Here is a 230,686-nt window from a genome sequence, read left to right on the forward strand (position 1 = left end):
ATGCGGCTATGGCGCGCACAACATCGAGCCACTGGCCGAGCTGAGCCTGGCGCCCAACTACATGGATCACCGCATGAACGTGATGCTGGCGCGCGATCTGTTCGAAAAGCGCCTGCCGGGCGATGAACCGGAACCGCTGGTCGTCGAGCGCCACCGCCTCGACGAACTGCCGGCGCTGCTGGCGCGTGAGGACTTCCACGAGGCGCGCGCGATCGCGGCGCTGTTCATGGCCCGCGAACGCCTGCTGGCCGGGGAAGATACCTACAGCCCTCGCTGGTGGTAGGGGCTTGGTGGCAAGCAACGATGACAAGCACCTGAGGGGCCAGCCACCTCTTCCCTGCCCCTCACCCCCCTGCTTTACGTGCTCCCATACGACGACAAGCCCCCGCCAATGGCGGAGGCTTGTCGTTTCACTCGCGATGCGCTCAAGCGGGTCGTGCTGGCGACTCGTTCAGGCACCGCAAGATCCATTGCGGGTCTGGCCTGAGACCAGACCATCAAGACACGTTTATTCGGTCTTCATGCTGCCATCAGCGGTGTTGGACGAACCGGATTCCGGGCTGACGCCCATATGGTCTTCGCCCTTGTCCATGACCTTGCCGTGCTTGGCGGACTCGGACTGGGCCGTGCCACCTTCCACCATCATGGAATCCTTCTTGGTGTTGGCAGAACCACTCTCGGTGTTGCGTTCGGCGTCGTCATGCACCTTGCCATCTTCATGACCCGCAGCAGTACCGCCCTCTACCTTGGTGGAGTGGGCGCCAGTGTTGGCGGAACCGGTGTTGCTGGATTCGTGGTGCTCGGCAAAGGCAGCAGTGGTCGGCAGTGCCAGGGCAGTCGCGAAAAGTGCAGCAGTCAGCTTCTTCATGATCCATCCTCCAGTAGCGGTCTGTTGCAAGAGACGAGCAGATGATTCGCTCGGCCGTTGCCGGTAAGCCTTCAAGAGCCCCGAGACTGGATGTCTCGAGTTCCAGGCTCCACAAGACGCTCCTAACTATCTCAACGACGTCTTGTGGTACTGCGTCAAATCTTTGCGGCGCATGTCTCAAACACTCTCTAGCGCGTCGGCTGCTTGTCGGAGCATTCTTCAAAAAACGTCACCAGAGTTGTACCCGAACCTGCTGGTGTCATTCTTGACGAAAGCGCCAATCTGCCGAGGCGTGTTGCGTCACATGCGCCCTGATGCCTAAAGATATGGAACTACAGGGCCAGACTTTCAAGCAGAGAAGGGAAAGAAAAATATCTTTCTTCCAGATTTCCTATACAAGAGTGAGATATCGGCTCGCGTTTAATTAGCGCCCATATGGACTGCTGGCCGCTCATCAGGCGGCTTGCCGCGCGTCGGTTGCCTGACGCCATGCGTCAAGTGGCGCAAGATGGCTTGCAGTATTTTACTCAACGAAACATTTTGTAACCCTATGACTCCACGACATCGCCCATCTCTGCGGTCATCGGCAGTGGTCGCCACACCTCCCTCTGCAAGCACCGCCATCACCTGAATGACAGGAGACTCACATGCCAGACGTGCTGATCGGGGGACTCGCAGGACAGGGACCCAAGGGCCACATCACGCTAGCCGGGGCACTGGCCAATCGACACGGCCTGGTCGCCGGTGCGACAGGTACCGGCAAGACCGTCACGTTGCAGGTGCTGGCTGAAGAGTTTTCGCGCATGGGAGTGCCGGTGTTCACCGCCGACGTCAAGGGTGACCTCTCCGGTATCGCCGCGGCGGGTGCCCCGCATCCGCGCGTCGATGAACGTCTCGCCAGCCTCGGCATCAATGACTGGCAGCCTCAGGCCGCGCCCGTCAGGCTGTGGGATCTGTTCGGCAAGAGCGGGCATGCAGTGCGCGCCAGCGTGGCTTCCATGGGGCCTGAGCTGATGTCGACCCTGCTGGAATTGAACGACACCCAGAGTGGCCTGATGCACCTGGCCTTCGATCATGCCGAGCGTGAAGGGCTGGAGCTGATCGACCTCAAGGACCTGATCAGCCTGCTCAAGCATATCGAGCGTGAACGCGAGGGCTTCGAGGAGCGCTATGGCAGTGTCAGCCCCCAGAGCCTCGGCGCCATGCTGCGCCGAGTGCATGTGCTGGCCACCCAGGGCGGCGAGCGCTTCTTCGCCGAACCGGCGCTCGACATCAATGACATGCTGGCGACCACGGGCGAGGGAGACCAGACACGCGGCTTCATCAATCTGCTCGATGGGCGTGAGTTGATGCAGAGTCCACGCCTCTATACCACCTTCCTGCTGTGGTTCCTGTCGACGCTCTTTCGCACCCTCCCCGAACGCGGCGATGCCGATCGCCCGGTGCTGGTGTTCTTCTTCGACGAGGCCCACCTACTGTTCGATGCCGCTCCCAAGGCATTGCTTGAGCGCCTCGAGCAGACGGTGCGCCTGATTCGCTCCAAGGGGGTCGGCGTCTACTTCGTGACCCAATCCCCCGCCGACATCCCCGATGACGTACTCGGCCAGCTGGGCAACCGGATCCAGCATGCCCTGCGCGCCTTCACTCCACGCGACCAGAAGGCCGTCAAGACCGCTGCCGAGACCTTCCGCCCCAATCCGGCCCTCGATACGGCTCAGGTGATCACGGAGCTGGGCGTGGGCGAGGCACTGGTCTCGGTGCTCGACAGCAAGGGCACGCCCACCCAGGTGGAGCGCACCTTGATCGCGCCGCCGCGGGGGCGGATCGGCCCGTTGAGTGACAGCGAGCGCACAGCGCTGCTGGCAAGCTCATCACTGGCCGGTCGCTACGATGAAGTGATAGACCGTGAATCGGCTCACGAGCGTCTCGAGGCGCAACTGACGAGCTCGGCGACGGCCCAGGTTCGGCCGGAGGAGACACCAGCGACAACGCCTGACACCACGCCGTCTACCGCAGAACCTGATGGAAGCGCTCAAGCCGCTGCCAGCGCCGCCCGCCGCGACACCGAGCAAACAAGTCCGGTGGCCGAAAGCGCCCCGCGCACAGGCGGCAGGCAGCGTCAGGGCGTCATGGAGACCCTGCTCAAGTCCGTGATGCGCGCCCTGGGATCGCAACTGGGACGGACGCTGATTCGCAGTCTGCTGCGCTCCTTCACTCGCCGTTGAGGCTCGCACCTTTCAGTCTGATACCACGCCAACAGCCTGAAGCGCTCCTTGGCAAGGAAAGGCTTTTCCCGGCAAGCAAGCTCTCGAGACTGAGAGACTCATCCTTCACGAAAAGCAGGACATCACCCATGGTCATTTGACCATGGGTGATGTCCTGCTTTCGCTATCCGAGGCTGCTGACATCATATCGTCGCGCAAACTTCATTCGCTCTCGGCAAGGAGACGCCATACTGATGTTTGCTGCTTACCGGCAGCACACCATGACACACACGCGCTTGCCACTACTCTCGGGGAGACTTGACGATGTGCATGAGCAATGAAGCATTGGAATTGTGGCTGAACGACAACTGGTTCTCGATCGAACTGGCGTTGGAAGCCATCGATATGGAAGCGACAGCGGAACCTCAGCTGGCAGAAGCCGCCTGAGCCAACAACGTTACGCATGACGACAGCGGGATCCTGCCTGCCCCACCGGTGACACCAGGTGTGAAACGGCACAGGACACGGATGACAGGACGAGCAGCACACAGACTCTGCCACGCATGACGACGCATCATGGTGGGCAGAGAAAGAACTTGTCGGGGAGGCCGTCGATCAGCCATCGACCGGCCTCCCCGTTTCTTTTGTACCACCACCAGAGTCATGGCCTGGCGCGTCTCCAATCCAGTCGCACCTCGAAAGGCCCCGTCAGTCTTACGTGTATGAACAGTTGATTTCCTGCCCCGGCAAAACGCCCGTTCATCGCTCCCAACCGCCATACTCTTTTTTGGTCATTCCCTCTCCCCGCAACATGCAAGATAAGGATGTCACATGCTGCCTACTCCGCCCGCGCGACCACCCTCTTCGGGGCACTCGAGTCCAGTTGATACCTCAGAGCTCTCGCCACAAGCCGCCGCCGCGACTGTCTTCCTCAATGAGAATCTCGGACCCGCCCAGCTGCAAGCGTTGTTTGCCCTGACACTCGCCCCTGCGGGAACCTTCAGCGAACAGCTCAGAGAGTACCTGGTGACCGCTTGCCGCCTGCTGGGGATGACCACCGGCATCCTCGGCCACGCTGAGGCCAATCGCTATGAAATCATGGCGGCAGTCAATCCGCCGCCCGACAAGGTCGAGGGCGCGATCGCACCGTTGAACGAGACCTTCTGCAATGAAGTCGTTGAGCAGGCTGGCTGCATCGCCTACGCCAATATCGCGACCACGCCAGCACTCGAGGCTCATCCGGCCCTCAAGTCGATGCCCTTCCAGAGCTATATCGCCACCCCGGTGTGGACCGAAGGCCGTCTGACCGGCACCGTCTGCTTCGGCGACACCTCACCGCGCGCGGCAGATTTCAGCGCCAGCGATCGTGCACTGGTCGAGACACTGGCCAGCCTGCTGGGAGGCTTGATCGATCGCGAGAATGCGCGCAAGCGGCTGACCAGTGAACTGAGCAACCTGCGCCTCGCCTACCAGGAGATGGAGCTGCTGTTCTCGCGCTGCCAGCTCCCGATGGCGATCATGGACTTCCATGGCCATTGGACACGTCTCAATCCGGCGCTGGCCCAACTGCTGGGGACGGAGAGGGGTGAACTGCAGCGTGGCGCGCTGGAGGATGTCTCCCACCCTGCTGACATGCAGGCCTGTCAGGAGGTGCTTCTGGCCATGCAGGCCGGCGAGATCACCCACTTCGAGCAGCCGCATCGCTATCTGGGCAGACAGGGGCAGATTATCGAAGTCATGCTGCATCTGGATGTGATCGACAGCCACTCCGGCGTCATTCTCAGCCAGCACCAGGACCTCAGCGAGCGACGCTCCCACGAGGAGAGCCTGGCCCGCATGCGGCACAAGCTGGCCAGCATGGCGCCCCCGGGCCCGGCCGTGCCGTCGGTGCTGGACAAGCTGTTGCCCACCGAGATCTTCGAGCAACAGCTGGATGGTGAGATCGCGCGCAGTGCACGCCACGGGCAGCCACTGTCGATCCTGCTGCTCAACGTGGATGCCTTTACCGACTTCAATCGCCAGTACGGCCGCGCCGCAGGAGACCGCGCACTGCAGCAGGTCTCCACCATTCTGCGCAACGCGACACGCAAGAGCGACCTGCTCAGTCAGCGCGACGATGGCTCACTGATCGCGGTACTGGGCCAGACCGATTCCAGCGGCGCCATCATCCTCGCCGAGCGCGTCCGTCATGCCACGGCAGAACTGCATGGTCTCGACGGGCCGGTCACCTGCAGCATAGGGCTGACCTGCTATCACCCGGCGCCGGATACGCTCACGCTGGCCAACCGTCTCGAGCTCTGCGAACGCGCCCAGCACGCACTCAAGAAGGCCAAACGCCAGGGACGCAATCGCGTGCGCTTCCTGGAGCTTGAGCCGGTCATCCCGACCGACACCTTCGCAAGCCCCCAGGCCCCGAGCGGCTTCCCCTCGCCCGATCTGCCCTGAGTGCGGTCTTTCGTGTGTACGACCTGCCGCGGATGCCCTTCAGGCACCTCCCCATCAACGACAACGGCCACCCCGAAGGGTGGCCGTTGTCGTTTGACTCACACAGGCTTGCGCAGTGTCTCAGCGCAGAGGCCTGCTCTGAGACCGGGTCAGATATCTGAAGCCGATTCTCAGTCCAGCTTGCTCAGGTCGCGCACGGCGCCCTTGTCAGCGGAAGTCGCCAACAAGGCATAGGCCTTGAGCGCGGCGGAGACACGACGGTTGCGCTGGATGCTCGGCTTCCAGGCATCCTTGCCACGGGCATCCATCGCTTCACGGCGCTCATGTAGCTCGCTGTCGCTCAGCTTGACGTTGATGGTGCGGTTCGGGATGTCGATCAGGATGGTGTCGCCATGCTCGACCAGACCGATGGCACCGCCCGCCGCCGCTTCCGGAGACGCGTGGCCGATGGACAGGCCCGAGGTACCGCCGGAGAAACGACCGTCGGTGAGCAGCGCACACGCCTTGCCCAGCCCCTTGGACTTGAGATAGGACGTCGGGTAGAGCATTTCCTGCATGCCCGGACCGCCCTTCGGCCCTTCGTAGCGGATGATCACGACGTCGCCTTCCTTGACCTTGTCGGCCAGGATGTCTTCCACCGCCTGATCCTGGGACTCGCAGACGTAGGCACGGCCTTCGAAGACGAGGATGGAGTCATCGACGCCAGCGGTCTTCACCACGCAACCATCCAGTGCGATGTTGCCGTACAGCACGGCCAGGCCGCCCTGGGTGGAGAAGCAATGGTCGTAATCGCGGATACAGCCCTGAGCGCGATCACCATCCAGGCTCGGCCAGCGCGCGCTCTGCGAGAAGGCGGTCTGGGTCGGAATACCACCCGGGCCGGCGCGATAGAACTCGACGACTTCATCAGTGGGCGAACGCATGATGTCCCACTCTTCCAGCGCCGCAGACAGCGAGTCGCCGTAGACGGTCGGCACGGAGGTATCCAGCACACCGGCACGATCCAGCTCGCCCAGGATCCCCATGATGCCGCCGGCACGATGGACATCCTCGATGTGATATTTCTGGGTATTCGGCGCCACCTTGCACATCTGCGGCACGCTGTGGGACAGCTTGTCGATGTCGGACATGGTGAAGTCGACACCGGCTTCCTGAGCGGCAGCCAGCAGGTGCAGGATGGTATTGGTCGAGCCACCCATGGCGATATCCAGCGTCATCGCGTTGGCGAAGGCGGCGCGGGAGCCGATGGCACGCGGCAACAGATGCTCTTCGTTGCCTTCGTAGTAACGGCGCGCCAGCTCGACGATGCGATGCCCGGCGTTCTCGAACAGACGACGACGATCGGAGTGCGTAGCCAGCACGGTGCCGTTGCCCGGCAATGCCAGACCCAGCGCTTCCATCAGGCAGTTCATGGAGTTGGCCGTGAACATGCCCGAGCAGCTGCCACAGGTCGGGCAGGCGCTGCGCTCGATCTCGGCGACCGTCTCGTCGTCGACGCTGTCATCGGCGGCGATGACCATGGCATCGACCAAGTCGAGGCCGTGATCCAGCAGCTTGGTCTTGCCGGCTTCCATCGGGCCGCCGGAGACGAAGATGACCGGGATATTGAGGCGCATGGCGGCCATCAGCATCCCCGGGGTGATCTTGTCACAGTTGGAGATGCACACCAGCGCATCCGCACAGTGGGCATTCACCATGTATTCGACGCTGTCGGCGATCAGGTCACGCGACGGCAGCGAATACAGCATGCCGTCGTGGCCCATGGCGATGCCATCATCGACCGCGATGGTGTTGAATTCCTTGGCGACGCCGCCGGCCTTCTCGATCTCGCGCGCGACCAGCTGACCCATGTCCTTGAGGTGGACGTGGCCCGGCACGAACTGGGTAAAGGAGTTGGCAACGGCGATGATCGGCTTCTGGAAGTCGCCATCTTTCATGCCGGTGGCGCGCCACAGGGCGCGAGCGCCGGCCATGTTACGACCTGCGGTGGTCGTACGGGAGCGATACTCTGGCATGGTAAACCTCATTCAATGCTTGGCCGCTCTCCTGTGCGAAGAGGGACTGATTCATGGAATTGCGCCTGGCAGGGTCAGGAAATTGACGCCGCCCTTCTGCGCAATCCGCTGCAGAATCACTCCGTACGGGAGCGGCTTCTGTTTTGGTCAGGCGGCGCCCCGCTCGGGGTACGCACACCTGGTGTCCAGAGGAGACGCGTGCCTCTTGGGTCAACGCTGTCTGCCTAGGTCAATTCTGTCATGTACCGGCCCCGCTTGCCTACCAGATAGCGCCGCCCACGCCACCAGCAGCCCCGAAAGATGCCGACAAGCGCCGAAAGCGTTGAATGAAGCGGCCTCTAGCGTGGGCCTGCGGCGGGAGGCGCTGATTACACTGAAGGACGACACATCAGGCAATGCCAGACACCCCACAAGGAACAGGAGTCACCCATGGCCGGAAAATTCGTCATCACTCGGGGCAAGGACAGCAAGTTCTACTTTGCGCTGAAGGCAGGCAACGGCGAGAAGATCCTGCAGAGTCAGGGCTATGCCGACAAGCGCGGCTGCCTGAACGGCGTGGAGTCCGTGCGCAAGAATGCCGTCGAGGAAAAACGCTTCACCCGGGAAGTCGCCAAGGACGGACGTTTCTATTTCACCTTGCTGGCCGCCAACAGCCAGCAGATCGGTCGCAGTCAGATGTACAAGTCGGAATCCGGGCGCGACAACGGCATCGCCAGCGTAGGGCGCAATGCCGCCGAGGCGGCCGTCCTCGAGCAACTCGACACCGCCTGAGCACGAACCAGGCTGAATAGCCCCTTTCACGATCACCCTCCCGATCGCTCTTCCAATCGCCCTTCCAATCGCTCTCCCAGGCTCTCCCGGAATCGCCAGACCCAAGCCAAGGAAGAAGAAAGCACAGGCAGCAGAAAGCACAGCAACGACAGAGGCCCCGCCAATTGGCGGGGCCTCTGTCGTCCTGCGGCTGATTTCGGCGCTGGTTGAGCTCAACATCTGGCGCTCAGCATCTGGCGCTCAGGGCCTGGCAATCAGCGCTTGTCACTCACGTCTCGCCGCTGATCACACACCACTCAATGACGCTGGGCGCTGTCACTGTCGAAGACCACACGCGAGACATCCGCGTAGCGCGCCGCGAAGTGCACGATCATGCCTTCCTTCAGGTATTCCGGCAGCTCATCGTAATCGCGCTGGTTGGCCTGCGGCAGAATCAGCTCGTAGATATCACTGCGCCGCGCCGCGATCACCTTCTCGCGGATACCCCCCACCGGCAGCACCTGACCGGTCAAGGTCAGCTCACCGGTCATCGCCAGCCCCTTGCGCGGCGCCTGATGCTTGGCCAACGACATCAGCGCCGTGGTCATGGTCACGCCGGCGCTGGGTCCGTCCTTGGGCGTCGCGCCTTCAGGCACGTGCAGGTGAATGAAGGACTCATTGAAGAAATCCGCCTCGGCATCGTAGGCCTCGAGATTGGCCAGCGTGTAGGAGTAGGCGATGTTGGCCGACTCCTGCATCACGTCGCCCAGCTTGCCGGTCAGCTTCAAGCCACGTGTCAGGCCATGCACCCGGGTGGCTTCGATGGGCAGGGTCGCACCGCCCATGCTGGTCCAGGCAAGCCCGGTCACCACGCCTTCGCCGGCCAGGACCTTCTCGCGACGGAAGATCGGCGCACCGAGGAATTCCTCGAGATTCTTGACCGAGACCTTCACGGTCGGAAGCTCCTCTTCCAGCAACTTCACCGCCGCCTTGCGCACGATACGGTGCAGCTGTTTCTCCAGCTGACGCACGCCGGCCTCACGGGCATAGCCCTCGATGACCTGACGCAGCGCGGCGTCACTCAGATTGATGCGTTTCTTGGGGATGTTGTCGCGGGTCAGCAGCTTCGGCCACAGGTGGTGCTTGGCGATCGCCATCTTCTCCTCGGCGATGTAGCCGGAGAGGCGAATCTGTTCCATGCGGTCCAGCAGCGGGCCGGGGATGCTGTCCAGCGTATTGGCGGTACACACGAACAGCACCTTGGAGAGATCGAGGCGCACATCGAGGTAGTGATCGAGGAAGTCGACGTTCTGCTCCGGGTCGAGCACCTCGAGCAGCGCCGAGGCCGGGTCGCCCTGGAAGGACTGCCCCAGCTTGTCGATCTCATCGAGCATGATCACCGGGTTCTCGACCTTGACCTCCTTGAGCGCCTGCACCAGCTTGCCGGGCATGGCGCCCACGTAGGTGCGGCGATGGCCCTTGATCTCGGACTCATCGCGCATGCCGCCGATCGAGAAGCGATAGAACTCACGACCCAGCGCCTGGGCGATGGAGCGCCCGATGGAGGTCTTGCCCACGCCGGGCGGGCCGACCAGCAGCAGGATCGAGCCGCCGACATCGCCCTTGAAGGTGCCCTCGGCCAGAAACTCGACAATGCGTGACTTCACATCATCCAACCCATCGTGATCGCGATTGAGCACGGTACGCGCATGCGCCAGATTGAGCTGATCGGTGGAGGTGATGCCCCACGGCAGCGAGGTCAGCCAGTCAAGATAGTTGCGTGTGGTGCCGTATTCCGGCGAGCCGGTCTCCAGCACCGACAGCTTGTCGAGCTCATCATCGATGCGCGACTGGACGCGCTCCGGCACCTTGAGCTCGTCGAGACGCGCGCGGAAGGTATCGACGTCGTTCTCGCGATCATCCTTGGAGATGCCCAGTTCACGCTGGATGACCTTGAGCTGCTCGCGCAGGAAGAATTCACGCTGATGCTTCTCCATCTGCGCGTTGACCTGCTGGGAGATCTCGGTCTGCAGCTGTGCGACCTCGATTTCCTTGCGCAGCAGGGGCAGCACCTTCTGCATGCGCTCCATCACCGGCAGAGACTCCAGCACTTCCTGAAGCTCAGCGCCCTTGGCCGAGGTGATGGCGGCGGCGAAATCGGTCAGCGGGCCGGGCTCATGCGGGCTGAAGCGATTGAGGTACTGCTTGAGCTCCTCGCCGTACAGCGGGTTGATCGGCAGCAATTCCTTGATGCCGTTGATCATCGCCATCGCGTAGGCGCGCGCCTCATCGCTCTCGGCATCGACCGGCTCACGCGGATAGATGACCTCGACCAGATAGGGAGGCTTGCGCGACAACCAGCGCGTGATGCGGAAGCGGCGCAGCCCCTGGGCGATGAACTGTACCTGATCATCGCCGTCTTCAGGCTTGTGGACGCGCACGGCGGAGCCGATCTCGGGGAAGTGCTCGACCCCCAACTCATCGACCTCGACATCGCCGACGAAGGCCAGACCGACAGCATGATGCGGCGTATTGCCGACCAACTGCATGGTCTCGGCCCAACGCTGCTTGTTGATCACCAGCGGCTGAACCTGGGCCGGGAAGAACGGGCGATTGTGAATCGGCAGCAGGTAGATGCGCTCCGGCAGCTGGTCACCACTCGGCACCAACCCACCCGAGGCGGAAGAAGAAGGCTCTTGTGACTGGCTGTCATCCTCGAAGCCGGCAAGAATATCGTCGTTATCGGAAATCTCTTCGTGACGTGGCATGCAACCCTCATGAAACCAGGCCTCGATTGAGGCGATCATCTCCACCAATGCGGCCAGTGAGCCACTTTATCAAGGCAGGCTTGCCGCACCGGGGGCGCAACACTGCGTGTTCAGGGTGGCACCTGATGCGCCCCCTGGAAACGACAATGCCCGCCATGAGGCGGGCATTGTCGTTTCCAGCATACTACACGGTGCTGGCGTCACTGAGCTCTCGTGACACCAGCGCCGCGCATCTCCCTCAGTAGATCGGGGTGCCGTTGATCTTCACGCTGTCACCATCGATCTCGACCACGAGGTTGCGGTCAGCGGCCTGCGGAGAGACACCCGCCATCATGGCCATCATCGGCGGCACGTTGCGGAACTCGAAGCGCCCGCTCAGACGATTCAGGAAGGCCTGCTGACCCGGCACGGTCTGTAGTTCCTGAATGGTCAGATCGGTGATATCGGCACCATCGAGAATCATCTGGCCATCACCCTGCATGTCGACACCGAAGGCATCGCTCTTGGCATTCAGCGATTCCAGCGTCATGCGCGGAGAGGTGCTCAGCATGGTGAACAGCGGCGCTTCGACCTTCTCGAGGATGGCGACCTGCTGCTCTTCGCTCAGCTCCTCGAACGGCTTGCCCGCTTCTTCCAGCAAGTCCTGCAGCTGGGTGATGAAGTCATAGACGGCCGCGCCCTGCAGACGATCGATCGAGATGGACACATCGCCGCTGGCCATTTGCTGATCACCCGCGCTGACATCCTGCACCGACAGCTTCATCAGATAGCGCAGCTCGGTCGGGTCCAGACGCGTCTCGCCGCTGTAACGGATATCGCTGGCGACCACTGGCGGCTGACCGGTGCCGTTGTCGATGGTCAGGGTGTCCAGCACGATCTTGTCGTCCTGGCGGAAGTCATTGTCCGCCCCACGATAGATGCCGTTGAGGCTCAGGGTGCCGACGCTGACCTTCTCGGCGCCATTGGTGATATCGAACGGCGTGATCTCGCCATCCACGGTAATTTCCGGCGTGTCACCGCCATTGTGGGAGGCCAGCAGCTCGCCACCCTGGAAGTCGATGCGCGTACCGCTCTCCGGGTCCTGCCAGTCAAAGGCCGGCAAGGTCAGGGTGGTGTCGCTGGCGCCGCTGAAGTTGTCGACGCTGCCATCGAAGGCGATCGCCTTGCCATCGCCGAGCACTTCGGCGAAGACGTCGCGTGACGGCGTACCGTACAGCACCTTGACATTGCCCTGCATGGTGGTCGACAGCAGGCCGTGGCCGGCTTCATAGGGCAATACGATGCGCATGGGACCTTCACCGTCCCCGGTGGCGAGTTCCATCTCCACCCGGCCCGTGGAGCCGAACCAGCCGCTGTCGACATCCTCACGGGTCGCCTTGATGTCGGAGCTCCTGTCGAGCTCTGCCACCATGCGGGCCATCTCATCTTCAAAGCGCTGGCTTGAGTAAGCCACGCCGCCGACATAGCCGGCTGCCCCGATGACGACCACTGCCGTCGCGGTTACCAGTCCCTTGCCCATCGCATTAACCCTTGTCCGTTATTGGAGCATCACACCGTCTGCGCGGTGCCTCTTGTCGCATCTGCTTCCATCAGTGAAACATGTGCGTGAGCCTCGCCGCCAAGGCAGCGAAGCGTCAGTGCAACCACAGCCACAGATGCATCGTCGACCAGGCATAGATACCGGCGAAGACGTCATCCAGCATGATGCCGAAGCCACCGGCAACCCGGCGGTCGGCCCAGCGAATCGGCCATGGCTTGAGAATATCGAAGACCCGGAAGACCACGAAGCCCCATAGCGCTGCCTGCCAAGAGAATGGCACGGCGGCCATCGTGATCCAATAGCCGACGAATTCGTCCCAGACGATCCCGGAGTGATCATGCACACCGAGATCGCGCGAGGTGCGATCACAGATCCAGATCCCGACCAGCGACGCGACCAGCACGATGGCCAGATACGGCCACAGCGTGAGGTTGGTCATCAACCAGTAGAACGGGATTGCCGCGAGAGTACCGAAGGTGCCCGGTGCAAAGGGCGCGGTACCACTGCCCAACCCGAAGGCCAGGAAGTGCACGGGGCGCCGCCAGACACTGGCGGGTGCGCGATTCATGGTGCCACCCCGTTCGCGTTACGTGGCGACGCATCACCGCAGGAGCCGTCTGACCCAGAGGCCTGCGTGGCAGAGCCCTGTGTGTCAGAGCCCTGTGTGACAGAAGCCTGCGAGGCAGAGAAATGCTGCCAGCTCTGGCCCGTCGCTGCCTGTTCAACGCCATTGTCCATCAGCATCACGCGCGGCGCATCGCTGCCCGCCGCCTGCATGCGACCGATGACATTCAAGGACAGATTGAGCGAGCGCAGGGCGAGCCTGGCCGTCTCGAGATTCTCTTGGGGCAGCGTGAGCAACAGCTCGTAATCGTCGCCGCCATTGAGGACTGCCTCGCGGGCGCCCTGCTCGCCAAGCGCCGTGATCAGCTCGGGCGCCAGCGGCAGTTCGCCAAGCTCCAGCGCCGCCGACAGCTGACTGGCACGACAGATGTGTGCCAGATCGCCCATCACGCCATCGGAGACATCCAGGCCCGCACTGGCAAGCTCACGCAGCGCCAGCCCCGCATCGACCCGCGGTTCTGGTCGCAGGTAGGCCGCCAGGCAAGGATTCAGCACGTCGCGTACGCCATCCTGCCAGGCCTTGAGGCCAGCATGCGCCAGCCCCGGCAGGCCAGTGACCGCGATGAGATCCCCCTCGCGGGCACCATCACGCCGCAGAATCGGGCGGGCCACGCTGTCGGCCTGCTGGGCAGGCTCGAGCACGCACGGCAGCTCGCCATGCACAGTGATCGTGATGGCGAGCGGGCCGCGCGTGACGTCGCCGCCTACCAGCGCGATGCCGTAGCGATCCGCCAGCGCATGGAAACCGGCCGCAAAACCATGCAGCCAGTCTTCATCCACGTCCGGCAACGTCAGAGCCAGCAATGCCCAGCGCGGGGTCGCGCCCATCGCCGCCAGATCAGACAGATTGACGGCCAGGGCGCGATGGCCAATGGACGCCGCAGGCGCATCCGGCGGGAAGTGCACCCCCGCCACCGAGGTATCGACACTGACCGCCATCTGCATGCCATCACTGGCGGCAAGAAGTGCACAGTCGTCACCCGGCCCCAGCAACACGCCCGGTGCCCCGGACAGATCGCGCTGGAAGTAGCGGGCAATCAGCTCGAATTCACCTGGCATGTCAGCGCAGGCGGGCCTGGGTCACCTCGGCACTGCGCAGCTTGACTGCCAGCTTGTCGAGGATCCCGTTGACGTACTTGTGCCCGTCGGTGGCACCGAAGGTCTTGGCCAGCTCGACCCCTTCGTTGATCGCCACGCGATACGGCACTTCCATGCGCTTGGACAGCTCATAGGCGCCCAGACGCAGGATGGCCAGCTCGATCTCGTCGAGATCCTGCAGGCGACGGTCGAGCAGCGGGCTGATGCTGGCATCCAGTTCTTTCTGGAAGCGCGGCACGTTGTGCAGCAGTTCGTGGAACAGCGCCTGGTCGGCGATGCGCATCACCTCGACCCAGTTCTCGTGCAGCTCGACGTCATCGTCGACCTTTTGACCACGGAACTCGGCTTCGATGGTGGTCATGTTCTTGCCGGTCATCTGCCACTGGTAGATGCCCTGCACGGCCAGCTCGCGAGCGGCGCGACGCGCCTGCTGCTGCTTGGACGGCTCGCGCTCGGTACGTTCCTTGCGTTCGCTCACGCGTCACCTCCCATGGCCTTGAGCAGGGAGACCATTTCCATCGCCGCCATGGCCGCTTCGGTACCCTTGTTGCCAGCCTTGGTGCCGGCACGCTCGATGGCCTGCTCGATGGAATTCACCGTCAGCACGCCATTGGCGACCGGGGTGTCGAATTCGAGCTGCAGACGCGACAGCGCGGAGTTGCACTCACCGGCGACGTATTCGAAGTGCGGCGTACCACCGCGGATCACTGCACCCAGCGTGATGACGGCGTGCGGCTTGACCTTGGCCAGCACGGCCTTGACGGCCAGCGGAATTTCCCAGGCACCCGGCACGTGGATCAGGTCGATGTTTTCCTCATCGACGCCGTGGCGTACGAGAGAATCGACCGCGCCTTCCACCAGGCTGTCGACGACATGGTGGTTGAAACGCCCGACGACGATGACGTAACGGCCATCGACATTGGTGAAAGTGCCTTCGAGTTGAGCAATCGGTTGCATGGTCAGTCCACAATGCTAGCGCCCCGGAGAACCGGGGCGGGGATATCAATCATACCGGGGAAGGCCGCCAGAATTGCGCGACCTCCCCCGCCATTTGGGGTGCCGAAGCGCTTACGCGCCCGCGGCATCTGCGCCTGTCTCGCCTACCGTGTCATCACTGCCGACCAGTTCGACCACTTCGAGGCCAAACCCGGACAGGGCAGAGAATTTCCACGGCGAGCTGAGCAGACGCATCCGGCCGACACCGAGATCCCGAAGGATCTGGGCACCGGTACCGGTGGTCAGATAATTGCCCGCACCATCGGATTCGTTGGTGCGCGGCGTACGACGTCGTCCGAGGAAGACATCGAGACGATCCTTGTAATCCATCGCGTCGCTGCCGGTGTCCAGCAGTACCAGCACGCCGGCATCGGCGGCGGCGACTTCGGCGAGCGCATCATTGAGCGCCCAGCTGCTGCTACCCGGCTGACGCAGGGTCAGCAGGTCGCGCATCGGGTCCTGCACGTGCACGCGCACGGTGGTCAAAGACTCGGCGTCCGGCGTGCCCTTGACCAGCGCCAGGTGGTGACGGCCCTGGATCCGATCGCTGAAGCAGTGCAGCGTCAGCTCGCCGAAGGCGGTCTCGACCTGCTCGCTGTCCAGCACTTCCACGGTCTGCTCATTGTGGATGCGATATTCGATCAGGTCCGCAATGGTGCCGACCTTGAGGTCGTGCTCGGCGGCGAAGCGCTCGAGCTCTTCACGACGCGCCATGCTGCCGTCGTCGTTCATGACCTCACAGATCACGCCGGTCGCGCCAAAGCCCGCCATGGACGCCAGGTCACAGGCCGCCTCGGTATGGCCGGCACGACGCAGCACGCCACCCGGTTCCGCCATCAGCGGGAAGATGTGCCCCGGCTGGACGATGTCCTGCGGGCGCGCATTGCGCGCGGCGGCAGCCTGCACGGTACGGGCGCGGTCAGCCGCCGAGATACCGGTGGTGACGCCTTCGGTGGCCTCGATGGAGAGCGTGAACTTGGTGCCGAAGCCGGAACCGTTGGCCTGAACCATCAGTGGCAGCTGGAGCTGTTCGCAATGCTCACGCGACATCGGCATGCAGATCAAGCCACGCGCGTGGCGTGCCATGAAGTTGATGTGCTCGGCTGTCACGGCTTCCGCGGCGATGATGATGTCGCCTTCATTCTCACGATCCTCGTCATCCATGAGGATGACCATCTTGCCTTGCCGGATATCCTCGACGAGTGCTGCGATGCCTGATAGCGCCATGCTTGCTCCACTTTACGGGCTGCGCCGGCCCATGCCGGACCCACGCGTATTATCAAAAAGTCGGGCGTCAGGGTACCCCGCCACCCCGTTTTGCGCCAGCACCCAGCGACGCCGCTGTCGCCAGACGGCGGCAAGTGCTTGCGTGACAAGAAGAAATCAGTCGCCGCTCTCCTGCGGGTCTGGCGATGCTACTGGCACTGCGGTGATACGCCAATCACGCCCCACCGCCCGGATATCGCGAATCTCGACCCGGCGCTGCTGCGCCATGTGATCCAGCCCCGGCAGCGCCAGCAGCGGGCGAGCCTCGCCGCCCAGCAGCGTCGGGGCCATGAAGAGTTGCATCTCATCGACCAGCCCCGTATTAATCATGGCCCCGGCCAGTACCGCGCCGGTTTCCAGCAGTACCTCATTGGCCTGCTCGTGCTCGGCCAGATAGTGCAGCAGGGACTCAAGGTCCACGCGGCCATCCGCGCCGGCCGGCAGCGCCAACACTTCGGCACCGGCCGCCTCCAACAAGGTACGTCGCTCAGCCTGCGCCGCTGTCTCATCCGCGACACATACCAGCAGCGTACGACCGGGTTGCGCCAGAATGCGCGCCGCCAGCGGCAGACGCAGGTGGCTGTCCACCACCACGCGCAACGGCTGACGCGCCACCAGCGCCTCGAGCCCCAGCGGATGGTCTTCGAGCCCGAGCTGGTCGGCGCGCACATTGAGACGCGAATCATCGAAGATGACCGACTCGATGCCGCTCATCACCACGCTGGAGCGCGCGCGCAGACGCTGCACGGCGCTGCGCGCTTCGGGGCCGGTGATCCACTGGGATTCGCCGGAGGCCATCGCCGTGCGACCGTCCAGACTCATGGCCTGCTTGAGGCGCACGAAGGGCCGACCGCGCTCCATGCGTGACAGGAAGCCGGGATTGAGCGCTCGCGCCTCCTGCTCCATCACCCCGACCGTCACCGCGATGCCCGCGCCCTGCAGCAGCGCGATGCCGCGCCCGGCAACCTGCGGATTCGGATCACGCATCGCGATCACCACCCGCGAGACGCCCGCCGCGATCAGCGCCAGCGAGCAAGGGCCGGTACGCCCGGTGTGGGAGCAGGGCTCCAACGTCACATAGGCCACGCAGCCCAGCGCGCGCTCGCCTGCCTCTGCCAGCGCATTGACCTCGGCATGCCCTTCCCCGGCACGCACGTGAAAGCCGCTCGCGATCACCTCGTCGGTCTCGGCCTCTACCAGCACACAGCCGACACGCGGATTGGGCTGCGTCGTGTAGCTGCCCAGGCGCGCCAGGCGCAGGGCGTGGGCCATGTGGCGCGCATCACGCGCCGAGGGAGCACTGCGGTCGCGAGAGTGGCTGTCGCGAGAATGGCTGTCACGGGGAGCATGAGAAGCATGAGGAGAAAGAGACATGCGATACCTTGGCGTGAAACGAGAGAAGGTCAGGCGTAGCCCAGGCGGTGGCCAATACTTCGAGGCCTGAGCCACGCAGCGTGACGCGACAGGACCAGCAGGCGCAGGCCTCGAGGGCATCTGCAAGGATGCCTGTGTCGAGATATCAGGGTCGCGCGTCTTCCTCGCCCGGCAGGAAGCTGGGCTCCTGGGCGAGACGGTCGATCTCGGCGCGGAACTCATCAAGATCCTGGAAGCGACGATAGACCGAAGCGAAGCGGATATAGGCGACCTGATCCAGCCGCTTGAGCTGCTGCATGACCTCATCGCCGATGCGCCGCGCCTCGATCTCACGCTCGCCGGTGGCACGCAGACGCTGACGAATGCGCTCCACCGCGGCCTCGATCAGTTCGGAGGATACCGGGCGCTTTTCCAGCGCGCGCAGCATGCCGGCACGCAGCTTGTGCTCATCGAAGCTCTCACGCGAGCCGTCGCCCTTGACCACGCGCGGCATGACCAGCTCCGCCGTTTCGTAAGTCGTGAAACGCTCACCGCAGGCCGCGCACTGGCGACGCCGCCGCACCTGGTCACCCTCGACCACCAGTCGGGAATCCGTGACCTTGGTTTCATGAGTTCCACAGAAGGGACAGTGCATGTTGGAGAGCCTGCTTGGGTGCGAGGTGGCTGCGGCCCCGCGCGAAGCACAGCGAGGAAGTGGCGCAGCGCAGCCGAATGACAGCGAATGGCGGGTATTGTAACCGTTAAGGCCCCGCCACGGGAGCCTATGTCAGCCTCGACATGACTGAACTAGCCTTGGGGAGCGACCAAAGGGAGGCAGGAGTTTCCTGCATTGTCGCCTCGGGTGGCGGGCACCGCGGCGAAAGCGTCAATCAACCTGCCCAGCAGGCTTGAAATCCCCGCCCGATAACCGAAAGATGACATCAGGGTGCAGCGCCTCACAAGGACGCTTGCCCGAGCCGTGAAATCCTTTCACGACTGGCGGCGGATGATCTCTGCCGCGAGATTGATCACGATGACGCAAGGAGCTGCGACATGGGAATCATTGCATGGATCATATTCGGTCTTATTGCCGGCATCATCGCCAAGGTGATCGTGCCCGGCAAGGACCCGGGTGGCATCATCGTCACCAGCATCATCGGCATCCTGGGGGCTGTGGTCGGTGGCTGGGTCGGCACCCTGATGGGCTTCGGTGAAGTGACGGGATTCAATCTGGCCAGCTTTGTCATCGCCGTGCTCGGCGCCGTCATTCTGCTGATTCTGTATCGCGTGCTGCGCAAGTAAAGCGTGTCATGAAGCGCAGTGGCGTCAGCTGGCCGCAGGCCACATGACGCCAGACAGGACGGCCAGCCGGCACATGCAGGCTGGCCGTCCTGCCTTGCAGGCTTGACGAATCTGGCCCAAGGCGTGCATGACTCATGAGTAAAGGCGCCAGGCCGTCACCCACGGGCGCCGCTCAGCGATGCGCTGTTCAGGGATTTCACCAAGCGACGGCCAGCCGACTTCATCTGATAAGTGATTTCCAGTCTTGCCACCGGCCCCGCAGGATTGCGCCGGCGGGCTTCCCGAAGATCACCCGCGACACGCTCTGCCCATTGCACCTCACGAGGCAGAGTCTGACCGCTTTTGCTGCCACGAGGATTGCCCATGTCCGATACGTCATCTCCCGATCACTCGACATCCACTGCCTCCGATCCTGCGCCGAGCGAGGGCAACGCCAGACCACGGGCCAGAGTCTCTCTCGCCAAACGCCTCTCGCAAGCTGATTTCCAGGCGCATGCCACACGCCTGCTCGCCGAGATCTACCCACAGCGTCATGAGGAAGTCCTCAGACGCCTGGAGACGGTGCTGGATTTCCATCGCACGCGCCTCACCCCCCGCGTACCGGAAGGCGAGCCGCTCTGGAGCGAGCGCGACCAGTGGCTGATCACCTACGGCGACAGCCTGCAGCAGGAAGGCGAGGCACCACTGGCGACCCTGCACGACTTCCTCGCCAGCCGACTGGACGACAGCCTGTCCGGTGTCCACGTGCTGCCCTTCTTTCCGTGGAGCAGCGATGACGGCTTCAGCGTCATCCACTATCGCGAGGTCAATCCGGTCCTCGGCGACTGGCAGGACATCCGGCGCCTGAGCGAGCAGCGCGACCTGATGGCAGACCTGGTCATCAATCACTGCTCACGCGAGTCACTGTGGTTCGCCGATTATCTGGCCGGCGTGCAGCCCGGCCGCGACTACTTCATCGAGATGGACCCCGACACCGATGTCTCCGAGGTCGTGCGCCCGCGCCCGTCTGCCCTGCTCACGCCGGTGCATACCCGTCGTGGCCTGCGCCATCTTTGGGCAACCTTCTCGGATGACCAGATCGACCTGAACTTCGCCAATCCCGATGTGCTGCTCGAATTCATCGGCATCCTGCTTTACTACCTCGAGCAGGGCGCGGGCATCATCCGCCTCGATGCAGTGGCCTTCCTGTGGAAACGCCAGGGCACCTCCTGCATCCACCTGCCGGAGACACACGCCGTGGTGCGCCTGCTGCGCGCCATCGTCGACCATCTAGCGCCGGGCAGCCTGTTGATCACCGAGACCAACGTGCCCCACGCCGAGAACATGTCCTACTTCGGGCTCGACCGCCTGTCACAGCACGACCTCACCGCCATCGAGGGCAGCGCCCAGGCCGATGAAGCGCACCTGATCTATCAGTTCACGCTGCCGCCGCTGACGCTGCACACCCTGACCTCCGGCGATGCCAGCGCCCTGACCCAGTGGGCCACCAGCCTGCCGTCCCTGCCTTCCGGCTGCAGCTACTTCAACTTCACCGCCAGTCACGACGGTATCGGCGTTCGCGCCCTTGAGGGCCTGCTGCCCGACCACGAGCGCGACACCCTGGTGCGACTGGTGCATGACTTCGGTGGCTACGTCAGCATGCGCGCCAACCCCGGGCGCGCCGACACCCCCTATGAGCTCAACATCAGCTACTTCGATGCGCTCAAGGGCACGCGGCGCGGCCAGGACCCGTGGCAGATCGAGCGCTTCATCGCCAGTCAGACCCTGATGCTGAGCCTGCAGGGCATCCCGGGGATGTACATCCACTCGCTGACCGCGACCCCCAACCACCAGGAAGGCGTCGAGCGCGATGGTCACCTGCGCGCCATCAACCGCCGCAAATGGCAGCGCGATGAACTGGAAGCACTGCTGGCAAGCCCCAACACCGCGACCCATGAGGTCTTCCACGCCCTCAAGCGCCGCATGGCACTGCGCCGCAACGAACCCTGCTTCCACCCGGATGCCGACCAGAATGTCTTCGATGTCGGCCCGGACTTCTTCGTCTTCGAGCGCGTCACCCATGAAGGGCGTCGCCTGCTGTTCGCCCTCAATGTCACCGATCAGCCGCGCGTGCTGCCGCTGCCGGCAAGCTGGCAAGGCGTCGCGCTGACCGACCACCTGTGCCACGACAAGGCCTACGATCCCACCATGGCCCGCCGCCCCTATCAGGCGGCCTGGCTGATGGAGCAAACCGTGCGCCCGCCCGCCATCGAGGTTGTCTGACGCCCTCTTTTTCTCCTCCTGCCAACGACAACGGGGCTGCCAGTGGCAGCCCCGTTGTCGTTGGTCTTGCTGTTTCCCGCCGCGAGCCTTACTGGTTGTCCAGCTCCACCGCTTCGTGCATGCGCTCGAGCAGGTCCGGCACGGCTGACTGCACCCGGTTCCAGCTCGGAATGAAGGGCTTGTCGCGTGGATTGTCGAGGAAGGCGCTGCCGGCATCCATGATGTTGGCGGCGAACAGCTCCACCGCCGCTTCCTCGCTGTGGCGGTCCACCGTCAGGCCATTCATGACGGCATCGTTGTAGTAGGTCTCGATCAGGTCCAGCGCGATACGGTAATAGGTCGCCTTGATGGTGCGGAAGGTCTCGCCGTGCATCTCGACGCCCAGCGTGGCCAGCTTGCGATACATGGCCTTGGCGATATCCAGACTCATGCGATTCAAGCCGCCCAGCGCATCTTCCTCGGACAGCGGCTGGTGCTTGTGATCGTAGGCATCGGCGATGTCCACCTGACACAGGCGCTTGGTGGAATAGTTGCGATGGACCTCGGACAGTACGCCGATCTCCAGCCCCCAGTCACTGGGAATACGGATGTCCGCCAGCACGTCGGTGCGCATCGAGAATTCGCCGGACAGCGGGTAGCGATAGCTGTCGAGATAATCCAGGTACGGCAGCGGGCCATAGACCTTCTTGAGCGCACGGATCAGCGGCGTGACCATCAGGCGTGCCACGCGGCCGTTCAGCTTGCCCTGGGCGATGCGCGAGTAGTAGCCCTTGCAGAACTCGTAGTTGAACTGCGGATGGGCCACCGGGTAGATCAGGCGCGCCAGCAGGCCGCGATCATAGGTGACGATATCGCAGTCATGCAGCGCCACCGCCTCGGCGATGCCCGAGGCCTGCACGTAGCCTGAGCAGTACCAGACATTGCGCCCCTTGCCGGCCTCCATCGGCGCCAGGCCATGCTCGGTCAGCTCCTCATCCAGCGCCCGCAGGCGCGGGCCGTCGTTCCACAGGATGCGGTGATGCTGCGGCAGATGTGAGAAGAACTCCTTGGCATGCTCGAACTGGTCACGGTCGGCGCGGTCCAGCCCGATCACGATCTCGCTGAGGTAGGGCACCTGGGCCAGCTCCTCGACGATATGCTTGAGCGCCGGGCCTTCCAGCTCGGAATACAGCGACGGCAGAATCAGGCTCATCGGTCGCTTGCGGGAGAAGCGCATCAGGTCCGCTTCGAGATCTTCCACCGGACGATCGGTCAGGTTATGGAAGTTGGTGATGATGCCATTCTGGTAAAAATCGCTCATGTCAGCTCCTTGTCATGCCGAAGACACGCATCAGGCAGGCGTCAGGCGCCCAGACCTCTGGATGTCCATTCTTCCGGCTGGCCATTGGCCAGCCAGTGACGCAATCCCTCGACCCATCCCTGCGGTCCGGGGAGATTGGCGCGAAAACAGCGGCGTTCATCCGCCAGTTGCGGATAATCGGCAAGCTCCCGATCACGCTGAGAGGTATCACCGACGCCGGGGATCAGCACAGCGTTATCGACGGCGGCCAGCAGCGGCAGGTCATTGGCGCCATCGCCGAAGCCCAGCGTCCAGGGGCGCACCCGCTCGCAGAGCCGGTAGCGGGCGATCAGATAACGCGCTGCCGCGCCCTTGTCGCTGTCCCCGGTCACATGGTGAAAGCGCCCACCACGTGTCAGCTTGAGGCCATGACTGGCCAGACGCGCACGAAAGTCCTCGAGACGCTCCGGCGCGTCACGCCATACCAGCGGTTCACTGGCATCACGCTGTCCCGCCAGGGCCGCGTCGCCCTCCCCCAGCCCCGTCAGCTCACTGATTCTCGCCACCGACATCGAGGCGAAGCCCTCGAAGGCGAATTCCCCGCTCAGCTCTTCCAGCACCGCGAGAATCCTGGCGCGGGGCATCGCCACCGCGATACGACACAGGCCGTGTGCGTCCGGGGCGCTGGCCTCTTCCAGCGGGTAGGCGCTCAGCCAATCGGCCGGCAGCGCCACCACGCCGCCGTTCTCGGCGATCCACGGCTGGCCCGCCAAGCCCAGCGAGTCCATCAGCGGTGCCAGTTCGGCCGCCGTCTTGGAGGTGTTGGGGACGACCCAGGCACCGCGCGCGCGCAGGCGGGTCAGCCAGCTGCGCGCCGGGCCCGGCGAGTAATCGTGGTGATCCAGCAGCGAGCCATCCAGATCGGTCAGCAACAACAGCGGTGCTTGAGTCTCTGACATGTGAACTCTCCTCGTGAAGTGCTGCAGCGTGTCGGGGGTCACCTCGACAGGATCTCGTGGCACCGGACAGGCATTGCAAGAGCATTGCAGGGAATGTGCCAAGATGGTGCAGCTGCCATGACCACCTGCCCCTTCTCACCGTGACTGTGTTTGTGCGCCCATTCATTTGCACCATAAAAGAGCACAAAGCCTGCCTTGCATGATGCCTCGCCACACGACGGCGCAAATCTTTCGTCACCAACGACGACGCCCTCGCAGATGCGAGGGCGTCGAGTCTTGGGCAAGCGGGCAACGTCTGTTGAGACTAGACCAGCCACAGCGATAGTTGCGGCCACAGCAGCAACATCGCCAGCACGCACAGCTGGATGGCGATGAACGGCAGCAGCGAGACGAAGATATCCTTGAGGCTGATGCCTTCCGGTGCCACGCCTTTCAGATAGAAGGCGGCAGGCCCGAAGGGTGGCGACAGGAAGGACACCTGCATGTTGACCGCGAACAGCACACCGAACCATACCGGGTCGTAGCCGAGCTGCACGATGATCGGTACGAAGATCGGCAGGGTCAGCATCGCGATGCCGATCCAATCGAGGAACAGCCCCAGCAGCAGCAGGATCGCCATCATCACCATGATGATCGCCAGCGGCGGGATATCCAGGCCGAGAATCATGCTCGACACGAAGCGGTTGCCGCCCATCAGGTTGTAGACCCCGACCAGCGCCGCCGCGCCGATACCGATCCAGATGATCATGCCGCAGGTGTTCATGGTCTGGGACAGCGCACGCTGCATCAGGGTGATGGAGAACTCGCCACGCAGCATCACCGCCACCAGCACGCCGAAGCTGCCCATCGCCGCGGCTTCGGTCACCGAGGCCACGCCACCGTAGATGGAGCCCAGCACCAGCCCCGCGATGACCGCTGGCACGCCGATGGCCTTGAGCAGCTCACGCTTGCTCTGGAAGCTGGCGCGACGCTCCTCCTCGGGCATCACCGGCCCCAGCGAAGGGTTGCGCAGACAGCGGATCAGCACGTAGATGATGTAGCTAGCCATCAGCACGATGGCCGGGGTGATCGCCGCGGTGAACAGGTCCGCGATCGACTGGTTGGCGATCAGGCCATAGATGATCAGCACGATGGAGGGCGGCATCATGGTGCCCAGCGAGCCGCCGGCACACACCACGCCGATGGCGATGTGCTTGTCATAGCCGAGTCGGAGCATCTGCGGCAGCGCCAGAATCCCCAGCAGCACGATCTCGCCGCCGATGATGCCGGACATCGCGGCAAGGAAGAACGCCACCACGATGGTCTGGATCGCCACGCCGCCGGGCAGTCGCCCTGCCATCACGCGCATGGCATTGAACAGGTCCTTGGCGATCCCCGAGCGATCGAGCAGCGAGGCCATCAACACGAACATCGGCACCGCCACCAGCGAATACTCGGTGACGAAGCCATAGACACGACTGGTGACCAGCGGCAGCGCCATCGGGCCGAACCAGCCGAAGGTGTAGGCCAGCGCGACCAGGCCGGTGACGAAGGCCAGCGGCAGGCCGGTGACCAGCAGCGCGAAGATGCCGCCGACCAGCAGCATCGTAGCCGTTGCGATATCCATCAGCGCGGCTCCTTGTGGTCAACTGTGGCGTCGGGAGTGGCGTCGGATGCGCCACTTCCCTCACTGCCGCCCTCGGGCGGGCGGGGCGAGAAGAAGGTCTGGTAGAGATGCCACAGCGCCTGCAGGGTCATCACCGCCAGCGCGAACAGGATCACGCCCTTGGTCAGCGCCGGAAACGGCGGATTCCATGAGGTGCCGGATCGCTCCAGCTGCCACTCGCCCAACGGACTGTGCGAGGCACGCCAGAACATCACCCAGCCCGCATAGCTCATCGCCAGACAGAAGACGAACGTCATCACGTCATTGAAGCAGTCCAGCACGTAGCGAAAGCGCGTGCCGACCAGGTCGTAGAGCACACGCACGCGAATATGGCGATTGTTGGCCAGTGCCGCCGGGCCGCCCAGCGCGAAGCTGGTCGCGACCAGGAAGATCACCGTCTCGTGCACCCAGGAGGTCGGCGAATCGAGGCCGTAGCGCATCACCACCTCGAATACGCTGATCGCCATCGCCAGTAATACCAGCCACGCCGCGGCGCGCGTGCCCTTGCCCACCAGGCGGTCCAGCGGTGTCCGCGTGCCCAGGTTCGGGTCGTGGTCATCCGACGCCTCGGGTAGCCCCGGCGACGCCACATCATGTTCTGCCATATCGAATTCCTTGCTGACTCGCTGCCTCAAGGAGAATCGGCGCGCCCAGTGAGCACGCCGACCTTGATCTCCCGCGTCTTTATCGTTCTGCGATCGTGTGGCCAAAAGCGTGGCTAGCTGCTTCTTGCCACACTGCGGCTGGCGCCCATTCCGCGCGCCAGCGGGCTCACATCAGGTTGCGGTCGGTCAGGAAGCTGACCACGGACTCGTAGACCTTGCCGGTCAGCTCATTCTTCTCGGCCCACACCTTCCACTCCTGCTGCGCGATGCGACGGAACTTGGCGCGCTCCTCCGGCGCCATGTCGATCACCTCGATATCCGGATTGGCACGCGCCGCGCTCACCGCCTTGATGTCACGCGCCTTGAGGGTGAAGACCATGTCGTAGGCCATCGCGTCGGTGGCGGTCTCCATGATCGCCTTGAGATCCGCCGGCAGGCCGTCCCAGATGCCCTTGTTCATCGATACCGCCACCATCGGCAAGGAGTGGAAGCCCGGATAGGACGGGTACTTGGCGAAGCTGTGCAGGCCCTGGTCATCATTGGTGGCGAAGACGGTGTAATCCGCCGCGTCGATCACGCCCTTCTCCAGACCGGTGTAGACCTCGGAACCCGGCAGGTTGACGGGCGCCGCGCCGGCCTTCTGGAAGATGTTGTAGACCATGCCTTCCGGCGCACGCACCTTGAGGCCCTTGAGGTCATCGACGGTGCGTACCGGCTTCTTGGAGACGAAGGATTCAAGCCCGGTGGCACCCGCGCCGATCAGATGCACGCCGTAGGGCTCGACCAGCTCGTTGTAGAGCTCCTCACCGCCGCCGTGCTGCATGTACTCGAGATATTCCAGCGGGTCACCCCAGGCGCCCACCAGATTGCCCAGCATGCCGAAGGCCGGATTCTGGCCCGAGAAGTAGGACGGATCAGTCAGGTGGCCCTGCAGGATGCCGGCGCTGACGGCGTCCAGCGTCTGGTTGGCCTGCACCACGGCATTGACCGGCAGGATCTCGATGGCGATGCGGCCATCCGACATGGTCTTGATGCTGTCGGCCCAGGCCTTCTTGACCTCGAACTGCGGCTCCCCGGCCGTCTCGGAGGTCTGGAAGGTCCATTCGTACTCGGCGGCCCAGCTCGGTGTGGCGATCAGCGTGGCGGCCACGGCGGTGGACAGGGCCAGCGCCTTGAGCGTGACACGGGCGGGAGCGGCAGTGGTGCGCGGCGAGGTAGTGGTGAGCGGCGAGATAGTGGAACGCGGCATGGTGAAACTCCTGGCTTGTTGTTATGACGTTCTAGGGTCAGTGGAAGACGTGCAGGCACTTCCCGGCGTGGCGAAACGCCGCGAGGTGCCGTTCACTCGCTTGATAGCGGTGCAGACAGGCTGGGCAGCTGGCCGAAGCGGCGCAGCAGCTCCAGCGGTTCCTGGGCGCGCCCGGCGGGATGGCTGCCTTCAGAGGCCGCAGGCATGGCAAGCCCGAGGTCCTGGCCGGTGCGGTCCAGCACATGCAGGGTCGCGGCGTGGGCGGCATCGGGCTGGCGCAGACGAATCGCCTCCATCACCGCGCGATGGCGGCCGAGGCTGTCGCCCAGCTCCGAGGCATTGTGATTGGAGGTCGCCACCAGCAGGCTGATCGACGGCTTGAGCACATGGCCAAGCTGCGCCCAGATGACGTTGTGGGTCGCGGCGAAGATGGCGTCGTGGAAGGCGATATCGGCGCGGTCGAACTCCTCCATGGCGCTGCCGCCATGCACCGCTGCGGCCATGCCGTCATAGGCCTGCTCGATGGCGGACAGGTCCTGGGCGGTGGCCTCGGTGGCTGCCAGGGCGGCGACGAAGGGTTCGATGGAGATACGGAAGGCGTAGATGTCCCGTGCCAGCTGCGGATGCGGCATCGCGTAGCGCGTCATCCAGCCGGTCACGCGCGGATCGAGCAGATGCCACTCGCTGAGCGGATTGACGCGGGTGCCCTGGCCGGTGGTGCGGGTGAGAATCCCGGCATTGACCAGGCTCTGGATCGCGGTGCGCACGGTGGCGCGGCTCTGGGCGTGCTGATCGCACAGGTCCAGCTCACGAGGAATCAGGCTGCCCGGCGGGTAGCGATTCTCGAAGATGGCCTGCGCCAGCCATTCGGCGACATCGACACGCGCGGTCGAGGTGTCGCCGGCTGAGGCAGACGTTCCAGAAGAGGCATTGGCGCGCGGGCTGCCGCCAGCGGCACTCGTGGTAGGCGTGGTCATGATCGAACGTTCCTTGATGGCGTGGCGCGTCATTTGTAGCTCGCGCACATCCTTCATGGGATGCATCGCGGCGCGCTCTTGTCCGTCAAGGAATAGACCATGTCAGACATGCCAACAAGACACCCTAGACCAAGGGTGAGACCCGACTTTGGTCACACCTTTACGCAACTCCATGTTGCGAAAGGACTATTCAGGTACTGGCAATCCCCCCGTGTGCTGGCGTCAGGCCGTGAATCGCACGCGGCCGATCGACACCGTACGCTCGGCACCGCTGTCCGCGACCACCGTTCTCAGCGCTTCCTCGCCTGCCGCGCCGAAGCTGGCCGACAGCTCGATCTGGCTGACGCCCTGGGCGACCAGCTCACTGACCAGCCGCTCGGCCGCCCTCAGCGTCCCCAGCGTGGCGACGGAAATGCGGACCTCGCCGCTGCCCTGGCTGCTCAGTGAGGTATTGCCGCTGTTCTCGACCAGGATCAGAAAGGCATGGTGCTGCATGACGGCCATGAGAGCCTCCTTGCACGAAGATGAGCAGAGTGTGTCCGGCATCGAGAATAGCGTAGCGCGTCCGCTCCCAGGCACAGGCTGATCTTTCTGAGCGTTGGTTGACCACTCTCCCACCCCGCTGTGCATCACACCACTCGGCCTCGGCTGGCCGTGGTGCGGGCACAAAAAAACGCCTGCCGCTTGCGCGACAGGCGTTTTTTTGTCTGGTGCATGACAGCGTTACGCCACTGTCAGCACTGCTACGGTGAGGGCCAGCCGGGCTGGCACCTCGTCACGCCTCAGGCGTAGACCGGCAGACGTGCACAGACGGCGGAGACCTTGGCCTGCACCTCGGCTTCGGCAGCGGCGGAATCGCCGGCGACCATCGCATCGAGGATATCGCAGATCCAGCCGGCCAGTTCCAGACACTCCTGCTCCTGGAAGCCACGCGTGGTGACGGCCGGAGTGCCGATACGCAGACCGGAGGTGACGAACGGCGACTGCGGGTCACCCGGTACGGCGTTCTTGTTGACGGTGATGTGGGCACGGCCCAGCGCAGCGTCAGCGTCCTTGCCGGTCAGGCCTTGCTTGACCAGAGACAGCAGGAACAGGTGGTCTTCGGTGCCGCCGGAGACGACTTCGAAGCCGCGCTCCAGGAACACGGACGCCATCGCCTTGGCGTTCTTGACCACTTGCTTCTGGTAAGTGGTGAAGGCCGGGTCCATCGCTTCCTTGAAGCACACTGCCTTGGCCGCGATGACGTGCATCAGCGGGCCACCCTGGCCACCCGGGAAGACAGCGGAGTTCAGCTTCTTCTCGATGTCGGCATCGCCTTCGGCGGACAGGATCAGGCCGCCACGCGGACCGCGCAGGGTCTTGTGCGTGGTGGTGGTGACGACGTGGGCGTGGGGCAGCGGGCTCGGGTAGACGCCAGCGGCGACCAGACCGGCCACGTGGGCCATGTCGACCAGCAGGTAGGCACCCACTTCGTCGGCGATCTTGCGGAACTCGGCCCAGTCGATGATCTGGGAGTAGGCGGAGAAGCCGGCGATGATCATCTTCGGCTTGTGCTCACGCGCCAGACGCGCGACTTCGGCGTAGTCGATCAGGCCGTTCTCGCCCAGACCGTACTGCACGGCGTTGTAGTGCTTGCCGGAGAAGTTCGGACGTGCACCGTGAGTCAGGTGGCCACCCGCGTCCAGGCTCATGCCCAGAATGGTGTCACCCGGCGAGACCAGCGCCTGGAAGACGGCACTGTTGGCCTGTGAACCGGCGTGCGGCTGAACGTTGGCGTAGGTGGCACCGAACAGTTCGCAGGCACGATCGATGGCCAGCTGCTCGACCTTGTCGACGAACTCGCAACCGCCGTAGTAACGCTTGCCCGGGTAGCCTTCCGCGTACTTGTTGGTCAGCTGGGAGCCTTGCGCCTGGATGACGCGGGGGCTGGCGTAGTTCTCGGAGGCGATCAGCTCGATGTGAGCTTCCTGGCGAACGACTTCGTCGTCCATGGCGCTCAGGAGCGCATCATCAAAACCGGCAATCTGCATGTCACGGGTGAACATCGGGTGTCCTCGCCTGAAGGGTGATGACGACAGCGAATTCCGGCGCGGCCGGCTCGCCATCTGGGGGTAAGATCAGGACCAGCATGATACCTCAGCCAGCGGTCCGATTCACATGAATCAGCATCATTGTTAACGCAAGACGGCCCCATGACCGAGACAACGATCATGAGGCCGCAGGTTGAGGTCGTCAGGCGTCATCATCCGGCGCTGCGATGACGAGGCCTGATGGCGCTCACTGCAGGGCGCGCAGCCCCGCCATCGGCGGCTGGCGCCTCACTTCTCTCGACAGCCAGAAGCCCAGCCCGCCGATCAACACGCCGCCCGCCAGCGGCAGCAGCACCCACAGCCACGGATGCAGCACCACCGGCAGCCCCAGCCAGCCGGAATAGAGTCCGACCGCCGCGCCTTCGGCGAGCATCGCCGCCAGCAGCCCACTGAGCAGGCCGAGCAGCACGAACTCAGCGGCCTGCAGGCGTGCCAGCAGCCCCTGACCGGCGCCGAACACCTTGTACAGCGCGCCTTCGTGCTCACGTGCCGGACGACTGGCCACCAGCGCCGCGTAGAGCACGCTGGCCCCCGCCAGCAGCACCAGCCCCAGAATCAGCTCCACCGCGCGCGACACCTGGGCGATCAGCTCCTGCACGCGGGTCAGGATGGCGTCGATATTGATCAACGACACGCTGGGGTAGTCACGCACCAGCGGCGCCAGCTTGCGCTCATCCTCGAGATGAAACGCCGTCATGTAGCTGTGGGCGAAACTCTCGAGCGCACCGGGCGGGAAGATGACGTAGAAGTTGGGCAGGAAGCTGTCCCAGTCGACATGGCGCAGATTGACCACCTGCGCCTTGACGGTCTCGCTGCCGATGGTGAACGACAGGCTGTCACCGATGACCAGCCCCATGCGCTCGGCAAGCTCCTCCTCCATCGACACCGGCACGCCCTGCGTGGCGGCGCGGCGACTGCGCATCTCGCTGTCTGCATCGGCGAAATCACTGATCGGCGCCCACTCGCCCGCCGACAGGCGGTTGTGATCCGGCAGATCACGATGCCAGGTCAGGTTCAGCTCACGCTGCGGGACGCCCTGCTGCTCGCCGTCCCCCTCGTCGCTGCGTCCTTCCTGCATGCCGCCTGCCGCCGGCTGATCCGACTGGGCTGCCTGCAGGCGCTGCTGGGTGCGTCCCAGCAGGGCTTCGCCCTTGAGCGCCGTGATGCGACCACGCACCATCGGGTAGAGCTCGCTCTGGCTGTCACCGGCCTGCTCATCCACCATCGCGGTCAGCTGCTCGCCGAAGGCCTGCTGCTCTCCGGGCTGGATATTGATCGCGAAGTGATTGGGCGCATCGGTCGGAATCTGCGCCTGCCAGCGGGTGATCAGGTCACCGCGTACCAGCGCGATCAACGCCATCGCCGCGAAGGTCACGGCAAAGGCGACCAGCTGGCCGAGGCTGGCACCGCGCCGCCTGGCCAGCATGCCGCCGGCGAGGCGAATCGGCCGGCTCCAGCCGCCCTGACCGCGCATGCGTGCCACCACCTTGAGCATCAGCGACAGCAGCAGCTGCCCCACCACCATCAGCAGACCCAGCGCGATGATGCCACCGACCAGCAGGCCGGCCGCCAGCATGAGGTCACCCGAGTAGAGCCACATCAAGGCGCCGAACACCAGACTGGCGATCGCCACCACCACCCACGCCGAGGCAGGCAGCGGGGCCAGTTCACGCCGCAGTACCTTGAGCGCGCTGACCTGACGCAGACGCAGCAGCATCGGGCCGGCGAAACCGACCAGCACCGCCAGCGCCGTCAGAATTCCCAATGCCAGCGGCAGCGGCCCCGGTGCGGGCAGCTCCAGCGGCAGGAAGCGCTCCAGCAGCGCCACCAATCCCATCTGTCCCAACAGGCCCAACACAGCACCCCCGGTACTCGCCAGCAGGGCCAGCCAGCCAAGCTGGGCCGCGAACAGCCGTGACAGCTGACGCTGAGAGGCACCGAAGCAGCGCCACAGCGCGGCGCTATCCAGGTGGCGCTCCACATAGCGGCGCGTCGACATCGCCACCGCGACCCCGGCCAGCAGCACCGCCACCAGCCCGGCCAGACTCAGGTACTTGTCGGCACGCTCCAGTGAGCGCCCCAGGCGCGGGCGGTCTTCGCGCACGTCCTTGAGCCGCACCTCGGCGTTGTCGGCACTCGCCAGCAGCGGCGCGATGGCGTCACGCGCCTGCTGCACCGCCGCCGGATCGCCCGCCGCCAGCAGGCGATATTCCATCCGCGAGCCGGGCTGGATCAGACCGGTGGCGTCGAGATCTTCCATGTTGAACATCAGGCGCGGACTGAACTCGGAAAAGCCGCCCTGCTGATCAGGCTCACGCGTGATCAGGCCACTGATGGTCAGCTGCTTGCGCCCGACCGTCAGGGTATCGCCAACCTCGGCCGACAGTGCCATGGCGAGGCGCGGCACGATCCACGCCTCGCCCGGCGGCGGAATCTCCGCGCGCGAGCTGGTGCCTGGCGCCTGCGCATCCTCGCCCGAGGCATCCGACTCCAGTTCCACCCGGCCGGCGAGCGGATAGCCCGGCGACACCGCCTTGAGACTCGACAGCACGAAGCTGTCGCCGTGCGAGGCCATCGAGACCATGCCCAGCTGCGGCGACATCTCAAGCCCCGCCGCGCGGAAGGCCTCGGCGAAACGCGGGTCGAGCGGGTTGCTGGACTCCAGTACCAGGTCCCCGCCGAGCAGCTGGCTCGCCTGGCGATTGAGGCCACGGTCGAGACGGTCAAGGAAGAAGCCGATCATGGTGGTCGCGGCGACCGCCAGCATCAGCGCCAGAAAGAGCGCGCGCACATCACTGGCGCGCAGGTCACGCAGCAGGCCACGCAGCGCCAGCGGCAGGCGCGCCCCACGCGGGCGCTGCGCGTTGGCGGAAGATGTCGCCGCGCGGTCAGACACCCGGGACTCAGACATCGTCGCCTCCTTGTGGCGTCGCCACGGCCGGCGCACTCGCCTCATCCTTCCACTCCACCAGCTTGCCGGCCTCGAGATTCAGGCAGCGATCACAGCGCCTGGCCAGCGTCAGATCATGGGTGACCAGAATCAGCGTGGTGCCACGCTCGCGGTTGAGGGTGAACAGCAGCTCCGCGATGCGCTCGCCGGTGGCGGTATCCAGATTGCCGGTCGGCTCATCGGCGAACACCAGCCCCGGCCCCGCGACGAAGGCGCGCGCGATGGCCACGCGCTGCTGCTCGCCGCCGGACAGATGACGCGGCAGGTGATCGAGTCGCTCCGCAAGCCCGACCCGCGTCAGCCAGTCACGCGCCTGCGCCTCGATATCGCCCTGCGGGGCCAGCTCCAGCGGCATCAGCACGTTCTCCAGCGCCGTCAGCGTCGGCAGCAGCTGGAAGTTCTGGAACACGAAGCCGACCTGTCCCGCGCGCAGCGCCGCACGGCCATCCTCATCAAGCCCCGCAAGCGAGCTTCCGAACAGGCGGATATCACCCTCGCTCGGGCTGTCCAGCCCCGCCAGCAGGCCCAGCAGCGTCGACTTGCCGGAACCGCTGGCCCCGATGATGGCGACGCTTTCCCCGGCCTGCACGGCAAGCTCCAGGTCCTCGAGGATGGTCAGGCGCCCTTCGCCACTGGTCACCCGCTGCGCCAGCCCGCTCACTTCCAGCACCGGCGCAGGCGTTGCGCTGGCCTGCGCGTCTGACGAGGTTTGATCCGACGCATGCGTCGCGTCGTTAATGGAGGCGTTATGTGACATCGTGTCTGCTCGCTTATGGTAGAGAACGGGGTGGGCACGAACTCCAGACCCCGAAACGGGTATGAATAGTGTGCAGATGATGGAGATGATGAATGCAGAAATGGCTAGTGAATCGCCGTGGCACCCAGTGCCTGGCGAGCGGCGGCAAAGCCCTCGGCACGCCGGGACTCAAGCGGCTGCGCAATGCCCTCGCCAGTTCGGCACTGGCCCTCGTGGCCGTGCTGACGCCTCAGGTGGCGCTGGCCGATGCGCCGGCCCCGTGGCTGGTGGTCGGTGACTCCATCTCGGCCGGTTACGGCATCGACAGCAGTCAGGGCTGGGTCGCGCTGCTCGACGAGCGCCTCGAGGACAACCTGGGCAGCGATGCGCCAGAGGTCATCAATGCCAGCATCAGCGGCGACACGACCGAAGGCGGCCTCAACCGTCTGCCGGCACTCCTCGAGCGACACGACCCTTCACTGGTGATGATCGAACTGGGCGGCAACGACGGCCTGCGTGGCCTGCCCCCCGCCCGCATGCAGGCCAATCTGGCCAGCATGATCGAGGCCGTGGAGGACGCCGATGCCCAGCCTGTGCTGCTCGGCATCGAGATTCCGCCCAATTACGGCCCGGCCTACACCGATGCCTTCCGTCAGGTCTATCGGGACTTGGCCGACGAATATTCCGTGCCGCTGGTGCCCTTCATCCTCGAGGGCATCGCCACGGCCCCGGCCAGCGAGAAGCTGATGCAGCAGGACCGCATTCATCCCACCGCCAAGGCGCAACCTCAGCTGCTCGACACCATCTGGCCGACACTCGCGCCACTGGCGCAACACACGGCATCAGCAGAGTGATCCATATCAGGCGCGGCTCATGTCACGACAGCTTGCATGCGCCTACCTTGCCGCGAGATGACAATCCGCGCCTGCCTGATCAGTGCCTGTCAGGCAGGCCATCTGGGCCATGAGGCCTTGCAGCGCTGACGTCATCAGCCCGATTCGTCGGTCGTCGGGGCCTGGCCCCATCCTCACAGGGAGTACTGCCATGAGTAAATCCAACAACAGGAAGGCGGATGCCGGCAAGGCGCATTCGAAGGCCAAGGATGCCAAGAGCAAGGATGCCAAGCGCAAGGACGCCAAGGGCAAGGCCAGCAAGAAGCACGCCACTGGCGATGCCCCGCGCATGACGCTAGGGCCGGTCTCCAGTGACGCCTACCCCTACGACGAGCGCCTCAAGCGCAAGGTCTATGAGGCCGAGAAGCGCGCGCTGCAGATCGAGCTGCTCAAGGTGCAGCATTGGCTGCGCGACAGTGGCGGACGCCTGGCCATCGTGTTCGAGGGGCGTGACGCCGCCGGCAAGGGCGGCACCATCAAGCGCTTCATGGAGTATCTCAATCCGCGTTTCGCGCGCATCGTCGCTCTCGACAAGCCCAACGAGACGGAAAAGGGTCAGTGGTATTTCCAGCGCTATGTCTCGCGCTTTCCCACCAGTGGCGAAATCGTGCTGTTCGATCGCAGCTGGTACAACCGCGCGGGGGTCGAGGCGGTGATGGGCTTCGCCACCCCGGAGGAAGTCGAACGCTTTCTGGTGCAGGTGCCCCAGCAGGAGCGCCTGTGGGTCGAGGATGGCCTGCACCTGGTCAAGCTGTACTTCTCGGTGTCCCGCGAGGAGCAATCGATCCGCTTCGCCAAGCGCGCCGCCGACCCGCTGACCCACTGGAAGCTGTCACCGATGGACGCCGTGGCGCAGAAGAAATGGGATGAGTACACCGATGCCGCCGAGGCGATGTTCGCGCGCACGCACAGCGATCATGCGCCCTGGACGCTGATCCGCTCCGACGACAAGCGCCGGGCCCGTATCGGCGCGCTGCGCCATGTGCTCAGTCAGCTCGACTACCCCGGCAAGGACAAGAAGATGATCGGCACCCCGGACCCGCTGATCGTGGTGGATGCCGATCGCCTCATCCTGCCCGACGACTGACGATCGAGTCGCGGGCTGTGCGCCGACGGCGCGGCTCGCTCAGGTCGATTGTGACAGCTCCGCCGGTGCCTTCTGCAGCTGCTGCAGGCCGAGTCCGGCCAGAATCAGTACCAGCCCCGCCAGCGTCGAGGTCAGGATCGGCTCGCCGACGATGAAGTGCAGCAGCGTCAATGAGATGGGCGGCGACAGGAAGATCAGGTTGGAGACCTTGGCGGTGCGCGACACCTTGTGCACCGCCAGCTGCCAGAGCACGAAGGCAATGCCCATCTCGCACAGGCCGACATAGATGCCCGCCGTCAGCGCCTGAGGATTGGCGCTCTCACCGATGAAGTTGCCAAAGCCCGGCCCGAAGGCCACCAGCAGCGTCAGCACCGGCAAGGCGATGCTGAAATTCTGCCACTGGGCGACCAGCGGCGCGCGCGGGTCACGTGCATTCAGCAACCAGTAGAGCGCCCACAGCAGGGTCGAGCCCAGCGCCAGCCCGACGCCCAGCGGGTCGGCGAAGGCGACATCGAATATCTCGCCACGCGTGGCGATGGTCCACACACCGGCGTAGGCGATCAGCCCCGCCGCGACATCGATGCGCGTCAGACGCTGCGCGAGGATCGGTACGGCGAGAAAGGCCATCGCCAGCGCCCAGGTGTAATTGAGCGCCATCGCCTCCTGGCCCGGCAGACGCGCGTAGGCGCCGAACAGCACCAGATAGTAGCCGACCGGATTCATCAGTCCGGCCCAGAGTGCCGTACGCCAGCCGCCCCGCCAGCCAGTGGTGAGCGCTTCGCGCAGCTTGCCCTGACGCCACATCAGCACGCCGATCAACAGCCACGACACCAGTGCCGCCAGCCATACCAGCTCCAGCGGCGACATCTGCTCAAGCGCCAGCTTGAAGGCGGTCGCCACCGTCGACCACAGGGCCACGGCGCCCAGACCGTAGAGCATGGCTTCCCTATCCTGACTCATGGCATCCTTCCTCGCATTTCGGGTATCGCCTTCCTGGCGATGAGTGTCATGGCGATGGCAGCGACAATGCCCACGGCCTGACATTCGAGCATCGCGTGCCCTGCCCGCTGCTGCAAGCCGCGCCACCAAAAAGGAATTTCGTGAATGACTGATGCCACCGATCCGCAAGCCGCGCCGGCACCTGTGCTCCCCGCGGGAGATGCCCCGACCACGGCACTGGTCAGCGCCTATCGCCTGGATGGCAAGGGCGGCGCCAGCCTGCTCGATGATGACAGCCTGCGCGAGCAATGGCAGGACCCCGAAGCGCTGATCTGGATGCACCTCGATTACACCCGCGGCGACGTCAATGACTACCTGGACGACCTTGCCCAGCTGGATGAGCCGAGCATCGAGGCCCTGACCGAGCTGGACACCCGCCCGCGCGTGGCGCGCTTCGGCGGAGGCATGGTCACCACGCTGCGCGGCATCAACCTCAATCCCGGCGCCGCGCCGGAGGACCTGCTGTCACTGCGCCTGTGGATGAGCCCGACCCGCCTGATCACCCTGCGCCGCCGGCCATTCCAGTCGATCACTCAGGTGCGAGAGCAACTGGAAGCCGGCCAGGGCGCGGAAAGCATCTCCTGGCTGCTGGCGATGCTCAGCGATGCGCTGGTCGATCGCGTGGCGGAGCTCAGCCATCGCCTCGATGAGCAGCTCGCCATCATCGAGGAAGACCAGCTCAATGATGTCGAGATCGACCCCGATGACATTACCCGCCTGCGGCGCCCCCTGATCACCCTGCGACGCTTCATGGGGCCGCAGCGCGACTGTCTGGCACAACTCTCCCAGGGGCCGTTGTGGATCGATGAACAGGCGCGTCTGGACCTGCGCGAGATCGCCAACCAGCTGTCGCGCTATGTGGAGGATTTCCAGGCCATGCAGGAGCGCGCGCTGATCATCCATGAACAGCGCATGAGCGAGCACAACGAGCAGCTCAACCAGCGCATGTATCTGCTGTCAGTCATCACCGCCGTCTTCCTGCCGCTGGGCTTTCTCACCGGCCTGCTGGGGGTCAACGTCGGCGGCATACCGGGCAGCGACAGCCAGTGGGGCTTCGCTGCCTTCGTCGGCATCACGCTGGGCGTGGTGGCGATGCAGATGTGGCTGCTCAAGCGCAAGAAGTGGTGGTGAACGAACCCATGGCGTAGCGGAGCTGCTTGCAAGCGCTACTTACAAGCGCTGCTTACGAGCCCTGCTCGCGGCTGGCGCGGTCGATATGGCCCAGATCGCGCTCAGGATCGAGCACATCACGCACGCGCTGCTTGAGGTCACGACTGTAGGGGAAGCCGCCGTCGCGCTTGCGCTCCCACAGTACCAGCCACTCCGAATCAGGAGTGGCCTGGCACAGCACCTCGAAATGGCCGCCGTGACTCGGCGCCAAGGCCACCTCACCGAGGTCTTCTCCGAAGGTGGACAGCAGTTCCTGTGCATACCAGGCCGCTCGCAACAGCCAGTTGCAGCCGGTGCAGTAGTGAATCCGGACTTTCAGCGTGGATGCCTGATCCATGGTGGTGCCTACTCCAATCAATGATGTAATGATCACTTCACTGCACTGTCGCGCAATGGTCAACACCAAAAACCTACACACAAACTATACATAAACTATACTCGGCGCAGTCATTCCTTCAGTTGACGTCGCACTGCGATCGATCCTTCTTCAACCGGCGACACGGGCGTGATCTGCATCACGACTTCCCGTACATGACGCCGATAGCGGAGCCCTGGCCACATGTCACCCCTGTCTTCCTCTACCGAGGCCTCCTCACCGTCAGACGCTCAAGACCGCGAGACTGAGCGGGAGTCTGCAGACAAAGCCCACGAGAGGCCGTCGGGCAGCGGTCAGAGTCGCTTCTTCGAGCGCATGACCGGCGATGAAGATTCGCGCATGTGCAAGGACATCTCCGAGGATGCCTGCCACCAGCAACCCGGCAATTTCTGGCGTCACCTGCTGGCCTCGCTGGGCACCAAGCTGGCCGACGAGATGGCCAGTGCGCGGCTGGTGCTGCCGTGGCTATTGGGGTTGATCGGGGCGCCGGTGTGGATGGTGGGGCTGCTGGTGCCGATTCGCGAGGCGGGCGCCCTGCTGCCTCAGCTGCTGGTGGCAGGCTTCATTCGCCCACTGCCGCAACGCAAGTGGGTGTGGGTCGCCGGGGCCTCCATCCAGGCCTTGATGGCACTGGGGCTGGTGATGATCAGCCTGCTTGCCGAGGGCAACTTCGCCGCGCGTCACGGGCTTGATGGCACCCTCGCGGGCAGCCTGGTTCTGATCCTGTTGATCCTGCTGTCGCTCGGGCGCGGGGTGGCCTCCATCGCCACCAAGGACGTGCTGGGCAAGACCATCGCCAAGAAGCGCCGCGGGCGCCTGATGGGCTGGAGCGGCAGTGTGGCGGGGGCGATGACCCTGCTGGCCGGTGTCGCCTTGATGCTGCTGGGCGAGCAGCCCGGGCAGCAGGTGCTGGCGATACTGATGGCCATCGCGGCGCTGGGCTGGACACTCAATGCCCTGTGCGCCGCCATGATCCGCGAGGACAGCGGTGCCACCAGCGGCGGCGCCAATGCCTGGGAAACAGTGCGCGACGGGGTCATCCAGCTCAAGCATGACGCCGCCTTCCGCAACTTCAATCTGGCACGCGCCCTGCTGCTCTCAAGCGCGCTGGCACTGCCCTATATCGCTTTGCTCGGCCAGCAGCAGAGCGGTGAGAGCCTGGGCGGACTGGGCGTGCTGGTGGTGGTGTCAGGACTGGCCGGCATGCTGGCCAGCCCCATCTGGGGCAGGCTGGCCGACACCTCCAGCCGCCGCGTGATGCGCAACGCAGGGGCCGGCGCTGCCGTCTGCTGCGCCCTGGCCGGCAGCATGGCCTGGTGGCCACAGGCGCTGGCCGACAATATCTGGAGCTACGCGCTGGTCTACGGACTGCTGGTGATCGCCCACGCCGGTATCCGCCTGGGACGCAAGACCTACGTGGTCGATCTCGCCACCTCTGACAATCGCGCCCTCTACGTCGCACTCTCCAACACCCTGACCGGCGTGCTGATGCTGGTACTGGGGCTATTGATCGGCGGGCTCGCCCAGTGGCTGGGCAGTGAATGGTTGCTGATGATTCTGGCGGTCGTCGCGGCCTGTGCCGCGCTCTGCGCACAGCGCCTGCCGGAGGTGGAGGACGACTGAGCATGCCGGGGCAGGCGTGACGGCTCCCCTGTTACCCCTGCACCCCTCTCTCACTCTTATTTATCTGATCGACTCTTACGCTGACAAGACCTGACAACGATGTCGGGCCCTGTCACATTAGCGGCTGCGATTGCATAAGCCGCGTCTCCCCGCCATAGTGAAACCGATCATGGTGCTGGAATGTCCGGGCACACGGACAGGCACCCTATACCCGTACTCTCGGGCTCGGTCTTCATGGCCGGGTTCTTAAGCCGCAAGGATCAGAGTCAGATGAAAAGACCCCACATGATCAGCCCCGAGCTGCTCGAGAGAGTCGTGAATGCCTCGGACGATGGCATCGTGGTGGCGGAACAGGAAGGCGATGAGAACATCCTGATCTACGTGAATCAGGGCTTCGAGCGCCTCACCGGTTACAGCGCCGACGAGATTCTCTACCGCGATTGCCGCTTCCTGCAGAATGATGACCGCGATCAGCCGCAGCTGGACAACATCCGTGCCGCGCTGCGCGACAAGCGCCCGTGCCGCGAGATACTTCGCAACTATCGCAAGGATGGCAGCCTGTTCTGGAATGAACTTTCCATGACACCGGTCTTCGATGAGCATGACAACCTGCAGTATTTCGTTGGTGTCCAGAAGGATGTCACCGGCCTGATGACCGCCAAGGAAGAGCTGGAACGCCTGCGCGCGGAGCACCCCGGCGAGTCCAACTGAGCGCCGGACGCTCAAGGCCGCTGAGTGAAGAACGGTCACTGAAGAGCAGTCACTGAAGATCAGGCACCGCATTGCGCCCACAACGACAACGCCCACCCCACCGGTGGGCGTTGTCGTTGTGGGCCTCTCGCCTTTGGCAGTTGGCGAAAGCCCTGTCGGGCTGAGCGAAAGGCTTGTCATCCTCGTCAACGGGCGGTATATAGCCAGAGAGCCTTCGGCGCATCGCCGCTGGCGGTGCCCGATATCACAGGCCAGTCCAGGCGCTGGATATCGGGTAGGTCGTTCCAAGATCGTGAGGTCCGCCCATGGCCCGTGAACAATTCCTCGATGATATCGATGCCACGGCACTCGCCGAAGACAGCCCCACCGATGTGGACTTCGAGCTGTCGCCTTCCAGCGCACCTGCCAAGCCACAACGCAATGACTCCCGCCAACGCCTTGAAGCCCTGCTCGAGGAGCGCGCCCTGGCTCGCTCCATCCGCGAAGGCTGGGACGATGAAGCCGACGACGATGATCTGATCGACGCCAGTGACTGGGGCGAAGAGGAGTAAGCTCGCCTTCAGCGGCGTGCAGGGGAAGGGATGCCAGGGAGCGGACAGGCCATGGAAGGGGTCGACGTCAGGACAGGGAATGTCATGCAGTGAGTCGCCGCGCTCGCCTGGCACAGGCTGCCCGGCTGGCCAAGCGTGACGCCGGGCACTATCATCTGCGCGTCATTCCATTCTCCAACCAAATTGGGATTCCATGGCGCAATACGTCTATACCATGAACCGGGTGGGCAAGGTCGTTCCCCCGAAGCGCGAGATTCTCAAGGACATCTCGCTGTCCTTCTTCCCGGGTGCCAAGATCGGTGTGCTCGGTCTCAACGGCTCGGGCAAGTCCTCGCTGCTGCGCATCATGGCCGGCGTCGATCAGGACTACAACGGCGAAGCACGTCCCATGCCGGGTCTGAATGTCGGCTACCTTCCCCAGGAGCCGGAACTGGATGATTCCAAGAACGTGCGCGAGTGCGTGGAAGAATCCCTGGCCCACATCAAGAACGCCCAGACCGAACTTGATGAAGTCTATGCCGCCTACGCCGAGCCGGACGCCGATTTCGACGCCCTCGCCGCGCGTCAGGCCAAGCTGGAAGACCTGATCCAGGCCTCTGACGCCCACAACCTCGAGCGCAAGCTGGAAGTGGCCGCCGAAGCACTGCGCCTGCCGCCGTGGGATGCCAATGTCGGCGTGCTGTCCGGTGGTGAGCGCCGCCGTGTCGCACTGTGCCGTCTGCTGCTCTCGAGCCCGGACATGCTGCTGCTCGACGAGCCGACCAACCACCTGGACGCCGAATCCGTCGCCTGGCTGGAACGCTTCCTGCACGACTACGCCGGCACCGTGGTCGCCATCACCCACGACCGCTACTTCCTCGACAACGTCGCTGGCTGGATTCTCGAGCTGGACCGTGGCCAGGGCATCCCCTTCGAAGGCAACTATTCCTCGTGGCTCGAGCAGAAGGACGCTCGCCTGCAGCAGGAAGCCAAGCAGGAAGCCTCGCGCAACAAGGCCATTCAGCAGGAGCTCGAGTGGGTTCGTCAGAATCCCAAGGGCCGTCAGGCCAAGAGCAAGGCGCGTCTCAACCGCTTCGAGGAAATGCAGTCCGGTGATTTCCAGAAGCGCAACGAGACCAACGAGATCTACATTCCGCCGGGACCACGCCTGGGCGACAAGGTCATCGAGCTGCACAACGTCACCAAGCGTTTCGACGACAAGCTGCTGTTCGATGATCTGTCCTTCACCATTCCCCAGGGTGCCATCGTCGGTATCGTCGGCGGCAACGGTGCGGGCAAGTCCACGCTGTTCAAGCTGGTGACCGGCAAGGACACCCCGGACAGCGGCGAAGTCGTGCTGGGCGAGACCGTCAAGGTCGCCTACGTCGAGCAGCTGCGTGATGGTCTGGAAGACAATCAGACCGTCTGGGAAGCTGTCTCCGGCGGTCAGGACATGCTCAACATCAATGGCCATGAAGTCTCGTCGCGCGCCTATGTCGGCCGCTTCAACTTCAAGGGCACTGACCAGCAGAAGCGTCTGTCTGATCTGTCCGGTGGTGAGCGTGGCCGTCTGCAGCTGGCCCAGACCCTGAAGCAGGCTGCCAACGTGCTGCTGCTGGATGAGCCGTCCAACGACCTGGACATCGAGACCCTGCGTGCACTGGAAGAAGCCCTGCTGGCCTTCCCGGGCTGCGCGATGGTCATCTCGCACGACCGCTGGTTCCTGGATCGCATCGCGACCCACATCCTCGCCTACGAGGGTGACTCCAACGTGGTGTTCTTCGAAGGCAGCTATACCGAGTACGAAGCGGACTATCACGCGCGTGTCGGCAACGATGCTCCCAAACGCATGAAGTACAAGCGTATCGACGCCTGATGAGCCGGCGGGGTCAGCCACGCTGATCGACGCAAGCCGCTAGACGCCCTCACCGGTCCCCCGGTGGGGGCGTCTTGCCATCGGGCCCTGCTGTTCGTTCTAGTCTGTCTGTTCCAGTTCGTCCGCTCTGTCTGCCCTGTTCGGTTCTGCCCGCTCTGCCTGCCCTGTTCGGTTCTGCCCGCTCTGTACACCTTGTTCAGCACTACTGTTCTGCTGCTTTCCTCCCCTCCTCACCCCCTGAACCCTCCTGCCAGCACGTCATGCTGACTTGCAGTACTCGGCGCGAGCCGTCATAACAGGAGATTGCCAATCCATCCGTTCGGGAATCGTCTATGAATCGCTGGCTACAGCAACCCCTCATGTGGCTGCGAACCTGGACCACCAGCATCGCCTATCTCCCCAGCATGCTGGCCATGGTCTATACCCTGCTGGGACTGATCTCGGTGATGCCCTCCGGGCTGCCGGACCCTTCCTCGCTGCCGAATAGCGACTTTTTCGAAGCACTGACCTTCAAGCAACATGACACCCCGCGCACTCTGCTGGCGGCGCTAGTCGGCGGCCTGATCTCGCTGATGGTCTTCAGTTTCACCATGGTGATGAGCGTGCTCACCCAGGCCGGCGCGCAGTTCTCCCACAAGCTGCTGCTGGGCCTGGTGACCGAGCGTCATCATCAGCTGGTACTCGGCCACTACCTGGGCAGCCTGCTGTTCCTGCTGGTCAACCTGATGGTGCCCAATACGGGCGACTCCCCAACCCTGTGGCGCTCGCTGGCGGTCTATCTGGGCGTGCTGATGATGGTCAATTGCCTGGGGATGTTCGTCTACTTCATCCATCAGGTATCCCAGTCGGTGCAGATCAATGCCGTCGCGCGGCGCCTGTCCGGACGCACCCGCCTCTCGCTGGAGCGCCTGCGTCAGCGCAATCGTGACGATGGCTTCTGCGAGCGCGAGGTCAGCCGTGACGACGACCAGTGCCAGCTGCTGCGGGCACGACGGCGCGGCTACATCCAGCAGGTCGACTTCTCGGCGCTGCGCCAGCTGGCCATCAAGCATGACATGGTGGTGCATCTGGATTTCGCGCTGGGCGCCTTCATCGTCAGCGGCATGCCCTTGATGCGCATCGAGTGGCCCAACGGCCTGCCAGAGGGCGCGACGGCGGGGGAAGAACTCGATGAAGAGCAGCAGGCCGAGTTGATCAAGAATCTGCGTGCCGCGCTTGGCTATCTGGATGGGGAGTCCGTCGAGGACCTGCACGAGCATGGCCTGACCCAGTTGATGGAAGTTGCCATCAAGGCGCTGTCGCCCGGCATCAATGACCCCGGCACGGCACGGCTGTGCATGCACCAGCTGACGGAGCTGCTCAGCGAGCGCATGTCGGTTCCGCTGTGCAATTGTTGCGTGGATGATCACAAGGCCGTGCGCGTCAGCTGGCAGATGGAGTCCTTCGCAAGCCTCCTCTACCGCTCCATCACGCCGATTCTGCATTATGGCCGTGATGACCTCTCGATCTGTCTGGCCCTGCTGGAGCTGTTGAAGACCCTGTCCCTGATGGGCGCGCAGTACGGCCATCTGGTGCTGCTGCAACAGCATGCCGACAAGGTGGTGGAGGCGATTCTCGCCCAGGCCGAATTCGAGGTGGATCGTCGCTTCATCGAACACGGCCTGCAGGCCGGTCACCATCGTCTGAACCTGCCCAGCCCTCAGTGGTGAAAAGGCCAGCGCCTGAACGAGCAACGCCCGCGACGGTCGATCACCGTCGCGGGCGTTGCTGTCTCTGACTCGTACTATCTCAAAGTCGTGCTATCCGATCACGTGACGGCTTGCGGACTGTTGCCGTCAGTCTGACCCGTGGCAGGGAATCAGAGCCTCACGGCTTGCGGCGGCTCTTGAAGAAGGACACCAGGAACAGCACCAGGAAGATCACGAACAGGACCTTGGCGATGGTCGCTGCGGTGCCGGCGATGCCGCCGAAGCCCAGTACGGCGGCAATGACAGCGACGATCAGAAAGATGATGGCGTAGTTGAGCATGTCAATTCCTTATGCATGTGAGAATTGTCGCAGCGGAGTCAGCCCCTGACGGATGACGCCTCAGGCGCACTCCAGGGTGCTGAAAGCGGCGATCAGGAAGTGTGTCAGCCACCTGACTCGTTATTGCCAAGATGGTAATAAACTAAAGCTTTGTCAACATGATGTCGCACTTGAGTAAAAGAATTTGCCTCAGCCCTTCTGATGGGTTGAAAGCCTGCCCCGTCATCCGCACGTCTTGTCATAGGCACACGATGGGCGGCACTCGGTTGACCGCACGCATGCAGCTCGGGCAGGTGATGTTGCTTGTCGGGTGCCGCTTTACACAGCAAAGACCCCCGTACGGCGAGATGCCGAACGGGGGTCTTTGCTGTGTGCATCACTCGCGTCATCCCCCTGACAGCGGCGGATGATCGATGCCAGGGGTGTCGGTCGCTACAGCGCGGCGATCAAGGCCTCGGCGTAGGCGACGAGATCGGGCTCGCTCATCACCTCGACGCGGTTCAATCCACTATCTAGGCTCGCCGGCTGGCCGTGGCGAACCAGCAAGGTGCGCGGATAGCCCGCACCGCCGATGCGCTCACTCAGCTGTGCATGAGCATCGCTGAGATAGACCCCACGGGTCTGCTGCACGCATAAGGTCACCAGTGGCAGACCGCCACGGGCAAGCGCCGCCTCGAAGGCAGGCAATGCCGGACGCTGACGCTCGGTGCAATCCGGGCACCATTCCGCGACCTGATTGAGCACGAAGGTATCGCCAGCGGCCAGCCGCGCTTCCACCTCGGCCAGGGTGACGTGAGAAGAGATGTCGTTGCTCATGGTTCACCTCAGTACAGGGACGGATCGGTTTTCTCGGGACGTGTCTTGAAGCGACGGTGCAGCCACAGATACTGCTCGGGATGCTTGCGGATCGCCCCTTCGATGAAGGCGTTGATGCGCGTGGCATCGGCGACGTCATCGCCACTCGGGAAGTTGTCCAGCGCCGGCAGATACTCCAGCGTATAGGTACGATTGTCCGGATTGCGGTGGAACATCAAGGGCATCACCGGCGCGCCCGTCATGCGGGCGATCTTGGCCGTCAACTTGATGGAGGCGGCATCGATGCCGAAGAACGGCGCGAACACGCTGACCTCGCGGCCGAAGTCCTGATCCGGTGAATACCACACGCCATGGCCGCTCTTGATGCGACGCACCACGCCCCGCAGGTCGTGACGATCGATGGCGATCCCGAAGATGCGATTGCGCGCACGGGTCATGAAGCGCTCGAACAGCGGGTTGTCGTGGGGGCGATAGACGACATCGGCCGGGAAGAACAGCGAGTGCAGTGCGCCGCCCAGATCCAGGGTCGAGAAGTGGATGCCCACGATGAGCGCCCCCTTGCCCTGGGCCATGGCGCGCTCCATGTGCTCCTGCCCCTTGAAGGTCACGCGATCACGCATGTGCTCAGGATCACGACACCAGCCGGTGGCCGTCTCGAAGATACCGATGCCGTTGGCGTGGAAGGTCTTGCGCACCTGACGCGCGCGCTCCGCCTCGCTCCACTCGGGAAAGCACAGCTTGAGGTTGGTGTCGGTGATATGACGACGACGCTTGCCGAAGCGCCATGCCAGCTCACCAAGGCCACGCCCCAGCCACAACTTGGCGCACCAGGGCAGATAGGCCGAAGCCTTCATGGCACCGATGCCCAGCCAGGTCAGCCAGTAGCGGGGGTGTGCAAAACTCTCGGGATAGCTCTTCTTGGCCATGACTCTCTCGTTCGACGGGCAACGGCGGCCATTGTAGACCGCGCGAGCCTTGCCGTCAGGTCAGGCGTGCGTATCCAGCGGCTGAGCGCTGGCCAACTGCGCGACACCCTTGTCGTCCGCCACACTGCCAACGCCGCCATGATAGTGTCTGGGCACGCGCGGCAGCAGCCCCGTCAGCAGCGTATAGCTGATGGTGTCGCAGCTGGCGGCGACGCGATTGACCTCAAGCCCCTCGCCCCACAGCACCACACGTGAACCGACACCCGCCTCGGGCAGGTCCGTGATATCCACCGTCAGCATGTCCATCGACACCTTGCCGGCCAGCACCGTTTCCTGACCATCCACCAGCACTGGCGTGCCATCCACGGCGTGGCGGTCATAGCCATCACCATAGCCGCAGGCGACGACACCGATACGCGTCGGACGCGTGGCCACGAAGCGCCCCGAGTACCCTACCGGCTCGCCGATGGCGATCTCACGCACGGCGATGATGGCCGAAGACAGCGTCATCACAGGCTTCAGGCGCCGACTGGCATCATTGGCGCCTTCCAGCGGGTCTGCTCCGTAGAGCATGATTCCCGGGCGGTTCCAGGCCGCATGCGTCTCTGGCCAGGCAAGCGTCGCCGGTGAGTTGGCCAGACACAGCGGCAGCTCTGCCTCGGCCGCCAGGGCTGTCACTGCGGCCATCTGCTGCTGGAAGTAGTCCGGTGTCAGGCTGTCGGCGCTGGCGAAGTGCGTCATCAGGTGTAGATCACGCGCCTTGCCACACGCCTCGAGGCGCGCCTTGGCGTCCAGCACCTGCTCGGCCGTGAAGCCGAGACGATGCATCCCTGAGTCGAACTTGATCCAGCAGGACAAGGGCTGCGCAAGCTCACTCTGTTCGAGGGCCGCCAACTGCCATTCACTGTGGATGGCGCACCAGAAGTCATGCTCGGCCGCCAGGGCGTACTCCGCGGCCTCGAACACCCCCTCAAGCAGCACGATCGGATGAGAGATGCCGCCCGCCCGCAGCGCCAGCGCCTCCTCTATCGTGGCCACCGCAAAGGCGGGGGCGAGATCCGCCAGTGCCTGCGCGCACGCCACCGCACCATGCCCGTAGGCGTCCGCCTTGATCACGGCCAGGGCGCGAGAATGCGGCGCCAGCTCGCAGGCCAGCTGATAGTTGTGACGCAGTGCATCGAGATCAATATCAGCGCGCAGTGGGCGGGACATGTGGGGACTCCAGGGTGATAGGTGAAAATGACAGACAGCAGAGCAAGCCCCTCAATTATTTTCCATCATCGCCGTCAGGTCACGCTGAAAACCACCAAACTTTCCCCAAATTACCGATAGAAACCACTGCCTGTTAAAAAACACGCAGGATTTTCGTCCGAAACAACCGCAAAACCGCTTACCTCCAGGCCGCGCTGCCCTTGCGCGCTGCTTTTTCGGCACCTTGGTGTCTGGCCATCACTTGCCTGTTGAACACATGCCTGACGATCAGTGGCCTGACCCACTGATGCCCTCAAACGCATGCCCCAAAACGCATACACCCCCGCAGGCAGGGCCTGCGGGGGTGTATGCAGCACGTGGCGATAGCCAGAGCGGGACGATCAGGGCGTCGCGTTTTCCAGCTCGTCGGAGCTCTCATCATTCAGCACCAGGGACACCTGACGATCTGCCTTGAGGCTCTCGTTGAGGTCACGCACGCTGTTGATATCGATGATACCTGCCGCCTGACGCAGGTTGAGCAGGTCGAGCACATAGGTGTAACGCGAAGAGGCGTAGTCCGCCAGCGCCTGATACAGGGCCTGCTCGGCGTCCAGCACGTCGACGATGTTACGGGTGCCGACTTCATAACCGGAGCGAGTCGCTTCCAGTGCACTGCGGCTGGAGACGATCGCCTGCTTGCGCGCCTTGACGGTCAGGACGTCGCTGCGCACCTGGCTGTAGAGCGAGCGCACGCTTTGGGTAGTGGAGCGCTGCTGATCGAGCAGGTCGTACTGGCTCTGCTCGAGCAGATGGGTGCTCTGACGCACCTGGGCGGAGGTGCGGCCACCGGTATAGATCGGCAGGGAGGCCTGGATACCGATCTGGTTGTATTCCTGATACCCCCCGGCAGTATCGATGTCGGTTTCATCGTAGGAGTAGGTCGCGAAGGCGCCAACTTCCGGCAGGTGGCCTGCGCGGGAGGTCTTCACATCGCCTCTGGCGACGTCGACACCCTTCTGGGCAGCACCGATCAGCGGGTTGTTGGACAATGCCATCTCGACCCACTTGCCGCGGCTGGCCGGCACCGGCGCTTCGATCGCCAGATCTTCTTCCAGACCATCGATGGAATCGTACTGCTGGCCCGTCAGTTGCTGCAGGGCCTCGAAGCTGACCTGAAGATCGGCTTCGGCCGCGATGCGCTGGGCACGCGCGTCATCGAATGATGCCTTGGCTTCCTGCACATCCGTGATCGCGATCAGACCGACCTCGAACTGCTGATTGGCCTGGTCCAGCTGGCGGGAGAAGGCCTTTTCCTGGGCGATACGCGCATCGAGCACATCGCGATTGTTCAGGATGGTGAAATAGGCAGACGCCACATCATAGAGCAGCTGCTGCTGATCGGAATCCAGCAGCAGTTTCTGCTGACGGGTGGTGTCCTTGCTGGTCGCGAGCTCATACCAGTCGGCGGCATCGAACAGCTGCTGGTTCACGTTGACCACGATATTGCTGTCGGTGTAATCGCCTTCGGTGCCGCTCTGGGAATTGCCGGTGACATCGGTACGCGACACGGTTCCCGTGGCAGTGATCTGGGGCAGCAGGTCAGAAAGCTCGATACGCTCATTGTCCTCGACGCTCTGATAGAGCGAGCGAGAGGAGGACAGGCTGGCGTTGTGGGTCAATGCATCACGCGTGATGTCGAGCAGATTGGCAGCCTGAGCCTGGGTCGCAAAACCCATCGCCAGCACCAGTGGCAGTATGCGAATGTTGGCCATGTATGCGTTGTTCCTGATCAGTGACAGTCGTGACCTGCATGGCGCCTCGAAAGCACCAGGACAAGGTAAAAGGTAGCTCACACATCGGCTGGACTACTGCCTCAGCCCTGCTCAAGCGGGTCGTGGAAAAAGTGGCCTTAGTCTAATCGTCGCTCTTTTGGGCGTCCAGTTAGTTGGCTAACTTTGTTGCACGATACAGCGTTTCCAAATTGACAACAGTGTCATGGGACATCCTGTACTCGAGCGCAGTGCGTCAGAATGCCCCCACTCTGCCAGAATAATGATGACACAATATGAAAACGGCCCGCTCGAATCACGAGCGGGCCGTTGTCACTGGCAACCTGCATCAGGGTATCGACAGCCATGACGACTGTGCCCGCGCATCATTCAAAGATGGATTCGAGCGTCAGCCCCTGCTTCTCGAGCATGCGCCGCAGCTTCTTGAGCGCCTCGACCTGGATCTGACGCACCCGCTCACGCGTCAGACCGATCTCCTCGCCCACTTCCTCCAGCGTCGCGGCTTCATGACCGCGCAGCCCGAAGCGGCGCACCACCACTTCCATCTGCTTCTCGGTCAGTTCCGCCAGCCACTCATCGACATGCGCCTTGACGTCGACATCCACCAGGCTGGACTCCGGACTGGTGTCATTCTCGTCGGCGATGGTCTCGATCAGTGGCTTGTCGCTCTCGCCACCCATCGGATAGTCGACGGATGACACGCGCTCATTGAGCCCCAGCATCTTCTTGACGGTATCGACCGGCTTGTCGAGGAAGTCGGCAATCTCCTCCGCGGTGGCCTCGTGATCCAGTTTCTGGGTCAGCTGGCGCGCGGCACGCAGGTAGATGTTGAGTTCCTTGACGACGTGAATCGGCAGACGAATGGTGCGCGTCTGATTCATCAGCGCCCGCTCGATGGTCTGGCGAATCCACCAGGTGGCGTAGGTCGAGAAACGGAAGCCGCGCTCGGGGTCGAACTTCTCCACCGCGCGGATCAGCCCCAGATTGCCCTCCTCGATCAGGTCGAGCAGCGACAGACCACGATTCAGATAGCGCCGCGCGATCTTGACCACCAGACGCAGGTTGGACTCGATCATGCGCTGGCGACCGGCGGGGTCGCCCGCCTGTGCCAGACGCCCGAAGTAGACTTCCTCCTCGGGCTTGAGCAACGGGGAAAAACCAATCTCGTTGAGGTAGATCTGGGTCGCATCCAGGCTTTGGTAGTGCTTGCGCTCTTCACGATTCAAGGCGCGTTCGAATGCCGCCTCTTCCGCTTCTGCCTCAAGCGTATCGTCGTCCTCCTCGACATCCTCAAGGGACAACTCAACCTCAGCCTGATCGATATCCTTTTCCAGCATGCTCATGTCGATACCCCGTTGTCTCTGGTCTGGTGCCAGGAACTTGTTGTTGTGGCAGCGGTGGGAATCAGCGTTTAGGCAGGAATTTCAGTGGGTCCTTGGGCTGCCCATCCTCGCGAATCTCGAAGTGCAGCTGCGCACGTTCAGCGTCAGTGGCTCCCAGAGTGGCGATGACCTGTCCGGCGTCGATCACATCGTTCTCTGATACACGCAGAGTGTCGTTGTGGGCGTAGGCGCTCAGATAGCGGTCGTTGTGCTTGAGAATGATGAGGTTACCGTAACCACGTACTCCGCTTCCGGCGTAGACCACGATTCCCGGCCCTGCTGCCTTGACAGGTTGCCCCTTTTGACCAGCGATATCAATGCCGCCGGTGACACTCTCGGACTCGCCGAACTTGCCGATGATCTCGCCTTGCGTAGGCCACTGCCAGTCAACGTTTTTTACTGGGACATAGGTCTTCTTGGCCGGTGCAGCCTTGGCGGTTTCGCCAGCAACGTTGGTGCCCTTTTCAACCTTGGCAGCCTCATTTTTCACGCTAGCGGCCGCTTTCTCACGCTCTGCTGCGGCGGCAGCGGCGGCTTGCTCGGCCTTTTCCTTGGCAGCCTTGCGCGCTTCGGCCTGGGCGGCGGCCGCACTGGCAGCTGCCTCGCTGGCCGTCTGACTGGCTGTCTGACTGGCCGAGCTACTGGCCTGCTCAGCACTGCTGCTGGCCTGCTCTGCGCTGTCATTGGCTGAGTTGCGCGCCGTCTCGGCGAGTGCCTCTTCACTGCCTTCCTGGTAGACAGGCCCCAGCCCGGCAGCCGCCGCGGCGCCGGTGGCGGCCGATGACACGCCACCCGAGCCGGTCGTCAGCGACTGGGCCTGGCTGGTGCGCTGTTGCTGCTGAGCCATGGCGGATTCATCCGGCGCCAGCCAGTCAGGCAGTTCGCTGCCGCCGGCGATCGAGCTGTCGCTGCCCCCGCCCATCGGCGTGGCAACGACGCCACCGCTCGAGGCGACGCTCGTGCCGGAAGCGCCCGCCGCACTGGCCGGCAGCTGGGTGTTGGGGTCCAGTCGCAGCGTCTGCCCCGGCTGCAGGGTGTAGGGCGGATTCAAGCCGTTCATGCGCGCCACATCCCGGAAATCCTGGCCACTCTGCCAGGAGATGCCATACAGGGTGTCACCGCGCTGAACGGTATAGGTGTCGGAGGTGATACGCGCATTGCCGGCGTTGAGGTCCTGCACCTGCGGGCGAGTGGTCGCCGTGCTGCAGGCTGTCAGCGCACCCAGCGCCAGACCTGCCAACGTCAGTTTGATTCCCTTGTCCATCCTGTCACGCATGTTCCTGCTCCTTGCGGGAATTGCTGGAGTCGTCATCCGGGCCGGAGCGCTCTCCGGCAAACCAGACAAGCAATACGCCGGCCAGCATCAGGGCGAGTGCCGCCCACAGCTGGGCAGGCTCACCGGTCACACTGGTATAGGTATCCGGCATCATGAAGTGGTAATCCAGCGGAACCTGTTCACCCTTGGGTCCCAGACGATAATCGGTGATGGTGCGCCACGGCCACAATACCGGCAGCGAGCCGAGAATGAAGCCCGTCAGCAGCATCAGTGTCGCGGTGTGATGATGACGAAACAACCACGACAACAAACGCGAGAAGGTGAACAGCCCGATGGCGCAGCCGCTGCCGAACAGTACGATCAGTTGCAGATCGAAGCTCTTGATGCCAGTCATCACCGTGCCGTAGAGGCCCATGGTCAGCAACAGGAAGCTGCCGGAAACGCCCGGCAGCAGCATGGCACTGATGGCGATGGCGCCGCCGACCACCAGCACCCAGGAGGCATCGGTGGCGGCAGGCAACAGGCTGGGCAACTTGCTGGCCAGCACCAGCCCCAGCGCCAACCACACCAGATAGCCCATCCGGAAGGTGGTGATACGCCGCGCGACCACCACCCCGGAGCACACCACCAGCCCGAAGAAGAAGGCATTGAGCAGCAGCGGCTGCTCGTCCATCAGCCAGGTCACCAGATGCGCCACGCTGATCAGGCTGGCGAAGATGCCAGCGACCAGCGGCAGCAGAAAGGCCAGATTCAAATGCTGCCACAGCGCCTTGAAGCCCTGCTCACGCCATACGCCGATGGCGGAGGGGCCGAAGCGCTTGATGGACTCGATCAATTCTTCATAGATGCCGGTCACGAAGGCAATCGTGCCGCCTGATACCCCGGGCACGGCATCCGCCGCCCCCATGCCAGCGCCCTTGAAGAACACGCTCAAAGCTCGTTTCACCTGATCACTCCCTCGAGCAACGGCACGAAGCGCACAGCCTCGAACCGCTGAATATCCTGAGTGTCGCCGACGTGGCGCACTCGTGTCAGCCACTGACGATCACTGTCGTCCTCGGCCAATGGCACGATCATCACCCCCTGCGGGGCCAACTGCTTCAACAACGCCTGCGGCAGATGCGGTGCGCAGGCGGTCACCACGATCAGATCAAATGCCGAGTCATCGTCCTGCCAGCCATGCCCACCATCGGCATGGCGCAACTCGACATTGTCGAGCCCGAACCAGCCAAGGCGTTGAACGGCCCTGGCGTGCAGCACGGCGATGCGCTCGAGCGAAGACACCCGAGCGAACAGACGCGCCAGCAGCAATGTCTGATAGCCCGAACCGGTGCCGACCTCCAGCACCCGACACTCCTCGCGCGGGCGCGGCGCTTGCGCCAGGGCAAGCTCGGTCATGCGGGCATGCATGTAAGGCTGGGACAGGGTCTGCCCCTGCCCCAGCGGCAGCGCGGTATCTTCATAGGCACGGTGCGCCAGCGCCTCATCGAGAAACAGATGACGCGGCTCACTGGCCATCAGCTCCAGCACCCGCTCATCGCGAATGCCGGCATCCTCCAGGCGCGCCACCATGCGGTCTCGCGTGCGCTGGGACGTCATGCCGATACCGCTCAGCTGCGCCGTGTCCGGTCGCCTGAGATGCAAGGGCCCGGCGATTCCCGCTGCGCTGTCTGACTGCGCAAGCGGGAAAGCGTTCTGATACACGTCCTTCATGGTCTTGATTCATATCCTTCGAACGAGGACTTCACAGCGAAATCTTGAGCCTTGGCTGGCGCTACGTCGCTCAGGCCAGCGCCTCGAGCCACTGCGCCACATCGTGACGCGCCCCGTGGGAGGTGAGATCCGTCATCAACGGCGTGATGGACACATAGCCCGCCGCGATGGCGGCGAAGTCGGTGTCATCGCCATCATCGATGCCATCGCCGGCCAGCGCGATCCAGTAGCGGGTGCGGCCACGCGGGTCCTTGACCTCGATCGGGGCGCCCGCCGGGCCACGGTGGCCCTGACGCGTGACGCGAAAGCCGCGAATCTCGCTCCACGGCACATCCGGTACATTGACGTTGAGCAGCGAGCGCGGCGGCAATGCCAGGGTCTCGGCCGCGCCGACGAGGCTCGCCGCCACGCGTCCAGCGGTCTCGAAGTGGGTCTTGCCGCACAGTGACATCGCGATCGCCGACATGCCCAGCGAGCGCCCTTCCATCGCCGCCGCCACGGTGCCGGAATACAGCACGTCATCGCCCAGGTTGGCGCCATGGTTGATACCGGAAATCACGATGTCAGGCTTCTCGTCCCAGACGCCATTGACGCCCAGATAGACACAATCCGCGGGCGTGCCGTCGACGCTGTAGAAGCCGTTCTCCATCGCGGACAGCAGCAACGGCCGACTCAGCGTCAGCGAGTTGCTGGCCCCTGAGCGATCACGGTCCGGCGCGACCACACGAATGCGTGCCTGCCCGGCCAGCGCGTCATGCAGCGCCTTGAGCCCCGGAGCGTGCACGCCATCATCATTGGAAAGCAGAATCCTGCGCATCATCTCACTCCTTTGCGAATCATCGGATAGTCGTCATGTCGCCTGGCGGCACTACAGCAGCGGGTGGGCGATCAGCTCACGCAGCAGGCCCGTCGCGAAGCTGCCGCGCGGCAGATCGAAGTGCAGCCAGATGCTGGCCTCGCTGCCTTCGGCGAGCGCCTGCTCTGGCGTGATGTCCCACTCCAGACGCGGCTTGCCGGGCATCAGGCGCAACGGACGACGCTCCGCCTTGACGCCGGCCTTCTCGAGCCCCTCGCACAGCTGCGGCCAACGCGTGGCCAGGACCTGCTCGAGTTGGGCGACCTGAGCATGAGTCTCCGCACGTCCGGTGCCCCACAGCGGGCCAGTGGGATGAATATCGCCACTCGCCAGGCGCTGCGCCAGCGTCTCGGCCGGCTCGCTGCCATCGGTGACGAAGCGCGAGCCCGTCCCGTTGAGCGCAAACACCTCACCTCTCAACGCCGTCGCCCAGCAATGCGCCTTGAGGCGCGCAGCCAGCACCTCGTTGAACAGGAAGCTGCGCGCGGTCGACAGCAGCATGCCGCTGCGGTCATCACGCTTGCGCCAGCCACGCACCAGCACGGCACGTGCCCGGCCGAGATTATGTCCCTGATGGCCGAAGCGCTGCGGCCCGAAATAGTTGGGCACGCCATCACACATCAGCGTCTGCCAGCGTGCCTCGAACTCAGGGTGTGCAACGGCCTCACCGCTGAGACGCAGCGCGAAGCGGTTGCCGCGATGCACGCCACGCTTGAGCTTGCGCGGATGACGCACGCTGGCCAGCACGCGGACGCCCTTCTCGGCCAGCGCATCGCTGAGATCCTGCGGCGCTTCACGCCCCGGCAACCACACGGATATCCACTGCTGGGTGATCGCCTGCTTGTCCTTGAGACCGGCCACGCCGATATCACGCGGCGCGACCTCACACAGGCTGGCCAGTTCACGGCACAGGTCATCGGTGGTCAGGCCGCGTTTCTCGACCCACAGCCACTGATGCTCGCCGTGGCCTTCGGGCACGAAGTCCATCAGCTCGGTGACCCGGAAGTCCTCCGGCGTGTGGCGGAAGTCGCCGGCACCCAGCGGGCCGCCATGCGCATGCGGCCAGCGCTGCATCAATTCGGCTTCCTTGACCCACGCCTCGCTGCCCGCGGCGTCCAGCGCTGTCAGCGCCTCGGCAAACAGCGCATCCGCCTCGGGCGACTCAGGCATGTCATTCACTTCAGACATGCTCGGCTCCGCCCGCGGTCGGCAGCGCGCCCAGCAGCACCACCGCCTCGGCGGCGATGCCTTCCTTGCGACCCGTGAAGCCGAGCCGCTCGGTGGTGGTGGCCTTGACGTTGACGACCGCCAGCGGCACGCGCAGGTCTTCAGCGATCACTTCCCGCATCGCCTGGATGTGCGGCGCCATCTTCGGCGCCTGCGCCATCACGGTGAGATCGACATTGCCGACCCCGAAACCGGCGGCATTGACCAGCCCGATCACGTGGCGCAGCAGGCCACGGCTATCGGCGCCGGACCACTCGCTGTCGGTGTCCGGGAAATGCTTGCCGATATCGCCCATGCCACAGGCGCCGAGCAGCGCATCGCACAGCGCATGCAGCAGCACGTCACCGTCAGAATGCGCCACGAAACCATGTTCATAGGCGATATTCACGCCACCGATCATCAGGTGATCGCCATCGCCGAAGCGATGCACATCGAAGCCGTGGCCGATGCGCAGGGCCATCGGCACATGGCCAGCCTGCGGGGAAGAGGTCGCGGATGGCGCAGAGGAAGTGGCAGCAGCGGGTGTTGCAGATTGCTCAGTCATGTCAGGCAGACGTCCGGGGGCTATCGGGAAGCGCCTCGCGCGCGGCCAGCAGCAGGCGCGCCATGGCGAGGTCTTCCGGATGGGTGATCTTGAGATTGTCGCGGGCGGCGGCGACCAGCACAGGGGCACGGCCACAGGCCTCCAGTGCCGAGGCCTCGTCCGTGATGAGCGCGGGGTTCTCCCCTAGCGCTTCACGCAGCGCCCGTCGCAACAGGCCCAGCGGGAAGGCCTGCGGCGTGAAGGCATGCCACAGGCCGACGCGGGATTCGGTGTGCGCGATGCTCGGCGCACGCTCTTCATCGCCACCGCCACCGCCATGCGGGCGGGAGTCGCCGGCCGGCGCGGCGCGCTTCATGGTGTCGCTGGCAGGGGCCGCGAGGATGGCGCCATCGGCACTGCGGCGAGCGGTCGCGACCAGCGCATGGATATCGGCTTCGCGAACGCAGGGACGCGCGACATCGTGCACCAGCACGAGGTCATCATCATGGGCGTGGCGGCTCAGGCAATCCAGGCCTGCCAGCACGCTGTCGGCACGCTCGCTGCCGCCATCGGCGCGCAGCCAGTCCTGCCACGGCACCATCGACGGCGAGAAATAGCCATCATCGGCGCCCAGCACCAGACAGAGTCCTGCCTCGGGCAGCGCGCGCTTGAGTGTCGCCAGCGTCGCCTCCAGCACGCAGCCGCCGGGCGACAGCTCCAGATACTGCTTGGGGCGGTCGGCCTGCATGCGACTGCCTACGCCGGCGGCCGGCACCAGATACCACAGACGGGGCTCGCGCGAGGCGTCTGTCGGCATCATGGCGTGATCACCTTGGGCAGCCCGCCTTCCAGGCCCTTGCCCTCCAGCGCACCGTCCGCCACTTCATCGGGCGATGGCGCCTTGCGTTCCGGCACCGCGACATTGGGTACCCACAGGAACTGCTCGTCCTTGCGCACCATGCCGAGGTCATTGCGTGCACGCTCCTCGATGGCCGCCAGACCATTCTTGAGGTCGACCACTTCCGCACCGAGCCGCTGATTGCGGTTGTCCAGCACCGCATCTTCCTTGGAAAGCTGCTGCACGCGTGCGCGAATATCGAATAATTCGGTGATGCCATTTTCGCCCCACCACAGCCGATACTGGAGCAGTGCCAGCAGCAGCAGCAGTGAGATATTGATCCATTTGAGCATGGCGATGTCCTTGGCCGTTGCAGCGCGCATTATGCCATCATCCGGGAGCGTGACGCAGGCACTGCCAGCATCCGTTGCCACGCTTGACGCACCCCTGTCGATCAGGGCCACCTGATGACAGCGCCCTCTCCCCCTTCTGCCAGGAGTCATCCGATGTACAAGCTTGCGTTCTTCGTCCCGGAGAATGACGCCGAACCCGTCAAGGAAGCCGTCTTCGCCACCGGTGCAGGGCGAATCGGCGACTACGAGGCCTGCTGCTTCGAGACACGCGGCACCGGCCAGTTTCGGCCACTGGCCAGCGCCAATCCCCATATCGGGACCTGCGGCACGCTGGAGCGCGTCGCCGAACTGAAGATAGAGCTGGTATGTGACGATTCGCTCATCGCCGCTGCCGTGGCGGCGCTGCGCGACGCCCACCCCTATGAAGAAGTCGCCTTCGATTGCTGGCGACTGGAAACGTTCTGACCCCGCGCGCCTCGAAGAACGAGGCACGCGAGGTCAGCAATGGCCAGACGATCTAGCTCGCGGGCAGGAAGGTGGTATTGAAGAAGTGCTCGCGGGTTTCCAGGTCAATCTGCTCGAGGTGCAGCGGGAAATGCTCGTCACCCTCGCCGTGGCGGCGGTCCTCGAAGTAGCGGCGCAGCGTCACTTCCATGGTCGGGAAGGCCAGTGACTGCCAGGGGACCTCCTCCTCGGCGAACAGCGCCACTTCGAGGCTCTCGACGCCCGCCGAGTAGTCGCTGATCAGCTCGGCCCGAAACAGCATGTAGACCTGATTGATGTGCGGCAGGTCGATCAACGTATAAAGCCCCTGCAGCTTGACCTCGGCGCCGGCTTCTTCCCGCGTCTCGCGGGCAGCGGCGTCGCTGGTGGTCTCGGCGTTCTCCATGAAGCCGGCCGGCAGGGTCCAATACCCCAGGCGTGGCTCGATGGCACGCCGACAGAGCAACACCTTGCCGTCCCGCACCGGCAGGGTGCCCGCGATGATGCGCGGATTCTGATAATGGATGGTGCCGCAGCTATCACACAGGTAGCGCAGACGATCATCGCCCTGCGGCACTGCCAGACGCACCGTTTCACCACAGTGACTGCAATAATTCATTCGCTCTCCCATGAAATCTCAAGGCGCCCTTCAGTGACATCCCGTCTCCGCTTCCTCGTTGCGCGGTGGGGCCAGCGGCATGGCAGTCGCCTTGACCGCCAGGACCCTCGCGCCACATGATGAATGCCTACGAGGAAACGACATGCTAGAAGCCCTGCGCCAACGCCTGCAAGCACATCAACCCCTTGCGACCGACCACCAGCTGCCACGCGCCGCCGTCCTGATCGCGCTGATCGATCGGCCCGAACCGACGCTGCTGCTGACGCGGCGTGCCAGCCATCTCAGCCAGCACCCCGGCCAGGTGGCCTTCCCCGGCGGCAAGGCCGAACCCGATGATAGCAATCTGTTGGCCACCGCGCTGCGCGAAGCCGAGGAAGAAGTCGCGCTGCCGCCCAGCGCCGTGGAGGTCTTCGGCCAGCTGAGCGACGTGATTTCCCTGCACGGCATGCGTGTCACGCCCTTTGTCGGGCGCATACCCGCCGACCTGCCGCTGCGCGCAGACCCCGGCGAGATCGAGCAGATCTTCGAGATGCCGCTGAGCATGTTGCTCAAGGACGAGCGCGAGCATACCGATGTGATCACCGTCGGTGACGAGACCTGGTACGTGCCCAGCTATCGCGTGGCCGACCAGGTGCTGTGGGGGCTGTCCTCGATGATGCTGGTCGAACTGATGGCCATCGGCTTCGGCCATGCCGTGAGCTTAAAGGCAGCGCCACCGCCTGGTGCCCCGCTGCGCCATCTACCGCCGCGCCCCGTGCCGCCTCGGCCCTGAAGCTCAAGATCCTGAGCTCCTGCACCAGGCAAGGTGTGCTCCCGCCAAGCGGCTCGTCATCGCCCTGATGACATTGCCCCGACGATATTGCACCGACAATGGCACTGGACTATAACTCCTCGCCCACGATGCCATGCCACTTCCCGTTCGGAGCGCCTGATGCCCGCTGCACCTGCACCCGCCCCACTGCTGGACCCTGTCGCACTGAACCTGCTGATCGATGAACTGGTCGAGCATGGCTACAGCGTGCGCCCCGACTTCCTGCCGCGCCAGGTCATCGGTCAGCTCAATGACGAACTGACCGAGCTTGAGACGCGGCAGCAATTGACGGCGGCGGGTATCGGGCGCGGACGCGAGCATGATCTGCGCCCGGACATCCGCGGCGACGCGATTCGCTGGCTGGACCGCAATTCGCGTGCCCAGCGCGCCTATCTGGAAGCGATGAACGTGCTCAAGGATGAGCTCAACCGTGCCCTCTATCTGGGGCTGTTCGAGTATGAGGCCCACTTCGCCCACTATCCGGTCGGCAGCTTCTACAAGAAGCATCTCGACAGCTTTCGCGGCCGCGGCAACCGCCTGATCTCCAGCGTGCTCTATCTCAATGAGGACTGGCCGCGCGACGGCGGCGGCGAGATCGTGCTCTACGACCCCGAGGATGACAGCCGCGAAATCGCGCGCGTCACCCCCGAGGCCGGCACCTTCGTGTGCTTTCTCTCCGAGCAGATCCCCCATGAGGTGCTGCCGACGCATCAGGCGCGCGCCAGTGTCACCGGCTGGTTCCGGCGCAACAGCTCACAGGGCAACCTGGTCGATCCCGCGCGCTGATTCCGGGGCGGGAAGGCCCGGCCAGCCAGGTCTGGACAGCACCGCACCAGCGGCCTCAGTCGCGCGCCAGCGGCGCGTCATCGCGTGGTGGCACTTGGCGCTGCGCGTCCTGCAATGACTGCTCGTCATTCAAGGCCTGCTCGTCGTGCAGCGCCTGCTCCTCCTTGACCTCGATCTCCTCGAGGCTGTCCAGCGAGGCATCCGTGATCAGCTCCGGCATGTCGGCGACCAGCTCACGCGTGACCTCGACCAGCGGGTCATCGGCCTCGGCGTCTCGCAGGTGCTCCTCGGCGGCCTCGACCAGTTCAGGCCCGACCGCAAGCTCGGTGCCCAGCGGCGTCTGCGGGGCATGGGTCTCGAAGGGCGCCAACGGCTGTGGCGCCGGGCGCATCACGCGTCGCCAGACGAAGAAGAGCAGCATGCCGCCACCCATCACCGCCAGACTCAGCGCCATGCCGGGCATCGCGCCCATCTCGGCCATCGGCAGCGATACCGCCGGCGGTGACAGGGTCGACCCCACCGCGTTGATCAACAGCAGGCCCTGGCTCATGCGCACCAGGGCGCCGGCGGGCGCACGGTCGGCGGCGTGGCTGACCGCCACCGGATAGAGCGTGAAGGCGGCACCGCCGAGCAGGAACAGCACCGTCAGCTGGGCGATACCCTCGCGCGCCGGCCCCATCAGCAAGGCAGCGAAGCCGACGATGGCGATCGACAGGATGATCAGCACCTGCTGGCGGTCGTGGCTGTCAGACCAGCGGCCGATGGGGTACTGCAGCAGCATGCCGCCGAGAATCACCAGCGCCATGCGCTGACCGATCTCCGCGGTGCTCAGGGTGCCGCCATCGCCCAGTGCCAGAGGCAGCAGGCTATAGATGACCGCCACCACCAGTCCCGAGGCCAGACAGCCGAACACGCCCGTCGGCGTGATGCGAATCAGGCGCCACGGGCTCAGGGGCTCGGACTGTTCGATCAGCGGCGAGACGCGCGGCAGCAGCACCAGCGGCAATACCGAGGCCGCCGCCAGCATCGCCACCAGCATGAAGGCCGCCTCGAGGCTCAGCATGGCGGTCACGCCCAGCAGCAACTGACCGAGCACCCCCGCGCCGTAAAGCACGATCATGTAGAGCGCCAGCAGGCGCCCGCGCACGGCGGGGTCGGCGGCACTCAGCAGCCAGCTCTCGATGACCAGATACACTCCGACCAGCGACCAGCCGATCATCATGCGCAGCAGGAACCACACCACCGGGTGATCACCCAGCCCCATGGCCAGTGCCGCGACCGCCACCAGCGAGGCGAAGCCGGCATAGGCGCGGATATGGCCGATGCGCAGCAGCAGGCGGTCGTTGACCAGCGCGCCGAGCCCGAGGCCCAGATAGTAGGCCGAGCTGATCAGGCCGATCGCCTCGCTCGAGACGCCGGCGGCAGACAGCCGCAACGGGACCAGCGAGGTCAGCATGGCGTTACCGATCCCCAGCAAGGCAAGGCCAAGCAGGGGCGCAAGGGACATCAACAGCAGATGACGGGGCATGACCAGATCCTCGGCCGGCCGCCAGTCAGCGATCAGCCAATGCCGCAAGGTGCGGATATCGTCGGGAGGGGGAATTTGCCCTGCGAGAATACGTCAAGGCGCGGGCAATATAGTGACAGTCCGCGCCAAATCCAAGCCTTTTTGCGTCATTTGGCGACAATGTCGTCTTGGGTGTCGCTGCGCGCTTTCCTGCGCTCTATCCATGCCCTGTCCCGCGCCCTTGTCAGGTGGGCTGGGGCACGCGGAAGATGACGCTGTCGTTGGCGACCTGCTCAAGCTCGAGTCCGTGCGTGCGCGCAAGCCAGGCAAAGGTCGCCGGGCTGAACAGGCACACATGCGTCGGATCACGCAGGTAGTGCCAGAGCCTGAGCGCTTCCGGATCATCCGAGGCGGGCTGCGTCATCACCCCCAGCAGGCCACCGGGCTTGAGGCAGCGCAACCACTGGCGGAAGACTTCCCCCGGTGCGTAGAGATGCTCGATCACCTCGGTGCTGACGATGAAGTCATGCTGGCGGGTGAGCGCTGCCGGGTTCGGATGATAATAGAGGTCGTGCAGTGCCATCGGATGGCCCGCCTCCTCGAACATCTGCGCCAGGGCAGGCCCCGGCCCACAGCCGAAATCGAGCCCGCTGGCACCGGCCGCGAGCCGCTCGCACATCGGCGTGAAGAGCTTGGCCAGGAAGCTTCGATAGCGCGGGTCTGCCGGGTCATTCTCGTGTTGGTCGTAGATGTCCTGCTCTGCCCTGGCATCCAGGCGCTGGGACGGCGCCAGATACAGCAGATGACATTCCGGGCAGCGCAGGTAATCGCGCTCGTCGGCGGGCGGGCGCCGACCGGTGTCGGGGCACGGCCTGCGCCGCTGTACCAGGTGCAGTACATGCTGGCTCTGGGACGCCTCACACAGCGGGCAGACAGTATCCGCAGGCGGATAGGGAACGAGGGAATCAGGGGCTGACATCAGGGCTCCGCGGCAAGGGACACTGGCGATGAGGGTCAACGTCACCACACGGCTGGCGGTGACAACTCGGCGCCACGCGCGACACCGCGGCGGCACGGGCAATTCCGCAGCAGGTGAACGTATCGAAGGTGGCGACTGTCTGAGTGCTGAATGATACCCCGCGCCAGTGTCTTGCGCCTGCCACGATGGAGCCTGCAGGCACCGCCCCCCTCTGGCACAATGAGCATCATTCGAGTGCGGCACCGCGACACCTGACGATGTCACGGCGCCTGCCTTCGCGTCAGACAGGCGCGATCTTTCACGCCAGACCACCGGAACTTCACGTGTGACGATGGACAAGACTCTCAAGCGGTTCGAACAGGCCATGGAACAGCGCCTGACTCCTCTCAAGGCCAATTCCGTGGCCTGTCTGTGGCAACGACTGTCCGGGCTCAGCACCCGCCAGCTCTGGTGGCTGGCGCGCCCGTTGGCGCGTGTGGTGCAGCTGTGCAACCCCCGCGAGCGCCGGGTCACGCGCCAGAATCTGGGCCAGGCCTTCCCGCAGCTCGACAGCCAGGCGCGCGCGCGTCTGGCGAGCGACAGCCTCGCGCATTCCACCGCCACCATGCTGGAACTGGGCAAGGTGTGGCTGGGCGATGAAGACGCCGTGCGCGATTCGATTCTCGAGGTCCACGGCCGAAACCTGCTCGATGAGGCGCGCGCCGAGGGGCGCGGCGTCATCGTGCTGGCGCCGCACTTCGGCAACTGGGAAGTGCTCAATTTCTGGCTCTCCAGCCACTTCCCGTTCACCGCCATGTACGAGCCGCCCAAGTTCGAGCGCCTCGACCCGATCATCCGCAACGGTCGTGAACGCATGGGCGCGAGCCTGGTGCCCACCAACTCGCGCGGCGTGGCCGCCTTGCTCAAGGCACTCAAGCGCGCCGAAGCGATCGGCATACTGCCGGATCAGGAGCCGGGCCGGGGCAGCGGCGTCTTCGCCGACTTCTATGGCCGCCCCGCCTATACCGCCACCCTGCTGCCCAAGCTGGTGGCGAGAACCGATGCGCGCGTCGTCACCGGTGTCGCCCAGCGGCTGGAAGATGGCCATGGCTTCGCCATCCACTTCCTCGCCGCGGATGAGGGAGTCTATTGCGAAGAGGAAGTCGCCTCGGCACGCGGGGTGAATGCCTCGGTGGAAACGGCGATCGCCTTGGCACCGGCCCAGTATCAGTGGGAATACAAGCGCTGGCGCAAGAGCCCGCAGGAAATGGAGCAACAACCGGGCTGGCAGGAAGCCCGCTTCTATGCGCGCACCTATTCCTTCTTCTCGCTCAAGGGCTGGCGCCGCTATTTCAAGCATCGCCGCAAGGCCAGCAAGCGCGGCTGAGGGCAACACTGGCGGATCAAGCCATCAGCTCCCAGACTGAATGCGCATGGCTCAATGACAGGAGGCAAGGATGCCGATCGAGACTCACGCCGCTCACCTCACAAGCGCATCGCCCCGGCGCCCCTCCCTGTCCCGGACAGTATCGACATGCCTGCCGGCAAGTCTGGTGACAGGCTTGGCGACAAGGTTGGCAACAAGTGTGGCGACACGCCTGGTCACAGGCGCCGCGGCGGCCTGTCTCGCATTGTCTCTGCCAGCCCAGGCAGAGACAGATGCCGCTTCCTCACTGTCGCTGGTGAGCGCTCAGCAAGTGCCCAGCGATGCCCCTGCGCTCAAGCTGCCTGAGGGCGCCACGCTCGAGCGGCTGGCCTCGCTCGACAGTCCGCGCATGTTGCATCTCACTGATACTGGCGAGCTACTGATCGGCTCGCGGGCCGAGCGTGTCTATCGCGCTCAGCTGACGCCGGACGGCAACCTCTCTGTCGTGAAGACGCTGGTCGAACTGTCGGGCTACCCTCACTCGCTGGTGGTGCGCGGTGACAAGCTCTATGTCGCGACCACTGCCGCCTTGCTGGTCGCCGACTATTCACACGGCGAGTCTCTCACCCGAGATGACTTTCGTGAGCTGATCGCCCTGCCCGGCGGCGGTGGCCACAACTCGCGCACCTTGAGTCTCGGGCCGGATGGTGGCCTCTATCTAGCGCTGGGCATCCAGGGCAATTGCTCGAATCAATACCTTTCAGGCAGCGAGCAGGGCTACTCCTTCAGTGAACGCCGCGGTGGCGTGCTGCGCCTTGAGGAATCCGGCGATGTCCCGCACTGGCAGCCCTGGGCCAGCGGGCTGCGCAACCCGGTAGGCCTCGCCTGGCAGCCAGGTAGGGAAGATGAGCCGCGTCTGCTGGCCACCAACAACGGGCCCGACCACTGGGGCTATGAGCAACCTAGCGAGCTGGTGGTCGCAGCCCGCGAAGGCAGCTTCCATGGCATGCCCTGGTATCAGTGGGTCGATGGCCGCTGGCAGGCGGATGACTGCATCACGAACGATTCACCGCGCGAGCGTGGCGAGATTGCAGCGCCACTGGCCGAGATCCCCGCTCGCAGTGCACCAATGGGAATCGCGGTGGTACCGCCAGAGCATCCATTGTCTTCTGACATGGATGTCGTGGTGGCAGTCCACGGCAGCTGGGGCACGGCGCCCTCCGGCAACGCCGCGGGTGACCCGGCCAGCCGCCGTGAGCCTCGCCTGCTGGGCCTCAAGCTGGCGACGCCAGACACTGAAGCACGCCTGGTGCCGGTGCTGACCGGTCTGCAGGACAGCAGCAGCGGCCAGCGCTGGATTCGCCCGCTCGATGTCCTGTTCGGCCCTGATGGCAGCCTGTACTTCACCTCGGATAGCGGCGCGGCTGGCCTCTATCGCCTCACCTTCGATTGATGGCCTGACCTCCAGCAGAACGGGCTTTTGATAACCGAGGCCCTGGCCCTTATTCACGCGCTCTCTCCAAGCCCTCTGTCCAAGCACTCTCTTCAGGCTCTCTTTCCAGGCTCTCTTTCCAGGCTCTCTTTCCAGGCTCTCTTTCCAGGAGCTGCCTGGCAGAGGGCCTATGAATAGGGCCGATGAATGCAGCGCTTGCCTGCTGCAGATACTGAAAACCTGCCTTGCATGCCCCGCCTTCGAATTACAGAAATGTAGTCCTGTATCCCCGCATGCACCCAATGGCCAGCTAGGCATTGTGTGTCCATGGAGCGACACTGGGTCGACGCCAAGCGTTTAATGAACGATGACGCGCTGAGAGAGCGTCTCTCGCTCGTGCATCCAGCCTACGAACTCCTGCGTATGATCCAACGAATACGCCATCGTCGGAGCCTGCCGCCATGAACCAGCAGCCACCCCCAGCATCACAGACGCCCGCCAACCGGGACTCCCTGTCGAGCACATGCACGCACCTGACGCGCGCTCCCTGGCTGAGCATCGTGATGCCGGTGCATGACGAGGCAGCCGGCATCGTGCAAACCCTGATTGCCCTGAGTCGCCTGCGCGCGGGCGGGGACTGTGAAGTGATCGTGGTGGATGGCGGCTCGACGGATGGCACCCCCTCACTGGCCCGACCGCTGTGTGATGCCGTGCTGAGCACTGAACCGGGCCGGGCACGCCAGATGAATGCCGGAGCCGCGCGTGCACGCGGAGAATGGCTGCTGTTTCTGCATGCCGATACCGACTTGCCCGACAATGCGCTGGCATTGCTCAAGGAGGCCGTCACGACGCATCGCCGCAGCGACTGGGGCCGCTTCGATGTCAGCATCAAGGGCGAGTCGCCGTGGTTACCGATGATCGCCGCCATGATGAATCTGCGCTCGCGGCTGACCAGCATCAGCACGGGCGACCAGACCCAGTTCGTGCAGCGTTCGACCTTCGAGGCCATCGGCGGCTTTGCCGACATGCCACTGATGGAAGATATCTGGCTGAGTGCCCAGCTCAAGCATCTGACCCCGCCAATGAACCTGACGGCGCGTGTCACGACCAGCGGTCGACGCTGGGAGACCCACGGCGTCTGGCGCACCATCGTCAAGATGTGGGGACTGCGGCTGGCGGCCTGGTGTGGCGTCTCCCCTGCACGCCTGGCACGCCTTTACGGCTATCGCGCCGCGGCGCAGGCCTGTGAGCAGCGCGGCATGCCCCATGCGTGATACGGCGTTGCCTACCTTGCCCACAGCTGATGCCGCGTCAGAGGTGCGCCCGACTCTCATCATCTTCGGTCGCCTGCCCATCGCCGGCCACTGCAAGACACGCCTGATTCCCGCACTCGGCCCCGAGGGCGCAGCTCGACTCTATGAGCGGATGCTGAGCCATATCGTTGACCACGCCTGCGCCGCGCGCCTCGGCAAGGTCGTGGTGATGCTGACGCCCTCTGCCGAGCCGTCGAGTCAGCCCCCTGAACAGACCGCCCTGCGAGCAGCACTGGAAGCCGGGCTGCGAAGCGTTGTCGATGCCTCTGCCGACCTCACCTTCGAGACACAGCCGCAGGGGGAGCTCGGTGAGCGAATGTCTCGGGCCATGGCCCGACATCTGCCCGAGGGGCCGGTGTTGCTGATGGGCTCCGACCTGCCGGCGCTGGACAGCCAGCGCCTGCGCGAGGCAGTCCACAGACTGCGCACTCACGACGCGGTGCTACAGCCCACCGACGATGGCGGCTATGGCTTGATCGGCCTCAAGGCGCCCTGCCCGCAAGCCTTCCTGCTGCCCCGCTGGAGTCATGCCCATGTCTGCCGGGATACCCTGGCGCTGCTGGCACAGGCCGGGAGAACGGCCGCTTGCCTGCCGATCAGCTGGGATGTCGATGAGCCACGTGACCTTGCGCGACTGTCGCGCCACCTGCCGGCACTCATGGCCGACCTTGCCGCTTGAGGCTTTCATGAACCCGCTTGAGGCTCTTCACACCTTCGGCATGCCTCCCAAAGTCGTATGCATTTTTGCTCACACTGCCCTTCTTCTGCGCCGCAGGGCTGTTACACTCGCTGCATCGTGACTCATATGTCACAGCTTGACGGGGTGCCGGTAAGACCGGCTGAGATGTCATGCGCAGGCAATGTCCTTGCGTGAATGACGATCCCGCCGAACCTGATCCGGCTAGTACCGGCGTAGGGATCAAGCGCGAAGCGATGCCACTCGATATCGTCACCACTTTCTCACGGTGACTGTCGGCACCTCCCCCGCTTTTCCCCTGCTCCTGTTCCGGTACTGGCCACGCTTGCGCCAGAGACCTGCCGCCCCATCACGGGTCGTCAGCACGCTCACCGAGGGATGCGTCATGCCTAGTTTCAACGACCTGACCAGTGCCTGCGCCGAGGAATGGCGTGACTATCTCGAGCACGACTTCGTTCGCCAGCTGGGCGAAGGTCATCTGCCGGAGGAGTCCTTCCGCCATTACCTGCAGCAGGACTACCTGTTCCTGATCCACTTCGCACGCGCCTGGGCGCTGGCCGCCTACAAGAGCCGCACCCTCGCGGAGCTGCGTCAGGCCACGGCCAGTCTCGACACCATCCTCAATACCGAGCTCGATCTGCATATCGGCTACTGCAGCGAGTGGGGCATCAGCGAGGATGACCTGAGCGAGCTGCCGGAATCCCGCGCCACCCTGGCCTATACCCGTTACGTGCTCGATTGCGGCCAACGCGGCGACCTGCTCGACCTGCACGTGGCGCTCGCGCCCTGCCTGATCGGCTACGGCGAGATCGCCGAGTGGCTGCTCGATCAGGACACCACCGAGATCGAGAACAACCCGTACGCGGACTGGATCGCGATGTACTCAAGCGATGACTTCAAGGAAGCCGTCGAAGCCGAGCGTGAATGGCTGGATGCGCGGCTCTCGGAGGTCTCGGAGCGTCGATTGGGTGAACTGGTCGATGTCTTCCGGGACGCCACGCGACTCGAGATCGACTTCTGGCAGATGGGCCTCGATCGCGCTTGAGTCATGACAGACTGACGTCCCGGCACTCGCCATGAGCCGCTCGGGATGACGCCATCCCCATGGATGGCACGACTGACAGGCCAACAGAGCCTGGATGCGAGAATGCTCCCCGTGGCAAGCCTGACGCTTCGGGCAACACCCTCTCGCATTGAAATCTGCACACGCTTGACGGGGTGCCGGTGGAACCGGCTGAGATCCTGCATGCATGCTTCGCCGCCCTGACGCGCGAGCTTGCCAGCAAGGGGTCCCGTGGAACCTGAACCGGTTAGGACCGGCGTAGGAATCAAGCTGATGGCCAGCCGCTACGCGCGGCCGCCTCGCTCCCGGGCCACCTGCTGGCAAGGAGTCGGCGACGACCATCCTCTCCCTGCGCACGGTCTTCCCATGATGACGTCAGCCGTGACGTCGCCCTTTGAGGAGACCTGCATGAGCACTGCCCCGACGACACAAGACCCGCAAGCCACCAACGCCGCCGAGTCACCGCTCGCCTCGCAGCCTGATGCTGCCCCCAAGGCACGCGCGCGTGCCGGTCGCAAGGATGGCAGCCGCCACCTCGCCAGCGAAGCACAAGTCGACGCCGCCGCCATCGCGCCGCTCAGCGGCTCGCGCAAGATCTATATCGAAGGCTCCCGTCCGGACATCCGCGTGCCCATGCGCGAGATCGGCTGCTCGCCGACCCAGACCTCCAGCGGCTTGGAAGAGAACCCGCCGATCGTCGTCTACGATACCTCCGGCCCCTACACCGATCCGGCGGTCGAGATCGACATCCGCCGGGGTCTGGCGCCGCTGCGCGAGAAGTGGATCGAGGAACGCGGTGATACCGAACAGCTCAATCAGCTGAGCAGTGAATATGGCCGCGTGCGCCAGGCCGACCTGCGCCTGTCGTCACTGCGCTTCGAGCTGGACCACCGCCCGCGTCGCGCCCTGCCGGGCAAGAATGTCACCCAGCTGCACTACGCGCGTCAGGGCATCATCACCCCCGAGATGGAATACATCGCGATTCGCGAGAACCAGCGTCGTATCGCGCTGCGTGAGGAATATCAGGGCAGCGAATCCGTCGAGAGCATTCTGGGCCACCAGCACCCGGGCCACAGCTTCGGCGCCAACCTGCCCGACGAGATCACCGCCGAATTCGTGCGTGAGGAAGTCGCCCGCGGCCGCGCCATCATTCCCGCCAATATCAATCACCCGGAAAGCGAGCCGATGATCATCGGCCGCAACTTCCTGGTGAAGGTCAACGGCAACCTGGGCAACTCGGCGGTCACCTCCTCCATCGAGGAAGAGGTCGACAAGATGACCTGGGCGATCCGCTGGGGTTCCGACACCGTGATGGATCTCTCGACCGGCGCCAACATCCACGAGACCCGTGAATGGATTCTGCGCAATTCTCCCGTGCCCATCGGCACGGTGCCGATCTATCAGGCGCTGGAGAAGGTCGATGGCGTGGCCGAGAACCTCGACTGGGAGATCTTCCGCGACACGCTGATCGAGCAGGCCGAGCAAGGCGTCGACTACTTCACCATCCACGCCGGCGTCCTGCTGCGCTATGTGCCGCTGACCGCCAGCCGCGTGACCGGCATCGTCTCGCGCGGCGGCTCGATCATGGCCAAGTGGTGTCTGGCGCATCACGAGGAAAGCTTCCTCTATCGCCACTTCGAGGACATCTGCGAGATCTGCAAGGCCTACGACATCAGTCTGTCACTGGGCGATGGCCTGCGCCCGGGCTCGGTGGCCGATGCCAATGACGCCGCCCAGTTCGGTGAGCTCGAGACGCTCGGCGAGTTGACGAAGATCGCCTGGCAGCACGATGTCCAGGTCATGATCGAGGGCCCGGGTCACGTGCCGATGCACCTGATCAAGGAGAACATGGACAAGCAGCTCAGCGAGTGTGACGAGGCGCCCTTCTACACCCTCGGCCCGCTGACCACCGACATCGCCCCGGGCTACGACCACATCACCTCCGGCATCGGGGCCGCGATGATCGGCTGGTTCGGCTGCGCCATGCTCTGCTACGTGACCCCCAAGGAGCACCTGGGCCTGCCCAACAAGGACGACGTCAAGACCGGTATCATCACCTACAAGATCGCCGCGCATGCCGCCGATCTGGCCAAGGGCCACCCGGGCGCGCAACGCCGTGACAATGCGCTCTCCAAGGCACGCTTCGAGTTCCGCTGGGAAGACCAGTTCAATCTGGGCCTGGACCCGGACACCGCGCGCAGCTTCCACGACGAGACGCTGCCCAAGGACTCGGCCAAGGTCGCCCACTTCTGCTCCATGTGCGGGCCGAAGTTCTGCTCGATGAAGATCACCCAGGAAGTGCGTGATTACGCCAATGAGCATGGCCTGACCGGCGATGCCGACAGCGTGATGACCGGCATGCAGGAGCAGGCCGACAAGTTCAAGCGTGAAGGCAGCCAGCTCTATCAGGAGGTCTAGCCAAGCGCCTGACGTACAGGAAGGCTGACTTTCCGAGCGACACAAAAAACGCCCCGACCAGTGATGGTCGGGGCGTTTTCGTCACATCCTGCCAGGGGCTCATGACATCTCATGAGCGTGACAGAAGGCTCACGTGCGGCTGGTGACTTCCAGCAGGTGATAACCGAACTGGGTCTTCACCGGGCCCTGCACCGTGTTGATCGGGGCGCTGAACACGACTTCGTCGAATTCCTTGACCATCATGCCCGGGCCGAAGGCGCCCAGGTCGCCGCCACTGCGGCCGGACGGGCAGGAGGAGTGCTCGCGAGCGGCATCAGCGAAATCGCGGCCGTTCTCGATTTCGGTCTTGAGAGCTGCACACTGTTCTTCGCTGGAAACGAGAATATGACGCGCTGTGGCCTGTGCCATGTCTATCACCTGTCACTGATCGAATAAATGCTGCCGGCAATCACCAGCGGCGTGGCAGGTCATTGTGGCCCAAGGCAGCGCTCGCCGCTAGCGTCGCGCGCCTCCCCACCTGCTCAGCGATGCTCCAGACACGCGAACGCCCACCCGGAAGACCGAGTGGGCGTTGGGGACGCTCGCCTGAGAGCGTCGGCAGCAGTCGCTTACTTGGCGACTTTCTGCATGGCCTCGGAGGCGGACTTGGCGTTGCTTTCTGCCAGTTCCTGACCTTTCTTGGCGTATTCCTGGTTCAGCTCGACCACTTTCTGGGTGTCGTTCTGCAGCTTCTCGCCCAGAGTCTTGACGGTTTCCTGCTGCTCCTTGACGAAGTTCTTCAGACCTTCGCTGTCCTTGATCTCGAGCATGGAACGCGCCTGGGTCAGGGAAGCATCAGCATAGGACTTGGTCAGTTCCATCTGTGCGCCGATCAGCTTCTCGCTGTAATCGATGCTCAGGGCGCTGAACGCACGCAGCGGAGACAGGAACATATCGTCGAACTGCTGAGCGGACTTCTCGAAGTTGGCATTGAACATGTAGGCACCCTCCAGGGTATTGGCATCACGCTGAAATGAACCGGAGCGTTGCTCCGTTCGGTTATCAGGACTGAACCGGGCTGGTGCACCGTAGTGACCGAGCCATCATTATCAAGCCGTCACTATCAAGCCGTCGCGGTCAGATAGTGCTATCGACCAGGTTCCATCCTCGCTGCAACGCAGCATAAGACAGTCTTTGTTGCACTGCAACATCAAAAACATCGCAACGACTGGTCTGTACGCCATGGTTGATGCAGTTGCTTGATTGCACTGGAGAAAAACAATCAGAAGTCGAAAAGAAAATTGACGCCTTGGGGCCCCGTCACGCCCTGCACCACGCCCTGGAACGCCAGACTGGCCAAAGTGCTGGGCCAAAGTGCTGGGACATAGGGCTGAGAGGATAGAGGGCTAGGACAGAGGGCTGAGACAGAAGCCTGAAGCTGAAAGGCTGAACTTGAGGAGAGCGCCGTGCTGCTGCCTCACTGGCATGAGGCGTCGCGACAGCGTTTGCAGAGCAGGCGCCCGCCCAGCGTGCGTGCCTGATCTGCCTGGCGACAGAAGTCGACACTCTGGGTGGAAAGCCATCGCCGACAGCCCTGACAGCGCGGCAAGCCTTCCTCATCCTGCGACTGGGCGGAAGACGCGCCCTGATGATTGTCGGCCGCAGCACCCGGCTGCTCGCCTGCCGCCTGCGGGCTCGCGGGGTCTTCCTGGCTGCCCTGATCCGGGGCCTGGTGCTCGGGCTGCCAATGCGCGGCCTGCAGCCCTCGTCCCCCAAAACCGCACTGCCGTTTCAGGGCAGCCGTAGATGTCACGCCACGCTGGACCGCCAGCGTCGTGTCATCCGACGCCCCTTCCATGTCATCGGACTCTGCCGCCATGGCAGCGCTATCGCCTGAGGCCCGCGCCAGTTCTTCAGGCGATAGCGGCGGTTGCCATAGATAGGCCAGCGGGGATACCTGAGTGGCAGCGTCGCCATCCGTCGCGCGCGTGCCAGCGGCCAGGCCCAGCTCCGCCACCCAATCCGTATTGGGGGCCACATGCTGGGTCGCGATGGCGCGCCCCAGCTGGCGCAGGCGGCGCTGATCGAGGCGGTGGGTAAAACTGCGCAGCCGTGTCACGTATGCGGTCTTGCCGCTCACCTGCAGGCACTGACGCTTGAGGTGCGCGAAGGACAGCAGCGCACGACTGTCCACGATATCTTCCGGCGGCCGACTGACCTGAGCCGCATCGGCCACCACGATGCGATAGCGCAATTGTGGCTGCAGGGTCATCCCCAGGCGCACAGGCAACAACGAGGAGGCCTCCAGCCATTGCACGATGGTGCGGCTACGCTCAGGGATCGTCTGCAAGGGACACGGCGTCACGGCATGTGCCATGACGCCATCTTCGCCTGAGGGTGTCTCGCCACCCTCAGAGACTCGTCCGCTATGGGCCAACAGCTCACCGAAGGGAGTGATCGAGAGCGTCAGATCAAAACAGGAGGCATCCAGCACCCAGACCTGCATGAGGCTGTTGATCAGCAGGTGATCGATCTCGATCACGCCCTCTGCCTGCGCCAGCCGCACATCATGCAGCACCACCCAATCATCCCGCGTCCCCAACAAGGCATCCAGCTGGCTTGCCAGCGCACGGCGACGCGCCTGACGGGCACGTATCGCACGCAGGGCCTCCAGCACCTTGTGGCGCTCGGGCGCGGCAAGCGCAGCATCCTGCGCCAGCACCTCGAGCACCAGCAGGTCATATTCCCGTGAATCGCAGTCCTTGATCAGCATGGGCGCCTCTGGATTAGAGCATTCATATATAACTCAGTGTAGTGCTCTATTCGCAATCTTTCTTGCCTCTGACTCCGCGGGAGAATCCGCCAGCGGATAGCGGATTGCAGTGACGAAGTCTGAGGGTCATCACTCCTGCGCTGGCTGGGGCGCGGCCTCCCGGTAAGGCAGCATTGCCGTCACCTGCTGACGCGCCTTGCTGAGCCAGCGCGCCTCCTCCTCGACCGCCTCTGCCACCGCCTCCTGAAGCCCGGGATGCATCAGCCAATGCAGCGACCCGGTGGCATACGCCGCGAAACCGCGGCTGATCTTGTGCTCACCCTGAGTGCCGGGATCGAAGCGCTTGAGCCCTCGCTGCAGGCAGAATTCAAGCCCCTGGTAATAGCAGACCTCGAAGTGCAGGCAATCGGCATGCACTTCGCTGCCCCACCAACGACCATACAGGCAATCACTGCCGATCAGACACAAGGCTGCCGCCACCGGCGCGCCCTGCTCATCACGCGCCTGCACCAGCAGCAACCGCTCGGGCATGCTGCGCCTGAGCTGCTGGAAGAAATCGAGCGGCAGATAAGGGCGCTGGCCGCGCTCGAGATAGGTCATGCAGTAGCAGCGGTAGAAGGCCTCGATGTCGTCAGGGCCGATCTGCGCCCCCTCGAGCTTGGCCAGCGTGAAGCCTTGCTCGGCGACCTTGCGCCGCTCGCGACGGATCTCCTTGCGCCGTTTGGAGCGCAGACTCTCAAGCCAGGTGGCAAAGTCCGGCTCGCCGCGTGACTGCCAGTGATATTGCATCCCGGGACGCGAAATCAGCTCCGGAATCGCCGCCTGCCAGTCTTGCCGCTCCTCTGCCGAGACAAACAGCAGATGAAACCCGCTGTGCTCATAACGACGCAGCGCGCTACCCGGCTCAGCCGCGGGTGCGATGCCAGCCTTGAGATGCGGCCATAACCACTCAAGCAAGGCACGCCGGGCTGCGGGCGACGTCAACTGTGGCGAGGTGACAAGTCGTGGGCCATCGCTGGGAGTGAACGGCACGGCAGTCAACTGCTTGGGATAATAGCGCCCACCGGCCTGCTCCAGGGCCTCCGCCCACTGCTGGTCGAACACATATTCGCCACGCGAGTGCAGCTTGAGATAGCGCAGCAGCCCCGCCAGCAAGCGACCGTCGGCGTCTCGCACCACCAGATGGGCAGGATGCCAACCACTGGCGGCGCTGGCCGCACCGCAGCTTTCCAGCGCGCTCAGATAGGCATGCTGCAGAAAGGGATAGTCATCGCCTGCCAGCGCATTCCATTCACTGGCGGTGAGGACGTCGAGGGAATCCAGCACCTCCAGGCGCCAGCCCTGCTTCTGTGCGGCATCTGCGGCGCTCGCAGCCTGCTGCTGGCCTGTTGCCGACCCTGTCTCGTGTGCCGCCGCCCCTGTCGCAGCCTCATCCTCTGCCTGCCATTGCCCTGTCACCGTACTCTCCTCATAGTCTTGCCATGCCCACCGCTGGTGCAGACATGCCGCACATCCCAGGACATGCTAGTGTGTCGTCATGATGCAGGACAACGAGACCCACATGACAGAGACTCCCACGCCGCGCGACGACACGTCCACGAGCGGCTCACAGCCCCAGGGGCGCGCTCAAGAGTCCTCGCAAGGGCCCTCTCAAGGCCCCTATGCGCCGACCCCGCCCGCACAGGACACCCACGCCAGCACGAATCTCATGGCAGTGGCCGCCTTTGCGCTGAGCGTGCTGGGCTGCCTGCTCGCGCCTGCGGCACTCGGCGGCGTCGTGTGTGGCCACATTGCGCGCAACCAGATCCGCCGCAGTGGCGAAGCCGGTAACAGCTGGGCCCTGGCCGGTCTGATTCTCGGCTATCTGCTGATCGCCCTGTCGCTGGCCGGCCTGCTGATGTTCGGCGGCATGATGCTGACCATGTTCGGCATCATGGCCTTCAGCACCTGACCAGCGCCTGGGCACTCCCGCTTGAACGTGCAGCGCGCCTGCACGGATAATGCGTCGACATTGCTTCCCCGTGCCAGCGGGGCATGCCTGCCTCTCGCAGCGCCTGCCCTGCCAGCGATTCCGGTTCCCCCGAGCCGCCTTGATACTGAGCGAGCCTCGATGTTGTACTCGATTCTCGATAATGATTTCTACAAGTTCACCATGCAGAACGCCGTGGTGAAACTGTTTCCGTATGCGCGCGCTCGCTACGCCTTCATCAACCGTGGCGAGCATTCGTTCCCGCCGGGGTTCGGCGAGGCCTTGCGCATCGCGGTAGACAACATGGCCGAACTGGCATTGAGCGTGGAAGAGAAATCCTTCCTCGAGCTTCACTGCCCCTTCCTGGACCCGACCTACCGCGACTTCCTGGCGGGCTTCCGCTTCGATCCCTCCGAAATCACCATCACCCAGACCGGTGATGAGCTGGAGGTGCATATCGAAGGCTACTGGTATCGCACCATCCTGTGGGAAGTCCCGCTGATGGCGATGATCAGCGAGCTCTGGTATCAGCTGGGCGGGGATCAACGCGACAGCGATCAGGCCCTGCGCGACAGCACCCTGGCCAAGATCGAGCACTACAAGCGCCTCGGCATCCGCGTGGCGGAATTCGGCACTCGTCGTCGGCACTCCTACGATGTGCACGACAAGGTGGTCGCGGGTCTCAAGGACCACGGCCGAGGCTGCTTCATCGGCACCAGCAACGTGCACATGGCGCAGCGCCACGGCATCAAGCCGATCGGCACGCACGCCCATGAGTGGTTCATGTTTCATGCCGCGCGCTTCGGCTTCAAGATGGCCAACATCCTGGCGCTGGAGAACTGGGTCAAGGTCTATCGCGGTGACCTGGGGATCGCCCTGTCTGACACCTTCACCAGCCAGGCCTTCTTCAAGAGCTTCGACAAGAAGTTCGCCAAGCTGTTTGACGGCGTGCGCCACGACAGTGGTGACCCCATCGACTTCGCCGAGACCACCATCCGTCACTATGAGTCGCTGGGCATCGACCCCAAGACCAAGACCATCGTGTTCTCCGATGGCCTGGACACCGACAAGGTCGATCGCATCGTGCGCTATTGTGCCGGGCGTATCGGCATGTCATTCGGCATCGGCACCAACTTCACCAATGATGTCGGCCCGCAGCCGATGAACATGGTGATCAAGATGACCGAAGCCCGCCCCGAAGGTCAGGAATGGGTGCCGGTGATCAAGCTGTCGGATGTCTCGAGCAAACACACCGGCGACCCCGACATGATTCGTCTGGCGCACCAGGTGCTGTCGCTCAAGGAGCTGGATTGAAGCGCGCGCTTAGCGAACGCTGAACGCCTTGCCATGGCCTCCTGCCAGAGACCTTGAAACAGGCTCATGAAATAGCTTCTAGAAAAAGCCCCACGAAAAAGCCCGCCCGGAAACTTCCCGGGCGGGCTTTTTCATGTCGATCACCTTCAGCACCGGTGACGACGGCTCAGGTCTTGACGGACTTCTTCGGTGTCTTGAAGACCTCATTGAACAGGTTGAGCATGACCTGCCAGGAAGCCGAATCCGCGGCCGCGTCATAGCCCAGCGGCAGATCGTACTTGGCCGCCTTGGCATCCGATTCCGGATTGGTGAAGGCGTGCTTGGCGCCCGGATACTGGATCAGGGTGGTGCGCGTCTCGAGGGACTGGAAGGTCGCGACCAGCTTGTCGAGATCCTCCTGCGGCACCAGCGTATCTGCCGCGCCATTCTGGATCACGACCCGGCCGGCAAACGGCTCGGGCTCCGTCACGGCAATCGACGGGCTGCCATGGAAGCTGACGACTGCCTTGAGCGGCGCTCCGGTCAGCGCCATGTTGAGCACCACGGCACCGCCGAAGCAGTAGCCGATCGCCGCCATGCGCTCGCCATCGACTTCCGGGCGTGAGCGCAGCACCGCCAGCGCCGAATTGAAGCTGGATTCCGCCTTCGGCCAGTCACTCATCACCGCAGAGGAGAAGGCACCGGCCTCCTTGGGGTGCTCGGCCGTGCGTCCACCGCCATACATGTCGACGGCCATGACCACGTAGCCAAGCCCTGCCAGCTGTTCGGCGCGCTTGCGGGCATAGCTGTTCAAGCCCCACCACTCATGCACCAGCAGGATACCGGGACGGCGCCCCTGCGCCTTGGCATCGCGTGCGATCAAGCCTACGTGCTCCTCACCATTGGCCCGATAGGTCACCGTCTCCGTCACCACCTGCGGCCCCTCGAGACGATTGACCAGCGGTGCATCCTCGGCGGCCATGGCCTGTCCGGCGGAAAATACCGACTGTGCAAACAACAGGGTGCCAGCGCACCAGCCACGTAACATTCGCATCGCCTACTCCTTGTATGACGTGATCCACTTGCATGACGCGATCCACACCCCGAGACACCGGCTGCAGGTGTGCCCGATTGATCACCGGTATTGGCTCAATTGTCCTCGCTCAAGGACTGCGATGCCAGCACCACCCGATCGCGGCCGCTGCGCTTGGCACTGTAGAGCGCCATATCGGCACGATGCAGGTAGCCATCCCGGGTCTCCCCCGGCAGCGGTGTCGCCACTCCCATGCTGATGGTGCAGCGCAGTGTCAGCGACTTGAAGCGCACCTCCAGCGCCGCGATCTGCTGTCGCAGGCGCTCGGCCATTCCGACACCGGTGGCGGTACCGGCATCGGTGAGCAGGACGGCAAACTCCTCGCCGCCCAGACGCGCAAAGCAGTCATCGCGCCGCAGCTGGGCACGACACGCCTCGCCAAGACTGATCAGCACCTGATCACCCGCCGCATGGCCGTGAGTGTCATTGACGCGCTTGAAGTGGTCGATATCAAACAGGATCAACGCCATCTGCTCCCGCGATGATGAGCTAAGCAGGGTCTCGAGCGTGTCGAGGAAGCTGGCTCGGGTCATGGCGCCGGTCATGGCGTCCGTCATCGCTTCATGCTCGCGACGCTGTTCGACCAGCTTGCGCTCATGAATGTTGCGCGACACCGACAGCACGCGCTGATAACGCCCGGTGACGGGGTCCATCGAGGGCGTCGAGATCGACTCGAACCACAGCGTATGCCCGGCCTTGTGTTGAATCCTGAAGTCGACTCGAAATACCTCGCCGAGACAGGCGGCACGATGGACCTCCTGCGCGATGCGCAGCATGTCATCGGGATGGATCAGCTGCTTGATCTCCTGGCCGATGATCTCCTGCGGGCGATAGCCGCAGAGCTTTTCCACCGAGGGGCTGATGTACTGACAGATGCCGTGGGAGTCCTCGATGCTGACCAGATCGCTGACGGAGTTGAGGATGAAGCGATAGCGCTCCTCGCTCTGGCGCAACTCATCCTCGATACGGTATCGGACGGTGGCATCATCACAATAGCCATTCCAGATCACACCGCCCTCGGGGGAGTCGATCAGCTGCGGCAGCCCGACACACGCCAGCCTGCGCTCCTGACCATCCGGATGCTGATAGCGTATCTCCGCCTCCCAGGGCGATTGCTGCTGGGCACTGGTCTGCAGTGACATGAGCAGCTGCTCACGCTCGCGACCCGCGATGCGCGCCAGCAGCAGCATGGGGTCGTCGATGACGGCCTGCGGGTCGAGCCCCAGCACTTGCGAGGCGACCGGCGAGAGGTAGGTATAACGCAGCTCACCCTCCCGACTCAGGCGACACTGGAAGACGACGCCGCGCATCTGCTGGACAAGGTTGTCCAATTGGCGCCGATGCGCTTCGCGCTGGGTGACGTCACTGAGCTTGCCGAGCACGGCGGTGACCTCTCCCGCAGGCGAGTAGCTCAGCTGCATGTCATCCTGGAGATAGCGCTTGCGCCCATCCACATGCACGAAGGCGTAACACAGGCTCAGACGGCTATGGCGCTCCCGCACGGCCTCATCAAAGCGCTGCTGACAGATGGTCAGCTCATCCGGCGCCAATCGGGCTTGCCAGAGACCCGGGCTTGCCATCAGCAGGTCATGCGAGAGCCCGGTGAGCGCCTCGCTGCCTGCCGACAGATACTCCAATTCCTCTGGCGGCCATTCACCAGCGGTCGCGTAGTGCGCGCCGGGTGTCTCGTCCACCCGCCGCGCCAGACGCTGCTGTTGATCGATCACATGCTCGAGGCGTTGATGTACCTGGGTGATGTCGCGCGCCATCACGGCCACCTGACGCCCCTCGTCGGCGAGCGAGCGTCCCAGACTGACCATCTGCACGGACAATCTGGATTCCCCCCGCGGCAGCGACAGGCTGATATCGCATTGCCAGGGCTCGGCTCTCTCCAGGCTACGCAGGACATGAGGGAGGTAGAGGTGCTCAAGCGAGAGGCGGGAATGCGCACAGGCCGCATCGTGATAGAGATGCCAGGCCGGGTTGGCATGACTGATCACCAGGCTTTCATCCTTGAGCAGCAGGATCGCCATCGGGTCACGGCTGCGCACCATCATCAGACGATAGGCACGCGCCAGCTGCTGCTCCTGTTCATTGGCCTTGTCACGCTGCGTGATATCCGTCACTCGTCCACACAGCGGATGCCCCACGCCGGAACTCCACAGACATTCCTCGAGCAACAACAGTTGCCCGCTGCGGTCGCGCATGCGATACGTCGTACGCTCGACCCGCCCCATCGAGGCGCGAAAGTCACTCAATCGCTGCCGGTCGGCGGTGATCACCAGCGAAAGCCAGAGCTCCGGCTGCTTGAGAAAATCCCGCACCGTATACCCCAGCAGGCGTTCCGCCGCTGCATTCATGGCAATCAGGCGCTGACCATCAGCACTGAGCGTGAACAACACATCTGCCACGACAGCATAATGATGCTGCAGCAAACGACTATCCGCGAATGATTCAGGCAACGTGAAACCCCTTCTCTGTCATGCGGTTTGCTCAAGAATGCCCTATCCATGGCGCTGGCAGCCAGCAGTACCCCCAACGCTTGATTGCGCGAAGATCCGGGCAGATGGCGGCATATGAACGATTGCGACCTTTGCCTTTGCATCTGACTATCTCCCTTATCGGCAGCGGACGCGCAATGTTGTGGGCGAATATCACGCAAGCGGCGCCGAAGGGAAAACCCCAGGATGCAAAAAGCCCGAAGCATAAGCTTCGGGCTTTTTTGAGAGCTCACCTTGAGCAGTCCCGGCCTTGAACAAAGCTGGCTTGGAAAGATCTAGCCTTGCGCGGAACGCGGCATGGCATCGTCGATGAGCGCGGAGGACGGGGCATCATGTGCGCCACTGCGGCCTTCATTGCTCTCGCCAGCCGGCTGGGCAGTAGCGCGCGGAGCCTTGCGCTTGTGACGCCGCGACTGCCTGCTGTCCTTGTCCTGCTGGGCGGAAGGCGCCTTGACCGGCAGGCGCGCCCGCAGGTGCTCGAGCAACGCGCGAAAATCGTCCGGCTCCATGCCGATGCGCTCCGCTGCGGCACTTTCCTGCCATAGCACATAGATCGCCGGCTGCTCACGCCCCAGGTCCATACCCACGACCTTGCCCTCGCGCTGGGTACGCGGGTCGCGCAAGGTAGCACCGATCAATTCATGAGCTTCGCGGATGGCATCGTGCATCTGAGACAGCCTGCTGTGGAAGTCGAGATAACTGCCGGAGAGTGTGCGGCAGTGTGGCAATACCTTCCCTGAATTGCGCACAACAATGGATCACTCGCAGGCCATATGACCGCCTGCATGATTTGACGTTGTCATGACCTGGCTCACCGATAGACGCAAGGCCAACAGGTGCGAAGTGTAACACACCGCCACAGTTTCGCTAATTTCACTCGACCGTAAATTACGATGACGACATGTTGACCACCTTTCTCGACGTATCAGTGCACGTTTCACGCCACCTGATCCAACTCTGTCGCGATCGTGCTCAGAAAAGTTGCCATAAGGTCACGCCATTGACGCAAGGCAACGACACTTTGCGCCTTGAAGCATCTCCCGCACTTTTATGGTGCGCAAAAAAAACCTCTCCCATTGGGAGAGGTTCAAAAATGGATGACGCGATGTCATTCCGAGCAGCATCGAAGCCGGTCTTGGCGCCAACCCTGACCGACCACCGATTCAAAGGGGACGAATGGCATTGCCTTGTCCGTGGAGCCTGAGCGCGACGCGAGAATCCTCGGGCCACTCGTCCTCACCTGTTGGGAGCCTGCCTTCCTGTCTTGCCGACGGACTGACAGGCCCCCGAATTCTTGCTGTCCCGCGCGGCCTTTTGGGTTGATCGATGAGGGATCAAAGGCCGCGCGGGACTCACCAAGCGCTTACTTGGCGGCTTGCATTGCCAGCGCAGTATCGAGCATACGGTTGGAGAAGCCCCACTCGTTGTCGTACCACGCCATGACCTTGACCAGGCGATCTTCGCTGACGCGAGTGTGATTGCTGTCGAAGGTGGAAGAGTGTGCATCGTGATTGAAGTCGATGGACACCAGCGGCAGCTCGTTGACGGCCAGCACGCTGGAGCCTTCGGCGGCCTTGGCCACGATGGCGTTGATCTCTTCGATGGAGGTATCACGCGACGCGGTGAAGGTCAGATCGACCAGCGACACATTGATGACCGGCACGCGGATCGCCAGACCATCCAGCTTGCCGTTCAGTTCCGGCAGCACCAGACCCACCGCCGCGGCGGCACCGGTCTTGGTCGGGATCATGGAATGGGTCGCGCTGCGGGCACGGTACGGGTCGGAGTGGTAGACATCCGACAGGTTCTGATCGTTGGTGTAGGCGTGAATGGTGGTCATCAGGCCGTTCTCGATGCCGACTTCATCATTCAGCGCCTTGGCGACCGGCGCCAGGCAGTTGGTGGTGCAGGACGCGTTGGAAACGACCTGGTGCTCGGCCTTCAGCACATCTTCGTTGACGCCGAAGACGACGGTCGCATCGGCGTCGCCGCTCGGCGCGGAGATCAGCACACGCTTGGCGCCGGCTTCGATGTGCTTGGCAGCGGCAGCACGCTTGGTGAACAGACCGGTGCATTCCATCACCAGGTCGATGTCCAGGCTGGACCACGGCAGCTGGGCCGGGTCACGCTCGGCCAGGATGCGGATCTTGTCGTCACCGACGAACAGATTCTCTTCGTCGTGCGAGACGGTCTCGGCGAAACGGCCGTGGACGGTATCGCGGCTCAGCAGGTGAGCGTTGAGCTTCGGATCACCCAGATCATTGATGGCGACGACCTGGATACGATCGTTGTACTGACCTTCATACAGCGCACGCAGCACGTTGCGACCGATGCGACCAAAACCATTGATGGCGACGCGTAATGTCATGACTCAACTCCTGTGGCGTATGGCGGGTGCAGGACCAGACCTGATCCAGGAACGAAAGCCTGCAATGTGTTCCGTGAAATTATCCTACACGCTTTTCCCATAATTTGGCCGAAAGTCGTCCAGTCTTCAAGCAGTTTTTTTGTTAAATTTACCGAATATTCCGAACAAAACCGTTTCTCGAGCGCCATGACGCGCTACTGTAGGCTACCTCGGTAACCGAACGACGCGACACGAGTGAGGCCAGAGGCTTTACACCGCCATCACCACTGGATAGCGTCGCCGGATAGCAGCACGCCCACACAGCGGGAAACGCTTTCTTTCGCCAGCCTCGGCGCCCTGCGCCGCCTGATACATGAGGTAAGAGCATGTCAGTCAACCAGACCGTAGAGCACGTGACCCAGCGCATCATCGACCGCTCCCGCGAACGCCGCGCCGCCTATGAGCAGTTGATGGAAAGCCAGCAGCGCCGCGGTGTACACCGCTCCGAGCTCTCCTGTGGCAACCTGGCGCACGGCTTTGCCGCCTGTGGCGAGACCGACAAGAATCGTCTCAAGCTGATGAACTCGGCCAACCTGGGCATTATTTCGTCATATAACGACATGTTGTCCGCCCACCAGCCGTTCGAGGACTATCCGCGCATCATCAAGGAAGCCGTCCAGGCGATGGGCTCCACCGCCCAGTTCGCCGGCGGCGTGCCCGCGATGTGCGATGGCGTGACCCAGGGTCAGCCGGGCATGGAGCTGTCACTGTTCTCCCGCGATCTGATCGCCATGGCCGCCGCTGTCGGCCTGTCGCACAACATGTTCGATGGCGCCCTGTTCCTCGGCGTGTGCGACAAGATCGTCCCGGGCCTATTCATTGCCGCCGCACGCTTCGGCCACCTGCCGACACTGTTCGTGCCGGCAGGCCCGATGCCCTCCGGCCTGCCCAACAACGAGAAGGCGCGTGTCCGCCAGCTGTTCGCCGAAGGCAAGGTCGGCCGCGATGCGTTGCTGGAAGCCGAGTCCGCTTCCTACCACAGCCCGGGCACCTGCACCTTCTATGGCACCGCCAACTCCAACCAGCTGATGGTCGAGCTGATGGGCCTGCACCTGCCGGGCGCTTCCTTCGTCAATCCGGGCACCCCGCTGCGCGAAGCCCTGACGCGTCACGCCGCCGAGCAGACCATCCGCAACAGCGAAGTCGGCGGCGACTACCGTCCCTTCTATCGCCAGATCGATGCCCGCGCCATCGTCAATGCCATGGTCGGCCTGCTGGCTTCCGGCGGCTCCACCAACCACACCCTGCACCTGGTCGCGATGGCCGGCGCTGCGGGCGTGACCATCACCTGGGATGACTTCACCGAGCTTTCCGCGGTGGTGCCGAGCCTTACGCGCATCTACCCGAACGGCCAGGCCGACATCAATCACTTCCAGGCGGCCGGCGGCATGAGCTTCCTGATCCGTGAACTGCTCAAGGCGGGTCTGCTCCACGACATCCCCACCCAGGACGGTGGCACCCTGGCCGGCTATGTCCGCGAGCCCTTCCTCGAGAACGGCAAGCTGGTCTGGAAGGACGGCCCTACCGACAGCCTCGACGAGGATGTGCTGCGCCCGGTGGCCAACCCGTTCGCCCCGACAGGCGGCCTGACCGTACTGGACGGCAACCTCGGCCGCGGCGTGATCAAGGTCTCTGCCGTCAAGGAAGAGCATCGTCTCGTCGAGGCACCGGTGAAGCTGTTCAGCGACCAGGATGAGATGAAGGCCGCCTTCGAAGCCGGTGAGCTGGAGCAGGACATGGTCGCCGTGGTGCGCTACCAGGGTCCGCGTGCCAACGGCATGCCGGAACTGCACAAGCTGACGCCCTACCTCGGCATCCTGCAGGACCGCGGCTTCAAGGTCGCACTGGTGACGGATGGCCGCATGTCTGGCGCCTCGGGCAAGGTCCCGGCCGCCATTCACATGACGCCGGAAGCGCTCGACGGCGGTCCGCTGGCACGCCTGCGCGAAGGCGACGTGGTCCGCCTGGATGCCAATGCCGGCACCCTCACGGCGCTGGTCGATGAAGCCGAATGGGCCGAGCGCGAGGCCGAGACCATCACTCGCGACAGCTATCATCACGGCCTGGGCCGCGAGCTGTTCTCCGGCATGCGTTCACTGGTCGGCGGTGCCGAGGAAGGCGCCTCCAGCTTTGCAGGCTACGGCGACCTGCCGGGCAGCGGCCACGACCTGATGTGATGGGCGCGCCCTGTCACTCTCCTGAGGCACTGACGCAAAGGAAGGATGCCGGACGATGACCCGCGACACCTCCCATCGCCTTGCTCTGGTAGGCGATATCGGTGGCACCAATGCCCGGCTGGCACTTGTCCAGCCGGGCAGCCACACCCTGCAGCACATCCAGACGCTCGCCTGCGCCGAGCATGCCGGACTCGAGGAGGCCATCCAGGCCTACTATCGGATGCTGGGCCTGTCAGAGGCCGAGCAACCCGTCGAGGCCTGCCTGGCCTTCGCCTGCCCCGTGCATGATGAACGCGTCAGCATGACCAACAATCACTGGACGTTTCTCAAGCACGAGGTACGCGAATCATTGAAGCTTGAGCGCTTCAAGTGCCTGAATGATTTCACCGCCATGGCGCTGGGCGTGCCCCACATCGAGGCCAGCGAACGTCTGGCCATCGGTGAGGAGCTCACCGAAGGTAATGGCGATGCGGCCTCGCCACGACTGGTGATCGGCCCCGGCACCGGCCTGGGTGTGGCGGGTCTGGTGCGCGGCACCCACAACTGGATTCCGCTCGCGACCGAAGGGGGGCATGCAAGCTTCGCCCCCACCGACGAGATCGAGGATGGTCTGCTCGGCATCTTCCGCCGTCGCCATGGTCGCGTCTCGGTGGAGCGCCTGCTGTGTGGCCAGGGCATGCTCGAGATCTATCAGGCCCTGGGCGAGCTTCGCGGCCTGCCGACTCCCCTCGAAAGTGCGGCCAGCGTCAGTCAGGCAGCGCATGAGCACCTGCATCACGATGAACCGCAGAATGCTCTCGCCTTTGATGCCGTGATGCGCTTCATGAAGATTCTTGGCGCAGTCGCCGGCGATGCAGCACTCACGCTGGGGGCGCGTGGCGGGGTCTATCTGTGCGGTGGCGTGCTGCCGCGCAACCTGGATCTGCTGATGCGCAGCGATTTCCGCCACGCCTTCACCGACAAGAATCGTCTGAGCCGTTACAATGCCGCGATACCCACCTGGGTGGTGACCGCGCCGTGGACCGGCCTGCTGGGCGCCGCCGAGGCTCTGCACAATGAAGAGGTGGCATGATGCACCGCCACCTCCTGAACCATCGAGGTAGCTCGAGATGATCCCCGAAAGTCTGCGCGCACTGATCGCCGACACCGCTGGCCAACGCACTGTCGAATGGCAGGGCCGCTCGCTGTTGATCCTCAACCAGGAGTGGGGCGAGCTGGTGGTCTGCCACCAGGGGGCTCAGGTGCTGCACTATCAGCCGACGGGCGACTCTCCCTGGCTGTGGGTGACGGAAACGCCCGCCGCCCTGCCGGGCAGCATTCGCGGCGGCATTCCGCTGTGCTGGCCCTGGTTCGCGGATGAGTTCCCCGAGGGCGAAAGCGAACTGCACGGCCCCGCTCGCAAGGCCGACTGGCGCATCGATGCGGTGGACGAGGAAGAGGAAGGCGTCGAGATCCATGCCTCACCGGTCTCAGCACTGCACGCCGCCCTCTCTCCGCGCGTGGTGATCTTTGCCAGCCGCCGCTTCCTCAAGGTCGAGCTGATCACGGAAAACCGTGGCGAGGCCCCGATCAAGATGACCGGCGCGCTGCATACCTACTTCGCAGTGCCGAATGCCTTCGAATGTCGCGTCACCGGTCTGGCCGGCGCCAGCTACCTGGACAAGCGCCAGGACTTCTCGCGCTTCGACCAGCAGGGCGAACTGGGCGTGCGTGGCCCGCTGGATCGCATCTACCAGACCAGCCAGATTCAGGTGCTCGAGGACGGCAAGCGTCAGCTGCGCATCGCCAAGCAGGGCTCTGACTCCACGGTGGTCTGGCATCCCGGGGACGCGCCGCCGGCCGACACCAGCGTCGAGAATGCGCGCAGCTTCCTGTGTGTCGAGACCGCCTGCACGCGCCTCGACCCGGTCTGGCTGCCGCCGGGCGCTCAGCATCTGCTGGCTCAGCACATCTCACCGCTGAGCGGTGATGAGGCGAGCGGCGAGTGAATGACAGCCGGCCACGCGGCTCACGGCGTGGCCGGCACCTTGCGCACCTTGTCGACCAACCGAGAGCGCTCAGCGCCTGAATCGTGTCATCGACATGACTCCCGGCTGACAGTGACTTTCGCCTCGCCTGCAAGCGTGCGTCGGGCCGCCACAGAATGCGACCCGCCCCGATGAACTTCAACAACCCATACGATGGACACTTCCATGCTGCAATTGACCCGTAGTGTTTCCTGGCAGGCGCTGACCCGGCTGGGCGAGGTGACCCGCAACGACCGCATCCGCGATTACTTCGCGGCGGATCCCAAGCGCTTCGAGAAGATGAGCCTGCGCGTCGGCGGCCTGTTTCTCGACTACTCCAAGCACCACATCTCCGATGAGGTGATGGAGGCGCTGGTCGAACTCGCTGAGCACTCTGCACTCGTTCAACGTCGCGCGCAGATGTTCTCCGGCGACATCATCAACGTCACCGAGAATCGTCCGGTACTGCACACCGCACTGCGCAGCCAGACCAACACGCCGGTCATCGTCGATGGCAAGGACGTGATGCCGGAAATCCACAAGACGCGCGAGCAGATCCGCGCCTTCTCGGAAGCCGTGCGCAGCGGTGAGTGGAAAGGCTTCGACGGCCAGCGGATTCGCGACGTGGTCAACATCGGCATCGGCGGCTCTGATCTGGGCCCCAACATGGCCTGCCGTGCGCTGCTCAAGCATCGCCACCCGGAAATCAATTTCCACTTCGTCTCCAACGTCGATGGCAACCACATCCAGAAGGTGCTCAAGCGCCTGGATCCGGCCACCACGCTGTTCATCGTCTCCACCAAGACCTTCTCCACCCAGGAAACCCTGCTCAATGCCAAGACGGCGCGCCGCTGGTTCCTGGAGCACGCCGGTCAGGATGCCGACGTCGGTGCCCACTTCGTCGCGGCTTCCACCAACCGCAAGGCGGCCAAGGAATTCGGCATTCGCGAAGAGAACGTCTTCGAGTTCTGGGCCTGGGTTGGCGGTCGCTACTCCATGTGGTCTTCCATCGGCCTGCCCATCGCCCTGTCCATCGGCTATGAAGGCTTCATGGAGCTGCTGGAAGGCGCCCATGAGATGGACCAGCACTTCATCAATGCGCCGATGGCCGAGAACATGCCGGTCCTGATGGCGCTGATCGGCATCTGGTACATCAACTTCATGGGCGCCGAGACCCAGGCCATCGTGCCCTACGACCAGGCCCTGCATCAGCTGCCCGCCTTCCTGCAGCAGCTGGACATGGAATCCAACGGCAAGTCAGTCGACATCTTTGGCCGTCCGGTGGACTACAAGACCGGCCCGATCGTGTGGGGCGAGACCGGCTCCAACGGCCAGCATGCCTTCTTCCAGCTGCTGCACCAGGGCACGCGCTACGTGCCCATCGACTTCATCGCCTCGCTGAAGCCGGAGCCGGGTACCGAAGAGCACCACTTCGCGCTGATCACCAACATGCTGGCGCAGGCCAACGCCTTCATGGAAGGCAGCCAGGATGGCAGCAACCTCGATCCCCACTACAATTGCCCGGGCAACCGCCCGTCGAGCACCCTGCTGCTGGATGAGATGACCCCGCGCAATCTCGGCGCACTGATCGCCCTCTACGAGCACAAGGTCTTCGTGCAGGGCGTGATCTGGAACATCAACTCCTTCGACCAGTGGGGCGTGCAGCTCGGCAAGCGCATCGCCGGGGAAATCAGCGCGCGTATCGATACCGACGTGAAGGCCTTCGATCCGTCCACCCAGGGCTTGCTGGCACTGGTCCGCGAGCACTTCCCTGCCGGTGGCGCCACCCAGGCGGATGACAGCAACGACAAGCCGGGCAAGAAAGCCAAAGGCTCCACGACGACCACCCGCAAGGAAACCTCCTCCTGATGACTCCGGTAATCGCGTTCGGCGAAGCGCTCGTCGACATGCTCTCCAACAAGCTCGGCGGCCAGGCCGTCGAGCAGGAAACCTTCACGCCCTACGCGGGCGGCGCACCGGCCAACGTCGCGGTTGCCTGTGCCCGCCTCGGCCTGCCGAGTCACTTCGTCGGCATGCTGGGTCAGGACAGCTTCGGTGACTTCCTGCACGACGAACTGAGTGCTCATGGCGTGCAAATGGATCACGTCAAGCGCACCAGCCATGCACGCACCGCACTCGCCTTCGTGTCTCGCGATGAAGAGGGTGAACGCCGCTTCGACTTCTATCGTCCGCCGGCCGCTGACCTGCTGTTCCGTCCGGAGCACGCCGGGCCTGAGCTGTTCGCGACTCCCGCCATCTTCCACCTGTGCAGCAACAGCCTGACCGACGCCGGCATCGCGGACACCAGCTTCGTGCTGGCGTCACGCGCACGTGCTGCAGGCTCGCTGGTCAGCGTGGATGCCAATCTGCGTCACAACCTGTGGCCGAACCAGCAGGTCGATGTGACCCTGGTCACGCGCCTGCTCGACAACGCCGACATCCTCAAGCTGTCCCAGGAAGAGGTCGAGGCCCTGACCGGCAGTCAGCCGCAGACCGACTGGCTCGAAGCGCGCCTGAAGGCCGGTGTGCGCCTGATCGTGCTCACCGATGGCCCGGGCGTGATCCGTGCCCTGGTGCGCAAGCAGAGCGGCGACATCGAGACCGTCAGCATCACGCCGCCCACCGTCAAGGCGGTCGATACCACGGCCGGTGGCGACGCCTTCATCGGGGGCTTCCTGTCAGCCCTCAGCGAAGCCGGCATCAATGCCGACAACCTGAGCGACTGGTGCGAAGACGAGAGCCATCTCAACGCCGCACTGGAGCGTGCTGCGGCCTGCGGCGCCTTCGCCGTAACTCGTCCGGGTGCCTATGCCGCACTGCCCAAGCGTGAAGACCTCGACGCCATGAAATGATGACCGGATAATTGCGCTGACCGGTTATCCGCCAGCGCTATCATTTCCCTGAGAGGCGCATGATAAAAGCCCCTTTGATCATCAGATCAAAGGGGCTTTTTCGTGACCATGACGCTAATGCTTGTGCACTGGCCACCCTCCCTTCATCGGACAGGGAGTCAGTCATCACGGAAGTGACAGACGTAAAAAAAGCCGGCCCCGAAGGGCCGGCTTTCGTTAGCTTGCTAGACGATTGAAGGCGTCTTAGAAGCCGTAGTAGATGCCGACTGCAGCGCCGTCACCGGCGTCGCCAGCACGATCCAGCTGACGATATTCGACATAGGTGTACATCGCGGAAGAGATGTTGTAAGTCACACCCAGGTTGAATTCATTGAAGCTGTCATCGCCATACTTGGTAGCGTAGTTGGACTGATCTTCAGCATCGACATACTGATAGGCACCATAGACATCGCCCATACCGTAGCCGTAGCGCGCACCGAGGGCATAGAAGTCAACGTCGGTATCGTCTTCTTCACCAGCAAAACGCTCGGCCTTGACTGCAACACGCAGTGCATCAACAGTGTACTGTGCGGTCAGACCATACTGGTCGCCCACGTCATCGCCATCGACGCTGTTACCTTCGTACTGATCCAGGTTGTCGTACACGGCAGCGACGGAGAAACCGCCGACGGTGTACTTGGCACCCGCGAAGAAGGATGTCTGATCGGAGCCGCTGATATTACCCGAATCTGCTTCGTCACGAACTCCCTCTACACCATCATCCTCATTATCGCTGTAGGAGCCTTCTCCATTGAAGTTGGCACCAACGGCGAACTGCAGGCCGCCCATGGTCGGAGACATGTACTGCAGCTTGTCACCTTCACGCAGGGTGCTGTCGTCATCAGCGGCTGTCAATGCGGTGCCGGAGTCGCTCAGATCGAAATATTCGTTGTTGGTGATCGGATCCTGGATCCAGTCATCCATCAGCGGATCCCAGGAACCGATACGCGCATCACCGAAGGAGCCCTTGGCACCGACGTAGGCCTGGTCACCAGTGTCGAGACCGCCACTGCCCTTGGCTTCGTCAGCGTCGTATTCCCACTCGGCCTTGAAGTAGCCCACGATATCGTCGTTGATCTTGTGCTCGCCCTTGGCACCGAAGGTAGAGCCGTTGTCAGTCAGATCGCTATCCGGATCGCCACCCAGTTTATCAATGTAGGTGTAAACAATCTGTACGTTACCGTAGATGTCCAGCTTGGTACCGTCCTGGTTGTAGACAGTAGCAGCGGAAGCAGAAGTAGCAGCCAGGGCAGCAGCGCCGGCGATGGCAGTAGCCAGAAGTGTCTTTTTCATCGCGATAGTTCCTTAACTAGCGTTAACTGTTCGATCGTGTCTGCCGGTGGCAGTGACCAAGGTTCCGGGCGCTTGATGACGCCTCTAAAACTCTGTGGCCTAGTTATTATCCAATGCTCGCAGGGAAACCATATACCGGGCTTTCAGGATGTGCAACAGAAAAAAACACTGTTTTCGATCACCACTCCTGAACCTATACATCGGTCGGTTGTCTGGCGTGAGCATACTCTAGGGCTCAAGAATGAAGGATTCATGACAACCATGCGTCTTGACGCGGATTCCTGCATCACCGAGCGCATCGCTGAGCGTTAATCCCGGATTCATTGTGGAAAAACATCGTTTGCGACAAAAGTCGCAGAACAAATACCCGTCAACTACTGTGCTTGTCTGATGCCAAGTTGTGGTTTCCTCTCAGCTTTATCTTCATGAAAGGCACCGTCCCTGTGCCAATGATTCATTCATGAGCCTGCTATCAAGATCGGTCACCAGGCTTGGTCATCAAATGCAGTCAACAAGCCCAGTCGCACTCACTGTCATAAAGCTCTGTCATCAAGCCCTGTCATCAAGCTCTGTCATCATCAATCAATCTTTCCATTGCACCTTGTCAGCAGGCAGTGATCCTCAACTGCTCAACCAGTTGGGCAGGAACAGCGAGATAGCCGGCACATAGGTGATCAACACCAGGAACAGCAGCAACAGCGACAGCCACGGCAATGCTGCCCGAATGACCCAGGTCATCGGCTTGCCGGTGATCCCCGCCGTCACGAAGAGATTCAGCCCCACGGGGGGTGTCAGCATGCCGATCTCCATGTTGACCACCATGATGATGCCGAGATGGATCGGGTCGATCCCCAGCTGCGTCGCGATGGGGAACAGGATCGGCGCCATGATCAGCAGGATGGCCGAGGGCTCCATGAAGTTGCCCGCCGCCAGCAGCAGCAGATTCATCACGATCAGGAAGCCCCACGCCGGCAGTCCCCAGCCGATGATGGTTTCGGCGATGGTGTGCGGAATGCGCTCCGTGGTCAGTACATGCGCGAACAGCATCGCGTTGGCGATGATGAACAACAGCATCATCGAGACGCGCGCGCCATCCAGTACCACCTTCTTGACCTCCTGATCGGTGAAGGACCCCAGAAGCCCGGCAGGCACCTGCCACAGCGCGCGCAACCCCGCTCTCCCCCAGGCTTCGTTGCCCTTGCGCCACGGCACGTTCTTCAACGGCCCCATGTCGCGATAGCCCACCACGGCGATGAACCAGGCATACACCGTGGCCACGGCCGCGGCTTCGGTGGGGCTGGCCACGCCGCCATAGATCGACCCCAGCACGATGAAGATCAACATCAGGCCGCCCATGGCGATCAGGCCGGAGCGCGCAAGCACCCGTACGCCGGGGAAAGGCTGTGCTGGCAACTTCTTGATCCGCGCCGCGATATAGATGGCGACCATCAAAATACCACCCATCAGAAGTCCCGGAATCAGACCAGCCATGAACATCTTGGCCGCCGAGACTTCCGTGGCGGCGGAATACACCAGCATCACGATGGACGGCGGAATCAGGATGCCCAGTGTCCCGGCATTGGTGATCACGCCCGCCGCGAAGGACTCGGTATAGCCCTGGCGCACCATGCCCGCGATCACGATGGAGCCGATCGCCGCCACCGTGGCCGGAGAGGAGCCGGACACGGCGGCAAACAGCATGCATGCCAATACGGAGGCCATCGCCAGCCCACCGCGCACGTGGCCGATGGCATCGGTGGCGAAGGTGATCAGGCGGCGTGCCACGCCACCGGTCGAGAGAAAGGTGCTGGAGAGAATGAAGAACGGGATCGCCAGCAGGGTGTAGTGATGTGACAGGGCTTCGAACAGCTTGATCGCCACCGACCCCAGTGAATCACTGGAAAACAGCAGGATCGTGGTGACACTCGAGAAGCCCAGCGCAAAGGCGATCGGCATGCCGAGAAAGATGCCGCCGAACAGCAGCGCAAACAGAGTGGCTATGGTCATCGTGGTGTTCCCTGATCACTGTCACGGTCAGCATCGCCGTTGTCTCGGCCATCCGGCTCATCCGACTGCACCAGATGCATGCTGTCCTCGCCTTCGTCATGAAAGCCGAAGCCACTGGCATCGCCACGAATCACCTTCCAGCCCAGTACCGCAAAGCGCAGCATCAGCAGCAACATGGCAATGGGCAGAATGGTGAGGGCGTACCACTTGGGAATCGCGATGTCCTCAAGCTCGATGCCGATCATCTTCATCAGCGAGAGATATTCATAGCTGCCGACCAGCAGCATCACGCAGTACGCCATGCAGATCGCCAGCGCCAGCAAGGTCGCCACGCGCTGCCAGAGCATCGGCAGCATCTTGACCACAACATCCACGCCGATGTGTGCGCCCTGCTTGACGCCCCAGGACACGCCGACCAGCACGAACCAGCCCGCCAGATACAGCGTGGCTTCCTGTGACCAGCTGATGCCGGTATTGAAGACGAAGCGCAACACCACCTCGACGAAGACCAGCAGCACCATCGCTACCAGCAGCAGCGAGAACAGCGTCTCTTCTGCCTTGTGAAGCCATCGTAGTGCCATGGCAAAAATCCTCATGTCGCTCAAGGACACTTGCCCCACGCGAGACCGCCGATGTCCTGGCGCTCAAGATGGGGCAAGTGATGGATGGCCTGATGGCTTACTGGTTGGCAGCTTCCGCGGCGTCGACGATGTCCTGACCGATGTCGTCGGCAAACTCGCCCCATACCGGCTTCATGGCGTCGACCCACTGCTGACGCTGGGCATCGTCGAGCGTGATGATCTCGCTCTGACCGGAATCGATGATGGCCTGCCTGGCCTCCATGTTCTTGGCTTCGGAGAGCTGGTTGCCGTAGACGATGGCCTCATCGAGCGCCGACTTGACCTCACCACGCACGTCATCCGGCAGGCCATTCCAGAAGCGCGCCGAGGACACCACCATGTAATCCAGCACGCCGTGGTTGGATTCGGTGATGTACGGCTGCACCTCGAAGAACTTCTGGGAATAGATATTGGAGTAGGTATTCTCCTGACCGTCGATGGCCTTGGTCTGCAGCAGGATGAAGACCTCGGAGAACGGCTTCTTCAGCGAGACGGCATCCACCGCGTCAAACTGGGCCTCGAGCACATCGGAGGTCATGATGCGGAATTTCTTGCCGTCGGCATCCTCCGGTGTCTTGAGCGGCGACGACGCGGACAGCTGCTTCATGCCGTTATGCAGATAACCGAGCCCCACCAGCCCCTTGGATTCCAGCGACGTCAGCAATGACTGGCCCGTCTCGCTGCTCTGGAAGCGCTCGACAGCGCCCATGTCCTTGAACAGGAAAGGCAGATCGAAGACCTGCAGCTGATCGGTATATTTCTGGAACTTGGACAATGACGGCGCCGCCAGTTGCACATCGCCCAGCAGCATGGCTTCCAGCACCTTGTCGTCCCCGTACAGCTGCGAACTGGGGTAGAGCTCGACTTCCACCTTGTCGCCCAGACGCTCCTCTACCAGTTGCTGGAATTTCTTGCCCATCTGGCCCTTGGGGGTATTTTCCGCCACCACATGGGAGAACTTGATGGTGATCGGGTCGGCCATGGCCGTCGCTGAGGCAAACAGGATGGCAGCACTCAGGGCGGTCAGGGCTGGCTTGATAAGGCGCATGGCGAATCCTCTTGAATTGCGGATATTGTTGGTCTTGTAGGGCATTCGATATCCCGTCTGCGCGGCTCCGACATGAAGCCGCGCAGAGGTGCGGCGCGAGCAGGGATAGCCGAGACACTGCGAGCATTGCGCCACAGCCGCCAGATAGACGAGACAATCCAGACAATTCAATAAGTTGCAGACGCATAGCTCACTCACAACTCGCGCACAAGTGGGCCGAATTCCGCCAACACTGGCGATCTGTGAGGAGTTGTGCGGATTTCCGCCCACCAACGACAAGGCCCCTGTGCGGGAATCCGCACAGGGGCCTTGTCTGTTAGCACCGATCATTGTCGATCGAGCGTCTTCACCAGCTGTCACACCACCTGCCAGCACATTCTCAAGGACGGTGCTTGGTCATCAGCTCGCTGAGCTTGTGGCTGATACGCTGATCGGTCGCCTGCTCTTCACGCGCCTTCTGTTGACGCGTCAGCTCATCGAGCTGCTGACGGGCATGACGTGCCTCATCTTCCGTTACGGCACCCACCGACTGACCCGAGAGGTCCACGCGCTGCGTGCCCGCCCGTACCGCCTTCAGATACCGCGGCAGATGGACATAACCCGCCAGCGCGCGTCGCACCAGCTTGTCATCCCAGGGCTCGTTTTCCAGCAGCTCGATATGGATGCCGATCTTCAGCGGCCGGGTGTGGCCCTTGAAGAAGGTATCCGGATAGCGCTTGTACCACTGCTTGAGCAGCGCATGCGGAGAAGGCGCCGACTCAGGCTGAGAAGCCTGCTGTGCTTGCGGGGCCTCGCCCTGCTCGGCCTCGTTCTGCTGCTGCGCTTCCTGCTCCTGCGGTACCTGAGCTTGCGGCGCCTGAGCCTCGGACGAATCAGCAGCCGTCGCTGACTGCGCGGCAGCTGCCGGCTGACTCACGTTCAGGCGCTCTGAGGCCAGGCGTTCTGCCTGCGCCTCCTGCTGCGCTGCCAGACCCGCCTCCGCATTCGTGGAGGATTGCGGCGCAGAAGCCTGCTCAGCCTGCTCAACCAGTTCACGCAATTGCGCATCTCGCGCCAGCAACGCCTCATTCACCGCGCTTAACTGCGCCTGCTGCTCCTGCAGTGTCTGGCGCGCCGCCGCGAGCTGCTCAGCGAGCTGCTCACGCTCATGACGCTCTGCGGCCAGTGCACGCTCGGCTTCTGCCAGGGCACGCTGATGCGCATCGGCATCTGCCGTGGCTGCAGACGTTGCCTGCTGCTCCAGCTGGGCCAGCGCATCGCGCAGGCGGGCATTTTCCGACTCCAGGGCCGCACGGGCCTGGCGCTCTCCGTCACGCTGCTGTCGCTGTGTGTCGGCTTCATGTTCAAGCGCAGAATACAGCGCTTCGAGGCGATCCATCGTCAAGGCCTGAGCCTCCCTTGCACGCTATGGGCAGTTCCGTTTGGCACCAGTCTGTGTCAGTACCTGCTGACTGTAAAGGTCACGCCGGCCAGCCAGTGGCTCAGACGTCGCGGCGCTCGAAGCGCACGAAGTCATAGGCCGGCAGGCCCTCACCGCTCTCCCCCGGGACGCGCTGCGCTTCCTGCCAGCTCGTATCCAGCGCCGGGAAATGGGCATCGCCCTCGATCTCGACCGCAACCTCGGTGAGATAGAGGCGCGTCGCCACCGGCAGCGCCTGGGCGTAGATCTGACCGCCACCGATCACCATGATCTCGTCCACGCCTTCGATCATCGCGTGGTGGTCCGCCATGCTCAGCGCGGCGGCCAGGTCACTGCAGACCCGCACACCATCGTGGCTGAACTCGCTGTCACGCGTGACCACGATGTTGAGGCGGTTGGGCAGCGGCCTGCCGATGGAGGCGAAGGTCTTGCGTCCCATGATCACCGGCTTGCCCTGGGTGACATGCTTGAAGAACTTCAGGTCTTCCGGCAGATACCACGGCAACTGGTTGTCGACGCCGATCACGCGGTTGACCGACATGGCGGCAATCATCGCGACGGGCACGACGGTGTCAGCCGCCGCCGTCAGCGGAGAGAATTCATTATCGCTCATACAGCCACCTGCGCCTTGATATGCGAATGGGCTTCATAGCCTTCGATGGCAATGTCATCGAAGGTGAAGTCGAACAGATCCGTGACTTCCGGATTCAACACCAGCTGCGGCAGCGCCAGCGGCTCACGCGTCAACTGCTCACGCGCCTGCTCGAGATGATTGCTGTAAAGATGGGCATCGCCGAGGGTATGGATGAACTCGCCCGGCTTGAGGCCACAAACCTGCGCGACCATCTGGGTCAGCAGCGCATAGCTTGCGATGTTGAACGGCACGCCGAGGAAGATGTCCGCGCTGCGCTGATAGAGCTGGCACGACAGGCGACCATCGGCGACGTAGAACTGGAACAGCGCATGACAAGGCGGCAGCGCCATCTCGTCCACCAGCGCCGGGTTCCAGGCCGAGACCATCAGGCGGCGCGAATCCGGGTTGGTCTTGATCTGCTCGATCAGCTGGCTGATCTGGTCGACGGAACCGCCTTGCGGGTTCGGCCAGCTGCGCCACTGGTAACCGTATACCGGCCCGAGGTCGCCATTCTCATCGGCCCACTCGTCCCAGATACGTACGCCGTTTTCCTTCAGGTAGGCGATGTTGGTATCACCCTTCAAGAACCACAGCAGCTCGTGGATGATCGAGCGCAGGTGCAGCTTCTTGGTCGTGACCAGCGGAAAGCCTTCGGCCAGATCAAAGCGCATCTGGTGACCGAAGACACTCAGGGTGCCGGTGCCGGTGCGATCGCCCTTTTGTGTGCCGTTTTCCAGCACATGGCGCATCAGATCTAGATAGGGTTGCATGGTGGCGAGTCCGTACGGCGTGTCAGAGGCTGGCGCGGCGAGCGGTGCCGTGGATCGCCCTGCACCAGCCTCATCATGAATTCGAATCGTTCAGTTGACGATATTTGACGCTGCCAGATACGCAAGAACGCGGCCCGATGGCCGCGTTCTTGCGTATCTGGCAGGGGGCCAGTTTACACCGATCGCCCCCTGTATTCACGTCTGCATTGTCCCTCAGGAGGCGCGAGGTACCGGCGGCTGCGCCACTTCCTGACCGCGCGACCAGGCCATCAACAGCAGCCCGAACAGCACCATCGGCAGCGACAGCAACTGGCCCATGGTCAGCCAGTCGAAGGCGATGAAGCCGAGCTGGGAGTCCGGCTGACGGAAGAATTCGGTGATGAACCGGAAACAGCCGTAGCAGAGCAGGAACAGACCGGAGATCAAGCCCTTCTGACGCGGTTCACGCGAGACGAACCACAGGATGGCGAACAGCGCGACGCCTTCCAGTGCAAACTGATAGAGCTGCGAGGGATGACGCGGTTCCGGCCCGTAGAGCGGATAGACCATGCCCCAGGAGACATCGGTGATGCGACCCGGCAGCTCCTGATTGATGAAGTTGCCCAGCCGCCCTGCGCCGAGGCCGATCGGCACCATCGGCGCGATGAAATCGGTCAGCTGGAAGAAGGTCAGCTGATGGCGACGCGCGAACATCAGCATCGCGATCAACACGCCCAGCAGACCGCCATGGAAGCTCATGCCGCCATCCCAGACCTTGAAGATCCACACCGGGTCCGCCAGCAGCTTGTCGAAGCCATAGAAGAGCGCATACCCCAGGCGGCCACCCAGCACCACGCCCAGAGCACCGAAGAAGATCAGGTCGCCCACCGCGTCCTGACTCAGGCCGACGCGTGCGCGACGTGCTCGTGCCAGCCCCCAGGCCGCCGCGAAACCGATCACGTACATCAACCCGTACCAATGAATCTTGAAGGGCCCCAGCGCCAGCGCCACGGGGTCGATCTCAGGATATTGCAACATGTGAAAACCTTGAATGAGGAAGTCGGGCTCTACCAACGTACTAGGCGATGCAGTCATCGCCTCTCAGGCGGGCAGAGCATAACAGTCAAAGCATGAACACGACCTGCCTGAGGCAGCGTATTCCCGCTCACGCCAGCAGAAACCGCAGTCCGACGATGACCAGAATCAGCGCGAACAGGCGCTTGAGCAGCAGAGCCGGCAAGGCATGCGCCAGCCGCGCCCCGAGGCGCGCAAACGGCACGGACGCCAGCACGATGCCCAGCCACGCCACCCAATGGACATAGCCGATGGCGTGCTCCGGCAGATTGGGGGCATGCCAGCCGACCACGATGTTGGTCAGTGCGGCGGTCAGCGCGATGGGGAAGCCTGCCGCGGCGGCGGTCCCCACCGCTTCGGTCATGCGCGCCTGCCAGCTGGAGAGCATCGGCACCATCACCGTGCCGCCACCGATGCCGAACAGCGAGGAAATCACGCCGACGGTACTGCCGCCCACGAACTGACCGACCCGCCCGGGCGCCTGGGCCATCTGGCCCACCTTGAGATCCAGCCCGAGCTTGGCCGCCACCAGCAGCACGAAGACGCCGAACGCCAGCTTGAGCGTCTCGCCGCTCAGTTCACTGGCCAGCACCACACCCAGCCCGGTGCCGACCACCAGCCCCGGCAACAGGCGTTTTAGCCAATCGAGGCGCACCGCACCGCGCTCATGATGCGCCCGCGCCGACGACAGCGAGGTCACCACGATGGTGGCCAGCGAGGTGCCGATCGCAAGATGCATCAACACCTCCGGCGCGACGCCTTGCAGCACGAAGGCCGCGGCCAGCACCGGCACTATGACAAGCCCTCCGCCGATCCCGAACAACCCCGCAATCATGCCGGCGACTGCGCCCAACAAGGGATACCACCACCACATACCCGACTCCTTTCATGCTGCATTGGGGTGACTGTCCGCCGAGAGTGGCCCGGGCCTCCCAGCGCCATGACCGTCAGCCGTCAGTTGATACTGGACCTTCGCCGCTGCCAGACGTGCGTGGCGTCAGCGTCACGTCAGGCAGCCACATGCTGACCTTGTCGATCAGCGCCTGAGGGCGGTAGGGCTTGCCCAGATAATCATCCAGCCCGGCGGCGAAGAAGCGCTCGCGATCGGCCTCACTGGCATTGGCGGTCAGCGCGATGATGACACTGCGCCGCTCACTGCCGGCGGCGGCTTCCTGCTCGCGCCAGCGCTGGCTGACACTGACGCCATCCATGCCGGGCATGAAGATATCCATGAACACCAGCGCGTAGAAATGCTGTCCACGTGCGGCCAGCGCCTCTTCGCCGCTGCTGGCGGTATCGACCAACAACCCCTGACGACCGAGCACCGTGCGCGCCAGCATCGCATTCACCGGCCCGTCATCCACCACCAGAATGCGGGTTTCGGTCGGCTTGCCCGGCCATGTCATCGGCAGCAGGATTTCCAGCGCCTGCTCATCGTCCAGGTTGATCTGGCGATAGCTGCCGCCCAGCTCGTCGATCAAGCGCCGCGCCATGACAAGGCTCGAGGGCGATTGATGACCGATATCGAGCCCGACATGCCCACGCAGCTCGAGTCGCAGGCAGCAACAGCCAGCGCCCTCGTCGTCTGAGCCCTCTGCAGAGAACGCCGCATCGCGACAGGCCGGCAGCTCACAGGCTTGCTGCAGCTCAAGCAGCAGAGAATGATGACTGGCGCTTTCGTGGCGCATGCAGCCTTCCGCCAGATGCTCGAACAGCTGCGCGAGGCGGCGCACATCACCGCGCAATGCCTCCGGCATCGGTCCCAGCTGCCACTCGAAGGGGCAACCGACATCATGATGGCGCTGCTGCATGTCCTCGAGCAGCGCCCCCAGCGTCTCGGTCGGCGAGAAGTCATTCTCTTCCAGCGGCGTCCGTACCACTTCCTCGCGCTCGGTCAGGGCGTCCAGCAGTTGCGCCACGCTGTCGAGGCGGCCCTGCAGCAGGCTGAGCTCGGCATCCTCGATATGACGCTCACGCCTGAGCTGACCAAGCTTGCGCACCAGGCCTTGCAGCGGCGGCGTCAGCTCAGCGTGCAGCATGTCCAGATAATCACTCTTCAGACGCGCCTCTTCGCGGGCACGGTCACGCGCGACCAGCAACTGCTGGCTGGCCTGATCGTGCTCTGACTCATCGATCATCACGCCGAGCACCTGCGCCGGGTCATTGTTGAAGCGACACAGTTCCAGGCGCATGCGCCGCATGCGCCCCTCGGCGTCATGTACCCGGAGTTCACGACTGCTGGGCACGCTGGGGTTGGGCTCCAGCATCAGCAAGCTGCCCACCGACCGGCCCAGCGCCTCATGCAATACCAGCCCGAACAGCTTCTCGAAGGCCGGGTTGGCCATCGCCAACAGCCCATGACGCATCACGAAGGCCGGCAGCGGCAAGGCATCCAGCTCATGGCCGCGACCACGACGCAGCAAGGCCACGGCCCCACGATGGCGACGCAGGATGTCATCCGCCGGATAGGCCTGCCGCCCCACCGGCGGGTACTCCTCCATCACCTCACCGTTCTCGATACGCTCGCTCTGGCGCGCCAACCACTCCAAGGGCTGCCCCAGGCGCTGGTCCATGCGCCTGAGGCGCCATTGCAAGATGAGCATGACGACGGCAAACACCAGCAGCAGCGCGCCACCACTGCCCAGCAACAGGGTCAGCAGCGGCACCTGACCGGGCACCTCGAGTCGCGTGCTGGACACCAGGCGCCAACCAGTGACCGGCAAGCTGTCCCACACCACCACCTGAGTCCCGTGCGGGTCATCCAGCGTGGCACCGCGCAGGCTGGTATCCATCGCGCGGGCGATATCCACGGGCAGCTCCTGGGAATGGCCGTCGCCGACATTGCTGCTGGCCGCCCAGACGTTCAGGTGGTCATCGACCAGCCAGAAGGCGTCCGAGGGGGCATGCCCCGGCAGCAGCAGGCGCGCCTCCATCTGCGGCAGCGCGAGATCCAGCCCGACACGCGCCTTCTGGCCATTGCTGAGAGAGACCTCCGCCAGCGCCGTGATCTGCGGCAGACCGGCAGGCCCCGGATGCGGCGGTAGCCAGACCACGCGCGCCGCACCATTGTCGGTGTTCTCGGCAAGCTGACGCACGGTGTCCGGCAGCACCCCGGTGTAGGGCATGAAATCGCTACCCGGCACGAAGGCGTCCAGCACGTTGAACCAGGGATAGAGCATGACCATGCTGTTATCGAGGCTCACGAACAGGCGTGAGATCAGGGGGTCCGACGAGTAGAGGTCCGACAGCAGCCACTGCATATGCATCAGTCGCCGCCCGGCGTCACGATCCTCATCGCTCAACGGCCCTGCGAATTCGCCGTAGAGTGCGGCTCCCCCACGCGATACCGGTCTGAACAGCTGGCCCTGCTCGGTGAGCGAGAACTGGTCCAGGCCATCGTCATAGGCGCTGCTCCCGTTGGCCCCGAAGTCGAGATGGCGCCGTGCGTAGCGCGCCAGAATCTGCAGGCGACGCTGCTGGGTTTCCAGGCGCTCGCTGACCAGCGCCGTGGCCAGCGCATGCTCCTGCCTGAGCTCCCCCAGCGCGGTATCGACGGCAGCATGCTGCGTGCTGTCCCAGACCACGGCGGCCCCGACCAGAAAGCTCAACGCCACCGCCAGCTCCGCCAGCAGCAGCGGGCCAGCCGTCAGCCGAATCATGCGCGCCCAGACCTTCTCCAGGCCACTGGCGGGATTCTGGGCATTCGAAGCCACCGCCGCAGCAGGCGGTGGCTCGACAGAGGAAGCACGGCGCGAGAACATGATCTGAAAGCATCCTGTAGGTGAGGCGTCGGCAAGCCCGACCGCTGACCAGCGCAAGCTGTCGAGACAAAGCAGCAGCATACGCAAGCCGCCGTCAGGCGTCATGCAGTGCCAGCGTGACAGAGGCGCTATTTTCTCCCGACCCCCTGATGGAGTGGCGACATGTGCCTGATGGCATTTGACTGGCAACCGGACTCGCCGCAGGGCGAATGCCTGCTACTGATCGGCAACCGGGATGAGTTTCACGCACGCGCCACCGCCGGGCTCTGCGTGTGGCCGGATGGTGTCCTGTGCGGCGGACGCGACCTGGTGGCCGGCGGCGGCTGGCTGGTCATGCACCCCGCCGGCAGCCTCGCCACGCTGACCAACGTGCGCCAGCTGGACCACCCTGCCCCGACGGCCAGCATCAGCCGTGGCCAGCTGGTCGCGGCCGCGGCGCGTCAGGCGCTGGGCCGATGCTCGCGCTGGCACCTTGAAGACTGGTTGCGCGCACTGGTCGCGGGAGAGAGCGTGCCCGCGGCACTGGAGGGAGCGGACGCACAGAAGCTGTCTGCGCTGACGCTTGAGGCCGTGGACTGGTGCAACCTGCTGGTCTGCGATGGCAAGGCGTTGTGGCGCCTGCATCATGGCCCACAAGGGGCCGAGGTGAGCCGCCTCGGCGCGGGCGTCCACAGCCTGAGCAATGGCCATCCCGAGAGCGCCTGGCCCAAGCAACGACGCCTGAGTGGCCGCCTGGCAGCCCTCCTCGCCCCGTCAGCCCGTGCTGGTCAGACAACCGCACGGCCATTGAGCGACGACGCGCTGCTCGACCTGCTCAAGGATGACTGGCGGCCCGCGCCGACTCAGCTACCGGCCACCGGACTCTCGCCCGAACGCGAAGCCCTGCTGTCCAGCCCGTTCATCGTCAGCGCCGAATATGGCACGCGGGCCTCGACCCTGGTGCGCTGGCAACGCCACCCGACAAGGGATACGGCTGATCCGTCTGGTGTGGTGCAGACCATGATCCTGCTGGAGCGCCGTTTCAGCCCTGAGGGCCATACCATCGCCAGCCGGAGGGCCATGACCCGCTTGCTCGCCACGGGGAGCGACGAGGAAGGAGATATCGGCAGCTGGCGGCTCAGCTAGTCGTCTCGCCGGCTTTCTGTGCCACGGGCGCGTTGTCGCGCGGCGGCAGCAGATGGGCCAGATCCCAGGCCTGCAGGCGATGAAGCAACAGGTCATGAACCTCATCGGCGGTGGGCTGACACAGCACCTCGTCCACCAGCCCCTGCGCCGCACTCAGTGACACCCGCCGAATGGCCGCACGCACGCGTGGCAGACTCGGGGCATTCATCGACAGGCTGTCAAAGCCCATGCCCAGCAGCAGCAAGGCCCCGGCGGGGTCGCCCGCCAGCTCACCGCAGACGCTCACCGGCATCTTGAGCGCACGCGACTCTTCCGCCAGACGCGCCAGGGCGCGCAACACCGCCGGATGGCAAGCATCGTAGAGACTCGCCACGCGCGGGTTGTTGCGGTCCACCGCCAGCAGATACTGGGTGAGATCATTGGAGCCCACCGAGAAGAAGTCGACTCGGGTGGCGAGCGCTTCCAGCTGGTAGAGCGCCGCGGGCACCTCGATCATCACGCCGACACTCGGCCGCGAGACGTTGATGCCCTCTTCGGCCAGCTCGACCAGCGCCCGATTGACCAGCGCCAGCGCCGCATCGACTTCCTCGATTCCCGAGATCATCGGCAGCATGATGCGCAGGTTGTCCAGCCCTTCCGCGGCACGCAGCATGGCCCGCAGCTGCACCATCAGCACCTCGGGGTGATCGAGCGTCACCCGGATGCCCCGCCATCCCAGGAAAGGATTGGCCTCGTTGATCGGGAAATAGGGCAGGTCCTTGTCGCCGCCGATATCCAGCGTGCGCATGGTGACCGGCAGCGGCGCGAAGCCCAGCAGCTGCTCACGATAAAGACGCGCCTGCTCCTGCTCGCTGGGGAAGCGGTCACTCATCATGAACGGCACTTCGGTGCGGTAGAGCCCGACCCCGCCGACCCGCGACTTGAGCGACGCGACGGAATCCAGCGCCAGGCCGGTATTCACCATCAGCGGCAGAACATGACCATCCGGGGTCACGCTTGGCAGATCCTGCTCCTGTTCCAGCAGCGCACTCAACGCCTGCTCCTCCTCGATCAACCGTGAATAGTAGGCGCCGAGCTCAAGCTCGGGACGCACTACCAGTCGACCACGGTGACCATCGAGAATGACCGGTGCACCGCCCAGTCGCGACAACGGAAGATCCACCATGCCCAGCACAGTGGGAATCCCCATCGCACGCGCCAGGATGGCGACATGCGAGGTACTCGAGCCACTGACCGCGACCAGCCCCTTGAGGCGTTCCCGCGGGACTTCCCCCAGCGTGGCGGGGCTGATCTCGTGGCCGATGAGGATGGTGTTTTCCGGGTATTCGATCGGACCGCTGTCACCCTCTTCCTGCAGGTGTGACAACACGCGGCGCCCAAGATCCCGTATGTCGGCGGCTCTTTCGCGCAGATAGTCGTCATCGACCCGCTCGAGATACTGCACATGGCGGCGCACGATATCGGCCAGCGCCGCCGGCGCCCACTGTCCTTCACGGATGCGCTTCTCGACTTCCTGCCCCAGCGCCGCGTCACCCAGCATCTGCTGATAGACCTCGAACAGCGCATGTTCCTGGGTGGAGATACGACTGGCGAGACGCTCCGCCGCGACGCGAATCTCTTCACGCACGGCGTTGATCGCCTCCTTGAGGCGTGCGATCTCGAATTCGATATCGGTGGGGATCAGATCAGGGACGGCGTCCAGGTCGGCGGGCGGAGACAGCACGAAGGCCTTGCCGATGGCGATACCGGGCGAGCCGGCCACGCCGGAGAAAGTCGCCTGGCCGCTGGTACCGGCCAGCTTGCCCAACGCCCCGGTGGCCAGCGCGTGAGCCAGCACTCCCGCCAGCTGCGCTCCGAGGGTAACAAGGAAGGCTTCCTCCCCTTCATCGAAACGGCGCTTCTCGTGCTGCTGGATGACCAGCACCCCGAGCACACGACGCTGATGAATGATGGGGACACCGAGGAAGCTGGAGAAACGCTCTTCTCCGGTCTCCTCGAAATAACGGAATTGGGGGTGTGCGGGCGCATCCTCGAGATTGAGCGGCTCTTCTCTGAGCGCCACCATACCGACCAGGCCCTCGCCACGTGCCAGACTGACCTGCCCCACCGACGACGAGCGCAGACCGATGGTGTCCTTGAGCACGAAGCGATCGCTTTCCGGTGCCAGCAGATAGACGGAGCAGACGTCCGTCTTCATGGCCTTGCGTATGCGCAACACCATGGTCGCCAGTGCCGCGTCCAGAGAACGTGCGCCATTGACCTCCTGAACGATACGACGTAGCACCTCAAGCATGGAGTACCTCAAGCATGGTGTATCTCGCGCATCGAAGACGTCGAGAAGGTGATTGCTCAGCCAAGGCGGCGTGACCCACGCTCAGCCACCCGCGCCCATCAACGCCATCAACCGGACGAATGACGCCCTTGCCCTTCGGAGCTGGCGTCACCGGCCCCGGGGTCACCGGCACCTGTGCCATCGAGCCCCTTGGCCGCCGCGTTGGCAGTACCGACCGGTGAGCCACTGGCGCCAGACGGCCCGCAGGCGCCCCGCGCCTCATGCAGCGATGGCCCCTCGGCGAGCGCCTTGAGCCGCTCGGTGTCCACCAGACGCTGCAGACGCGGCGCCAACTCACGCAGGGCGCGCCGATAGACCTCGCGCTTGAAGGCCACGACCTGCCCCAGCGGATACCAGTAGCTCACCCAACGCCAGCCATCGAATTCAGGATTGGGCGTGGTATCCACACTTACGCGGTTGTCCTGACAGCGAATCTGCAACAGGAACCACTTCTGCTTCTGACCGATGCAGATCGGTCGGGAGTGCGTTCTTACCATGCGTCTGGGTAACCGGTAGCGCAGCCATCCACGGGTGCAGGCCAGTATCTCGACGTCCTCAGCTTTCAGGCCGATCTCTTCTTCGAGTTCACGAAACAGCGCCTGTTGCGGTGTCTCGTTTGGCTTGATGCCCCCTTGCGGAAACTGCCACGCATTCTGTCCTACCCGGCGCGCCCAGAGCAGCTGGCCCTCACAGTTGGCAATGATGATGCCAACGTTGGGGCGAAAGCCGTCAGCGTCGATCACGGATGTCACCTTTGATTCGTTAATTGAAACCATTCTTCCACAAAGGCTGAAAGCGCTTCAATACGCGGTTTGGCGGTGTGAAAGCCCGAGCACCTCTGCAATAATCGCTGCCTTCACGCTATTGCAGTGCAACACGGCCGTGCGAGACTGCTCGTCGGCCACCGTACACCCGCGCAAACACTGGGCCGGCACCCTATCGTGCTCTGTTGTCCGTGTCTGTCGCCCAGCCGAGTGCGGCTGGGCAGAGCAAGGAGTTTTCCGTGAGTCTGGCCATCTTTGATCTCGACAATACCCTGATCGCCGGGGACAGTGATCACGCCTGGGGCGAATTTCTGGTCGAACAGGGCGCTGTCGACGCCAACGTCTACCGTGAAGCCAACGAGCGCTACTACCAGCTCTACCAGAGTGGCGAGCTGGACATTCACGAATACCTGGCCTTCTCACTCAAGCCGTTGTCCGAGAACAGTCCGGAGCAGCTGGCGGCCTGGCACCAGCAGTTCATGGCCGCCAAGATCGAGCCCATCATCCTGCCGCGGGCGGAAGAACTGCTGGCACGTCACCGGGCACGCGGCGACACCCTGCTGATCATCACCGCCACCAATCGCTTCATCACTGCTCCCATCGCGGACCGCCTGGGCGTCGATGAGCTGATCGCCATCGAGCCCGAGATCGTCAACGGCCGCTACACCGGACGCGTCAGCGGCGTCCCAAGCTTCCAGGCCGGCAAGGTGACCCGCCTCGAGGCCTGGCTGGCCGAGCGTGACCACACCCTGGATGGCAGCACTTTCTACAGCGACTCCATCAATGACCTGCCGCTGCTGGAGCGTGTCGATACTGCCATCGCAGTGGACCCGGATGAGCAACTGCGCGCCGCCGCTGACGCGCGCGATTGGCGGATCATTTCGCTTCGCGACTGATAAAAGACTGATTTACATGGATTTTATCTATCCATAAGGTCGAGCAGCCTCAGCTATAAGGTTTTCATGTGGCTACAAGCATTCACCATAAAGTCGACCTTATTTGCTGAATCATTTCGCACAAGATGTGTCTATAATGTGTGTCCATCGAACCGTCGAGCCTGGTGCGGCAACTTTTGCCCCGTCACGGCAGGACGGCCTCCGGAATCCCGGTCGGGTCCGGGGGATGTCCCTCACCAACCTTGAGCGTGAGCAGCCATGTCCTCAACGACATACGATGTCCTGATTGTGGGTGGCGGCGTGTCCGGCACCGCCCTTCTCTATGAACTCGCCCGCTACACCGACCTCAAGTCGGTCGGCCTGGTGGAAAAGTACGACCACGTCGCGATCGTCAACTCGCACGGTCGCAACAACTCCCAGACCATTCACTGCGGCGACATCGAGACCAACTACACGGTCGAGAAGGCGCGTGTGACCAAGCGCACCGCGGGCATGGTGGTCAACTTCGCCACCAAGCTCAGCGAGAGTGAGCGCGATCACATCGTCTACAAGTATCCGAAGATGGTGCTGGCGGTCGGTGCCAAGGAATGCCAGTTCCTGCGCAAGCGTTTCGACACCTTCAAGCAGCTGTTCCCCAACCTGAAGCTGCTCGAGCGTGATGACATCGCCGAGCTGGAGCCGAAGGTGGTGGAAGGTCGTCGTCCTGACGAGGAAATCGTCGCACTGGGTTCCACCGACGAATATACCGCCGTCAACTACACCACCCTGTCGGAAGCCTTCGTCAGCGAAGGCGAGAAGGCAGCGGCCGAGAAAGGCATGAACTTCGACGTTCGCCTCTCGACCGCCGTTGAAGACATCCGCAAGGAAGGTGACGTCTACAAGGTCAAGACCGACAAGGGCGAGCTCAGCGCACGCTATGTCGTGGTCAGCGCCGGCGGTCACTCCCTGCTGTTCGCCCACAAGATGGGTTACGGCCTGGACAAGTCCTGCCTGCCGATGGCCGGCTCCTTCTACTTCACCCCGAAGGTGCTCAACGGCAAGGTCTACACCATCCAGAACGAGAATCTGCCGTTCGCCGCCGTCCACGGCGACCCGGACGTGCTGGTGGAAGGCAAGACCCGCTTCGGTCCGACCGCCCTGATGCTGCCGCTGCTGGAACGCTACAACGGCAAGACCTTCTGGGAGTTCCTCAAGGTGCTGCGCATGGACCGCAACGTCGTCAAGGCCCTGTGGGACCTGATGAAGGTGCGCGACATCCGCAACTACATCTTCAAGAACTTCATGTTCGAGGTGCCGGTGCTGCGTGAGCGCCTGTTCCACGGCGACATCAAGAAGATCGTGCCGAGCCTGGACGTCAAGGACGTCAGCTTCGCCAAGGGCTTCGGTGGCGTTCGTCCGCAGTTGATCGACAAGAGCAAGCAGAAGCTCGTGATGGGCGAAGCCAAGATCAATCCGGGCACCGGCATCGTCTTCAACATGACGCCGTCACCGGGTGGCACCAGCTGTCTGGGCAACGCCGAGAAGGACATGTATCTCGCGCAGGAATTCCTTGGCTTCAACATCGACAAGGAAACCTTCGAGCGTGATCTGCTGACCGGCGAGATCGAACTGACCGAGATCGAGCGTCCGGAAGCCTCCTCACTGATGTAAGCCTCTTTCGAGACATGCATCGGGATGAGCATCAAAAAGCCCCGCCAGCGAATGCTGGCGGGGCTTTTTGATGGGTGCCTGGCGGGAGGCGGCCTCAGGATACCGATGGGGCCGACTGGGCCATGGGCTCGTGCACCGCATGCAGACGCTGGATCAGCTGATCCTCCAGCGCGAAACGCTCGGTCAGCCCCTGCTGCAGGCGGGCCAGCCATTCCGGCAGTCGTGCGCGATAGTGCTGGCAGCGGGTAGGACTGGAGAAATCCTCATCGAAGGACAGCACCAGCTCGGTGGAGGGCTCCAGACGCTGCATCAGCTGCTCGCAGACCGCCAGCGCCGCGGTGTCCTCGAAGACACGGCCTTCTTCCTTGAGCTGAGGATAGACCTCGAAATGCCCCGCCGAGATGTAGTCCATCAAAAGCTCGATGAAGCGATTGACGCGTGTCATCTCGAGCTGATCGAGGTCATTGACGCAGGCCTCGTGCAGATCCATGAAGCAGACCAGCATCTCGCGTCGCTGGTCCAGCCAGCGATCAACCAACTGATGAACGCCACGAAAGCGTTCCGCCGCAGTGGTGCATTCCTCCAGCATGGGCGCCTCCTCTGGCATGACCCGAACGATAGGGGCTGACATCCGGTGCTCGCCCCGCTGCCAACCCACTATCCTCCATGCCGTGCACGCTGCCAACCCCCCACCATGGTGGCAGGGCATATTGCCTCAACGGCGGAAGCTGCTCCACAGCATCGCCAGCGGTACCAGCGCCAGCCCACAGAAGCCGATCAACGACCACTGCGGGATCGAGAGACCCAGCCATTGCGCACTGATCTGGGCGCACTCACCGGAGGCGTTGAGCACCTGGGTGATCACGTCCCATACCGGCAGCACTTCCAGCATGTAGTTGAGGCCCGGGCCACAGGCCGGCACCTGATCCGGCGGCAGTGACTGCAGCCAGATATGGCGACCCGCCAGCACGACCGCGCCAATGCTGCCGGCCAGTGCGCCCAGCGCGTAGATACGCGTGCCGATGCGTCCGGGGCCATGCAAGGCTCCCAGCAGGAAGAAGACGCCGGCCACGGCCACCGCCACGCGCTGGAAGATGCACAGCGAACACGGCGCCAGATCGAAGGCGAACTGCAGCACGAAGGCCACGCCCAGCAAAAAGGCGCACCCCAGCGCTCCCAACAGACACCATTGACGCCCGCTCCAGCTCGCCAGGCGGGCAAGCCCGCCCTTGCGCGTTACCGGCTGCTGCCCCGATTGTTTGTCCGCTTGTGTCATTTGCCGTCCTTGCCGGTGGAACTCCAGTGGAGTCATGGGTGAGAAATGACGCAGCCGCAAGGCCATCAAGGCCCTGCGACTGCATTGAGGCTTGCACCGCGTCGTGCCCCGCAGCCGCGCTCAGTCTGGCTGCACAGGCCACATACATCATCGGCGCCTCAAGCCTGAGGCGCCGATGATGAAGCGATAGCCGAATCCGTCACTATCAGCGACTGATGCCTATCATGCCGTGTCGCGATGACCTGAACATGAATTGGCGTTGCGTCACGAGATCACGCCGGTTGCGTGCCATGGGCGGACGCGAAGTACTCGGCCATGAAGGTGTCGAAATCCTGATGATCGCCCTTCTCGATATCGCCCTGCTGCTGCAGCGAGGTCTCGACCAGCTGATCGAGCAGATAGCCGCGCGCACGCTCCGTCGGCTCTGACTTGAACTGCTCGGCCTGACCCTTGGCCAGTGCCAGCACTTCGTCGACGAAGTTGCTGCCGTTGTCGAGCATGCTGGTCAGCAGACGGCCCGACGGTGTGGTCTGGGCATCGTCGAAGCGCGGCGCGAGCGCTGCCAGCGCATCACGGTGCGCGCTGCCTGTCTTGTCACCACTGTCGAGCAGGCCCGCGACTTCGCCCAGCTCATCCATGATGTTGGCCGCCAGATCGCGCAGGCGACGCTCTTCACCATTGACGCTCAGGGTCAGCTCCGGATCACGCCCGGCCTCGACCACGCGACGCTTGCTGTTGTCGAGCGTGGCGCATTCCTCGTCGTCGATCCACGGGCTCTCGGTCAGCAGACACCAGATCAGGAAGGTATCGAGGAAGCGGATCTGCGTCTCGTCGATCCCGACCGGCAGGAAGGGGTTGAGGTCCAGACAACGCACTTCGATGTACTCGACACCACGCCCTTCCAGTGCCTGGCTGGGCGTCTCGTTCTGCCGGGTGACACGCTTGGGACGGATGTCGGAGTAGTACTCGTTCTCGATCTGCAGGATGTTGCTGGAGAGCTGCGACCAGCTGCCATCGGCCTGCTTGACGCCCAGCTTCTCGTAATCCTTCCACGGCGTGACGATGGCGTGACGCAGCGTGCCGACGAAGTTGTCCAGCGAGTTGAAGCAGATCTTGAGCTGCGCCTGCACCTTGTTCTGATAGCCCAGGTCCGACATGCGCAGGCTGGTGGCGTAGGCCGAGACCAGGCTGCGGTCCGCCTGACGCTTGAGACGATCATCATTGCCGCCGTCAAGGAAGCTCTCATCGATGCCCGGCGAGGCGCCGAACAGATAGAGCAGGATCCAGCTGTGACGACGGAAGTTGCGGATCAGCTCGAAATAGCGACGTGAGCGGAAGTCGCGCGCATCTTCCGCCTCTGCCCCTTCCAGCCCCTGCAGCAGGCTCCAGAAATCATCCGGCAGCGAGAAGTTGTAATGGATACCGGCAATCGACTGCATGATGCGTCCGTAACGGACGTCCAGCCCCTTGCGGTAGATATGCTTCATGGTGCCGCTGTTGGAGGTGCCGTAATCGGCGATCGGCACGCTGTCATTGCCGTGCAGACGCGGCGGCATGCTGGCCGGCCAGATCAGCTCATCACCCAGGTTGCGATAGCTGAAACGATGCAGGTCAGCCAGAAACTCCAGCGACTCCTTGGGACGAGTGAACACCGGGGTGATGTACTCGAGCAGAGACTCGGAATAGTCCGTGGTGATGTACGGGTGGGTCAGCTTCGACCCCAGAGAACGCGGATGCGGCGTCTGGCTGATGTCACCGCCAGCGGTAACCCGCAGGCCTTCCTTCTCGATACCACGGCGCAGGCGCCCGAAGAGACCCTGACGGGCCTGGGGCGTGAGTCGCGCAATGGCGGACGCGAGTTGCTCGGACAAGGTATGAACCCTTTCGCATGGGGAGAAGCCCAGCCTCTCCGGTCGAATTGGATGACCATGGCCCGCGTGCTGCACCGGATGCCATGCAAGACGCGAACGGCAGCTACCGTTCGCGTCAGGTCAGTATGCCCACATTATGGGCGCGTAAAAAATGCTTTCAAGGCTTATGATTTCGACTTGCGCGCATTGAGCAATGCTGCTGCCATCGCATTGTTGGCCGGTGCCGCGCCGCCGCTCGCGCCAGAATTGCTGCCGCGACCACCGCGCTCCTGACGGCCACCGCCGCCTTGCGAGCGCCCACCGCGACCACCCTCTGCGCCGCGTCGCGCCTCGCCTGCCGCGCCTTTCTCGGCGGGAGTATCGCTCATGCGCATGCTCAGCGCGATGCGCGCGCGCGGGATGTCGACTTCCATCACCTTGACGCTGACGATGTCGCCCGCCTTGACCACCTCGCGCGGGTCGGCAACATACTTTTGCGACAGGGCAGAGATGTGTACCAGGCCGTCCTGATGCACGCCGATGTCCACGAAGGCCCCGAAGTGAGTCACGTTGGTGACGACGCCCTCAAGCTTCATGCCCGGCTCGAGGTCCTTGAGGGTCTCGACACCCTCCTTGAACTCGGCGAAGCGGAATTCGGGGCGCGGGTCGCGTCCCGGCTTGTCCAGCTCACGCAGGATGTCGGTCACCGTCGGCAGACCGAAGTGCTCATCGGTGAATTCCGTCGGCTTCACGGTGCGCAGGAAGGCGCTGTCACCCAGCAGACTCGGCAGATCACGCCCGTGCGCCTTGGCGATACGCTCGACCAGCGGATAGGCCTCCGGGTGGACGGCACTGGCATCCAGCGGATTCTTGCCGGAGGCGATGCGCAGGAAACCGGCACACTGCTCGAAGGTGCGCGGACCCAGCCGGCTGACCTTGAGCAATTCCTGGCGCGAAGCGAAACGGCCATTGGCATCACGGTGCGCGACAATATTCTCGGCAAGCGTGGTGTTGAGACCCGCGACGCGTGACAGCAGCGCGCTTGAGGCCATGTTGAGGTCGACGCCGACACCGTTGACGCAATCCTCGACGACGGCTTCCAGACTGCGCCCCAGCTGCACCTGACTGACATCGTGCTGGTACTGGCCGACGCCGATGGACTTGGGCTCGATCTTGACCAGCTCGCCCAGCGGGTCCTGCAGACGGCGGGCGATGGAGACCGCGCCGCGGATGGTCACGTCCAGGTCCGGGAATTCGCGCGCCGCATATTCCGAGGCGGAATAGATGGATGCGCCGGCCTCGTTGACCATCACCTTCTGCAGGCGACGGCCGGACAGGCGCGTCAGCACGTCGGCGGCCAGCTTGTCGGTCTCGCGCGAGGCGGTGCCGTTGCCGATGGCGATCAGCTCGACGTCATGCCGCTCGACCAGCTTGACCAGCTCGGCCACCGAGGCGTCCCAGCGATTGTGTGGCGCATGCGGATAGATGGTGGCCTGATCGACATACTTGCCGGTGGCATCCACCACCGCGACCTTGACGCCGGTACGCAGGCCCGGGTCCAGGCCCAGCGTGGCCTTGGGGCCCGCCGGCGCCGCCAGCAGCAGGTCCTTCAAATTGTCGGCGAAGACCTGGATGGCCTCCTGCTCGGCGCGCTCGCGCAGGCGGCCGATCAGCTCGCTTTCCAGATGGGTATAAAGCTTGACGCGCCAGGTCCAGCGCACCACTTCCTTCAACCAGCGGTCTGCGGCACGCCCCTGATCCTCGATGGAGAAATGCGCCGCGATGGCGCCTTCCATCGGGTGACGCGGCAGGTCGTCTTCGCCTTCCAGCTTGAGCGCGAGGCTCAGCACGCCTTCGTTGCGGCCACGCAGCATGGCCAGCGCACGGTGCGAGGGGGCCTTGTGCAGCGGCTCATCATGCTCGAAGTAATCGGAGAACTTGGCGCCCTCCTGCTCCTTGCCCTTCATGACGCGCGCACTGAGGATGCCGTCGTCCCACAGACGTTGACGCAGGCGACCGACCAGCGCGGCGTCCTCCGCGAAGCGCTCCATCAGAATCTGCTTGGCGCCATCCAGCGCCGCCTTGGTATCAGCAACGTCCTTGTCGGCAGCGACGAAGCCAGCCGCCTGAGCCTCCGGCTCCAGCGTCGGGTCCGCGAGCAGCGCATCGGCCAGAGGCTCAAGCCCCGCTTCACGCGCGATCTGGGCCTTGGTACGGCGCTTCTTGCGATACGGCAGATAGAGATCTTCCAGGCGCTGCTTGCTGTCGGCGGCCAGCACATCCCGCTCAAGCGTGGCGCTCAGCTTGTTCTGCTCGGCGATCGACTCGAGCACTACCTGACGCCGCTCCTCCAGCTCACGCAGATAGCGCAGGCGCTCTTCGAGCTGACGCATCTGGGTGTCATCGAGCCCGCCGGTGGCTTCCTTGCGGTAGCGCGAGATGAACGGCACGGTCGCGCCGCCATCCAGCAGCTCGACGGTGGCGGTGATCTGTTCTTCGCGCACCCCAAGCTCACCGGCCAGCGCCTGTTGGATGCGGCGAGTGGTGGCAGCGGGCGACAGCGTCGGTGCAGGACGGGAAGTGGTAGCGTCAGTTGCAGTAGCGTCCATGAAACGTCAGTCCCTTACAGCAGAATTCATGCGGCAATATACAGACGGCCCGGTCGTGGAATCGACCGGGCCGTCTGTATCACGATGTCGTCACGTTACCACAAAGCGGCAAGATTGCTTTAGCCGCTCACTGCGCCAGCCGGGATGCCTCCCAAGCGCCTCACGCGGGCACGAAGCGCAGCGCGACACCATTGTTGCACCAGCGCAGGCCGGTGGGTTCGGGGCCATCCTCGAAGACATGCCCCTGATGCCCGCCGCAGCGCGCGCAGTGATATTCGGTGCGCGGCCAGATGAGTCCGTAGTCGGTCTTGGTCAGAAGGCGGCCTTCGATATGATCGAAGAAGCTGGGCCAGCCGGTGCCGGACTCGAACTTGGTGGCAGAAGAGAACAGCGCCAGATCACAACCGGCACAGCGATACTCCCCCTCGCGGTGCTCCTTGTTGAGCTCGCTGGAGCCCGCACGCTCGGTACCCTCCTCGCGCAGCACGCGATACTGCTCCGGGCTCAGGCGGGCACGCCATTCGTCTTCCTCGAGGGTCAGCGGCGTGATGTCCGCGCCGCGCTCGAGCTCAAGCTCCGGACGCGCGGCAGACAGCCTGGGCAGCGCCAGCATCGCTCCCGCCCCCAGCACCAGCCCCATGAATTGGCGACGTTGCATGACGTGTCTCCTTGTAGCAATGAACGGCAATACTGACTTCTACGCGCAGCGGCCTGCGCTGGATGCATTCGCCATGAGAAAGCCCCCACGATGCTGCCATCGCGGGGGCTTCAGTCTCATCGGCTGACGCCAGCCATCAGGTCAGATGCGCAGACCACCATCACATTCGATCACCCGCCCGGTGAAGTAGTCATTGTCGAAGATGAAGGCCACGCTGCTGGCGATATCTTCCGGGCGGCCCAGGTCGCGCATCGGGATGCCACTCTTGATCTTGTCGAGCATCTCCGGCTTCATGCCGGCGGTCATCTCGGTGGCGATGAAGCCCGGCGCCACGGCACCGACGCGAATCCTGTAGCGTGCCAGCTCCTTGGCCCAGGTCACGCTCAGCGCCGCAACACCGGACTTGGCGGCGGTGTAGTTGCTCTGCCCCATGTTGCCGGCGCGCGAGATGCTGGAGATATTGACGATCACGCCCGGCTGGCCGGCCTCGATCATCTGGCTGGCGGCTTCCCGCGTGCACAGGAAGACACCGGTCAGATTGACATCGATGACCTGCTGCCAGCTGGACAGCGACATGGTCTTCTCCACCACGCCATCACGCGCCTTGATCAGCAGCCCATCGCGGGTGATGCCGGCATTGTTGACCAGACCGCTCACCGGTCCCAATGCGCTCTTGATGGCCGAGAAGGCCGCCGTGACGGAATCCTCTTCCGCGACATTGGTCACGAAACCCTGCGCCTTGATGCCTGCAGCCTCCAGACTCGCGACGGCGTCATCCAGGCCGTCCTGTTCGATATCCAGCAGCGCCAGTACCGCTCCCTTCTCGCCCAGATAGCGCGCCATGGCCAACCCCAGCCCACGAGCGCCGCCCGTAATCGCGATGACCTTGTCGTCAAGCTTCATGTCCCGTCTCCCAGGTTGTCTGCCGGCAGTGAGGAACGTCTGCCGGATGCGAGGCCCGCATGCCGTACGGGCGTCACGATCTATGTGTCGAGTGTCCCGCACCGCGTCCTTCAGTGTTGAGCGTCATCGTGACAGAGAATGCCTCGGGATGACGCCCGCTGCCAGCTCGCGGTGAATTCTCATGATGCAGTGCAACAGATCACGGCGTGTCCTGCCTCAACGCAGGCGAGATCCGCCAACGCAACGCGCTGGCGGCGTCAACGCACGCCGTCAACAGCGTGCGCGAGAGCCGGGAATGCTGATGAGTGAGCCTCGGCCCGCCCCCTGCGGACGCCTGGGCTCTGTCTGTCCAACCCTCCCTGGCCGGTTCTCCCTGCCCAGTCCTTCTGTTGTGCACTGCAACATGCAACATCGTTCAGCATGGCACCGCTACTCCTGCAGCGCCAGCCATCCACGCCGCCGATCATCAGCCGCTCATCAGCCGGCCATGAGCCCGATTCGACTGTTCCCCATCCGGCGGCTGGTTTACCCTTGACGCATTGGCGCAACCTGCCATTTACCTGCTTCGGGAGAGACGATGCCCATACTGTTAGTGATTACCCTGTTCGGGTTATTGGATTTCGTGGTGCTGTTCAGCCTCGGCAGCCAGATCGGCCTGCTGCCGACCTTGGCGCTGGTGCTGATCACCGGTGCTGTCGGCTTGCATCTGATTCGCCGCGAAGGTCGCGCGACACTGATGCGCGCCCAGGAACGCCTGCAACGTGGCGAGATGCCTTCCGGCGAGCTGATGGAAGGCGCGGCGCTGATCTTCGGCGGCGCCCTGTTGATGGCGCCGGGCTTTCTGTCTGATGCCTTCGGCCTGCTGTGCCTGCTCCCCGCCTCACGGGGACTGTTGACGCGTGGCCTGAGCGGCAATGGCGCGATCGCGCGCTTCTTCAAGGGCCGCTTCTCGGCTGCGGGAACCTCGCGCAGCACCCGCACGGGTGACTGGGAAGCCGACGCCCGTGCTGACAGCGCATCACGCACCAGTGGCGATCAGCAGCACGCAAGCGGCAACCATGCGGGGCAGCAAGGCAGCAGCCAGCAGACCGGCGAGCCGCTGGAAGGCGATTACATCAGCCGTGACGAGCCGCGCCTCTAGCGCCTTGTCACGCACAAGCACCACGCGTAATCGTCTGCTTGAGAACCATGTTTGAAAGTCATGTTTGAGAGGCAGGTTAGAGAGCGATGGGCCCGGCACTGGAACACCAGTGCCGGGCCTTTTTGATTCGTGATATCTCGCTTCACAGGCTCCATCACGCTGCCATGTCCAGCCTTGGCGTGTACTACCCCTTCCCTGCCCCCCGCCTGTCACTGGCAGAGTTCGCGCTCTGTGAGCTGCCCGCCCGAACCCTTGCGTCCTGCAATGACGCTCACCCTGGCCGATGACCACCCTCTGGCGTCTTGTACCAATGGACACCGTCTAGAGGCTGCCAGCTATATGCCAACGGTGAATGGCTCGGATACACTCAAGCCGTTGATTCATCTGGCGGAACCTTGCGGTAGACAGACTGCACCTAGGGTGCGTAGCTTTCATGCGACGCACAAGATGCGCCGATTTGAAATTTTTTTATGATCGCCTACTTGAAAGCTGTCCCCCCGCCACCATAAAAGCGGTGCAATGGATAACGGCCACGCCCCCAGCGGCGGGGCCCAACACTCGGTAGGCAACCCCATTGAACGCCAGACTCACCGACAAAGAACGGGAGCTGGCGGGATTTACCATCAGGAGAACGTGAGCAATGAACATTCGTCCCTTGCACGATCGCGTCGTGGTTCGTCGCGTGGAAGAAGAACAGAAAACTGCAGGTGGCATCGTTCTGCCCGGCAGCGCCCAGGAAAAGCCGACCCGTGGCGAGATTCTCGCTGCCGGTAACGGTCGCATCCTCGAAAACGGTGAAGTTCGCCCGCTGGACGTGAAAGTCGGCGATACCGTGATCTTCAAGGATGGCTACGGCGTCGAGAAGCAGAAAATCGACGGCGAAGAGGTGCTGATCATGAGCGAGAGCGACATCCTCGCCGTGGTGGAAGGCTGAGTTTCAGCTTTTTCGGGTTCCAACGCTTCGACTTACTGATTAAAGGTAGAGATAAACATGGCTGCAAAAGACGTTCGTTTCTCCGATGATGCACGCAAGCGCATGGCGCGTGGTGTCAATGTCCTGGCCGACGCGGTCAAGACTACCCTCGGTCCGAAAGGCCGTAACGTGGTACTGGAAAAATCCTTCGGCGCCCCGACCGTCACCAAGGACGGCGTTTCCGTCGCCAAGGAAATCGAGCTGAAGGATCGCTTCGAGAACATGGGCGCCCAGATGGTCAAGGAAGTCGCTTCCAAGACTTCTGACGTGGCTGGCGACGGCACCACCACCGCCACCGTGCTGGCTCAGTCCATCGTCAACGAAGGCCTGAAAGGCGTGACCGCGGGCATGAACCCGATGGACCTGAAGCGCGGCATCGACAAGGCCGTCATCGAAGCCGTCAAGGCCGTGCGTGAACTGTCCGTGCCGTGCACCGACACCAAGGCCATCGCCCAGGTCGGCACCATCTCCGCCAATGGCGACTCTCGCATCGGCGAGATCATCGCGGAAGCGATGGAGAAGGTCGGCAAGGAAGGCGTCATCACCGTCGATGAAGGTCGCGGCTTCGAAGACGAGCTGGAAGTGGTCGAAGGCATGCAGTTCGATCGCGGTTACCTGTCTCCGTACTTCGTCACCAACCAGGACACCATGGCGGTCGAACTCGAAGACCCGTACATCCTGCTGGTCGACAAGAAGATCTCCAACATCCGCGAACTGCTGCCGGTGCTGGAAGGCGTTGCCAAGTCCGGCAAGCCGCTGGCGATCATCGCCGAAGACATCGAAGGCGAAGCGCTGGCGACTCTGGTCGTCAACACCATGCGCGGTATCGTCAAGGTCGCTGCCGTCAAGGCACCGGGCTTCGGTGACCGTCGCAAGGCCATGCTGCAGGACATCGCTGTCCTGACCGGTGGTACCGTGATTTCCGAAGAAGTCGGTCTCAACCTCGAGCAGGCCAACCTGGACCACCTGGGCACCGCCAAGCGCGTGACCATGTCCAAGGAAAACACCACCATCATCGATGGCGCCGGCAACGAAGGCGATATCGAAGCACGCGTTGCCCAGATCCGCGCTCAGATCGAGGAAACCTCCTCTGATTACGACCGCGAGAAGCTGCAGGAACGTGTCGCCAAGCTGGCCGGCGGCGTTGCCGTCATCCGCGTCGGTGCTGCCACCGAAGTCGAGATGAAAGAGAAGAAGGCTCGCGTCGAAGACGCCCTGCACTCCACTCGTGCAGCCGTCGAGGAAGGCGTCGTGCCTGGCGGTGGTACTGCCCTGGTTCGCGTGCTGGGTCAGCTGGTCGACCTGAAGGGCGACAACGAAGATCAGACTCACGGTATCGCCATCGCACTGCGTGCCATGGAAGCGCCGCTGCGTCAGATCGTCACCAACGCCGGTGAAGAAGCCTCTGTCGTGCTCAACAACGTCAAGGCTGGCGAAGGTAACTACGGTTACAACGCCTCTACCGGCGTCTACGGCGACATGTTCGAGATGGGCGTACTGGACCCGGCCAAGGTGACCCGTTCTGCACTGCAGTCCGCGGCCTCCATCGGCGGCCTGATGATAACCACCGAATGCATGATCGCTGAAGATCCGGAAGACAAGGCCGCTGCCGGCGGCGGCGACATGGGTGGTATGGGCGGCATGGGTGGCATGGGCGGCATGATGTAAGCCAGCCTCCCCCCACGACTCACCCGTCGTGACCCGAACCGCTCCTGCGCAAGCAGGGGCGGTTTTTTCATGCCTGTCATTCGGCGAGCGCTGCGAGCTCCATGCGGCGAGCAGCGCGAGACCCATACAGTGAACGCCGTGGCCCTCATGCAGTAAGCGCCGCGGCTCTCGGTACCTGACGCCTCCCGCTCACCACGCTACACTAGGCGCCACTTTTTGCCGCGACCCGAGACATGGCGCCTGGTGATGACAGTGCATCGAGGCTGACGATGCATTGAGGCTGAAATGCCTACGGTCACGACCGATGACGCCAACCGCTCAGGCCGCGCGCCTCGCTTGCCCAGGACCTTCTCATGACTGATACCCCCGCCGCTTCCCCGACCACTAGCGCCCTCGACAATGTGCGTGTCGTACTGGTGCAGACCTTCCATCCCGGCAACATCGGCGCCACCGCTCGCGCCATCCTGACCATGGGCATCAAGGACCTGGTGCTGGTCAATCCGCGCTGCTTCCCCGACGAGGAAGCGACACGCATGGCCAGCGGTGCCGCGGAACTGCTGGAAAATGCGCGCGTGGTCGAGCGCCTGGAAGACGCCGTCAATGACTGCCAGCTGGTCATCGGGGCCAGCGCTCGCCTGCGCAGCGTCCCGCTGCCCCACTTCGATGAGCCACGCGAGATGGCGGCGCACGCCATGGATATCGCGCGCGATGGCAAGGTGGCGCTGGTATTCGGCCGCGAGCGCTTCGGACTGACCAACGAGGAGATCGCCTGCTGCACGCATCAGGTGTCGATCCCCACCAACCCGGACTACGGCATCCTCAACGTCTCACAGGCCGTCCAGGTGCTGGCGCACGAGTGCCGCAGTGCATGGCGTCTGACGCTCGACAAGCCTCAGGAGGCGCCTGTCGCGCGCCGTGAGGATGATCAGCTGCCGACCCGCGAACAACTCGGCTACTTCCATGAGCATCTCGGTCGCGCCCTGCAGGGCTCCGGCTTCCTCAACCAGCCCCACTCCCAGACCGAAGAGCGGCTGCGCGCCCTGTTCGCGCGTGCCGAGCCGACACGTCGCGAGCTCTCCATCCTGCGTGGCATGCTGTCCAATCTTGAGCGCCAGACGGCAGCGGCGAACGCTGGCGCAGACAGCGAGCAGAGCGATCACGAGGCGTCCTGAGTCGCGCGCGGCCGCCCCGTCATATACTGAGGCTCGGACTGTTGCTACTTGGCTCTCGCCACTTCGCAACAGCCTGTCAGCGCAACGTCATCCTTCTGACATGGATCAAGGTGCACTGTAGACCTTCCGCTATGCTTGATAGGCAAGACGTCAGGCACCGCAGAACCCGGCACACAGCCTAGATATAGAAATACCGGTATAGAAATACCGGTATAGAAATACCGGCATAGAGATACGGCACAGACCCATGCAGTAGCTGCAGCCAAGCAGTGCTCACACACGAAGGCTGCAGTGTCAGGCAAAGGCTCCTTTGCGACCTTGAGACCTGCCACGCAGGTCGAGAACTGCCGCAAGAGCAGGCAGAGACGCCGCCACGCCAACACACGAAGGGCCATGACAGGCCAGCGTGGCGACGCACCTCGAGACACCCACAAGAAGAGCCGACCCTGATCCCATCCACGACCATGGACTCACGGAGCGCCTTTACATGACTCAGACAGCCGCACGACAGACTCAGACCCCGGACGCGGAACAGCTGGCCAGCGACATCCACCAGCTGGAAGCTCGCCTGCTCAAGACCGACCCGAAGCAGGAACCGACGCTCTACCGCAGCCTGTACTGCACGATCTCGCTACGTCAGATGCAACTGCTGGCCAAGGTCAGTCAGCCCGCGGCCTCGCAGGCGCACTGAACGACGCCAGATGAGGTGGTGCACAGGTGGCGACTGGTAATGACCAGCAACAACGATCAACGATGACCCGCAGCCACCCGTAACGACCAGGCATGAAAAAACCGCCACCCCGAAGGGTGGCGGTTTTTTTCGTTCCCGCATATGACATGCGTCTCATGCAGGATACCGATTCGGAGACGCTGAGGTGACTACCAGAGGCATGTCACCTCAGCGTGGATCCGGACACCCCACCTCACGAGGAGGTGGAGTGTCTCGGGATCACTCCTGACCCAGCTGCTGCTTGATCAGATCACCGATGGTAGTCGGGCCGTTGCTCTCGACTTCCTGGGTACGCGGCTTGGCAGCATCGCGACGCGGTGCTTCAACCTGGTCCTTGGACTTGACGGACAGGTTGATCAGGCGGCTCTTGCGATCCACACCGACGATCTTGGCTTCGACAGCATCGCCGACGCTCAGGACGTTGCGTGCGTCTTCGACACGGTCAGCGCTGATTTCAGAAGCCTTCAGGATAGCGATGACGTCAGTCGCCAGCTCTACCTGAACTTCCTTGGCATCGATGTCGACAACACGACCGGACACGATAGCGCCCTTGTCGTTGACGGCCAGGTACTCGGAGACCGGATCGCTCTCGAGCTGCTTGACGCCCAGAGAGATGCGCTCACGTTCCGGATCGATGGACAGGATGACCGCTTCAGCTTCTTCGCCCTTCTTGTAACGACGCACGGCTTCTTCGCCAGCTTCGTTCCAGGAAATGTCGGAGAGGTGAACCAGGCCGTCGATGCCGCCTTCCAGACCGATGAAGATACCGAAGTCAGTGATTGACTTGATGGTACCGGAGACACGGTCGCCCTTGTTGTGCTTGCCGCTGAAGTCTTCCCACGGGTTGGTGGTGCACTGCTTGATACCCAGGGAGATACGACGACGCTCTTCGTCGATGTCCAGAATCATCACTTCCACGTCATCGCCGACATTGACGACCTTGGACGGGTGGATGTTCTTGTTGGTCCAATCCATTTCGGACACGTGGACCAGACCTTCGACGCCCTCTTCCAGCTCGGCGAAGCAGCCGTAGTCGGTGAGGTTGGTGACGCGTGCGTTGATCTTGGCGCCTTCCGGGTAGCGAGCCTTGATGTTGACCCACGGATCTTCGCCCAGCTGCTTGAGACCCAGAGACACACGGTTGCGCTCGCGGTCGAACTTCAGCACCTTGACATTGATCTCGTCGCCGACAGCAACGATCTCGGACGGATGCTTAATGCGCTTCCATGCCATGTCGGTGATGTGCAGCAGGCCGTCAACGCCGCCGAGGTCGACGAAGGCGCCGTAGTCGGTCAGGTTCTTGACGATACCCTGAATCTGCTGACCTTCCTGCAGAGTGGCCAGGAGGGCTTCACGCTCAGCGCTGTTCTCGGCTTCGAGGACGGCACGACGGGACACGACAACGTTGTTGCGCTTGGCGTCGAGCTTGATGACCTTGAAGTCCAGTTCCTTGTTCTCGAGGTGGGCGGTGTCGCGCACAGGGCGGACATCGACCAGAGAACCCGGCAGGAAGGCACGGATGGTGTTGATGTCGACGGTAAAGCCACCTTTGACCTTGCCGTTGATCACGCCCTTGACGATCTCGTCTTTCTCGAAGGCGGCTTCCAGCTCTTTCCACGCTTCGGCACGCTTGGCCTTCTCGCGGGACAGGCGGGTCTCACCGAAGCCATCTTCCACGGCTTCCAGTGCAACCATGACTTCGTCGCCGATGCTGATGGACAGCTGGCCACTTTCGTCACGGAACTGTTCAGACGGAATCTGACCTTCAGACTTCAGACCGGCATTGACAGTGATCCAGTCGCCATCGATATCCACGATGGTAGCGGACACGATTGCGCCCGGCTCCATGTTGATGTCCTGGAGTGACTGTTCAAATAAATCAGCAAAGCTCTCGCTCATGGTATTCCTACATGATCAACGTTTGGGGCGGCTTGCACCGCAGTCTCCGTACCACCAACAAGCACGGGCCATATCTACATATCCCCGGGGGCGTTGACGCTGGTTCGAGATACACCGGCTTTCCGCTTGCCGCCGATGCACCCCATGACACCTTGCCGGGGGGTTGATGACACCTCGGTGTCATCTGGGTTCTGCATCATCACTCGCGAAGCGAGCGAAACCCGCTGCTGCCCGACCCGGAGGTCGTATTGCAACAGCAGGCGATCAATCCGTTGTTCTGACGACTTACAGGCTGAGACTCGAGTCTCAGCGCGCCGCTACCAGGCCGTATTCGATCAGCAGCTGCTGGATGCGTTCGATCACCTGGTCGATGTCGAGATCCGTCGTATCGAGGATCACGCCGTCGTCTGCAGGCTTGAGCGGGGCGACTGCCCGGCCCATGTCACGCGCATCGCGCGCCTGTATTTCTGTCAAAAGGCTCGAAATATTAGCATCGACACCCGCTTCCTGCAACTGGGCATGACGACGACGCGCACGTTCCTCGGCGCTCGCCGTCAGGAAGATCTTGAGCGGCGCACCGGTGAAGACCACCGTGCCCATGTCGCGACCATCGGCCACCAGGCCCGGCGCACGCGCAAAGGCACGCTGGCGCGCCAGCAGTGCAGTCCGCACGCGCGGCTGGGCCGCGATGATGGAGGCATTGTTGCCGACCGACTCGAGACGGATGTCACGGGTGACGTCCTCGCCTTCCAGAATCACGCTGGTGGCGTCGCCTTCGGCGTCAAACTGCACATCGAGGTGCTCGGCGATGGTCGCCACGGCGTCCTCGTCTTCCAGCGCCACGCCATGACGCTCGGCGGCCAGTGCCGTCAGGCGATACAGCGCACCGGAATCCAGCAGATGCCAGCCCAGGCTCGCCGCGACCAGACGACTGATGGTGCCCTTGCCTGCCCCGCCGGGGCCATCAAGGGTCAACACCGGCGCGTCGCAGATCTGGCTGTGATGAGGTGTCGCTTCCCCGCTCATGAAGCCTCCTGGCCGGGTGCCACGGCACCGAGGTTCTCGACCTGCATGCCGACTTCAGCGGCCAGCGCCACGAAGTTCGGGAAGGAGGTCGCGACATTGGCGCAGTCGTCGATCAGGATCTCGCCCTGGGCGCGCAGCGCCGCGACACTGAAGGCCATCGCGATGCGGTGATCGCCGTGGCTGTCGACCAGACCGCCGCCGTAGGCGCCGCCGCGGATATCGATACCGTCCGCGACCACTTCGTGCTCGACGCCGATCTGCGCCAGACCATCCGCCATCACCTGGATGCGATCGGACTCCTTGACGCGCAGTTCCTCGGCGCCACGCAGACGGGTCATGCCCTCGGCATTGGCAGCGGCGATGAACAGTGCCGGGAATTCGTCGATGGCCAGCGGCACCTGGTCTTCCGGGATGTCGATGCCCTTGAGCGGCGCATAACGGATGTGCAGATCTGCCACCGGCTCGCCGCCGACTTCGCGCTCATTGGAGACGCTCAGGTCGGCACCCATCGCCTTGAGGATGTTGATCACGCCGATGCGCGTCGGGTTGATACCGACGTGCTCCAGCACCAGATCGGAGCCCGGCGTGATGGCCGCGGCGACCAGGAAGAAGGTCGCGGAGGAGATGTCGGCCGGCACGTCGATCGGGCAGGCTTCGAGGCTGCCGCCACCGTTCAGCCACGCCTCGGCGCCCTGACGCTCGACCTTGTAGCCGAAGCCATTGAGCATGCGCTCGGTGTGGTCACGCGTCGGCGCCGGCTCGATGGCACGCGTCTCGCCTTCGGCGTAGAGACCAGCCAGCAGCAGGCACGACTTGACCTGAGCGGACGCCATCGGCATCTCGTAACGGATGCCCTTGAGCGGCTGACCACCGTGGATACGCAGCGGCGGACGGCCGTTGTCTGCGGTATCGATCACCGCGCCCATCTCGCGCAGCGGATTGGCGACGCGGTCCATCGGACGCTTGGTCAGCGAGGCATCACCAGTCAGCTCGGTGTCGAAGGCCTGACCGGCCAGCAGACCGGCGAACAGGCGCATCGCGGTGCCGGAGTTGCCGACATACAGCGGGCCCGGCGGCTGCTTCAGGCCGTTGAGACCCACACCGTGAATGGTGACACGACCCTGATGCGGGCCTTCGATGACCACACCCATGTCGCGGAAGGCCTGCAGCGTGGCCAGGCTGTCTTCCCCTTCCAGGAAGCCTTCGACTTCGGTCACGCCGGTCGCCAATGCGCCCAGCATGATGGAGCGATGCGACATGGACTTGTCGCCCGGCACACGAATGCGCCCCTGAACCTGCCCACCCGGCAGTGCACGGTACCGCACGTTCTGCTGTTCCATGGTCTGATAACTCGTCTGTTTCAAGAGGGTATTGAAGTAGTGTCGGGCGTGGCTTGCGCGGGTGAATATCCCCAGCATCGCCTCACCATCGCCCGCGGTCACGGCAGCGCGCACCCGCGCTACCCCGGCCTCGAATTCATCCAACGCCTCCAGCACCGCATCGCGGTTGGCCAGATAGACGTCGCGCCACATCACCGGGTCACTGCCCGCGATGCGCGTAAAATCACGGAAACCGCCCGCCGCGTAGCGGAAGATCTCCAACCGCTCATCCTGGCGCGCCAGGCTGTCGACCAGCGAGAACGCCAGCAGGTGCGGCAGGTGGCTGGTGCGCGCCAGCACTTCGTCGTGGCGCGCCACGCTCATGCTCAGAAGCTGAGCGCCACATACCGACCACATGGCCGCCACGCGTGCCACGGCCTCGGCATCGCTGTCCGGCTCCGGCGTCAGGATCACCTTGTGATCGCGATAGAGCTCGGGATTGGACGCCGCGACACCGCTCTTCTCGGACCCGGCGATCGGGTGACCGAGCACCAGATTCGGCGGCATGCGACCGAAGACGCCGAGCGCCGCATCGCGGATCGCGCCCTTGGTGCTGCCGACATCGGTGATGACGGCGTCATCATCCAGCAACGGCGCCAGTTCGGCCATCACACTCTGCATCGCCATCACCGGCACGCACAGCACGATCAGCGAGGCACCCGGTACCAGCGCCGCCAGTTGCGTGCTGCCACCGTCGATCAGCCCCATGCGCTGGCCGAGGCAGATCTCGTTGGAGTCACGATCACAGGCGAGAATCTCGCCGCGATGGCCCGCCGCGCGCAATGCCGCCGCCAGCGAGCCACCGATCAAGCCCAGCCCGACCAGCAGGATACGCCGCTCGCCGGCCAGACGCTCCGCTGACGGCAGCGAGGACAGCAGGTCTGACGACGCAGCATGGCGCGTGTGGTCAACCTCGCTCACAGCACACCGACCGGGTAGGACCCGAGTACCTTGACGTCCGCCGCGCACTGGCGCAGCTCTTCCAGCGTCGCCGTGATGAGCGGGTCATCACGGTGGCCACGGAAGTCGATGAAGAAGACATAGTTCCAGGCACCGGAGCGTGACGGACGCGTCTCGACGCGGGTCAGGTCGATCTGGTGACGGTGGAACGGCGCCAGCAGGTCGTGCAGTGCCCCCGGCTGGTTGCGCATCGCCACCACGATGGAGGTCTTGTCATCGCCGGACGCCGGCACCGAGCTGTCACCGATGATCAGGAAGCGCGTCGAGTTGTCGGGGCTGTCCTCGATCTTCTCCTCGACCTTCTCCAGCTCATAGAGCTTGGCCGCCATGTCACCGGCAATCGCCGCACTGTGCCACTCGGTGCGCACCTGACGCGCGGCCTCGGCATTCGAGGACACCGCGATGCGCTCGGCGTGCGGGAAGTGGGCATCCAGCCACTTGCGGCACTGGGCCAGCGACTGGGCGTGGGAATAGATGCGCGAGATCTTCTCGCGACGCGTATTCGGGCCCACCAGCAGATGGTGGTGAATGCGCAGCACCACTTCGCCGGAGATCTTGAGCTGCGAGCCCATGAACGAATCCAGAGTGTGGTTGATGACGCCCTCGGTGGAGTTCTCCACCGGCACCACACCGTACTGCACCGCGCCCGCCTCCACTTCGCGGAACACCTCGTCGATGGCGGCCATCGGCTTGGTCACGGCGCTGTCACCGAAGTGCTTGAGCGCGGCCTGCTGGGTGAAGGTGCCTTCCGGGCCGAGATAGGCCAGGCGGATCGGCTGTTCCAGCGCCAGACAGGCGGACATGATCTCGCGGAACAGACGCGCCATCTCCTCGCCTTTCAGCGGGCCGGGGTTGTTGGCCATGATGCGGCGCAACACCTGGGCTTCGCGCTCCGGGCGGTAGAACTGCACCTGGCCATCCTCGCCCACGTCACCGGCCGCCAGCTTGACCTCGGCGACCTGCTGCGCGCAGCCCGCGCGCTCGCTGATCAGGTTCAGCAGCTCATTGTCGATGGCGTCGATGCGCTGACGCAGATCATCCAGCGTCACCGCCTTGCCCGCCGCCTGCGACGCAGGGCTCTCCTTGGAATCCGACATCTCACCTCCTCCCTTAGCCGTGACGGCGCGCGAAGTCGCCCATGAAGTCCACCAGCGCAGTGACGGCAGCTTCCGGCACGGCGTTGTAGAGGCTGGCACGCATGCCACCGACGCTGCGGTGACCGGCCAGATTCAAGAGACCCGCCGCTTCGGACTCGGCGAGGAAGGTCTTGTCGAGACGGTCATCGGCCAGCACGAACGGCACGTTCATGCGTGAACGGTTCTCGGTCACGATCGGGTTGGAATAGAAGTCGCTGCCATCGATGGCCGCGTAGAGCGCCTGCGCCTTGCGATCATTGATCGCGTTCATGGCGGCGAGGCCACCGACCTCGTCCTTGAGCCACTCGAACACCAGCCCGGAGAGATACCAGGCGTAGGTCGGCGGCGTGTTGAACATGGAGTTGGCCTCGGCGGCCGTCTTCCAGTTCAGCATGGTCGGGCAGTCCTTGCGGGCGCGATCGAGCAGGTCTTCGCGCACGATGACCAGCGTCAGACCCGCCGGACCGATGTTCTTCTGGGCACCGGCATAGATGACGCCGAAACGGCTGACATCCAGCGGGCCAGACAGGATGGAAGACGACATGTCACAAACCAGCGGCACGCCATCCGCTGCCACCTCGGGGATATAGTCGAACTCGAGGCCGCCGATGGTCTCGTTGGCGGTGTAGTGCAGGTAGCCCACATCGCCCGAGAGCTGGATCGCGTTCTGGCGCGGCACGGCGATCAGGCCATTGCTCTCGCTGGAGGCCGCCACGTGGCTGCCCACCGCCAGATGCTCGGCTTCCTTGATCGCCTTCTTGCCCCAGATACCGGTATACAGATAGTTGGCACTGCCACCCGCACCCAGCAGGTTCAGCGGCACACCCGCAAACTGGGTCGAGGCGCCACCCTGCATGAACAACACGCGATAGTTGGACGGAATCTCGAGCAGTTCGCGCAGGTCCGCCTCGGCCTTCTCGGCGATGGCCACGAATTCGTCGGAGCGATGACTCATCTCCATGACGGACAGTCCTCGGCCCTGATAATCCAGCATCTCGGCGCGGGCGCGCTCCAGGACAGCGGTCGGCAGTGCAGCAGGACCGGCGCAGAAGTTGAACTTGCGTGTCATGTCGTCTTATTTCCCGAAAGTGAAGCGACCGCCCCGAAGGCGGTCGCAATCCAGCGTCTTATTCCGCGTCTGTCGGCGGGGTATCCGTCGACTCGGCGTCATCTCCCGCCTGCACCTGTTCGTCGGTGCTCAGCGCCTCTTCGTCCAGCTCATCCTGCACCACGACGACCTCTTCCGGCTCGTCGACACGCACCGTCGTGACCAGACGCTCCTCTTCCGCGGTGCGGATCAAGGTCACGCCCTGGGTGTTGCGCGAGGTGGTGGACACCTCGGCGACGCGGGTACGTACCAGGGTGCCGCGGTCGGTGATCAGCATCAGTTCATCGTTGTCGCTGACCTGCACCGCGCTGACCAGATCACCGTTGCGCTCGCTGGTCTGCATCGCGATCACGCCCTGGCCACCACGGCCACGCAGCGGGAACTCTTCCAGACGCGTGCGCTTGCCGAAGCCATTGGCGGACGCGGTCAGGATGTAGCACTGCGGCACCTCACCGCTGGCGACACTGTCTTCCGTCGCGCCCTCGGTGGTCGCCACATCAGCGCTCTCGATGCCTTCTGCCGTCGCATCCGCGGCGTCATCGACCTCGATCTCGTTGTCATCGATCGCGGTGGTGCGCGGAATGATCAGACTGATGACCTGTGCATCGTCGAGCAGACGCATGCCGCGTACACCACGGGCGGTACGGCCCATCACGCGCACGTTCTGCTCTTCGAAGCGGATCGCCTTGCCGTTGGAGGACACCAGCATGACGTGGTCGGAGCCGGACGTGATGTCGGCACCGATCAGACGGTCACCTTCCTCGATGTCCAGCGCGATCAGACCGACACTGCGCGGACGCGAGAACTGGCTCAGCGCGGTGCGCTTGACCGTGCCGTTGGCGGTGGCGAAGAAGATGTAGCTGTCGGCGGCGTAATCGCGCACCGGCAGGATGGTGGTGACCCACTCGCCGTCGTCCAGCGGAATCAGGTTGACCAGCGGCTTGCCGCGCGAGCCACGTGACGCCTGCGGCATCTCGTAGACCTTGAGCCAGTACACCTTGCCCTTGTTGGAGAACAGCAGCACGGTGTCGTGGGTCGAGGCGACCAGCAGGTGCTCGATGACATCCTCGTCCTTCATCGAGGTGGCGGACTTGCCGCGGCCACCACGCTTCTGGGCCTGGTAGTCAGACAGCGGCTGGGTCTTGGCATAGCCGCTGCGCGAGACCGTCACCACCATGTCTTCCTCGTTGATGAGGTCTTCGATGGTCAGGTCACGACGGCTGGTCATGATCTCGGTGCGGCGCTCATCTGCGTACTGGGCGCGCACTTCGCGCAGCTCTTCGCGGATGACTTCCATCAGGCGGTCGGCAGAGGACAGGATCTCCATCAGCTCGGCGATGCGCTCGAGGATGGAGGAGTACTCGGCCAGCAGCTTCTCGGTCTCGAGACCGGTCAGGCGATGCAGACGCAGCTCGAGGATGGCCTGAGCCTGGGCCGGCGACAGACGGTAGTGCTTGGCGTCTTCAGACAGGCCCAGACCTTCCGGCAGATCTTCCGGACGGCAGGAAGTGGCACCGGCGCGCTCGAGCATCTCGACCACCTGACCCGGCTGCCATTCGCGATCGATCAGCTTTTCCTTGGCTTCCGCCGCGCTCGGCGAGCCCTTGATCAGCTCGATCACCTCATCGATGTTCGAGATCGCCACCGCCAGACCTTCAAGAATGTGGCCACGTTCACGCGCCTTCTTGAGTTCGAACAGGGTACGACGGGTAACGACTTCACGACGGTGACGCACGAAGGATTCCAGAATCTGCTTGAGATTCAGGATCTTCGGCTGACCTTCGTGCAGCGCGACCATGTTGATGCCGAACACGGTCTCAAGCTGGGTCTGGGAGAAGAGGTTGTTGACGACCACTTCACCGGACTCGCCACGCTTGGTCTCGATGACCACGCGCAGACCGTCCTTGTCGGACTCGTCACGCAGCTCGGCGATGCCCTCGATCTTCTTGTCCTTGACCAGTTCGGCGATCTTCTCGATCAGACGCGCCTTGTTCACCTGGTAGGGAAGCTCGGTGATGATGATGTGATCACGGCCGTTCTTGTCGTTGTGCTCGATGGTATGCACGGCACGCACGTAGATACGACCACGACCGGTGCGGTAGGCATCAAGGATGCCGGCACGGCCGTTGATGATACCGGCGGTCGGGAAGTCCGGCCCCGGAATGAATTCCATCAGCTCATCGATGGTCAGATCGCCGTTGTCGATCAGCGCCAGACAGCCGTCGATGACCTCGCCCATGTTGTGGGGCGGAATGTTGGTGGCCATGCCCACGGCGATACCGGAGGAGCCATTGACCAGCAGGTTCGGGGTCTTGGTCGGCAGCACGGCAGGAATGCGCTCGGTGCCGTCATAGTTGTCGACCCAATCGACGGTGTCCTTCTCGAGGTCGGCCAGCAGCTCGTGCGCCAGGCGCGCCATGCGCACCTCGGTGTAACGCATCGCCGCGGCGCTGTCGCCATCGATGGAACCGAAGTTGCCCTGACCATCCACCAGCACATAACGCATGGAGAAGTGCTGGGCCATGCGGACGATGGTGTCGTAGACCGCACTGTCACCGTGCGGGTGGTATTTACCGATCACATCGCCGACGACACGGGCAGATTTCTTGTAGGCCTTGTTCCAGTCATTGTTCAGCTCGTGCATCGCGAACAGTACGCGACGGTGAACCGGTTTGAGGCCATCGCGAACATCCGGCAAGGCACGCCCGATGATGACGCTCATCGCGTAATCGAGATACGACTGCTTGAGCTCGTCCTCGATGTTGACTGGCAGTATCTCTCTGGCGATCTCACCCATGATTCGTCAAATCCTTGAACTCAACTGTTGGCGCCACTGCAGCAACGACGCATGCTCCGTCGGTACTGCAGCGCGGCAGTGGCGTGAAGCAGACACGGGGTGCCAGCTCCGCGGCACCGAAGTGGCGGCATTATATCACTTGCGAGCGCGCCTAGCAGCTCACACGACGCCGCAAGGACACCTCAGTACGGTAGTACGGCCGTCAATATGCGCGGCCTGCTGGCTCATGCCTCGCCGCTGAGGGCGATCAGGCCGTTTCTTCACTGACCAACGCGCCCAGCAGCACGCCGATCTCGCCGTCCAGCGGCATGGCGCGACCGGTGTCGGTATTCATCAGCACGAAGGTGAAGTCGGCCCTGGAGACCAGCGCCCCGGAACGCGGATGCACCTCGCCCATGCGCCGCTCGCCCAGATGGATCTCCTGGCGCATGATCATCTTGCGGCGCCCGAGCTCTGACAGCCGCGTGGTGATGACCAGCTCATCATGCACGGTGGCGGGATAGTGCCAATCCAGGTTGAGGTTGACCGCCACCATCGCGATGCCTTCGCGCTTGAGCGCGGCCAGATCGAGATGCGCGAGCATGAACTCCCAGCGCCCTTCCTCATAGAACTCCAGATAGCGGGCATTGTTGACGTGCCCATAGCCATCCAGATGGTAGCCACGCACCGTCAGGGTCGTGCGACTGACGACGCCTGTGCGATTGCCGACGTCTGTGTGAGTGCCGACGTCTGTGTGAGTGCCGTCCGCTGCCTGCGGTGGATTGCTGTCGTGTTGCATCCCTGCCTCCCGTCCGTGAAACGATCGCGCCGTGTGGCCATCGTCAGCTGATCTTATGCCGGTGACGGACAGAAAAACAAACGCTTGGCTGAATGATGGCAACTACCCTGCTCGCCATCCCGGCAAGGCGGCTACTCGCCGGGCGGACCCTGCGGTGGCCTCTCGCCGCCCTCCTCGTCGAGGAAGTGCCCCTTCTCGCCCATGAAGCAGCCGAAGATCTGGTTAACCCCCGGCGCGGAGGCGTGATAGTGATAGCCACGCACCGGGTCCGTCTCGCCGCCACACTCATCCAGGTCAGCGGGGATGTTGCCGTCCTTGTCCTCTCTGACATAGATGGCATAGCCATCAAGCGCATAGCCGATCATCGGCGAATGGCCATCTTCCTGAATGCCGATCTCGGAGCAGCCAGTGGCGGTGTGATAGTGATAGCCCTCATGCGGATTGGCATGCGCGCCACAATCATCGAGCACCCCCAGGGTGTGAGAGCTCAGGATCAGCTCCAGCGGCGCCGGCGGGCCGAACAGCACACCATTGAGCGCCACGCCGGTATTGGAGCGGCCGGCAAGCGAGGTCGGCTCGGCGGCCGGTACCGGCACCTTGGGGATCACGACAGTCTTCTCGATGCCACCGCCCAGCTCATCCAGCGGACACTCGAGACAGAAGTTGTCGAAGCCCTCGATGGTGTTCGGGTTCCCCGCCACCTCACAGCCACGTGCGCCATCGATCACGGTGATCTCACCCGTGTTGACGTCGTACATCTGCCACTCCTTGTCCTTGTAGAGAGTGGCCAGATTCTTGATGAACTCGCCGTCCACCTGATAGAGGGCGCCCTCGCCATCCATCCAGGTGCCGCCTTCCTCCTCACCGGAGTGGATATTGGGCGGGCAGAAAGGCCCCTCCGGCGAGGTTTGCGGGTCCGCGGGCGCACCGGCCACACGGAACTGATAGCAGGTCGTCTGCGTGCCGCCACTCAGGGTGCAGTCGACGGTCTCGACCTCACCGACGATCGCGCCGTCGGCAAATATCTCAGGCTCCAGCCCGAGGGCCGCCGGCCCGGATTCGCCGTCAGCGGCTGCCTCTTTGGTGACCGTTGCACTGGTCTCGGCCGCGCTGGCCGTCTTGTCGTGGGCGTCATGCTCCCCGCTGCAGCCGAACAGCAGCAGGGTCAGCGCCGCCAGCGTCAGTGGTCGTGCCCGTTTCAGCGCGCTCGCGCCTGAAGCTCTGCTCTTCACAAAAGCCTCCACAACCGTCTCCTCAGCAGTCTCCACAACAACGTCGTCGATCACTCTGCCGCCCTCCGCGTCTCAAGTCTGATGGTCGATGCCTGCGGGTCGATGCCTGCTGATCGATATCTACTGGTCGATGCCTGCTGATCGATATCTGTCGGTCGATACCGCAAACCGCCAGACCGCGCACCGCCAGGGCGACTCAAGACTAGCGCCACAGCGTGCACACAGTATGTCTTTGTGCTCGCGCGAGATGGTCGGCAACCGCAGTGTGACGCAGGGTCACGTCCACGGCGGATGACCCGCCGCATGAGTTTCGCCATAATATGCGCCATTCAGACGGGCAGCCCCCGTTCACCGGACTCAAGGACTGGTCGCATGTGGTTCAAGAACCTGCAACTGTATCGCCTGCACGATAGCGCACCGCTGGAAGAGGGTCGTCTCGCCGACGCCCTGCCGGAGCATGTCTTCCGCCCGGTCACCGGCGTCGAAGCCAAGCGCATCGGCTGGGTCGCACCTGGCGGTCGCAACAGCGACCTGCTGGTGCACGAGATTCAGGGCCATTTCCTGATCAGCGCCCTGCGCCAGGAGCGCGTACTGCCCTCCGCCGTGGTCAAGGAAGAACTCGAGGAGCGCGTGGCCGAGCGCGAGACCGCCGAAGGCCGCCCGCTGCGTCGCCGCGAGAAGCTGACCCTCAAGGAGCAGATCTACGAGGAGCTGCTGCCGCGCGCCTTCACGCGCTCCTCGCGCACCGACCTGTGGTGGGACAGCCGGCGCGGCCTGATCGCCGTCAACGCCTCGAATGCCAAGCGCGCCGAGGAAGTGCTGGACCTGCTGCGTCAGACACTGGGCACGCTCAAGGTCACGCCACTGGCCGTCGCGCAGCCGCCTTCCCAGGTGATGACCACCTGGCTGAAGGATGTCAGCTCGCGCCCGGAAGACCTGATCGTCGGTGATCAGGTCGAACTCAAGGCGCCGGGTGGCGAGGATGGCGTGCTGCGTGCGCGCCAGTTCGACCTCGACGGCGAGGAAATCCAGACGGCGCTGAATCTGGGCCGCGTGGTCAGCAAGCTGGCGCTGGAAGTCGATGGCCGCGTCGCGCTGGTGCTCGGTGAGGACATGGCGCTCAAGAGCCTCAAGTTCGCCGATGCCGTGGTCGATGAAGCCAACGCCCAGGATGACGGCGAAGACCCCATCCTGCGTCTGGAGACCGACTTCGCGCTGATGGCCCAGGTGCTGTCCGGCGTGATAGAGCAGATGACCGCCTGGCTGGGTGGTGAAGCCCAGCCCGCCAGCTGAGCCTTGGGCCCGCTGCCGACCTTCTCTTTTTTCAGAATGACAAACCCGGATGACGTGCGTCGATGACTGACACTGCAACACCCAAGCCTGCCACGACCAGCGAACAGGACCCGTTCGCCGATATTCGCCCCTACCACGACGACGAGGTAGCGGAGGTGCTGGTACGCCTGGAGCAGGACCGCGAGCTGCTCGACACCCTGACTCGCTTCCGCCTGCCGGGCCTGACCCAGCGTTTCCCGTGGCTGGCACGCCAGATCGCGCGCCTGGCCATCAAGCGCGAGATGATTGGCGTCAAGGATGTTGCCAGTTTCCAGAGCCGCATCGCCGTCTACATGGCGCGCATGATCCACACCACCACCACCAGCTTCGAGACGGTGGGACTGGAGCGCCTGTCGCCGGACACGCCGTACCTGTTCCTGTCCAACCATCGCGACATCTCGCTGGACCCGGCCTTCGTCAACTACGCCCTCTATCGTCACGGGCGTGACACGGTGCGCATCGCCATCGGTGACAACCTGCTGCAGAAGCCCTTCGTCACCGACCTGATGCGCCTCAACAAGAGCTTCATCGTGCCGCGCTCCGCCAAGGGCAAGCGCGCGATGCTGGCCGCCTACCAGTCGCTGTCGGGCTATATCCGCCACTCGCTGACCCACGACCAGCATTCCATCTGGCTGGCCCAGCGTGAAGGGCGCGCCAAGGATGGCCGTGACGGCACCGAGAGCGCCATCATCAAGATGCTGACCATGGCGGCGCGCACCGCCGACAAGACGCGTCCGTTCAGCGAGGCGGTCAGCGAGCTCAACATCGTGCCGGTGTCGATCAGCTACGAGTTCGACCCCTGTGACCTGCAGAAGGCGCGTGAGCTGGCGGCCGTCGCCAATGAAGGCCGTTACGAGAAGGTGCAGTACGAGGACATCAAGTCCATCGCGGCGGGCATCAGCGGCCACAAGGGGCGCGTCAAGCTGGTGTTCGGCGAGCCGCTCAAGGGCGACTTCGAGACCCCGGAAGACGTGGTGAAGGAAGTCGACCGTCAGGTGCTGGCCTACTACACCCTCTATCCGAGCCATCAGCTGGCACTCGAGAAGCTGGCCGCCAGCCGCCCGCAGCTGCGTGAGGAGCCGCGTCTGGCCTCGGCGCTGGATGTCTCGGCCATCAGCGGTGCCGAGCGCGCCACCTTCGAGAACCGCCTCGCAGAGGTGCCCGCAGAGCTCAAGGACTGGTGGCTGGTGCAATACGCCAACCCGATCCTCAATCGCGAAGGGCTCTCCATCGATCTCGATGAAAAGCTCGATGCCGCCGAGGCGACGGACGGCGAGAAGGTCGCGCAGTAAGACGGCGCAAGCCACATAGCCCCCGCGCTTGGCACAACCAAAGCCACGAAAAAGCCACCGTCAATCGACGGTGGCTTTTTCGTGGGCCGCTACTTGCGCCAGAAGCTGGGCGAGAACAGCACCAGCACGGTCAATATCTCGAGACGCCCCATCAGCATGCCGATGCACAGCAACCACTTGGCACTGTCCGGCAGGCTCGAGAAGTTGCCCGCCGGACCGATGATCTCGCCCAGTCCCGGGCCGACGTTGGTGACGGCCGTGGCGGCGCCGGTCACCGCAGTGATCAGGTCCAGCCCGATGAACGACAGCGCCAGCGCCAGGCCACCGATGGTGATGAAGAAGAAGAACGAGAAGGCGATCACGGCGCGCACCACCTCATCGGGCAGCGCGCGGCCGTTGTAGCGCTGCGAGAAGACCCCATTGGCATGGATCAACGAGCGCAGATGGTTGCCGAGCATGATCAGCCCGATCTGCAGGCGGAAGATCTTCATGCCGCCGCTGGTCGAGCCGCTGCAGCCGCCGACGAAGGTCAGATAGAAGAAGGCCACCACCGCAAAGGGCCCCCAGGCACTGTAGTCGTCGCTGGCGTAGCCGGTGGTGGTCACCACCGAGATGACATTGAAGGTCACCTGGGTCAGCGCCGTGAAGATGGCCTCGCCATTGACGACGCGATACAGCGTCAGCAAGGCGATCACCCACCCCAGCAGACGCAGGAAGCCGCGCACCTGGGCATCACGCCACAAGACACCGGCCTGGTCCTGCCAGGCACGGATGAACAGCACGAAGGGCAGCGCCCCCAGCAACATGAAAGCCGACGCCATCCACAGCAGATAGGGTCGGTCGGAATAGACGCCCATCGAGCTGTCGTAATTGGAGAAACCGCCGGTGGCCAGCGACGTCATGCCATGCACCAGCGCATCCAGCCAGTGCATGCCGCCCAGCCAGTAACAGACGATGGCCAGCAACGTCAGCCCGACGTAGACCAACCCGATGGCCTTGGCCACGCCACCGGCACGCGGCAGCACCTTGTCGGACCAGTCCGAGGATTCGGTCTGGAACAGGCGCATGCCGCCGACCTTCAGAAACGGCAGGATCGCGATCGCCATCACGATGATGCCGATGCCGCCGACCCACTGCATCAGGCCGCGCCACAGCTTGAGGCCATCCGAGAGTCCTTCGATGTCAGACAGCACGGTCGAGCCGGTGGTGGTGATCGCCGACACCGATTCGAACACGGCATCGGTCACGCCCAGGTGGGTCGCACCGAAGATCAACGGCAGGCTCGAGTAGGCCGACACCAGCACCCAGCTCAGCGTCGTCAGCACGAACATCGCACGCGGCTTGAGCTGCAGCTCCACCTTGCGCGAGACCGTCAGCATGATGGCCGCCGAGCCGAGCGTGATGCCCAGCGAGATCAGGAAGGCGCTGGCATCCGCATCCGCTTCACCGAGCAACACCAGCAAGGGCGCCAGCATCATCAAGGCCACCACGCACAGCAGCAGGCCGAGTACCCGGATGACCGGCAACCACTCCGAGAGCGAAAGAAGGCGCATCAGCGCCTGCGAGTGCGCTCGGGTAGCCTGCCCTGCGCGAGCCCGTCTACGCAGCAGGTCCCGCAAGCCACCCTTCATGCCACCGACCTGTTGATGACCGTCATCATTGTGCGTCCTCAGCGTTTTACCCCATGACGCCCCGGGCGCCAGTCTCAGTGCGGCGATACCCTACACCCTCTTCCGCCGCTGTCCAGCGCTGCCACAGCGGCGACCCGCCGCAGGACATCACGCCCCGACACCTCACGTCAGGCGCCGTGTGCCGCCCTGCAAGCTGCTATCCTGCCAACGACACGCGTAGCCACGCCGCCTGCTCAGTGCCAACACGCCTGAGTCCGGTTGGGCTGCCCAACCCCTGTGCGGTACACTGAGGCCCCAATATGGCAACGATGCGTTCACGGACAAGAACCTCATGCGTCTGACTGATTGGCGAGCCTGGCAGGCGAGTGCGTCCCGCACCGCCCACGACAGCCGCGTAGATATCACCCCCTCCCCGCGTGCCGAGCAAGTCCCGGCCATGCAGCGTCGTCGACTCAGCCCGGTCGGCCAGGCCTGCTGCAAGCTGCTGTTCGCGCTCGACCCTGACGCCGACCTGCCTATCATCCATGCCTCGCGCCATGGCGATACCGGCAAGATTCTCGCCCTGCTGGACGCCGCCACCCAGTCCGACGAAGCCCTGTCACCGGCGCGCTTCTCGCTCTCGGTGCACAACGCCGTGCTGGGCATGTACTCGATCACCGGCAAGTCCCATCAGCCGCTGGAAGCCCTAGCCGCCTGCGGCAACGAATTCGAGGCGCTGATGAGCGAGGCGCTCGGCTATCTGAGCGAGCGCGAGGACGTCATCGTGCTGTTCTCCGATATCGCCGCACCGGAGGCCTTCCTGCACCACGGTGACTACCCGGCCTGCGCCAGCGCCGTCGCCCTGCGCCTGAGCCGCAGCAGTGACGATGACAGCGCATGGACACTGAGCGCCACGCCTGGCGAGTCGTTGACGGACAGCGCCCCGACGCCGCTTGAGGTCATCGCCTGGCTTGAGCAGGCCGGGGCTGAGACGCTCGCCTGTCGTCGCCATCACTGGCAGCTGAGCCGCGCTCACGCCGCCTCACCGACGCCGCAAGCAGACTGATGCCACGCATGCTGTCGTCTCCCCTCGGGCGCCTGTGGCGTGGCATCGCCACGGCCATCAGCTTCCTGACCTTCGGGCTGGGCGGCTTGCTGGTGGGGGGAATGTGGCCCCTGCTGACACTGGTGGTACGCCGTCCCGAGAAACGACAGAAGCTCGCGCGCAGCATCATCCATCACTGCATGCGCGGCTTCGTGGGCCTGATGCGCGGCCTGGGCGTGCTCGACTATCGCCTGCACGACTGCGAGCGCCTGCAACGCCCGGGCCTGCTGGTGCTGGCCAATCACCCGACGCTGATCGACGTGGTCTTCCTGCTCGCGCTGATTCCCCACGCCGACTGCGTGGTCAAGGGGCGGCTGGCACGCAACCCCTTCACCCGTGGCCCCATCCGTGCCGCGGGCTACATCACCAATGAAGAGCCGCAGGGCGTGCTCGAGGCCGCCGGCGCGAGCCTGGCGCGCGGCAATGCCTTGATCCTGTTTCCGGAAGGCACGCGCAGCGTGCCCGGGCGGGCGCTGAAATTCCGCCGCGGCGCCGCCAACATCGCGCTGCGCACGCCAAGCGAGATCACCCCCGTGCTGATCGACTGCCAGCCCAGCACCCTGACCAAGGGCGAGCCCTGGTATCACATCCCGCCCCGGCGGGTGATGCTCAATATCAAGGTGCTGCCGGACATGACGGCGCATGTCGCACCGCCACCGGCAACAGAGGATGATGTGCCGCTGTCACGCGATGCCCGCCAGTTGACGCGCCGCCTGGCCAGCGACTTTGCCGCTGAGCTGGCCGCCTTTCAGCAACGGATTCGCGAGTCATGACAACGCGCGGCGCCGCACTGCCCCTGATCTCGATGCTGATCAGATAGCGAGAAAAACGGATTAAGATATTCGGCCTTCCCGCCGTTAATAAAGCCTGCTGCCATTCATACCGGCCATTATCGGTACGCCGACACGAGGAATACTCATGAGCGATAGCGCCAAGCTGGAACTGGAACTCAAGCAACTGATCATCGACACCCTGGAGCTTGAGGACATCACGCCGGACGACATCGTCGCCGATGAGCCGCTGTTCGTGGACGGCCTGGGTCTGGATTCGATTGACGCCCTGGAACTCGGTCTCGCGCTGCAGAAGCAGTACGGCATCACGCTGGACGCCGAAGCCGAGGACACTCGCGCGCATTTCGCCAGCCTCAATGCCCTGCGTGAACTCGTGGAGGCCCGTCGTGAGCGCTGAGCAACAGACCGCGTCCCGCGAAGAGATCTATGCCCATGTGCGCAGCACCCTGATCGAGCTGTTCGAGATCGATGCCGCTGACATCCACCCCGAGGCGCTGCTCTATGAAGACCTCGACATCGACAGCATCGATGCGGTGGACCTGGTGGTCGAACTCAAGAAGTTCACCGGCCGCCGCATCGAAGCCAATGACTTCAAGAGCGTACGCAGCCTCGATGACGTCGTGACTGCCGTCGAGCAGCTGATGCAGCGCCAGGCATGACGTCATTGTCCTCTGGTCGAGGGCGACGCCCGTCACTGCCAAGGCTGTTGCTTGGCGGGCTGGGCGTCGTGGCCGCCGTGTGCTGGCCGCTGCTGGTCTATGCCCTGCTCTCGCGGCTGACGGCAGACCCGGCGGGCGACACGACCAGCGGACATGTCTCGCCCTGGGTGTGGGCACTGATCGCGCTGGGCGCCTTGCTGATCCAGCGTCTGCCCTTGCCGTGGCTCCTGCGCCTGACGCTGGCCGCGCTGCTGATCGCCATCAGCCTGCTCAGCGAGGCGGAACTGGGGCTGCGCGCCTATCCGGTGCTGGTCAATCTGGCCATGCTCAGCGTGTTCGCCACCAGTCTGTGGCGCGGCATGCCGGTCATCGAGCGTCTGGCGCGTCTGCAGGAGCCTGATCTGCCCGCCGCCGGCGTGCGTTATACCCGCAAGGTCACCCGAGTGTGGTGCGGCTTATTCGTCTTCAATGCCAGTGTCGCCGCGGCCACGGCGCTGTATGCCGACCTCGCGACCTGGACGCTCTACAACGGCCTGGTGAGCTACGTGCTGATGGGGCTGCTGTTCTGCGGCGAATGGCTGGTACGCCGTCGCCTGCGCCGCGCCGATGGCTGAGCTCGGTTATCGATGAGCTTGGTTATCGATGAGCTCGGCTATCGATAGCTGAGTCCATGCATGGATTCGCCCCGCGTGGATTTGCCCAGCGTGGATTTGCCCAGCGTGGATTTGCCCAGCGTGGATTCGCCCGGCGTGGATTCGCCCAGCATGGATTCGCCCGGCGTGGATACGCCCCCAGATGAATTCGACTTTCTGAAGAGTTGCCTGCCTCACATGTCTGATGCCCGCCAGCCTGCCAGCCGCGCCACCGCACGCTCCACTGAGCAAGACGCCGCCCAGCGCGCCACCTCCCTCATCCATCAGGGTTGGCGCCAGCTCGCCCGACTCGCACCCGCGGCGCCGGCCTGCTGGCTGGCCAGTCCCGGTCAGCCGCTGCGCCCGCTGAGTCGTGCCGAGCTGATGGCACGCGTCGATGCCTGGCATCAATGGCTGGACAACCTGCCCGCAGCGCATGCTGGCCGCCGGCCCGGTGCGCGCTGGGTGCTCTTCCAGCCCACGGCGCTTGGCGCCTGCGTGCAGCTGCTGGCGCTGTGGGAGCGCGGCATGCTCGCCGTGCTGCCCGGCGATGACCGCCCGGAAACCCTGGCCCGCCTGGCCGAGAGCAGTGATGGCAAGCTGCCCGAGACCAGCACCGCTGGCTGGCCGCCGGAGCAATCCGGCGCTGCCAGCTCTGTTGCCGCACCGCATACACCGTTCGAGATCACACCCGACGGCGCGCGTCTTGCGCTGGAGCTCTGCACCTCCGGCTCCACCGGCGAGCCGCTGCGCATCGCCAAGCGCTTCGATCAGCTCGAGGCCGAACTGGCCGTGCATCGCACGCTGTGGCCGCTGGCGTCAGACACTGACTCCACTTCTGAGCTGACCACAGACATCGTCAGCCTCAGCCAGGTCAGTCACCAGCACATCTACGGTCTGCTGGTGTCGCTGCTGCGCCCGCTCAGCGAAGGGGTGCCGTTTCTCAGCGAAGCCTGCCATTACCCGGAGCAGCTGGCCGCCGCCATCGCGCAGCTGTCCGGCCTCGGGCATCGCTGCCAGCTGGTCAGCTCGCCGGCCCAGCTGGCGCGCCTGCCACAGGCCAGTGACGAGAGCCGCGTGGCGGGCCAGGCTCAGGATCAGGCTCAGGTGTTGCGGGTCTTCTCTTCAGGTGCCCCGCTGCCGGCCGAGGCCGCCCGCCACGCCGAGAACTGCCTGCAGGCGCCGGTGATCGAGATCTACGGCAGCACCGAGACGGGCGGCATCGCGCACCGCCGCCAGCACGAGACGCCCCACTGGACACCGCTGCCGGAGGTCGAGCTCAGCTTCTCACCCGCCTTCGCGGTGCGCTCACCGTTTCTGGAGCAGCCGGACCAGTGGTGGCAGCAGGCCGACAACGCCGCGCCAGTGGCGGCTGAGCCGTCGTCGCAAGGCGAGCACCACGCAGTACCACGCTTCCAGCTGCTGGGACGCAGTGATCGGCTGGTCAAGCTGGCCGGCAAGCGGGTCTCGCTGAACGCGGTGGAGCGCTGCCTCAGCGCGCAAGCGGAGGTGCTGGAGGTACGTTGCCTGCCGATGCCCACCCGCGATCATCGCCTGGGCGCAGTGGTGGTGATGGACGAGAGCGCGCTGCCACAGGACCACGCCAGCCGCCGTGATCTGATCGCGCGCCTGCGCCGTGCGCTGATGCCGGGTTTCGAGCGCATCGCCCTGCCGCGCTACTGGCGCTTCGTCACGCGCCTGCCGCTGAATGCCCAGGGCAAGTTCACGGCGGACTCCGTCGCGCGGCTGTTTGCCGATCTCGACGATCATCGTCTGCCGCGCTGGCTGGGCGAGACCTCCAGCGGCCCGCAGCAGCTGACGCTGGAAGCCGAGGTGCCCGACAGCCTGTGCTATCTCGAGGGTCATTTTCCCGCCCAGCCACTGGTGCCCGGCGTGGTGATGCTCAAGTGGGCTCGCGATCTCGGCCGCCGCCTGCGCCTGGCGGGCGTCGGCGTGCAGGAAAGCCGTTTTCAGCGTCTCGAGCGCATCAAGTTCTCCAATCTGTTGCTGCCGGGCATGCGCTTTACGCTGGCCGCGACACTGATCGCCGACAGCCACGGCCTGCGCGTCGACTTCCGCCTGGAATCCCGCGCGGGCCTGCACGCCAGTGGCCGCTTGCGCTACGGTGCTGATACCGATGACACACCTCTCAGTTCGCCACTTAGTTCACCACTTAGTTCACCCCAGACGACACCCACACCGGAGGCGTCATGAGCCAGCCCCAGGCGCCGATGACCGGCCATACATTCTCTCCCCCCAGCCGCGAGTCGCCACTGCGCGCCTGCGTGGTGATTCCGGTCTACGACCACCCCGCCACCATCGCCGGCGTGTGTGCGGGTCTGGCACCGCTCGGGCTGCCCATCGTGCTGGTGGATGATGGCTGCAGCGCGCCCTGCGCCGAGGTGCTGGATCAGCTGGCTGCCGAGGGCCATCACCTGGTGCGTCGCGAGCAGAACGGCGGCAAGGGCGCTGCCGTGCGCAGTGGGCTGCAGGCTGCCGATCAGCTCGGCTTCACCCATGCCCTGCAGGTGGACGCCGATGGGCAGCACGACGTCAGTGATCTGCCCGCCTTCCTCAACGGCATGCAGGAAAATCCTAACTGCCTGCAGATCGGCTATCCGCAATACGACGCCAGCGTGCCGCGCATCCGCTTCTATGGCCGCTACGCCTCGCACATCTGGGTGTGGATCAACACCCTGTCGCTGGCCATCCGCGACACCATGTGCGGCGTGCGCCTCTACCCGCTGGCCGCCACCAACCGGCTGCTGGCGCGTCATGACTGTGGCGATCGCATGTCCTTCGACACCGAGGTGCTGGTGCGCTGGTACTGGGCCGATGGCGAGGTCGCCAACCTGCCGGTGCATGTCAGCTACCCCACCGGAGGCGTCAGCCACTTCCGCCCCGGACACGACAACCTGTTGATCAGCGCCATGCACACGCGGCTGTTCCTCGGCATGCTGCTGCGCTCGCCGAAACTTGCCTGGCGCACGCTGTCGGGACGCAATGGCAGGACATCATCCACTCATGTCAGTCGCCCCTCGCAGCCTGACGACGCGAAGGGGAAACACGAATGACCCATTGGGCACGCCTGTCGGAAACCGGCTCCACCACTGGCATGCGCCTGATGGTGACGATTCGTCGTCGCCTCGGTGCCTGGCCGTTTCGCATCGCGCTGTTTCCGGTGCTGGTGTGGTACTTCCTGCTGCGCGGGGTGGCGCGGCGCGCCTCCTTCGACTTCCTCAAGCGCCTCGAGCCAGAGCTTGGCGGCGTGCGCCTGTGGGCGAGAAGCTTTGCCCACTTCATGCAGTTCGGTGAGGCGATCATGGACAAGGTCTCGGCCTGGAGCGGCGAGATCCCGCTGACCTCGCTGACCGGCACCGGCCCCGAAGACCTGCGCGACGCCGCGCTGCGTGGCGAGGGCGGCATCATCCTCGTCGCCCATCACGGCAATCTGGATGTGATCAATGCCATCGGTGAGCGCCACGACATCGACCTGTGTGCGCTGGTGCACACGCGCCACGCCGAGAAGTTCAATCAGCTGCTGGAGCAGGCCACCGGCCGCAAGCCGCCGCAGATGATCGAGGTCAGCGAGATCACGCCTGCCACCGCCATGGCGCTGGGCGATCGCGTCAATCGTGGCGGCTTCGTGGTCATCGCCGCCGACCGCGTGCCGATTCCGCCCACCGTCGACGATGGCAAGGCAGATGCCAACTCGGTAGAAGCCAACACTGCAGAAGGCAGCAGACCCGCGTCGCCGGCCAGTGCCGCGGCCTCACCGCGCGTGCTGCACTGTGACTTCATCGATCAGCCCGCGCCCTTCCCGCAGGGGCCCTTCATGCTGGCCGCGCTGCTGCGCTGTCACGTCTATACCCTGAGCTGCATTCGCGAACAGGGCGGCGCCCATCCGCGTTTCCGGGTCGATTTCGCGCCCTTCGATGACAGCCGCGCCGTCAAGCGCAGCGGTCGCGAGGCGTGGATCCAGCAGGCCATGCAACGCCATGCCCGTCACCTGGAAGCACGCGTGAAGCGCCATCCGCTGCAGTGGTTCAACTTCTTCGACTTCTGGCATCAGGCGCCTGACAGCACGTCGAATCCAGACAGCGCGTCGGCTCCGAAACAGGACGCCTGAGCCGCGCCGGGCCTGTGACAACGCTGCTTCGCGCCCGGCTCTGCGGCCTTCACCTTGTTCGGTCTTCACGTTCAGCGCATTTTCACGCTTCTCTCTTCGCCAGGTACCTCGTCATGTCACAGCCCGCCACCTCTTCCTCCGCCCTGATTCTCGACGGCAGTGATATCACCCTCGAGCAGTTGATCGATGTCGCCGAAGGCCGCCGTGAGGTGCGCCTGACTCCGGATGCCGCCTTCCGCGCCCGTATCGAGGCCGGCCCGGCCCTGCTGGAACGCCTGCTGGAGGAAGAAGGCGTGGTCTACGGCGTCACCACCGGTTACGGCGATTCCGTGACGCGTGCCGTGCAGGGGGCAGAGGACCTCGAAGCCCTGCCGCGCCACCTCTATACCTTCCACGGCTGTGGCATGGGCGCGGACCTGGATGTGGTCAGCAGCCGCGCGGTGGTGATGGTGCGCCTCGTCTCGCTGTGCCGGGGTGTCTCCGGGGTCAGCATGGCGCTGCTGGAGCGTCTCGTGTGGCTGCTCAATCACGACATCCTGCCGCGCATTCCCGAGGAAGGCTCGGTGGGCGCCAGCGGCGATCTCACCCCGCTGTCCTATGTCGCCGCCGTGCTGTGTGGCGAGCGTGAGGTCTGGGCGCGCCCCGGCGCAGGCCAGCCCCACGCGCTGCGCCCGACGGCCGAGGTCTTCGCGGCACACGGCCTGACACCCTATGTGCTGCGCCCCAAGGAAGGTCTGGCGCTGATGAACGGCACCGCCGTGATGACGGCCCTCGCCGCGCTGGCCTACGGCCGCACCACCTACCTCAGCCGCCTGAGCGCGCGCATTACCGCGCTAAGCGTGCAGGCGCTGGAAGGTAACCCCTACCACTTCGATGCCGATCTGTTCGCCGCCAAGCCGCATCCCGGTCAGGCCCGCGTGGCCCAGTGGCTGCGCGATGATCTGGCCCACCCGGCGGCGCCGGAAGTCGACGCCACGCCAATCAACTCGCCGCGCCTGCAGGACCGCTACTCGACCCGTTGCGCGCCTCACGTCATCGGCGTGGTCGAGGACAGCCTCAGCTGGTGGCGCAGTTTTCTCGAGACCGAGCTCAACAGCGCCAACGACAATCCGCTGATCGATGTCGAGGCCGGCAAGATTCTCCACGGTGGCCACTTCTACGGCGGCCATGTGGCGATGGTGATGGACAGCCTCAAGACGGCGGTCGCCAACCTGGCCGACCTGCTCGACCGCCAGCTGGCACTGCTGGTCGACAGCCGCTACAACCGTGGCCTGCCCAGCAACCTCAGTGGTGCCACGCCTGAACGCGCGCCGCTCAATCACGGCTACAAGGCGGTGCAGATCGGCGCCTCGGCCTGGACGGCGGAAGCCCTCAAGCTGACCATGCCCGCCAGCGTCTTCTCGCGCTCCACCGAGTGCCACAATCAGGACAAGGTCAGCATGGGCACCATCGCCGCGCGGGATGCGCTGCGCGTGCTGACACTGGTGGAACAGGTCGCCGCTGCCACCCTGCATGCCGCCGTGCAGGGCAGCGAACAGCGCGCCGACATCACGGGTCAAGCCGCCACGCCGCCCAGACTGGCCGCCTTCACCCGTGAGCTGCGTGAAGACATCGCGCCCCTCGAGGAAGATCGCGCTCTGGAAGCCGACCTGCGCCTGCTGTGTGCGCGCATCCGTGAGCGCCATTGGACCCTGAGCGCAGGCGAGGCCAACGCATGAGTGAGCGGACAGCCTTGAGCGAGGCAGCATTGAACGAGAGACAAGCCATGAATCAGCCAGCCGAAACACCGATGCCGACCGCCACGGTAGAGATGGAAGTGCCCTTCCACGACGTCGACATGATGGAAGTCGCCTGGCACGGCCATTACGTGCGCTATCTCGAGATCGCCCGCTGCAAGCTGCTCGACATGCTCGACTACAACTACCCGCAGATGCGCGATTCCGGCTACGCCTGGCCGGTGATCGACCTGCGCCTGCGCTATGCCGGCCCGGCGCGCTTCGGTCAGCGCATCGCCGTCACCGCACGGCTGCGCGAGTGGGAGAACCGCCTCAAGCTCGACTACGTGATCCGCGATGTCGAGAGCGGCAAGCGCCTGACCCGTGGCTACAGCGTGCAGGTCGCGGTCGGGCTGGAAGATGGCGAGATGCTGCTGGCCTCGCCCGCCGCGCTCAGCGAGCGGCTGGCCGCCTGGCAGGCCGAACAAGCGCTGACACACACCAGTGATTCGCCTGCCTCCCCTTCAGAAACACAAGGAACGCCGTGATGACTTCGCGCCTTGCCATTGCCGCCACTGTCCTGCTGCTGACTGCCGGTGCCTCCTGGGCCAACGCATCCGAGACCAGCGACTCAGACGCCAGTTTCGACGCCCGCGCCCTGACGCAACAGCTGGCGCGCACCGCGCCAGTCTGCGGTGATTTTCAGCAGACGCGCTGGCTCGAGGATGTCGGTGCAGAGCTCGAGAGCCGGGGTCACTTCCGTCTGATCGGTGACCCGAACGCGCCCGAAGGCCTGGTGTGGGAAACCACTTCACCGATTGAAGACCGTCTCGAGATGCGCCCCGATGCCAGCGAAGGCCCGAATGGCGAGCCGCTGCCGGCCGACCAGCAGGCGATGGCGGAGCTGCTGATCAGCTTCTTCCACGGCGACTGGCAGGCGCTGGAGGAGCACTTCTCCCTCACGTTGACGGGTACGCCGGATGACTGGCAGGCCAGCCTGACGCCCAACGATGCCCGTCTGGCCGAGGCCATCGAGCGTCTCGAGATCGACGGTGGCAGCTGGCTGGAACACGTGAATCTCGACAGCGGCGACGGTGACCGCCTGAAGCTGGCGCTCACCGCCGGCGGTCACTGCGAGCGATGACGTCACCCAGCCATGAGCCGCGCCAGGGGCTGGATCGCGCCATCTGGCGCTGGCTGTGGGCCGCCGCCCTGCTGCTGTGCGCGCTGCTGCTGGCCGCGAAGATCGTCCCGCAGAGCCCATGGCGTGGGGCGATCGATACCCGCATCACCGCCATGCTGCCGGAGCAGGAACGCAGCCCGCTGGCGGCGCGCGCCGAATCGCTGGATGACACCGCCAACCGGCTGGTGATTCTGGTCGGCAGTCGCGATGCCAGCGCCGCCGCACGCAAGCAGCGTGACGCTGCCGCCCAGGCTCTGCGTCAGGCGCTCGCGCCCATCGCGAGGCTGGATGACGGCAAGAGCCTCGAAAGCCTGCGCCTGCCGGCAGAGGTCCAGCCGGCGCTGATCGCCCCGTCGCTTGCAGGCCTGAGTGACGATGACTGGCAGGCGCGCGCCCTCAGGCAACTGTTCCAGCCCGGCGGCCAGCGCGACCTTATCCGTGATCCCTTCGGCCTCGCCGGCGCCTGGCAGAGCTGGCTGACGCCCGCCAACCTGTCGCTGTCCGGCGGCCAGCTGTTGCTGCGCGCGCCGACGTCAAGCGCTGACCAACCCGGCAACGGCTATCGCCTGATCAGCGCCACCCTGACGGGCAGCGCCTACGCGATGAGTGACCAGCAGGCGCTGGAGCAGGCCGTGAATGGTGTGAAGGCCGACTATCCCGACGTCCGGTTGCTGCGCTCCGGACTGGTCTTCCATGCCAGCAACGGCGCGCAGCAGGCCAAACAGGAGATGTCGACCATCGGGCTCGGCTCGCTGATCGGCGTGCTGCTGTTGCTGTGGGCGGTGTTCCGCACCCCACGGCGACTGCCATTGCTGCTGGTGCCGGTGGCCACGGGCGTGCTGTTCGCGCTGCCGCTGACCTGGTGGGCCTTCGGCAGCCTGCATGTGCTGACGCTGGCCTTCGGCGCCAGCCTGATCGGCATCTCCATCGATTACGTGCTGCATCTGGAGTGCATGCGCCGTCTGGCGACGCATGGCCGTGGCGGGCTCGCCGCGCTGTGGCCGGGCCTGACGCTGGGGCTGTGCTCCAGCCTCGCCGCCTATCTGGCCATCACCCTGACGCCGATGCCCGGCCTGCGCCAGATGGGCATGTTCGCGGCGCTCGGCTTGATCGGTGCCTGGCTGAGCGTGCGCCTGTGGCTGCCACAACTGCCACTGCCGGCACAGGCCACCCGCGAGGACTCCTCCGCCGCCCGCGCCGCAGGATGTCTGGCGCGCGCCATTCCCGGCAAGCGCAGCTGGCAGGCACTGGGCCTGCTGCTGCTGGCTGCGCTTGCCAGCCTCTACGGACTGCGCAGCGATGACCGTCTCACTCAGCTCAACCCCTCGCCTGCGTCTCTGATCAACGAGCAACGCGAGGTCCAGCGCCTGCTCGCCGAACCGGACGGCCTGCGTTACCTGATCGTGCAGGCCGAGACTGACGCCGCCCTGCTCACGCGCCTGCATGCGCTGGAAGGCACCTTCCAGCAGCTGAATGCACGCCAGCAGCTGGGCCACTGGGCGAGCCTCGCTCAGCAACTGCCGACGCTTGCGCAGCAGCAGGCCAATCTCGGCGCCATGCGTGAGCGCACCCGCACCCTGCTGCCCCAGGTGCTGAGCACCGCAGGCCTGCCACCCGAGCTGGTCACGCGTGCCGAGCAGGCCATCGCAGACGCCCATCCGCTGCGCCCGGCCGATTGGGTCGCGCTGCCCGCCGGTGAGATGGGCCAACGACTGTGGCTCGACTCGCGCACCGCCGCCATCGGCATCGTGCGCTTCGGGGATGTCACGGCTGAGGGCAGCGCAACACTTGCGCGCCTCGCCGCGGATGACGACAGCCTCGAGTACGTCGATCAGGTCGCCAGGCTCTCGACGACGCTGGGCAGGATTCGCAGCGAGATGGCCTGGCTGGTCGGCGGCGCGGTGGGCTTGATCAGCCTGCTGCTGGCGCTGCGCTATCGCCGCAGCACCTGGCGAGCCCTGCTGCCGCCGCTGGGCGGACTGGTACTGACGCTGTCGGCCCTGACGCTGGCTGGCGTCGGCCTCAACCTCTTCCACCTGCTGGGCCTGTTGCTGGTACTGGGGATTGGCCTGGATGCCGGCATCTTCTGTGCCGAGCATCCCGCGCGCAGCGCAGAAAAAAGCAGTGCCGGCATCTTCTGTGCCGAGCATCCGGCGCGCCGCTCTTTATCAGCTCCAGCGTCAGATGCAGCACAGACCAGCACCAGCCGTGCATCGCAGGCCAGCCTGCTGGCGATTTCGCTGTCGTGCGCCTCCAGCCTGCTAGCCTTTGGATTGTTGAGCTTCAGTCAGACACCGGCACTGGCGGCACTGGGGCTGGCCTGCCTGCTGGGGCTGAGCGCCACCTGGTGCCTGGTGCCCTTCGCGCGCAGTTGAGGTGGGCCATAAGCGAGAGGCAAGCAAGCCGCAGGGAACGCAGCGCAACAAGTACACATAACGATAACGATATCGACAACGACAACGACAACGACAGGGGACGATGCCATGGAATCGGCAGATCGCAGCAACAACCCACCACGCAAGGAAGTCATCATCATCGGCGCCGGACCCGCCGGCGCGGCGGCGGCGGCGTGGCTGGCACGCGCGGGCCATGCGGTGCGCGTACTGGAGCGCAGCCACTTCCCGCGCTTCTCCATCGGCGAGAGCCTGCTGCCGCGTTGCATGCAGCATCTGGAGGCCTGCGGCCTGCTGGAGGCCGCCGCCGCCGGTGGCTATCAGCGCAAGACCGGTGCGGCCTTCACCCGCCGCGGCGAGCATCGCGTGATCGACTTCCGCGACAAGTTCAGCGACGGCCCCGGCACCACCTGGCAGGTGGAGCGCGCCGACTTTGATCAGCGCTTGATCGAGGGCGCGCGGGCGGCAGGGGCCGAGGTCGAATTCGGCGTCTCGGTCACGGGCTTCACTCCCGCTCGCCCCGCGCAGAGCGACGCCACCGGTCATGCGCAGGGGCCTCGTCTCACGCTGGCGGATGGCCGCGTGCTGGAGGCCGCCTTCGTGCTGGATGCCAGCGGCTATGGCCGCGTGCTGGCGCGCCTCGAATCGCTTGAGCGAGACCCGCGTCTGGAGCCGCGCATGGCGCTGTTCGGTCATGTCCACGATGGCATCGCCGACCTCGCGCCGCCCGCCGAGGGCTATCGCCGCGACAATATCCTGATCGCCTCGCATCCGACGCATCCCGATGTCTGGTACTGGCTGATTCCCTTCGCCAATGGCCGCGCCTCGCTGGGTGTGGTCGGCCCGCGCGAGCTGATCGAGCCTGCCGCCGGGGACGATGCGCAGACACGCCTATGGCAGTGGGTGATGGAAGAACCACGCCTGGCGGAGCTGCTGCGCGATGCCACGCTCGCCAACGCCGTGCAGTCCCTGGGCGGTTACAGCGCCGATGTCAGTCGCCTGCATGGCCCGGGCTATGCGCTGCTCGGCAATGCCGGAGAATTTCTGGACCCGGTGTTCTCCTCCGGCGTGACCATCGCGCTGGAATCGGCGCTGCGTGCCGCGCCGCTGGTCGCACGTGAGCTTACCGTGACCCGCGATGAGCAGCGCCCCGACTGGGCCAGCGAATACGAGCAGCCGCTGCGCCGTGGCATCGAGGTCTTCCGCGAATTCGTCACCGCCTGGTACGACAGCCGACTGACCGACATCATCTATCATCCCGAGCCGCATGCGCGGATTCGCCAGATGATCAGCGCGGTGCTCGCCGGTTACGCCTGGGACACGGCCAACCCCTTCGTCAGTGCCAGTCGCCGCCGCCTGACGGCCCTCGCCAGACTGACCGCGCCCGAGCAGGCACTCGCGCCTGACGCGGTGCAGGAAAGTGACCCGGTCGCTGGCCTCAGCGCCTTCGGCCGCGCAGCAAGCGTCGGCGAGAACAGGTAAAGTAGCGTCATGAAAAACATGTCTTTCGCCTCTCACGCTGATTCTACTGGGCTGCACACAGTCGGGCTGCGCTCAGCTGAACTGCGCTCAGTCGGGCTGCGCAGCCGCCTCGGGCTGGCCAGCCTTGCCGTGGCCGCCACGCTGCTGTTGAGCGGCTGCAGCCTGCTCGCCCCACAGCCGCTGGAGGCTGTCAGCCCGATGCCGGCGCTGGCGAGTCTCGAGCAGACCCGCACCCAACGTCTGATTCTGCGTGTGGCGCGTATAGAGAGTGATGACAACGCACAGCGTGCAGTCGATGCCGAGGCTGGCGAGGGTGCGAAGGAGCAGAATCTGCCGCCTCTCATCGGCGTCCTGCGTCAATCGCCCGAGGCCATGCGGTTGGTCATGCTCAGCGTGCAGGGCCAACGCCTGCTGACGCTGGTGCATGACGCCGACGGCAGCCGTTTCGAGAAGGCACGCCCCGAGGTGCTCGAGAAGCTGCCCTTCAGCGCCGACTGGCTGGCGCGGCGTATCGCCTGGGTGCACTGGCCGCAGGGGGCGATCGATACCGCCTTTGCGAACACAGGCTGGCAGCTGGTACAACGCGGCGACTGGCAACAAGGTCGCCAGCCCGCGCAGCGCATCATCACGCAAGATGGTGTGACCATCGCCGAGCTGACCCGCGATGCCAGCGGCCGCGTGACCCTGCGCGACCCGGCGGCCGACATGCAGCTGACGCTGGAACCGCTGGCAGCGCCCAGCACACAGAACGACCCTGACGACTCACCGGAAGCTCCCGCGCATGACTGAATCTGTTGCAACCGTGGCCACCGCTACCCCCCAGGGCCGCGACACTGGCAACGCCTGCCGCCTGTCTCGCCCCGGCATCGTCTGCCCGCTGGGTGCAGACCACGGCCTGATCAGCAGTGCGCTGTTCAGCGCCAGCCGTGGCCTACGTGTCAGTGATGACTTCAGCCCCGGCACGCCGCTGTCATTGGGGCGCATCACCGCGCGGCTGGTGGATGACAGCGACTGGCCGGCCCCGCTGCGCTCACGCAACAACCGCCTGCTGGCCACCGCGCTTGAGCAGTTGGCACCGGAGCTTGAAGCCCTCAAGCGTCAGGGTATCGCGCCGGAACGCATCGGCGTGGTGCTCGGCACCAGCACCTCCGGCATCGGCGAGACAGAAGCCGCGATGGATGCCCAGCGCGCCGCCGTCGCCCAGGGCACGCCGAGCGCCGACAGCTGGCCGCAGAGCTTTGAATATCGTCGTCAGGAACTGGGCGCGCCCGCCGAGTGTGTCGCCTGGCTGAGCGGCGCGCGTGGGCCGATCTACACCCTCTCCACCGCCTGCACCTCCAGCGCCAAGGCCCTGGCCAGTGCGCGTCGTCTGCTGGCCTCCGGCCAGTGCGATGCGGTGATCGCCGGTGGCGCCGACAGCCTGTGCCACATGACGGTGAAAGGCTTCATGAGCCTGGAGGCCGTCAGCCGCAAGCAGAGCCTGCCGCTGGGGGCCGAGCGCGATGGCATCAATCTGGGCGAGGCCGCGGTGCTGTTCGTGGTCACGCCGGAGCGCGGTGGCGTACAGCTGACCGGCGTCGGCGAATCCAGCGATGCCCACCATATTTCCGCGCCCTGCCCCGATGGCAGCGGCGCCGAGGCCGCCATGCGCGGCGCACTCGCCAGTGCCGGCCGCGCCCCCGGCGAGATCGACTACATCAACCTGCACGGCACCGCCACGCCGTTGAATGATGCGATGGAAAGCCTCGCCATCAGCCGCCTGTTCGGTACGGACGCCGACTCTGACAGCGGTTCTGATGCCGGTGCTGATATCGATCAGCCCCGTTCGCCCGCCGTCAGCTCGACCAAGGCCCTCACCGGCCATACGCTGGGCGCCTGCGGGGCACTGGAAGCCGCCTTCTGCTGGCTGGCGCTGGAACATGGCCGCCTGCCGCCGCATGCCACGCCGCGTGAGGCGCTGGACCCGGCGCTGCCTGCGCTCAACATCGTCTATCGTGACCGCCCCGAGACCCCGCCGCTGCGGGTGATGAGCAATGCCTTCGCCTTCGGCGGCAACAATATCTCGCTGGTGCTGGAGCGCCACACCACCGACCCGGAGTCCTCTGCATGCTGACCCCGAGCACCGACTCAGTTTCCCTTGCTGGCGCTGAGGTGCAGCCCCGTGAGGCGTGCTATCCCGCCATGCCCTGCGCCATCGGCCCCTATGTGCCCCATGATGCCGGCATGTGCCTGCTGGATAGCGTGCTGCGCTGTGACGAGCATTCGCTGAGCGCCGACATCACCCCGACGCCAGACAATCTGTTCGCCGAGCAGGACGCCGACGGCCAGGCCGTGATTCCCGCTTGGGTCGGGCTTGAGTGGATGGCACAGGCCATCGCCGCCTGGTCGGGCATGCAGGCTGCGCGCAGCGGCCAGCCGCCACGGGTCGGCTTTCTGCTCGGGAGTCGCCGCTATGAGAGCGAAGTCGCCGCCTTTTCCTGCGACTGTCGCTGGCAGATTCATGTTCAGCTCGACTATCGCGCCGACAACGGTCTGGGCGCCTTCGAGGCCACCATCAGCGACGAGCACGGCGCCACTGTCGCGCGTGCCGGCGTCAATGTCTTCGAGCCGGCGCCCGAGGCGCTGCCCTCCACGGCGTCTACCCAAGAGACCGCACAAGAATCCTCACCCGGACAGCAGGATGCTGCCGGTGCCTCATCGCAAGGTAATGTCTGATGTCTGTCACACCCCCCGCTACTGAAACTGCCACCGCCGCCCCTGAAGCACGCGAGTGGATTCTGGTCACCGGCTCCAGCCGTGGCATCGGCCGCGCCATCGCGCTGCGCCTGGCCCGCGAAGGCTACAACCTGGTGCTGCATTGTCGCTCGCGCCGTGACGCCGCCGAGGAAGTCGCGCGTGAGATCAGCGCCCTGGGCGGTGAATCGCGCATCCTGAGCTTCGATGTCGCCGACCGTGACGCCGCGCGCAGCGCGCTGGAAGCCGACATCGAGGCCCACGGCTGCTACTACGGGGTGGTCTGCAATGCCGGTATCCATGCCGACAACGCCTTCCCGGCGCTCACCGATGAAGACTGGGACAGCGTGATCCGCACCAACCTCGATGGCTTCTACAACGTCATCAAGCCGCTTTCCATGCCGCTGGTACGCCGCCGCAAGCCGGGGCGCATCATCGTGATGTCCTCGGTGTCGGGCATGATGGGCAATCGCGGCCAGGTCAACTATTCCGCCGCCAAGGCGGGGCTGATCGGCGCGGTCAAGGCGCTGGCGGTGGAGCTGGCCAAGCGCCGCATCACCGTCAATGCCGTTGCACCAGGCGTCATCGCCACCGAGATGACCGAAGGCGTCGAGATGGAAGAAGCGCTGAAGATGATTCCCATGCGCCGCGCGGGGGAAGCCGAGGAAGTCGCCGCCACCGTGGCCTTTTTGTGCTCGAAGGACGCCGGCTACATCACCCGCCAGACCATCGCGGTGAACGGGGGGATGTTCTGATGACGGCTTCCTCTCACGCACTGCGCGGCAGACGTGTCGTGGTCACCGGCATGCATGGCTTCTCGCCCATCGGCAATGACTGGCCGACCCTGCGCGCCAACCTGGCCGCCGGGCGCACCGGCATCCGCTATATCGAGGACTGGGACAAGTACGACGGCCTCAACACCCGTCTCGGCGCGCCGGTCAATGACTTCGAACTGCCGAAACACTACAACCGCCGCGCGCTACGCAGCATGGGGCGTGTGGCGCAGCTGGCGACCCGCTCCAGCGAGCTGGCGCTGGAGGCGGCCGGCCTGAGTGACAGCCCGCTCAAGGAGAGCGGCCAGATGGGCATCGCCTACGGCGCCTCGGCCGGGGAGCCGGATGCGGTGGCCGACTTCGGCAACATGCTGATCAACCACTCCACCGACGGGCTCAGCGCCAATTCCTATATCCGCATGATGGCGCACACCGCGCCGGTCAATATCGGCGTGTTTCTCGGCATCAAGGGGCGGATTCACACCACCTCCAGCGCCTGCACCTCCGGCAGCCAGGGCATCGGTTACGCCTATGAGGCGATCCGCTTCGGCCGCCAGACCGCGATGGTCGCCGGTGGCTGCGAGGAGCTGTCCGCCGCCGATGCCGCCGTGTTCGATACCCTGTTCGCCACCAGCACCTGCAATGAGCGCCCGGACCTGTCACCGCGGCCCTTCGATGCCGAACGTGATGGCCTGGTGATCGGTGAAGGTGCCGGTACGCTGATTCTGGAAGAGCTGGAGCACGCCCTGGCGCGCGGCGCGACCATCCACGCCGAGATTCTCGGCTTCGGCACCAACTCCGATGGCCGTCACGTCACCCAGCCGGACGCCAACATGATGGAAGCCGCGATGCGCATGGCGCTGGAGGATGCCGGTGTCGAGGCTTCAGAGATCGGCTATGTCAGCGCCCATGGCACCGCCACCGAGCGCGGCGATATCGCCGAGAGCCACGCCACCCATGCGGTGTTTGGCGATTCCACGCCGATCAGCGCCTTCAAGAGTTACACCGGCCATACCCTGGGCGCCTGTGGCGCGCTGGAGGCCTGGATCGCCATCGAGATGATGCGCGATGGCTGGTTCCACGGCACCGCCAATCTCACCAGTCTCGACCCTCGCTGTGCGCAGCTCGACTACCTCACCGGCGCAGGCCGCGAGATCGAGACGGACACCGTGATGAGCAACAACTTCGCCTTCGGTGGCATCAATACCTCGCTGATTCTGCGTCGCTGGCAGGGCGAGTGAGTCACTGGCAATCTGATCTGGTGCCAGTCATCACGCTTCGCGCTGACGCCTTTGCAGGGTGTCGCCAACGTACGACTTTGCAGCGGGTCGGATCTGGCGCAAGATACGCGCCCGCTGCATGGTCTATGGTGTGATTGGCTCACGCCCCTGGCTGGCTGACGGCGATATTCACTGGCGTCGCGCCAGTCAATCACCCTGTTAGGAGAGGTCTCAGATGGCGTCACGTTCTGCTCAGTCGCTCGCATCCTCGAAACGTTCCGCGGCACCTGCCACGCGCGCCCGCTCGGGTCGCGCCTCGCGTGTGCTGACACTTGTGTCTGCGCTGCTGCTCGGCTCTGCGGGGCTTGTGGCCTCCGCTCCGGCGGTGGCACGGGACACGCAGCACTTCCTGCCGATCATGCCGGTGATGGCCAGCACCGCGGCCAGTCAGCGACTGGGCAAGGACGTGGCCTTCTTCTTCGGTGACAAGCAGCCCTACGAGCGAATCGAGAAGCGCGGCTGGGCGCGGGTGAACCCGAAGACCAACGCGACCAACAAGAGCGATGCGGAAGCCTGTCGCTGGGTGTTCCTGTCGGCGCTGCGTGAGCTGCAGGAAAAGGCGCGCGAATATGGGGCCAATGCGGTCATCAACATTCGCAGCGACTATGACAAGGTGCCCTACTCCAGCAGCGAGAAGTACGAGTGCCATGCGGGCAATATCGTCGCGGGCGTCGCGTTGCGTGGGGATCTGGTGATCCTGCATCCGAAGAACTGATTCACCATCATGACGGCCAGACAAGGCGAGGGTGTGAGCGGGGCAAGTGAGCCGGTTGAGGATAACTCGGCAAGCGAGCCAGCGACGCGCCCGACCGATCACCCCGCCTACCGCTGCGTGGTGCTGGGGCATGCTGCAGCGGATGGCTCCGCTTCGCTGAGCACGGGCTCGCTGAGCACTGATTCGCTGAACACTGGTTCGCTGAGCAGTGGTTCGCCAAGCCTTGAGCCGCTGAGTGCCGAGCCGCTGAGTGTCGAGCTGCCAAGCACCGAGCCGCTGATCTCGCATGATCCCCACGCCCTCGCCGCTTCCTTGGCATCTGCGACTGGCGGCGCTGCCTGCGCCTTGCCGAATCTCCGCTCTGAATCATCCTCTCGGCCAGCCCGCCTGTGGCTGGCCGAGGCGTGTGTGCTGCCAGCATCCTGTGTTGATTCGGCTGCTCCCTCTATCAACTCCTCGACTGAAGCCTCCAGCCGTCGCTCGCTGCGCGCACGCCAGCCGGATGTGGATAACGCGGACACCCCCGTGTCATCTGCCAAGGCCCGCCGTCGTCAGCAACGAGAAGCCGAATCGCACCTCGCCCGCCTTCTGCTCGGCGAACTCGCCGCGGCCCAAGGCATTGTGCTGCCACTGGCCGACTGGTCGCCACGTGGCCAGGCGCCTCACCATCCTGCGCTACCGGCAGACTTTCACGTCTCCATCGCCCACCGCCACGGCCATGTGCTCGTCGGCCTCGCCACCGCCCCGCTCGGGCTGGACCTCGAATACCGCAACCCCCACCACGCCCACGAACTCGACGCCCGCATCGCCATGCTGCCTGCAGACGCACGCGAACGCCTCGCCGAGGCACCACACCTCAGCGAGACAGAACGACTGGACGGATTTTATGGAGAATGGGTGAGGTATGAGGCAGTTGTAAAAAACAACAACTCCCTTAGTTAGTCTAATTAAAATTAATTCAATAGCTTTTCGGCGAACACCAAATTTTCTCAACCTTATAATAATCACAATCAACCATCATCTCGGAACTACAAGCAATATCCAAATCAGAAATGCCATGGACTATTTGATAACCTGCGGATTCTAGCCAACGAGATATATCTTCTTCGGTGTCACCCATTTCTTCAATATAAAGATTAAGATCGGAAACGAACTCGCTAAATATAACACCACAATCATCTGAAACCTCAACCTCAGCTACAAAACCAGAAGTGGATCTTCGAGCATAATCCATTGCCACGTCTACATCTGGCGTGCAAAATATACATTCACTTCTCGCTTTGATATTAAATTTTTGATAGAACCACTTATCGACTATATCATGGATATATTTTGGTGTATTTACAGGATTTCTTGCCTTGTCTCTATAAATATTCTTAACCGAACCGTCATTAATGTGACTAGCACCAGAAAAACCTCTATACAGTTTCATAGAAACACTCAATTTGGATCATTTATATAAGAATATTGCCAACCTCCCTCTGGGATATATTCACCAGGATCACGAAGGTAATCTCTAATAACGTTCATGTCTGTAGGACAAAAACCTTCTATACGTATATCCCAAAGAACACGACTCGCAAACAAAAGATTTGTTCTTTCATTAACATCGACTTTACACATAGATGAGAATAGCTCAGACAGTAAAAGACTGCCTTTAATATCCAGCCCCCTTAATTCATTGCAAGCATTGCTTATTGTATTATTTAGAGACCCATTATCTATAGAAACTTTGTAAGACCCTAAGTCAGGATGCAATATGAGATCTTTCCCAGTCAATATCTTATATATCAACAGTGATATCGACCAAACGTCATATTTGATATGATTCCTCTCTATTACCTCCCATGGCCTAAATACTTCAGGAGGAAGACCATAAAAAGAACCTTCTATTTTTCTTTTTGCACCAGCACAGACATCAAAAACAAATTGTTCACTTTCTTCGAAGGAAGCATCAAAAAGCGGTACAGCCTCTCCTAAGTCAACAACTTTCACTCCGCAGGCTGGAATAGTCGAGTGCCAATCTAAATCTACATCTTCTATTAGGATATTACCTGGGTGCAAGTCTCTATGAAAAACCCAATTACATAGTCCACCAACCGCACTACATATCCTATGAACGAGCTCTAATCGTTCATCTAGGCTAATGCCCACGTGTTCATCGAGCCATATATTTAGTGAGGGCGCATCCACCCACTCGGTTATTAAACATAAAACATTATCATCGTAAAAACTTTTACTATATAGAAATGCAGCACTCGAATCAGAAACTAAAGGAAGGGCGGTCAATCTCTCAGACAACAAAATCTCTGTTTTAAACTTCGCCAACTCATAATTATTCGAAGGAAACAAAAGATACTTCATAAACACGGTAGCACCGGTAGTCTCATCGACACCTTTAAAGCTACTGGCTCCCATCCCAGCACTTAACTCATCTATAGCCCTATACCTATCGTCGATTATATCAACCGAAAGCTTTTCTAGAAGCCTTAACATTATCGAAGCACTTTTTTAAAGGGTGTTTTAAAATACCACCCGCATCAAGTGGGTGGTATATCAGTACATTGATTATTACTTAACGGCAGCTACCACGGTAATTTCACACAACAGTTCCGGGCTGGCCATGGCGGCTTGTACGCAGGCGCGGGCGGGGGCGTGGCCTTGTGGCACCCAGGTGTCCCAGATGTCGTTGAAGGTCTTGAAGTCGTCCATTGTCTTGAGATAGACGGTGGCGGAGAGCAGGTGCTCGCGGTCGGTGCCGACTTCTTCCAGCAGCGCATCGACACGCGCGAGCATGCTGTTGGCCTGGTCCGTGATATTCCCGAAGCGGTGGTCCGGACCGGCGACCTGGCCACACAGGTAGATAGTGTTGTTGTGGATTACGGCGCGGCTCATGCGCGGCTTGGTGTCATGGCGTTGGATGTTCATCGAGAGTGTCCTTGTGCTGTTCTTCTTGGGTAGTGGAAAAATGCCGCCAGCGGTGCTGATGCAGAAAAGACCGCTGGCGATACAGGGTGAGATCAGTCCTTCAGCGTTCCAGATTCGCGCGAGCGGCGCAACGCGACCTGCGGGGGATATTACCCTGCATCATGGGAACCTGTGGTTTCAGTTATGGGGGCTCTTGTGATGGCTCTTGTGGTAAAACCTGTTGTTTCACGCGTGCTGCCGGTGATGCAGGAAAACGTGCGTGAATTCTAGACTGCCGGTATACGACGACACCCGCCAGACAGCAAGACGCCGCGCCCGAGAGATTACGGAAGCGCGGCGTCACGGCAATGATGAAACGGCTTGCTCATCAGCCAATGCTCAGAGAGCCGCCTGAGCGACTCAGAGACGGCTCAGCGCAGAATCAGCAGCGGCACCGTGGCGTTGCGAATCATCTCGGTGGTGGTGCTGCCGACCAGCAACTGACGGATGCGCGAGTGGCCGTAGGCGCCCATCACCAGCATGTCGATGGCGTGCTCCTTGGCATATTCGCGCAGACAGGCTTCCACCTCCCCCGCTCTGAAGCTGGCCTGAACGCTGAAACCTGCCGCGGTGAGGGTGTCGCGTGCGGCGTCCAGCGGGGCCTGATGTTCCACCGACTCGGCGCCAACCATCACCAGATGCAGCTCCGCGCCTTGCAGCAGCGGGCTTGCCGCCAATACCTCGACGGCGCGCTTGATGGTGGTGCTGCAATCGAAGGCGATCAGCACCCGTGTCGGCACAGCGAACTCACCCGGCACCACCAGCACGGGACGATGCAGGCTGCGAATCACGCGCTCCAGATTGCTGCCCAGGTGCTCGCTGGCCTGCTCCGCCCCTTCACCGCGCTTGCCGATCACCAGCAGGCGGATCTCGTCCTCAAGCTCAGCCAGGGTCTCGACCAGCTCTCCATTGCGCTGGCGTGGCCGCGGCTCCGCGATACCCGCCTGCACGGCGCGCTCGTAGGCGGCCTCCAGCATCAGACGGCCCTGCTCCTGGGCGATACGCCCGCGCTGCTCATCCAGGGTGGCGAGCTCTTCCAGCAGATGCTCGCGCGCACCGAGCCCGATGCTACCGGAGAGATCACTGCTGGCCTCGCCCGCCCCTTCCTGGCGGTCGATCACATGCAGGAAGCTCAGCGGCGCCGAGAGACGCTTGCTGGCCCATACGGCGGCATCACACACGGAGACGGCAAAGGCGGAGCCGTCAATGCAGGCGGTGACCTTGTCATGGCCTGTCAGGGCACTGGCAGAGGATTGGCTCATGGCGTGCTTCCTTATGCTGACGATCAAGGTGGCGCTTCAGGCGCCTGCTTCGAGATTACCACTTTCCGACCCCACCAACGCAAACGGCGGGCAGCCCGTGAAGGACTGCCCGCCGTCTTTACGCATCAATCACGCTGCTGGCGCCCCGCCTCGATCAGGCGGGTGGCGCCAACGGGATCAATGACCCATCAGCTTCTCGACCGCATCCGGCTTGTCATGCACCGCGAAGCGATCCACCAGGGTGGCGCTGGCTTCGTTGAGGCCACGCACCTCGACCTCGGTACCCTCGCGGCGGAACTTGACCACCACAGTGTCCAGCGCGCCGATGGCGGTGATGTCCCAGAAGTGTGCACGGCTGACGTCGATGACGACACGCTCGACGGTCTCCTTGAGGTCAAAACCGGCCTGGAACTGTTCGCTGGAGGCGAAGAACACCTGACCGACCACGCGGTATTCGCGGGTACGGCCATCGGCATTCATGTCGCTGCCGATATGCAGCACCTGACCGATCTTGTTGGCGAAGAACAGCGCCGAGAGCAGCACGCCGACCAGCACGCCGATCGCCAGGTTGTGGGTCGCGACCACGACGGCCACGGTGCCCAGCATGACGATGTTGGTGGACATCGGGTGGGTCTTGAGGTCACGGATCGACTGCCAGGAGAAGGTGCCGATGGAGACCATGATCATCACCGCGACCAGTGCGGCCATCGGAATCTGCGAGACCCACGGGCCGAGGAACACGACCAGGATCAGCAGCACGACACCCGCCACCATGGTGGAGAGACGCGTACGACCGCCGGACTTCACGTTGATCATCGTCTGGCCGATCATCGCGCAACCCGCCATGCCGCCGAGGAAGCCGGTGACGACGTTGGCCGCGCCCTGGCCCTTGCACTCACGGTTCTTGTCGGACGGCGTATCGGTCAGATCATCGACCAAGGTGGCCGTCATCAGGGATTCCAGCAGACCCACGACCGCCAGCGGCAGCGAGTACGGCAGGATGATCCACAGGGTTTCCAGATTGAAGGGGATGTCCGGAATCAGGAACACCGGCAGGCTGTCCGGCAGCTCGCCCATGTCGCCGACGGTGCGGATATCCAGACCGACGACCATGGCGAAGATGGTCAGCACGATGATGCAGACCAGCGGCGACGGCAGCAGCTTGCCGACCTTCGGCACCAGCGGCAGCAGGTAGATGATGCCGAGACCGGCCGCCGTCATGGCGTAGACGTGCCAGGTGACGTTGGTCAGCTCCGGCAGCTGGGCCATGAAGATCAGGATCGCCAGCGCATTCACGAAGCCGGTGACCACCGAGCGCGACACGAAGCGCATCAGCGAGCCGAGCTTGAAGTAGCCGAAGATGATCTGGATCACGCCGGTCAGCACGGTGGCGGCCAGCAGGTATTCCAGGCCGTGGTCCTTGACCAGGTCGACCATCAGCAGTGCCATGGCACCGGTGGCGGCGGAGATCATGCCCGGACGGCCACCGGCGATGGCGGTCACCACGGCGATGGAGAAGGAGGCATACAAGCCGACCTTGGGGTCGACACCGGCAATGATGGAGAAGGCGATGGCTTCGGGGATCAGGGCCAACGCCACCACCAGGCCGGACAGGATGTCGGGCCGGAGGTTGGAGAGCCACTGCTGTTTGAGGCTGCTTGTCATCGAGTCGTCCGCAACAGGTTGGGGAAGGTGGTGTGCGTGCTGAATCCTGGCGCTGTCGAGTCAGTCTGGCGTCCGGTTGTTGCAATCTTCATCACTGCCGTCAGGGGCAGTGCCGCTCGCACCTGGCTCGCGTCGTGAAGTCGCCGTCGTTTCCGGTCGCCCTGTGGCTTTCTTCGCGCCATGAGCTCTTCGCTCCGGTCGCCGTGAGGCGTCCAGAGGGCTGTCATTTGACAGTGAATAAACTCGGGGATGGGCGGGATTGTATCAGCTGCCGCCCGCAGACGCATCCGCAGAAGGCGTACGCGTGGCCTGCAGGTGACGCAGGCGGCGGTCGATCAGGCTCTTGATCAGCATCGCGCCCAGCACCATGGCGCCGCCCACCCAGCCGCGCAGGGTCAGCGACTCGTCCAGCACCCACCACACCCACAGGATGCCGAACACGCTTTCCAGCAGCATCAGCAGCGCCACCTCGGAGGACGGCAGATACAGCGGGCCACGCTGGATCAGCGTGAAGCCCAGCGGCGAGAGCACCAGACACAGCAGCACCAGCCAGCCGGCGCGCCGGGCGAAATCATCGCTGTGCGAGGGCCACAGCTGGGTGAGCACGCTCTCGAGGCCCTCTGCTGCACCCTCCCCTACCCCAGAGACTGCCAACCACGTGCAGGCCAGCAGGCCGCACAGCGCGGTCATAAGCCCCGACAGCGTCAGCATCGGGCTCATGTCGAGGCCCGGGCGCGTGCGGCACAGCGTGAAGTTGCCCGCCAGTGACAGGCTGCAGCCCAGCGCGAGCAGATTGCCGGTCAGCGAGCCGCTGCCCGCCTCGTCCATCACCAGCAGCGTGATGCCCGCCAGCGAGACCAGAATCGCGCCCCACACATGGCGCGGCTGGCGCTCGCCCAGCCATAGCCGCGACATCAGCGCCGCGAACAGCGGACTGGCGGCGAGAATGATCAGCACATTGCCGGCGCGGGTGTATTGATTGGCGAGCACGAAACCCAGCGTGGAGCCGGTGAACAGCAGCGCGACCCATAGCCCCGTGCGCCCGCAGCCACGCATGCGCGCCAGCGCACTGGCGCAGCGCTGGGCAGGCCCGCCGCGCTGGGTGAGCAGCAGAATCAGCGCAAAGCCGATGGCCGTCAGCAGGCCGCGCCAGAACACCAGCGGGCCATCGGCGACATCGGCGAGGCGCAGCAACAGCGCATCCGGCGAGATCAGCAGCACGCCCAGCGCCGTCAGCGCGACGCCGCGCGCCTGCAGGGCTCTGGCATCCGGGCCGTGATCGCGGGAAAGATGGGAGTCAGTCGACGGCTTCATGCACGCTCAGTCCGATTCGATGGACAGGTGCGACTGACGCCAGTCGACCACCGGCCAGCCACGCGCTTCGGCGAACTGGCGCAGCGGCGCATCCGGCTGGGTGGCGTGGGGATGATCAACCCGCTCGAGCAGCGGCAGGTCGTTGTGGGAATCGGAGTAGCCCCACAGTGCCTGCGGCGCACGCTTGAGCTGGCTGGCGTCTTCCAGCCAGGCATCCAGCGCCGCCAGCTTGCCTTCGCGGAAGGTGACGATGCCGGTGGTCTCGCCGGTGAAGCGGCCCTCATCATCGAAGGCAGGATGGGTGGCCAGCGCGCCATCGGCGGTCAGGCGACTGGCGATGGGGCCGACAAGATGATGCATGGAGGCGGAGATGATCAGGGTGCGATGGCCCGCCTCGCCGTGTTCGGCCAGCCGTGCGATGCCGCCTTCCAGCAGACGCGGCATCACCATTTCTTCCACGAAATCATCGACTTCACGACGCACCTCATCGCGATGCCGTCCGATGAGCGGGCTGAGCAGATGGCCCGTGTGCTCGTGGATATCCAGGGTGCCGGCATGATACTCGCTCTGGTGGCGCTCGCCGATGGCCATGAAGGCCTCGACATCCTCGATCCAGCCACAGGCGGCCATCCAGCGCATCCACATGCCGGTGCAGTCACCATCGAGCAGGGTATCGTCGAGATCGAACACCGCCAGCGGGGAATCCAGCTGGCAGAAATGGCGCAGATACCCCTCACCCGGCGGGGATAGCGGTGGCAGCAGCGTCACGGCATCGCAGTCGGCACAGAGATCCGCCAGCGGCGAGCGGCGGACCTCTACCCCGGGGGCAGCATTGAGGGCGCGCGGCGCAGCAGAGGGTGAGGGCATGGTTCGAGTCACGACAGGCTCCGAGTGGACGAGGGAGTCAACGGCTTCCTGCCGTTACTGCGTGACCCTCGCATGCGGCGCCGCGCTGGGCAAGTCCGTCGCACCTTCATGACCCGCTGTCGCTGCATGCGGCACTAGCGCTGGGCGAGTCGAGCGAGCGCCAGACTGGCAATCGCGGTGTCCTGCACGCCGGTACCGGTAAGGTCTGCCACCGTAATGAGGGTATCAGTGGCGGTTTCAGCCTGCTCACCCCTGTTCTTTTCACCGTCACGCAGACGACGCCCATCGGCCAGCAGCTTGCCCAGCTCGTAGACCTCGCATGCCTTGGTCTGGTCTTCATCCAGCCCCTTCAGCTCGCCATTGATTTCCGACTGGGCGCGGCTGTCACACACGAAGTAGTCGCAGTCGGTCAGCACGTCGGCTTCCAGCTCACGCTTCTCGGGGCTGTCGGAGCCCATCGCGGTGACATGCACGCCTTCCGGCAGCATCGAGTATTCCAGCAGCGGCGTGTGAGACGGCGTGGCGGTGATGATGATATCGGCGTTCTGACACACCGCATGCAGGCTGTCATGGCTGCGCACGGTGAGGCCCAGACGCTGCTCGGTGTCGCGCGCGAAGCGCTCGCCGCGCTCCTTGTCACGCGCCCAGACATCGACACTCTCGATGTCGCGCACCAGCCTCAGCGCTTCCAGCTGCAGGCTCGCCTGCTCACCCGCGCCGATCAGCGCGACGCGCTTGCTGTCGGGGCGAGAAAGGGCCTCTGCCGCCACGGCACCGGCCAGTGCGGTACGAATGGCGGTGAGATAGCCACCGTCATCCAGCAGGGCCTTGGCCAGTCCCGTCTCGGCGGAGAACACCACCATCAGGCCATTGAGGCTTGGCAGGCCGCGGGCGGGATTGTTGAAGAAGCCGGGGCTGATCTTGATCGCGAAGTGCTTGAGCCCTTGGATGTGGGCGGTCTTGACGTCCACCTCGCCGTTGGCCTCCTCGATGGCCATCGACAGGATAGGCGGCTGCACCACCTTGCCTTGGCCCAGCGCGATGAAGGCATCGCGAATGGTGCCCAGTGCCGTGGCGTCCAGCCCCACGACCTGCTCGATCTGTTCACGGGAATACGTCTGCATGCTTTCTTGAGTCGGTTCCGTCATGCGCCCTCCTCCTGGTGTGCCGTCATCTGCCTCACGCTGTGAGCCATGGGCGAAAAAATCACTGCTGAGCGTCTGCCAGCAGTGCTCGAGCCTGATCGAAGGTCTCCAGACTGACACCATTGCCACTGATGATCAGCGCGACACGCTGGCCGCGGATCGACTCGGCCAGCGCCGGGTCGGTCTCGCCCAGTCGCGAGGCCTCAAGTGCGGCAAGCCCGACCACGGCGGCGCCCTCGACCAGCAGCTTCTCCTCTTCCAGCAACAGGTGCATGGCGCGAGCGATGGCGCGCTCGCTGACCTGATGGTGTTCATCCATCACGCGGCGCACCAGCGGCAGCGTGGTGTGATTGCCAAGCCCGATGCCGCCACCCAGCGAATCGGCGAGGCTGGCGACCTCTTCCACCTCCACCGGTGTGCCCGCCTGCAGGCTGTGCCACATGGCCGCACCTTCGGTGAGGCTGACGCCATGCACGCGGGTCTCGGGGCGAATCGCCTTGAGCGCCGCCCCGATACCGCCGAGCAGGCCGCCGCCGGACAGTCCGATCAGTACCTGATCGAGCTGCGGGCAATCCTCCATCAACTCAAGCCCGATGGTGCCCTGACCGGCCGCGATCAGCGGGTCATCGAAGGGTGGCACCGCCAGCATGCCCTCCTCCTCGACCAGCCGATTGACCTCGTGGAAGGCCTCGTCCTGACTGCGCCCGACCCGGCGTACCTCGACACTGCCACCAGTGGCACCGCCCAGCTCACCCAGCGCCTCGATGGCACGCACCTTGTTGGCGGGCACCTGCTCGGAGAGACAGATGACCGCCCTGAGGCCACGGCGCATCGCGGCGTAGGCCAGCGCGCGACCATGATTGCCGGTGGAGGCGGTGGTCACGCCGCGCTGGAGGCGCTCGTAGGCCTCTCCAGAGGCCTGCTCCGCCACTGCGGCCAGCAGATTGCTGGCCCCGCGCAGCTTGAAGGCGCCGGTGGGCTGGCGGGTCTCCAGCTTGAGCAGAATCTCGGCATCGAAGCGTCGCGACAACGCCGGTGAAGGCACCAGCGCCGTGCGTTCGACGCCCGTGGCCGTCGATGAATGAAACAGCCGCTGGCGCGCGGCATAGATATCGGCCAGCGCCAGCGGCGTTTCCCGTGTGCTCTTGAGCGGGGGTAGGGTCAATGCCATAACCTACTTGTCACCAGAAGCGGGGTCACCAGAGGCGGGATCACTGGAAGAGAGATCGCCATTGTCGACAAGCTCCTGATGCACCTTGTCCACGGCGCGACGCGCGCGGGCGACGATGTCATCGATTTCCTCGGGGGTGACCACCAGCGGCGGCGCGAAGCCGAGGATGTCGCCCTGCGGCATGGCGCGAGCGACCAGGCCTTCCTCGAGGGCTGCCGCGGAGATGCGCGGGCCGACCTTGAGCGCTGAGTCGAACGCCTTGCGCTGTGACGGCTGCGGCGAGAACTCCAGCGCCGCCAACAGGCCGATGCCACGCACATTGCCGACGATGGGATGATCGGCGAAAGCTGCCTGCATGGCGTTCTGCAGATAGGCGCCGGTATCACGGGCGTTGTCGACCAGGCCCTCGCGGCGGATGATCTCCAGGTTGGCGACACCGGCGGCGGCGCCCAGCGCATGGCCGGAGTAGGTCCAACCGTGGCCGATGGGGCCGAATTCGCCGGTGCCCTGCTCCAGCACCTTCCACACGCGGTCGCCGACGATGACCCCGGACAGCGGCTGATAGGCGCTGGTCAGGCCCTTGGCGATGGTGACCAGGTCCGGCTTGATGCCGAAGTGCTGGTAGCCGAACTGGCTGCCGATGCGCCCGAAGCCGCACACCACCTCATCGCAGATCAACAGGATGTCGTGGCGCTTGAGCACGGCCTGGATGGCCTCCCAGTAGCCCTCCGGCGGCGGCACGATGCCACCGGTGCCCAGCACCGGCTCGCCGATGAAGGCGCCGACGGTCTCCGGCCCTTCGGCCTGGATCATCGCCTCGAGCTTCTCGGCGCACCAGGTGGAGAATTCACGCTCGCTCATCTCGGCGCACTCGGCGGGACGGCGGTAATAATCCGGCGCCTCGGTGTGCAGGATGCCGGGAATCGGCAGATCGAAGTGATCATGGAAGGCCGCCAGCCCGGTCAGCGAGCCTGAGGCGATGCCGGAACCGTGATAGCCGCGCCAGCGCGAGATGACCTTCTTCTTCTCCGGCTTGCCAATCACGTTGTGGTAATAGCGCACCAGCTTGAGCTGGGTCTCGTTGGCATCACTGCCGGACATGCCGTAATAGACCCTGGACATGTCGGGGCCGGCCAGTTCGAGAATCTTCTCGGACAGCGCGATCTGCGGCTCATTCGAGTGGCCGACATAGGTGTGGTAGTAGCTGAGCTTGAGGGCCTGCTCGTGGATGGCATCGGCGACTTCCGTGCGCCCGTAACCGATGTTGACGCAGTAGAGACCGGCGAAGCCGTCGATCAGCTCGCGCCCGTCACGCTCGCGGATGCGGATGCCTTCGCCACCGGTGATCACGCGACCCGGTGCATCGCCCTGGGCGTAATCGCGCAGGTGGGTCGAGGCATGGAAGGTGACCTTGCGATCACGGCGAATCAGCTCATCGGTCGAGGTCGCGTCGTCGAAGCTGGCGGCCTGACTCAGGGTGTTATCAGTGCTCATGTGACTCTCCGAATGCTCAACTAGGGGCGATCGACCGGCGGTGATGCTCAATGGCTACCGGTCGCCATGATCGACATGTGACAGTGAAGGATGTCCGTCTCAACTTCCGGAGGCGCTTTCCAGTCCACCCAGACAGTAGTACTTGATATCGAGATATTCCTCGAGCCCCTGACGGCCACCTTCGCGACCCAGGCCAGATTGCTTGACGCCACCGAAGGGAATCGGCGCGCCGGTCATCTTGACGGAATTGACCGAGACCATGCCGAAGCGCAGGCCACGCATCAGTTGCCAGATGCGGCGCACATCGTGGGTATAGACGTAGGCGGCGAGGCCGTATTCGGTGTCGTTGGCCATCGCGATCACCTCTTCCTCATCGTGCCAGGCGGTGATGCCGGCCACCGGCGAGAAGGTTTCCTCGCGCCAGACGCGCATGTCCGGCGTGATGTCGGCCAGCAGCACCGGCATGAAGAAGTTGGGGCCCGGCGCCATGCTCTGGTCGCCGTGGATCAGCCGCGCGCCGCGCTCGACGGCGTCATCGACGATGGTCTGCGCCTTGGCGACGGCGTCGCGGTGGATCAGCGGGCCAAGGTCGATCCCCTTCACCTGACCATTGCCGACCTTGAGCTGCTTCATGATGCGCGCGAAGTGGCTCAGGAAGTCCTCGTAGAGGCTGTCGTGGACCAGGATACGGTCGGCCGCGAGGCAGTCCTGACCGGAGGTCTGGAACTTGGCATCGACGGCGGCGCGCGCAGCCTCCTCGGGGTCCATGTCCGGTCCGACGATGAAGGGGGCATTGCCGCCCAGTTCAAGCGAGACGCGCTTGACGCTGTCGGCGCACTGTTTCAGCAGCAGACGCCCGACCCGGGTGGAGCCGGTGAATGAGAGCCCGGCGACGCGCGGGTCGTCACACAGCTGCCTGGAGACCTCGGAGGCCTCGCCGGTGATGACGCTGAAGACACCGGCGGGAATGCCGGCACGCTCGGCCAGCTCCGCCAGTGCCAGCGCCGAGAACGGCGTCTCGCCGGCCGGCTTGACCAGCACCGTGCAGCCCGCCGCCAGCGCGGCCGCGGCCTTGCGAGTGATCATCGCCAGCGGGAAGTTCCATGGCGTGATCAGCGCCGCGACACCGATAGGCTCACGCACGGTGCCCAGCGCGGCATTCGGGATATGGCTGGGAATGGTCTCGCCGAAGGCACGATTGCCCTCCTCGGCGAACCAGTGAACGAAGCTGGCGCCATATTCCACTTCGCCGCGCCCATCGTCCAGCGACTTGCCCTGCTCACGCGTCATCAGCATGGCCAGGTCTTCCTTGTGGGCGCGGATGAGGTCGTACCAGGCATCCAGCAGCTCGCCGCGCTGGTCGACACGCAGCTTGCGCCATTCACGCTGGGCCGCATCGGCGGTGGCGATGGCGGCGTCGATCTGCGCCTCCTCGAGCCACGGCACCTGGCCGAGACGCTCGCCGGTGGCGGGGTCGAAGACCGCCTCCTCGCGTCCGCCTTCACCATGCACCCAGCAGCCATTCACGTAGGCGAGCTGGCGAAACAGGCGCGGGTCTTCCAAGGCAATGCCTTGACTGGCGAACTGGGCGGGCTCGGACGTCGCTCCGTCCTGGGAAGTTGCCCACTGTCGTGCAAGAGATTGAGCACTCATCGCTTGTCTCCCGGGCCGCACGGCCGTCATCTGAGAAGGCGGAACACCGCCAAAGACAACGCCCACCGAAACGCGGCGGGCGTCATGTGATGACCTCAGTGTGGGGGAGATGGGACGTGGAGACTTTCGGAATACCCGCCAACGACTTGGCGTTCTTTCTGTTGTGGCGGGCAAAGTGCGGATTCTTTCTGTGTGGCGAGTTCCTGACTAGACCGTTATAGATCGGACCGAAAGGGCTCAGGCGGTCACGACGTCACTCTCGGTCAGCTCGGCGTAGAGTTCCGGGTAGGCTTCCTGAAGGCGCTCAAGCTCGGTGCGCGCATGCGGGATGGCATCGGTCAGCTGCTGCCATTCCTCATCACTGAGGTTGTCGCGCATCAGCGGGAACAGCTCCTGGCGCTCGGCACGCAGGTAGTCACGGTGTGCCTCCACATACTCGCGCAGGTCGGCATTGAACTGGTCCATCGGGATGATCTGGTCCATCAGGATGCTGTCGAGGTTGTCGGACAGCTTGTCCAGACGCTCGTGCAGGGTGCGATATTGCTGGATGAGGCGCTGACAGAGTGGCGCGGCGTCTTCGGAGCGTTCGCACAGCATCTGGGTGCATTGACGCTCCAGCGGAATGATGAAGCCCTGCATGTAATCGAGAATGTAATCCACCACCTCACGCATCATGCGGAAGTCGGGACGCTCACCACTGACGAGCGTCTTGTGGCGGTGCGAAAGCACGTGCAGCAGACGGGCCATGTTGGCGTGGTCCTGGCGCAGCTGAGTCACATTGGGCATGACTTCCTCCTCCTTACGGAACAGGTGGCCGATGCTGGCAGACAGCGCTGCCGCCTCGGGCATTGCTACCGAATGTAGCAATGTCGTCACCTAGAAGTGTAGGACACATCCCCCGAGCGCCAGTTAGACGTTGGGTGGGATTGCCTAAATGAGCGTGTCATGCTGTCAGGAAAACATGACAGTCTGGTGCAATGCCACGCGCGGCCTGAGGCCGCTGACTGACCGTGCCGCCCCTGCTGATTTGTACAGTCCTGCAGGATCGGCCATGATGAGCGCAATACTGCCCCACGCCTGCCGGAGCCAGACTCGCCGATGGATCTTTTTGCCGATACCGCCTCGAATTCCCATGCGCCACTGGCCTTCCGCATGCGTCCCCGCACCCTGGATGACTACATCGGACAGACAGCGTTGGTCGGGCCTGACATGCCGCTGCGCCAGATGGTGGCCTCCGGCGTGGTGCGCTCGATGATCCTGTGGGGGCCGCCGGGGGTCGGCAAGACGACGCTGGCCGAGATTCTCGCCAATGGCTGTGATGCCCATCTGGAGCAGCTCTCGGCGGTGATGGCCGGCGTCAAGGACATCCGCGAGGTGGTGGAGCGCGCCAGACACTTCCAGGCCAACGATCGCCAGACGGTGATGTTTCTCGATGAGATCCACCGCCTCAACAAGAGCCAGCAGGACGCCCTGTTGCCGCATGTGGAATCCGGCCTGCTGACGCTGATCGGCGCGACCACCGAGAACCCGTCCTTCGAGGTCAACTCGGCCCTGCTATCGCGGGCGCGGGTCTATGTGCTCAAGGCCCTGGAAACCGAAGACCTGATCGAGGTACTGACGCGCGCCCTGCAGGATGAGGTCAACGGCCTCGGCAAGCGTCACATCGAAGCCAGCCGCGAGACGCTGACCCGCATCGCGCGCTCGGCCTCCGGCGATGCACGCCGTGCCCTCGGCCTACTGGAGACCGCCTGTGACTTCGTGCGTCGTGAGCCAGACGCCCAGGGGGGAACGCGCGAGATACTCGAGGACAGCTCGCTGGAAGCCGTGCTGGGCCATCAGGCCTCGAGCTTCGACAAGCAGGGCGATGACTATTACGACCTGCTGTCGGCGATCCACAAGTCGATACGCTCCTCGCGGCCCGACGCGGCGCTGTTGTACATGGCGCGCTTCATGGATGGCGGCGGCGACCCGCTCGATGTCGTGCGGCGTCTGACGGCGATTGCCTCCGAGGATGTCGGCAACGCCGACCCACGCGCCCTGCCGCTGACCATCGCCGCCTGGGACGCCTATCTGCGCCTCGGTGACTACGAGGGCCAGCGCGCCATCGCCCATGCGGCGATTCACCTGGCCATCGCGCCCAAGAGCAATGCCATCGAGGTGGCCTGGAAGGAAGCCAAGGCCTTCGTGCGCCAGCAGCCCCACTTCGGGGTGCCGGTCTACCTGCGCAATGCCCCGACCACGCTGATGAAGGAGCTGGGCATGGGCGAAGGCTATCGCTATGCCCACAACGAGCCCAATGGCTATCCGGCCGGCCGCTCCCACGATGCCTGGCCAGAAGAGCTGCCGACCCAGCAGTTCTATCGCCCGACCCAGCATGGTGGCGAGAAACGCTTCGCCGAGATAGAGCGCTGGCGCCGCGAGCAGGACGCCGCCGCAGACCGTGGCGAGACGCCCGGACAGAGCTGATCAGCGGCGAATCCTGCGCGCACATGGCTGCCAAGTCGCGACTGGCACAGACAAGAACGCCCGGACCAGATGGTCCGGGCGTTCTTGTTTATTCAAGCGTATTCAGGATTTGCGCTGCACCTTGGGCGTGATCACTGCTCACGAATGACGTCGGCGCCTTGCGGGATCTGGAACACGAAACGGCTATCCTGCAGCGACGGGTTGTACTGCACGTTGCTGAAGTCGATCGCCGTGCGCTGGCCGGTGGAATCCGCCATCTGCAGCATGTCGAGCTGCTCGCTGTCGAAGGTCAGCTTGAGGCTTTCAAACAGCGTATCGGCCTGTTTGGGCGTCAGCGTGAAGGTCTCACGCGCGCCCTGCTGCTGACGCTTGACCGCATAGTTGGCGGTCAGCTCACTGGCACGACCGGACAGCAACAGCGCCGGCGTGTGGGTGACACGCTCATCCAGCGGCTGCACGGTGACCTGCTCGAGGTCCGGATCATGCAGATAGACTTCCTTGCCATCCGACACCACTTCCTGACGGTACGGCGCATCGACGCTCCAGCGGAACTTGCCCGGGCGCGACAGCCACATCTTGCCCTTGGCTTCCTGCAGACGCTGACCGGAGGCATCGAGGATCTGCTGATCGAAGTCGGCTGCATAGGTCTTGAGCGGCTCCAGCAGGCGCGACAGACGATCGCCTGCCGATTCCTCGGCGTGCGCTGGCAGAGCGGCCATGCCCAGCATCAGCGCGGCGCCCAGCCCCTTGGCCAGACGAGCGGTCAACGAAGAAGCGAAAGAACGGGACAATGTCTTCATGAAACTCCTTGCGATGAGGAAGACCAGTGGCAAGCCTCGGCACCGAGGCCCTGCAGCTGACCATCATCATTTCAGCGATTCGGGATGATTGCTGCCAACAGCCTGCTGGCAGTGATCTGTTATCTGACGTCTTTGACACGAAGGGGAGCAAAAAGCTCCCCTTCGTGTGTTCCAGCGTGCAGCGACCAGGCCTGCGGCGGCTAGCCGCTGTGGTTGGGCGCGATCACTTCCCGCGAGCCATTGGTGCCCATCGCGGAGACGACACCCGCCATCTCCATCGCCTCGACCAGACGCGCGGCGCGGTTGTACCCGATCTTGAAGCGACGCTGCACGGCAGAGATGGAGGCGCGACGCGACTCGACCACATAGGCCACGGCCTCATCGTAGAGCGCATCCTGCTCGGCATCGCTGTCCTCGCCTTCAGCTTCGAGGCCGGCCAACGCATCCGCCTGCACACCACCGGTGAGGATCTCCTCGATGTACTCCGGCGAGCCGCGACGCTTCCAGTCATCGACCACGCGGTGGACCTCGTCATCATCGACGAAGGCACCATGAACGCGCGTCGGCATGCCGGCACCGGCCGGCAGATAGAGCATGTCACCGTGGCCCAGCAGGTCCTCGGCGCCGCCCTGATCGAGGATGGTACGCGAGTCGATCTTGGAGGAGACCTGGAAGGCCATGCGCGTCGGGATGTTGGCCTTGATCAGGCCGGTCACGACGTCCACCGACGGACGCTGGGTGGCCAGAATCAGGTGAATCCCCGCGGCACGCGCCTTCTGGGCCAGACGTGCGATCAGCTCCTCGACCTTCTTGCCGACGATCATGAACATGTCGGCGAACTCATCGATCACCACCACGATGTAGGGCAGCTTGGCGAGCACCGGCGGATGCTGGTGCATCTCCCAGGGCTGCGGCTCCCACAGCGGGTCGGCGATCTGGGCACCATGTGCCTCGGCTTCATCGATCTTGGCATTGAAGCCGGCCAGGTTGCGCACGCCCATGGCGGCCATCAGCTTGTAGCGACGCTCCATCTCGGCGACACACCAGCGCAGGGCGTTGGCGGCCTCCTTCATGTCGGTCACCACCGGCGCCAGCAGATGCGGAATGCCGTCATAGACCGACAGTTCCAGCATCTTGGGGTCGACCATGATCATGCGCACTTCGTCCGGCGTGGCCTTGAGCAGCATCGAGATCAGCATCGAGTTGATGCCGACTGACTTGCCCGAACCGGTGGTACCGGCGACCAGCAGGTGTGGCATCTTGCCGAGGTTGGCCACGACAGGCGCGCCACCGATGTCCTGACCCAGCGCCAGCGTGACCGGAGATTCCGCCAGCTGGTAAGCATCGGAATCGAACACTTCGCGCAGGCGAATCATGGCGCGGTTGGGGTTGGGAATCTCGATGCCGACCGTCGGACGGCCCGGAATCACCTCGACCACACGCACGCTCTTGACCAGCAGTGAACGCGCCAGGTCCGTCGACAGGTTGGAGATCTTGGACGCCTTGACGCCCGGCGCCGGCTGAATCTCGAAGCGCGTGATGACCGGCCCCGGCCAGACATCCGCCACCTCGGCCTTGACGCCATACTCGCGCAGACGCACCACCAGCAGCTCGGCCATCTGGTCGAGTTCTTCTTCGCTGTAGTTGGGCTTCTGGGCATCCGGCGGCGTCAGCAGGCTCAGCTGCGGCAGGTCCCCTTCCGGCTCGTCCTCGTGATCGGCACCTTCATGGCGCTGGCTCTGCATGTGCTCCACGGTCCACAGGGTCGGACCGGAGGGATCACTGGCAGCCGCCTGTGCATCTTCCGCCGTCGCCAGACGACCACCGCCCGGCACCATGCCGGACTCATCGCCGTCATAGGCCCAGGACGGGCGCTCGACCGGTGCGGGTGTCGCTTCCGGCGTGGCTGTCGGCGCCTCGAAAGGCGGCACATGCTCGGCCTGAGGCGCCACGGAATCGGGCTCCGCTGGCGCGACCGGCTCGGCCGGTTGATGGGGCGCTGCAGGCTGACGCGGCTCAGGGGCATGCTGCTGCGTGGCAGACGGGCTGCTCGGTGCCGCAGGCGCGTCTGCCTGTGTCGGCGCGTTGCCCGTCGGCTGCTCGAAGGCATCATCCCAGGAAACGACCGCCTTGCGAGCGGGAGTCTCGGAAGAGGCCGCCGCGACACCGGCCGCCATCACACCCGCACCGGCAGCCAGCCCTGCGGCCGTGGCGAATTGACCACCACTACCGGACAGGGGCGCATCATCGTCGTCCCTGGGCTCCGGCGGTTGATTGCGGCTATCCGGCGCGGCATCGCTGCGCTCGCGCGCAAGTTGCGCGTCGCGCTCACGCTGTGCCTCTTTCTCAAGCTGCGCCTGTTTCTCGAGCTGCGCCTGCTTTTCAAGCAGTGCTTGTCGCTCTGCCGCTTGCTGCTCGGCTGCGCGCTGCGCTTTCTGTTCTGCTTCGCGCTGCGCCTCCTGCTCTGCCAGACGTTGCGCTTCCTGCTCGCGAGCCAGTTCTTGAGCCTGAACCTGAGCTTGTGCCTGAGACGGAGTCTTGTGAGCTTCGGCCTCGCCCTGCACCTGAGCGTCTTGCGCCGTCTCGTGACGTGCGGTCTCATGACGAGCCGTGTCGTGACGAGCGGTCGGCGCAAAGGCAGAGGCGGCGTCCCAGGCAGCAGGGGCAGCCGTGCTGTCGGAGGCTGATGCCGTGTCTTCGGCGGCAGGGCCTGGCGTCGCCGCCTTGGGAGCCTGCGTCGTGACTGAGGCGTCAGCATGACGCTGGCGCTCGGCCTCAATGGCAGCGGCTTGCGGCAGACGGGAGCGCGTGACATCGGCATGCGCGACACGCGGCGCGGAGGCGGCCTCTGCCGCCACGGCGGTCTTCAGGGCCGCGGCCAGATCAACCCCTTCGATGCTGACATTGGCGCTCTGCACCGTCATGCGCTCGGTGTAGGCAGCGCCCGGCACCTTGGCGGAAGGCGTGGTTTCAGCGGTCTGCCACGGGATATCGGTGCTGCGGTCATCCGCGAAGTCGTCGCGAGCGCTGATGGCCTCGTCGGTGCCGCCATCCAGAGACGGCTCGACACGGCGCTGACCGCGCGGCTCGGCGGCGATGCCTTCTGCCTCCTGACGGCGACCAAGCAGAATCTCGTCGCTGTCCTCGTCCCACTCCTCCTCTCGGGCACGCCGGCCCGGCAGCAGGCGTTGCCACCAGCTCAGACTGGGGGCCGGGTCGCGATCCGAGTCATCCTCTTCACCGTCCTCGTGCGTCAGCGACTCTTCGGCGTAGGCTGCCTCGTCATCGTAGCCGTCCTGATCGTCGCGGCGGCTGTTGAAGCGCTCGGCGAACCAGCCAGACACCCGCATGCAGCCATTGCCCAGCTCATCCATGACCGTCAGCCACGACATGCCGGTAAACAACGTGAAGCCGCACAGGAAGCTGGCCATCGCGACCAGTACCGTGCCGCCCATGCCGATCAACGGCGTCAGTGCCCCGGCGATGCCCTTGCCGAGGATACCGCCCGCGCCGTTGGTCAGCTGGCTATCGGGGCTGTAGAACTGGATATCACCGATGACGCAGGTCGCCATGATCAGCAGGAACAGGCCGCCGGCGCGCACCGCGATGGTCGTCGGGTCCCACACAAGCTCAGTGCTGGGCTGACGCATCAGGCGCCAGGCACCGAAGCCCAGCATCGCCGGCCACCACAGGGCACTGCCGCCGAACAGCGAATACAGCACGTCTGACAGCCAGGCGCCGATGCTGCCCATCCAGTTGCTGGGCGTCAGCTCAGGGCCGCTGTAGGACCAGCCGGGGTCCGTCGGCGCATAGCTGAACAGCGCCAGCAGCATGAAGACGCAGAGGCTGAGCATGAGAATGACCACGCCTTCACGGCTGACGCCCTGCAGGGTGGTGGTCAGGCGTGACGGTGGTCGCGCTGCCTTCTCCGCACGCTGCTCGGCGCGGATGGCCTGGCGTTCGGCGCGTTCGGCCTGACGCTCGGCGCGGCGCTGGGCTGCAGGGCTCTCTTCCTGCACGCGCGGCTTGTGTCTGGCCTTGGCAGCAGGCTGGCCGCTGGCGTCCTTCCTCGCGGGCTTGCCCGAGACGCGCGGCGTCTTGCGTGCCGGGCTGGACTCAGTGGCCGAAGCACCGCGCAGACGCGCGAAGAAGCCCGGCGAGTCCGCTTTCTGACGGGCACGCTTCCTGGGTGTTGCTGCCGCACGGCGGCTACGGGTTTCAGGCTTGGCCTGTTCCCGACTTGTCTTTCTGGCACTCTTGGCAGTCAAGTCGCCATCCCCCTTGCACCTTGTGGGCGATTTTCCATGTACCTTCAGCCGGTTATCATAACCATTCGATGGCAGTGACGTCATAATTGCCGATTCACGTCTGCTCATGACGCCAAGGCGCCAGGAGCCCATTGCTCCGTGCATGTTCCCGAACCGACAAGAGGCTGCCCATGCTTCCCTGGCTTCCCCCTGCCCCTGTCCGCTTTCCGCATGCTTCCACCGCCCTGAGCGAGCCCGACGGCCTGCTGTGTGCAGGGGGCGAACTCAGTCCCGAGTGGCTGCTGGCGGCCTACCCCCGCGGCATATTTCCCTGGTTCAGTCCGGGCGACCCCATCCTGTGGTGGTCACCGGACCCACGCATGGTGCTCAAGCCAGAGGAAGTCCGTGTACGCCGCAGTCTGGCCAAGCGCCTGCGCAATGCAGGCCTGAGCTACAGTATCGACCGCGACTTTACCGGTGTGATCAATGCCTGTGCCAGCATTCCTCGCGATGGCCAGGCAGGCACGTGGATATTGCCAGAAATGCAGCAGGCCTACATCGCCCTGCATGCCATGGGACATGCCCACAGCGTTGAAGTCTGGCAGGACGATTCTCTGGTGGGCGGCCTGTATGGCGTCGCCTGTGGACGCATCTTCTTCGGCGAGTCGATGTTCTCGCGCGTGCCCGATGCCTCGAAACTGGCGCTGGTGATCCTGTGCCAGGAATTGGAGGCACGGGATTTTCCGTTGATCGACTGTCAGATGCATACTCCGCACCTGGCAAGTCTTGGCGCCCGCAGCATCGCCCGCAGCGATTTCATCAGCTATCTTGACCAGTATGCCACTGGCCAAGGGCATGAGGGCAAGTGGTCACTGACATCCTGGCCCACGCAGCACGCCCGGGAATGATGGCCACGGCAATTCCAAGAGGGAGATGATGCAACGGTGAGCAGCAATACCCCCAAGCAACCGCAACGCGATCTGCGCTTCTTTCTGACGGTACCGCACGCCTGCAGCTATCTGGAAGGCCGCCAGGCGACCACGCTGTTTCTCGATCCGCAGGAAGCGCCCAATTCCGGTGTCTATGACGCCCTTGCCCTGCTCGGCTTTCGTCGCAGCGGCTCTCATCTCTATCGTCCGCATTGCGGTGATTGCCGTGCCTGCATTTCCGTACGCGTGCCGATCGCCGACTTCACGCCCAACCGCACCCAGAAGCGTCTGGTGCGTCGCAATGCCGACCTGGTCATCGAAGAGGGGCCGGCACTCTTCGACCCCGAGCATTATCGCCTGTACGCCCATTACATCCGCAGCCGTCATGCGGATGGCGACATGTTCCCGCCCAGTCATGAGCAGTATCGCACCTTCCTCACCTCCCGCGATGACTATGCCCGCCTGGTGAGCTTTCGCCTCGATGGCCGTCTGGTGGCCGTCGCCGCCATGGACCGCATGAGTCATGGCCTGTCCGCCATCTATACCTTCTACGATCCGGATGAGTCACTGAATCAGCGCTCGCTGGGGACCTACGCGGTGCTGTGGCAGATTGAGCAGGCACGCCGCGAAGGCCTGACCCACCTCTATCTGGGCTACTGGATCCGTGATTGCCGCAAGATGAACTACAAGCAGCATTTCCAGCCGCTCGAGTATCTGGATGGCAGCCACTGGCGGCGACGCATACCGGCCAACCATACCGACAGCCATCTGCCACTGAGCCTGGTCAAGCAAGGCGCGTCAGTGACATCCGGCGAGTGACGCGCTGAGCTCATTGCATGGGCTCATTCCAAGGGCTCATTCCATAGGCTCTTTCGACGCGCTCTCCAGGCGCCCTCTCGACGCAAGCGCTCCGACAACGCTAAGGTGACGCAACGCTCAGCTGGCAGGGGCTCATCAGACAGCGCTGACTGCCAACCAACCGCCTGCCGAGAGTTGCCCCGGCGCAAGATGCCGATTTTTATCTTCCTCCTGAGCTGCCCACAGGCGCTCAAGGAGCGTACAATCGCGCTTCGACTTTGCCTTGCCGCCGCCCTTACGGCACAATATCGCGTATCGAAGTCCCGAATCGGGCACTTTTTGTGCTGAGGCGGCTCGGAACTACCAGCAGTATTCCCTGTAATAAGTGAGGATCAGCCTATATGGCGCGTGAAGATCATATTGAAATGGAAGGCGTCATCGTCGACACCCTTCCGAACACCACTTTCCGTGTTGAACTGGAAAACGGCCACATCGTGACCGCTCACATCTCCGGAAAGATGCGCAAGAACTACATCCGCATCCTGACTGGCGACAAGGTCAAGGTTGAGCTGACTCCGTACGACCTGTCCAAGGGCCGTATCGTCTACCGTTCGCGCTAAGCACGGTCAGACTGCCCTGCCGGTTGCCATGCCATCGATCACTCTGCACGTCCTGGACCTGCATGCGATCATCATGACACCGGCTGGCTGAACCGGTCGTTCCCGGCACCTCAGGCACCAGCGTCACCTCCGCCTGAACCCTCCGCCCGGACCCGGAACGCATCGAGGTTGCAAGACTTGCCCTTCCCGGCGAGACACCCGCCACCTCGATGGCGTATGCCTGAGTATTCCGATGATGCCGCCTTGTCCCATGAATGCGTCTTGAGCCCGAACGCCAATCTGGTCTTCGCTCCCATTCAATGATGACAGGCGGCTCATCCCCGCTGGGCATTTTCTCCTCAATACGCATTCGCTTCCCCCGCCCTCCCCTTGAAGATGGCGAGCCCCTTGGCGTGCGCGCGTATCAGGCCTTGGGCGATCGACTCGACGCCCGCCCAGTGCGGACAGTTTGCTGACTGACAGGCATAAAAAACGGCCAGCGCTTGAGCACTGACCGTTCATGTCGCCCCTTCAGGGCAGCAAGCTTAGCGTCAGATCACGCCATTTCCGCTTCCGTTTCCAGGTGCAGCTCGCCGTTGTCGACCGTGACATGCACGATGCCGCCCGACTCGGACAGGTCGCCGAACAGGATCATCTCTGCCAGCGGCTTCTTGAGCTTCTCCTGAATCACGCGTGCCATCGGGCGAGCACCCATTGCCGGGTCATACCCGAGAGTCGCCAGCAAGTCGCGCGCCTCATCAGCGACATCCAGCTGCACGCGCTTCTCATCCAGCTGCGCCTGCAGTTCGACCAGGAACTTGTCGACCACATTGCGCACCACGGCGAGATCCAGCGCGCCGAACTGGATGATGCCATCCAGACGGTTGCGGAATTCCGGCGAGAACGTCTTGCGGATGACTTCCATGGCGTCGGTGGAGTGATCCTGGTGCTTGAAGCCGATGGAGCGACGCGCCACCTGCTCGGCACCCGCATTGGAGGTCATCACCAGAATGACGTTGCGGAAGTCCGCTTCGCGACCGTTGTTGTCGGTCAGGCGGCCGTGGTCCATCACCTGCAGCAGCAGGTTGAAGACTTCCGGGTGTGCCTTCTCGATCTCATCCAGCAACAGCACGCAGTGCGGCTGCTTGGTGATGGCTTCGGTCAACAGACCGCCCTGGTCATAACCGACGTAGCCCGGCGGTGCCCCGATGAGGCGCGAGACGGTGTGACGCTCCATGTACTCGGACATGTCGAAGCGCACCAGCTCGATACCCATCAGCGCCGCCAGCTGACGGGCGACCTCGGTCTTGCCGACGCCTGTCGGGCCAGCGAACAGGAAGCTGCCCACCGGCTTGTCCGGCGCCTTGAGGCCAGCACGCGACAGCTTGATCGCCGCGGACAGACCGGTGATGGCGCCGTCCTGCCCGAACACCAGCATCTTGAGATCGCGCTCGAGATTGGACAGCAGCTTCTTGTCGGAGCTGGAGACCGTCTTCGGCGGAATGCGGGCGATGGAGGCGACGATCGCCTCGACCTGCTCGGTATCGATGGTGTCGACGCGGATGCTCTGCGGCAGCAGGCGCTGGTGGGCACCGGCCTCGTCGATCACGTCGATGGCCTTGTCCGGCAGCTGACGGTCGTTGATGTAGCGGTCCGCCAGACGCACTGCCGTTTCCAGCGAGGCATCGGTGTACTTGATGGCATGGTGCTCCTCGAAGCGGCCACGCAGCCCCTTGAGGATGCGGATGGTGTCATCCACCGACGGCTCCATGACATCGACCTTCTGGAAGCGACGCGCCAGGGCGCGGTCCTTCTCGAAGATGCCACGGAATTCCTGGAAGGTGGTGGAACCGATGCAACGCAGCTCGCCGGAAGACAGCAGCGGCTTGAGCAGGTTGGAGGCATCCATCACGCCACCGGACGCGGCACCCGCACCGATGACGGTATGGATCTCGTCGATGAACAGAATCGAGTTCGGTTCCTTGCGCAGCTCCGCCAGCAGCGACTTGAGACGCTTCTCGAAGTCACCGCGGTACTTGGTGCCGGCCAGCAGCGCCCCGAGATCCAGCGAGTAGACCACGGCTTCCTTGATGACGTCCGGCACGTCCTCCTCGACGATGCGCTTGGCGAGACCTTCCGCGATGGCAGTCTTGCCGACGCCGGCCTCACCGACCAGCAGTGGGTTGTTCTTGCGGCGTCGCACCAGAATCTGCACCACGCGCTCGAGCTCGCCATCGCGGCCGATCAGCGGGTCGATCTTGCCCAGACGCGCCTGCTCGTTGAGGTTGGTGGCGTAGTTGGTCAGCGGGTTGTTGCCGCCCTCGCTGCTCGCCTCTTCGCTCTCTTCATTCTCGACCGACGCCTGGGGCGTCTGAGTGTGACCCGCGACCTTGGAGATGCCATGCGCGATGTAATTGACCGCATCCACACGCGCGACATTCTGCTGCTTAAGGAAGTAGACGGCCTGGCTTTCCTGCTCGGAGAAGATGGCCACCAGCACGTTGGCGCCGGTCACTTCACTCTTGCCGGAGGATTGCACGTGGAAGACGGCACGCTGCAGGACGCGCTGGAAGCCCAGCGTCGGCTGCGTCTCGCGGTCTTCCTGCTCTTCCGGAATCAGCGGGGTGGTGGAATTGATGAAGTCCTGAAGGTCGACTCGCAGCTTGTCCAGATTGGCACCACAGGCGCGCAGGACATCGGCAGCGGAGGCATTGTCCAGCAGTGCCAGCAGGAGGTGTTCCACGGTCATGAATTCGTGGCGTTTGGAACGTGCCACGGTGAAGGCCGTGTTCAGGGTCAGTTCAAGTTCTTTGCTCAACATGGCAAGTCCCCTCTAGGCCGCGTCTTGGACGGATCACTCCGCCCGGTCGATGTCGCACAGCAGCGGATGCTGGCACTCTCGAGCATATTGATTGACTTGGTGGCATTTCGTTTCCGCGATGTCGCGACTGAAGATGCCACAGGTTCCTTTTCCCTGATGATGGACAGCGAGCATGATCTGTACTGCCTGCTCCTGATCCTTGTTGAAAAAGGTGGTCAGCACCTCCACGACGAAGTCCATCGGCGTGAAGTCATCATTGTGCAGAACGACCTTGTACATGGGCGGTGGAGCCAGTTCAGGCTCAGCGGTCTCGAATGCCAGATCACCTTCGTGGTCTTCCTGGTATCCGGGTTCCTGAGCCGACGGGGCCTGATTGCTGATCGACAGTGTCTCCAGAAAGGGAGGACTGCCGCGCGATGTCTCTGTCTTGAACATAAGGGGCTGATCCGGTGAACACAAGCCGTGACGAAGCAGATTGCCTCAACGCGCCGCTAAGAAGGCCAAGCGCTGCCACGTCGTCTCAATGTGGGTGTGATAAGGAAAAGATGGGGGCTTGTCGATCTGGTTGCAAGCTTTAGTCGCGTACGCCCAGGCGTACACGTTCATGCCTGCATCGCGACGCTCTGACATGAATGCGGACATTTGCATGCATTTTCGCTCACATACGCGACAGACACCTCTCGACAGGCGTCGCCAACCGGCGACCCATTCAAGCGTCTCGCCGCTCAATGAAATCCGGAATGCTATCGCACAGCCCCCCGCGCAGAACGCTCCACGCAGAACGCACAGGAGTGGCAATCGTTGGCAGCAGACTGAGCGCGCAACCGAGAAGCTTCCATCTCAAACGCAAGAAGGCCCCCGGACATGTCCGGGGGCCTTCTGCTGAAACCTGTCACGCAACCTGATGCCTGGGCATCAGATCAACGCAGGGTCTCAGGCATCCATGTTGTCAGCAACAGCCTGACCGAACTCGGAGCACTTCAGCAGCTTGGCATCGTCCATCAGGCGATGGAAGTCATAGGTGACTTCGCCCTTGGCGATGGCCTTCTCGACGCCTTTCAGCACGAGATCAGCCGCTTCGACCCAACCCATGTGACGCAGCATCATCTCGGCAGAGAGGATGACGGAGCCCGGGTTGACCTTGTCCTGGCCAGCGTACTTCGGTGCAGTACCGTGAGTCGCTTCGAACATGGCGACGGTGTCGGACAGGTTGGCACCCGGCGCGATACCGATACCACCCACTTCCGCCGCCAGAGCGTCGGACAGGTAGTCACCGTTCAGGTTCAGGGTGGCGATGACGTCATATTCCGCCGGACGCAGCAGGATCTGCTGGAGCATGGCGTCAGCGATGACGTCCTTGACCACGATGTCCTTGCCGTTGTTCGGGTTCTTGAAGGTCATCCACGGGCCACCATCCAGCAGCTCGCCGTCGAACTCGTCCTTGACGATTTCGTAGCCCCAGTCCTTGAAGGCACCTTCGGTGAACTTCATGATGTTGCCCTTGTGCACCAGGGTCAGCGACTCACGGTCGTTGTCGATGGTGTACTGGACAGCCTGACGGACCAGACGCTTGGTACCTTCTTCGGAGACCGGCTTGACGCCGATACCGCAGTTCTCCGGGAAGCGGATGTTGGTGACACCCATCTCTTCACGCAGGAACTTGATGACCTTGTCGGCTTCCGGCGTTCCCGCTTTCCATTCGACACCGGCATAGATGTCTTCGGAGTTTTCGCGGAAGATGACCATGTCGACGTCAGCCGGCTTCTTGACCGGGCTCGGCACACCAGTGAACCAGCGCACCGGGCGCAGGCAGGTGTACAGATCCAGCTTCTGACGCAGAGCGACGTTCAGGGAGCGAATACCACCGCCCACCGGAGTGGTCAGCGGACCCTTGATGGAAACGATGTAATCCTTGACAGCCTCGAGAGTCTCTTCCGGCAGCCAGGTGTCAGCATCATAAACGTGAGTGGCTTTTTCACCGGCGTAGACTTCCATCCAGTGAATCTTGCGCTCGCCGCCATAGGCCTTGTCGACAGCAGCGTCGATGGCAATCTTCATGGCCGGAGTCACGTCCACACCGATACCATCGCCTTCGATGAACGGGATGATCGGATTATTCGGAACGTTGAGGGTATTGTCGGAATTTGCGGTGATCTTGGCACCGCCTTCCGGGACGACAATCTTCTGGAACCCCATTGATAACTCCCCTGTCATGGATTCAGTGGAGGCGCGAGTATAGCACCCGTGCCGCTTCTCACAGTAGGCTTATACGGCAGCCGCGACAAAAGTCTAAATCATGTCTCTCATATATCTGCTTCACAAGCCTTACCGCGTCCTGACCCAGTTTACCGACCGCGATCAGGGCCGCCAGACACTCGCTGACTTCATTGACGTGCCGGATGTCTATGCCGCCGGGCGCCTCGACTATGACTCCGAGGGACTGCTGCTGCTCACCAGTGATGGCGCGCTCTCCCACCAGATCGCGCACCCGAAGAAGAAACAGCCCAAGACCTACTGGGTGCAGGTGGAAGGTGCCCCTGACGAGCAGGCCATCGCCGCGCTGCGTGCCGGCGTCGAGCTCAAGGATGGCATGACGCGCCCAGCCAAAGTGCGGCGCATCGAGCCCCCCGAGTTGCCAGACAGGCAACCCCCTGTGCGCTTCCGTGCGAGCATTCCGACCCACTGGCTGGAGATCATCATCAGCGAAGGTCGCAATCGCCAGGTGCGCCGCATGACCGCCCATGTCGGCCTGCCGACCCTGCGTTTGATCCGCGCGGCCATCGGGCCATGGAAGCTCGACGGCCTTGCCCCCGGTGAATGGCGCAGCGAGGAAGTCGAGATGCCAGCAGTACCTCGTCGCGAGTCCCGCTCGCCACGCCACAAGGGCGCGACTGGCAAGCCGGGCGAGCGCCGCACCGGCAACGCTGACCCCCGAGGCAGTGGCAATAAATGCAACAGCGGCAAGGGTTCAGGTCGGGGTTCCAGTCGGAGTTCTGGCCAGACTGAAGGCAAGGGTTCAGGCAAGACCCCCGGCGCCCGCGCCCCCTCTCGTCGTCCCTCACCCCCCAAGGAAGGAAGGAAATCCTGATGGCTGCTCGCTGGACCCCGAATGTCACCGTCGCCTGTGTCGTCGAACGCGCCGGGCGCTACCTGATCGTCGAGGAAGACAAGGGCGGGCCCTGCACGGTGTTCAACCAGCCGGCCGGCCATCTCGAACCCCATGAGCGCATCATCGACGGCGTACAACGCGAAGTCCGCGAGGAAACCGCCTGGCGCATCCTGCTGACCGGCTATCTCGGCCTCTATGTGCACGTGGCCGAGGACGGCACCCACTTCCACTCCCACAGTTTCGAGGCCGCCGCCCTTGAGCACCTGTGCACGCCGCTGGACCCTGACATCGTCAGAACGCACTGGCTGTCGCTTGAGGAGATCGAGCAGCTCGAGGACATGGGCCGCCTGCGCAGCCCGCTGGTGACCCGGCGTATTCGCGACAGCCAGCGTGGCAAGCGTTTCCCGCTGGATGTGCTGCACGATTGAGCGATTGCCCGCGCCGGAAGTCCGCCGCCGGGCGTGCTGTCGAGCGGCGCTTGCGGCCCAGTGCGGCAGACGGCGCAGGCGGGGTGAATCCCACCCCCGCATTCAGGTATAATCCCGCCCATTCAAGCGGCGCCAGAATGACGGGTCTGCCGCCTCCCCTGTTTGTGACAACCCGCGGCCATGCGGGTGACGAGAGAACTGATGACCGCTGAAACCGGTACCGGAACCAAGGTCATCGTCGGCATGTCCGGCGGTGTCGACTCCTCCGTCTCTGCCCTGTTGTTGATGGAGCAGGGCTACCACGTCGAAGGCCTGTTCATGAAGAACTGGGACGAAGACGACGGTAGCGAATACTGCACCGCCCTCGAAGACCTGGCCGATGCCCAGGCCGTGTGCGACAAGCTCGGCATCAAGCTGCACACCGCCAACTTCGCCGCGGAGTATTGGGACAACGTCTTCGAGCACTTCCTGGCCGAGTACAAGGCCGGTCGCACGCCGAATCCCGACATCCTGTGCAACCGCGAGATCAAGTTCAAGGTCTTCCTCGAGTATGCCGAGATGCTGGGCGCCGAGCTGATCGCCACCGGTCACTACGTGCGTGGCGGCGTGCGTGATGGTCTCCCGCGCCTGCTCAAGGGCCTGGACACCAACAAGGACCAGAGCTACTTCCTGCATGCCGTGCCGCAGGCGGCCATCGCGCGCACCCTGTTCCCGGTCGGCGAGCTCGAGAAGCACGAAGTGCGTGCCATCGCCGAGAAGCATGAGCTGATCACCGCGCGCAAGAAGGATTCCACCGGTATCTGCTTCATCGGCGAGCGGCGTTTCGCCGACTTCCTCAAGCAGTACCTGCCCGCTCAGCCCGGCAAGATCGAGACCCCCGATGGCGATGTCATCGGCGAGCACATGGGCCTGATGTACTACACTCTCGGCCAGCGCCAGGGGCTGGGAATCGGTGGCCTCAAGCGCTATCCGGACGCGCCCTGGTTCGTGTGTGCCAAGGACCTGGAGCGCAACGTGCTGATCGCCGTGCAGGGCAAGCACCACGACCTGCTCTACACTCAGGCGTTGAGCACCGAATCCGTCGACTGGGTCGCGGGTGAGCCGCCGCAGACCGATGCCAATGGCGAGCTGCGCATTCGCTGCAAGAACCGCTATCGCCAGGAAGATCAGGCCGCGACCTTGATCGTCAATGACGGCCAGCGTGTCGAGGTGCGTTTCGATGAACCGCAACGCGCCGTCACGCCCGGCCAGTCTGCCGTCTTCTATCTCGGCGACATCTGTCTGGGCGGCGGCGTGATCGATGCCGCCTGGAAACTTCCGGCGGCGGACGCCAGCGCTTCCACCGCCCCGCTCTCTGGCCCCGAGGAGTCCGCCGCGCAATGACCAGCGTGCCGATCCGTCCCGTCACTGATACCACTACCCGCCAGGCACTTTCGCTGGCGGGCGTCTTCCAGGCAGCCGCGCTGGTCGATGAGCTGGCCCGCCACGGCCAGTGCGATGAGCGCGCCTGGGAAACCCTGGTCAATGCCACGCTGGATACCAATCCGGAAAGCTTCGAAGCCATCTACGGCGGGCACCATAACCGCCTGCGGCTCGGCATCGACACCGTCAGTGCGGTGATGGAACGTCGCCAGGTCTCGCCCGTGGTGATGCGTTACGGCTTCTCGCTGGTGATGCTGATGAGCAAGCTCAAGAAGGACCCGGACATGCTGGACAAGCTGGGCGCGGGTCTGACCCGCATCCAGGGCCAGGCCGAGCACTTCGGGCCGACCCACGAGAACGTGATCGCAAGCCTGGGCGAGCTTTACCAGCAGACTCTCTCCACCTTCCGCTACCGGATCGTGGTGCAGGGCGACCCCGGCCTGCTGCAGCAGCGCATGATGCCGGAACGCATCCGCTGCGCCCTGCTGGCAGGCGTGCGCTTCGCCCTGCTGTGGGACCAGCAGGGTGGCCGTCGCTGGAAGCTGGTCTTCCAGCGCAGCGCGCTCAAGAAGTCATTGCAGCAGCTGGGCTGAGCCCGCCTCCGCGCTCGCGCCAGCGCGTCACCTGACGCACCAGATTCACACCCGAATTCGCTTCAACAACGCTGGAGCCCATCAACCGGGCTCCGAGACACTTGAACCGGCAGCGCGATATGTCCTGCCTCCATCGGAAGATTCTCATCATGCAGCTGTCCGCCCTCACCGCCCTGTCTCCCGTCGATGGCCGCTATGGCGCCAAGACCGAGGCCCTGCGCGAGCACTTCAGTGAATTCGGCCTGATCCGTGCCCGCGTCATCGTCGAGGTGCGCTGGTTGCAACGCCTGGCCGCCCACGCCGAGATCGCTGAAGTGCCGGCCTTCTCCGCGGATGCCAACTCCGTGCTGGATAGCATCGTCAGTGAGTTCAGTGTCGAGGATGCCCAGCGCATCAAGGACATCGAACGCACCACCAACCACGACGTGAAGGCGGTCGAGTACTTCCTGAAGGAAAAGGTCGAGAGCAACGCCGAACTCAACGCCGTCACCGAGTTCATCCACTTCGCCTGCACCAGTGAAGACATCAACAACCTGTCTCACGCCCTGATGCTGCGTGGCGGCCTGGACAACGTGCTGCTGCCGCAGATGCGTGAAGTGACCGAAGCGATCGTCGCGCTGGCCCACCAGCACGCCGAACAGCCGATGCTGTCACGCACCCACGGCCAGACTGCCAGCCCGACCACCCTCGGCAAGGAAATGGCCAACGTTGCCGCGCGTCTGCGTCGTCAGCTGGCGCAGATCGAACGCATCGAGATGCTCGGCAAGATCAACGGTGCCGTGGGCAACTACAACGCCCACCTGACCACCTATCCGGCCATCGACTGGGCGGCCAACGCCGAAACCTTCGTCGAGAGCCTCGGGCTGACCTTCAACCCGTACACCACCCAGATCGAGCCGCACGACTACATCGCCGAGCTGTTCGATGCCATCTGCCGCTTCAACACCATCCTGATCGACTTCGATCGTGACGTCTGGGGCTACATCTCGCTGGGCTACTTCAAGCAGCGTACCGTGGCCGGCGAGATCGGCTCTTCCACCATGCCGCACAAGGTCAACCCGATCGACTTCGAGAACTCCGAAGGCAATCTGGGCATCGCCAACGCCGTGCTGGGCCATCTGGCACAGAAGCTGCCGATCTCCCGCTGGCAGCGTGACCTGACCGACTCCACCGTGCTGCGCAACCTGGGCACCGGCTTGGCGCAGGGTCTGATCGCCTATCAGGCGACTCTGAAAGGCATCAGCAAGCTGGAAGCCAACCCGGAGCGCCTGAACGCCGATCTGGACAACAGCTGGGAAGTGCTGGCCGAGCCGATCCAGACCGTCATGCGTCGTTACGGCATCGAGAAGCCCTACGAGAAACTCAAGGAGCTGACCCGTGGCAAGCGTATCGACCAGGCCGGTTTCGCCGCCTTCATCGAGACGCTGGAACTGCCGGAAGGCGTCAAGACCGAGCTGAAGGCACTGAGCCCGGCCAGCTACATCGGCAACGCCATTGCACAGGCCAAGGCGCTCTAAGCGGCGCAGGTCACTGCAAGTCTCAAGACGCCGGGGCCTCTGCTCCGGCGTCATGCATTGCGTATTAGACAGCATGCAGCACGCTGCACATTGAACGACACACTGGATTCACGACCACTGACGCTCTCCGTCAGTGGGCACGACATGCCACGCTCTCAAGGCTCGGCATGGAACGCATCGCCGTCTGCCATCCGGCAAAACGGCTTCAACGACGTCATCGCGAGACCGCCGCCCCCTGACAGGCTGCCGTTCGCGTTCGAGAGGTTCTGCATGAGCACTTCCCCCGCCCCCCGCGACACCGACATGCCACTGGCACTGTTGGGCGGCCTGAGCATCCGTGAATTCCTGCGCGATTACTGGCAGCAGAAGCCGCTGCTGATCCGCGGGGCCTTCGCAGACTTCGAGACGCCGCTGGAAGCCGATGAACTGGCCGGTCTGGCCTGTGAAGATGGCATCGAAGCCCGTCTGGTCGAGGAAAACGGCCCGGACAAGGCCTGGCAGGTCAGCCACGGCCCCTTCGATGAAGCGACCTTCGCGCGTCTCGACGCCAAGGACGACAGCCAGTGGAGCCTGCTGGTACAGGCGGTGGACCATTACGTCCCCGACGTCGCCGCGCTGTTCGAGCCCTTCACCTTCCTGCCGCGCTGGCGCCTCGATGACATCATGATCAGCTACGCGCCGACCGGCGGCAGCGTCGGCCCACACCTGGACAACTACGATGTCTTCCTGCTGCAGGCCCAGGGCCAGCGTCATTGGCAGCTGGGCGGCATGCACGGTGACGACGCCGAGATCATCGATGGCATCGACCTGCGCATCCTCAAGCACTTCGAGGTCACTCCGGGCGAGGACTGGGTGCTGGAACCCGGCGACATGCTCTACGTGCCGCCGCGCCTGGCGCACCACGGTGTCAGCCAGTCCGATGACTGCATGACCATCTCCGTCGGCTTCCGTGCGCCTTCCGCCGATGAAGTCGTCACCTCCTACGCCGACTATCTGGGTGCCAGCCTGCCGGAATCGCTGCGCTACCGTGACCAGGGCATGGCACCGGTCGCCAATGCCGGTGAGCTGGACGACGCCTCGCTCGAGCGCGTGCGTGAATTGCTGCTCAGCACGCTGGACAACCCGACCCAGCTGGCGCAGTGGTTCGGGCGCTACATGACCCAGCCCAAGTATCTGGAGCAGCTCGCCGCCCGCGAACCGGCCCTCAAGACCCATGAGCTTGTCGAGTATCTGGAAGATGAAGGCGTACTGGTGCGCTCCCTGGGCTCACGCTTCGCCTTCCGTCACGGCGAGAATGGCACCAGCACGCTGTTCGTCGATGGCGATGGCATCCTGGCCCCTCAGCCGCTGGCGGAAGCGCTGGCCTCCGATCAGCGCCTTACCGCGGTGTTGCTTGACTACACCACAGCAGACCTTGATCGCAGTGCCGTGGTCAGCCTGCTGACGGCGCTGATCAACCGCGGCAGCCTGATACTGGAATGTGACCTTCAGGACGAAGAGGACGATGAAGAATGAGTGACGCCATGATCAGCCTGGAACGGGGCGACTGGCAGACGTTGGGCAACGAGGCCAGCGAGATCCGCCGCGTCGTGTTCATCGAGGAACAGCAGGTGCCGCAGGATGAGGAGTGGGACGGGCGCGACGACGCCTGCGAACACTTCCTCGTGCATCTGGATGGCCGCACCGTCGGCACGGCCCGTCTGTTGCCGGACGGCCATGTCGGACGCGTCGCCATCCTCTCCGAAGCACGCGGACTGGGGCTTGGCCAACGCCTGATGGAAGCGGTCATCCATGCTGCGCGCCAGGCTGGTCATGCTGAAGTGCTACTGGATGCTCAGACCCATGCGCTGGAATTCTATCAACGCCTCGGCTTCACGGCTTACGGCGACGAGTTTCTCGATGCCGGCATACCGCACCGCAGCATGCGCTTGATTCTGAACTGAATTTTAGCGTCTGCCTTACAAAAACCGGCCCCATTTGGGGCCGGTTTTTTTGTGCCTTGAAGTTTCTTGTAGTCTGGCTACAACCCGCTCCTTGACCAAGTCATCATTCCCCAAGGCCCATGGATACTGACATCATGACGTCATTGAGAAATATTAAAACGACTGTTTGCCAGCAAGAATTCCACAACGTTGAAACTGATGTAAAACGATCGTTTTAATGCGACCAAGGAATGAAAGACAGCACTCAATTTCGGAGCGATGCTAGAGATCAGGTCATTTACGCTGCACTGCGACATGACACGCTGCCCGATCCGGCACCGCCTTCAGGAGATTCGCCCATGCTCACCTCAGACTCACGAACGCAGACCACCCTGATGGGCGGTAGAGGTGACCAGGTACTCGGGCAGCCTGAGGATGCCGCTCTGGCCGAGCAATGGCACAACGCCGAGATCCGCACGCGGATTCTCAAGCTGGCACGTCCCCTCAAGGACCTACTGCCACCGCAGACAGCGGAGTCGGTGGCGGCACAGGCGCAGACGATCTGCCATCTGAGTCGCGACCAGCGCTGGCAACTTCCTGGCGAGCAGTGGCAACTGCGCTCACAGGCCAGTGGCTGGCAGCTGAAGTGCAATGGGCAGCTGAAGTGCAGTGTGCAGCCGGCAACCGCTGGCGAGACGCAGGATGCACCTGACCAGCTGGCGCTTGCCGGCCTCACCGATGACGTGACGGGGATGCAGCTGGGCAACCGCCCGCTCCCCCGGGCCCTCTGGACCCTGGCCGCCGCGCGGCATCGCGGCGAACGTCATTCGGTGCTGGCCATTGCCCAGATCAGCAGCGTGCGCGAAGCGCTGTGCTGGGGAGAGCTGATCTCACGGCTGCGTGCGCCGGACGGCAGGCCGCCACGCATCGCCCTCACCCTCAGCCACTGCACGTTACCCACGCTGGAAGCCAGCCTGTACTTCCTGATGCCCTGGTTGGACAGCATCACGCTGACAGCGGCCCCCGGCCTGGAAACTGCCTGCCTTGGCGTGATCAAGGCTCGCTTCAGACTTGCTGAGCCAGCGGAGCTCGACAACGCCACCGACGACGCCTTCTGTCGCACGGCGTGACTCCACTGGTAACGCCTGAAAGATCAATAACAACAACAAACTGTCATGCAGCAACTCAAGACGCAGAGCACCGACACTCCCATTTCACGCGTCGCTCTCGCGTCGAACGCCAGACGAAAGACAAGCGAACAGACACAAGACACAGACAACACGCCAGGGGCTGAGCCCCGACGACGAAGCCATCAGGAGATGCCACCATGAGTCACACACGTGCCGATCAGATTGCCGCGCTCGAAAAGGACTGGGCCGAGAATCCGCGCTGGAAAGGGGTCACTCGCCCCTATTCCGCCGAGGATGTGGTGCGCCTGCGCGGTTCCGTTCCGGAAGCCAATACCCTGGCGACCCGCGGTGCCGAGAAGCTCTGGAAGCTGGTCAATGGTGATGCCAAGAAGGGCTACGTCAACTGTCTGGGCGCCCTGACCGGTGGCCAGGCCATGCAACAGGTGAAGGCCGGTATCGAGGCCATCTACCTGTCCGGCTGGCAGGTCGCCGCCGACAACAACACCAGTGAAGCCATGTACCCGGATCAGTCGCTCTATCCGGTGGATTCCGTGCCGACCGTGGTCAAGCGCATCAACAACACCTTCCGCCGCGCCGACCAGATCCAGTGGCAGAAAGGGGCCAATCCGGGCGATGCCGGCTTCGTCGATTACTTCGCGCCTATCGTGGCGGATGCCGAGGCCGGTTTCGGTGGCGTGCTCAACGGCTACGAGCTGATGACCGCCATGATCCGTGCGGGTGCCTCCGGCGTGCACTTCGAGGACCAGCTGGCCTCGGTCAAGAAATGTGGCCACATGGGCGGCAAGGTACTGGTGCCGACCCAGGAAGCGGTGCAGAAGCTGGTGGCCGCTCGCCTGGCCGCTGACGTGGCGGGTGTCCCGACCCTGGTCATCGCGCGTACCGATGCCAATGCCGCCGACCTGATCACCTCCGATGTCGACGACTACGACAAGCCATTCCTGACCGGTGAGCGCTCCGACGAAGGCTTCTATCGCGTCAATGCAGGCCTGGATCAAGCCATTGCCCGCGGCCTGGCCTACGCACCCTACTCCGACCTGATCTGGTGTGAAACCGCCAAGCCGGACCTCGAGGAGGCGCGCCGCTTCGCCGAAGCGATCAAGAAGGAATACCCGGACCAGCTGCTGGCCTACAACTGCTCGCCTTCCTTCAACTGGAAGAAGAACCTCGACGACGCCACCATCGCCAAGTTCCAGCAGGAACTGTCGGACATGGGCTACAAGTACCAGTTCATCACCCTGGCCGGTATCCACAACATGTGGTTCAACATGTTCGATCTTGCCTACGACTATGCGCAGGGCGAAGGCATGAAGCACTACGTCGAGAAGGTGCAGGAAGCCGAATTCGCCGCAGCCGAGAAGGGCTACACCTTCGTGGCGCACCAGCAGGAAGTCGGCACCGGTTACTTCGATGACATGACCAACGTCATTCAGGGCGGCAACTCCTCCGTCACCGCACTGACGGGTTCCACGGAAGAAGACCAGTTCTAGACCGCTGACATCGCGGTATGGCACCTCGACATGACAGGATTGCGCGAGGTGCCACCCGCAGACTGACCGAAGCCCGCTCACGCGGGCTTTTTCGTGCTTTACGCCTTGAATGCCCGCCGTGGATGCCCGCCGTGGATGCCCGCCGCGAATGCCAACCAACGTCGACGGATGCCCTGCCACTGACATTCACGCGGCATGGCTCATGCAGAAGTGCTCACGCGGAAGTGCTTGCGTGGCAGCACTCATGCGCCGGTACTCACGTGGTCGGTACTCACGTGGTAGCACTCACGCGACAGGGAAGTGCAGAAGTTGCGTCACCTCAGCGTTTCAGGTCGGGAACCCGTCATGGTCGACGTGGTCTATAATGTTAAGAAACAGTGTTCTCGCACGCCCGTCGTGACAAGAACCTGCTGGCGGCCCAAGGAAGTGATCGCCTACCTGAGCCTTGCTCTCTCAGCACTCAGCATTCTCCATCACAACCTCAAGCTGCACCGCATCATGCGAGGAGACACACCATGACACTCTCACTGACTCACAAACGATCGACTGGCGCACGCCGCTGGCTGCCCGTGATCGCACTCGGCGTGCTGACGCTTGGCGGCTGCGCGAACAGCGACATCTATTCCGGCAACGTCTACACCGGCGATCAGGCCAAGCGCGCACAGTCCGTCAGCTACGGCACCATCACCTCGCTGCGCCCGGTGCAGATCCAGGCACAGGATGAAGGCAGCGGCGTGCTCGGTGGCCTGGGTGGCGCGGTCGTCGGCGGCCTGCTCGGCAGCCAGATCGGCGGCGGCTCCGGTCGTGCGATCGCCACCGCCGCGGGTGCCATCGGCGGCAGCGTGGCCGGCAAGTCGATCGCTGACAATGTCGACCAGATCGACGCCTATGAGATTGAAGTCCGCCGCGATGCCGGCGACAGCCTCATCGTCGTCCAGAAAGCCGACACCGCCTTCTCGGTTGGCCAACGTGTCCGCCTGGTCGGCTACGGCGCCAACCTGAGCGTCGCGCCTTACTGAGTCTCTCGACGGCTGGCGCTCCCTTGCCGGGGCGCCAGCCGCTTTGTTTCTGCGCCCTTCAGCGGCGCCTGTCGCAGCCCTGCGCGGGAAACGCCGTCACGCTCTCCCCCATCTCGCCTGGCTCAAGCATCCCCGCCTCTCTCGCCTCTCTCGCCTCTCTCGCCTCTCTCGCGTCTCTCGCACCTCTTGCGCTACTGCATCTCCCACACGGCCCACCCCCTCGCTTCGCATCCCCTCCTTCATTCTCACACAGGTACGGCTCGCCGCAGTGGGCGATATGCAGATTGCCTATTGATTAACAGGCTATGAAATCGGGATTTTTTGTGCAAAGTTATACGCCTGCAGCCTAACTTGACTCTGTACACAACTACCCGTCCCAGGAGTTGCGATGCGTCCCGTCACTGCCCGTCCGCCAGGTTCTCGCCCAGGCACCCGCAAGCTGTCTTGTGTCACGTCATCTTCAAGAAACGCTCCCCGCGCTTATCCCAGTCCAGTCAATGACAGTCCCGGCGGTACCGCCGCCTCAAGCCACGCCCCGCAGATGGCGCCGGCCTTCTCGACCCGGCGCCTGGGCATGGCATTGATCATGCTGGGCGCGGTGGCATTGGCCCCCATGGTGGAGGCCGCCGAGGACGAGGGTGGCGTGCTGTCATTGAAGGTCGAGAACGACATTCTCACCTCCGGCGATGATGGCCATTACACCAACGGCTTTGCGCTGAGCTACACCTTCAAGACACCAGAGCAGCACTGGTCACGCTCATTCGCGAACTGGGTGCCCGGCTTCAGCGCGGCGCGACTGGACGCCACGGCCTATCGCTTCGGACAGCAGATCTATACCCCCAATGACATCAAGCGGGAGCAACCGGATCAGGATGACCGCCCCTACGCGGGCTACCTGTTCGGTGGCGTCTCGCTGTTCGCCGGTGAAGAGGGAGATGACTGGCGACGGGTGGATACCTTCAATCTGGATCTCGGCATCGTCGGCCCGGCCTCGGGCGCCAAGGATGCTCAGAAGGCGGTACACAAGCTGACCGGCAGTGATGAGCCGGAGGGTTGGGATCACCAGCTGCACAACGAGCCGGTGATCAGCACCGGCTGGCAGACGCAGCTATGGCTGCCGGCCAGGGCCGCAGGACTGGAGGTGGAGTACGGCCCCTCGGCTTCCGTGGCGCTGGGCAATCTCTACACCTATGCGGGCGTCGGTGGCGGGGTACGCATCGGCCAGGGGCTGACTCGCAGCTACGGGATACCGACGGTGGCGCCGGCCCAGGGCGGCCGTCAGTACTTCCATCCCGACGGTGACTTCGCCTGGTACCTGTTCGCCAATATCGAGGGCCGCGCGATGGCCTACAACATGCTGCTGGATGGCAATGGCTTCGAGGACAGCGCCTCGGTGGACCGTCGCCCACTGGTCGGCGACCTGCAGCTGGGCTTCGCGCTCAGCTGGCAACGCTGGCAGCTGGCGTTCGTCAACGTGTGGCGCACCCACGAATTCGAGACGCAGCAGGAGAGCGATCAATTCGGCTCGCTGACGCTCTCGACCTGGCTATGACTCGGCACTGAGCTGCAGGCAGCACTGACAAGACGTGATGGATGAGCAGAAACAGAAAGGCCGGGCAGATAGCCCGGCCTTTCTGTCTGCGGGAAACGTCATGCTTCCCGGAAGGTTGCTGCTGGTTGAATCAGTGCATCTTGACCTTGCTCATGCCCCAGCAGATCAGCTTGCCGCCGATCAGAACGATCAGCGCCAGCACGATCAATGCCATCAGCATGGAGACGGGATTGACGATGAAGGTCGCACCCAGAATACCCAGGGCCACGCCCCAGACGTAGCGGTCACCGCTATCGATGCTCAGAGCCTCCGGCAGGACACGCTTGACGGTGGCACCCAGCGAGCCTTCCCAGCGGTTCAAGCACAGCATGAAGATCGCAGCGAAGCTCACCAGCCAGATCAATGTCACGGTCATCGAAATTCTCTCCTGAAAAATAGGGTCGCATGGCGCCTGAGTTGTCATTTCCCGTCAGGCGACGGGACAGAGTGTGCAGAGCGAGGCCACCTCGGGCCGCGCGTCAGAATCCGCAATATCCGAGTAGGCAGAGTAACCAGACCCTGTGGCCCTCGCAAGCCATCGCCCCAACCTTGTCTGGCCGCCAGCAGCAAGGCCGCTGTGCGCTGACAGGGCAACCCCGCCAGACACCTGATAATCCAACCGTTTTGCCCCTTTCTTCACCGATGGCGTCGGGGGTGAGAAAAAACCCTGCCTCAGGGTTGAAATGCACGCATGCGAGCGTCACCTATACTTTCAAGACAAGGTAACGTGCGCTGGATTGCCTCTCAGGCAATGTCATCAGCGGGCCAGGAGCCACGTGATACGCGGCTTTTTTCCAGTTTCCCCCCTGACAGTCACCTCAGGGGCACGTTACCATTGACGTTCATATACCTATCGAAAGGCTCTCATCATGCAAATCGCCCAGAATGCCGTCGTATCCTTCCACTACACCCTGACCAACAACGAAGGGGAAGTGCTGGATAGCTCCGAAGGTCGCGAGCCGCTGGCCTACATCCACGGCGCTGGCAACATCGTCCCGGGCCTCGAGAAGGAACTCGACGGCAAGACTTCCGGCGACGAGCTGAAAGTTGCCGTCTCTCCGGAAGAAGGTTACGGCGAAGTCCAGGAAGCCCTGGTCCAGGAAGTGCCGCGTGAAGCCTTCCAGGGTGTCGAAGACATCGAAGCTGGCATGCAGTTCCAGGCGCAGACCCAGGGCGGCCCGCTGATGGTCACCGTCACCAAGGTCGAAGGCGACACTGTCACTGTCGATGGCAACCACCCGCTGGCCGGCGAAACCCTGAACTTCGACGTGCAGATCACCAACGTGCGTGAAGCTTCTGCTGAAGAGCTGGAACACGGCCACGTTCACGGCGAAGGCGGCGTGGAGCACTAAGCTCCGCCTCTTCCCTCATCTGAGGCATCGCCCCGGATGAGCGCCTCCCACTCTGTGGGAGGCCGGAACCGAAAGCCCCGCGACTGAGTCATCAGTCGCGGGGCTTTTTCGTGTCTGGCTTCGTGTCGGCCTGGCTGGCTTGGCGCGCTTGTCAGACTGGCTCAGCCCTCTCTTCACAGCCCTGATCACTCATGATTCCGGATCAGGCACCGCAGCTGGGCGGCGTGGCATCGCTGGAAAGGCTCAGACCACGAAACAGCGCCGTGGCATCACCGCCGGCATTGTCACCGTCAGCCATCAGCGCCAGTCCGGCAATCTCGCTCGGCTTGCTGCCAAACAGTGACGCGTAATCAGCCCGCAGATCACGCACCTCCGCCACCCACTGCCCCACCTTCTCATCACCGGATTCAACGGCCAGCAGCACGGCACGATCCGTGAAGGCATTGTCCCAGTGGCTGCCTTTGGCTTCATTGCTGGACCAGACGTAATTGATGGCCTCGACCTGCCACGGCAGGATACCGGTCTTGTTGACCACGTAGAGACGCGCCGGATAGTCATCGCCGCCCTTGGTCTTCTCGTTCACGCTCGGGTAGATGCTGTCCACCTGCCAGCACCATTTCAGGTAGGGCGTCTCTTCCAGCGAGATATCTTCCTCGAGAAAACGCGCGGATGCCTGACCCTGGGCACGTGCTTCAAGCGCAGGTCTGCCATCGCGCTCCACCACGCGATAGGCCGTCTGGCCTTCGAAGGTCTTCTCGCCCCAGGCAAGGATCTGTGCAGGCGAGAAACTCCTGTCAGCCGCGTGGGTCACCGAGGGCAGTAGCGCCGCCAGCAGGCCGCTGGAGGCGACTGCCGCGAACAGGGGCAGGAATGATGGCAACTGACGGGAAGCAATCTTCATTGGCAGGACTCCGAGGCGCCCGAGCAAGGCAAGTGAGCAAGGCGAGTAAGAAAGGTAACGAGCCGTATCATCAGCAAGGCCAGGTTCGCAGCGCATCAACTCTGGTCGGCGCTGTGATGCTCATCCTGGGCTCGCAAGGTGACATACCCTCCCCATACGCGCGTCAGCGTGGTCAGGATGCATGCCGCGGCGAAGATCCACGCCAACCACGCGAAATGCTGTGGCATCAGGCAAGCCAGCACGAAGAAGGCGATGGTTTCGGTACCCTCGGTCAGGCCATCCAGATAATAGAAGGCCTTGCGCGTGAAATTGGGCCGCTCCAGCTGATGCTTGGCCGCCATGATGGCAAAGGCCAGAAAGCTCGAGCCCGTGCCGACGAAGGCGAACAGCAGTGCCACCGCCGCCATCGCATTGGCACCAGGATCTGCCAGGGCGAAGCCCACCACCACGGCAGCGTAGAACAGGAAATCGAGACAGATATCCAGAAAGCCACCGGCATCGGAGCTCAGGCCGGCGTGCCGCGCCAGCGCGCCATCCAGCCCGTCCACCACCCGATTGATCAGGATCGCGATCAGCGCGAGACCGAAATGCCCATAAGCCAGCAACGGCAACGCCAGCATGCCGATGGCGAAGCCCGCGAGGGTCAGCTGATCCGGATGCAGACCGCGCGCCGCCGCACTTTTCGCAAGACGTTTCAGAGGCGGCTGTACCCAGCGTGAGGTCCACTTGTCCAGCATGTTGCATCTACTCCCATGAAGTCGTTGAGGTCATCGTCATTCCAGCGCCTGACAGGCGATCAGCCGCGCGTCGGCGAGACCGAGCGCCCGGCAGGTACCGCACGCGCCAGCAGGTAGACCACCAGCGGCAGACAGGCCTGCAGGCAGGCAGCCACCGCGGTAAGGCGCGGGTCGGCTCCCGTCGCCAGCGCCAGGGTTTCGGTGGTCAGGGTCGGGACACGCCCGCCGCCCAGCACCACCGTCGGCACGTACTGCGCGATACTGACCGCGAAGGCCACTGCCCAGCTGATGGCCAGCGGCCTGAGCATCAGACGCAGGCGGATACCGATCAGCACCTCGAGCCGTGAACGCCCCAGCAGACGCGCCGCCTGCTCGAGTCGGGTATCGAAGCGCGCCCAGGGGCCGGCCAGCGTCAGCCAGGCGTAAGGCAAGGCGAACAGCAGATGGCCGATCACCACTCCCGCCCAACCGGGGCTGGCCCCCAGGCTCAACCAACCGACCTGAAAGCCGAACAGGAAGCTGGCCTGCGGCAGCAGCAATGGCAGATAGAGGCAGACCACGAAGCCGCGCAGGCGGCCACTTTCTCGCTCACGCTCGAACACCGCCACGCTGAGGATGACGGCCAGTGTCGCCACCAGCAGTGCCAGCCACAGGCTGTTGCTGAAGGCATCCCCCAGGCCAGCGAGGGCCTGTTGCCAACTCTCCCAGCCCCAGCGAGACGGCAACAGAGCAGGGAAGAACCAGCTTCTGGCCACCGATTGCACGCCGATCACCACGAAGGCGAGCAATGAGATCAGCGTGACCACGCCCAGCACTCCGCGCGCGACACGCCCGAACATGGCTTCACTCGCCAGCGCCAGGCGGCTTGCGCGCGCCGGGTGATGGCTCAGTACCCAGTCGCGATGCCAGGTCAGCAGAGCGCGTCCCAGCGCCGCGCCCAGCGCCATCATCCCGATCACCAGCAGGGCCAGCATCAGGGCGCCGACACTCGCCGGCAGGCGCACCGTCGGGTCACTGTCACGCCACAGCTCGATCAGGCGCACCGCCAGCGTCGGCGTACGCGTCGGCCCCAGCACCTGCGCCACATCCACCACCGCCAGCGAGTAGGCCAGCACCGCGCCGATGGGCAAGGCGATGGCGCGCATCACCTGTGGCATCAGAATGCGCCAGCGCAGCTGAGGGATGCTGTAGCCGAGCGCCTGCCCTGCCTGCAGCTGCGCCGTGACCGGCAGGCGTGACAGCGCCGTCTGCGCCATCAGCATCAAGAATGGCGCCTCCTTGAGCGCCAGACCGACCGCCAGCGAGATGCCGTGGGCATCCGGCAGCGGATACTGCGGCGGTACCAGCACCTCGAAGGGCGCCAGCAGCAGGCGCATCAGCACGCCACTCGGGGCGGCCAGCCACAGCAGTCCCAGTGCCAGCGCCAGATGCGGCATCGCCAGTATCGGGGCCAGCAGGCGCTCCATGCGCTCGCCGAAGCGAGTCCCGGCGGCCGCCGAGACCCACCCCATGGTCAGCAGCACCGCCAGCAGCGTACCGCCGAGGCCACTGACCAGCGTCAATCGAAAGCCCTCCGCCAGCCCGGGCAAGGCCCACCAGCGTTGCCAGGCGACCGCCGAGACCTCCTCGAAGCCCAGCGTCGGCCACAGCCCGAAGGCCGGCGCGACCAGACCGGCCAGCCCCAGCGCCGTCGGGCCGAGCAGCAACAGCAAGACGCCCCAGCGCAGCACGCGGGCGGTCGTCAGCGGCGCATGACCAGTGGCGGGGGCGACACGCCAGCGATCAGCGACCCATTGCGTCAGTTGCGATAGCGTCGCGCCCACTCGGCCTCCAACGCGTCGGTCCAGCTCGGGTGTGGCTCGCTGAGTGGTGTGCCCAAGGCCTCTGGCGACATGCTGCCGGGCAGCTGTGGCAAGGCCTCGAAGGCGGCGCGCTCTTGCGGCGGCAGGCGGGCGACATCCAGCACCGTGTCATCGCCCCAGCGTGAGGGATCGGCCTTGGCAGCCTGGGCCTCGGCGGACATCAACTGATTGATCCACACCAATGCTGCGGCCTTGTGCGGTGCACTGGCCGGAATCGCCAGATAGTGCACATTGCCGAGAGTGCCGCCGTCATGGATATACGGCTCGATGGTCGGTGGCAGCCGCCCTTCCTGACGGGCGTTGGCCACTTCCTGGGGCACGAAGGTCAGCGCGATCCACACGCTGCGCTGAGCGAGCAACTTCATCTGCTCTTCGGCACCGGCTGGCTGACGCTCGCCCTGCGCCCACATCAAAGGATGCAGCGCATCGAGATAGTCCCACAGCGGTGCGGTCACCTCAGCGAACTGAGCATCACTCGCCACGGGAGATGCCAGCACCTCGCGCTGCTCCACTGGCATCAATTCAATCAAGGCCTGCTTGAGGAAGGTGGTGCCGTGGAAGCTGGGCGGCTGTGGATAGGTCACGCGCCCGGGATGCTCTCTGGCCACCTCCAGCAACGCCTGCATGGAGCGCGGCGGCGATTCCAGCAGCGCGGTGTCGTACATGAAGATCAGCTGCGCACGCCCCCAAGGCGCCTCCAGACCATCGGTGGCGAGCCCGAAATCGCGCGCGCCGATCTCCTCGAGCAGATAGTCGCTGTTGGGCAGACGCTCGACGAAGGGCCCCCACACCAGCTCGGCCTGCTTGAGCGCACGGAAGTTCTCGCCGTTGATCCAGATCACATCGATGCTGCCGTCGCGGCGCCCGGCCGCCTTCTCGGCCAGCAGGGTCGAGACGCTCTCGGCGGTATCGGCGATCTTGACGTGACGCACCTCGATACCATGCCGCGCCGCCGCCGTCTCGGCCTGGGCGCGCAGATAGGCGTTGGTCGCCTCACTGCCGCCCCAGGCATGAAAGTCGATCCGTTGACCGCGTGCACGTTCGGCGATCACCTGCCACTCGAGCGAGGCGAGCTCAGGGGCCGGGCGCCCGGCCTGCGCGTCGGCGGCATACGCCAGAGAAGCGGCCCAGGGACTGGCAGTGACGCCGGCCAGCAAGACCAGCGAGCCACCCATCAGCGCCAGGGCACGACGGCGACCCGCCAGATGATTCGTCTTCATGAAGGGCTTCTCCTGATGGAAAAATGCCGCGACCCTGCACCTGCAGGCCCGCGGCATGATTCAGCAATTACTGTTTTTCGACAGCCACGGTCCGCTCGGCAGCGCTTGCCTTGAGGGTCTTGGTCGGCTCGAAGCGGCCGTTGCGGCGCCAGGTGAAGTAACGGTCGAGCACCTTGAGCACGCCTTCCGGCTTGTGGGCATTCTTCCACATGCCTGCCGCGGCCTTGTTGGCCTCGGACAGCGTCGGATAGGGATGGATGGTGGACAGGATCTTGTTGAGACCGATGCCATGCTTCATCGCCATGGTGAATTCGGCCAGCCACTCCCCTGCCGAGGCACCGACCAGCGTCACGCCGAGGATGCGATCACGCCCCTTCTCGGTCAGCACCTTGACGAAGCCTTCGGTGGCCCGCTCGGCCAGCGCGCGATCGCTCTCGCCCATCGCGTAATGGGTGACCTCGTACTCATAGCCTTGGGCCTTGGCTTCTGTCTCGTTGAGGCCGACACGTGCCACTTCCGGCTCGGTGTAGGTGACCATCGGCATGATACGGTAGTCGACCTTGAAGGTCTTCAGGCCACCGAACAGCGCGTTGACCGCCGCGTGCCACGCCTGGTGACCCGCCGCATGGGTGAACTGATAGGGGCCGGCCACATCGCCGCATGCCCAGATGTTCGGCTGCAGGGTCTGCAGCGACTCGGAGACATCTATGGTGCCACGCTCGGAAACCGCGATCCCCAGTGCTTCAAGCCCGAAGCCTTCGACATTGGCTTCGCGGCCGATGGCCACCAGCAGCTCGTCGAACTCGATCCAGCTTTCCTCGCCTTCGGGGGAGCTGACCACCAGCTGACGCATTGGCTGGCTGTCCTTGCCCTTGAGCACCTCGATACGCGTGGCGGTGGAATTGACGCGCAGATCGACGCCTTCGCCCGAGAGCTGTTCATGCATCAAGGTGCTGACTTCCTCGTCCTCGCGCGGCATCACGCGTGGCGCACCCTCGATGATGGAGACCTGGCTGCCGAGACGCGCGAAGCTCTGACCCAGCTCCATGCCGATGGGGCCGGAGCCCAGCACCACCAGACGCTTGGGCTGCACCTTGAGGTCCCACAGGTTCTCTGAGGTCAGCGGCGTGATCAATTCCATACCCGGGATAGCTGGCACACGCGGACGGGCACCGGTAGCGATCACCACGTTGCGCGTGGTCAGCACACGGCCATCGACTTCCACTTCCCAGGGCGTCTTGAGCATGGCGCTGCCGGTATGCACTTCCACGCCGAGGCCTTCGTAACGCTCGATGCTGTCATGCGGCTCGACGCTTTCCACCACGTCATGCACATGGCCCATCACCTTGGCGAAATCGATTTCCGGCTCATTGGCGGTAATCCCGAAGCGCTGGGACTGACGAATCTCATGAGCCGCACGCCCGGCACGAATCAGCGCCTTGGAGGGCACGCAGCCGGTATTGAGGCAGTCGCCGCCCATCTTGTGCCGCTCGATCAGCGCGACACGCGCATTGACGGCGGAGGCGATATAGCTGGTGACAAGGCCGGCGGAACCGGCACCGATGACGACCATGTCGTAGTCGAAGGTCTTCGGCTTGGTGAAGGCCGCCTGCTGCTTGCGCTTGCGCAGCACGCCGACGATCTTCTTGGCGATCAGCGGGAACAGGCCCAGCGCGATGAAGGAGGCGATCAGCCCCGGCGAGAGAATGCCGGACAGCGACTCCAGCTGGCCCAGCTCGCGACCGGCATTCACGTAGATGGCGGTACCGGCGAGCATGCCCAACTGGCTTGCCACGTAGAAGGTGACCACACGCATGCGGGTCAGCCCCATCACCAGATTGACGATGAAGAACGGGAAGACCGGCACCAGACGCAGCGTGAACAGATAGAAGCCGCCTTCACGCTCGACGCCACGGTTGAGAGATTCCAGCTGACGGCGGAAGCGCTTCTCGATGCTCTCGCGCAGCAGAGTGCGGGAAATCAGGAAGGCCAGCGTCGCACCGATGGTGCTGGCGAAGGAGATCAGCAACAGCCCCCAGCCGAAGCCGAACAGCGCGCCACCCAGCAGCGTCAGCAATGCTGCACCAGGCAGTGAAAGTGCCGCCATCGCCACGTAGACGACGAAGAAGGTACCCGCGACCTTGAACGGCGATTCCTCGAAGAGTGCCTGAAATTCCGACTGACTGGCCTTGAGGCTCTGCAGAGTGAAGTAATCCTGTGCCCCGCTGGCAAAGAACACCACGATGGCAGCGACGATGGCGCCCAGAAGCAGTAACTTGCGTTTATTCACTGGCGATTTCCTTTTCGATTCCTGCCGTCATGGGCATGTCATTGGGATGTACCGTGTCCTTACGAGGCATGTCGCTGACTGGATGCACTGATTCGCGTAGCGGAGTGAATGGCAGTGGCTTGATCACGACAACGGTAACGTTTCATTCTGCATGTTCGCATCCATCCCGCGTTTATTCGCGTAGAAGCCTGATACAGGCAGTGAGGAATCAACAGCGCCAGTCACCTCACGGCTCACCGAGACATGGAGATTTCCGTGTACTCACCTCGAAGGAATGACGCCTTTCCCGGAGATACCATGACCCGATACACGCGACCCCCCTTCCCTGCGCTCAGACGCCTCACGCCACTGGCAAGCCTCCTCGGCGGCCTGCTGCTTGTCGGTCACGCCAATGCCTTCGACCCGCAGACAGCGCCCAAGGGCGTCGCCGAGGGGGTCGCTCAGGGTCAGGAAGTCGCCATCTTCGCCGGTGGCTGCTTCTGGTGCATGGAAGGCCCCTTCGACAAGCTTGATGGTGTGATCTCGACCACCTCCGGCTATACCGCCGGCGAACAGGACAACCCGACCTACAAGCAGGTTTCCTCGGGCGGCACCGGGCATACCGAAGCGGTCAAGGTGGTCTATGAGCCGGAAAAGGTCAGCTACGACACCCTGCTGGATGTCTTCTGGCACAACATCGACCCGGTCGCGGTGGACCGCCAGTTCTGTGATGCCGGCACCCAGTACCGCAGCGGCATCTATCCCCTCGATGAGGCCCAGCGAGATGCGGCAGAAGCCAGTCGCGATGCGCTGAAGGACAGATTCCCCGAAGGCATCGCCACCGAGATCGAGGCGGCAGGGCCCTGGTATGCGGCCGAGGACTACCATCAGGACTTCTACAAGAAGAACCCGGTGCGCTATCGCTTCTACCGCGCCGGCTGTGGCCGCGATGATCGTCTGGAGGAGATCTGGGGTGACGACGCGCCCGCGCACTGATCTCGCCCTCCAGGCCCTCTACGACAACGGCTCGCCATCTGGCGAGCCGTTGTCGTAGAGGGCCTGGGTGTCTGTGCTGCTCTCAGGCTCAATACTGCGTGGTAGCCCGGCGCCAGCACAGGATCGCCAGCGAGAAGGTCACCGCCAGCACCAGTACGCTGGCGGCCACCACCCCGGGCCAGCCGGCAGCCTGCCAGAAGGGTTCCAGCCAGAAGCCGCCGAGACTCGCGCCCAGATAGTAGGCGGTCAGATACAGCGCACTGGCACTGGCCCGCGCGCCTTCGGCATTGCGTCCGACCCAGGCCGAGGCAGTGGCATGCGCGAGGAAGAAGCCGAAGGCATTCAGGCTCAGGCCGATCAACATGCCGATCAGCGAGTGACTCAGCGTCAGCAGCGTGCCGAGCATCACGATGCCGGTGCCCAGCATCATGGTCAGTGCCTGACCGCGTCGCTGAGCGATCGCCAGCGCGGCCTCACCGTCCTCAGCCGCACCTCCCGGTACCAGACGCCGTGCCAGCCGGCCAGACTGGGAGGCACCGAAGGTGCCCGCCAGATAGGTCAGGAACAACAACCCTAGCCATTGACTGCTGAGCGACCAGGGCGCCTCACTCAGCCGGAAGGTCATGTAGCTGTAGAGATTGACGAAGATGAAGAAATTCAGCCCGCCGAGCAGAAACACCGGCCACAGACGAGGGTTGCGCAGATGGCGACCCAGACCTGCCAGCATGCTGCTCAGCTTGAGCGGTTGGGCGACGAAGCGTCTCTGGCGCGGCAGCAGCTGCCATAACGCCCCCAGCACAAGCAGGCTGACGCCGCCGATGGCGACGAAGCTGGCCTGCCAGCCCCAGTGCTCCGCGATCACGCCCCCCGCGACCCGCCCCGAGATGCCGCCCAGCGAATTGGCACTGATGTAGAGCCCCACCGCCATCATCAAGGCGGGTTGCTCCATCTCATCACTCATGTACGCCACTGCCACCGCCGGCAGGCCGCCGAGCAGAAAGCCCTGCAGCGCGCGCACCGCCAGCAGCGACCAGAAGCCCTCGGCAAACAATGCCAGCCCTGAACAGACCACCCCGCCGCCCAGGGTCCACAGCAGAATACGCCGCCGCCCCAGCGCATCGGACAGCGGGCCGAACACCAGCAGTGCCAGGGCCAGCGTCAGGGTGCTCACCGACAGGGACAGACTCGCCTGCAGCGAGCTCAGGCCCAGATCCGTCGCCAGCAGCGGCAGCAGCGGTTGCACCAGATAGAGGTTGATGAAGACCACGAAGGAACCCAGACACAGTGCCTGGGTCATGCGCCGCCAGTCACGCCCGCGCGCCTTGAGCGGCTCGGGCAGCTCGGACTGTGTGGCGGAAACCGAGGCGGCGGAATCGGGGGAAGAAGACGCGGAAAGCGATGAAGCCATCAGGTACCTGCACTCAATCAAGCATGGGGATGGCGCCAGTCTGCGCCGCGCGCTCGCATCAGTAAAATAGCTCGACATGATACTGGCCATCAGCAAAGCTGATGGCAAAGGCGACACCGGGATGTCGCAAACTGCGCCAAGAAGGAAGCTGCGCTGATAAAGGACCTCGCGATGAAAAGCACCTCGCGATCAACAGGACCCTGCGATGAAACTGCCCTTCGATCTGCGTGCACTGGAGATATTCGTCAGTGTCGTCGAGCACCAGAGCTTCACCACTGCCGCTCAGGCACTCAGCCTGGCCCAGTCAGCGGTCAGCCAGTCGATCGCCGGGCTCGAAAGCCGACTGGGCACGCAACTGCTGGTCAGGGGCTCACGCGGTCTGCGCCTGACCCCGGCCGGCGATACGCTGCTCGAGCATGCCCGGCCCCTGCTGCAACAGGCACAGCGCGCGGCACTGGCGATGGCGGAGCTCGAGGGGCTGGTCAAGGGCGAGGTGCGCATCGGCGTCTCCTCGATGCTCGGCTCCTACTACTTCCCGCCCCTGTTGATGGCATTCAAGGCACGCTATCCCGACATCAAGCTCAGCGTGATCGAGGGCGGCACCCTGAGCCTGCGCCGGATGATCGACAATGCCGAGCTGGACCTGGGCGTCATCGTCGAGGATCAGCTCGGCACCGACACCCACGGCCTGATTCGACGCCACTTCCTGAGCGAGGAAATGGTGGTCTGCCTGGCGAACGATCATCCGCTGGCCGCTCGCGCGCAGATCAGCGTCGAGGAGTTCTTCGCCGAGGAGCTGGTGGTCTTCAAGCGCGGCTACTTCCATCGCGACTTCATCGAGCGCCTGGCCAGTCAGCATGGTCTCGCGCCGAGCATCGCCTTCGAATCGAACCTGATCGCCCTCAACAAGGCGATCGTCGCGCGTGGCTTCGGGATCACCACCTTCCTCAAGCGTGTGGTCGAGGACGACCGTGAAGAGAACAACCTGACCGCCGTCTCCTTCGATGAGCCCGCCTGGCTTGAGCTGTCACTCGCCTGGCGCCGCGAGCGCGGCCTGTCACGTGCCGAGCAGGCGCTGGTCGATTTCGTCATTGAACACTCGGCGGCCGGGAGGCCCACCCAGGATGCCTTGAGCGCTGATGATCAGGCCGACAGCATTGTGCTGGAGCCCCCTTCCTGAGCAGTGGCTGACATTTGCCGGGGCTCAGAAACGACATCACCCGGCCAGGGCCGGGTGATGTCGAACAAGACACTTGTCTGTTTCAGTGCGACGCGAGATCGGCTCACTGGCTGCGCATGGCCAGCTTCATCTGCATGGCCTCGTAGGGCATCGGGCGACGCGACTGCCAGTAGTGCTGGGACCAATAGACGTTGTCGAGCCGCGACAGCTTCACGCCTCGCGAGGTGGAGGCATGCAGGAAGTAGCCGTTGCCGACGTAGACACCCACATGGTTGTAGCGGCGTGAGGGACGGAAGAAGACCAGATCACCCGGCTTGAGCTGCGACTTGTCGATGCGCTTGCCACGCTTCACCTGGTCGGTGGTGGTGCGCGGCAGATCGATGCCGAAGCCATCACTGAAGACATGCTGCATCAGGGCGGAACAATCGATGCCGCGGGAGTTGGTCCCCCCCAGACGATAGGGCGTCCCGGCCCAGCGGTCATGCTCTTCCAGCAGGACATCGCGGATGCTCGGCCCTGACATGGCGAAGTCCTGCGACTCGGCGGCCGGCTGGGACGCGGACTGGCGATAGCGCTTGAGCTTCGGCAGTTCCGGCAGGTCCACATCGTAGTAGGCCACATCATTGGACGGTGTTGAGTGACTGGCACAGCCTGCCACACCCAGTGGCAGGATCAGAAAACAGCATAATAACGCGTGGCGCATCCAGCATTCCTCGTCGTGGGCCCGGCGCTGGAAGGGTGAAGGTGAGCAGCGCTTGCGGACGGCGATAACCATTGATGCATGACGATGATCGTTGATCGATCAGGGATAATACGGCGACTATCTGACAAGGTGGGCCGGATCAGGCAGCAGCAAACCTTGCAACACGATGACGACAGTCAGATGACAAACTCGAGTCGTTCGCAGGATAGTAGTTCATGTTTCCGCAAACCGTATGCCATTGCCGCACAAGTTAGACCAAAGCATCAGAGAAAGTGCCCTCTGCCGCTCACCCAACCTGAATTGAATCCCGCTCAGTGCAACGTGCGGGCGTCTCCGCTCAGCACATCCAGATGCAACGCCGGCCAATGCCCCGGGCGCGCGCCCGGGAAATCGAGACTCGACCAGGCACCGGCCAGCGGTGGCGCCGCCGTCAACCACTGGATGAGCGCATCGCGGAAGCCGCGCAGGAAACTGTCACGCTGGTCGGTGTCGCCCATGAAGAAGGCATAGCCGGCGAACAGTCCACGGGCATATTCCTTCCAGCTGCCGTAGTGGTCGCGCGCCATCGCATAGGCGCTGTCCAGATAGGCGGTGAAGGTCGCATCGTCCAGCCAGCCCAGCTGTCGCCCGGCAATCGCAAGGTCCACTATCTGGGCGATGTCCCACGCCGCCATGTCCAGCTCGTTGCAGCGCGCCTCGTTGTCCCTGACGCGTCGCAGACGGTCCAGATGCACCTGCTCATCATCGCCGCGTTCGGCACTTTCCAGCACGTCGATCTCGTTATCGAGGCGGGCGCGATTGAGGGTGTAGGGGCCGTAGTTGATCTGGTATTCGTCCCGATCACCGGCATCGCGCAGGAAGTCGAGGAAGCCCTTGAGCGCCTCTGCATTGGCGAGGCCATAATGGCCTTCGAGCCAGCCGCTGAGTTCCTCGACGCCCCGCCCGTACTCGACCATCGGCTCACCCCAGCACGGCGTATTGAGCGGACCGCTCAGCGCCAGCGCCGTGAAGCGATCCAGACTCGGGCGCAGCCCCGGCTCCTGCCAGTCGCTGGCGCGCCAGTCGAGCCAATGGAACAGGCTGCCGGGGTCATCGAGATGCCAGCGGATCTCGTTGACTAGCGGATGATCCTCGAGTTCCGGTACCGCGGATTCCCACACCGCCCAGGCTTCCAGCAGACGCATGGCGTCCGGATAGTAGCGGCACAGGGCACTGCGCAGACGCTCGGCACACTGGGCCAGCTCATCGGCCGGGAAATCACCGCTGTCCTGCACCATCAGCAGATAGAAGGCGTACTTCTCGGCCATCACCACACTGGCGGGATAGCGATGACAGACGGCCAGACGCTGTCGGCGTTCCAGCTCGACGGCATCGGCACGCCCGAAGGGCGTCTGGGGGTCGGGCAAGGCACCACGCGCGGCATCGGCGGCCAGCTGGTTGAGATGATGCGCCTGCGCCGGCAGCCAGAAGCGCGCCATGCCCTGCACGCCATCGCGGGTGTCCAGCGCCAGCGTCTCGTTGAGATATTGGCGTGCCTCTTCGCGGCGCGCCGCATCGACCTCGGCGACAAGCCCCTGGCGATAGAGCAGGTCCGGCTCGCGGATACTGGCGATGGCCAGCACCCAGTGGCGGCTGTCATTGCGCCACGCACGAATCGCCGCGCGGCAGCGCTCACGCTGGGCGGCAGGCAGCAGCGCATGCAGCTCGCAACGCAGCGGCGTCAGCGGCGATGCCATCAGCGGACGCCAGTCACTCTCGGTGTCGCGGGTCAGATCGACACCTTCAAACAGACTGCGACCGCGCTGATAGGCGCGGGCCACGCCCTGCCAGTCGGCATAGCGACGCACCAGCAGGTCGATGCCGTGGGCGGCGAAGTCCTCGCCCTCCTCACGACTCAGCCAGCCGGCACATAGCCCGGCGAAGGCGAGATCGACCAGACGTAACCAGTCCCAGGCGGCGAATTCCAGCGGCTCGCCACGATCGAGATACTGCAGCAGCAGCTCACCGTAGGCCGTCGGTGACGGGGGCTTTTCCAGCCCGCCATCGGCGACGTCGATGCTGGAGGAGGCATGCGCGGGGGCGCCCTTGCGCCCTTCCGACTTGCGTTCGGCCTCTTCCTGAGCCGCATCCGCTTCCAGCTCATCCAGCCACTTGGCACGCTCGCTGTCGCTGGCCGTCATCAGGCGTGCGCTGTCGATGTCCCAGCCATAGCGATGGCCCTGCGAGGCCAGCCACAGCAACAGTCGAATCAGCTCATCACGCCCGGTGATCGCCCAGGTCTCGGCCAGCCAGCGCGTGACGTCCGGCCAGTGCGCCGCGGCGTCAAAACCGCTGGCACCATCCTCGTGCGGGCCGCTGTCATCGGTGGTCAATGTCTGACCGCCGAGCCACGGCGAGAAGATGGCGCGCGCCATCCAGACCCGGTCGCGCTCGCCCTGAGGCCAGAGCTCAGTAACCGCCACCGGAGGCTGTGCCTCCAGCGCTTCCTGCAGACGCGGCCAGGTGACGCCGGCGTCTTCGTGCTCCAACTGAGACAGCGCGAGGCTGGCCTCGAAGAAGCCATCATCGCCTCGCGTCCAGCCGGCATCGCTGCGCGAATGGGCCAGGGCCTTGAGCCAGTCATCCAGCGAGGTGAAACGCCCGCCGATCGCCGTGAGCAGGCGTATCAACCAGGCACGCGTGCGCGCCTCTGACAGCCAGCCGGCAGTACGTGCCAGCGCCACCAACTCCAACGCCTCCAGCTGGTGCAGCGGGTCCGGGGTGTCATTGGGGAAGGCCTCCAGCAGACGCCATCCCAACTCGCCCGCATCCGGGACTTCCTGGGCCTTCAGACGCGCGCACGCCTGGGCCGGTGTCCACACCGTTTCCGGCGCTGCACTGAAACCCCAACCGCACAACACCAGCTGTTGCCCCCACCAGGCACTCAGGGGTTCGACCAAGGCACACCTCACGACTCGATAGGATTCGACTGACGCAACACTTGCGACCGGGCAACTCGCAACCGGCGGCGCATAGTGTAACGGAAAGGGGCTTGCGGCGATGCCCCTCACGCAGGATAGCGCGCACGAACCACACCATGACGCCCGATGACAATGGCACTGCCATCGGGCGTCATGGTGTGGGTGGCCGCAGACAGCGCAGACCAAGATTACCGCATTATCATCACATCAGGATGTCTTCATGGACTTGTTGCCGGTCGGGATGCGGAAGAAGGCGCAGTACGCCACCGGCAGCACCACCAGCGTCAGCAGGGTCGCCACGCCCAGCCCGAACACGATCACCACCGCCATGCTCGAGAAGAAGGCATCCGGGAACAGCGGAATCATGCCCAGCATGGTGGTGATGGCCGCCATCGACACCGGCCGCACACGGCTGACGGCCGCCTGCACCACCGCCTGAAAGCGATCCTCCTGCTCATCGAGCTGCACGTTGATCTCCTCCACCAGCACGATGGCGTTCTTGAGTACCATGCCGATCAGACTCAAGGTGCCGAGCAGCGCCATGAAGGTGAACGGCGCGCCGAACACGATCAGACCACTGACGATACCAATCAGCGTCAGCGGCACGATGGACCAGATGGCCAGCGCCTGACGCAGGTTGGAGAACAGCAGCACCGTGATCACGAACATGCCCAGCAGCCCCATCGGCAGCGAGGAGAACAGCGCCTCCTGAGCCTCGGATGAGGTTTCGTACTCGCCGCCCCACTCCAGGTGGTAGCCCTCGGGCAGCTCGATGGCCTCGATCTTGGGACGGATACGCCCCAGCACGCTGGCGGCCGTTTCACCGGACAGCGGCATCGGCTCGGCGTACACCGCCAGCATGCGCTGACGATCGCGACGCTTGATCAGCGGGTCGCGAAGCTCTGTCTCGAGCGGCCCCATCACCGAGCCCGCCGGCACGTAGGTCTCCTGCTCATCGCTCCAGACGTTGAGGCTCGCCAGGGTGTCGAGGTCGAAGCGCTGACGCTCTTCACCGCGCAGCAGGATCGGGATCAGCTCGGAGCCTTCGCGATAGACACCGACGCTCTCGCCGTCGCTATTGATCAGCAGCGCCTGATGCAGCGAGTCACGCGTCACGCCGACACGCCGCGCCTGATCATCCAGGAATTCGGGCTCGATGCGATTGACGCGATTGCGCCATGACAGACGAATGCTGTCGGCCAGCGGCTCCTCCTCGAAGACGCGACGCACCTTGCCCGCCAGCTGACGCAGCACAGCGGGGTCTTCGCCGTAGAGGCGCGCCTCGAGACTCGCCTTGGCCGAGGGCCCGACCTGCAACGCCTGCACCTTGTATTCGACTTCGGGATACTCGGCGCGCACCAGGCGTATCACCTCCTCCATACGCGCTTCGCGACTGGCCCGGTCCCGGGTCTCGACGATCAGCTGCCCGAAGCTTGCATAGCTGTCTTCCGGCGAGTAGGTCAGCGTGAAGCGCTGGGCGCCCCCGCCGGTGACGCTGGTGACATGATTGACCTTGTCCATCTTGAGCACCTGCTGCTCAAGGTCGGCGATGCGCGCTTCCGTCGCCAGCACATCGGTGCCTTCCGGCATCCAGACATCGACGAAGAACAGCGGTGTCGAGGCATCCGGGAAGAAGGCATTCTTGACCTGCCCGAAGCTCATCACGGCCGCCACCAGCAACGCCACCGCGCCCCCCAAGGTCAGCCAGCGCAGGCGAATCGCCCAGCTCAGCAGGCTGCGGAAGCCACGGAAGACGACGCCACGATAGGGGTCTTCCTCCTGATTCTCGTCCGTGTCACTGCCCGCCGTCTCCCGCGCTTCGCGGAAGAACATGTCGAAGAAGAACGGTGTCAGCGTCAGGGCGGTGATCCAGCTCAACAGCAACGAGTAGCACAGCACCCAGAACAATGACCCGACGAACTCGCCGGTGGCATCCGGCGACAGACCGATGGGCGCGAAGGCGGTGATCGCGATCACCGTGGCCCCCAGCAGCGGCATGCGGTTCTGATTGACGACCTCGAAGGCGGCCTGGCGCTTGGTCTTGCCGCGCTTGAGGCCGATCAACATGCCCTCGGTGACCACGATGGCGTTATCCACCAGCATGCCCAGCGCGATGATCAAGGCCCCCAGCGAGATCTTCTGCAGCTCGATGCCATGAATCGACATCATCACGAAGGTGCCGAGAATGGTAATCAACAGCACCAGCCCCATCAGCACGCCGCTCTTGACGCCCATGAACACCAGCAGCACCAGAATCACGATGCCGACGGCCTCGGCCAGGTTGATCAAGAAGCCTGACACTGCTTCATCCACCACCTGCGGCTGGTGATAGACCGTGGTCAGCTCCATGCCCAGCGGCATGCGCGACTCAAGCTCGCCAAGACGCTTGTCGACCAGCGCACCGACCTCGACCACATTGACGCCAGAGGCGAACGAGATGCCCAGCGACAGCGCCGTCTCACCATCGGTGTGATAGAGACGCGACGGCGATTCGGTGTACTCGCGGCTGACCGAGGCGATATCGCCGAGACGAATCAGGCCACCATTGCCGGGACGCCCGACCACCAGACGCTCCAGGTCCTGCACGCTCTGGAACTCGCCGCTTGGCTGAAGTTCCAGCGACAGGCCGTTCTGACGGATCCGCCCGGCGTCGCCGACCACGTTCTGGGCATTGAGCAGGTTGGCGAGCTGATCCGGCGAGATGTTCAGCGCCTGCATGCGATCACGATCCAGCGCAACGATGACCTGCTCGCTGCGCGCGCCGACGATGGAGACCTTCTTGACCCCCTCCACCAGCGTCAGCTCGCGCTGCAGGAAGTCGGCCTGGTCCTCGAGATCATGCGCCGAATAGCCCTTGCCGCTCAGGTTGTAGAGCAGCCCGAACACATCGCCGAAGTCGTCATTGACGATCGAGGAGCCACTGCCGGGCGGCAGGCTCGACTGAGCGTCATTGATCTTGCGGCGCAGCAGGTCCCAGTACTGCTGCATCTCGCCTTCGCGCACGCTGCTCTCGAGCTCCAGCGTGATCTGGGAAAGACCGGAGCTGTTGACCGAGCTGACGCGCTTGAGATTGGGAATCTGCTGGATCGCCTTCTCCAGCGGCAGCGTGACTTCCTCTTCCACCTGCTTGGGCGTCGCACCCGGATACTGGGTAATCACCACCGCATTGCGGATGGTGAACTCGGGAAACTCCAGCTGGCCGAGGCCGAAGAAGGAGGTCACGCCACCCACCGACAGCAGCAGCACGACCATCCAGCTGATGACCTTGTGTCTCAGGAAATAATCGACCATGGATCAGAGCCCCGCTTCCTTGACCCAGGGACGCACAGGCTCCCCGGCTTCCATGCGACTGGCGCCCGCCGTGACCAGACGGTCACCGGCACTCAGTTCTCCCGTGATCACCAGCCCTTCGCCGGTGGCCTGCAGTACCGTGACCGGCACGGCCTCGACGGTGCCCTGGGCGCCAGCTTCCTGCTGCTTGCTCTCGCTCTTGCCCTCATTCTTGCCGTCGTCTGAGCCGATGTCCGTGGTGGCGTCATTGTTGATCGATGCGCTCGCCTGGGTGTCACCGCCCTTGGGCACATAGCGCCACACCACGGCCTGGTTCGGGCTTTCCTCCTGAGTGACCACCGCCTCGATCGGCACGCGCCACTGGCCCTGGGTCGCCGCCGTCAGCTGCTGCATGTCCAGCTCCACGGTGGCGCTCATGCCTGACAGCACGGTAATGTCCTGCGGCTCCGGCAGCGTCAGGGTGACTTCATAGCTCAGTGAGCCCTCGCTGGCGCTGGTGTCGTGCTCCTTGTAACGGGCCGGATAGCGCGACTCGCCACTGCCGAAGCGCACCCAGGCCAGGGCGGCATCCTCAAGGCGTCCGGCCTCGGCACGCTCACGATCGATGGCGCGCACCTGACGCTCCGGCATGTTGAAGATCACGTCGATCTGCCCCGGCTGCTGCAGCACGGCGATGGTTTCCTGGGCGGCGACCACCTGATAGTTGTCCACCGGCACGCGCGCGATCACCCCGTCATAGGGCGCCTTGAGATAGGTGTAGCTGAGCTGGTCCTGCGCCTGGGAATACTGGGCCTGCGCCGACTGGAATTCGGCCTGCGCCTCATCGAAGCGTGCCCGACTGATGGCGCCCTTCTCCACCGAGTACTTCATGCGCTTGTAGGTCGCCTGCGCCAGATTGAAGCTGGAGCGGGCATTGTTGAGCTCGCTTCTGGCATCGCGATCATCCAGGCGCGCGATCAGCTCGCCCTTCTCGACCTCCTGACCGGCCTGGACCTCGAGTTCGCGCAGCTCACCGCCGATGCGGAACGACAGGTTGGAGCGCTCCGAGGCCTCGACCACACCGGGGTAGCGCTGGATGACACCGCCGCCTTCATCCGACAGCGACAGCAACTTGACCGGATGCACCTTCTGCTTCTCCAGCGGTGCCTCAGCCTCGCTGCAGGCCGCAAGCCCGAGGGCCAGCACGAGTCCGGCGAACAGCTGAAGGACGCGGCCTCCCCGCCAGGCGAAAGGAGTACGCAGGTGTGGCTTGGCACCAGGTCGAAGTTTCATCAGCGGGCCCTTGAGTCGTTGGAATAAAATGGCACAAGCGAAAATCTGTCATCTGTCCGGCGTGCGCGCTTCGGGGCTAGTCGCCCTCACTGGCGAAGCGCGATCGCGTCCCAGGCCATCTCGAAGGCCTGGTCGAAGCTGGCATCACTGATGGCCGGCAACTGGCAACTGGAGCCCTGCAGCAGGCTGTAGATCGACCGGAACATGAACACCTCGATGAGGGCGAGATCGATCTGCTTGAGGATGCCGGACTGCTGGCCCAGCGCGAAGGCGTCCAGCAAGGGCGCGGCGCGCTCCTGATTGGCCACCCTCAGGGCGTCCTGCATATGGGAAGAGTGCAGAAACTGATCGTGAAAGAGGAACAACGCAGGCTGACGGCGTCCCAGCGCCACCAGGGCATTCCACACCCGACACAGTGCCGACTTGAGCTGCTGGGCGGCCGGCGACAGCGTTGACGGCTCGGCCTCGAACGCCTCTGCCGGCTCGGCCTGGAAGGCCTCGATGGCGACCGCGATGATGCGCCGGCTGACCTCACGAAAGGTCGCCTCCAGCAGGTCATCCTTGTCACGGTAGTAGAGATAGAGCGTGCCGGGCGACATGCCGGCGGCACGCGCGATGCGCGCCACGGAGGTCACGGCAAAACCATGCTCGGCCACCTCATGCAGCGTGGCTTCCAGCAACGCCTGCTGCTTGTGTTCATCACGATGGCGCATGGCCCGTCTGCCTCTGGTCTGTTCTGGTCTGGTCAGTTCTGATCTGGTCTTGAGCGAATCCCCACAAAATAAATGAGCGTTCATTTATTTACAACCAGACATTGCGCGGCCGAGTACATGCACGCGCATTGGCCATGCAAATCAGCTTATGCAAATTATCTTATCTAACAGATCAAGCCGTGACTGAGGGTCAGAGGCGTCAAATACAAGGCCAGCGAATGCCTGACTCGAAATGCCTGACTCGAAATGCCTGACTCGAAATGCCTGACTCGAAATGTCAGGCACGGAATGCCAGATACAGAATGTCAGAAACAAGAAAGCGCAGCTCATCGAGCTGCGCTTTCTAAAGGCATCCACCTGAAATCTGACACGCGCCCGCGGCGCGCCTCAGCTCTCGGGATCGATGATCGCGATGATGTGGTCTTCCAGGTCCTGCTGGCGTACCGATACCTCGGAGACAGCAAAGCGTGACACCGAGACTCCGGCGCGCTTGACGCTCTTGGCATCGCCGGTCAACAGCGGGTGCCATTCGGGCAGCTCACGGCCTTCATTCAGGCGACGATAGCCGCAGGTTTCCGGCAGCCAGCGCAGCTTGCCCACCGTCTCGACATCCAGCGGGATGCAGCCCGGCACGCGCGTGGCGCGATTGGGATAATCGCGGCAGCTGACCTTGCGCACATCCAGCAGGCGACAGGCGACATCGAGTACCGCGATATCACCACTGTCTTCATCCTCGAACTTGAGCAGGCAGCATTGGCCACAGCCATCGCACAGCGCCTCCCACTCGGCGGTATTCAGCTCCGAGAGTGCGTGGCGCTCCCAGAAACGCTCACGCTTTCCGCCGTCAGGCTGCGGAACATCGCTCATCTTGCTCTCCTCGCCCTGCCGGGCAGCAGGGTCGTTTCATCAGTACGGTCTTGTCTGCCGGACAGGGCGTCAGTAATGCGTTTCCGGCGGCGTCACGCCAATCTCCTTGAGGAGATTTTCCTTGGCCGGCGGCATCTGTAGATAGAAGCCCTGCTCGCGAATCTTCTCGAGCACCGTGGTGCTGGCAACGCGCGCCAGCGGCTTGTCGGCACGAATCAGCAATGTCATCAAAGGGGTCGGCGTGCCGAAGATGCCCAGCAGGGATTCCGGCACATCCTTGAGTCCACGCGCCTTCTCGACGTAGAGATACATCTCGTCCTTCTTGGCGCTCTTGTAGATCTCGCAGATCATCTTGTCGTCTGTCATCGGGCTACCCATCATCTTGCAGCGCTTGCGCGCATCAGCGGGCTCTCGCGTCACGGGCATGACCCGAGAGCTCACTACCGGTTTCTGGCCTGTTTCTGACCTATATTGCTGGCAGGCCAGGCTGCGTGAGCCTTGCACATGCCCCCCTTGCAGCCTGGCCCACGAAAGCGGCGAGCGTCAGCTCTCGAGCGCCTTGGCCAGGCGCGCGGCCAGCAGCTCACCGCGCCAGCCCTGCGGCAAGGGCAGCGGCTCGCCCTCGTAATCGGCGATCACCAGCGCTTCCATGTCACGGCGCTTGCCGAGAATCTCAGGCTTGAGCTGCTGTGCCTCCGCCACCGCATTGACCTCACGCTTGAGGCGCTTCATGCAGTTCTTCCACTCCGGCGCCAACGGCGACGGCGGCACACGCGGCAGCTGACTGTCATCGATCATCGCCACGTCCTTGAGCAGCGTCAGCACGGTGTCCCCGTGGCGCTTGATCTGCGGCGGATGCATGCCATCGACCTTGGCCAGCTCGAAGCGATTGGTCGGCAGTCGCTCGCAGATCCCGAACAGCTGCGCATCGGCCAGCAGGCGTGAACGCGGCACGTCGCGCAGACGAATCTGCTCCTCGCGCCAGTCACACAGCACCTGCCAGGAGGCCAGGCCACGCGACGAGAGCTTCCACAGGCTGCGATGACGCTTCCAGTACTCCGGGTCCGGCGTGGCACCGCCGCTGCTGCCCGGGTCCCGGCAATCCTCCTCAAGCCACGCCATGCGGTCCAGCTCGAGCAACGCATCGCGCTGCTCGGACCACACCTGCGGCAGGAACAGCACGTCCAGCGCGGCGTAATCGCACTGCGCCTGACTCAAGGGGCGCTTGAGCCAGTTGGAACGTGTCTCTTCCTTGGGCACGGTGACGCCCACCACGCGCTCGACCAGACGCTGATAGCCCATCGAGGCTTCGCCGCCGGTCAGGCCTTCGGCGATCTGGGTATCGATCAGCGGCGTCGGCGCCACGCCCGCCCAGCGCAGGAAGACTTCCATGTCCTCGCCACAGGCGTGCAGCAGCTTGAGCGGACCCTCTGCCCCCAGCAGACGCTTGAGCGCCTCGCTGGCCGGCACCACGGTGGGGTCGATCAGGAAGATACGCGGCGTCTTGCCGTCCGCACCGGGCAGCTCGCCGTCACGGGCGGCCATCAGCTGCACCAGTGCCGGAATCGGGAAGAAGGTCGACTCGCGGATGAATTCGGTGTCCAACGCCAGCCAATCGGCGCCTTCCAGTTCTGCACAGGCAGCGGCCAGCGCCTCGGGGGTCTCGACCCAGACGGCCTCGAAATCGAGTTCTGACAGCAGTGCGGTGGCGGGTTGATCACTCATCAGCAAGGAAATCTCGTGGTGACAGGCTTGCCCGGGCAAGCGGAAATTGAAGGTGACGGGCACTCGCCAGACACCGGGCGGTAAACGACCGCGGGCGTGGTGGTTCCTGACCACCACGCCCGCAGACGTGCTGCTGTAGTTGCTTTGATGGCGGTGCCTAACAGTGTCGGCACCGGCATCGCATCAGATCTCGCCGAGAGTGAACGGCAGACGGCCGCTGAAGGCACGACTGAGCGTGCCGCCATCGACGTATTCAAGCTCCCCGCCCATCGGCACGCCATAGGCCAGACGCGTCAGCTTGAGCGGCTGCCCAGCGTGCTGCACATCGCGAAGCTGCTCGGCGATGTAATGTGCGGTGGCCTCGCCCTCGACCGTCGGGTTGGTGGCCAGCACCAGCTCCTCGATCTGGCTCTCGCGGACGCGGGTTTCCAGCGCATCCAGCCCGATATCCTCAGGCCCGATGCCATCCAGCGGCGACAGATGGCCGTGCAGCACGAAGTAGCGCCCCACATAACCACCCGCGCCCTCGATGGCGAGCTGGTCGGCGGGCGATTCCACCACGCACAGCACGCGCTCATCACGCCGCGGACTCAGGCACAGCTGACAGACCTCTTCCTCGGTCAGCGTGCGGCAGCGCGCGCAATAGCCGACGCGCTCCAGCGCCTCGCCCAGCACGCCGACCAGACGGTCGGCGCCCATGCGATCACGCTCCAGCAGATGCAGCGCCATGCGCTGTGCCGTTCGTGGGCCAACGCCCGGCAGCACGCGCAAGGCATCCAGCAACTGATCTACCAGCGGCGAAAATCCCATCAGAACGGCATCTTGAAGCCGGCCGGAAGGTTCATGCCAGCAGTCGCCTCTTCCATCTGCTTCTTGGAATTGACTTCGACCTTGCGCACCGCGTCGTTGACGGCGGCCGCCAGCAGATCTTCCAGCAGCTCCTTGTCTTCTTCCATCAGGCTCGGATCGATCTCGACGCGCGCGACGTCATGACGACCGTTCATGGTGACCTTGACCATGCCCGCGCCGGATTCGCCCTGGACTTCCGCCTTGGCGGCTTCTTCCTGGACCTTCTGCATGCGCTCCTGCATTTCCTGCGCCTGCTTCATGATGTTACCCATACCGCCTTTTCCACCGAACATGGCTCACCTCATCAATAACGTGTTGAACATGACCTAACGATAAATGCTGTCTGCCGGACGTGCCATGTCGTGCACCTCCGGCCTGTGGTGTGCGTGCCTTGTCGGCACACGCACCGCGAATCCGGGAAAGCGTCAGCGATGCCCGGCACCGCCGACGCTCGGTCGAAACTGCCCAGAGCGTCAGAAATCGTCCGGCTCGAAGGAGTTGACGCTTTCCTCGATCAGACGCGCGCCCAGCTGTTGCTCCATGGACTGGATATGCGGGTCAGCACGCAAGGCTTCAACCGCGCGCACATGACGTTCACCCAGCAGACGAATGCGACGACTGTGCGGCGTTTCCAGACCTTCCGGCAGCGGCGCGACGCTGATCTCCAGCACACGCTCCACGCCCTGGCCCGCCAGCGCCTTGCGAATGCGATCCTGATGGACTTCGGCCATCATCGCCGACTGGGCGGGGTCCAGCCTCAACTTGAGGTGGGTGCCGTCATCGTGCTCGACCAGGCAATGCGCGCCGATATTGCGCGTGATGCCGCCCAGTCCCAGCGCGGGGAACAGCTCCAGCCACGCGGCGTGATTCAAGCGACCATCGGCACTCGAGGCGCTTGGCGCCGGCGTGGGAGCAGCCGCGGGTGCCGGTTCCGGTGCGGGAGCAGGCTCCGGCAGCGGTTGCGCTGCCACGGCTGGCTCGCTGGCGACAGACTCAGGCGCCGGCGATGCAGCGGGCTCGGGCTGTGCTGGCGCTGCTGGTACGGCTTCAGCGGGCTGCGGTGCTGCTATTTCAGTTTCAGCGGGCTGCGGCGCTGCCATTTCAGCAGGCTGCGGAGCAGATGACTCAGCAGCCTCTGGCTGTGCCGGCGCGGAACCGAAGGCGGCACTCAGGCGTGACATCGCCGAACTGGGCGCAGCGGGCGCCTGTGCGGGGGCTGCTGCCTGTTCTGGCGCTGGCGCCGACACTGGCGCGGCCGCTGGCTGGGGCGCGTCTTGCGCTACGTCGCGAAAGCCGGCATCCCGGGCGTCCTGCGGAACGTCCTCCGTCGCCCACGGGGGCGGCTCGTCGGCCATCGGCGGCTGTGCTTCGGTCGCTGGCGCGGCCACTGGTGCAGCAGGCTGGGGCGCGGGCGCCACCGGCGCTTGCTGAGGCTGAGCCGGGGCTTGCTGAATCGATGCTTCTTGAACAGAAGCCTGCTGAACAGGCGCCGGAGCTTGAGCGCCAGGCGCGTTCGCACCCTCCGCCTGGCCGGTCATCGGCAGCGGCGTCTGCGCCGGGCGCGGCACGCCCTGCGGGCGGAAGGCCAGCATGCGCAGCAGCGTCATTTCCAGCGCGGTGCGCGCATCCGGGGCGTTGGCCATGTCGCCACGCCCCTGCAGGGCGATCTGGTAATAGAGCTGCACGTCTTCGCCGGTGAAGCGGCTGGCCAGCGCCAGCAGCGCATCACGGTCACCATGCCCGTTGTCCAGTGCGCTCGGCACCATCTGGGCGATCGCCAGACGGTGGAAGACGGAGGCCATGTCATCCAGCACCCCGCCGTAGTCCGGCCCCTGCTCGGCCAGTGTCGCCACCTCCGCCAGCAGACTCGCGGCGTCCAGCGAGGCCAGACACTCCAGCAGCGCCAGCACATGGCGGTGATCCAGCGTGCCGAGCATGGCGGCGACATCTTCGCGCCGCACCTGACCATGGCCGAAGGCGATCGCCTGATCGGTCAGACTCATGGCGTCACGCATCGAGCCATCGGCGGCCTTGCCGAGCAGCCACAGCGCGTCTTCCTCGAAGCTGACCTCCTCGCGGGCGAGAATGTCAGACAGGTGCTCGACCACGCGCACCGGCGGCATGTTCTTGAGCGTGAACTGCAGGCAACGCGACAGGATGGTGACCGGCAGCTTCTGCGGATCAGTGGTCGCGAGCAGGAACTTCACATGGGGCGGCGGCTCTTCCAGCGTCTTGAGCAGCGCATTGAAACTGTGGGTCGACAGCATGTGCACCTCATCGATGAGGTAGACCTTGTAGCGGCCCTGGGTCGGCGCGTACTGGACGTTGTCCAGCAGCTCACGCGTGTCCTCGACCTTGGTCCGCGAGGCGGCGTCGACTTCGATCAGGTCGACGAAGCGGCCCTCATCGATCTCGCGACAGGTGCCACACACGCCACACGGCCTGGAGCTGACGCCCTCTTCACAGTTCAGGCACTTGGCCAGAATGCGCGCCAGCGTCGTCTTGCCGACACCGCGGGTCCCGGTGAACAGATAGGCATGGTGCAGGCGCCCCTGATCGAGGGCATTGACCAGCGCACGGCTGACATGCTCCTGACCGATCAGTTCGTGAAAATTGCGCGGGCGCCACTTGCGCGCCAATACCTGATAGCTCATTGAGCGGGGCATTCCTTGGGCGATCTGAAACATGAGCTGAAACCTGCACGACCCGACTGGGCTTCACCCCCGACGGTCGACAGACGGAGACCGATGACGAGGCCTCGCTGAGAATGCGCTCATTCTAGCGACTTGCCGTGTGGCTTCAAAGCGCGATGCCACTTGCGCAGCAGGATTGAGGGCGCGAGGCCGGATGACAGGCGTGATGCGCCCCCGAATTGCGGGCACGACGAAACGCCAAGCGGGGCTCGGGACAGGCAGGAGATGACCGGTTCAGACAGCGAGGGTGTGGCGAAAGGCTTCAGGCAGCGTGAAGCGAAGGTCTTGCGAGGGCTTGCAATGCAGGGGCTTGCGATGGAGCGTTGCACAGCAGGCGGGATGATGCGGACATTTCACGAGCAGCCACTTTCAGGGCCCTGAAATGGAGGCGGCCCCATCAGCCACATCCCGGCACACGCGTCAGCCACTACCGTTGCTCCCTTCCGGGCCTGGCGGGGTTTGCAGCCTAGCATTGCGGGAGGACCGACAGGGCCACCACAAATATGATCATTCGGTGAACTACCGAGCCAATCGCTTGAACTTCAAGCACTTGGCGTGATCAAGGCGCACACTATAACAGCGCATCGCCGCCCTCACAAGGGGAGATCACGCCACGGGCTATTGCGTCGCCTCACGCGCTCGGCGGTGACGGAAATGACGCGCCATCACCGGTAGCAACAGCATCAGGACGATCAGGCGCAGAAGGTGATGGAAGGCGACGAAGATCGGGTCGAGATCGAGCGCCACCGCCAATAGCGCCATCTCGCCGATACCTCCGGGCGCCAGGGCGAGAAAGGCCACATCACGCGGTACGCCCATCAGCTGATGGATCAGCTCGGCAAAGCAGCCCAGCACCGACAGCGAGATCAGGGTCGCCACGCCCGACTGACCCATCACCCCGACCAGCACCCGCGGCGTAAGGCCCTTGAAGCGCGCCCCGATGGCGCAGCCCAGCACCAGCTGCATGACATCGGTGCCCCATACCGGTGGCGAGAAACGCACCACGTCGCCAAGCGACAGCACCAGCGCGAGCAACAGCGGCGCCAGCAGCGAGGCATTGGGAATGCGCAGTCGCCTGGCCAGGGGCAGCAGAATCGGCAGCACCGCGATCAGCCACAGGCCGCTTACCGCCACATCGCTGCCGATGCCGGGCGTGCCCGCCGCGCCTTCCAGCACCCAATAGAGCGGCGGCAGAATCATGATCACCAGCAGCACCCGCAACGATTGCGCCACCGCGATGCGCTGCGGATCGCCACCGATGCGCTCGCCGATCACCACCATCGCCGTCAGCGCACCAGGCACCGAGGAGAACCACGCACTGGTGGCGTCAAAACCACAGCGGCGATACCAGGCGGTGCAGGCCAGCGTCGAGGCCCATACCCCCGCCAGCAACAGCAATGCCGACAACCACCAGCTGGAGAGGTGCGAGACCAGCTCCGGCGAAACGCGCGCGCCCAGCGTCAGGCCAAGTACGCCCAGAAACAGGTTGCGCAGGCGGTCCGGCACACCAAGCTTCAGCCCGGCCATCGCGCCCAGCAGATTGGCGACCAGCGGCCCCAGCATCCACGCCAGCGGCATGCCGGTGAGCTGGAACAGCCAGCCGCCTACCACGCCCAGCGCCAGCGAGGTCAGCAGCGGCCTGAGCGGCGCGTCAGCCTTGAGCGACATGACAGCCGTGAGCCAATGGGCTGGCGAGAGACGAGAGGCGCGCGCCTTGAGGCGCTGCAATAGCGGAACGGATGGCATGCTGGCTTCCTTGTCAGCGACACGAAACAGGCCACCAATGATACGCTGGCGCAAGCGCCATTGGCTGCCTGTTTGAGGCAATATTGCACCTTCAAGCGGCCATTGCAGGTCGCAGACCGGCCCTGTGCCTGACTCTCATCACTCTTGTCGCGTACCTGACGCGCCCTTGCGGAGCCCGGATGACTTCTCCCGACTCACTCCCCTCAGCACCTGACGATTCAGCGGCTGACGCCTCAGCGCATGGCCCAGCCACCGCACCGCCCCCGGCCCTGTTGCTGGTCGAGGACGACGCCCTGCTGTCCAGCACACTGTGCAGCGTCTTTTCCGCCGAGGGCCTTGCGGTCACCCACCTGGCCGACGGCGCCGCGGCGCTTGCCCGCCTGGCGACCCACCACGATCACGGCTTCGCGCTGATCGTGCTCGACCTCAACCTGCCCGGCGCTTCCGGGCTCGAGATTCTCGCCGCGCTGCGCCAGCACGACCGCCAGACACCGGTGCTGATTCTCACCGCGCGTGGCGCCATCGAAGATCGCGTGCGCGGGCTGGACCTAGGCGCCGATGACTATCTTGCCAAGCCCTTCGTGCTCGATGAGCTGGAAGCCCGCGTGCGCGCCCTGCTGCGCCGCCATGCCACTCTTCAGGCCAGTCAGCAGGCCACTCTTCAGGCCAGCCAGCAGCCGGCGCCCTCGTCTGGCATCGCCCCACGTCTGACTCTCGGCAGCCTGGCCTTCGAGCCACTCAATGCACGCTTTCTGCTCGCCGATGCCCCGCTGGCGCTGCCACCCCGTGAACAGCGCCTGCTGGGTTGTCTGATCCAGCATGCCGGCGAGCCGGTGGACAAGGCGCGCCTGACCCGTGAGGCCTTCGGCGAGGAGGAAGCCGTGGGCGACAACGCCATCGAGGTCTATGTGCATCGCCTGCGCAAGCGCCTGGAAGGCAGCGACGTCAATCTGCGCACCATCCGGGGCCTTGGCTATCTACTGGAACAGACCACGGACGGCAGCGCTTGAATTCCGCACCCTTACCACGCCCGCAGACAGAGGCAAAACGCAGCATCAGCCTCTATCGGCGCCTGCTGAGCTGGCTGCTGCTGCCTCTGCTGGCGCTGGGCACACTATTGCTGGTGCAGGCCTTCCTGTCGGCGCGTGAGGCAGCGGACCGCGCCTACGACCGACTGCTGGAGGCCTCGCTGGTCACCATCGCGGAGCAGGTCAAATGGCAGGACGGCCAGTTGTGGCTCGACCTGCCGCCCGCCGCTCTCGAGATGCTGGCCACCGACGCCCAGGAGCGTGTCTTCTACAGCCTGGTGGATGCCGATGGCGAGCAGGTCACCGGCAATACCCACCTGCCGGATGCCAATCGCGCCGCCGAGGGTCGCCTGGCCCCACAGGAATCGCTCGGACGCAGCGGCGAACTGTCGTTTCGCGATATCGCCTGGCAGGGGCAGGCACTGCGGCTGGGCAGCCTGGATACTCGCTTGGGCGGCTGGGGCGATGACCCACGCCACGGCCAGCGTTACAGCATTCGCGTCGCCCATACCCGCGAGGGACGAGACACCCTGACGCGTGAGCTGTTCAGCGGCTCGCTGGTGCGTCTGGCGGGCATGGCCACGCTGGCACTGCTGGTGGTGCTGATCGGCGTACGGCTGGCGCTGTCGCCGCTGACCCGCCTGCGCCGCGCCATTCGCGAACGTGACTCGCGCAGTCTGGCGCCGCTCAACCTGCCCCTGCCGCGCGAGCTCGAGGAGCTCAAGCACACCATCAATGACCTGCTGGCGCGCATGCGCCGCGTGCGCGCCAATCAGGAGCGCTTCATCGGCGACGCCTCGCACCAGTTGCGCACCCCGCTGGCGGGACTCTCCGCTCACGCGGAGCTGGCACTGCGCCAGCAGGACCCCAGCGCCTGGCATGCCGCGCTGGGCCAGATGCAGGCCACCGCCAGCCATACCGCCCATCTGGCCAATCAGCTGCTGTCGCTGACACGCCTCAACAACCCGGAGGTGCAGCCGCCGCGCGTGCCGCTGGAGCTGTCGGCGCTGGCGCGCGCCACCGTCAGCCGCCTGTTCCTGCGCTGTGATCGCGCCGGCGTGGACCTCGGTCTCGAGATCGCCCCGGACATCGATGGCGCCGCCTGGACGCTGGGCGTCGAGTGGCAGCTCGAGGAGGCACTGGCCAATCTGATCGACAATGCCTGCAAGCACGGCGCGCGCACCGTCACGCTCACCCTGAGCCGGATGGCGGCGCCGAGCGATGCCACGTTCTCGCAACCGGACAGTGCCGCACTGGCGGGCCGCTGGCGGCTGAGTG

At 63.9% G+C, this 230,686-nt stretch carries 190 protein-coding genes, 1 other RNA gene, 3 pseudogenes and 2 riboswitches (2 of these 196 cut by a window edge); of the genes and pseudogenes, 81 read left to right on the plus strand and 113 right to left on the minus strand.

What is annotated here, in order from left to right; genetic code table 11:
• Positions 1-283, plus strand: the final stretch of a protein-coding gene (nudE, locus tag R2R70_RS08255; RefSeq protein ID WP_410977883.1) for an ADP compounds hydrolase NudE. It extends 314 nt beyond the left edge of the window; only the last 283 of its 597 coding nucleotides appear in the window; its start codon lies off the left edge, out of view; the stop codon is at positions 281-283.
• Positions 284-508: 225 nt separating this feature from the next.
• Here the strand turns inward: nudE and R2R70_RS08260 are convergent, their stop codons facing one another.
• Positions 509-868 (minus strand): hypothetical protein, encoded by a 360-nt coding sequence (locus R2R70_RS08260; RefSeq protein ID WP_054555534.1) that lies wholly within the window; start codon positions 866-868, stop codon positions 509-511.
• A 647-nt stretch (positions 869-1,515) separates the two neighbouring features.
• Here R2R70_RS08260 and R2R70_RS08265 point away from each other — a divergent pair.
• Positions 1,516-3,093, plus strand: coding sequence for a helicase HerA-like domain-containing protein (locus tag R2R70_RS08265; RefSeq protein ID WP_410977785.1), 1,578 nt, complete (start codon positions 1,516-1,518; stop codon positions 3,091-3,093).
• Positions 3,094-3,903: 810 nt separating this feature from the next.
• Complete coding sequence (locus R2R70_RS08270) at positions 3,904-5,517, plus strand: diguanylate cyclase domain-containing protein (protein ID WP_410977786.1); 1,614 nt, start codon at positions 3,904-3,906, stop codon at positions 5,515-5,517.
• Between the two features lie 170 nt (positions 5,518-5,687).
• Here R2R70_RS08270 and ilvD read toward each other — a convergent pair whose 3' ends face one another.
• Positions 5,688-7,532, minus strand: a complete 1,845-nt coding sequence (gene ilvD / locus R2R70_RS08275) for a dihydroxy-acid dehydratase (RefSeq protein WP_107336223.1) — start codon at positions 7,530-7,532, stop codon at positions 5,688-5,690.
• Positions 7,533-7,961: 429 nt separating this feature from the next.
• On the opposite strand from ilvD, the gene R2R70_RS08280 reads away from it, so the two are divergent.
• Positions 7,962-8,303 carry a YegP family protein gene (locus tag R2R70_RS08280; protein WP_043331370.1) on the plus strand — a complete coding sequence of 114 codons (342 nt, stop codon included), beginning with the start codon at positions 7,962-7,964 and terminating at the stop codon, positions 8,301-8,303.
• 296 nt (positions 8,304-8,599) lie between these two features.
• Here the strand turns inward: R2R70_RS08280 and lon are convergent, their stop codons facing one another.
• From lon to nrdR, 9 genes are all read right to left on the minus strand, one after another.
• Positions 8,600-11,050, minus strand: coding sequence for an endopeptidase La (gene lon / locus R2R70_RS08285; protein ID WP_410977787.1), 2,451 nt, complete (start codon positions 11,048-11,050; stop codon positions 8,600-8,602).
• A gap of 238 nt (positions 11,051-11,288) precedes the next feature.
• On the minus strand, positions 11,289-12,569 hold the full coding sequence (locus R2R70_RS08290; protein WP_410977788.1) for a DUF945 family protein: 1,281 nt from the start codon (positions 12,567-12,569) through the stop codon (positions 11,289-11,291).
• Positions 12,570-12,684: 115 nt separating this feature from the next.
• Complete coding sequence (locus tag R2R70_RS08295; RefSeq protein WP_043331372.1) at positions 12,685-13,158, minus strand: phosphatidylglycerophosphatase A; 474 nt, start codon at positions 13,156-13,158, stop codon at positions 12,685-12,687.
• On the minus strand, positions 13,155-14,273 hold the full coding sequence (gene thiL, locus R2R70_RS08300; RefSeq protein WP_410977789.1) for a thiamine-phosphate kinase: 1,119 nt from the start codon (positions 14,271-14,273) through the stop codon (positions 13,155-13,157). The genes R2R70_RS08295 and thiL overlap by 4 nt, the downstream gene beginning before the upstream one ends.
• A gap of 1 nt (position 14,274) precedes the next feature.
• Positions 14,275-14,790, minus strand: coding sequence for a transcription antitermination factor NusB (gene nusB, locus R2R70_RS08305; protein ID WP_054555539.1), 516 nt, complete (start codon positions 14,788-14,790; stop codon positions 14,275-14,277).
• A complete protein-coding gene (gene ribE / locus R2R70_RS08310) occupies positions 14,787-15,269 on the minus strand; it encodes a 6,7-dimethyl-8-ribityllumazine synthase (protein WP_043331374.1) in 483 nt (160 codons plus the stop codon). Before ribE ends, nusB begins: the two co-directional genes overlap by 4 nt.
• Before the next feature lie 111 nt (positions 15,270-15,380).
• Positions 15,381-16,535: a bifunctional 3,4-dihydroxy-2-butanone-4-phosphate synthase/GTP cyclohydrolase II gene (gene ribBA / locus R2R70_RS08315; RefSeq protein WP_107336221.1), complete on the minus strand. Its 1,155-nt coding sequence runs from the start codon at positions 16,533-16,535 to the stop codon at positions 15,381-15,383.
• A 156-nt stretch (positions 16,536-16,691) separates the two neighbouring features.
• Positions 16,692-17,846, minus strand: coding sequence for a bifunctional diaminohydroxyphosphoribosylaminopyrimidine deaminase/5-amino-6-(5-phosphoribosylamino)uracil reductase RibD (gene ribD / locus R2R70_RS08320; RefSeq protein ID WP_234368300.1), 1,155 nt, complete (start codon positions 17,844-17,846; stop codon positions 16,692-16,694).
• A gap of 247 nt (positions 17,847-18,093) precedes the next feature.
• The gene (gene nrdR / locus R2R70_RS08325; protein ID WP_043331377.1) at positions 18,094-18,582 is read right to left on the minus strand and encodes a transcriptional regulator NrdR; all 489 of its coding nucleotides are present in this window, start codon (positions 18,580-18,582) and stop codon (positions 18,094-18,096) included.
• Positions 18,583-18,980: 398 nt separating this feature from the next.
• Between nrdR and R2R70_RS08330 the strand changes: the two genes are divergently transcribed.
• Both R2R70_RS08330 and R2R70_RS08335 read left to right on the plus strand, forming a co-directional pair.
• A complete protein-coding gene (locus R2R70_RS08330) occupies positions 18,981-19,229 on the plus strand; it encodes a GlsB/YeaQ/YmgE family stress response membrane protein (protein WP_043331379.1) in 249 nt (82 codons plus the stop codon).
• 363 nt (positions 19,230-19,592) lie between these two features.
• A complete protein-coding gene (locus R2R70_RS08335; protein ID WP_410977790.1) occupies positions 19,593-21,491 on the plus strand; it encodes a sugar phosphorylase in 1,899 nt (632 codons plus the stop codon).
• Positions 21,492-21,579: 88 nt separating this feature from the next.
• Here R2R70_RS08335 and R2R70_RS08340 read toward each other — a convergent pair whose 3' ends face one another.
• The 10 genes from R2R70_RS08340 to R2R70_RS08385 form a co-directional block, all read right to left on the minus strand.
• Positions 21,580-22,791: a hypothetical protein gene (locus tag R2R70_RS08340; protein WP_054555542.1), complete on the minus strand. Its 1,212-nt coding sequence runs from the start codon at positions 22,789-22,791 to the stop codon at positions 21,580-21,582.
• Positions 22,792-22,832: 41 nt separating this feature from the next.
• The gene (locus R2R70_RS08345; protein ID WP_410977791.1) at positions 22,833-23,729 is read right to left on the minus strand and encodes an HAD-IIB family hydrolase; all 897 of its coding nucleotides are present in this window, start codon (positions 23,727-23,729) and stop codon (positions 22,833-22,835) included.
• 304 nt (positions 23,730-24,033) lie between these two features.
• The gene (locus R2R70_RS08350; RefSeq protein WP_043331381.1) at positions 24,034-25,335 is read right to left on the minus strand and encodes a TRAP transporter large permease subunit; all 1,302 of its coding nucleotides are present in this window, start codon (positions 25,333-25,335) and stop codon (positions 24,034-24,036) included.
• Positions 25,335-25,979: a TRAP transporter small permease subunit gene (locus R2R70_RS08355; protein WP_410977792.1), complete on the minus strand. Its 645-nt coding sequence runs from the start codon at positions 25,977-25,979 to the stop codon at positions 25,335-25,337. Before R2R70_RS08355 ends, R2R70_RS08350 begins: the two co-directional genes overlap by 1 nt.
• A gap of 166 nt (positions 25,980-26,145) precedes the next feature.
• Complete coding sequence (locus tag R2R70_RS08360) at positions 26,146-27,228, minus strand: TRAP transporter substrate-binding protein (RefSeq protein ID WP_410977793.1); 1,083 nt, start codon at positions 27,226-27,228, stop codon at positions 26,146-26,148.
• Between the two features lie 92 nt (positions 27,229-27,320).
• The gene (locus tag R2R70_RS08365) at positions 27,321-28,271 is read right to left on the minus strand and encodes a FadR/GntR family transcriptional regulator (RefSeq protein WP_410977794.1); all 951 of its coding nucleotides are present in this window, start codon (positions 28,269-28,271) and stop codon (positions 27,321-27,323) included.
• Between the two features lie 156 nt (positions 28,272-28,427).
• On the minus strand, positions 28,428-28,709 hold the full coding sequence (locus R2R70_RS08370) for a hypothetical protein (protein ID WP_107336213.1): 282 nt from the start codon (positions 28,707-28,709) through the stop codon (positions 28,428-28,430).
• A gap of 278 nt (positions 28,710-28,987) precedes the next feature.
• Complete coding sequence (gene glyA / locus R2R70_RS08375) at positions 28,988-30,250, minus strand: serine hydroxymethyltransferase (RefSeq protein ID WP_153636359.1); 1,263 nt, start codon at positions 30,248-30,250, stop codon at positions 28,988-28,990.
• A 232-nt stretch (positions 30,251-30,482) separates the two neighbouring features.
• The gene (locus R2R70_RS08380; protein WP_410977795.1) at positions 30,483-33,206 is read right to left on the minus strand and encodes an ABC transporter permease; all 2,724 of its coding nucleotides are present in this window, start codon (positions 33,204-33,206) and stop codon (positions 30,483-30,485) included.
• The gene (locus tag R2R70_RS08385; RefSeq protein WP_410977796.1) at positions 33,199-34,002 is read right to left on the minus strand and encodes an ABC transporter ATP-binding protein; all 804 of its coding nucleotides are present in this window, start codon (positions 34,000-34,002) and stop codon (positions 33,199-33,201) included. Before R2R70_RS08385 ends, R2R70_RS08380 begins: the two co-directional genes overlap by 8 nt.
• A gap of 92 nt (positions 34,003-34,094) precedes the next feature.
• Here R2R70_RS08385 and R2R70_RS08390 point away from each other — a divergent pair, with 92 nt between their 5' ends.
• Positions 34,095-34,835, plus strand: coding sequence for an arylesterase (locus tag R2R70_RS08390; RefSeq protein ID WP_410977797.1), 741 nt, complete (start codon positions 34,095-34,097; stop codon positions 34,833-34,835).
• Positions 34,836-35,025: 190 nt separating this feature from the next.
• The gene (ppk2, locus tag R2R70_RS08395) at positions 35,026-35,961 is read left to right on the plus strand and encodes a polyphosphate kinase 2 (RefSeq protein WP_410977798.1); all 936 of its coding nucleotides are present in this window, start codon (positions 35,026-35,028) and stop codon (positions 35,959-35,961) included.
• A 39-nt stretch (positions 35,962-36,000) separates the two neighbouring features.
• Here ppk2 and R2R70_RS08400 read toward each other — a convergent pair whose 3' ends face one another.
• Positions 36,001-36,921, minus strand: a complete 921-nt coding sequence (locus R2R70_RS08400; protein ID WP_279832366.1) for a DMT family transporter — start codon at positions 36,919-36,921, stop codon at positions 36,001-36,003.
• A 144-nt stretch (positions 36,922-37,065) separates the two neighbouring features.
• Between R2R70_RS08400 and R2R70_RS08405 the strand changes: the two genes are divergently transcribed.
• Positions 37,066-38,091 (plus strand): zinc transporter ZntB, encoded by a 1,026-nt coding sequence (locus R2R70_RS08405; RefSeq protein WP_107336207.1) that lies wholly within the window; start codon positions 37,066-37,068, stop codon positions 38,089-38,091.
• Between the two features lie 52 nt (positions 38,092-38,143).
• On the opposite strand, the gene R2R70_RS08410 is transcribed toward R2R70_RS08405, so the two are convergent.
• Complete coding sequence (locus tag R2R70_RS08410; RefSeq protein ID WP_410977799.1) at positions 38,144-38,467, minus strand: SelT/SelW/SelH family protein; 324 nt, start codon at positions 38,465-38,467, stop codon at positions 38,144-38,146.
• 354 nt (positions 38,468-38,821) lie between these two features.
• Between R2R70_RS08410 and R2R70_RS08415 the strand changes: the two genes are divergently transcribed.
• The 5 genes from R2R70_RS08415 (at position 38,822) to R2R70_RS08435 (ending at position 44,955) form a co-directional block, all read left to right on the plus strand.
• Complete coding sequence (locus R2R70_RS08415; RefSeq protein WP_348471494.1) at positions 38,822-40,129, plus strand: MFS transporter; 1,308 nt, start codon at positions 38,822-38,824, stop codon at positions 40,127-40,129.
• A gap of 270 nt (positions 40,130-40,399) precedes the next feature.
• Positions 40,400-40,840 (plus strand): PAS domain-containing protein, encoded by a 441-nt coding sequence (locus R2R70_RS08420; RefSeq protein ID WP_131432555.1) that lies wholly within the window; start codon positions 40,400-40,402, stop codon positions 40,838-40,840.
• 305 nt (positions 40,841-41,145) lie between these two features.
• On the plus strand, positions 41,146-41,391 hold the full coding sequence (locus tag R2R70_RS08425; protein WP_043331391.1) for a PA3496 family putative envelope integrity protein: 246 nt from the start codon (positions 41,146-41,148) through the stop codon (positions 41,389-41,391).
• Between the two features lie 193 nt (positions 41,392-41,584).
• The gene (ettA, locus tag R2R70_RS08430) at positions 41,585-43,246 is read left to right on the plus strand and encodes an energy-dependent translational throttle protein EttA (RefSeq protein WP_166018833.1); all 1,662 of its coding nucleotides are present in this window, start codon (positions 41,585-41,587) and stop codon (positions 43,244-43,246) included.
• 332 nt (positions 43,247-43,578) lie between these two features.
• Entirely contained in the window at positions 43,579-44,955 is a 1,377-nt protein-coding gene (locus R2R70_RS08435) for a DUF2254 domain-containing protein (protein ID WP_107336204.1), read from the plus strand.
• A gap of 157 nt (positions 44,956-45,112) precedes the next feature.
• Here the strand turns inward: R2R70_RS08435 and R2R70_RS08440 are convergent, their stop codons facing one another.
• The 14 genes from R2R70_RS08440 to ftsB form a co-directional block, all read right to left on the minus strand.
• Complete coding sequence (locus R2R70_RS08440; protein ID WP_043331394.1) at positions 45,113-45,274, minus strand: DUF1328 domain-containing protein; 162 nt, start codon at positions 45,272-45,274, stop codon at positions 45,113-45,115.
• Between the two features lie 432 nt (positions 45,275-45,706).
• Positions 45,707-46,090: a TlpA family protein disulfide reductase gene (locus R2R70_RS08445; RefSeq protein ID WP_043331395.1), complete on the minus strand. Its 384-nt coding sequence runs from the start codon at positions 46,088-46,090 to the stop codon at positions 45,707-45,709.
• An 8-nt stretch (positions 46,091-46,098) separates the two neighbouring features.
• A complete protein-coding gene (gene lpxL, locus R2R70_RS08450; RefSeq protein ID WP_054555555.1) occupies positions 46,099-47,016 on the minus strand; it encodes an LpxL/LpxP family Kdo(2)-lipid IV(A) lauroyl/palmitoleoyl acyltransferase in 918 nt (305 codons plus the stop codon).
• Positions 47,017-47,076: 60 nt separating this feature from the next.
• Positions 47,077-48,228, minus strand: a complete 1,152-nt coding sequence (alr, locus tag R2R70_RS08455; RefSeq protein ID WP_248377019.1) for an alanine racemase — start codon at positions 48,226-48,228, stop codon at positions 47,077-47,079.
• A 380-nt stretch (positions 48,229-48,608) separates the two neighbouring features.
• Entirely contained in the window at positions 48,609-49,979 is a 1,371-nt protein-coding gene (locus R2R70_RS08460) for a TolC family outer membrane protein (protein WP_410977800.1), read from the minus strand.
• A 383-nt stretch (positions 49,980-50,362) separates the two neighbouring features.
• The gene (gene rpoS, locus R2R70_RS08465) at positions 50,363-51,340 is read right to left on the minus strand and encodes an RNA polymerase sigma factor RpoS (protein WP_043331399.1); all 978 of its coding nucleotides are present in this window, start codon (positions 51,338-51,340) and stop codon (positions 50,363-50,365) included.
• A 61-nt stretch (positions 51,341-51,401) separates the two neighbouring features.
• Positions 51,402-52,655: a peptidoglycan DD-metalloendopeptidase family protein gene (locus R2R70_RS08470; protein ID WP_410977801.1), complete on the minus strand. Its 1,254-nt coding sequence runs from the start codon at positions 52,653-52,655 to the stop codon at positions 51,402-51,404.
• The gene (locus R2R70_RS08475; RefSeq protein WP_410977802.1) at positions 52,648-53,601 is read right to left on the minus strand and encodes a DUF368 domain-containing protein; all 954 of its coding nucleotides are present in this window, start codon (positions 53,599-53,601) and stop codon (positions 52,648-52,650) included. The genes R2R70_RS08470 and R2R70_RS08475 overlap by 8 nt, the downstream gene beginning before the upstream one ends.
• Positions 53,598-54,254 (minus strand): protein-L-isoaspartate(D-aspartate) O-methyltransferase, encoded by a 657-nt coding sequence (locus R2R70_RS08480; protein WP_234368298.1) that lies wholly within the window; start codon positions 54,252-54,254, stop codon positions 53,598-53,600. The genes R2R70_RS08475 and R2R70_RS08480 overlap by 4 nt, the downstream gene beginning before the upstream one ends.
• A 184-nt stretch (positions 54,255-54,438) precedes the next feature.
• Entirely contained in the window at positions 54,439-55,185 is a 747-nt protein-coding gene (gene surE / locus R2R70_RS08485; RefSeq protein ID WP_107336784.1) for a 5'/3'-nucleotidase SurE, read from the minus strand.
• A 51-nt stretch (positions 55,186-55,236) separates the two neighbouring features.
• Complete coding sequence (gene truD / locus R2R70_RS08490; RefSeq protein WP_410977803.1) at positions 55,237-56,412, minus strand: tRNA pseudouridine(13) synthase TruD; 1,176 nt, start codon at positions 56,410-56,412, stop codon at positions 55,237-55,239.
• Entirely contained in the window at positions 56,405-56,905 is a 501-nt protein-coding gene (gene ispF, locus R2R70_RS08495) for a 2-C-methyl-D-erythritol 2,4-cyclodiphosphate synthase (protein WP_410977884.1), read from the minus strand. The genes truD and ispF overlap by 8 nt, the downstream gene beginning before the upstream one ends.
• A gap of 91 nt (positions 56,906-56,996) precedes the next feature.
• Positions 56,997-57,794, minus strand: coding sequence for a 2-C-methyl-D-erythritol 4-phosphate cytidylyltransferase (locus tag R2R70_RS08500; protein ID WP_410977804.1), 798 nt, complete (start codon positions 57,792-57,794; stop codon positions 56,997-56,999).
• Positions 57,791-58,195, minus strand: a complete 405-nt coding sequence (gene ftsB, locus R2R70_RS08505; protein WP_225347115.1) for a cell division protein FtsB — start codon at positions 58,193-58,195, stop codon at positions 57,791-57,793. Before ftsB ends, R2R70_RS08500 begins: the two co-directional genes overlap by 4 nt.
• Positions 58,196-58,318: 123 nt before the next feature.
• Here ftsB and R2R70_RS08510 point away from each other — a divergent pair, with 123 nt between their 5' ends.
• Positions 58,319-58,630 (plus strand): NGG1p interacting factor NIF3, encoded by a 312-nt coding sequence (locus tag R2R70_RS08510; RefSeq protein ID WP_405278418.1) that lies wholly within the window; start codon positions 58,319-58,321, stop codon positions 58,628-58,630.
• Between the two features lie 52 nt (positions 58,631-58,682).
• Here the strand turns inward: R2R70_RS08510 and R2R70_RS08515 are convergent, their stop codons facing one another.
• The gene (locus R2R70_RS08515) at positions 58,683-59,267 is read right to left on the minus strand and encodes an NUDIX hydrolase (protein WP_054555560.1); all 585 of its coding nucleotides are present in this window, start codon (positions 59,265-59,267) and stop codon (positions 58,683-58,685) included.
• A 142-nt stretch (positions 59,268-59,409) separates the two neighbouring features.
• On the opposite strand from R2R70_RS08515, the gene R2R70_RS08520 reads away from it, so the two are divergent.
• Entirely contained in the window at positions 59,410-60,039 is a 630-nt protein-coding gene (locus R2R70_RS08520) for a CoA pyrophosphatase (protein WP_054555561.1), read from the plus strand.
• A gap of 159 nt (positions 60,040-60,198) precedes the next feature.
• Positions 60,199-60,864 (plus strand): 2OG-Fe(II) oxygenase, encoded by a 666-nt coding sequence (locus R2R70_RS08525; RefSeq protein ID WP_107336198.1) that lies wholly within the window; start codon positions 60,199-60,201, stop codon positions 60,862-60,864.
• Positions 60,865-60,919: 55 nt separating this feature from the next.
• Here the strand turns inward: R2R70_RS08525 and R2R70_RS08530 are convergent, their stop codons facing one another.
• Together R2R70_RS08530 and R2R70_RS08535 are read right to left on the minus strand one after the other, a co-directional pair.
• Complete coding sequence (locus tag R2R70_RS08530) at positions 60,920-62,392, minus strand: MFS transporter (RefSeq protein WP_410977805.1); 1,473 nt, start codon at positions 62,390-62,392, stop codon at positions 60,920-60,922.
• Between the two features lie 223 nt (positions 62,393-62,615).
• Positions 62,616-63,350, minus strand: a complete 735-nt coding sequence (locus R2R70_RS08535; RefSeq protein ID WP_410977806.1) for a class I SAM-dependent methyltransferase — start codon at positions 63,348-63,350, stop codon at positions 62,616-62,618.
• 331 nt (positions 63,351-63,681) lie between these two features.
• On the opposite strand from R2R70_RS08535, the gene R2R70_RS08540 reads away from it, so the two are divergent.
• From R2R70_RS08540 to thiC, 6 genes are all read left to right on the plus strand, one after another.
• Positions 63,682-64,716 carry a lysophospholipid acyltransferase family protein gene (locus R2R70_RS08540; protein WP_410977807.1) on the plus strand — a complete coding sequence of 345 codons (1,035 nt, stop codon included), beginning with the start codon at positions 63,682-63,684 and terminating at the stop codon, positions 64,714-64,716.
• Positions 64,717-64,915: 199 nt separating this feature from the next.
• On the plus strand, positions 64,916-66,148 hold the full coding sequence (locus R2R70_RS08545; RefSeq protein WP_410977808.1) for a PQQ-dependent sugar dehydrogenase: 1,233 nt from the start codon (positions 64,916-64,918) through the stop codon (positions 66,146-66,148).
• A 440-nt stretch (positions 66,149-66,588) separates the two neighbouring features.
• Positions 66,589-67,401 (plus strand): TIGR04283 family arsenosugar biosynthesis glycosyltransferase, encoded by an 813-nt coding sequence (locus R2R70_RS08550; RefSeq protein WP_410977809.1) that lies wholly within the window; start codon positions 66,589-66,591, stop codon positions 67,399-67,401.
• Between the two features lie 16 nt (positions 67,402-67,417).
• A complete protein-coding gene (locus tag R2R70_RS08555) occupies positions 67,418-68,119 on the plus strand; it encodes a TIGR04282 family arsenosugar biosynthesis glycosyltransferase (protein WP_410977810.1) in 702 nt (233 codons plus the stop codon).
• A 130-nt stretch (positions 68,120-68,249) separates the two neighbouring features.
• A riboswitch (TPP riboswitch) is annotated at positions 68,250-68,376 on the plus strand.
• Between the two features lie 146 nt (positions 68,377-68,522).
• On the plus strand, positions 68,523-69,182 hold the full coding sequence (gene tenA, locus R2R70_RS08560) for a thiaminase II (RefSeq protein WP_410977811.1): 660 nt from the start codon (positions 68,523-68,525) through the stop codon (positions 69,180-69,182).
• Positions 69,183-69,341: 159 nt separating this feature from the next.
• Positions 69,342-69,482: riboswitch (TPP riboswitch) on the plus strand.
• Positions 69,483-69,608: 126 nt separating this feature from the next.
• The gene (gene thiC, locus R2R70_RS08565; RefSeq protein WP_410977812.1) at positions 69,609-71,618 is read left to right on the plus strand and encodes a phosphomethylpyrimidine synthase ThiC; all 2,010 of its coding nucleotides are present in this window, start codon (positions 69,609-69,611) and stop codon (positions 71,616-71,618) included.
• A 129-nt stretch (positions 71,619-71,747) separates the two neighbouring features.
• Here thiC and R2R70_RS08570 read toward each other — a convergent pair whose 3' ends face one another.
• The 4 genes from R2R70_RS08570 to R2R70_RS08585 all read right to left on the minus strand — a co-directional run bounded on the left by R2R70_RS08570 (position 71,748) and on the right by R2R70_RS08585 (position 75,828).
• The gene (locus R2R70_RS08570; RefSeq protein WP_043331408.1) at positions 71,748-72,026 is read right to left on the minus strand and encodes a peptidylprolyl isomerase; all 279 of its coding nucleotides are present in this window, start codon (positions 72,024-72,026) and stop codon (positions 71,748-71,750) included.
• Between the two features lie 200 nt (positions 72,027-72,226).
• Positions 72,227-72,595 (minus strand): phasin family protein, encoded by a 369-nt coding sequence (locus R2R70_RS08575; RefSeq protein ID WP_043331409.1) that lies wholly within the window; start codon positions 72,593-72,595, stop codon positions 72,227-72,229.
• 479 nt (positions 72,596-73,074) lie between these two features.
• Positions 73,075-74,370 (minus strand): nuclease-related domain-containing protein, encoded by a 1,296-nt coding sequence (locus tag R2R70_RS08580; protein ID WP_410977813.1) that lies wholly within the window; start codon positions 74,368-74,370, stop codon positions 73,075-73,077.
• Between the two features lie 129 nt (positions 74,371-74,499).
• Positions 74,500-75,828 (minus strand): GNAT family N-acetyltransferase, encoded by a 1,329-nt coding sequence (locus R2R70_RS08585; RefSeq protein WP_410977814.1) that lies wholly within the window; start codon positions 75,826-75,828, stop codon positions 74,500-74,502.
• A 103-nt stretch (positions 75,829-75,931) separates the two neighbouring features.
• Here R2R70_RS08585 and R2R70_RS08590 point away from each other — a divergent pair, with 103 nt between their 5' ends.
• Both R2R70_RS08590 and pncB read left to right on the plus strand, forming a co-directional pair.
• A complete protein-coding gene (locus tag R2R70_RS08590; protein ID WP_410977815.1) occupies positions 75,932-76,321 on the plus strand; it encodes a DUF4190 domain-containing protein in 390 nt (129 codons plus the stop codon).
• Positions 76,322-76,480: 159 nt separating this feature from the next.
• Entirely contained in the window at positions 76,481-77,653 is a 1,173-nt protein-coding gene (gene pncB, locus R2R70_RS08595; RefSeq protein WP_043331412.1) for a nicotinate phosphoribosyltransferase, read from the plus strand.
• Between the two features lie 166 nt (positions 77,654-77,819).
• Here the strand turns inward: pncB and R2R70_RS08600 are convergent, their stop codons facing one another.
• The 4 genes from R2R70_RS08600 to gap all read right to left on the minus strand — a co-directional run bounded on the left by R2R70_RS08600 (position 77,820) and on the right by gap (position 83,594).
• A complete protein-coding gene (locus tag R2R70_RS08600; protein ID WP_064503214.1) occupies positions 77,820-78,686 on the minus strand; it encodes a dienelactone hydrolase family protein in 867 nt (288 codons plus the stop codon).
• Positions 78,687-78,781: 95 nt separating this feature from the next.
• Positions 78,782-81,187 carry a PAS domain-containing protein gene (locus tag R2R70_RS08605; RefSeq protein ID WP_410977816.1) on the minus strand — a complete coding sequence of 802 codons (2,406 nt, stop codon included), beginning with the start codon at positions 81,185-81,187 and terminating at the stop codon, positions 78,782-78,784.
• A 314-nt stretch (positions 81,188-81,501) separates the two neighbouring features.
• Complete coding sequence (locus tag R2R70_RS08610; RefSeq protein WP_410977817.1) at positions 81,502-81,894, minus strand: hypothetical protein; 393 nt, start codon at positions 81,892-81,894, stop codon at positions 81,502-81,504.
• A gap of 695 nt (positions 81,895-82,589) precedes the next feature.
• Positions 82,590-83,594, minus strand: a complete 1,005-nt coding sequence (gene gap / locus R2R70_RS08615) for a type I glyceraldehyde-3-phosphate dehydrogenase (RefSeq protein ID WP_043331416.1) — start codon at positions 83,592-83,594, stop codon at positions 82,590-82,592.
• Between the two features lie 365 nt (positions 83,595-83,959).
• Between gap and edd the strand changes: the two genes are divergently transcribed.
• From edd to R2R70_RS08640, 5 genes are all read left to right on the plus strand, one after another.
• On the plus strand, positions 83,960-85,810 hold the full coding sequence (edd, locus tag R2R70_RS08620) for a phosphogluconate dehydratase (protein WP_054555569.1): 1,851 nt from the start codon (positions 83,960-83,962) through the stop codon (positions 85,808-85,810).
• A 55-nt stretch (positions 85,811-85,865) separates the two neighbouring features.
• Positions 85,866-86,882 (plus strand): glucokinase, encoded by a 1,017-nt coding sequence (glk, locus tag R2R70_RS08625; protein ID WP_107336189.1) that lies wholly within the window; start codon positions 85,866-85,868, stop codon positions 86,880-86,882.
• A gap of 37 nt (positions 86,883-86,919) precedes the next feature.
• Positions 86,920-87,798 (plus strand): D-hexose-6-phosphate mutarotase, encoded by an 879-nt coding sequence (locus tag R2R70_RS08630; RefSeq protein WP_192837508.1) that lies wholly within the window; start codon positions 86,920-86,922, stop codon positions 87,796-87,798.
• Positions 87,799-88,002: 204 nt separating this feature from the next.
• Positions 88,003-89,685: a glucose-6-phosphate isomerase gene (gene pgi, locus R2R70_RS08635; RefSeq protein ID WP_054555572.1), complete on the plus strand. Its 1,683-nt coding sequence runs from the start codon at positions 88,003-88,005 to the stop codon at positions 89,683-89,685.
• Positions 89,685-90,668 carry a carbohydrate kinase family protein gene (locus R2R70_RS08640; RefSeq protein WP_054555573.1) on the plus strand — a complete coding sequence of 328 codons (984 nt, stop codon included), beginning with the start codon at positions 89,685-89,687 and terminating at the stop codon, positions 90,666-90,668. Before pgi ends, R2R70_RS08640 begins: the two co-directional genes overlap by 1 nt.
• Before the next feature lie 243 nt (positions 90,669-90,911).
• Here the strand turns inward: R2R70_RS08640 and R2R70_RS08645 are convergent, their stop codons facing one another.
• The 10 genes from R2R70_RS08645 to R2R70_RS08690 all read right to left on the minus strand — a co-directional run bounded on the left by R2R70_RS08645 (position 90,912) and on the right by R2R70_RS08690 (position 103,313).
• Positions 90,912-92,000 carry a porin gene (locus R2R70_RS08645; protein ID WP_410977818.1) on the minus strand — a complete coding sequence of 363 codons (1,089 nt, stop codon included), beginning with the start codon at positions 91,998-92,000 and terminating at the stop codon, positions 90,912-90,914.
• A gap of 621 nt (positions 92,001-92,621) precedes the next feature.
• Positions 92,622-94,007, minus strand: a complete 1,386-nt coding sequence (locus tag R2R70_RS08650) for a TRAP transporter large permease (protein WP_410977819.1) — start codon at positions 94,005-94,007, stop codon at positions 92,622-92,624.
• The gene (locus R2R70_RS08655; RefSeq protein WP_410977820.1) at positions 94,004-94,588 is read right to left on the minus strand and encodes a TRAP transporter small permease; all 585 of its coding nucleotides are present in this window, start codon (positions 94,586-94,588) and stop codon (positions 94,004-94,006) included. The genes R2R70_RS08650 and R2R70_RS08655 overlap by 4 nt, the downstream gene beginning before the upstream one ends.
• A 97-nt stretch (positions 94,589-94,685) precedes the next feature.
• A complete protein-coding gene (locus tag R2R70_RS08660; RefSeq protein ID WP_131432576.1) occupies positions 94,686-95,675 on the minus strand; it encodes a TRAP transporter substrate-binding protein in 990 nt (329 codons plus the stop codon).
• 379 nt (positions 95,676-96,054) lie between these two features.
• Complete coding sequence (locus R2R70_RS08665; RefSeq protein WP_410977885.1) at positions 96,055-97,053, minus strand: ProQ/FINO family protein; 999 nt, start codon at positions 97,051-97,053, stop codon at positions 96,055-96,057.
• Between the two features lie 103 nt (positions 97,054-97,156).
• Complete coding sequence (locus R2R70_RS08670) at positions 97,157-97,708, minus strand: dihydrofolate reductase (protein ID WP_410977821.1); 552 nt, start codon at positions 97,706-97,708, stop codon at positions 97,157-97,159.
• Positions 97,705-98,499: a thymidylate synthase gene (locus R2R70_RS08675; protein WP_410977822.1), complete on the minus strand. Its 795-nt coding sequence runs from the start codon at positions 98,497-98,499 to the stop codon at positions 97,705-97,707. The genes R2R70_RS08670 and R2R70_RS08675 overlap by 4 nt, the downstream gene beginning before the upstream one ends.
• Before the next feature lie 213 nt (positions 98,500-98,712).
• Complete coding sequence (gene lgt, locus R2R70_RS08680; RefSeq protein ID WP_054555578.1) at positions 98,713-99,516, minus strand: prolipoprotein diacylglyceryl transferase; 804 nt, start codon at positions 99,514-99,516, stop codon at positions 98,713-98,715.
• A gap of 127 nt (positions 99,517-99,643) precedes the next feature.
• Positions 99,644-100,426, minus strand: a complete 783-nt coding sequence (locus tag R2R70_RS08685; protein WP_054555579.1) for a sulfite exporter TauE/SafE family protein — start codon at positions 100,424-100,426, stop codon at positions 99,644-99,646.
• 73 nt (positions 100,427-100,499) lie between these two features.
• Positions 100,500-103,313, minus strand: a complete 2,814-nt coding sequence (locus R2R70_RS08690; RefSeq protein ID WP_410977823.1) for a response regulator — start codon at positions 103,311-103,313, stop codon at positions 100,500-100,502.
• A 162-nt stretch (positions 103,314-103,475) separates the two neighbouring features.
• On the opposite strand from R2R70_RS08690, the gene R2R70_RS08695 reads away from it, so the two are divergent.
• A complete protein-coding gene (locus R2R70_RS08695) occupies positions 103,476-104,438 on the plus strand; it encodes an NRDE family protein (RefSeq protein ID WP_410977824.1) in 963 nt (320 codons plus the stop codon).
• Here the strand turns inward: R2R70_RS08695 and ptsP are convergent.
• On the minus strand, positions 104,431-106,731 hold the full coding sequence (gene ptsP / locus R2R70_RS08700; protein ID WP_052384254.1) for a phosphoenolpyruvate--protein phosphotransferase: 2,301 nt from the start codon (positions 106,729-106,731) through the stop codon (positions 104,431-104,433). The genes R2R70_RS08695 and ptsP overlap by 8 nt on opposite strands.
• Before the next feature lie 317 nt (positions 106,732-107,048).
• Positions 107,049-107,513 (minus strand): annotated as a pseudogene (locus R2R70_RS08705) (RNA pyrophosphohydrolase); the annotation flags it as partial.
• A 260-nt stretch (positions 107,514-107,773) separates the two neighbouring features.
• On the opposite strand from R2R70_RS08705, the gene R2R70_RS08710 reads away from it, so the two are divergent.
• Together R2R70_RS08710 and R2R70_RS08715 are read left to right on the plus strand one after the other, a co-directional pair.
• Positions 107,774-108,430 carry an HAD family hydrolase gene (locus tag R2R70_RS08710; RefSeq protein WP_054555583.1) on the plus strand — a complete coding sequence of 219 codons (657 nt, stop codon included), beginning with the start codon at positions 107,774-107,776 and terminating at the stop codon, positions 108,428-108,430.
• A 258-nt stretch (positions 108,431-108,688) separates the two neighbouring features.
• A complete protein-coding gene (locus tag R2R70_RS08715; RefSeq protein WP_043331433.1) occupies positions 108,689-110,080 on the plus strand; it encodes an FAD-dependent oxidoreductase in 1,392 nt (463 codons plus the stop codon).
• Positions 110,081-110,174: 94 nt separating this feature from the next.
• Here R2R70_RS08715 and rsd read toward each other — a convergent pair whose 3' ends face one another.
• From rsd to R2R70_RS08745, 6 genes are all read right to left on the minus strand, one after another.
• Positions 110,175-110,669 carry a sigma D regulator gene (rsd, locus tag R2R70_RS08720; RefSeq protein WP_410977825.1) on the minus strand — a complete coding sequence of 165 codons (495 nt, stop codon included), beginning with the start codon at positions 110,667-110,669 and terminating at the stop codon, positions 110,175-110,177.
• A gap of 126 nt (positions 110,670-110,795) precedes the next feature.
• Positions 110,796-111,356: a disulfide bond formation protein B gene (locus R2R70_RS08725; RefSeq protein WP_410977826.1), complete on the minus strand. Its 561-nt coding sequence runs from the start codon at positions 111,354-111,356 to the stop codon at positions 110,796-110,798.
• A gap of 272 nt (positions 111,357-111,628) precedes the next feature.
• On the minus strand, positions 111,629-113,227 hold the full coding sequence (gene gshA / locus R2R70_RS08730) for a glutamate--cysteine ligase (RefSeq protein WP_082388318.1): 1,599 nt from the start codon (positions 113,225-113,227) through the stop codon (positions 111,629-111,631).
• Between the two features lie 164 nt (positions 113,228-113,391).
• Complete coding sequence (locus tag R2R70_RS08735; protein ID WP_279839851.1) at positions 113,392-115,815, minus strand: Tex family protein; 2,424 nt, start codon at positions 115,813-115,815, stop codon at positions 113,392-113,394.
• A gap of 160 nt (positions 115,816-115,975) precedes the next feature.
• Positions 115,976-116,473: a peptide-methionine (R)-S-oxide reductase MsrB gene (msrB, locus tag R2R70_RS08740; RefSeq protein ID WP_107336174.1), complete on the minus strand. Its 498-nt coding sequence runs from the start codon at positions 116,471-116,473 to the stop codon at positions 115,976-115,978.
• A gap of 141 nt (positions 116,474-116,614) precedes the next feature.
• Positions 116,615-117,376: an SDR family oxidoreductase gene (locus R2R70_RS08745; protein WP_153636394.1), complete on the minus strand. Its 762-nt coding sequence runs from the start codon at positions 117,374-117,376 to the stop codon at positions 116,615-116,617.
• A 577-nt stretch (positions 117,377-117,953) separates the two neighbouring features.
• Here R2R70_RS08745 and R2R70_RS08750 point away from each other — a divergent pair.
• The 5 genes from R2R70_RS08750 to R2R70_RS08770 all read left to right on the plus strand — a co-directional run bounded on the left by R2R70_RS08750 (position 117,954) and on the right by R2R70_RS08770 (position 123,021).
• Positions 117,954-118,517 carry an FxsA family protein gene (locus R2R70_RS08750; protein WP_410977827.1) on the plus strand — a complete coding sequence of 188 codons (564 nt, stop codon included), beginning with the start codon at positions 117,954-117,956 and terminating at the stop codon, positions 118,515-118,517.
• 640 nt (positions 118,518-119,157) lie between these two features.
• Positions 119,158-119,451, plus strand: a complete 294-nt coding sequence (locus R2R70_RS08755) for a co-chaperone GroES (RefSeq protein WP_043331438.1) — start codon at positions 119,158-119,160, stop codon at positions 119,449-119,451.
• Positions 119,452-119,508: 57 nt separating this feature from the next.
• Complete coding sequence (gene groL, locus R2R70_RS08760) at positions 119,509-121,158, plus strand: chaperonin GroEL (protein WP_043331439.1); 1,650 nt, start codon at positions 119,509-119,511, stop codon at positions 121,156-121,158.
• Positions 121,159-121,511: 353 nt separating this feature from the next.
• Positions 121,512-122,330, plus strand: coding sequence for an RNA methyltransferase (locus R2R70_RS08765; RefSeq protein WP_404325223.1), 819 nt, complete (start codon positions 121,512-121,514; stop codon positions 122,328-122,330).
• Between the two features lie 487 nt (positions 122,331-122,817).
• A complete protein-coding gene (locus tag R2R70_RS08770) occupies positions 122,818-123,021 on the plus strand; it encodes a hypothetical protein (protein WP_410977828.1) in 204 nt (67 codons plus the stop codon).
• Positions 123,022-123,279: 258 nt separating this feature from the next.
• Here the strand turns inward: R2R70_RS08770 and rpsA are convergent, their stop codons facing one another.
• The 8 genes from rpsA to R2R70_RS08810 form a co-directional block, all read right to left on the minus strand.
• Positions 123,280-124,959 (minus strand): 30S ribosomal protein S1, encoded by a 1,680-nt coding sequence (gene rpsA / locus R2R70_RS08775; RefSeq protein WP_043331442.1) that lies wholly within the window; start codon positions 124,957-124,959, stop codon positions 123,280-123,282.
• Positions 124,960-125,265: 306 nt separating this feature from the next.
• Positions 125,266-125,985, minus strand: coding sequence for a (d)CMP kinase (gene cmk / locus R2R70_RS08780; RefSeq protein WP_410977829.1), 720 nt, complete (start codon positions 125,983-125,985; stop codon positions 125,266-125,268).
• A complete protein-coding gene (locus R2R70_RS08785; RefSeq protein WP_131433164.1) occupies positions 125,982-128,213 on the minus strand; it encodes a bifunctional prephenate dehydrogenase/3-phosphoshikimate 1-carboxyvinyltransferase in 2,232 nt (743 codons plus the stop codon). Before R2R70_RS08785 ends, cmk begins: the two co-directional genes overlap by 4 nt.
• A gap of 68 nt (positions 128,214-128,281) precedes the next feature.
• Positions 128,282-129,421: a prephenate dehydratase gene (gene pheA / locus R2R70_RS08790; RefSeq protein ID WP_131432589.1), complete on the minus strand. Its 1,140-nt coding sequence runs from the start codon at positions 129,419-129,421 to the stop codon at positions 128,282-128,284.
• 13 nt (positions 129,422-129,434) lie between these two features.
• Entirely contained in the window at positions 129,435-130,529 is a 1,095-nt protein-coding gene (serC, locus tag R2R70_RS08795) for a 3-phosphoserine/phosphohydroxythreonine transaminase (protein ID WP_054555590.1), read from the minus strand.
• 58 nt (positions 130,530-130,587) lie between these two features.
• The gene (gene gyrA / locus R2R70_RS08800) at positions 130,588-133,365 is read right to left on the minus strand and encodes a DNA gyrase subunit A (RefSeq protein ID WP_107336168.1); all 2,778 of its coding nucleotides are present in this window, start codon (positions 133,363-133,365) and stop codon (positions 130,588-130,590) included.
• A 247-nt stretch (positions 133,366-133,612) separates the two neighbouring features.
• Entirely contained in the window at positions 133,613-134,143 is a 531-nt protein-coding gene (locus tag R2R70_RS08805; protein ID WP_410977830.1) for an acyl-CoA thioesterase, read from the minus strand.
• Positions 134,144-134,274: 131 nt separating this feature from the next.
• Positions 134,275-135,375 carry a YHYH protein gene (locus tag R2R70_RS08810; RefSeq protein WP_410977831.1) on the minus strand — a complete coding sequence of 367 codons (1,101 nt, stop codon included), beginning with the start codon at positions 135,373-135,375 and terminating at the stop codon, positions 134,275-134,277.
• Between the two features lie 372 nt (positions 135,376-135,747).
• On the opposite strand from R2R70_RS08810, the gene R2R70_RS08815 reads away from it, so the two are divergent.
• Positions 135,748-136,668, plus strand: coding sequence for a recombination-associated protein RdgC (locus tag R2R70_RS08815; protein ID WP_043331446.1), 921 nt, complete (start codon positions 135,748-135,750; stop codon positions 136,666-136,668).
• Positions 136,669-136,730: 62 nt separating this feature from the next.
• Complete coding sequence (locus tag R2R70_RS08820) at positions 136,731-137,999, plus strand: 1-acyl-sn-glycerol-3-phosphate acyltransferase (protein WP_052384259.1); 1,269 nt, start codon at positions 136,731-136,733, stop codon at positions 137,997-137,999.
• A gap of 89 nt (positions 138,000-138,088) precedes the next feature.
• On the opposite strand, the gene R2R70_RS08825 is transcribed toward R2R70_RS08820, so the two are convergent.
• Positions 138,089-139,552, minus strand: a complete 1,464-nt coding sequence (locus R2R70_RS08825) for a TrkH family potassium uptake protein (protein WP_410977832.1) — start codon at positions 139,550-139,552, stop codon at positions 138,089-138,091.
• Positions 139,553-139,961: 409 nt separating this feature from the next.
• Here R2R70_RS08825 and R2R70_RS08830 point away from each other — a divergent pair, with 409 nt between their 5' ends.
• The 20 genes from R2R70_RS08830 (at position 139,962) to R2R70_RS08925 (ending at position 160,141) form a co-directional block, all read left to right on the plus strand.
• Positions 139,962-140,675, plus strand: a complete 714-nt coding sequence (locus tag R2R70_RS08830; protein WP_410977833.1) for a beta-ketoacyl synthase chain length factor — start codon at positions 139,962-139,964, stop codon at positions 140,673-140,675.
• A gap of 8 nt (positions 140,676-140,683) precedes the next feature.
• Positions 140,684-141,487, plus strand: a complete 804-nt coding sequence (locus tag R2R70_RS08835) for a lysophospholipid acyltransferase family protein (RefSeq protein WP_107336163.1) — start codon at positions 140,684-140,686, stop codon at positions 141,485-141,487.
• 145 nt (positions 141,488-141,632) lie between these two features.
• Positions 141,633-141,902, plus strand: a complete 270-nt coding sequence (locus tag R2R70_RS08840; RefSeq protein ID WP_043331448.1) for a phosphopantetheine-binding protein — start codon at positions 141,633-141,635, stop codon at positions 141,900-141,902.
• Entirely contained in the window at positions 141,892-142,164 is a 273-nt protein-coding gene (locus R2R70_RS08845; RefSeq protein ID WP_043331449.1) for an acyl carrier protein, read from the plus strand. Before R2R70_RS08840 ends, R2R70_RS08845 begins: the two co-directional genes overlap by 11 nt.
• Positions 142,161-142,778 carry a hypothetical protein gene (locus R2R70_RS08850; RefSeq protein WP_410977834.1) on the plus strand — a complete coding sequence of 206 codons (618 nt, stop codon included), beginning with the start codon at positions 142,161-142,163 and terminating at the stop codon, positions 142,776-142,778. Before R2R70_RS08845 ends, R2R70_RS08850 begins: the two co-directional genes overlap by 4 nt.
• Positions 142,779-142,994: 216 nt before the next feature.
• Positions 142,995-145,010 carry an AMP-binding protein gene (locus R2R70_RS08855; RefSeq protein ID WP_410977835.1) on the plus strand — a complete coding sequence of 672 codons (2,016 nt, stop codon included), beginning with the start codon at positions 142,995-142,997 and terminating at the stop codon, positions 145,008-145,010.
• Positions 145,007-145,870, plus strand: a complete 864-nt coding sequence (locus R2R70_RS08860; RefSeq protein WP_410977836.1) for a glycosyltransferase family 2 protein — start codon at positions 145,007-145,009, stop codon at positions 145,868-145,870. The genes R2R70_RS08855 and R2R70_RS08860 overlap by 4 nt, the downstream gene beginning before the upstream one ends.
• Positions 145,867-146,925 carry a glycosyl transferase gene (locus R2R70_RS08865; protein ID WP_410977837.1) on the plus strand — a complete coding sequence of 353 codons (1,059 nt, stop codon included), beginning with the start codon at positions 145,867-145,869 and terminating at the stop codon, positions 146,923-146,925. The genes R2R70_RS08860 and R2R70_RS08865 overlap by 4 nt, the downstream gene beginning before the upstream one ends.
• 113 nt (positions 146,926-147,038) lie before the next feature.
• Positions 147,039-148,643, plus strand: coding sequence for an HAL/PAL/TAL family ammonia-lyase (gene hutH / locus R2R70_RS08870; RefSeq protein WP_410977838.1), 1,605 nt, complete (start codon positions 147,039-147,041; stop codon positions 148,641-148,643).
• Positions 148,644-148,690: 47 nt separating this feature from the next.
• Positions 148,691-149,188, plus strand: a complete 498-nt coding sequence (locus R2R70_RS08875; protein WP_234368112.1) for an acyl-CoA thioesterase — start codon at positions 148,691-148,693, stop codon at positions 149,186-149,188.
• Positions 149,188-149,784 carry a LolA family protein gene (locus tag R2R70_RS08880; protein ID WP_410977839.1) on the plus strand — a complete coding sequence of 199 codons (597 nt, stop codon included), beginning with the start codon at positions 149,188-149,190 and terminating at the stop codon, positions 149,782-149,784. Before R2R70_RS08875 ends, R2R70_RS08880 begins: the two co-directional genes overlap by 1 nt.
• The gene (locus tag R2R70_RS08885; protein ID WP_410977840.1) at positions 149,781-152,198 is read left to right on the plus strand and encodes an MMPL family transporter; all 2,418 of its coding nucleotides are present in this window, start codon (positions 149,781-149,783) and stop codon (positions 152,196-152,198) included. Before R2R70_RS08880 ends, R2R70_RS08885 begins: the two co-directional genes overlap by 4 nt.
• A 108-nt stretch (positions 152,199-152,306) precedes the next feature.
• On the plus strand, positions 152,307-153,698 hold the full coding sequence (locus R2R70_RS08890; protein ID WP_410977841.1) for an NAD(P)/FAD-dependent oxidoreductase: 1,392 nt from the start codon (positions 152,307-152,309) through the stop codon (positions 153,696-153,698).
• Between the two features lie 9 nt (positions 153,699-153,707).
• Entirely contained in the window at positions 153,708-154,487 is a 780-nt protein-coding gene (locus R2R70_RS08895) for a DUF3261 domain-containing protein (RefSeq protein WP_410977842.1), read from the plus strand.
• The gene (locus R2R70_RS08900; protein ID WP_410977843.1) at positions 154,480-155,811 is read left to right on the plus strand and encodes a beta-ketoacyl-ACP synthase; all 1,332 of its coding nucleotides are present in this window, start codon (positions 154,480-154,482) and stop codon (positions 155,809-155,811) included. Before R2R70_RS08895 ends, R2R70_RS08900 begins: the two co-directional genes overlap by 8 nt.
• A complete protein-coding gene (locus R2R70_RS08905; protein WP_199852295.1) occupies positions 155,805-156,413 on the plus strand; it encodes a hotdog family protein in 609 nt (202 codons plus the stop codon). Before R2R70_RS08900 ends, R2R70_RS08905 begins: the two co-directional genes overlap by 7 nt.
• Positions 156,413-157,186, plus strand: a complete 774-nt coding sequence (gene fabG, locus R2R70_RS08910) for a 3-oxoacyl-ACP reductase FabG (protein WP_153636415.1) — start codon at positions 156,413-156,415, stop codon at positions 157,184-157,186. The genes R2R70_RS08905 and fabG overlap by 1 nt, the downstream gene beginning before the upstream one ends.
• Positions 157,186-158,445 carry a beta-ketoacyl-ACP synthase gene (locus tag R2R70_RS08915; protein ID WP_410977844.1) on the plus strand — a complete coding sequence of 420 codons (1,260 nt, stop codon included), beginning with the start codon at positions 157,186-157,188 and terminating at the stop codon, positions 158,443-158,445. The genes fabG and R2R70_RS08915 overlap by 1 nt, the downstream gene beginning before the upstream one ends.
• 214 nt (positions 158,446-158,659) lie before the next feature.
• Positions 158,660-159,199: a heavy metal-binding domain-containing protein gene (locus R2R70_RS08920; RefSeq protein WP_213114480.1), complete on the plus strand. Its 540-nt coding sequence runs from the start codon at positions 158,660-158,662 to the stop codon at positions 159,197-159,199.
• Positions 159,200-159,232: 33 nt separating this feature from the next.
• Positions 159,233-160,141, plus strand: a complete 909-nt coding sequence (locus tag R2R70_RS08925) for a hypothetical protein (RefSeq protein ID WP_410977845.1) — start codon at positions 159,233-159,235, stop codon at positions 160,139-160,141.
• A gap of 16 nt (positions 160,142-160,157) precedes the next feature.
• Here the strand turns inward: R2R70_RS08925 and R2R70_RS08930 are convergent, their stop codons facing one another.
• From R2R70_RS08930 to R2R70_RS08985, 12 genes are all read right to left on the minus strand, one after another.
• Positions 160,158-160,631 carry a hypothetical protein gene (locus tag R2R70_RS08930; RefSeq protein ID WP_410977846.1) on the minus strand — a complete coding sequence of 158 codons (474 nt, stop codon included), beginning with the start codon at positions 160,629-160,631 and terminating at the stop codon, positions 160,158-160,160.
• Positions 160,632-160,639: 8 nt separating this feature from the next.
• The gene (locus R2R70_RS08935; RefSeq protein ID WP_410977847.1) at positions 160,640-161,695 is read right to left on the minus strand and encodes a protein kinase domain-containing protein; all 1,056 of its coding nucleotides are present in this window, start codon (positions 161,693-161,695) and stop codon (positions 160,640-160,642) included.
• A 75-nt stretch (positions 161,696-161,770) separates the two neighbouring features.
• Positions 161,771-162,127 carry a RidA family protein gene (locus R2R70_RS08940; protein WP_043331456.1) on the minus strand — a complete coding sequence of 119 codons (357 nt, stop codon included), beginning with the start codon at positions 162,125-162,127 and terminating at the stop codon, positions 161,771-161,773.
• 410 nt (positions 162,128-162,537) lie between these two features.
• Positions 162,538-163,428, minus strand: coding sequence for a universal stress protein (locus R2R70_RS08945; RefSeq protein WP_410977848.1), 891 nt, complete (start codon positions 163,426-163,428; stop codon positions 162,538-162,540).
• A 177-nt stretch (positions 163,429-163,605) separates the two neighbouring features.
• Positions 163,606-165,093, minus strand: a complete 1,488-nt coding sequence (locus R2R70_RS08950; RefSeq protein WP_054555610.1) for a SulP family inorganic anion transporter — start codon at positions 165,091-165,093, stop codon at positions 163,606-163,608.
• Between the two features lie 264 nt (positions 165,094-165,357).
• A complete protein-coding gene (locus R2R70_RS08955) occupies positions 165,358-166,407 on the minus strand; it encodes a DMT family transporter (RefSeq protein ID WP_410977849.1) in 1,050 nt (349 codons plus the stop codon).
• A gap of 6 nt (positions 166,408-166,413) precedes the next feature.
• Entirely contained in the window at positions 166,414-167,286 is an 873-nt protein-coding gene (locus R2R70_RS08960; RefSeq protein ID WP_410977850.1) for an HAD family hydrolase, read from the minus strand.
• Between the two features lie 122 nt (positions 167,287-167,408).
• On the minus strand, positions 167,409-168,422 hold the full coding sequence (locus R2R70_RS08965; protein WP_410977851.1) for a cyclodeaminase: 1,014 nt from the start codon (positions 168,420-168,422) through the stop codon (positions 167,409-167,411).
• 58 nt (positions 168,423-168,480) lie between these two features.
• Positions 168,481-169,584, minus strand: coding sequence for a pyridoxal-phosphate dependent enzyme (locus R2R70_RS08970; RefSeq protein WP_410977852.1), 1,104 nt, complete (start codon positions 169,582-169,584; stop codon positions 168,481-168,483).
• 9 nt (positions 169,585-169,593) lie between these two features.
• Positions 169,594-171,084, minus strand: coding sequence for an aminotransferase (locus tag R2R70_RS08975; protein WP_054555613.1), 1,491 nt, complete (start codon positions 171,082-171,084; stop codon positions 169,594-169,596).
• 99 nt (positions 171,085-171,183) lie between these two features.
• Positions 171,184-172,737, minus strand: coding sequence for an NAD-dependent succinate-semialdehyde dehydrogenase (locus R2R70_RS08980; protein ID WP_107336145.1), 1,554 nt, complete (start codon positions 172,735-172,737; stop codon positions 171,184-171,186).
• A 237-nt stretch (positions 172,738-172,974) separates the two neighbouring features.
• Complete coding sequence (locus tag R2R70_RS08985; protein WP_043331576.1) at positions 172,975-173,523, minus strand: hemerythrin domain-containing protein; 549 nt, start codon at positions 173,521-173,523, stop codon at positions 172,975-172,977.
• A 312-nt stretch (positions 173,524-173,835) separates the two neighbouring features.
• Between R2R70_RS08985 and R2R70_RS08990 the strand changes: the two genes are divergently transcribed.
• Positions 173,836-175,203, plus strand: a complete 1,368-nt coding sequence (locus R2R70_RS08990; RefSeq protein ID WP_410977853.1) for a replication-associated recombination protein A — start codon at positions 173,836-173,838, stop codon at positions 175,201-175,203.
• A 131-nt stretch (positions 175,204-175,334) separates the two neighbouring features.
• Here R2R70_RS08990 and lolA read toward each other — a convergent pair whose 3' ends face one another.
• From lolA to R2R70_RS09005, 3 genes and pseudogenes are all read right to left on the minus strand, one after another.
• Positions 175,335-176,003 (minus strand): outer membrane lipoprotein chaperone LolA, encoded by a 669-nt coding sequence (lolA, locus tag R2R70_RS08995; protein WP_054555615.1) that lies wholly within the window; start codon positions 176,001-176,003, stop codon positions 175,335-175,337.
• A gap of 200 nt (positions 176,004-176,203) precedes the next feature.
• Complete coding sequence (locus tag R2R70_RS09000; protein ID WP_410977886.1) at positions 176,204-178,240, minus strand: DNA translocase FtsK; 2,037 nt, start codon at positions 178,238-178,240, stop codon at positions 176,204-176,206.
• 1,134 nt (positions 178,241-179,374) lie between these two features.
• A pseudogene (locus R2R70_RS09005) lies at positions 179,375-180,415 on the minus strand (DNA translocase FtsK 4TM domain-containing protein); the annotation flags it as partial.
• A gap of 26 nt (positions 180,416-180,441) precedes the next feature.
• Between R2R70_RS09005 and aat the strand changes: the two are divergent.
• From aat to infA, 3 genes are all read left to right on the plus strand, one after another.
• Entirely contained in the window at positions 180,442-181,158 is a 717-nt protein-coding gene (aat, locus tag R2R70_RS09010) for a leucyl/phenylalanyl-tRNA--protein transferase (RefSeq protein ID WP_410977854.1), read from the plus strand.
• Positions 181,159-181,194: 36 nt separating this feature from the next.
• Complete coding sequence (locus R2R70_RS09015; protein ID WP_054555616.1) at positions 181,195-181,998, plus strand: arginyltransferase; 804 nt, start codon at positions 181,195-181,197, stop codon at positions 181,996-181,998.
• Between the two features lie 380 nt (positions 181,999-182,378).
• Entirely contained in the window at positions 182,379-182,597 is a 219-nt protein-coding gene (gene infA, locus R2R70_RS09020; protein ID WP_024953359.1) for a translation initiation factor IF-1, read from the plus strand.
• 535 nt (positions 182,598-183,132) lie between these two features.
• On the opposite strand, the gene clpA is transcribed toward infA, so the two are convergent.
• The 3 genes from clpA to icd all read right to left on the minus strand — a co-directional run bounded on the left by clpA (position 183,133) and on the right by icd (position 187,593).
• Complete coding sequence (gene clpA / locus R2R70_RS09025; protein WP_410977855.1) at positions 183,133-185,397, minus strand: ATP-dependent Clp protease ATP-binding subunit ClpA; 2,265 nt, start codon at positions 185,395-185,397, stop codon at positions 183,133-183,135.
• Between the two features lie 33 nt (positions 185,398-185,430).
• Positions 185,431-185,832, minus strand: a complete 402-nt coding sequence (gene clpS, locus R2R70_RS09030; RefSeq protein WP_082388342.1) for an ATP-dependent Clp protease adapter ClpS — start codon at positions 185,830-185,832, stop codon at positions 185,431-185,433.
• A 498-nt stretch (positions 185,833-186,330) separates the two neighbouring features.
• Positions 186,331-187,593 carry an NADP-dependent isocitrate dehydrogenase gene (gene icd / locus R2R70_RS09035; protein ID WP_410977856.1) on the minus strand — a complete coding sequence of 421 codons (1,263 nt, stop codon included), beginning with the start codon at positions 187,591-187,593 and terminating at the stop codon, positions 186,331-186,333.
• 100 nt (positions 187,594-187,693) lie between these two features.
• Between icd and R2R70_RS09040 the strand changes: the two are divergent.
• From R2R70_RS09040 to R2R70_RS09095, 12 genes and pseudogenes are all read left to right on the plus strand, one after another.
• Positions 187,694-188,311: pseudogene (locus R2R70_RS09040) on the plus strand (pseudouridine synthase); the annotation flags it as partial.
• Positions 188,312-188,484: 173 nt separating this feature from the next.
• Entirely contained in the window at positions 188,485-188,934 is a 450-nt protein-coding gene (locus tag R2R70_RS09045; protein ID WP_043333853.1) for an NUDIX domain-containing protein, read from the plus strand.
• A 201-nt stretch (positions 188,935-189,135) separates the two neighbouring features.
• Positions 189,136-190,317, plus strand: coding sequence for a tRNA 2-thiouridine(34) synthase MnmA (gene mnmA, locus R2R70_RS09050; RefSeq protein WP_054555617.1), 1,182 nt, complete (start codon positions 189,136-189,138; stop codon positions 190,315-190,317).
• Entirely contained in the window at positions 190,314-190,949 is a 636-nt protein-coding gene (gene hflD, locus R2R70_RS09055) for a high frequency lysogenization protein HflD (protein WP_043333854.1), read from the plus strand. Before mnmA ends, hflD begins: the two co-directional genes overlap by 4 nt.
• Positions 190,950-191,098: 149 nt before the next feature.
• A complete protein-coding gene (purB, locus tag R2R70_RS09060) occupies positions 191,099-192,466 on the plus strand; it encodes an adenylosuccinate lyase (protein WP_410977857.1) in 1,368 nt (455 codons plus the stop codon).
• A gap of 270 nt (positions 192,467-192,736) precedes the next feature.
• On the plus strand, positions 192,737-193,981 hold the full coding sequence (locus R2R70_RS09065) for a JmjC domain-containing protein (RefSeq protein WP_410977858.1): 1,245 nt from the start codon (positions 192,737-192,739) through the stop codon (positions 193,979-193,981).
• Positions 193,978-194,409 (plus strand): GNAT family N-acetyltransferase, encoded by a 432-nt coding sequence (locus R2R70_RS09070; protein ID WP_279832157.1) that lies wholly within the window; start codon positions 193,978-193,980, stop codon positions 194,407-194,409. Before R2R70_RS09065 ends, R2R70_RS09070 begins: the two co-directional genes overlap by 4 nt.
• Before the next feature lie 338 nt (positions 194,410-194,747).
• A complete protein-coding gene (locus R2R70_RS09075) occupies positions 194,748-195,518 on the plus strand; it encodes a hypothetical protein (protein ID WP_410977859.1) in 771 nt (256 codons plus the stop codon).
• A 197-nt stretch (positions 195,519-195,715) separates the two neighbouring features.
• The gene (aceA, locus tag R2R70_RS09080) at positions 195,716-197,026 is read left to right on the plus strand and encodes an isocitrate lyase (protein ID WP_043333858.1); all 1,311 of its coding nucleotides are present in this window, start codon (positions 195,716-195,718) and stop codon (positions 197,024-197,026) included.
• Between the two features lie 345 nt (positions 197,027-197,371).
• Positions 197,372-197,545, plus strand: coding sequence for a hypothetical protein (locus R2R70_RS09085; RefSeq protein WP_153636430.1), 174 nt, complete (start codon positions 197,372-197,374; stop codon positions 197,543-197,545).
• Positions 197,542-198,045 (plus strand): glycine zipper 2TM domain-containing protein, encoded by a 504-nt coding sequence (locus R2R70_RS09090; protein ID WP_052384587.1) that lies wholly within the window; start codon positions 197,542-197,544, stop codon positions 198,043-198,045. Before R2R70_RS09085 ends, R2R70_RS09090 begins: the two co-directional genes overlap by 4 nt.
• 388 nt (positions 198,046-198,433) lie before the next feature.
• On the plus strand, positions 198,434-199,597 hold the full coding sequence (locus tag R2R70_RS09095) for a lipid A deacylase LpxR family protein (RefSeq protein ID WP_410977860.1): 1,164 nt from the start codon (positions 198,434-198,436) through the stop codon (positions 199,595-199,597).
• 130 nt (positions 199,598-199,727) lie between these two features.
• Here R2R70_RS09095 and R2R70_RS09100 read toward each other — a convergent pair whose 3' ends face one another.
• Entirely contained in the window at positions 199,728-200,012 is a 285-nt protein-coding gene (locus R2R70_RS09100) for a hypothetical protein (protein WP_043333859.1), read from the minus strand.
• Between the two features lie 493 nt (positions 200,013-200,505).
• Here R2R70_RS09100 and R2R70_RS09105 point away from each other — a divergent pair, with 493 nt between their 5' ends.
• The gene (locus R2R70_RS09105) at positions 200,506-200,988 is read left to right on the plus strand and encodes a peptidylprolyl isomerase (RefSeq protein WP_043333860.1); all 483 of its coding nucleotides are present in this window, start codon (positions 200,506-200,508) and stop codon (positions 200,986-200,988) included.
• A gap of 202 nt (positions 200,989-201,190) precedes the next feature.
• Here the strand turns inward: R2R70_RS09105 and R2R70_RS09110 are convergent, their stop codons facing one another.
• The 5 genes from R2R70_RS09110 to R2R70_RS09130 form a co-directional block, all read right to left on the minus strand.
• Positions 201,191-201,889 (minus strand): DUF3047 domain-containing protein, encoded by a 699-nt coding sequence (locus tag R2R70_RS09110; protein ID WP_131432625.1) that lies wholly within the window; start codon positions 201,887-201,889, stop codon positions 201,191-201,193.
• Positions 201,890-201,984: 95 nt separating this feature from the next.
• Entirely contained in the window at positions 201,985-202,626 is a 642-nt protein-coding gene (locus R2R70_RS09115; RefSeq protein ID WP_410977861.1) for a CDP-alcohol phosphatidyltransferase family protein, read from the minus strand.
• 59 nt (positions 202,627-202,685) lie between these two features.
• The gene (locus R2R70_RS09120) at positions 202,686-204,449 is read right to left on the minus strand and encodes an ABC transporter permease (RefSeq protein WP_410977862.1); all 1,764 of its coding nucleotides are present in this window, start codon (positions 204,447-204,449) and stop codon (positions 202,686-202,688) included.
• Positions 204,425-205,708, minus strand: coding sequence for an ABC transporter substrate-binding protein (locus R2R70_RS09125; RefSeq protein WP_159055839.1), 1,284 nt, complete (start codon positions 205,706-205,708; stop codon positions 204,425-204,427). Before R2R70_RS09125 ends, R2R70_RS09120 begins: the two co-directional genes overlap by 25 nt.
• Before the next feature lie 67 nt (positions 205,709-205,775).
• Positions 205,776-207,998, minus strand: a complete 2,223-nt coding sequence (locus R2R70_RS09130) for an FAD-dependent oxidoreductase (RefSeq protein WP_410977863.1) — start codon at positions 207,996-207,998, stop codon at positions 205,776-205,778.
• A 297-nt stretch (positions 207,999-208,295) separates the two neighbouring features.
• Here R2R70_RS09130 and msrA point away from each other — a divergent pair, with 297 nt between their 5' ends.
• Positions 208,296-208,973: a peptide-methionine (S)-S-oxide reductase MsrA gene (gene msrA, locus R2R70_RS09135; protein ID WP_410977864.1), complete on the plus strand. Its 678-nt coding sequence runs from the start codon at positions 208,296-208,298 to the stop codon at positions 208,971-208,973.
• Positions 208,974-209,061: 88 nt separating this feature from the next.
• Here the strand turns inward: msrA and R2R70_RS09140 are convergent, their stop codons facing one another.
• Positions 209,062-210,381: an MFS transporter gene (locus tag R2R70_RS09140; protein ID WP_410977865.1), complete on the minus strand. Its 1,320-nt coding sequence runs from the start codon at positions 210,379-210,381 to the stop codon at positions 209,062-209,064.
• Between the two features lie 205 nt (positions 210,382-210,586).
• On the opposite strand from R2R70_RS09140, the gene R2R70_RS09145 reads away from it, so the two are divergent.
• Entirely contained in the window at positions 210,587-211,561 is a 975-nt protein-coding gene (locus R2R70_RS09145) for a LysR family transcriptional regulator (protein ID WP_410977866.1), read from the plus strand.
• Between the two features lie 103 nt (positions 211,562-211,664).
• Here the strand turns inward: R2R70_RS09145 and R2R70_RS09150 are convergent, their stop codons facing one another.
• From R2R70_RS09150 to R2R70_RS09210, 13 genes are all read right to left on the minus strand, one after another.
• The gene (locus R2R70_RS09150; RefSeq protein ID WP_107336127.1) at positions 211,665-212,264 is read right to left on the minus strand and encodes a C40 family peptidase; all 600 of its coding nucleotides are present in this window, start codon (positions 212,262-212,264) and stop codon (positions 211,665-211,667) included.
• 311 nt (positions 212,265-212,575) lie between these two features.
• On the minus strand, positions 212,576-215,203 hold the full coding sequence (locus R2R70_RS09155) for a YbeU/YbeR family protein (protein WP_410977867.1): 2,628 nt from the start codon (positions 215,201-215,203) through the stop codon (positions 212,576-212,578).
• A 228-nt stretch (positions 215,204-215,431) separates the two neighbouring features.
• Positions 215,432-218,515: an efflux RND transporter permease subunit gene (locus R2R70_RS09160; RefSeq protein ID WP_410977868.1), complete on the minus strand. Its 3,084-nt coding sequence runs from the start codon at positions 218,513-218,515 to the stop codon at positions 215,432-215,434.
• A gap of 3 nt (positions 218,516-218,518) precedes the next feature.
• Positions 218,519-219,787, minus strand: a complete 1,269-nt coding sequence (locus R2R70_RS09165; RefSeq protein WP_410977869.1) for an efflux RND transporter periplasmic adaptor subunit — start codon at positions 219,785-219,787, stop codon at positions 218,519-218,521.
• An 86-nt stretch (positions 219,788-219,873) separates the two neighbouring features.
• Entirely contained in the window at positions 219,874-220,500 is a 627-nt protein-coding gene (locus R2R70_RS09170) for a TetR/AcrR family transcriptional regulator (RefSeq protein WP_107336123.1), read from the minus strand.
• A 387-nt stretch (positions 220,501-220,887) separates the two neighbouring features.
• Positions 220,888-221,367 carry a YcgN family cysteine cluster protein gene (locus R2R70_RS09175; protein WP_054555633.1) on the minus strand — a complete coding sequence of 160 codons (480 nt, stop codon included), beginning with the start codon at positions 221,365-221,367 and terminating at the stop codon, positions 220,888-220,890.
• Positions 221,368-221,436: 69 nt separating this feature from the next.
• Entirely contained in the window at positions 221,437-221,793 is a 357-nt protein-coding gene (locus R2R70_RS09180; protein WP_225347187.1) for a YcgL domain-containing protein, read from the minus strand.
• Positions 221,794-221,910: 117 nt separating this feature from the next.
• Entirely contained in the window at positions 221,911-223,092 is a 1,182-nt protein-coding gene (gene rnd, locus R2R70_RS09185; protein ID WP_107336768.1) for a ribonuclease D, read from the minus strand.
• Between the two features lie 183 nt (positions 223,093-223,275).
• On the minus strand, positions 223,276-223,902 hold the full coding sequence (gene recR / locus R2R70_RS09190) for a recombination mediator RecR (RefSeq protein WP_107336122.1): 627 nt from the start codon (positions 223,900-223,902) through the stop codon (positions 223,276-223,278).
• Positions 223,902-224,234 (minus strand): YbaB/EbfC family nucleoid-associated protein, encoded by a 333-nt coding sequence (locus tag R2R70_RS09195; RefSeq protein WP_043333871.1) that lies wholly within the window; start codon positions 224,232-224,234, stop codon positions 223,902-223,904. Before R2R70_RS09195 ends, recR begins: the two co-directional genes overlap by 1 nt.
• Positions 224,235-224,414: 180 nt before the next feature.
• Complete coding sequence (gene dnaX / locus R2R70_RS09200; protein WP_410977870.1) at positions 224,415-226,595, minus strand: DNA polymerase III subunit gamma/tau; 2,181 nt, start codon at positions 226,593-226,595, stop codon at positions 224,415-224,417.
• A 431-nt stretch (positions 226,596-227,026) separates the two neighbouring features.
• An RNA gene (gene ffs, locus R2R70_RS09205) (signal recognition particle sRNA small type) lies at positions 227,027-227,123 on the minus strand.
• Between the two features lie 129 nt (positions 227,124-227,252).
• Positions 227,253-228,380 carry an AbrB family transcriptional regulator gene (locus tag R2R70_RS09210; protein ID WP_410977871.1) on the minus strand — a complete coding sequence of 376 codons (1,128 nt, stop codon included), beginning with the start codon at positions 228,378-228,380 and terminating at the stop codon, positions 227,253-227,255.
• A gap of 179 nt (positions 228,381-228,559) precedes the next feature.
• Here R2R70_RS09210 and R2R70_RS09215 point away from each other — a divergent pair, with 179 nt between their 5' ends.
• Positions 228,560-229,390 (plus strand): response regulator, encoded by an 831-nt coding sequence (locus tag R2R70_RS09215; protein WP_410977872.1) that lies wholly within the window; start codon positions 228,560-228,562, stop codon positions 229,388-229,390.
• Positions 229,387-230,686 carry the 5' portion of a sensor histidine kinase gene (locus R2R70_RS09220; RefSeq protein ID WP_410977873.1) on the plus strand. 425 nt of this gene lie beyond the right edge of the window, so 1,300 of the gene's 1,725 nt are visible here — the first part of the coding sequence; it begins with the start codon at positions 229,387-229,389; its stop codon lies off the right edge, out of view. The genes R2R70_RS09215 and R2R70_RS09220 overlap by 4 nt, the downstream gene beginning before the upstream one ends.

It is taken from the genome of Cobetia sp. SIMBA_158, from assembly GCF_046566945.1.
Classification (GTDB): domain Bacteria; phylum Pseudomonadota; class Gammaproteobacteria; order Pseudomonadales; family Halomonadaceae; genus Cobetia; species Cobetia amphilecti.

What these genes read in the sequence shown, in the direction of transcription:
- R2R70_RS08805 (WP_410977830.1), bottom strand. Translation starts at nt 134,143, where the DNA reads ATGCAACACGACAGCAATCCACCGCAGGCAGCGGACGGCACTCACACA.
- R2R70_RS09140 (WP_410977865.1), bottom strand. Translation starts at nt 210,381, where the DNA reads ATGGCTTCATCGCTTTCCGCGTCTTCTTCCCCCGATTCCGCCGCCTCG.
- alr (WP_248377019.1), bottom strand. Translation starts at nt 48,228, where the DNA reads ATGTCCCGCCCACTGCGCGCTGATATTGATCTCGATGCACTGCGTCAC.
- R2R70_RS09195 (WP_043333871.1), bottom strand. Translation starts at nt 224,234, where the DNA reads ATGTTCGGTGGAAAAGGCGGTATGGGTAACATCATGAAGCAGGCGCAG.
- R2R70_RS08515 (WP_054555560.1), bottom strand. Translation starts at nt 59,267, where the DNA reads ATGAATTATTGCAGTCACTGTGGTGAAACGGTGCGTCTGGCAGTGCCG.
- R2R70_RS09160 (WP_410977868.1), bottom strand. Translation starts at nt 218,515, where the DNA reads ATGGTCGATTATTTCCTGAGACACAAGGTCATCAGCTGGATGGTCGTG.
- clpA (WP_410977855.1), bottom strand. Translation starts at nt 185,397, where the DNA reads ATGTTGAGCAAAGAACTTGAACTGACCCTGAACACGGCCTTCACCGTG.
- R2R70_RS09075 (WP_410977859.1), top strand. Translation starts at nt 194,748, where the DNA reads ATGCTCACCTCAGACTCACGAACGCAGACCACCCTGATGGGCGGTAGA.
- R2R70_RS08340 (WP_054555542.1), bottom strand. Translation starts at nt 22,791, where the DNA reads ATGAGCGATTTTTACCAGAATGGCATCATCACCAACTTCCATAACCTG.
- R2R70_RS08630 (WP_192837508.1), top strand. Translation starts at nt 86,920, where the DNA reads ATGATCCCCGAAAGTCTGCGCGCACTGATCGCCGACACCGCTGGCCAA.
- R2R70_RS08860 (WP_410977836.1), top strand. Translation starts at nt 145,007, where the DNA reads ATGAGCCAGCCCCAGGCGCCGATGACCGGCCATACATTCTCTCCCCCC.
- R2R70_RS08530 (WP_410977805.1), bottom strand. Translation starts at nt 62,392, where the DNA reads ATGCCCCGTCATCTGCTGTTGATGTCCCTTGCGCCCCTGCTTGGCCTT.
- R2R70_RS09125 (WP_159055839.1), bottom strand. Translation starts at nt 205,708, where the DNA reads ATGAAGACGAATCATCTGGCGGGTCGCCGTCGTGCCCTGGCGCTGATG.
- R2R70_RS08510 (WP_405278418.1), top strand. Translation starts at nt 58,319, where the DNA reads ATGTACAAGCTTGCGTTCTTCGTCCCGGAGAATGACGCCGAACCCGTC.
- R2R70_RS08955 (WP_410977849.1), bottom strand. Translation starts at nt 166,407, where the DNA reads ATGAAGCCGTCGACTGACTCCCATCTTTCCCGCGATCACGGCCCGGAT.
- R2R70_RS09095 (WP_410977860.1), top strand. Translation starts at nt 198,434, where the DNA reads ATGCGTCCCGTCACTGCCCGTCCGCCAGGTTCTCGCCCAGGCACCCGC.
- R2R70_RS08470 (WP_410977801.1), bottom strand. Translation starts at nt 52,655, where the DNA reads ATGCGTGACAGGATGGACAAGGGAATCAAACTGACGTTGGCAGGTCTG.
- R2R70_RS08390 (WP_410977797.1), top strand. Translation starts at nt 34,095, where the DNA reads ATGCAGAAATGGCTAGTGAATCGCCGTGGCACCCAGTGCCTGGCGAGC.
- R2R70_RS08540 (WP_410977807.1), top strand. Translation starts at nt 63,682, where the DNA reads ATGGACAAGACTCTCAAGCGGTTCGAACAGGCCATGGAACAGCGCCTG.
- ilvD (WP_107336223.1), bottom strand. Translation starts at nt 7,532, where the DNA reads ATGCCAGAGTATCGCTCCCGTACGACCACCGCAGGTCGTAACATGGCC.
- R2R70_RS08825 (WP_410977832.1), bottom strand. Translation starts at nt 139,552, where the DNA reads ATGCGCCTTCTTTCGCTCTCGGAGTGGTTGCCGGTCATCCGGGTACTC.
- R2R70_RS08610 (WP_410977817.1), bottom strand. Translation starts at nt 81,894, where the DNA reads ATGCACGATGCCATCCGCGAAGCTCATGAATTGATCGGTGCTACCTTG.
- R2R70_RS09070 (WP_279832157.1), top strand. Translation starts at nt 193,978, where the DNA reads ATGAGTGACGCCATGATCAGCCTGGAACGGGGCGACTGGCAGACGTTG.
- R2R70_RS08815 (WP_043331446.1), top strand. Translation starts at nt 135,748, where the DNA reads ATGTGGTTCAAGAACCTGCAACTGTATCGCCTGCACGATAGCGCACCG.
- R2R70_RS09090 (WP_052384587.1), top strand. Translation starts at nt 197,542, where the DNA reads ATGACACTCTCACTGACTCACAAACGATCGACTGGCGCACGCCGCTGG.
- R2R70_RS08440 (WP_043331394.1), bottom strand. Translation starts at nt 45,274, where the DNA reads ATGCTCAACTACGCCATCATCTTTCTGATCGTCGCTGTCATTGCCGCC.
- R2R70_RS08265 (WP_410977785.1), top strand. Translation starts at nt 1,516, where the DNA reads ATGCCAGACGTGCTGATCGGGGGACTCGCAGGACAGGGACCCAAGGGC.
- R2R70_RS08295 (WP_043331372.1), bottom strand. Translation starts at nt 13,158, where the DNA reads ATGAATCGCGCACCCGCCAGTGTCTGGCGGCGCCCCGTGCACTTCCTG.
- mnmA (WP_054555617.1), top strand. Translation starts at nt 189,136, where the DNA reads ATGACCGCTGAAACCGGTACCGGAACCAAGGTCATCGTCGGCATGTCC.
- R2R70_RS08945 (WP_410977848.1), bottom strand. Translation starts at nt 163,428, where the DNA reads ATGAGCCAATCCTCTGCCAGTGCCCTGACAGGCCATGACAAGGTCACC.
- R2R70_RS08360 (WP_410977793.1), bottom strand. Translation starts at nt 27,228, where the DNA reads ATGCCGCGTTCCACTATCTCGCCGCTCACCACTACCTCGCCGCGCACC.
- R2R70_RS08380 (WP_410977795.1), bottom strand. Translation starts at nt 33,206, where the DNA reads ATGTCTGAGTCCCGGGTGTCTGACCGCGCGGCGACATCTTCCGCCAAC.
- R2R70_RS08435 (WP_107336204.1), top strand. Translation starts at nt 43,579, where the DNA reads ATGAATCGCTGGCTACAGCAACCCCTCATGTGGCTGCGAACCTGGACC.
- R2R70_RS08575 (WP_043331409.1), bottom strand. Translation starts at nt 72,595, where the DNA reads ATGTTCAATGCCAACTTCGAGAAGTCCGCTCAGCAGTTCGACGATATG.
- infA (WP_024953359.1), top strand. Translation starts at nt 182,379, where the DNA reads ATGGCGCGTGAAGATCATATTGAAATGGAAGGCGTCATCGTCGACACC.
- R2R70_RS08725 (WP_410977826.1), bottom strand. Translation starts at nt 111,356, where the DNA reads ATGACACAAGCGGACAAACAATCGGGGCAGCAGCCGGTAACGCGCAAG.
- R2R70_RS08570 (WP_043331408.1), bottom strand. Translation starts at nt 72,026, where the DNA reads ATGGCACAGGCCACAGCGCGTCATATTCTCGTTTCCAGCGAAGAACAG.
- R2R70_RS08745 (WP_153636394.1), bottom strand. Translation starts at nt 117,376, where the DNA reads ATGAAGCTTGACGACAAGGTCATCGCGATTACGGGCGGCGCTCGTGGG.
- R2R70_RS09170 (WP_107336123.1), bottom strand. Translation starts at nt 220,500, where the DNA reads ATGCGCCATCGTGATGAACACAAGCAGCAGGCGTTGCTGGAAGCCACG.
- serC (WP_054555590.1), bottom strand. Translation starts at nt 130,529, where the DNA reads ATGACACGCAAGTTCAACTTCTGCGCCGGTCCTGCTGCACTGCCGACC.
- R2R70_RS08670 (WP_410977821.1), bottom strand. Translation starts at nt 97,708, where the DNA reads ATGAGCGATAATGAATTCTCTCCGCTGACGGCGGCGGCTGACACCGTC.
- R2R70_RS08345 (WP_410977791.1), bottom strand. Translation starts at nt 23,729, where the DNA reads ATGTCAGAGACTCAAGCACCGCTGTTGTTGCTGACCGATCTGGATGGC.
- nrdR (WP_043331377.1), bottom strand. Translation starts at nt 18,582, where the DNA reads ATGCACTGTCCCTTCTGTGGAACTCATGAAACCAAGGTCACGGATTCC.
- lgt (WP_054555578.1), bottom strand. Translation starts at nt 99,516, where the DNA reads ATGTTGCAATATCCTGAGATCGACCCCGTGGCGCTGGCGCTGGGGCCC.
- R2R70_RS08715 (WP_043331433.1), top strand. Translation starts at nt 108,689, where the DNA reads ATGTCCTCAACGACATACGATGTCCTGATTGTGGGTGGCGGCGTGTCC.
- R2R70_RS08890 (WP_410977841.1), top strand. Translation starts at nt 152,307, where the DNA reads ATGGAATCGGCAGATCGCAGCAACAACCCACCACGCAAGGAAGTCATC.
- ribE (WP_043331374.1), bottom strand. Translation starts at nt 15,269, where the DNA reads ATGCAACCGATTGCTCAACTCGAAGGCACTTTCACCAATGTCGATGGC.
- lolA (WP_054555615.1), bottom strand. Translation starts at nt 176,003, where the DNA reads ATGAAGACATTGTCCCGTTCTTTCGCTTCTTCGTTGACCGCTCGTCTG.
- pncB (WP_043331412.1), top strand. Translation starts at nt 76,481, where the DNA reads ATGTTGTACTCGATTCTCGATAATGATTTCTACAAGTTCACCATGCAG.
- R2R70_RS08420 (WP_131432555.1), top strand. Translation starts at nt 40,400, where the DNA reads ATGAAAAGACCCCACATGATCAGCCCCGAGCTGCTCGAGAGAGTCGTG.
- clpS (WP_082388342.1), bottom strand. Translation starts at nt 185,832, where the DNA reads ATGTTCAAGACAGAGACATCGCGCGGCAGTCCTCCCTTTCTGGAGACA.
- rpsA (WP_043331442.1), bottom strand. Translation starts at nt 124,959, where the DNA reads ATGAGCGAGAGCTTTGCTGATTTATTTGAACAGTCACTCCAGGACATC.
- R2R70_RS08370 (WP_107336213.1), bottom strand. Translation starts at nt 28,709, where the DNA reads ATGGCCGTCATGCAGCACCATGCCTTTCTGATCCTGGTCGAGAACAGC.
- icd (WP_410977856.1), bottom strand. Translation starts at nt 187,593, where the DNA reads ATGGGGTTCCAGAAGATTGTCGTCCCGGAAGGCGGTGCCAAGATCACC.
- R2R70_RS08655 (WP_410977820.1), bottom strand. Translation starts at nt 94,588, where the DNA reads ATGGCACTACGATGGCTTCACAAGGCAGAAGAGACGCTGTTCTCGCTG.
- R2R70_RS09100 (WP_043333859.1), bottom strand. Translation starts at nt 200,012, where the DNA reads ATGACCGTGACATTGATCTGGCTGGTGAGCTTCGCTGCGATCTTCATG.
- R2R70_RS08695 (WP_410977824.1), top strand. Translation starts at nt 103,476, where the DNA reads ATGTGCCTGATGGCATTTGACTGGCAACCGGACTCGCCGCAGGGCGAA.
- msrB (WP_107336174.1), bottom strand. Translation starts at nt 116,473, where the DNA reads ATGCAACGTCGCCAATTCATGGGGCTGGTGCTGGGGGCGGGAGCGATG.
- ftsB (WP_225347115.1), bottom strand. Translation starts at nt 58,195, where the DNA reads ATGCGCGCTGCAACGGCCAAGGACATCGCCATGCTCAAATGGATCAAT.
- fabG (WP_153636415.1), top strand. Translation starts at nt 156,413, where the DNA reads ATGTCTGTCACACCCCCCGCTACTGAAACTGCCACCGCCGCCCCTGAA.
- R2R70_RS08980 (WP_107336145.1), bottom strand. Translation starts at nt 172,737, where the DNA reads ATGAGTGCTCAATCTCTTGCACGACAGTGGGCAACTTCCCAGGACGGA.
- R2R70_RS08665 (WP_410977885.1), bottom strand. Translation starts at nt 97,053, where the DNA reads ATGGATCGCCTCGAAGCGCTGTATTCTGCGCTTGAACATGAAGCCGAC.
- R2R70_RS08895 (WP_410977842.1), top strand. Translation starts at nt 153,708, where the DNA reads ATGAAAAACATGTCTTTCGCCTCTCACGCTGATTCTACTGGGCTGCAC.
- R2R70_RS09150 (WP_107336127.1), bottom strand. Translation starts at nt 212,264, where the DNA reads ATGCGCCACGCGTTATTATGCTGTTTTCTGATCCTGCCACTGGGTGTG.
- thiL (WP_410977789.1), bottom strand. Translation starts at nt 14,273, where the DNA reads ATGCCAGGTGAATTCGAGCTGATTGCCCGCTACTTCCAGCGCGATCTG.
- R2R70_RS08640 (WP_054555573.1), top strand. Translation starts at nt 89,685, where the DNA reads ATGACTCCGGTAATCGCGTTCGGCGAAGCGCTCGTCGACATGCTCTCC.
- R2R70_RS08885 (WP_410977840.1), top strand. Translation starts at nt 149,781, where the DNA reads ATGACGTCACCCAGCCATGAGCCGCGCCAGGGGCTGGATCGCGCCATC.
- R2R70_RS08535 (WP_410977806.1), bottom strand. Translation starts at nt 63,350, where the DNA reads ATGTCAGCCCCTGATTCCCTCGTTCCCTATCCGCCTGCGGATACTGTC.
- cmk (WP_410977829.1), bottom strand. Translation starts at nt 125,985, where the DNA reads ATGAGCGGGGAAGCGACACCTCATCACAGCCAGATCTGCGACGCGCCG.
- R2R70_RS08335 (WP_410977790.1), top strand. Translation starts at nt 19,593, where the DNA reads ATGTCCGATACGTCATCTCCCGATCACTCGACATCCACTGCCTCCGAT.
- thiC (WP_410977812.1), top strand. Translation starts at nt 69,609, where the DNA reads ATGAGCACTGCCCCGACGACACAAGACCCGCAAGCCACCAACGCCGCC.
- R2R70_RS08875 (WP_234368112.1), top strand. Translation starts at nt 148,691, where the DNA reads ATGAATCAGCCAGCCGAAACACCGATGCCGACCGCCACGGTAGAGATG.
- purB (WP_410977857.1), top strand. Translation starts at nt 191,099, where the DNA reads ATGCAGCTGTCCGCCCTCACCGCCCTGTCTCCCGTCGATGGCCGCTAT.
- recR (WP_107336122.1), bottom strand. Translation starts at nt 223,902, where the DNA reads ATGGGATTTTCGCCGCTGGTAGATCAGTTGCTGGATGCCTTGCGCGTG.
- R2R70_RS08765 (WP_404325223.1), top strand. Translation starts at nt 121,512, where the DNA reads ATGACTGATACCCCCGCCGCTTCCCCGACCACTAGCGCCCTCGACAAT.
- R2R70_RS08735 (WP_279839851.1), bottom strand. Translation starts at nt 115,815, where the DNA reads ATGGACGCTACTGCAACTGACGCTACCACTTCCCGTCCTGCACCGACG.
- R2R70_RS08260 (WP_054555534.1), bottom strand. Translation starts at nt 868, where the DNA reads ATGAAGAAGCTGACTGCTGCACTTTTCGCGACTGCCCTGGCACTGCCG.
- R2R70_RS08840 (WP_043331448.1), top strand. Translation starts at nt 141,633, where the DNA reads ATGAGCGATAGCGCCAAGCTGGAACTGGAACTCAAGCAACTGATCATC.
- R2R70_RS08990 (WP_410977853.1), top strand. Translation starts at nt 173,836, where the DNA reads ATGGATCTTTTTGCCGATACCGCCTCGAATTCCCATGCGCCACTGGCC.
- R2R70_RS08650 (WP_410977819.1), bottom strand. Translation starts at nt 94,007, where the DNA reads ATGACCATAGCCACTCTGTTTGCGCTGCTGTTCGGCGGCATCTTTCTC.
- R2R70_RS08590 (WP_410977815.1), top strand. Translation starts at nt 75,932, where the DNA reads ATGACAGAGACTCCCACGCCGCGCGACGACACGTCCACGAGCGGCTCA.
- glk (WP_107336189.1), top strand. Translation starts at nt 85,866, where the DNA reads ATGACCCGCGACACCTCCCATCGCCTTGCTCTGGTAGGCGATATCGGT.
- R2R70_RS08940 (WP_043331456.1), bottom strand. Translation starts at nt 162,127, where the DNA reads ATGAACATCCAACGCCATGACACCAAGCCGCGCATGAGCCGCGCCGTA.
- groL (WP_043331439.1), top strand. Translation starts at nt 119,509, where the DNA reads ATGGCTGCAAAAGACGTTCGTTTCTCCGATGATGCACGCAAGCGCATG.
- hutH (WP_410977838.1), top strand. Translation starts at nt 147,039, where the DNA reads ATGTCACAGCCCGCCACCTCTTCCTCCGCCCTGATTCTCGACGGCAGT.
- R2R70_RS08460 (WP_410977800.1), bottom strand. Translation starts at nt 49,979, where the DNA reads ATGGCCAACATTCGCATACTGCCACTGGTGCTGGCGATGGGTTTTGCG.
- R2R70_RS08900 (WP_410977843.1), top strand. Translation starts at nt 154,480, where the DNA reads ATGACTGAATCTGTTGCAACCGTGGCCACCGCTACCCCCCAGGGCCGC.
- R2R70_RS08550 (WP_410977809.1), top strand. Translation starts at nt 66,589, where the DNA reads ATGAACCAGCAGCCACCCCCAGCATCACAGACGCCCGCCAACCGGGAC.
- R2R70_RS09210 (WP_410977871.1), bottom strand. Translation starts at nt 228,380, where the DNA reads ATGCCATCCGTTCCGCTATTGCAGCGCCTCAAGGCGCGCGCCTCTCGT.
- truD (WP_410977803.1), bottom strand. Translation starts at nt 56,412, where the DNA reads ATGTCTGAAGTGAATGACATGCCTGAGTCGCCCGAGGCGGATGCGCTG.
- R2R70_RS08350 (WP_043331381.1), bottom strand. Translation starts at nt 25,335, where the DNA reads ATGGATATCGCAACGGCTACGATGCTGCTGGTCGGCGGCATCTTCGCG.
- hflD (WP_043333854.1), top strand. Translation starts at nt 190,314, where the DNA reads ATGACCAGCGTGCCGATCCGTCCCGTCACTGATACCACTACCCGCCAG.
- R2R70_RS08425 (WP_043331391.1), top strand. Translation starts at nt 41,146, where the DNA reads ATGGCCCGTGAACAATTCCTCGATGATATCGATGCCACGGCACTCGCC.
- lpxL (WP_054555555.1), bottom strand. Translation starts at nt 47,016, where the DNA reads ATGGCCAAGAAGAGCTATCCCGAGAGTTTTGCACACCCCCGCTACTGG.
- R2R70_RS08920 (WP_213114480.1), top strand. Translation starts at nt 158,660, where the DNA reads ATGGCGTCACGTTCTGCTCAGTCGCTCGCATCCTCGAAACGTTCCGCG.
- R2R70_RS08905 (WP_199852295.1), top strand. Translation starts at nt 155,805, where the DNA reads ATGCTGACCCCGAGCACCGACTCAGTTTCCCTTGCTGGCGCTGAGGTG.
- R2R70_RS09165 (WP_410977869.1), bottom strand. Translation starts at nt 219,787, where the DNA reads ATGAAACTTCGACCTGGTGCCAAGCCACACCTGCGTACTCCTTTCGCC.
- R2R70_RS09180 (WP_225347187.1), bottom strand. Translation starts at nt 221,793, where the DNA reads ATGCCCGTGACGCGAGAGCCCGCTGATGCGCGCAAGCGCTGCAAGATG.
- R2R70_RS08975 (WP_054555613.1), bottom strand. Translation starts at nt 171,084, where the DNA reads ATGAGCACTGATAACACCCTGAGTCAGGCCGCCAGCTTCGACGACGCG.
- R2R70_RS08660 (WP_131432576.1), bottom strand. Translation starts at nt 95,675, where the DNA reads ATGCGCCTTATCAAGCCAGCCCTGACCGCCCTGAGTGCTGCCATCCTG.
- aat (WP_410977854.1), top strand. Translation starts at nt 180,442, where the DNA reads ATGCTTCCCTGGCTTCCCCCTGCCCCTGTCCGCTTTCCGCATGCTTCC.
- rpoS (WP_043331399.1), bottom strand. Translation starts at nt 51,340, where the DNA reads ATGAGCATGCTGGAAAAGGATATCGATCAGGCTGAGGTTGAGTTGTCC.
- R2R70_RS08415 (WP_348471494.1), top strand. Translation starts at nt 38,822, where the DNA reads ATGACCGGCGATGAAGATTCGCGCATGTGCAAGGACATCTCCGAGGAT.
- R2R70_RS08480 (WP_234368298.1), bottom strand. Translation starts at nt 54,254, where the DNA reads ATGACGTCCCAGCGCACGCGAGACCGCATGGTGGCGCGCCTGGAGGAT.
- R2R70_RS08930 (WP_410977846.1), bottom strand. Translation starts at nt 160,631, where the DNA reads ATGAAACTGTATAGAGGTTTTTCTGGTGCTAGTCACATTAATGACGGT.
- R2R70_RS09215 (WP_410977872.1), top strand. Translation starts at nt 228,560, where the DNA reads ATGACTTCTCCCGACTCACTCCCCTCAGCACCTGACGATTCAGCGGCT.
- R2R70_RS08385 (WP_410977796.1), bottom strand. Translation starts at nt 34,002, where the DNA reads ATGTCACATAACGCCTCCATTAACGACGCGACGCATGCGTCGGATCAA.
- R2R70_RS08985 (WP_043331576.1), bottom strand. Translation starts at nt 173,523, where the DNA reads ATGCCCAATGTGACTCAGCTGCGCCAGGACCACGCCAACATGGCCCGT.
- R2R70_RS08850 (WP_410977834.1), top strand. Translation starts at nt 142,161, where the DNA reads ATGACGTCATTGTCCTCTGGTCGAGGGCGACGCCCGTCACTGCCAAGG.
- R2R70_RS09045 (WP_043333853.1), top strand. Translation starts at nt 188,485, where the DNA reads ATGGCTGCTCGCTGGACCCCGAATGTCACCGTCGCCTGTGTCGTCGAA.
- R2R70_RS08405 (WP_107336207.1), top strand. Translation starts at nt 37,066, where the DNA reads ATGACTGATGCCACCGATCCGCAAGCCGCGCCGGCACCTGTGCTCCCC.
- ribBA (WP_107336221.1), bottom strand. Translation starts at nt 16,535, where the DNA reads ATGGCGCTATCAGGCATCGCAGCACTCGTCGAGGATATCCGGCAAGGC.
- R2R70_RS08935 (WP_410977847.1), bottom strand. Translation starts at nt 161,695, where the DNA reads ATGTTAAGGCTTCTAGAAAAGCTTTCGGTTGATATAATCGACGATAGG.
- ettA (WP_166018833.1), top strand. Translation starts at nt 41,585, where the DNA reads ATGGCGCAATACGTCTATACCATGAACCGGGTGGGCAAGGTCGTTCCC.
- R2R70_RS08645 (WP_410977818.1), bottom strand. Translation starts at nt 92,000, where the DNA reads ATGAAAAAGACACTTCTGGCTACTGCCATCGCCGGCGCTGCTGCCCTG.
- gap (WP_043331416.1), bottom strand. Translation starts at nt 83,594, where the DNA reads ATGACATTACGCGTCGCCATCAATGGTTTTGGTCGCATCGGTCGCAAC.
- R2R70_RS08525 (WP_107336198.1), top strand. Translation starts at nt 60,199, where the DNA reads ATGCCCGCTGCACCTGCACCCGCCCCACTGCTGGACCCTGTCGCACTG.
- dnaX (WP_410977870.1), bottom strand. Translation starts at nt 226,595, where the DNA reads ATGAGCTATCAGGTATTGGCGCGCAAGTGGCGCCCGCGCAATTTTCAC.
- gyrA (WP_107336168.1), bottom strand. Translation starts at nt 133,365, where the DNA reads ATGGGTGAGATCGCCAGAGAGATACTGCCAGTCAACATCGAGGACGAG.
- glyA (WP_153636359.1), bottom strand. Translation starts at nt 30,250, where the DNA reads ATGTTCACCCGTGACATGCAGATTGCCGGTTTTGATGATGCGCTCCTG.
- R2R70_RS08290 (WP_410977788.1), bottom strand. Translation starts at nt 12,569, where the DNA reads ATGGGCAAGGGACTGGTAACCGCGACGGCAGTGGTCGTCATCGGGGCA.
- R2R70_RS08600 (WP_064503214.1), bottom strand. Translation starts at nt 78,686, where the DNA reads ATGCGAATGTTACGTGGCTGGTGCGCTGGCACCCTGTTGTTTGCACAG.
- pgi (WP_054555572.1), top strand. Translation starts at nt 88,003, where the DNA reads ATGCTGCAATTGACCCGTAGTGTTTCCTGGCAGGCGCTGACCCGGCTG.
- rnd (WP_107336768.1), bottom strand. Translation starts at nt 223,092, where the DNA reads ATGAGTGATCAACCCGCCACCGCACTGCTGTCAGAACTCGATTTCGAG.
- R2R70_RS08445 (WP_043331395.1), bottom strand. Translation starts at nt 46,090, where the DNA reads ATGAGCAACGACATCTCTTCTCACGTCACCCTGGCCGAGGTGGAAGCG.
- surE (WP_107336784.1), bottom strand. Translation starts at nt 55,185, where the DNA reads ATGCGCAGGATTCTGCTTTCCAATGATGATGGCGTGCACGCTCCGGGG.
- tenA (WP_410977811.1), top strand. Translation starts at nt 68,523, where the DNA reads ATGCCTAGTTTCAACGACCTGACCAGTGCCTGCGCCGAGGAATGGCGT.
- msrA (WP_410977864.1), top strand. Translation starts at nt 208,296, where the DNA reads ATGACCCGATACACGCGACCCCCCTTCCCTGCGCTCAGACGCCTCACG.
- R2R70_RS08755 (WP_043331438.1), top strand. Translation starts at nt 119,158, where the DNA reads ATGAACATTCGTCCCTTGCACGATCGCGTCGTGGTTCGTCGCGTGGAA.
- R2R70_RS08835 (WP_107336163.1), top strand. Translation starts at nt 140,684, where the DNA reads ATGCTGTCGTCTCCCCTCGGGCGCCTGTGGCGTGGCATCGCCACGGCC.
- ptsP (WP_052384254.1), bottom strand. Translation starts at nt 106,731, where the DNA reads ATGCTTGAGGTGCTACGTCGTATCGTTCAGGAGGTCAATGGCGCACGT.
- R2R70_RS09105 (WP_043333860.1), top strand. Translation starts at nt 200,506, where the DNA reads ATGCAAATCGCCCAGAATGCCGTCGTATCCTTCCACTACACCCTGACC.
- R2R70_RS09110 (WP_131432625.1), bottom strand. Translation starts at nt 201,889, where the DNA reads ATGAAGATTGCTTCCCGTCAGTTGCCATCATTCCTGCCCCTGTTCGCG.
- R2R70_RS09115 (WP_410977861.1), bottom strand. Translation starts at nt 202,626, where the DNA reads ATGCTGGACAAGTGGACCTCACGCTGGGTACAGCCGCCTCTGAAACGT.
- R2R70_RS09145 (WP_410977866.1), top strand. Translation starts at nt 210,587, where the DNA reads ATGAAACTGCCCTTCGATCTGCGTGCACTGGAGATATTCGTCAGTGTC.
- R2R70_RS08500 (WP_410977804.1), bottom strand. Translation starts at nt 57,794, where the DNA reads ATGATGCCGACAGACGCCTCGCGCGAGCCCCGTCTGTGGTATCTGGTG.
- lon (WP_410977787.1), bottom strand. Translation starts at nt 11,050, where the DNA reads ATGCCACGTCACGAAGAGATTTCCGATAACGACGATATTCTTGCCGGC.
- R2R70_RS08685 (WP_054555579.1), bottom strand. Translation starts at nt 100,426, where the DNA reads ATGTGGTGGTGGTATCCCTTGTTGGGCGCAGTCGCCGGCATGATTGCG.
- edd (WP_054555569.1), top strand. Translation starts at nt 83,960, where the DNA reads ATGTCAGTCAACCAGACCGTAGAGCACGTGACCCAGCGCATCATCGAC.
- R2R70_RS08365 (WP_410977794.1), bottom strand. Translation starts at nt 28,271, where the DNA reads ATGCATCCCATGAAGGATGTGCGCGAGCTACAAATGACGCGCCACGCC.
- R2R70_RS08330 (WP_043331379.1), top strand. Translation starts at nt 18,981, where the DNA reads ATGGGAATCATTGCATGGATCATATTCGGTCTTATTGCCGGCATCATC.
- R2R70_RS08410 (WP_410977799.1), bottom strand. Translation starts at nt 38,467, where the DNA reads ATGGATCAGGCATCCACGCTGAAAGTCCGGATTCACTACTGCACCGGC.
- R2R70_RS08865 (WP_410977837.1), top strand. Translation starts at nt 145,867, where the DNA reads ATGACCCATTGGGCACGCCTGTCGGAAACCGGCTCCACCACTGGCATG.
- R2R70_RS08965 (WP_410977851.1), bottom strand. Translation starts at nt 168,422, where the DNA reads ATGACGGAACCGACTCAAGAAAGCATGCAGACGTATTCCCGTGAACAG.
- R2R70_RS08950 (WP_054555610.1), bottom strand. Translation starts at nt 165,093, where the DNA reads ATGACAAGCAGCCTCAAACAGCAGTGGCTCTCCAACCTCCGGCCCGAC.
- R2R70_RS09175 (WP_054555633.1), bottom strand. Translation starts at nt 221,367, where the DNA reads ATGAGCGATGTTCCGCAGCCTGACGGCGGAAAGCGTGAGCGTTTCTGG.
- aceA (WP_043333858.1), top strand. Translation starts at nt 195,716, where the DNA reads ATGAGTCACACACGTGCCGATCAGATTGCCGCGCTCGAAAAGGACTGG.
- R2R70_RS08880 (WP_410977839.1), top strand. Translation starts at nt 149,188, where the DNA reads ATGACTTCGCGCCTTGCCATTGCCGCCACTGTCCTGCTGCTGACTGCC.
- R2R70_RS08855 (WP_410977835.1), top strand. Translation starts at nt 142,995, where the DNA reads ATGTCTGATGCCCGCCAGCCTGCCAGCCGCGCCACCGCACGCTCCACT.
- R2R70_RS08820 (WP_052384259.1), top strand. Translation starts at nt 136,731, where the DNA reads ATGACTGACACTGCAACACCCAAGCCTGCCACGACCAGCGAACAGGAC.
- R2R70_RS09085 (WP_153636430.1), top strand. Translation starts at nt 197,372, where the DNA reads ATGGTCGACGTGGTCTATAATGTTAAGAAACAGTGTTCTCGCACGCCC.
- R2R70_RS08400 (WP_279832366.1), bottom strand. Translation starts at nt 36,921, where the DNA reads ATGAGTCAGGATAGGGAAGCCATGCTCTACGGTCTGGGCGCCGTGGCC.
- R2R70_RS08280 (WP_043331370.1), top strand. Translation starts at nt 7,962, where the DNA reads ATGGCCGGAAAATTCGTCATCACTCGGGGCAAGGACAGCAAGTTCTAC.
- R2R70_RS08690 (WP_410977823.1), bottom strand. Translation starts at nt 103,313, where the DNA reads ATGTTCTCGCGCCGTGCTTCCTCTGTCGAGCCACCGCCTGCTGCGGCG.
- R2R70_RS08750 (WP_410977827.1), top strand. Translation starts at nt 117,954, where the DNA reads ATGCCCATACTGTTAGTGATTACCCTGTTCGGGTTATTGGATTTCGTG.
- R2R70_RS08355 (WP_410977792.1), bottom strand. Translation starts at nt 25,979, where the DNA reads ATGGCAGAACATGATGTGGCGTCGCCGGGGCTACCCGAGGCGTCGGAT.
- R2R70_RS08580 (WP_410977813.1), bottom strand. Translation starts at nt 74,370, where the DNA reads ATGCTGATCAAGGACTGCGATTCACGGGAATATGACCTGCTGGTGCTC.
- pheA (WP_131432589.1), bottom strand. Translation starts at nt 129,421, where the DNA reads ATGTCGGATTCCAAGGAGAGCCCTGCGTCGCAGGCGGCGGGCAAGGCG.
- R2R70_RS09065 (WP_410977858.1), top strand. Translation starts at nt 192,737, where the DNA reads ATGAGCACTTCCCCCGCCCCCCGCGACACCGACATGCCACTGGCACTG.
- ribD (WP_234368300.1), bottom strand. Translation starts at nt 17,846, where the DNA reads ATGGCCCACGCCCTGCGCCTGGCGCGCCTGGGCAGCTACACGACGCAG.
- R2R70_RS08520 (WP_054555561.1), top strand. Translation starts at nt 59,410, where the DNA reads ATGCTAGAAGCCCTGCGCCAACGCCTGCAAGCACATCAACCCCTTGCG.
- R2R70_RS08915 (WP_410977844.1), top strand. Translation starts at nt 157,186, where the DNA reads ATGACGGCTTCCTCTCACGCACTGCGCGGCAGACGTGTCGTGGTCACC.
- R2R70_RS08675 (WP_410977822.1), bottom strand. Translation starts at nt 98,499, where the DNA reads ATGCAACCCTATCTAGATCTGATGCGCCATGTGCTGGAAAACGGCACA.
- R2R70_RS08830 (WP_410977833.1), top strand. Translation starts at nt 139,962, where the DNA reads ATGCGTCTGACTGATTGGCGAGCCTGGCAGGCGAGTGCGTCCCGCACC.
- ppk2 (WP_410977798.1), top strand. Translation starts at nt 35,026, where the DNA reads ATGAGTAAATCCAACAACAGGAAGGCGGATGCCGGCAAGGCGCATTCG.
- rsd (WP_410977825.1), bottom strand. Translation starts at nt 110,669, where the DNA reads ATGCTGGAGGAATGCACCACTGCGGCGGAACGCTTTCGTGGCGTTCAT.
- R2R70_RS08770 (WP_410977828.1), top strand. Translation starts at nt 122,818, where the DNA reads ATGACTCAGACAGCCGCACGACAGACTCAGACCCCGGACGCGGAACAG.
- R2R70_RS08270 (WP_410977786.1), top strand. Translation starts at nt 3,904, where the DNA reads ATGCTGCCTACTCCGCCCGCGCGACCACCCTCTTCGGGGCACTCGAGT.